Annotated in this window: 185 protein-coding genes, 1 tRNA gene, 1 pseudogene and 1 riboswitch (1 of these 188 cut by a window edge); of the genes and pseudogenes, 102 read left to right on the forward strand and 85 right to left on the reverse strand. The window is 66.6% G+C overall.

Translation table 11 applies throughout. The features are described from left to right. Together ubiB and AC6CHL_RS12635 are read left to right on the forward strand one after the other, a co-directional pair. On the forward strand, positions 1–1,385 hold the 3' portion of the coding sequence (ubiB, locus tag AC6CHL_RS12630; RefSeq protein WP_038691196.1) for a ubiquinone biosynthesis regulatory protein kinase UbiB. The gene continues 274 nt to the left of window position 1, outside the view; the window shows 1,385 of its 1,659 coding nt (coding positions 275–1,659); its start codon lies off the left edge, out of view; the stop codon is at positions 1,383–1,385. Between the two features lie 138 nt (positions 1,386–1,523). Beyond that, positions 1,524–2,264 (forward strand): pseudouridine synthase, encoded by a 741-nt coding sequence (locus AC6CHL_RS12635; RefSeq protein WP_498294625.1) that lies wholly within the window; start codon positions 1,524–1,526, stop codon positions 2,262–2,264. 348 nt (positions 2,265–2,612) lie between these two features. Here the strand turns inward: AC6CHL_RS12635 and AC6CHL_RS12640 are convergent, their stop codons facing one another. Continuing rightward, the gene (locus AC6CHL_RS12640) at positions 2,613–3,182 is read right to left on the reverse strand and encodes a DUF2059 domain-containing protein (protein WP_498294627.1); all 570 of its coding nucleotides are present in this window, start codon (positions 3,180–3,182) and stop codon (positions 2,613–2,615) included. A 139-nt stretch (positions 3,183–3,321) separates the two neighbouring features. Here AC6CHL_RS12640 and arfB point away from each other — a divergent pair, with 139 nt between their 5' ends. The 3 genes from arfB (at position 3,322) to dcp (ending at position 6,660) form a co-directional block, all read left to right on the forward strand. Beyond that, positions 3,322–3,753, forward strand: coding sequence for an alternative ribosome rescue aminoacyl-tRNA hydrolase ArfB (arfB, locus tag AC6CHL_RS12645; protein ID WP_038691194.1), 432 nt, complete (start codon positions 3,322–3,324; stop codon positions 3,751–3,753). Positions 3,754–3,757: 4 nt separating this feature from the next. Beyond that, complete coding sequence (locus tag AC6CHL_RS12650) at positions 3,758–4,360, forward strand: lysophospholipid acyltransferase family protein (protein WP_038691192.1); 603 nt, start codon at positions 3,758–3,760, stop codon at positions 4,358–4,360. 143 nt (positions 4,361–4,503) lie between these two features. Continuing rightward, positions 4,504–6,660: a peptidyl-dipeptidase Dcp gene (gene dcp / locus AC6CHL_RS12655; protein ID WP_038691190.1), complete on the forward strand. Its 2,157-nt coding sequence runs from the start codon at positions 4,504–4,506 to the stop codon at positions 6,658–6,660. Positions 6,661–7,044: 384 nt separating this feature from the next. Here the strand turns inward: dcp and AC6CHL_RS12660 are convergent, their stop codons facing one another. Beyond that, positions 7,045–7,494 carry a 3-dehydroquinate dehydratase gene (locus AC6CHL_RS12660; protein WP_038691188.1) on the reverse strand — a complete coding sequence of 150 codons (450 nt, stop codon included), beginning with the start codon at positions 7,492–7,494 and terminating at the stop codon, positions 7,045–7,047. A gap of 3 nt (positions 7,495–7,497) precedes the next feature. Continuing rightward, positions 7,498–7,905: a hypothetical protein gene (locus AC6CHL_RS12665; protein WP_137191325.1), complete on the reverse strand. Its 408-nt coding sequence runs from the start codon at positions 7,903–7,905 to the stop codon at positions 7,498–7,500. Positions 7,906–8,089: 184 nt separating this feature from the next. Here AC6CHL_RS12665 and lepB point away from each other — a divergent pair, with 184 nt between their 5' ends. Further along, on the forward strand, positions 8,090–8,719 hold the full coding sequence (gene lepB / locus AC6CHL_RS12670) for a signal peptidase I (RefSeq protein ID WP_498294802.1): 630 nt from the start codon (positions 8,090–8,092) through the stop codon (positions 8,717–8,719). Positions 8,720–8,851: 132 nt separating this feature from the next. After that, the gene (locus AC6CHL_RS12675) at positions 8,852–10,123 is read left to right on the forward strand and encodes an MFS transporter (RefSeq protein WP_463600153.1); all 1,272 of its coding nucleotides are present in this window, start codon (positions 8,852–8,854) and stop codon (positions 10,121–10,123) included. 21 nt (positions 10,124–10,144) lie between these two features. Here the strand turns inward: AC6CHL_RS12675 and AC6CHL_RS12680 are convergent, their stop codons facing one another. From AC6CHL_RS12680 to AC6CHL_RS12690, 3 genes are read right to left on the reverse strand one after another with little or no spacing between them, the layout of a single operon-like run. After that, positions 10,145–10,600: a hypothetical protein gene (locus AC6CHL_RS12680; protein ID WP_498294630.1), complete on the reverse strand. Its 456-nt coding sequence runs from the start codon at positions 10,598–10,600 to the stop codon at positions 10,145–10,147. A 50-nt stretch (positions 10,601–10,650) separates the two neighbouring features. Then, on the reverse strand, positions 10,651–11,556 hold the full coding sequence (locus AC6CHL_RS12685) for a LysR substrate-binding domain-containing protein (protein ID WP_498294632.1): 906 nt from the start codon (positions 11,554–11,556) through the stop codon (positions 10,651–10,653). 13 nt (positions 11,557–11,569) lie between these two features. Continuing rightward, the gene (locus AC6CHL_RS12690) at positions 11,570–12,535 is read right to left on the reverse strand and encodes a LysR family transcriptional regulator (RefSeq protein ID WP_038691179.1); all 966 of its coding nucleotides are present in this window, start codon (positions 12,533–12,535) and stop codon (positions 11,570–11,572) included. 106 nt (positions 12,536–12,641) lie between these two features. Here AC6CHL_RS12690 and aceB point away from each other — a divergent pair, with 106 nt between their 5' ends. The 4 genes from aceB to AC6CHL_RS12710 all read left to right on the forward strand — a co-directional run bounded on the left by aceB (position 12,642) and on the right by AC6CHL_RS12710 (position 19,651). Next, on the forward strand, positions 12,642–14,291 hold the full coding sequence (gene aceB, locus AC6CHL_RS12695) for a malate synthase A (RefSeq protein WP_038691177.1): 1,650 nt from the start codon (positions 12,642–12,644) through the stop codon (positions 14,289–14,291). 216 nt (positions 14,292–14,507) lie between these two features. Continuing rightward, entirely contained in the window at positions 14,508–15,800 is a 1,293-nt protein-coding gene (aceA, locus tag AC6CHL_RS12700) for an isocitrate lyase (protein WP_498294633.1), read from the forward strand. A 259-nt stretch (positions 15,801–16,059) separates the two neighbouring features. Next, positions 16,060–17,103: a GGDEF domain-containing protein gene (locus AC6CHL_RS12705; RefSeq protein ID WP_498294634.1), complete on the forward strand. Its 1,044-nt coding sequence runs from the start codon at positions 16,060–16,062 to the stop codon at positions 17,101–17,103. 16 nt (positions 17,104–17,119) lie between these two features. Further along, on the forward strand, positions 17,120–19,651 hold the full coding sequence (locus AC6CHL_RS12710; RefSeq protein ID WP_081797283.1) for a putative peptide modification system cyclase: 2,532 nt from the start codon (positions 17,120–17,122) through the stop codon (positions 19,649–19,651). Here the strand turns inward: AC6CHL_RS12710 and AC6CHL_RS12715 are convergent. Further along, a complete protein-coding gene (locus tag AC6CHL_RS12715; RefSeq protein WP_038691171.1) occupies positions 19,605–19,913 on the reverse strand; it encodes an NHLP-related RiPP peptide in 309 nt (102 codons plus the stop codon). The two genes, AC6CHL_RS12710 and AC6CHL_RS12715, sit on opposite strands and share 47 nt — an antisense overlap. 145 nt (positions 19,914–20,058) lie before the next feature. Between AC6CHL_RS12715 and AC6CHL_RS12720 the strand changes: the two genes are divergently transcribed. Continuing rightward, positions 20,059–21,228 carry a putative peptide maturation dehydrogenase gene (locus AC6CHL_RS12720; protein ID WP_038691169.1) on the forward strand — a complete coding sequence of 390 codons (1,170 nt, stop codon included), beginning with the start codon at positions 20,059–20,061 and terminating at the stop codon, positions 21,226–21,228. Positions 21,229–21,235: 7 nt separating this feature from the next. On the opposite strand, the gene AC6CHL_RS12725 is transcribed toward AC6CHL_RS12720, so the two are convergent. The 3 genes from AC6CHL_RS12725 to AC6CHL_RS12735 all read right to left on the reverse strand — a co-directional run bounded on the left by AC6CHL_RS12725 (position 21,236) and on the right by AC6CHL_RS12735 (position 26,065). Beyond that, positions 21,236–23,218 carry an acetyl/propionyl/methylcrotonyl-CoA carboxylase subunit alpha gene (locus AC6CHL_RS12725; protein WP_498294636.1) on the reverse strand — a complete coding sequence of 661 codons (1,983 nt, stop codon included), beginning with the start codon at positions 23,216–23,218 and terminating at the stop codon, positions 21,236–21,238. Positions 23,219–23,281: 63 nt separating this feature from the next. Beyond that, positions 23,282–24,892 (reverse strand): carboxyl transferase domain-containing protein, encoded by a 1,611-nt coding sequence (locus AC6CHL_RS12730; protein ID WP_038691167.1) that lies wholly within the window; start codon positions 24,890–24,892, stop codon positions 23,282–23,284. Between the two features lie 9 nt (positions 24,893–24,901). Beyond that, positions 24,902–26,065: an isovaleryl-CoA dehydrogenase gene (locus tag AC6CHL_RS12735; RefSeq protein ID WP_038691165.1), complete on the reverse strand. Its 1,164-nt coding sequence runs from the start codon at positions 26,063–26,065 to the stop codon at positions 24,902–24,904. Between the two features lie 139 nt (positions 26,066–26,204). Between AC6CHL_RS12735 and AC6CHL_RS12740 the strand changes: the two genes are divergently transcribed. The 3 genes from AC6CHL_RS12740 (at position 26,205) to AC6CHL_RS12750 (ending at position 29,208) form a co-directional block, all read left to right on the forward strand. Continuing rightward, on the forward strand, positions 26,205–26,810 hold the full coding sequence (locus tag AC6CHL_RS12740; RefSeq protein WP_038691163.1) for a TetR/AcrR family transcriptional regulator: 606 nt from the start codon (positions 26,205–26,207) through the stop codon (positions 26,808–26,810). Positions 26,811–26,924: 114 nt separating this feature from the next. Beyond that, positions 26,925–27,443, forward strand: a complete 519-nt coding sequence (locus AC6CHL_RS12745) for a c-type cytochrome (protein ID WP_038691161.1) — start codon at positions 26,925–26,927, stop codon at positions 27,441–27,443. A 316-nt stretch (positions 27,444–27,759) separates the two neighbouring features. After that, complete coding sequence (locus AC6CHL_RS12750; RefSeq protein WP_498294639.1) at positions 27,760–29,208, forward strand: ExeM/NucH family extracellular endonuclease; 1,449 nt, start codon at positions 27,760–27,762, stop codon at positions 29,206–29,208. A gap of 145 nt (positions 29,209–29,353) precedes the next feature. Here AC6CHL_RS12750 and AC6CHL_RS12755 read toward each other — a convergent pair whose 3' ends face one another. Beyond that, positions 29,354–30,226, reverse strand: coding sequence for an EamA family transporter (locus AC6CHL_RS12755; RefSeq protein WP_038691158.1), 873 nt, complete (start codon positions 30,224–30,226; stop codon positions 29,354–29,356). Between the two features lie 55 nt (positions 30,227–30,281). Between AC6CHL_RS12755 and AC6CHL_RS12760 the strand changes: the two genes are divergently transcribed. Next, on the forward strand, positions 30,282–30,956 hold the full coding sequence (locus AC6CHL_RS12760) for an alpha/beta hydrolase (protein WP_483007622.1): 675 nt from the start codon (positions 30,282–30,284) through the stop codon (positions 30,954–30,956). Next, a complete protein-coding gene (gene zapE, locus AC6CHL_RS12765; protein ID WP_498294641.1) occupies positions 30,953–32,053 on the forward strand; it encodes a cell division protein ZapE in 1,101 nt (366 codons plus the stop codon). The genes AC6CHL_RS12760 and zapE overlap by 4 nt, the downstream gene beginning before the upstream one ends. Before the next feature lie 25 nt (positions 32,054–32,078). Here zapE and AC6CHL_RS12770 read toward each other — a convergent pair whose 3' ends face one another. Continuing rightward, entirely contained in the window at positions 32,079–32,897 is an 819-nt protein-coding gene (locus AC6CHL_RS12770; protein ID WP_498294642.1) for a DUF2884 family protein, read from the reverse strand. Positions 32,898–33,479: 582 nt separating this feature from the next. On the opposite strand from AC6CHL_RS12770, the gene AC6CHL_RS12775 reads away from it, so the two are divergent. Together AC6CHL_RS12775 and AC6CHL_RS12780 are read left to right on the forward strand one after the other, a co-directional pair. Beyond that, positions 33,480–35,891: a ribonucleoside-diphosphate reductase subunit alpha gene (locus AC6CHL_RS12775; RefSeq protein ID WP_038691154.1), complete on the forward strand. Its 2,412-nt coding sequence runs from the start codon at positions 33,480–33,482 to the stop codon at positions 35,889–35,891. Positions 35,892–36,132: 241 nt separating this feature from the next. Further along, on the forward strand, positions 36,133–37,152 hold the full coding sequence (locus AC6CHL_RS12780; RefSeq protein ID WP_038691153.1) for a ribonucleotide-diphosphate reductase subunit beta: 1,020 nt from the start codon (positions 36,133–36,135) through the stop codon (positions 37,150–37,152). A gap of 154 nt (positions 37,153–37,306) precedes the next feature. Here AC6CHL_RS12780 and AC6CHL_RS12785 read toward each other — a convergent pair whose 3' ends face one another. Then, positions 37,307–38,107 (reverse strand): hypothetical protein, encoded by an 801-nt coding sequence (locus tag AC6CHL_RS12785; protein ID WP_498294644.1) that lies wholly within the window; start codon positions 38,105–38,107, stop codon positions 37,307–37,309. 93 nt (positions 38,108–38,200) lie between these two features. Then, complete coding sequence (locus AC6CHL_RS12790) at positions 38,201–39,004, reverse strand: hypothetical protein (RefSeq protein ID WP_498294646.1); 804 nt, start codon at positions 39,002–39,004, stop codon at positions 38,201–38,203. A 164-nt stretch (positions 39,005–39,168) separates the two neighbouring features. Here AC6CHL_RS12790 and AC6CHL_RS12795 point away from each other — a divergent pair, with 164 nt between their 5' ends. The 3 genes from AC6CHL_RS12795 (at position 39,169) to AC6CHL_RS12805 (ending at position 41,654) form a co-directional block, all read left to right on the forward strand. Beyond that, a complete protein-coding gene (locus AC6CHL_RS12795; RefSeq protein WP_038691150.1) occupies positions 39,169–39,582 on the forward strand; it encodes an acyl-CoA thioesterase in 414 nt (137 codons plus the stop codon). Positions 39,583–39,623: 41 nt separating this feature from the next. Beyond that, positions 39,624–40,445, forward strand: a complete 822-nt coding sequence (locus AC6CHL_RS12800; RefSeq protein WP_314402981.1) for an NAD-dependent protein deacetylase — start codon at positions 39,624–39,626, stop codon at positions 40,443–40,445. 99 nt (positions 40,446–40,544) lie between these two features. After that, positions 40,545–41,654 (forward strand): NADH:flavin oxidoreductase/NADH oxidase, encoded by a 1,110-nt coding sequence (locus tag AC6CHL_RS12805; protein WP_038691148.1) that lies wholly within the window; start codon positions 40,545–40,547, stop codon positions 41,652–41,654. Positions 41,655–41,698: 44 nt separating this feature from the next. Here the strand turns inward: AC6CHL_RS12805 and AC6CHL_RS12810 are convergent, their stop codons facing one another. Further along, a complete protein-coding gene (locus tag AC6CHL_RS12810) occupies positions 41,699–42,631 on the reverse strand; it encodes a LysR family transcriptional regulator (RefSeq protein WP_038692646.1) in 933 nt (310 codons plus the stop codon). A 177-nt stretch (positions 42,632–42,808) separates the two neighbouring features. On the opposite strand from AC6CHL_RS12810, the gene aceE reads away from it, so the two are divergent. The 3 genes from aceE to purU all read left to right on the forward strand — a co-directional run bounded on the left by aceE (position 42,809) and on the right by purU (position 47,068). Then, positions 42,809–45,481: a pyruvate dehydrogenase (acetyl-transferring), homodimeric type gene (gene aceE, locus AC6CHL_RS12815; RefSeq protein WP_498294648.1), complete on the forward strand. Its 2,673-nt coding sequence runs from the start codon at positions 42,809–42,811 to the stop codon at positions 45,479–45,481. A 167-nt stretch (positions 45,482–45,648) separates the two neighbouring features. Further along, positions 45,649–46,080, forward strand: coding sequence for a hypothetical protein (locus AC6CHL_RS12820; RefSeq protein ID WP_498294650.1), 432 nt, complete (start codon positions 45,649–45,651; stop codon positions 46,078–46,080). A gap of 136 nt (positions 46,081–46,216) precedes the next feature. Next, positions 46,217–47,068 (forward strand): formyltetrahydrofolate deformylase, encoded by an 852-nt coding sequence (purU, locus tag AC6CHL_RS12825; RefSeq protein WP_498294652.1) that lies wholly within the window; start codon positions 46,217–46,219, stop codon positions 47,066–47,068. A gap of 203 nt (positions 47,069–47,271) precedes the next feature. On the opposite strand, the gene pncA is transcribed toward purU, so the two are convergent. From pncA to pnuC, 7 genes are all read right to left on the reverse strand, one after another. Beyond that, positions 47,272–47,901, reverse strand: coding sequence for a bifunctional nicotinamidase/pyrazinamidase (gene pncA, locus AC6CHL_RS12830; RefSeq protein ID WP_498294654.1), 630 nt, complete (start codon positions 47,899–47,901; stop codon positions 47,272–47,274). A 57-nt stretch (positions 47,902–47,958) separates the two neighbouring features. Next, the gene (locus tag AC6CHL_RS12835) at positions 47,959–48,645 is read right to left on the reverse strand and encodes an epoxyqueuosine reductase QueH (RefSeq protein ID WP_038691143.1); all 687 of its coding nucleotides are present in this window, start codon (positions 48,643–48,645) and stop codon (positions 47,959–47,961) included. A gap of 69 nt (positions 48,646–48,714) precedes the next feature. Next, a complete protein-coding gene (gene metE / locus AC6CHL_RS12840; RefSeq protein WP_498294656.1) occupies positions 48,715–51,012 on the reverse strand; it encodes a 5-methyltetrahydropteroyltriglutamate--homocysteine S-methyltransferase in 2,298 nt (765 codons plus the stop codon). A 214-nt stretch (positions 51,013–51,226) separates the two neighbouring features. After that, a riboswitch (cobalamin riboswitch) is annotated at positions 51,227–51,458 on the reverse strand. A gap of 145 nt (positions 51,459–51,603) precedes the next feature. Continuing rightward, on the reverse strand, positions 51,604–53,028 hold the full coding sequence (locus AC6CHL_RS12845; RefSeq protein ID WP_498294658.1) for a nicotinate phosphoribosyltransferase: 1,425 nt from the start codon (positions 53,026–53,028) through the stop codon (positions 51,604–51,606). 62 nt (positions 53,029–53,090) lie between these two features. Continuing rightward, entirely contained in the window at positions 53,091–54,146 is a 1,056-nt protein-coding gene (locus AC6CHL_RS12850) for a bifunctional nicotinamide-nucleotide adenylyltransferase/Nudix hydroxylase (protein ID WP_102100650.1), read from the reverse strand. Positions 54,147–54,218: 72 nt separating this feature from the next. Then, positions 54,219–55,286, reverse strand: a complete 1,068-nt coding sequence (locus tag AC6CHL_RS12855; RefSeq protein WP_498294659.1) for an AAA family ATPase — start codon at positions 55,284–55,286, stop codon at positions 54,219–54,221. After that, positions 55,279–55,875, reverse strand: coding sequence for a nicotinamide riboside transporter PnuC (pnuC, locus tag AC6CHL_RS12860; protein WP_498294660.1), 597 nt, complete (start codon positions 55,873–55,875; stop codon positions 55,279–55,281). The genes AC6CHL_RS12855 and pnuC overlap by 8 nt, the downstream gene beginning before the upstream one ends. 153 nt (positions 55,876–56,028) lie before the next feature. On the opposite strand from pnuC, the gene AC6CHL_RS12865 reads away from it, so the two are divergent. The 13 genes from AC6CHL_RS12865 (at position 56,029) to AC6CHL_RS12925 (ending at position 68,718) form a co-directional block, all read left to right on the forward strand. After that, a complete protein-coding gene (locus AC6CHL_RS12865) occupies positions 56,029–56,805 on the forward strand; it encodes a hypothetical protein (protein WP_498294662.1) in 777 nt (258 codons plus the stop codon). Between the two features lie 70 nt (positions 56,806–56,875). Further along, positions 56,876–57,445, forward strand: coding sequence for a sigma-70 family RNA polymerase sigma factor (locus tag AC6CHL_RS12870; protein WP_038691127.1), 570 nt, complete (start codon positions 56,876–56,878; stop codon positions 57,443–57,445). Then, complete coding sequence (locus AC6CHL_RS12875; RefSeq protein ID WP_051598928.1) at positions 57,442–58,227, forward strand: anti-sigma factor; 786 nt, start codon at positions 57,442–57,444, stop codon at positions 58,225–58,227. The genes AC6CHL_RS12870 and AC6CHL_RS12875 overlap by 4 nt, the downstream gene beginning before the upstream one ends. 554 nt (positions 58,228–58,781) lie before the next feature. Further along, complete coding sequence (locus AC6CHL_RS12880) at positions 58,782–59,741, forward strand: acyl-CoA desaturase (protein ID WP_051598927.1); 960 nt, start codon at positions 58,782–58,784, stop codon at positions 59,739–59,741. Between the two features lies 1 nt (position 59,742). Beyond that, the gene (locus AC6CHL_RS12885) at positions 59,743–61,023 is read left to right on the forward strand and encodes an NAD(P)/FAD-dependent oxidoreductase (protein WP_038691125.1); all 1,281 of its coding nucleotides are present in this window, start codon (positions 59,743–59,745) and stop codon (positions 61,021–61,023) included. Further along, positions 61,020–61,787, forward strand: coding sequence for a DUF1365 domain-containing protein (locus tag AC6CHL_RS12890; RefSeq protein WP_498294665.1), 768 nt, complete (start codon positions 61,020–61,022; stop codon positions 61,785–61,787). The genes AC6CHL_RS12885 and AC6CHL_RS12890 overlap by 4 nt, the downstream gene beginning before the upstream one ends. Then, a complete protein-coding gene (locus tag AC6CHL_RS12895) occupies positions 61,784–63,040 on the forward strand; it encodes a class I SAM-dependent methyltransferase (RefSeq protein ID WP_498294667.1) in 1,257 nt (418 codons plus the stop codon). The genes AC6CHL_RS12890 and AC6CHL_RS12895 overlap by 4 nt, the downstream gene beginning before the upstream one ends. Before the next feature lies 1 nt (position 63,041). Beyond that, positions 63,042–63,596 carry a DUF2878 domain-containing protein gene (locus AC6CHL_RS12900; RefSeq protein ID WP_038691119.1) on the forward strand — a complete coding sequence of 185 codons (555 nt, stop codon included), beginning with the start codon at positions 63,042–63,044 and terminating at the stop codon, positions 63,594–63,596. Further along, positions 63,593–64,390 carry a DUF1295 domain-containing protein gene (locus AC6CHL_RS12905; RefSeq protein ID WP_038691117.1) on the forward strand — a complete coding sequence of 266 codons (798 nt, stop codon included), beginning with the start codon at positions 63,593–63,595 and terminating at the stop codon, positions 64,388–64,390. The genes AC6CHL_RS12900 and AC6CHL_RS12905 overlap by 4 nt, the downstream gene beginning before the upstream one ends. Then, on the forward strand, positions 64,387–65,460 hold the full coding sequence (locus AC6CHL_RS12910; protein WP_498294669.1) for a cyclopropane-fatty-acyl-phospholipid synthase family protein: 1,074 nt from the start codon (positions 64,387–64,389) through the stop codon (positions 65,458–65,460). The genes AC6CHL_RS12905 and AC6CHL_RS12910 overlap by 4 nt, the downstream gene beginning before the upstream one ends. Before the next feature lie 25 nt (positions 65,461–65,485). Beyond that, entirely contained in the window at positions 65,486–66,022 is a 537-nt protein-coding gene (locus AC6CHL_RS12915; protein ID WP_038691114.1) for a lipocalin family protein, read from the forward strand. Between the two features lie 148 nt (positions 66,023–66,170). Next, complete coding sequence (locus AC6CHL_RS12920; RefSeq protein WP_498294672.1) at positions 66,171–68,066, forward strand: patatin-like phospholipase family protein; 1,896 nt, start codon at positions 66,171–66,173, stop codon at positions 68,064–68,066. Positions 68,067–68,280: 214 nt separating this feature from the next. Beyond that, positions 68,281–68,718 carry a YfbO family protein gene (locus AC6CHL_RS12925; protein ID WP_038691111.1) on the forward strand — a complete coding sequence of 146 codons (438 nt, stop codon included), beginning with the start codon at positions 68,281–68,283 and terminating at the stop codon, positions 68,716–68,718. Between the two features lie 266 nt (positions 68,719–68,984). Here the strand turns inward: AC6CHL_RS12925 and AC6CHL_RS12930 are convergent, their stop codons facing one another. Continuing rightward, on the reverse strand, positions 68,985–70,355 hold the full coding sequence (locus AC6CHL_RS12930) for a helix-turn-helix domain-containing protein (protein WP_498294804.1): 1,371 nt from the start codon (positions 70,353–70,355) through the stop codon (positions 68,985–68,987). Between the two features lie 111 nt (positions 70,356–70,466). Here AC6CHL_RS12930 and AC6CHL_RS12935 point away from each other — a divergent pair, with 111 nt between their 5' ends. The 5 genes from AC6CHL_RS12935 to mmsB are packed head-to-tail and all read left to right on the forward strand — an operon-like array spanning position 70,467 to position 76,011. Next, the gene (locus AC6CHL_RS12935) at positions 70,467–71,972 is read left to right on the forward strand and encodes a CoA-acylating methylmalonate-semialdehyde dehydrogenase (RefSeq protein WP_038691109.1); all 1,506 of its coding nucleotides are present in this window, start codon (positions 70,467–70,469) and stop codon (positions 71,970–71,972) included. Positions 71,973–72,003: 31 nt separating this feature from the next. Then, positions 72,004–73,158: an acyl-CoA dehydrogenase family protein gene (locus tag AC6CHL_RS12940; protein WP_448132767.1), complete on the forward strand. Its 1,155-nt coding sequence runs from the start codon at positions 72,004–72,006 to the stop codon at positions 73,156–73,158. Further along, positions 73,155–73,952, forward strand: a complete 798-nt coding sequence (locus AC6CHL_RS12945) for an enoyl-CoA hydratase (protein WP_498294675.1) — start codon at positions 73,155–73,157, stop codon at positions 73,950–73,952. Before AC6CHL_RS12940 ends, AC6CHL_RS12945 begins: the two co-directional genes overlap by 4 nt. Then, positions 73,949–75,124: an enoyl-CoA hydratase/isomerase family protein gene (locus AC6CHL_RS12950; protein WP_498294677.1), complete on the forward strand. Its 1,176-nt coding sequence runs from the start codon at positions 73,949–73,951 to the stop codon at positions 75,122–75,124. The genes AC6CHL_RS12945 and AC6CHL_RS12950 overlap by 4 nt, the downstream gene beginning before the upstream one ends. Then, positions 75,121–76,011 (forward strand): 3-hydroxyisobutyrate dehydrogenase, encoded by an 891-nt coding sequence (gene mmsB, locus AC6CHL_RS12955; protein ID WP_498294679.1) that lies wholly within the window; start codon positions 75,121–75,123, stop codon positions 76,009–76,011. Before AC6CHL_RS12950 ends, mmsB begins: the two co-directional genes overlap by 4 nt. Before the next feature lie 222 nt (positions 76,012–76,233). On the opposite strand, the gene AC6CHL_RS12960 is transcribed toward mmsB, so the two are convergent. After that, positions 76,234–76,659 carry an organic hydroperoxide resistance protein gene (locus AC6CHL_RS12960; RefSeq protein WP_128096132.1) on the reverse strand — a complete coding sequence of 142 codons (426 nt, stop codon included), beginning with the start codon at positions 76,657–76,659 and terminating at the stop codon, positions 76,234–76,236. Between the two features lie 111 nt (positions 76,660–76,770). Here AC6CHL_RS12960 and AC6CHL_RS12965 point away from each other — a divergent pair, with 111 nt between their 5' ends. Next, complete coding sequence (locus AC6CHL_RS12965; protein ID WP_498294681.1) at positions 76,771–77,613, forward strand: AraC family transcriptional regulator; 843 nt, start codon at positions 76,771–76,773, stop codon at positions 77,611–77,613. Positions 77,614–78,313: 700 nt separating this feature from the next. Here AC6CHL_RS12965 and AC6CHL_RS12970 read toward each other — a convergent pair. From AC6CHL_RS12970 to AC6CHL_RS12980, 3 genes are all read right to left on the reverse strand, one after another. After that, positions 78,314–79,270 (reverse strand): cation diffusion facilitator family transporter, encoded by a 957-nt coding sequence (locus tag AC6CHL_RS12970; RefSeq protein WP_498294683.1) that lies wholly within the window; start codon positions 79,268–79,270, stop codon positions 78,314–78,316. A gap of 157 nt (positions 79,271–79,427) precedes the next feature. Then, entirely contained in the window at positions 79,428–79,931 is a 504-nt protein-coding gene (locus AC6CHL_RS12975; protein ID WP_185753395.1) for a hypothetical protein, read from the reverse strand. Positions 79,932–80,027: 96 nt separating this feature from the next. Beyond that, positions 80,028–80,804 (reverse strand): hypothetical protein, encoded by a 777-nt coding sequence (locus AC6CHL_RS12980; protein ID WP_185753394.1) that lies wholly within the window; start codon positions 80,802–80,804, stop codon positions 80,028–80,030. 161 nt (positions 80,805–80,965) lie between these two features. Between AC6CHL_RS12980 and dusA the strand changes: the two genes are divergently transcribed. From dusA to AC6CHL_RS13000, 4 genes are all read left to right on the forward strand, one after another. Next, positions 80,966–81,982 (forward strand): tRNA dihydrouridine(20/20a) synthase DusA, encoded by a 1,017-nt coding sequence (gene dusA, locus AC6CHL_RS12985; protein ID WP_038691091.1) that lies wholly within the window; start codon positions 80,966–80,968, stop codon positions 81,980–81,982. 211 nt (positions 81,983–82,193) lie between these two features. Then, positions 82,194–82,565 carry a hypothetical protein gene (locus tag AC6CHL_RS12990; RefSeq protein ID WP_038691089.1) on the forward strand — a complete coding sequence of 124 codons (372 nt, stop codon included), beginning with the start codon at positions 82,194–82,196 and terminating at the stop codon, positions 82,563–82,565. A gap of 71 nt (positions 82,566–82,636) precedes the next feature. Next, a complete protein-coding gene (locus AC6CHL_RS12995; RefSeq protein WP_038691087.1) occupies positions 82,637–83,320 on the forward strand; it encodes a response regulator transcription factor in 684 nt (227 codons plus the stop codon). Positions 83,321–83,343: 23 nt separating this feature from the next. Beyond that, positions 83,344–84,768, forward strand: coding sequence for an ATP-binding protein (locus AC6CHL_RS13000; RefSeq protein WP_038692635.1), 1,425 nt, complete (start codon positions 83,344–83,346; stop codon positions 84,766–84,768). A gap of 158 nt (positions 84,769–84,926) precedes the next feature. Here AC6CHL_RS13000 and AC6CHL_RS13005 read toward each other — a convergent pair whose 3' ends face one another. Beyond that, positions 84,927–85,706 (reverse strand): M90 family metallopeptidase, encoded by a 780-nt coding sequence (locus AC6CHL_RS13005; RefSeq protein WP_498294686.1) that lies wholly within the window; start codon positions 85,704–85,706, stop codon positions 84,927–84,929. Positions 85,707–85,714: 8 nt separating this feature from the next. Continuing rightward, positions 85,715–85,987 (reverse strand): hypothetical protein, encoded by a 273-nt coding sequence (locus AC6CHL_RS13010; protein WP_038692631.1) that lies wholly within the window; start codon positions 85,985–85,987, stop codon positions 85,715–85,717. Positions 85,988–86,117: 130 nt separating this feature from the next. Here AC6CHL_RS13010 and birA point away from each other — a divergent pair, with 130 nt between their 5' ends. From birA to AC6CHL_RS13035, 5 genes are all read left to right on the forward strand, one after another. Further along, positions 86,118–87,083: a bifunctional biotin--[acetyl-CoA-carboxylase] ligase/biotin operon repressor BirA gene (birA, locus tag AC6CHL_RS13015; protein WP_498294688.1), complete on the forward strand. Its 966-nt coding sequence runs from the start codon at positions 86,118–86,120 to the stop codon at positions 87,081–87,083. Continuing rightward, the gene (locus AC6CHL_RS13020; RefSeq protein WP_498294690.1) at positions 87,080–87,817 is read left to right on the forward strand and encodes a type III pantothenate kinase; all 738 of its coding nucleotides are present in this window, start codon (positions 87,080–87,082) and stop codon (positions 87,815–87,817) included. The genes birA and AC6CHL_RS13020 overlap by 4 nt, the downstream gene beginning before the upstream one ends. 9 nt (positions 87,818–87,826) lie before the next feature. Continuing rightward, positions 87,827–88,663 carry an SPOR domain-containing protein gene (locus AC6CHL_RS13025; protein WP_498294692.1) on the forward strand — a complete coding sequence of 279 codons (837 nt, stop codon included), beginning with the start codon at positions 87,827–87,829 and terminating at the stop codon, positions 88,661–88,663. A 16-nt stretch (positions 88,664–88,679) separates the two neighbouring features. Further along, a tRNA-Thr gene (locus AC6CHL_RS13030) sits at positions 88,680–88,755 on the forward strand. A 173-nt stretch (positions 88,756–88,928) separates the two neighbouring features. Further along, on the forward strand, positions 88,929–90,218 hold the full coding sequence (locus AC6CHL_RS13035; RefSeq protein WP_498294694.1) for a tyrosine-type recombinase/integrase: 1,290 nt from the start codon (positions 88,929–88,931) through the stop codon (positions 90,216–90,218). 406 nt (positions 90,219–90,624) lie between these two features. Here AC6CHL_RS13035 and AC6CHL_RS13040 read toward each other — a convergent pair whose 3' ends face one another. Both AC6CHL_RS13040 and AC6CHL_RS13045 read right to left on the reverse strand, forming a co-directional pair. Next, complete coding sequence (locus tag AC6CHL_RS13040) at positions 90,625–91,674, reverse strand: hypothetical protein (protein ID WP_498294696.1); 1,050 nt, start codon at positions 91,672–91,674, stop codon at positions 90,625–90,627. A gap of 244 nt (positions 91,675–91,918) precedes the next feature. After that, positions 91,919–92,209: pseudogene (locus AC6CHL_RS13045) on the reverse strand (lytic polysaccharide monooxygenase); the annotation flags it as partial. Between the two features lie 577 nt (positions 92,210–92,786). Here AC6CHL_RS13045 and iteA point away from each other — a divergent pair. From iteA to AC6CHL_RS13070, 5 genes are all read left to right on the forward strand, one after another. Continuing rightward, positions 92,787–93,983 carry an anti-phage ATPase IteA gene (iteA, locus tag AC6CHL_RS13050; RefSeq protein WP_498294698.1) on the forward strand — a complete coding sequence of 399 codons (1,197 nt, stop codon included), beginning with the start codon at positions 92,787–92,789 and terminating at the stop codon, positions 93,981–93,983. Beyond that, a complete protein-coding gene (iteS, locus tag AC6CHL_RS13055) occupies positions 93,937–96,258 on the forward strand; it encodes a S8 family anti-phage peptidase IteS (RefSeq protein WP_498294700.1) in 2,322 nt (773 codons plus the stop codon). The genes iteA and iteS overlap by 47 nt, the downstream gene beginning before the upstream one ends. Before the next feature lie 80 nt (positions 96,259–96,338). Next, positions 96,339–99,776 carry a VPA1262 family protein gene (locus AC6CHL_RS13060; protein ID WP_498294702.1) on the forward strand — a complete coding sequence of 1,146 codons (3,438 nt, stop codon included), beginning with the start codon at positions 96,339–96,341 and terminating at the stop codon, positions 99,774–99,776. A 144-nt stretch (positions 99,777–99,920) separates the two neighbouring features. Beyond that, a complete protein-coding gene (locus AC6CHL_RS13065) occupies positions 99,921–100,094 on the forward strand; it encodes a hypothetical protein (RefSeq protein ID WP_498294703.1) in 174 nt (57 codons plus the stop codon). 432 nt (positions 100,095–100,526) lie between these two features. Next, the gene (locus AC6CHL_RS13070) at positions 100,527–100,775 is read left to right on the forward strand and encodes a hypothetical protein (RefSeq protein WP_498294705.1); all 249 of its coding nucleotides are present in this window, start codon (positions 100,527–100,529) and stop codon (positions 100,773–100,775) included. A 107-nt stretch (positions 100,776–100,882) separates the two neighbouring features. Here AC6CHL_RS13070 and AC6CHL_RS13075 read toward each other — a convergent pair whose 3' ends face one another. Beyond that, a complete protein-coding gene (locus AC6CHL_RS13075; RefSeq protein WP_498294707.1) occupies positions 100,883–102,010 on the reverse strand; it encodes a hypothetical protein in 1,128 nt (375 codons plus the stop codon). 320 nt (positions 102,011–102,330) lie between these two features. Here AC6CHL_RS13075 and AC6CHL_RS13080 point away from each other — a divergent pair, with 320 nt between their 5' ends. After that, on the forward strand, positions 102,331–103,515 hold the full coding sequence (locus AC6CHL_RS13080; protein ID WP_498294709.1) for an NAD(P)/FAD-dependent oxidoreductase: 1,185 nt from the start codon (positions 102,331–102,333) through the stop codon (positions 103,513–103,515). A 164-nt stretch (positions 103,516–103,679) separates the two neighbouring features. Here the strand turns inward: AC6CHL_RS13080 and AC6CHL_RS13085 are convergent, their stop codons facing one another. The 4 genes from AC6CHL_RS13085 to AC6CHL_RS13100 form a co-directional block, all read right to left on the reverse strand. Further along, positions 103,680–104,219, reverse strand: a complete 540-nt coding sequence (locus AC6CHL_RS13085; RefSeq protein WP_313247156.1) for a GTP-binding protein — start codon at positions 104,217–104,219, stop codon at positions 103,680–103,682. Continuing rightward, positions 104,216–105,172 (reverse strand): hypothetical protein, encoded by a 957-nt coding sequence (locus AC6CHL_RS13090; RefSeq protein WP_498294711.1) that lies wholly within the window; start codon positions 105,170–105,172, stop codon positions 104,216–104,218. Before AC6CHL_RS13090 ends, AC6CHL_RS13085 begins: the two co-directional genes overlap by 4 nt. A 92-nt stretch (positions 105,173–105,264) precedes the next feature. Beyond that, on the reverse strand, positions 105,265–105,624 hold the full coding sequence (locus AC6CHL_RS13095; protein ID WP_313247158.1) for a roadblock/LC7 domain-containing protein: 360 nt from the start codon (positions 105,622–105,624) through the stop codon (positions 105,265–105,267). A 78-nt stretch (positions 105,625–105,702) separates the two neighbouring features. Further along, the gene (locus AC6CHL_RS13100) at positions 105,703–106,155 is read right to left on the reverse strand and encodes a roadblock/LC7 domain-containing protein (protein ID WP_447591378.1); all 453 of its coding nucleotides are present in this window, start codon (positions 106,153–106,155) and stop codon (positions 105,703–105,705) included. A 310-nt stretch (positions 106,156–106,465) separates the two neighbouring features. Here AC6CHL_RS13100 and rocF point away from each other — a divergent pair, with 310 nt between their 5' ends. The 3 genes from rocF to AC6CHL_RS13115 all read left to right on the forward strand — a co-directional run bounded on the left by rocF (position 106,466) and on the right by AC6CHL_RS13115 (position 108,169). Further along, entirely contained in the window at positions 106,466–107,386 is a 921-nt protein-coding gene (gene rocF / locus AC6CHL_RS13105) for an arginase (RefSeq protein ID WP_448132817.1), read from the forward strand. 233 nt (positions 107,387–107,619) lie between these two features. Continuing rightward, positions 107,620–107,757 (forward strand): entericidin A/B family lipoprotein, encoded by a 138-nt coding sequence (locus tag AC6CHL_RS13110; protein WP_038691079.1) that lies wholly within the window; start codon positions 107,620–107,622, stop codon positions 107,755–107,757. A 190-nt stretch (positions 107,758–107,947) separates the two neighbouring features. After that, positions 107,948–108,169 (forward strand): CsbD family protein, encoded by a 222-nt coding sequence (locus AC6CHL_RS13115; RefSeq protein WP_038691077.1) that lies wholly within the window; start codon positions 107,948–107,950, stop codon positions 108,167–108,169. Between the two features lie 95 nt (positions 108,170–108,264). Here the strand turns inward: AC6CHL_RS13115 and AC6CHL_RS13120 are convergent, their stop codons facing one another. Continuing rightward, a complete protein-coding gene (locus AC6CHL_RS13120) occupies positions 108,265–109,095 on the reverse strand; it encodes a hypothetical protein (protein ID WP_498294714.1) in 831 nt (276 codons plus the stop codon). A 108-nt stretch (positions 109,096–109,203) separates the two neighbouring features. On the opposite strand from AC6CHL_RS13120, the gene AC6CHL_RS13125 reads away from it, so the two are divergent. The 4 genes from AC6CHL_RS13125 to AC6CHL_RS13140 all read left to right on the forward strand — a co-directional run bounded on the left by AC6CHL_RS13125 (position 109,204) and on the right by AC6CHL_RS13140 (position 113,712). Then, a complete protein-coding gene (locus AC6CHL_RS13125) occupies positions 109,204–110,493 on the forward strand; it encodes a tryptophan--tRNA ligase (protein ID WP_038691073.1) in 1,290 nt (429 codons plus the stop codon). Positions 110,494–110,631: 138 nt separating this feature from the next. Continuing rightward, positions 110,632–110,970, forward strand: a complete 339-nt coding sequence (locus AC6CHL_RS13130; protein ID WP_038691071.1) for a hypothetical protein — start codon at positions 110,632–110,634, stop codon at positions 110,968–110,970. Positions 110,971–111,001: 31 nt separating this feature from the next. Continuing rightward, positions 111,002–111,937 carry an MBL fold metallo-hydrolase gene (locus AC6CHL_RS13135; protein WP_498294716.1) on the forward strand — a complete coding sequence of 312 codons (936 nt, stop codon included), beginning with the start codon at positions 111,002–111,004 and terminating at the stop codon, positions 111,935–111,937. A gap of 122 nt (positions 111,938–112,059) precedes the next feature. Continuing rightward, on the forward strand, positions 112,060–113,712 hold the full coding sequence (locus AC6CHL_RS13140) for a M28 family metallopeptidase (RefSeq protein WP_498294806.1): 1,653 nt from the start codon (positions 112,060–112,062) through the stop codon (positions 113,710–113,712). 6 nt (positions 113,713–113,718) lie between these two features. Here AC6CHL_RS13140 and AC6CHL_RS13145 read toward each other — a convergent pair whose 3' ends face one another. Further along, complete coding sequence (locus AC6CHL_RS13145; RefSeq protein WP_498294718.1) at positions 113,719–114,336, reverse strand: hypothetical protein; 618 nt, start codon at positions 114,334–114,336, stop codon at positions 113,719–113,721. Positions 114,337–114,444: 108 nt separating this feature from the next. Then, the gene (locus tag AC6CHL_RS13150; protein ID WP_038691065.1) at positions 114,445–115,788 is read right to left on the reverse strand and encodes an MFS transporter; all 1,344 of its coding nucleotides are present in this window, start codon (positions 115,786–115,788) and stop codon (positions 114,445–114,447) included. A 183-nt stretch (positions 115,789–115,971) separates the two neighbouring features. Between AC6CHL_RS13150 and yedA the strand changes: the two genes are divergently transcribed. Both yedA and rarD read left to right on the forward strand, forming a co-directional pair. Beyond that, positions 115,972–116,871, forward strand: coding sequence for a drug/metabolite exporter YedA (yedA, locus tag AC6CHL_RS13155; RefSeq protein WP_498294720.1), 900 nt, complete (start codon positions 115,972–115,974; stop codon positions 116,869–116,871). Then, complete coding sequence (gene rarD / locus AC6CHL_RS13160; protein ID WP_498294722.1) at positions 116,868–117,773, forward strand: EamA family transporter RarD; 906 nt, start codon at positions 116,868–116,870, stop codon at positions 117,771–117,773. The genes yedA and rarD overlap by 4 nt, the downstream gene beginning before the upstream one ends. A gap of 743 nt (positions 117,774–118,516) precedes the next feature. On the opposite strand, the gene AC6CHL_RS13165 is transcribed toward rarD, so the two are convergent. The 5 genes from AC6CHL_RS13165 to AC6CHL_RS13185 all read right to left on the reverse strand — a co-directional run bounded on the left by AC6CHL_RS13165 (position 118,517) and on the right by AC6CHL_RS13185 (position 126,401). Continuing rightward, positions 118,517–121,339 carry a TonB-dependent receptor plug domain-containing protein gene (locus AC6CHL_RS13165; protein WP_498294724.1) on the reverse strand — a complete coding sequence of 941 codons (2,823 nt, stop codon included), beginning with the start codon at positions 121,337–121,339 and terminating at the stop codon, positions 118,517–118,519. A gap of 422 nt (positions 121,340–121,761) precedes the next feature. Beyond that, positions 121,762–123,072, reverse strand: a complete 1,311-nt coding sequence (locus tag AC6CHL_RS13170) for an ABC transporter permease (RefSeq protein WP_038691048.1) — start codon at positions 123,070–123,072, stop codon at positions 121,762–121,764. Between the two features lie 10 nt (positions 123,073–123,082). Continuing rightward, a complete protein-coding gene (locus AC6CHL_RS13175) occupies positions 123,083–124,243 on the reverse strand; it encodes an ABC transporter permease (protein ID WP_038691047.1) in 1,161 nt (386 codons plus the stop codon). Positions 124,244–124,257: 14 nt separating this feature from the next. Beyond that, the gene (locus AC6CHL_RS13180) at positions 124,258–124,947 is read right to left on the reverse strand and encodes an ABC transporter ATP-binding protein (RefSeq protein WP_498294726.1); all 690 of its coding nucleotides are present in this window, start codon (positions 124,945–124,947) and stop codon (positions 124,258–124,260) included. 218 nt (positions 124,948–125,165) lie between these two features. Beyond that, positions 125,166–126,401: an efflux RND transporter periplasmic adaptor subunit gene (locus AC6CHL_RS13185; RefSeq protein ID WP_498294728.1), complete on the reverse strand. Its 1,236-nt coding sequence runs from the start codon at positions 126,399–126,401 to the stop codon at positions 125,166–125,168. Positions 126,402–126,604: 203 nt separating this feature from the next. Between AC6CHL_RS13185 and AC6CHL_RS13190 the strand changes: the two genes are divergently transcribed. From AC6CHL_RS13190 to AC6CHL_RS13210, 5 genes are read left to right on the forward strand one after another with little or no spacing between them, the layout of a single operon-like run. Continuing rightward, positions 126,605–127,504: an ABC transporter ATP-binding protein gene (locus tag AC6CHL_RS13190; protein ID WP_498294730.1), complete on the forward strand. Its 900-nt coding sequence runs from the start codon at positions 126,605–126,607 to the stop codon at positions 127,502–127,504. Then, complete coding sequence (locus tag AC6CHL_RS13195) at positions 127,501–128,268, forward strand: ABC transporter permease (RefSeq protein WP_498294732.1); 768 nt, start codon at positions 127,501–127,503, stop codon at positions 128,266–128,268. The genes AC6CHL_RS13190 and AC6CHL_RS13195 overlap by 4 nt, the downstream gene beginning before the upstream one ends. A gap of 18 nt (positions 128,269–128,286) precedes the next feature. Then, entirely contained in the window at positions 128,287–129,525 is a 1,239-nt protein-coding gene (locus AC6CHL_RS13200) for a sensor histidine kinase (RefSeq protein ID WP_498294734.1), read from the forward strand. Then, the gene (locus tag AC6CHL_RS13205; protein ID WP_038691041.1) at positions 129,522–130,124 is read left to right on the forward strand and encodes a response regulator transcription factor; all 603 of its coding nucleotides are present in this window, start codon (positions 129,522–129,524) and stop codon (positions 130,122–130,124) included. The genes AC6CHL_RS13200 and AC6CHL_RS13205 overlap by 4 nt, the downstream gene beginning before the upstream one ends. Positions 130,125–130,168: 44 nt before the next feature. Continuing rightward, a complete protein-coding gene (locus tag AC6CHL_RS13210; RefSeq protein ID WP_498294736.1) occupies positions 130,169–131,134 on the forward strand; it encodes a hypothetical protein in 966 nt (321 codons plus the stop codon). Positions 131,135–131,514: 380 nt separating this feature from the next. Here the strand turns inward: AC6CHL_RS13210 and AC6CHL_RS13215 are convergent, their stop codons facing one another. The 10 genes from AC6CHL_RS13215 to AC6CHL_RS13260 form a co-directional block, all read right to left on the reverse strand. Then, positions 131,515–132,084 (reverse strand): cytochrome b, encoded by a 570-nt coding sequence (locus AC6CHL_RS13215; protein ID WP_051598922.1) that lies wholly within the window; start codon positions 132,082–132,084, stop codon positions 131,515–131,517. Next, complete coding sequence (locus AC6CHL_RS13220) at positions 132,081–133,193, reverse strand: catalase family peroxidase (protein WP_498294737.1); 1,113 nt, start codon at positions 133,191–133,193, stop codon at positions 132,081–132,083. The genes AC6CHL_RS13215 and AC6CHL_RS13220 overlap by 4 nt, the downstream gene beginning before the upstream one ends. Before the next feature lie 444 nt (positions 133,194–133,637). Then, on the reverse strand, positions 133,638–135,005 hold the full coding sequence (locus AC6CHL_RS13225; RefSeq protein WP_447591412.1) for a leucyl aminopeptidase family protein: 1,368 nt from the start codon (positions 135,003–135,005) through the stop codon (positions 133,638–133,640). Positions 135,006–135,028: 23 nt separating this feature from the next. Beyond that, a complete protein-coding gene (locus tag AC6CHL_RS13230; protein WP_498294739.1) occupies positions 135,029–135,739 on the reverse strand; it encodes an HAD family hydrolase in 711 nt (236 codons plus the stop codon). Between the two features lie 66 nt (positions 135,740–135,805). Next, positions 135,806–136,282, reverse strand: a complete 477-nt coding sequence (locus AC6CHL_RS13235; RefSeq protein WP_498294741.1) for a hypothetical protein — start codon at positions 136,280–136,282, stop codon at positions 135,806–135,808. A gap of 84 nt (positions 136,283–136,366) precedes the next feature. Further along, positions 136,367–137,458: an AI-2E family transporter gene (locus tag AC6CHL_RS13240; protein WP_038691037.1), complete on the reverse strand. Its 1,092-nt coding sequence runs from the start codon at positions 137,456–137,458 to the stop codon at positions 136,367–136,369. A gap of 192 nt (positions 137,459–137,650) precedes the next feature. Continuing rightward, entirely contained in the window at positions 137,651–138,115 is a 465-nt protein-coding gene (locus AC6CHL_RS13245) for a hypothetical protein (protein ID WP_038691036.1), read from the reverse strand. After that, a complete protein-coding gene (locus tag AC6CHL_RS13250) occupies positions 138,112–138,612 on the reverse strand; it encodes a phage holin family protein (protein ID WP_038691035.1) in 501 nt (166 codons plus the stop codon). The genes AC6CHL_RS13245 and AC6CHL_RS13250 overlap by 4 nt, the downstream gene beginning before the upstream one ends. 6 nt (positions 138,613–138,618) lie before the next feature. Then, positions 138,619–138,984, reverse strand: coding sequence for a hypothetical protein (locus tag AC6CHL_RS13255; RefSeq protein ID WP_019185548.1), 366 nt, complete (start codon positions 138,982–138,984; stop codon positions 138,619–138,621). 112 nt (positions 138,985–139,096) lie between these two features. Further along, positions 139,097–140,524, reverse strand: coding sequence for a Do family serine endopeptidase (locus tag AC6CHL_RS13260; RefSeq protein ID WP_448132833.1), 1,428 nt, complete (start codon positions 140,522–140,524; stop codon positions 139,097–139,099). A 714-nt stretch (positions 140,525–141,238) separates the two neighbouring features. Here AC6CHL_RS13260 and AC6CHL_RS13265 point away from each other — a divergent pair. The 13 genes from AC6CHL_RS13265 to AC6CHL_RS13325 all read left to right on the forward strand — a co-directional run bounded on the left by AC6CHL_RS13265 (position 141,239) and on the right by AC6CHL_RS13325 (position 156,197). Further along, complete coding sequence (locus AC6CHL_RS13265) at positions 141,239–142,204, forward strand: histone (protein ID WP_498294744.1); 966 nt, start codon at positions 141,239–141,241, stop codon at positions 142,202–142,204. Positions 142,205–142,366: 162 nt separating this feature from the next. Further along, positions 142,367–144,622 carry a type VI secretion system Vgr family protein gene (locus AC6CHL_RS13270; RefSeq protein ID WP_038691030.1) on the forward strand — a complete coding sequence of 752 codons (2,256 nt, stop codon included), beginning with the start codon at positions 142,367–142,369 and terminating at the stop codon, positions 144,620–144,622. Positions 144,623–144,644: 22 nt separating this feature from the next. Beyond that, entirely contained in the window at positions 144,645–146,267 is a 1,623-nt protein-coding gene (locus AC6CHL_RS13275; RefSeq protein WP_498294745.1) for a hypothetical protein, read from the forward strand. Further along, positions 146,264–146,389, forward strand: a complete 126-nt coding sequence (locus AC6CHL_RS13280; protein ID WP_258223862.1) for a hypothetical protein — start codon at positions 146,264–146,266, stop codon at positions 146,387–146,389. Before AC6CHL_RS13275 ends, AC6CHL_RS13280 begins: the two co-directional genes overlap by 4 nt. A gap of 19 nt (positions 146,390–146,408) precedes the next feature. Next, positions 146,409–151,175, forward strand: a complete 4,767-nt coding sequence (locus tag AC6CHL_RS13285; RefSeq protein WP_498294747.1) for an RHS repeat-associated core domain-containing protein — start codon at positions 146,409–146,411, stop codon at positions 151,173–151,175. A 7-nt stretch (positions 151,176–151,182) separates the two neighbouring features. Continuing rightward, positions 151,183–152,022, forward strand: a complete 840-nt coding sequence (locus AC6CHL_RS13290) for a hypothetical protein (protein ID WP_498294749.1) — start codon at positions 151,183–151,185, stop codon at positions 152,020–152,022. 43 nt (positions 152,023–152,065) lie between these two features. Beyond that, positions 152,066–152,572 carry an SMI1/KNR4 family protein gene (locus AC6CHL_RS13295; RefSeq protein ID WP_498294751.1) on the forward strand — a complete coding sequence of 169 codons (507 nt, stop codon included), beginning with the start codon at positions 152,066–152,068 and terminating at the stop codon, positions 152,570–152,572. A gap of 66 nt (positions 152,573–152,638) precedes the next feature. Next, the gene (locus AC6CHL_RS13300; RefSeq protein WP_498294752.1) at positions 152,639–153,064 is read left to right on the forward strand and encodes an Imm26 family immunity protein; all 426 of its coding nucleotides are present in this window, start codon (positions 152,639–152,641) and stop codon (positions 153,062–153,064) included. A 156-nt stretch (positions 153,065–153,220) separates the two neighbouring features. Beyond that, positions 153,221–153,829, forward strand: a complete 609-nt coding sequence (locus tag AC6CHL_RS13305; RefSeq protein WP_498294754.1) for a pentapeptide repeat-containing protein — start codon at positions 153,221–153,223, stop codon at positions 153,827–153,829. A 55-nt stretch (positions 153,830–153,884) separates the two neighbouring features. After that, positions 153,885–154,271, forward strand: a complete 387-nt coding sequence (locus AC6CHL_RS13310; protein ID WP_498294756.1) for a hypothetical protein — start codon at positions 153,885–153,887, stop codon at positions 154,269–154,271. 9 nt (positions 154,272–154,280) lie between these two features. Next, positions 154,281–154,826: a DUF4303 domain-containing protein gene (locus AC6CHL_RS13315; protein ID WP_498294758.1), complete on the forward strand. Its 546-nt coding sequence runs from the start codon at positions 154,281–154,283 to the stop codon at positions 154,824–154,826. 101 nt (positions 154,827–154,927) lie between these two features. Continuing rightward, positions 154,928–155,368, forward strand: a complete 441-nt coding sequence (locus AC6CHL_RS13320) for an SMI1/KNR4 family protein (RefSeq protein WP_498294759.1) — start codon at positions 154,928–154,930, stop codon at positions 155,366–155,368. Positions 155,369–155,513: 145 nt separating this feature from the next. Next, complete coding sequence (locus tag AC6CHL_RS13325; RefSeq protein ID WP_137191827.1) at positions 155,514–156,197, forward strand: hypothetical protein; 684 nt, start codon at positions 155,514–155,516, stop codon at positions 156,195–156,197. A 2-nt stretch (positions 156,198–156,199) separates the two neighbouring features. Here AC6CHL_RS13325 and AC6CHL_RS13330 read toward each other — a convergent pair whose 3' ends face one another. Further along, entirely contained in the window at positions 156,200–158,650 is a 2,451-nt protein-coding gene (locus AC6CHL_RS13330) for a S9 family peptidase (protein WP_498294761.1), read from the reverse strand. A gap of 131 nt (positions 158,651–158,781) precedes the next feature. Further along, positions 158,782–159,144, reverse strand: a complete 363-nt coding sequence (locus AC6CHL_RS13335; RefSeq protein WP_137191826.1) for a DUF1428 domain-containing protein — start codon at positions 159,142–159,144, stop codon at positions 158,782–158,784. Positions 159,145–159,836: 692 nt separating this feature from the next. Here AC6CHL_RS13335 and AC6CHL_RS13340 point away from each other — a divergent pair. After that, positions 159,837–160,409, forward strand: a complete 573-nt coding sequence (locus AC6CHL_RS13340) for an OmpO family porin (protein ID WP_038691013.1) — start codon at positions 159,837–159,839, stop codon at positions 160,407–160,409. A 93-nt stretch (positions 160,410–160,502) separates the two neighbouring features. On the opposite strand, the gene AC6CHL_RS13345 is transcribed toward AC6CHL_RS13340, so the two are convergent. From AC6CHL_RS13345 to AC6CHL_RS13355, 3 genes are read right to left on the reverse strand one after another with little or no spacing between them, the layout of a single operon-like run. Then, positions 160,503–161,438, reverse strand: coding sequence for an alpha/beta hydrolase (locus tag AC6CHL_RS13345; protein WP_498294763.1), 936 nt, complete (start codon positions 161,436–161,438; stop codon positions 160,503–160,505). Next, positions 161,435–162,304 (reverse strand): alpha/beta fold hydrolase, encoded by an 870-nt coding sequence (locus AC6CHL_RS13350; RefSeq protein ID WP_498294765.1) that lies wholly within the window; start codon positions 162,302–162,304, stop codon positions 161,435–161,437. Before AC6CHL_RS13350 ends, AC6CHL_RS13345 begins: the two co-directional genes overlap by 4 nt. Further along, positions 162,304–163,359 (reverse strand): sugar phosphate isomerase/epimerase family protein, encoded by a 1,056-nt coding sequence (locus AC6CHL_RS13355; RefSeq protein ID WP_498294767.1) that lies wholly within the window; start codon positions 163,357–163,359, stop codon positions 162,304–162,306. Before AC6CHL_RS13355 ends, AC6CHL_RS13350 begins: the two co-directional genes overlap by 1 nt. Before the next feature lie 112 nt (positions 163,360–163,471). On the opposite strand from AC6CHL_RS13355, the gene AC6CHL_RS13360 reads away from it, so the two are divergent. Both AC6CHL_RS13360 and AC6CHL_RS13365 read left to right on the forward strand, forming a co-directional pair. Next, positions 163,472–164,068 (forward strand): TetR/AcrR family transcriptional regulator, encoded by a 597-nt coding sequence (locus AC6CHL_RS13360; RefSeq protein ID WP_498294768.1) that lies wholly within the window; start codon positions 163,472–163,474, stop codon positions 164,066–164,068. Further along, positions 164,061–164,486, forward strand: coding sequence for an NUDIX domain-containing protein (locus tag AC6CHL_RS13365; RefSeq protein ID WP_498294769.1), 426 nt, complete (start codon positions 164,061–164,063; stop codon positions 164,484–164,486). Before AC6CHL_RS13360 ends, AC6CHL_RS13365 begins: the two co-directional genes overlap by 8 nt. Positions 164,487–164,500: 14 nt before the next feature. On the opposite strand, the gene AC6CHL_RS13370 is transcribed toward AC6CHL_RS13365, so the two are convergent. The 6 genes from AC6CHL_RS13370 to AC6CHL_RS13395 are packed head-to-tail and all read right to left on the reverse strand — an operon-like array spanning position 164,501 to position 173,360. Further along, positions 164,501–165,604, reverse strand: coding sequence for a sugar kinase (locus AC6CHL_RS13370; RefSeq protein WP_498294771.1), 1,104 nt, complete (start codon positions 165,602–165,604; stop codon positions 164,501–164,503). Continuing rightward, positions 165,601–166,782, reverse strand: coding sequence for a GDSL-type esterase/lipase family protein (locus tag AC6CHL_RS13375; RefSeq protein WP_448132844.1), 1,182 nt, complete (start codon positions 166,780–166,782; stop codon positions 165,601–165,603). The genes AC6CHL_RS13370 and AC6CHL_RS13375 overlap by 4 nt, the downstream gene beginning before the upstream one ends. A 35-nt stretch (positions 166,783–166,817) precedes the next feature. Continuing rightward, positions 166,818–167,573 (reverse strand): SDR family NAD(P)-dependent oxidoreductase, encoded by a 756-nt coding sequence (locus AC6CHL_RS13380; protein WP_314402652.1) that lies wholly within the window; start codon positions 167,571–167,573, stop codon positions 166,818–166,820. Between the two features lie 41 nt (positions 167,574–167,614). Beyond that, positions 167,615–168,907 (reverse strand): MFS transporter, encoded by a 1,293-nt coding sequence (locus AC6CHL_RS13385; protein WP_038690999.1) that lies wholly within the window; start codon positions 168,905–168,907, stop codon positions 167,615–167,617. After that, entirely contained in the window at positions 168,904–171,138 is a 2,235-nt protein-coding gene (locus AC6CHL_RS13390; protein WP_498294773.1) for an oligoalginate lyase, read from the reverse strand. Before AC6CHL_RS13390 ends, AC6CHL_RS13385 begins: the two co-directional genes overlap by 4 nt. Further along, complete coding sequence (locus tag AC6CHL_RS13395; protein ID WP_498294774.1) at positions 171,135–173,360, reverse strand: polysaccharide lyase 6 family protein; 2,226 nt, start codon at positions 173,358–173,360, stop codon at positions 171,135–171,137. Before AC6CHL_RS13395 ends, AC6CHL_RS13390 begins: the two co-directional genes overlap by 4 nt. Positions 173,361–173,641: 281 nt before the next feature. Here AC6CHL_RS13395 and AC6CHL_RS13400 point away from each other — a divergent pair, with 281 nt between their 5' ends. Together AC6CHL_RS13400 and AC6CHL_RS13405 are read left to right on the forward strand one after the other, a co-directional pair. Further along, entirely contained in the window at positions 173,642–176,524 is a 2,883-nt protein-coding gene (locus tag AC6CHL_RS13400; RefSeq protein ID WP_447591478.1) for a TonB-dependent receptor, read from the forward strand. Positions 176,525–176,614: 90 nt separating this feature from the next. Beyond that, a complete protein-coding gene (locus AC6CHL_RS13405; protein ID WP_038692607.1) occupies positions 176,615–177,358 on the forward strand; it encodes a FadR/GntR family transcriptional regulator in 744 nt (247 codons plus the stop codon). A 21-nt stretch (positions 177,359–177,379) separates the two neighbouring features. On the opposite strand, the gene AC6CHL_RS13410 is transcribed toward AC6CHL_RS13405, so the two are convergent. Next, positions 177,380–177,769 carry a DUF6165 family protein gene (locus tag AC6CHL_RS13410; RefSeq protein ID WP_038690995.1) on the reverse strand — a complete coding sequence of 130 codons (390 nt, stop codon included), beginning with the start codon at positions 177,767–177,769 and terminating at the stop codon, positions 177,380–177,382. Positions 177,770–177,959: 190 nt separating this feature from the next. On the opposite strand from AC6CHL_RS13410, the gene AC6CHL_RS13415 reads away from it, so the two are divergent. Continuing rightward, the gene (locus AC6CHL_RS13415) at positions 177,960–178,649 is read left to right on the forward strand and encodes a TorF family putative porin (RefSeq protein ID WP_051599014.1); all 690 of its coding nucleotides are present in this window, start codon (positions 177,960–177,962) and stop codon (positions 178,647–178,649) included. A 201-nt stretch (positions 178,650–178,850) separates the two neighbouring features. On the opposite strand, the gene AC6CHL_RS13420 is transcribed toward AC6CHL_RS13415, so the two are convergent. Beyond that, positions 178,851–180,026, reverse strand: a complete 1,176-nt coding sequence (locus AC6CHL_RS13420; RefSeq protein ID WP_498294777.1) for an MFS transporter — start codon at positions 180,024–180,026, stop codon at positions 178,851–178,853. Between the two features lie 112 nt (positions 180,027–180,138). Here AC6CHL_RS13420 and AC6CHL_RS13425 point away from each other — a divergent pair, with 112 nt between their 5' ends. After that, positions 180,139–181,065, forward strand: coding sequence for a LysR family transcriptional regulator (locus AC6CHL_RS13425; RefSeq protein WP_141058127.1), 927 nt, complete (start codon positions 180,139–180,141; stop codon positions 181,063–181,065). Here AC6CHL_RS13425 and AC6CHL_RS13430 read toward each other — a convergent pair. Next, a complete protein-coding gene (locus AC6CHL_RS13430; RefSeq protein ID WP_038690991.1) occupies positions 181,040–181,510 on the reverse strand; it encodes a YehS family protein in 471 nt (156 codons plus the stop codon). The two genes, AC6CHL_RS13425 and AC6CHL_RS13430, sit on opposite strands and share 26 nt — an antisense overlap. Before the next feature lie 102 nt (positions 181,511–181,612). On the opposite strand from AC6CHL_RS13430, the gene AC6CHL_RS13435 reads away from it, so the two are divergent. Together AC6CHL_RS13435 and AC6CHL_RS13440 are read left to right on the forward strand one after the other, a co-directional pair. Next, positions 181,613–182,152, forward strand: coding sequence for a hypothetical protein (locus AC6CHL_RS13435; protein WP_498294780.1), 540 nt, complete (start codon positions 181,613–181,615; stop codon positions 182,150–182,152). Positions 182,153–182,315: 163 nt separating this feature from the next. Next, a complete protein-coding gene (locus AC6CHL_RS13440; protein WP_038690989.1) occupies positions 182,316–183,065 on the forward strand; it encodes an SDR family NAD(P)-dependent oxidoreductase in 750 nt (249 codons plus the stop codon). A gap of 140 nt (positions 183,066–183,205) precedes the next feature. On the opposite strand, the gene AC6CHL_RS13445 is transcribed toward AC6CHL_RS13440, so the two are convergent. The 7 genes from AC6CHL_RS13445 to AC6CHL_RS13475 all read right to left on the reverse strand — a co-directional run bounded on the left by AC6CHL_RS13445 (position 183,206) and on the right by AC6CHL_RS13475 (position 192,036). Next, complete coding sequence (locus AC6CHL_RS13445) at positions 183,206–183,562, reverse strand: VOC family protein (RefSeq protein ID WP_498294782.1); 357 nt, start codon at positions 183,560–183,562, stop codon at positions 183,206–183,208. A gap of 70 nt (positions 183,563–183,632) precedes the next feature. Beyond that, complete coding sequence (locus tag AC6CHL_RS13450) at positions 183,633–184,415, reverse strand: helix-turn-helix domain-containing protein (protein ID WP_498294784.1); 783 nt, start codon at positions 184,413–184,415, stop codon at positions 183,633–183,635. A gap of 213 nt (positions 184,416–184,628) precedes the next feature. Then, complete coding sequence (locus AC6CHL_RS13455) at positions 184,629–185,504, reverse strand: SPOR domain-containing protein (protein ID WP_141058124.1); 876 nt, start codon at positions 185,502–185,504, stop codon at positions 184,629–184,631. 18 nt (positions 185,505–185,522) lie between these two features. Beyond that, the gene (gene argS, locus AC6CHL_RS13460; RefSeq protein WP_498294786.1) at positions 185,523–187,211 is read right to left on the reverse strand and encodes an arginine--tRNA ligase; all 1,689 of its coding nucleotides are present in this window, start codon (positions 187,209–187,211) and stop codon (positions 185,523–185,525) included. Positions 187,212–187,361: 150 nt separating this feature from the next. Continuing rightward, positions 187,362–188,060 (reverse strand): RadC family protein, encoded by a 699-nt coding sequence (gene radC, locus AC6CHL_RS13465; protein WP_498294787.1) that lies wholly within the window; start codon positions 188,058–188,060, stop codon positions 187,362–187,364. Between the two features lie 123 nt (positions 188,061–188,183). Further along, positions 188,184–190,085 (reverse strand): ATP-dependent helicase, encoded by a 1,902-nt coding sequence (locus tag AC6CHL_RS13470; protein ID WP_498294788.1) that lies wholly within the window; start codon positions 190,083–190,085, stop codon positions 188,184–188,186. 1 nt (position 190,086) lies between these two features. Continuing rightward, entirely contained in the window at positions 190,087–192,036 is a 1,950-nt protein-coding gene (locus AC6CHL_RS13475; RefSeq protein WP_498294789.1) for an ATP-dependent nuclease, read from the reverse strand. Between the two features lie 245 nt (positions 192,037–192,281). On the opposite strand from AC6CHL_RS13475, the gene coaBC reads away from it, so the two are divergent. Genes coaBC through AC6CHL_RS13490 form a run of 3 tightly spaced genes read left to right on the forward strand, consistent with a single transcriptional unit; the run spans position 192,282 to position 196,366 of the window. Beyond that, positions 192,282–193,541, forward strand: coding sequence for a bifunctional phosphopantothenoylcysteine decarboxylase/phosphopantothenate--cysteine ligase CoaBC (gene coaBC / locus AC6CHL_RS13480; protein ID WP_498294791.1), 1,260 nt, complete (start codon positions 192,282–192,284; stop codon positions 193,539–193,541). Continuing rightward, positions 193,538–194,011, forward strand: a complete 474-nt coding sequence (gene dut / locus AC6CHL_RS13485) for a dUTP diphosphatase (RefSeq protein WP_038690973.1) — start codon at positions 193,538–193,540, stop codon at positions 194,009–194,011. Before coaBC ends, dut begins: the two co-directional genes overlap by 4 nt. Before the next feature lie 15 nt (positions 194,012–194,026). Further along, positions 194,027–196,366, forward strand: a complete 2,340-nt coding sequence (locus AC6CHL_RS13490; protein ID WP_498294793.1) for a phosphomannomutase/phosphoglucomutase — start codon at positions 194,027–194,029, stop codon at positions 196,364–196,366. Between the two features lie 362 nt (positions 196,367–196,728). Here AC6CHL_RS13490 and AC6CHL_RS13495 read toward each other — a convergent pair whose 3' ends face one another. From AC6CHL_RS13495 to pyrE, 8 genes are all read right to left on the reverse strand, one after another. Further along, the gene (locus AC6CHL_RS13495) at positions 196,729–197,448 is read right to left on the reverse strand and encodes a response regulator transcription factor (protein WP_051598917.1); all 720 of its coding nucleotides are present in this window, start codon (positions 197,446–197,448) and stop codon (positions 196,729–196,731) included. Further along, positions 197,429–200,089, reverse strand: a complete 2,661-nt coding sequence (locus AC6CHL_RS13500) for an ATP-binding protein (protein WP_313246546.1) — start codon at positions 200,087–200,089, stop codon at positions 197,429–197,431. Before AC6CHL_RS13500 ends, AC6CHL_RS13495 begins: the two co-directional genes overlap by 20 nt. A gap of 37 nt (positions 200,090–200,126) precedes the next feature. Further along, complete coding sequence (gene kdpC, locus AC6CHL_RS13505; RefSeq protein ID WP_498294795.1) at positions 200,127–200,798, reverse strand: potassium-transporting ATPase subunit KdpC; 672 nt, start codon at positions 200,796–200,798, stop codon at positions 200,127–200,129. After that, positions 200,795–202,846, reverse strand: coding sequence for a potassium-transporting ATPase subunit KdpB (gene kdpB / locus AC6CHL_RS13510; protein ID WP_038690968.1), 2,052 nt, complete (start codon positions 202,844–202,846; stop codon positions 200,795–200,797). Before kdpB ends, kdpC begins: the two co-directional genes overlap by 4 nt. Positions 202,847–202,857: 11 nt before the next feature. Beyond that, the gene (gene kdpA, locus AC6CHL_RS13515; RefSeq protein ID WP_038690966.1) at positions 202,858–204,576 is read right to left on the reverse strand and encodes a potassium-transporting ATPase subunit KdpA; all 1,719 of its coding nucleotides are present in this window, start codon (positions 204,574–204,576) and stop codon (positions 202,858–202,860) included. A 12-nt stretch (positions 204,577–204,588) separates the two neighbouring features. Beyond that, entirely contained in the window at positions 204,589–204,681 is a 93-nt protein-coding gene (locus AC6CHL_RS13520) for a potassium-transporting ATPase subunit F (RefSeq protein ID WP_038690964.1), read from the reverse strand. 435 nt (positions 204,682–205,116) lie between these two features. Next, positions 205,117–205,779, reverse strand: coding sequence for a hypothetical protein (locus AC6CHL_RS13525; protein WP_498294797.1), 663 nt, complete (start codon positions 205,777–205,779; stop codon positions 205,117–205,119). A 21-nt stretch (positions 205,780–205,800) separates the two neighbouring features. Next, the gene (gene pyrE / locus AC6CHL_RS13530; RefSeq protein WP_038690961.1) at positions 205,801–206,460 is read right to left on the reverse strand and encodes an orotate phosphoribosyltransferase; all 660 of its coding nucleotides are present in this window, start codon (positions 206,458–206,460) and stop codon (positions 205,801–205,803) included. Between the two features lie 194 nt (positions 206,461–206,654). Here pyrE and AC6CHL_RS13535 point away from each other — a divergent pair, with 194 nt between their 5' ends. The 3 genes from AC6CHL_RS13535 to AC6CHL_RS13545 all read left to right on the forward strand — a co-directional run bounded on the left by AC6CHL_RS13535 (position 206,655) and on the right by AC6CHL_RS13545 (position 209,135). Beyond that, positions 206,655–207,455 (forward strand): exodeoxyribonuclease III, encoded by an 801-nt coding sequence (locus tag AC6CHL_RS13535; protein WP_038690958.1) that lies wholly within the window; start codon positions 206,655–206,657, stop codon positions 207,453–207,455. After that, positions 207,452–208,822 carry an AmpG family muropeptide MFS transporter gene (locus AC6CHL_RS13540; RefSeq protein WP_038690956.1) on the forward strand — a complete coding sequence of 457 codons (1,371 nt, stop codon included), beginning with the start codon at positions 207,452–207,454 and terminating at the stop codon, positions 208,820–208,822. The genes AC6CHL_RS13535 and AC6CHL_RS13540 overlap by 4 nt, the downstream gene beginning before the upstream one ends. 85 nt (positions 208,823–208,907) lie before the next feature. Next, positions 208,908–209,135 carry a hypothetical protein gene (locus AC6CHL_RS13545; protein ID WP_038690954.1) on the forward strand — a complete coding sequence of 76 codons (228 nt, stop codon included), beginning with the start codon at positions 208,908–208,910 and terminating at the stop codon, positions 209,133–209,135. A gap of 192 nt (positions 209,136–209,327) precedes the next feature. Here AC6CHL_RS13545 and AC6CHL_RS13550 read toward each other — a convergent pair whose 3' ends face one another. Then, entirely contained in the window at positions 209,328–210,455 is a 1,128-nt protein-coding gene (locus AC6CHL_RS13550) for an anhydro-N-acetylmuramic acid kinase (RefSeq protein ID WP_498294799.1), read from the reverse strand. Between the two features lie 89 nt (positions 210,456–210,544). Further along, entirely contained in the window at positions 210,545–212,020 is a 1,476-nt protein-coding gene (locus tag AC6CHL_RS13555) for a M23 family metallopeptidase (RefSeq protein ID WP_141058112.1), read from the reverse strand. Between the two features lie 168 nt (positions 212,021–212,188). Here AC6CHL_RS13555 and tyrS point away from each other — a divergent pair, with 168 nt between their 5' ends. Then, the gene (gene tyrS / locus AC6CHL_RS13560; protein WP_313246551.1) at positions 212,189–213,400 is read left to right on the forward strand and encodes a tyrosine--tRNA ligase; all 1,212 of its coding nucleotides are present in this window, start codon (positions 212,189–212,191) and stop codon (positions 213,398–213,400) included. Positions 213,401–213,600: the final 200 nt, after the last annotated feature.

Genomic DNA, 213,600 nt, shown 5'->3' on the forward strand with positions numbered 1-213,600 from the left:
AGGACCGGGTAAAGCCGTTTGACGGTGCCACCGCGCAGCGCATCGTCGAGCAGGCGCTGGGCCGCCCGGTCAGTGAAGCGTTCGCCAGCTTCGACCTGCAGCCGCTGGCCTCGGCCTCGATCGCGCAGGTGCATGCGGCCACCCTCGCCGATGGCCGCCAGGTGGTGGTCAAGGTGCTGCGCCCCGACATTGAAAAGCAGATCGGCGCCGATATCGCGCTGCTCAACTCCGCTGCCGCGCTGGTCGAGCGCACCCACCCGCGCGCCGACAAGATTCGCCCGCGCGAAGTGGTGGCCGAAGTGGAGAACACCCTGGCCGCCGAACTGGACCTGCAGCGCGAAGGCGCCAATGCCAGCGTGCTGCGCCGCAACTGGGTCGACTCGGACGATCTGTACGTACCGGAAGTGATCTGGAGCCACACCGCCGAGCGCGCGCTCACCCTGGAACGGGTGTGGGGCATTCCGTCGGACGACATCGCCGCGCTGGACAAGGCCGGCATCGACCGCAAGGCACTGGCCGCCAAGGGCGTGCGGGTGTTCTACACCCAGGTGTTCCGCGACAACTTCTTCCATGCCGATGCGCACGCCGGCAACATCTGGGTCGACATCGATCCGGCCCGGCGTGACAACCCGCGCTTCATCGCGCTGGACTTCGGCATCATGGGCCAGCTGTCCGAGCAGGATCAGTACTACCTCGCCGAAAACTTCATGGCCATCTTCAACAAGGACTACCGGCGCATGGCCGAGCTCCACGTTGAAGCCGGCTGGATGCCCAACAACGTGCGCATCGACGAGCTGGAAGCGGCGGCGCGCTCGGTATGCGAACCGTATTTCACCCGCCCGCTGTCGCAGATCTCGCTGGCCGAAGTACTGATCAAGCTGTTCCGCGTGGCGCAGCGCTATGAGCTGACCCTGCAGCCGCAGCTGATCCTGCTGCAGAAGACCCTGCTCAACATCGAAGGCGTGGGCCGCCAGCTCGACCCGGAGCTGGACATCTGGGCGGTGGCACGGCCGGTGCTGGAACGCATCCTGCGCGAACGTTACAGCCCGCGCCGGGTGCTGAAGGAGCTGCGCAAGCGGCTGCCGGAAATCATGACCCACACCCCCGACATGCCGCGCCTGGTGCACGCCTGGTTGAAGCAGCAGGTGGAAGGCGGGCACGAGCTGTCGATGCGCTCGCAGGACCTGGTGGCGCTCAACACCAACCTGCAGAAGCTGCAGAAGCGCGCGGTGGCGGCGATCGCCGGTGTCGGCCTGTTGATCGTGGCGGCGGTGCTGTACGGCATGCAGCCGGGCGGCTGGTACTTCGGCGATGCGCCGGTATGGAGCTGGGTGAGCGGCGCGGCCGGCCTGTTCTCGCTGGCCAGTGCGTGGTGGCGGCGCTGACCTGGGGCTGCAGGTAGTCACGGATGCCCTCGACGCCTGCGTGCGCGATGATCCGCAACGGCGGATTGATCGCGGCACGCAGCGCCGCCTGAATCATCACCGATGGCGCTGCCCGCGCGTGGCGGGGATAATCGATCGGTGAACGACACCGATAACGACAGCGCACTCTCCGCCACCGCCGACGCGGCCCCGCTGCAGCTGCTGCACGTGGACGACCGCCTGGCCGTGGTCAACAAGCCCGCCGGGCTGATGGTCCACGACAGCAAACTGGCCCGTGGCGAAGACGACTTCCTCGCCGACCGCCTGCGCGAGCAGCTCGGCAAGCCGATCTTCCTCGTGCACCGTCTGGACCGTGCCACCAGTGGCTGCCTGCTGCTGGCCTTCGACCGCGAAAGCGCCAGCGTGCTGGGCAAAGCGCTGATGGGCGGCGACGTCACCAAGGACTACCTGGCCATCTGCCGTGGCTGGCCGGCCGAGGAGGCGTTCACGGTCGACCACGACCTCGACGGTGGTCCGGGCAAGCCGGTCAAGAAACAGGCCATCACCCATTTCCAGCGCGTGGCCGTGGGCGAGATCGCCGTGCCCGTCGGCGAGTTCGACACCTCGCGCTATGCGCTGCTGCGCTGCCAGCCGCAGACCGGCCGCTTCCGCCAGATCCGCCGCCACCTCAAGCACCTGTCGCATCACCTGATCGGCGACACCAGCCACGGCGATGGACGGCACAACCGCAGCTTCCGCATGCAGGGCATCCACCGCATGCTGCTGCACGCCGAACGCCTGCGCTTCCCGCACCCCGATGGCACCGCGATGGATGTCAGCGCCCCGGTGGACGGTGAGTTCCGCAAGGCGATGGATCTGTTGGGGTGGGATGCGGTTTGAGCGGGGCCTGACCGCGCTGAAATGTGCCCGGGATCCAACCGGGTAGAGCCGACCGTTGGTCGGCTGCTCTACGCGCGGTACCCGGGTTATCCGTGCAGCCGACCAACGGTCGGCTCTACGCCCGAGGTGCGGCATGCGGCCAACCAACCGCCCAGGATCCAACCGGGTAGAGCCGACCCTTGGTCGGCTGCTCTACGCGCGGCGCCCGGGTTATCCGTGCAGCCGACCAACGGTCGGCTCTACCCCGGGGTGGCCTGCGTGCATCCGACCGCCCGGAATCCAACCGGGTAGAGCCGAGGTGGTGTCCGTGCAGCCGACCAACGGTCGGTTCTACCGGGGCGGGGTGCGTTACCGGGCGGGCGCCGCCGTCGGCGCCGGCGCCGGCGCCTCGTTCATGATCGCCTCGAGGTCCTTCTGCAGGTCCACGAACAGCGGCTGCATCTTTTCCTGGATGGCCACCATCACGTTCTGCATCAGCGCCGGGGTCTTGTCGAGCAGGCTCTGGCCGGCCGAGCTCTCGTAGAACTCGGCCATCGCCAGTACGTCTTCCTTGCTGAAGCTCTTCTTGTACAGGTCCACGTACATCGGCCGCAGCTGCTGCCAAGACAGCGCCTGGCGGATGGTCTGGGTGGTGCGCGCCTCCATCCGCTTCATCTGTTCCTGCTGCTGCGCGTCCAGCTGGCGCTGCTGGGCCACCTGCTGGAACTGCTGGCGCTGCATCGCCTCGATCTGCGGCAGCATGCTGTCCAGCATGGTCTGCGCACGCGAGGCGGCCAGCAGCCGGTTGATGTCGGCATCGGACGGCGGCGCGGCCACTGCCGGCGCGATCGCGGCCAAGCCGAGCGCCAGGACAAGGCCGACACGGGTCAGCGCACGGCGGGGAGTGGTGGCAATGGCCAGGGAGCGGATCAAAAGCATGTGCGGGGCATCCTGCGTGGCATGGAACCCCGAGGATACCTGCGAAGGCGTCAGCAGGCCGTAGTTTGCGGACGTTATCGGCGTCATCGGGGATGTTTGCCCCACCCCTGGACCCGGTCCTGCCTTTACAATGCCGCCCATGGCTTCTGCACCCGTCATCATCAGCGCGCACCTGTCGATTCCCGATGCGGAACTCGTCGAGCGGTTCGTGCGCGCCAGCGGCGCCGGCGGCCAGAACGTCAACAAGGTCTCCACCGCCGTGGAACTGCGTTTCGACGTGGCCGGCTCGCCGTCGCTGCCCGAACCGCTGCGCTCGCGCCTGCTGGCACGGCGCGATCGGCGCATGACCGGCGAAGGCGTGCTGGTCATCGACGCCCAGCGCTTCCGCACCCAGGACCGCAACCGCGACGATGCCCGCGAGCGCCTGGCCGCCTTCATCCAGGAAAGCCTCAGCGTGCCCAAGCCGCGCGTGGCCACCAAGCCCTCGTATGGCGCCAAGCTGCGCCGCCTGGACGAGAAAAAAGGCCGCGCGCAGATCAAGCGCGGACGCACCACACGCAATTGGGAGTGATTGCTTGAACAACCGAAGTCCGCTGTTGCCGGCCGTTCCGCCCAACATGCCGCAGGTCAAACCGAACCGCTTCCTTCGCTGGCTGGCCCGCTGCACGTTGCGCCTGGGCGGCTGGAAGGTGGTGGGCACCTTCCCCGACGTGCCCAAACTGGTCTTCATCATTGCCCCGCACTCGTCCAACTGGGACGGGTTCTGGGGCATGGCGGCCAAGATCGCGCTGGGCATGCAGGTGAAGGTGCTGGGCAAGGCCTCGCTGTTCTGGTGGCCGCTGTCGCCGCTGCTGCGCGCGCTGGGCGTGATCCCGCTGGACCGCAGCTCGCCGCAGGGCACCGTCGAGCAGGCGGTCAGCCTGATCCGGGGATCCGAACGCATGTGGTATGCCATCACCCCCGAAGGCACCCGCAAGGCGGTGACCCACTGGAAGGCCGGGTTCCTGAAGATCGCGCGGATGGCCGACGTGCCGGTGCTGGCGGCGTACTTCCACTACCCGGAGAAGGTCATCGGGATCGGCCCGCTGTTCCACTCCAGCGGCGATGACGCGGCCGACATGGCCGCCATCCGCGCCTATTACCAGCCGTGGCAGGGCAAGAACCGCGGCACCGTCTGAGTCCCGCCAGCCCCTGCCGTGGCTGGCGCCGGGGGCTGCACAGCCATACGCCACGTCCGGCACATGCCGGTCCCGGGCAATCGGAGTAGGGTGATCGGCTGCGGTTTTTCCGCAGTCGCATCCCATTCCAAGGAGCCCGTTTCATGTCGCGTACCGTAGTTTTGGCCGCTGCCATCAGCCTGGCGCTGGCGGCCTGTTCCGGCAAGGAGTCCACCCCCGTGTCCGACACCCAGACCCCCGCCGCGCAGCAGCCGGCCGATGCCTCCACCAATCCCCTGTTGAGCGCCAGCACGCTGCCGTTCCAGGCGCCGCCGTTCGACAAGATCAAGGACAGTGACTACCTGCCGGCCTTCAACGAAGGCATGAAGCAGCACCTGGCCGAGGTCCGCAAGATCGCCGACAACCCCGAGCCGGCCACCTTCGACAACACCATCGAAGCGCTGGAGCGCAGCGGCGAGACCTTGACCCGCGTGTCGCGCATCTTCTTCGGCCTGGTCCAGGCCGATACCAACGACGCGCGCCAGAAGATCCAGGAAGAAGTCGCCCCGAAGCTGGCCGACCACCAGGACGAGATCAACCTCGACCCGAAGCTGTTCGCCCGCATCAAGAGCATCTACGACCAGCGCCAGTCGCTGGGCCTGGACCCGGTGCAGCTGCGCCTGGTCGAGCGTGACTACCAGGAGTTCGTGCGCGCCGGCGCGCAGCTCAACGACGCCGACAAGGCCTCGCTGCGCAAGCTCAACGTGGAAGAAACCACGCTGGCCACCCAGTTCCACACCCGCCTGGTAGCCGCCACCGCCGCCGGTGCCGTGGTGGTCGACGACAAGGCCAAGCTGGCCGGCCTGGACGAGGACGCGATCAACACCGCCGCGGCCGACGCCAAGGACCGCAAGCTGGACGGCAAGTACCTGCTGCCGCTGCAGAACACCACCCAGCAGCCGGTGCTCGGTTCGCTGAGCGACCGTGAGCAGCGCGCCGCCGTGCTCAAGGCGTCGGAAACGCGCGCCGAAAAGGGCGATGCCAACGACACCCGCCAGACCGTACAGCGCCTGGCGCAGCTGCGTGCGCAGAAGGCCAAGCTGCTGGGCTTCGACAACTACGCCGCCTACAGCCTGGCCGACCAGATGGCCAAGACCCCGGCGGCTGCGCTCAAGCTGCTCACCGACACCGTGCCGGCGGCCACCGCCAAGGCGCGCGGCGAGATCGGCGAGATGCAGAAGGTGATCGACGCCCAGAAGGGCGGTTTCAAGCTGGCCGCGTCCGACTGGGACTTCTACGCCGAACAGGTGCGCAAGGCGCAGTACGATCTGGACGAGTCGCAGATCAAGCCGTACTTCGAGATGGACAACGTGCTGCAGAACGGCGTCTTCTACGCCGCCACCCAGCTGTACGGCATCACCTTCAAGCCGCGCACCGACATCCCGACCTACCACGCGGACATGAAGGTCTACGAAGTGTTCGACAAGGACGGCACCTCGCTGGCCCTGTTCTACACCGACTACTTCAAGCGTGACAGCAAGTCCGGTGGCGCCTGGATGGACGTGTTCGTCGAACAGGACGGCCTGACCGGTGCCAAGCCGGTGGTCTACAACGTGTGCAACTTCACCAAGCCCGCCGCCGGCCAGCCCGCGCTGCTCAGCTTCGATGACGTAACCACGATGTTCCATGAGTTCGGCCACGCCCTGCATGGCATGTTCTCGAAGGTGAAGTACCCGTCCATCGCCGGCACCAGCACCTCGCGCGATTTCGTCGAGTTCCCTTCGCAGTTCAACGAACACTGGGCGCTGGACCCGAAGGTGTTCGCCAACTACGCCAAGAACTACAAGACCGGCGAGCCGATGCCGCAGGCACTGGTCGACAAGATCCTCAAGGCGCGCACCTTCAACCAGGGCTATGCGACCACCGAGTACCTGTCGGCCGCGCTGCTTGACCTGGCCTGGCACACCCAGCCGGCCGACGCGCCGCTGCAGGACGTGGCCAGCTTCGAAGCGGGCGCGCTGAAGAAGTTCAAGGTCGACCTGCCGCAGGTGCCGCCGCGCTACCGCACCACCTACTTCGACCACATCTGGGGCGGTGGCTATTCGGCCGGGTACTACGCCTACTTCTGGGCCGAAGTGCTCGACCATGACGCCTTCGAGTGGTTCAAGGAAAACGGCGGCCTGACCGCGCAGAACGGCCAGGTGTTCCGCGACAAGATCCTCTCGCGCGGCAACAGCGTGGAGCTGTCGGACCTGTACCGCGATTTCCGCGGCAAGGACCCGTCGGTGGAACCGCTGCTGGTCAACCGCGGCCTGAAGTAACCGCGGCCGGGTACAACAAAAACGGCAGGGGAAACCCTGCCGTTTTTTTTTGCTTGTCGCGCGCGTGAGGGCCCCGTAGCGGCCGGTGGGCCCCTGGCGCAAATGTCCCCCGGCCGCGGAGCGGCCTCCTCCTTTATTTTGCCCAGGCGCCTACCGGCCGCTACGGCGCCAAGCTTGCGGCAAGCAAGTGGACGCCAGGCTTTTCTTGCGCTGGTCGGTGGGTCAGGCGCTGGGGCCCCATGCTCTTGGAGGCGAAATAAAGGAGGAGGGGGCGGCCGCAGGCCGACGCCGGGGGACATTCGCCGGAAAGGGCATGGGGCCCCAGCGCCTGGCCCACCGACCGACCGCCGCGCGTGGACACGCCCCGCGTGACGGCCGTGCCCCTCACGTCCCCACGTGCACCCCGTCCACGATCTCGCTGCACCCCAGGTGGTCCAACGCGATCTCCAGCGCATGCATGTAGCTCTGCGCGCAGTACCCGTGCGCCACCCCGATGCGCTGGCCGATGTCCGGCGGCAGGCACGCTTCGGGGCTGCGCGTGTCATCGTCGTGCACTTCCACATAGGCATTGCGCAGGTACGGCAGCAGCTGTTGCAGGCGCAGGCTGCCCACGCACGCGCCCGGGTCCAGCAGGGTCACCTCGCCACGGCTGTGGTCGGCCACGCGCAGTGCATCCAGCAGTTCCTGTTCGGACCCGCATGCGCGGATGGCCACCGTGGTGCCCGCATCGATCGCACGGTGCACCAGCGATTTCAGGACCGGTGCCGGCAACGGCTGCGCGGTGCGGATCAGCGCGCCGGCCGCCTCCGGACCACGGATGATGAAGATCGACATGGCTCAGGCCTCCGCCGTCAGGCGACGCGCGGCGATCGCCAGCGACAGCCGGCACGCATCGTCGCGGCCGCTGCTGCACACCACCCGCGCCGTCGGCGCGTGCTGCGGGTGCAGGTGCTCGTCCAGCGCGTCGTCGTCGTTGCTGGCCATCTCGATGTAGGGCGCCGGCAGCGCCTCCAGCGCCGTGCGCAGCGCCTGCCCATAGCGCGCCCATTGCGGCGCATCCACCGCCGTGGTGGCGATCAGCACCAGCGCCGGACGGCTGCGCTGCGCGCGCTGCAGGCAGCGCACCAGCGCCGGCAGGGAATCGCAGTCGCGGCAGGCCACGCGGTGCCCGGCCACCCGGGCAGGCAGCGGCATGGCGTCCGGTGCCGCGCCAGGCGGCGAGTGCCGGATCATCAGGATGGTCATGCAACACCTCGTTCAAGCGCCTTGCGGCGCGGTGGTGCCACGATGCGACCGGAGCGCGTAAAACCGCCATGCCCCCGGTGCCTGCAGCGCATAAATTCCGCGTAGCTTCTGGGCCCGTGGCCGGGGAACTTGGCAGGCCCCGCCACGGTCATAGCCCACACCCCGAGAGAGCCTGGCCATGGATATGCCCGCTACCGAATCCACCGCCGCACCCTCCAACCGCATCGTGCACTGGCTGAAGAAGGAAGCACTGCCGCTGGCCGTGATGCTGGGCCTGCTGTTGGCCGCGCGCGACTCGCTGGCCAACCATTACCAGGTGCCCAGCGGTTCGATGCAGCACACCCTGATGCCGGGCGACCGGGTCGTGGTGGACATGCGCGCCTATGGCCTGCGCCTGCCGTTCACCTCGGTGGAGCTGCTGCACACCGGCCAGCCGCAGCGCGGCGACGTGGCGGTGTTCGACTCCCCCGTGGATGGCATCCGCCTGATCAAGCGGATTGCCGCGGTGGGCGGCGACCGGGTCGAGCTGCATGACGGCCACCTCAGCATCAATGGTCGGCCGCTGGCAGACGCCACCCAAGGCGAGGTCGAGGACTTCGGCCAGCACGTGGCCCAGCTCGATCTGGGCCAGGGTGGCGGGCCGGACATCACCGGCCTGACCGTGCCGGACGGCAAGGTGCTGATGCTGGGCGACCACCGCGGCAACAGCGCCGATGGCCGCTTCTTCGGGCTGGTCCAGGCCAGCGCGTTGTACGGCAAGGCCTCGCACGTCTACTACCGGCGCGGGGACGGCCTGACCTGGCAGGCGCTGTAACCACGGTCGCGATCTGAATCGATATGTAGAACGTCTCGATGCAGACATTCCAGGTTATGGATCGACCTGTCGACGCTGCCTATCCTGAGCGCTGACTTCTCGTCCGGGCCCGCGCAGGCGGGCCCTATCCGCATGAATGGCGACACCGCAGCGGTTCCCGACCGCAGCTCCCCAGCCCCCACGGCGGGAGCGGCAGACCAGATCCAGCAGGGCACGCCCGCCTTCCGGCGCACGGCGGCCGCGCTGTTCCTGGCCGGGTTCTCCACCTTCGGCCTGCTCTACACGGTGCAGCCGCTGCTGCCCGAGTTCAGCCGGCACTTCGGCGTCTCGGCGGCCAACAGCGCGCTGACCCTGTCGCTCAGCACCGGCCTGCTGGCGGTGTCGATGCTGATCGCCGGGCTGATCTCCGACCGTATCGGCCGCCGCGGCGTGATGGTGGCGGCGCTGTTGGTCTCCAGCGTGTTGTCGGTCGCCACCGCGATGGCCACCGACTGGTCCACCCTGCTGGTGCTGCGCACGCTGCTGGGCATCGCGCTGAGCGGCGTGCCGGCAGTGGGCATGACCTACCTGGCCGAAGAAATGGACAGCCGCGCGTTGGGCCTGGCGATGGGCCTGTACATCGGCGGCAACGCCATTGGCGGCATGAGCGGTCGGCTGATCGCGGGCATCGTGGCCGACCACTGGGGCTGGCGCTGGGGCATCGGCGTGGTCTCGTTGATCGCGCTGTTCAGCACCGTGCTGCTGTGGATCCAGCTGCCGCCGTCGCGCCATTTCCAGCAGCGCCGCAGCGGCCTGCGCGAACTGCCCGCGCGCTGGGGCCGTCTGTTCGCCGACCCCGGCCTGCCGTGGCTGTTTGCCACCGCCTTCGTGCTGATGGGCGTATTCGTCACCCTCTACAACTACCTCGGCTACCACCTGCTCGCACCGCCGTACCGGCTGAGCCAGACCGTGGTCGGCCTGATCTTCAGCGTGTACCTGGTCGGCACCTTCAGCTCGGCATGGATGGGGCAGCAGGCCACCCGGCATGGTCGCAGCCGCGTGCTGGCCATCTGCTACGGGCTGATCGCACTGGGCATCGTGCTGCTGGCACTGCCGTGGCTGGGCTGCATGGCGGCTGGCATCGCGCTGGTCACCTTCGGCTTCTTCGGCGGGCACTCGGTGGCCAGCAGCTGGGTCGGCAGCCGGGCCGGCACGCTGCGCGCCGAAGCGTCGGCGCTGTACCTGTTCGCCTATTACCTGGGGTCCAGCGTGGCCGGCGTCATCGGTGGCGTGTTCTACACCCACTGGGACTGGCTGGGCGTGTGCGGTTTCGTCGGCGTGCTGACAGTGACCGGCGGCGTGATCGCCTGGCGGCTGGGGCAACGTGTGCAACCGGCGGGCGCCGCGCTGGCGGTGAGCCGCTGACGGCCGCGTCGTACAGACCGCCTAGCCGGTATGCACGACGGGGCGCTCCTCCAGCAGCACAACGTCTTCGGCCAGGACGTGGAACGCCACATTCTCCGCCATGAATTGAATGCTGAAGTGGCGCAGCGACGGCGGCGTGTGGGACGAGATCGACCGCCATGCCGCCAGGCTGCCTGCGGCCCAGTCGGACTGGGTGAATTCGGTCAGCTCACCCAGCGTGTAGCGCCCTGATCCTGCGTCGAAGGCGAACAGCGTGCTGCCCGGAAACGGCTGTTTGATCAGCGAATGCACGCGGCTGAAGCGTATCTCGCGTGTCAGCATCGTGATCGCCTCATCCCGCTCATCGTCCGGCGCTCTTTCGTAGGCCACCTCGAGGACGACATCCATGCCTTCGGAGCGGAAGGACACCGTCGATTCGCCATACCCAGGCAGCCACTCGTAGGGATTGAAGATGGAACGTGGTGCGCCGATCAGCATGGCTGTCCTTGTATGGGATGTGTCTCTTCCGCTGTTGGCCTCGCCGGTGCTCAACCGTGGGCCTGGCCCTGCAGCAGTTGGGTGAAATGTGCGATCAGCGGCGAGGCGGTGCCGCGTCGGCAGGCCACGTGCACTTCCGAACTGGCGGCGCGGTCGCTGAGTGCCACGAAGCGCGCGCCGTCCACCTGGATGTGGCTGCACGAGGCGGGCAGCACGGTCACCCCAAGACCGGAGGCGGCCAGGCTGATCAGCGTCGAGGCCTCGCCGGCCTCCTGGATGATGCGGGGGGTGAAGCCCGCGCTGCGGCACAACGCGATGAAGTGATCGTGGATCCCGGCACCGACCTCGCGCAGGAACCCCACGAACGGTTCGTGCGCGAACAATCGCAGCGCCACCGACGCGTCAGCCGGCAGCGCCCGCACCAGCGGATGCTGGTCGTGCACCACCAGCGCCAGCGGATCGCTGAACAGCTTGCGCGACATCAATGGCGCCGGCAAAGCACGTTTGCGGATCAGCCCGACGTCGAGCTCACCGGCCATCAACGCATCGATCTGCTGCAGGGTGTTCATCTCGCGCAGCTTCAACTGCACCTGCGGAAACTGCTGGCGGTAGGCGAAGATCGCGCGCGGAATCTGCGTGGACAGCGGCGTGGCGCGGGTCAGCCCGATGCGCAGCTCGCCGGTTTCGCCACGCTGCGCGCGCTGGGTGAGGTCGACGGCCTTGTCCATGCGCTCGAGCACCGCCGTGGCCTGTTCCTGCAGCACGCGGCCGGCTTCGGTCAGCGCCACGCGGCGGTTCGCACGCAGGAACAAGCGTGCGCCGAGCAGTGTTTCCAGCTGACGGATCTGCTGGCTGAGCGGCGGCTGCGACATGCCCAGGCGCTCGGCAGCGCGGCCGAAATGCAGGGTGTCGGCGACGGCCAGGAAATAGCGCAGGTGGCGCAGTTCGATCGACATGGCAGGGCAGGCATCAGCGCTCGGAATGACCGCTTTCATCATAGCTGCGCGGACTGAACAGGTCCGGCTGTATCAGCTCGATGAAGGCACGCGCCTGGGGCGACAGGAAACGCCCGCGGCGCACGATCACCCCGTAGCTGCGCTCGGGGAACCAGGCACTCATCGAGCGCGTCACCAGCCGGTCGCGGTCGGCATCGTTGAGGCACAGCGCCGGCACGATCGAGATGCCCATGCCCATCGCCACGTACTGCTTGATCACTTCCCAGCCGCCGACTTCCAGCGCCACGGTGTAGGGCAGGCGGTGGCGCTGGAACACCTGGTCGACCAACCGGTAGGTGATCTGGCGCTTGGGGGGCAGCACCAGGGGGTGTTGGGAGATCGCCTCCAGACTGAGCTCGCCGCGCGCCAGCGCATGCCCGGGCGGGGCGATCAATACCTGCTCGAAGCGGTAGGCGGGGGCGTAGCTGAGGTCGGCCGGCACGTCGGTCATCGAACCCACCGCCAGGTCGGCCGCGTCGCTGCGCAGCAGGTCGGTGCCGTCGGCGCTGATCGCGTTGTGCAGGGTCAGGCGCACGTCCGGGTGGCGTTGGCGGAAGCGCTCCACGATGCGCGGCAGCAGGTACAGGATGGTCGAACTGTTGGCGGCGATGTTGAGCTCGCCGGCATCCAGGCCCTTCACCTTGTCGCGGAAACTGGCCTCCAGCCCGTCCAGGTTCTCCACCAGCGGCAAGGCCATCTCGAACAGCAGCTGACCCTCGCGGCTGGGCACCAGGCGGCGCCCGCTGCGCTCGAACAGATCCACGCCCAGTTCGCGCTCCAGCGCCTGCAACTGCTGGCTGATGGCCGGCTGGCTGACAAACAGTGCCTCAGCCGCCCGTGAGACAGACCCCAGGCGCACCGTCTGGCAGAACGCCCGCAGCGGCTTGAGCCGGTCAGACTTGTAGGAAAAACGGGGACTTGGCGCGGGCGGTGTGGGCATGGCGTCACGAGTATAAGCACAACTTATGTAAAGCATTGCTATAACTGTTTTGTCATATACGGTACGGCGGCGCACGGTGGGGCCTACCGCAATGCAGGAGCCCGCCATGTCCGCCGTCGCCGCTTTCGCCACTGCCCAGCCCACCCCGGCCGATGCCCCGGCCACCCCCGGGATCGCGCTGACCACCCAGCTTGCCGGCCAGTCCGCGCTGCTGCCGGCGGGGGTACTGGCCTTGCTGGTGTCGCTGCACCGCGCCGTGGAGCCGGAGCGCCAGCGCCGGCTGCAGGCCCGGGTGGCCCGCCAGGCCTTCTTCGATGGCGGCGGGGTGCCGGACTTCCGCGCCGACACCGCGCACATCCGCAGCGAAGACTGGCGCGTGGCGCCGCTGCCGGACGCGCTGCAGGACCGCCGCGTGGAGATCACCGGGCCGACCGACCCGAAGATGGTCATCAACGCGCTGAACTCCGGTGCCAAAGTGTTCATGGCCGACTTCGAGGATTCCACCGCCCCGGCCTGGGCCAACCTGCTGGCCGGCCAGCAGGCGCTGATCGGCGCGGTGCGCGGCGACCTCACCCATACCGGCCCGTCGGTGGAGGGCAAGCCGGGCAAGCAGTACACGCTGCGCCCGTTCAACGAACAGGCGGTGCTGATCGTGCGGCCGCGTGGTTGGCACCTGGACGAAAAGCACGTGCGCATCGACGGCCAGGCCATCGCCGGCGGGCTGTTCGACGCGGCGGTGTTCGCCTTCCACAACGCCCGCACGCTGATGTGCAAGCAGCGCGGCCCGTACTTCTACCTGCCCAAGCTGCAGTCGATGGAAGAAGCGGCGCTGTGGGAAACCGCGCTGTCGCACATCGAAGGCATGCTCGGCCTGCCGCATGGCCAGATCAAGGTCACCGTGCTGATCGAGACGCTGCCGGCGGCGTTCGAGATGGATGAAATCCTGCACGCATTGCGCGACCGCATCGTCGGCCTGAACTGCGGCCGCTGGGACTACATTTTTTCCTACATCAAGACCTTCCGCCAGCACGCCGACAAGGTGCTGCCCGAGCGCGGCCAGGTGACCATGACCCAGCCGTTCCTGAAGGCCTATTCGGAACTGCTGATCCGCACCTGCCACCGCCGTGGCGCGCATGCCATGGGCGGCATGGCCGCGCAGATCCCGATCAACCACGATGCCGCCGCCAACGAACAGGCGATGGCGCGGGTGCGTGCCGACAAGCTGCGCGAAGTGACCGCCGGGCACGACGGCACCTGGGTGGCGCACCCGGCGCTGATTCCGATTGCCCAGGCGATCTTCGACGCGCACATGCCCACGCCGAACCAGCACCACGTGCTGCGCAATGACGTGCAGGTGGGCCGCGACGCACTGATCGCCGCCCCCACCGGCACCATCACCCGCGCCGGCTTCGAGGGCAATGTGGAAGTCTGCGTGCGCTACCTGGCTGCCTGGCTGGACGGCAACGGCTGCGTGCCCATCCACCACCTGATGGAAGACGCGGCCACCGCCGAAATCAGCCGCAGCCAGCTGTGGCAGTGGCTGCACACCCCCGGCCAGCACCTGGACGACGGCACCGCCATCGACCTGGCGCTGCTCGACGCCACCCTGGCGCAGCTGCCCACCCGGCTCGGCGACACCCGCGCGCTGCCCGGCAGCGCCCGCCTGCCCGAGTCCATCGCACTGCTGGCCGAACTCAGCCGCCGCGACACCCTGACCGACTTCCTGACCCTGCCGGCCTACGACCGCCTCGCCTGATTCCGCCGCATTTGGCCCCGCCCAGCCGGGCAGAGCCCGGCTCTACACCGAAACACCCGTAGAGCGGGGCTCTGCCCCGCTGCCCTGGACCCCGCTAGCCGGGCAGAGCCCGGCTCTACGCCGAAACACCCCGTAGAGCGGGGCTCTGCCCCGCTGCCCTTCCCACCCCAGCCCGGCGCCGCCCGGCGTCCCGCATTCCCTTCCTGGAGAACCGACATGAGCACCCTGCAGACCGCCGAACAGATCCAGCACGCATGGAACACCGACCCGCGCTGGACCGGGATCACCCGCAACTACACCGCCGCCGACGTGGTGCGCCTGCGCGGCACCGTGCACGTGGAGCATTCGCTGGCGCGGCTGGGTGCCGAAAAGCTGTGGACCTACCTGCAGGAAAAGGACTTCGTCAACGCACTCGGTGCGCTGACCGGCAACCAGGCCATGCAGCAGGTGAAGGCCGGCTTGAACGCCATCTACCTGTCCGGCTGGCAGGTGGCCGCTGACGCCAACCTGGCCGGCCAGATGTACCCGGACCAGTCGCTGTACCCGGCCGACTCGGTGCCGGCGGTGGTCAAGCGCATCAACAACACCCTGCTGCGTGCCGACCAGCTGCACCACGCCGAAGGCAAGGACGACATCGACTTCCTGCAGCCGATCGTGGCCGATGCCGAAGCCGGCTTCGGCGGCGTGCTCAACGCCTTCGAGCTGATGAAGGCGATGATCGAGGCCGGCGCGGCGGGCGTGCACTTCGAAGACCAGCTGGCCTCGGTGAAGAAGTGCGGGCACATGGGCGGCAAGGTGCTGGTGCCCACCCGCGAGGCCATCGAGAAGCTCAACGCCGCGCGCCTGGCCGCCGACGTGATGGGCGTGCCCACCCTGCTGGTGGCGCGTACCGATGCCGAAGCCGCCGACCTGCTGACCAGCGACGTGGATGGCAACGACCAGCCGTTCACCACCGGCGAGCGGACCGTGGAAGGCTTCTACAAGACCCGCAACGGCCTGGACCAGGCGATCAGCCGCGGCCTGGCCTACGCTCCCTACGCCGACCTGATCTGGTGTGAAACCGGCAAGCCGGACCTGGCGTTCGCCCGCCAGTTCGCCGAGGCCATCCATGCCAAGTTCCCGGGCAAGCTGCTGGCCTACAACTGCTCGCCCAGCTTCAACTGGAAGAAGAACCTGGACGACGCCACCATCGCGACCTTCCAGAAGGAAATTGCCAAGTACGGCTACAAGTTCCAGTTCATCACCCTGGCCGGCTTCCACGCCCTGAACTACTCCATGTTCAACCTGGCCCACGGCTACGCCCGCCGCCAGATGAGCGCCTTCGTGGAGCTGCAGGAGGCCGAGTTCGCCGCCGCCGACCGCGGCTTCACGGCGGTCAAGCACCAGCGCGAGGTCGGCACCGGCTACTTCGACGCGGTCACCCAGGCGATCCAGCAGGGCCAGTCCTCGACCACCGCCCTGAGCGGCTCGACCGAGGAAGAGCAGTTCAACGCCGAACGGGCGGCCTGACGATCACCAAGGGCGGCCAGGGAAGGCCGGGGCGACGGGCGGTCGGGGGACCGCCCGTCGGCTTGTGTGGGTTTCACGGCGACGCGTGAAGGCGACCCGGATGGCCGCTGGCAGGCCGGGATCGCGTCATGAAGGAAGATGTGCCGGGCCGGCCGGGAAATTTCGGCGCCCGTGCTCTGAAATGGGATGAGGCGCACACTTTTTAGGGGTGCTATTCTCCTCGGCTCACCGGGGGAACGCTGGGAAGCGGGTGCACGGGATGACCGGCAAGGTTGCGGCGATTGTGTGCGAACAGGAACCAGGCATCGCCGAGACCGCGATGGCTGAGATCGTGCACGCCATCCTGAGCAACGCCGAGTTCGCGCTGTTTGCCGAATTCGGCAAACAGCAATGCCTGACCAACGGTGACCTGCTGTTCCAGCGCGGTCAAGCCGGCGACACCATGTATGTGGTCGTGAGCGGCAGCATCGAGCTGGATTTCGGCGACGACCTGGTGGTGAAGTCGCTCGGCCCCAACGAATTCTTCGGCGAACTGGGCCTGTTGATCGGCGACCATCCGCGCAGCGCCGACGCGCGCGCGGTGACCGACAGCGTGGTGCTGGAACTGGGCAACGCCGATTTCCAGCGCCTGGTCGACCGCGACCCGGGCCTGGTCGCGTACTTCCTGCGCCGTACCATCATGCGCGTGGTCAGCAACGAACAGGTCCTGATCCGCCAGCTGCGGCGGCGCAACCACGACCTGGAAACCGCGCTGGACAACCTGTACGTCACCACCCACCAGCTCACCCACACCCGCGAACTGGTGCGCACCGACGAGCTCACCGGCCTGCACAACCGGCGTGGGCTGGCCCTGTACCTGCAGGACTGCCGCAACCATGCCGACGGCGCGCCGCAGGGCCTGCTGCTGATCGACTGCGACCACTTCAAGCAGGTCAACGACGAGCACGGCCACCAGGCCGGCGACCGGGTCCTGCAAAGCGTGGCCAACATCCTGCGCTCGGTGGCCACCGAGGCCGACCTGGCCTGCCGGCTGGGGGGCGACGAGTTCTGCCTGCTGCTGCGCACGGCGACCGCCGACAACCTGCAGCACGCCGCCGAGTTCATCCTCAGCGCGGTGCACGGCCTGATGGACCGCGCCCACGGCGTGCCGCACGTCTGCCCGGTCAGCATCGGGGTGCGCCTGCTCGAGCCCCACACCGACTGGAGCGAGTGGTACGCTCGCGCCGACAACGCGCTGTACCAGGCCAAGCGCCTGGGCGGCAACCGGCTGCACTGGTCGCGTGCCGCGACCGCATCACCCTGATCGGGGGAAGATCGGCATGAACGGCGACATCGGAACGTCGACCCAGGCACCGCAGATGCGGGCGCTGTTGTTCACTGATCTATGCGATTCGTTGATCCTGGTCGAACGCATCGGCGATGCGGCCGCGGCAGAGCTGTTTCAGGAGCACGACCGCTTGGTGCTGAACCTGCAGCAGCGCTGGAACGGCCAGCTGATCGATCGCTCCGACGGGCTGTTCCTGCTGTTCGAGCGGCCTGTTGACGCGTTGGGGTTTGCCTTGGACTACCAGCGCAGCCTCAGTGCACTGGGTACCCAGCGCCGCCTCGAAGTGCGCGCCCGGGCCGGCCTGAACGTGGGCGAGGTGATCCTGTGGAACAACAGCGCCGAAGCCGTGGCCCACGGTGCCAAGCCGGTGGAGGTCGAGGGACTGGCCAAGCCCATGGCGGCGCGGTTGATGCAGCTGGCACGGCCGGGCCAGATCCTGCTGTCCGCCGCAGCCGATTCGATGGTCCGGCGCAGCAGCTCCGAACTGGGTGAGCGCGCGCACGGTCTGAAGTGGCGCTCGCATGGCCGATGGCGATTCAAAGGCGTCGAGCCGGTCCAGGAAGTGTTCGAAGTCGGGGAAACCGACGTTGCCCAGTTCCGTCGGCCACGCGGCCACGGCAAGGCCCGTCCCTCCACGCCGTGGTGGCGCAAGCCGATGGCGCTTGGGGTGCAGATGGTGATCGCCTCGGTATTGCTGGTCGCCGGCTGGGCGCTGCTGCGACCGGTGCCCGCCATTGCCTTCGCCGAACGCGATTGGGTGGTGCTGGCCGATGTGCAGAACCTGTCAGGAAACATGCTGCTCGATGACGGGTTCGAACAGGCGTTTCGCATCAGCCTGGAACAGTCACGCTTCGTGAACGTGCTGAGCAACCTTAAAGTGGAGGAAGCGCTTGGCCGGATGCAACGCGAGCGACCCACGCTGGACCTGGATGCAGCCGTCGAAGTGGCCAGTCGAGAAGGCGCACGCGCCGTCGTGGTACCGCGGGTGGAAGAGGTAAGTGGTCGACTCCGTGTCACTGCGCAGCTGGTTGACCCGGTGAGCCGCAAGGTCGTGTGGTCCACGTCGGCTGAGGACCGAGGTTTGAACTCGCTGTTCGCCTCCACCGATTCAGTGACCGCTGCGTTGCGCAAGGAGCTGGGGGAAGCGCTGCAGCAGGTCTCGCAGACCTCGCTGCCGCTGCCCCAGGTGGCCACCACCGATCTGGACGCCCTCCATGCCTATGCGGTTGGTTTGCAGGCATACGGCGATGGCCACTATGCCGAGGCGACCCGCTACTTCGATCAGGCCACCCGCTTTGATCCCTCCTTTGCGTTCGCCTACCTTGGGTTGATGCGGATCGATGTGTTGAAAGGCGATCTGGACCAGGCCCGGGCCATGCTCGACAAGGCAACCGCCATTCGCACGCGCCTTCCGGGTCGCGACCGTCTCTATCTGGATGCCTGGGCAGTAGAGCTGCGCGGCGGGCGCGTGGAGGACGTTGCGGCAAAGTGGAAGTTGCTGGCGGACCTTTACCCTGACTACCACGGCGCCTTTGCCAACTACGCGTGGGCCATGCAGACATTGGGCCACTATGTCGAATCCGAAGCGGCGGCACGGCGGGCGGCGGTGTCCTCCAATGCCCTCCAGTCCATTGCCTGGCAGGACGTCGGGCGCGCGCAGCTGGCACAGAACCGCTTTGGCGATGCGCTGGAGAGTTATCGTGTGTCCGCCAAGCTCGGTCGCTGGACCAGCAACCGCCATGTGATCGCCGCCACGGCTGCATCCGGCGATATCCCCGCTGCGATGCGCATGATCGAAGGCGAGCCGGAGGATGAACTGAGCAGCGGGTTGGAGGGCGTCGCCGTTGCCATCGATGCTGGTGATGCCGGACGTGCCTGGAAGGTCAACAAGCACGCGCGGGCAAACTGCGGTGACGGCGGATTGGCGTGTGAGTTGTTTGACCTTCAGGGTCTGATGCTGGGCGTGGCGACCGATAAGCCGACCACTGCCAAGGTCTTCGAGAAGAAGGCCCGTGAGCTTTTGCGGCTGGCAACAGATACGAAGGGCAATGACCGGCAGGACTGGTTGTTCATGGCGGCCGCTACCGTGTACGGCGCGCAGCGTGCCGGTCACCCTGAGGTGGCTGTGCGTCTTCTGGAGCCGCTGCGCACGGCGTCGAAGGCACTCAACGATGCGCGATGCGCTGAACTGATTACGATCGTCGAAGCCAATGGCGAGCGGTTGGCCGGGCAACAGGAACAAGCCGTGAAACGGCTGCAGCCGCTATTGGATGGTACCGAGCTCTACCAGGCACGCGTGGTGCTTTGGCAGGCGTTGGCAGGCCAGGCCGGCACCCAGCAACAGGATGCGCGCAAATGGCTGCTGGCGCAGGCCGGCCGGGCGTATGCGGAGAGCGCGGGATCTTACGTGCTGCAGGTGTTCAACACCCACGATCTCCGCATGGCGCGCTTGCAGGAAACGCCAGGCCAGCGTGTTGTTACGGGGCAGGCGGATGCCTCAGCTGCGCGTCGATCTCTCCGCTGACAAAGCAATGCGGCACACGGAAAATGGCCTTCGAGCTCAGCCGCTCGACCAGCCGCGCGCGCGACAGCTGGAACTCTTCCTTGCTGGCCAGCGGGCCCTGTGTCGCGCAGCTTCCGCACGCCGCCGCCACGTCCGGTGCGATGCGCTCGAGCGCCTTTGCCGGCGAGGCATGGAAAACACTGCGGAAGTCATCGTCGCTGGACAAAAGGTCCAGCAACTGCAGGGCCTGCTCGGGAGAAAGAAGGGGGAGATCCGGGGTCATGGAAAAGCACTCATAGGCGGCGGGTTGGGGACGGCGTCCAGGAGCGGCGCCTTTGCAGGTAGCGGCTGATGCAGCAACAGCTTGAGGCGCAAGAATAGCCGTTGTCGGCCGACATTCTTCCTGCAACTTCCTACTGGTAACCCGTATGCCTCCCGCCCGCTACCGCCGCTGCAGCCAATTGATGACCGAACCTCGAATGGTTGAGCAGTATTCCATGGCTGACCTGCTTGCCGGCGGGACCTCGGTGACCTCGACGATGCAGTGGGTCGCGCTGGCGCCGCACCTGCCGGTACCGGTCGCGCTGGATGAGGCGATGCTGCTTGCACTCGGCCGTCTCTCCCCCGAGCGATGGTCCGCACCGGACACGCCGGACGCAATGGTGGTGCTGGAGCGGCTGGTGGCGGCGGGCCTGACCTTTCGCGACGACAGCCCACCTACCGCTGCACTGCAGGACGAACACGCGCTTACTGCGAGTGCATGGTGGACGCCCGCCGCCGTGATGCACCGGCTGGCGCGCTGGGAAAATCAGGATAGCGTAGAGGCCTTGCGCGAGGCCGGTATGGAGACCGCTGCGGGCCTGTGCGCGCGGCTGGGCGCGCCGCCTGCGGCTATGTTCGACCCCGGTCCCGACGCGGTTGCGCTGCCGCCCCCGGTCCAGGTCCCTTTTGACGCCTGGCTCAAGCGCCGTGCGACCTGCCGCAACTTCGACCGCACCCGCGCGCTGGACCTGGCCGCGCTGTCTCAGCTGCTGTGGCGGACGCTGGCCAGCCACGGCGAGCAGCGCGAAGGCGAGCAGGCCGTCTTTCTCAAGAAAAACGTGCCGTCTGCTGGTGGACTACATCCTACTGACGCCTATCTGCTGGTCCAGGATGTGGATGGGCTGGAAGCGGGGCTCTATCACTACCATCCCGGCGCCCATGCGCTCAGCCCGACGTGCAGCCGGACAGCCTCCGGCGATGCACTGGCACGGCGTTTCGTGGCTGGCCAGGACTGGTTCGCCAACGCGCACGTGTTGCTGATTCTCGCGCCGCGCTTTGCCCGTACGTTCTGGAAGTACCGCCAACACCCCAAGGCCTACCGCGCCGTCATTCTGGATGTCGGCCACGTCTCCCAACTGCTGCTGAGCTGTGCCACCGAACAGGGGCTCGGTGCCTTTGTTACGGCCGCAATCAACGAGCAGGACATCGAGCAGGCGTTGGGGCTGGATCCGATGCAGCAGAGCCCGATGGCCATCTGCGGCATCGGGCTGCGCAGTGAACAGATGACCACCAGCGAGTTCGACCCAGGACGCCATGTATGGCAGCCGGCCGGGTGAGGCGGATTCAGTCCGCCTCGAAATCCACCAGCACCGCCCCATCGCCCACCTGGTCCCCGGCCTTGACCCGGTAGCCCTGCACCACGCCGTCAGCCGGTGCCTGCAGGGTGTGTTCCATCTTCATCGCCTCCAGCACCAGCAGCGGCGCACCGCGCTTGACCTTCGTGCCGGGCGTCACCACCGTGGCAACGATGCGGCCGGGCATCGGTGCCAGCAGGCTGCCGGCATCGGCCACGGCCTGGTCGGCTTCGCTGACCGGGTCATGCAGGGTGAAGCGCTGCGCGCCCTCGGTGCCGAACAGGTACACCTCGTTGCCGTCGCGGACCACGCGGGCACGGTGCAGCGCATCGCCGGTCTGCACGCGCAGGATGTCGCCGTCGAGCGCGCCGTGGGCGAGCACCCGCGCGTCCCCGACGGTCACCGACCAGGTGCCGTCGTGTTCCAGCGCGGTCACCGCCTGCGCGGTGCCACGGTATTCAAGGCTGAGCGCATGCGGGGCGCGTGCGCCCAGCCGCCAGCCATCCTGCCGCTGCCACGGCGAATGCGGGTCGCGTGCGTCCACGCTGGCGGCGGCCTGGCTGCCGACCGCGGCAATGGCGGCCAGCGCCCACAGCGTCGGGCTGCCGCTATCGGCGCTGGGCGCCAGCGCGGCCTGCTCGCGCTCGATCAGCGCCGTATCCAGGTCCGCGTGGGCGAATGAATCGGTCATCACCAGCCGGCGCAGGAACGCGGCATTGGTGGTCACGCCGACCACTTCGCACTCGGCCAGTGCCTGCTGCATGCGGCGCAGCGCCGCGTCGCGGTCCACGTCCCACACGATCAGCTTGCCAATCATCGGGTCGTAGAACGGGGTGATCGCATCGCCCTGTTCCACGCCCGCGTCCACGCGCACGTGCGCGGTGTTGGCCGGCAGGCGCAGGTGGCGCAGGGTGCCGGTGGACGGCAGGAAGCCGCGGTCGGCGTCTTCGGCATACAGCCGCGCTTCCAGCGCATGGCCGCGGATCTGCAGCTGGTCCTGCTGCAGCGGCAGCGGTTCCCCGCTGGCCACGCGCAGCTGCCATTCCACCAGGTCGGTGCCGGTGATGCACTCGGTAACCGGGTGCTCCACCTGCAGGCGGGTGTTCATTTCCATGAAGAAGAAATCGCCGTTGGGGGCGGCAATGAATTCCACCGTGCCGGCGCCCACGTAGTTCACCGCGCGCGCGGCGTCCACCGCGGCCTTGCCCATCGCGGCGCGGCGCTCGGCGGTCATGCCGGGCGCGGGCGCTTCTTCCAGCACCTTCTGGTGGCGGCGCTGCACCGAGCAGTCGCGCTCGAACAGGTACACCACGTTGCCGTGGCTGTCGCCGAACACCTGGATTTCGATATGACGCGGGCGCTCGACGTACTTCTCCACCAGCACGTGCGCGTTGCCGAACGCGGCCTGCGCCTCGCGCTGGCAGCTGGCCAGCGATTCGATGAAGTCGGCGCTGTCTTCCACGCGGCGCATGCCCTTGCCACCGCCACCGGCGCTGGCCTTGATCAACACCGGGTAGGTGATCGCGTCGGCCTGGGCGCGCAGGAACGGCGGATCCTGGTCATCGCCGTGGTAACCCGGGGTCAGCGGCACGCCGGCCTGCTGCATCAGCGCCTTGGCCGCGCTCTTGTCGCCCATCGCGCGGATCGCATCGGCCGACGGACCGATGAAGACGATGCCCGCCTCGGCACAGGCCTGGGCGAAACCGGCGTTCTCGGACAGGAACCCGTAACCGGGGTGGATCGCCTGCGCGCCGGTGCGGCGGGCGGCGTCGAGGATGGCGTCGGCGCGCAGGTAGCTCTCGCGGGCCGGCGCCGGGCCGATCGCGATGGCCTCGTCGGCCAGGCGCACGTGGCGCGCGTTGCGGTCGGCATCCGAATACACCGCCACGGTGGCGATGCCCAGGCGCTGGCAGGTAGCGATGACGCGGCAGGCGATTTCGCCGCGGTTGGCAATCAGGATCTTGGTGAACATGGGAGTCTCGTTGCGCGGGCCAATGGCGAAGAAGGGGCGGCACCCAGCGGTGCCGCACGTGCCTTACATGCGGAACACGCCGAAGTCGGTTTTCCGTGCCGGTGCGTTGAGGCTGGCCGACAACGCCAGGCCCAGCACGCGGCGGGTATCGGCCGGATCGATCACGCCGTCGTCCCACAACCGCGCGCTGGCGTAGTAGGGATGGCCCTGCTGTTCGAACTGGTCGCGGATGGGCGCCTTGAAGCCGTCCTCTTCCTCGGCCGACCACTGCCCGCCCTTGGCCTCGATGCCGTCGCGCTTGACCGTGGCCAACACGCTGGCAGCCTGCTCGCCGCCCATCACGCCGATGCGCGCGTTCGGCCACATCCACAGGAAGTTGGGCGAATAGGCGCGGCCGCACATGCCGTAGTTGCCGGCGCCGAACGAACCGCCGATGACCACGGTGAACTTGGGCACCTTGGCGCAGGCCACCGCCATCACCAGCTTGGCCCCGTCCTTGGCGATGCCGCCGTGTTCGTACTTGCGGCCCACCATGAACCCGGTGATGTTCTGCAGGAACACCAGCGGAATGCCGCGCTGGGTGCACAGTTCGATGAAGTGCGCGCCCTTCAGCGCGGACTCGGAGAACAGGATGCCGTTGTTGGCGATGATGCCCACCGGATAGCCGTGCAGGTGCGCGAAGCCGGTCACCAGGGTGTTGCCGTAGCGCGGCTTGAATTCGTCGAAGCGCGAGTCGTCGACGAGGCGCATGATCACTTCGCGCACGTCGTACGGCTTGCGCGTGTCGGCGGGGATCACGCCATACAACTCGTTGGCCGGGTAGCGCGGTTCCACCGCGGCCTGCACGGCCAGGGCCGGCTCGGGCTTGCGCCAGTTGAGCTGGGCGATGATCGCGCGGACCCGGGCCAGCGCCTGCAGGTCGTTGTCGGCCATGTGGTCGGCCACGCCGGAGATGCGCGTGTGCACGTCGGCACCGCCCAGTTCTTCGGCTGTCACCACTTCGCCGGTGGCTGCCTTCACCAGTGGCGGACCGCCGAGGAAGATGGTGCCCTGCTCACGCACGATCACCGTTTCATCGCTCATCGCCGGCACATACGCACCGCCGGCGGTGCAGCTGCCCATCACGCAGGCGATCTGCGGGATGCCCTGTGCGGACAGGTTGGCCTGGTTGTAGAAGATCCGGCCGAAATGGTCGCGGTCCGGGAACACCTCGTCCTGCAGTGGCAGGAACGCGCCGCCCGAATCCACCAGGTAGATGCAGGGCAGGCGGTTCTGCTCGGCCACTTCCTGCGCGCGCAGGTGCTTCTTGACCGTCATCGGGTAGTAGGTGCCGCCCTTGACGGTAGCGTCGTTGGCCACGATCACGCACTCCACGCCCGACACCCGGCCGATGCCGGCCACCACGCCCGCGCTGGGGATGGGGTCGCCGTACATGCCGTGTGCGGCCAGCGGCGCGATCTCCAGGAATGCACTGCCCGCATCGAGCAGCGCATCGATGCGATCGCGCACCAGCAGCTTGCCGCGCGCGGTGTGCTTGGCACGGGCCGCCTCGCTGCCGCCCAGCGCGGTCTGCGCCAGGGTGGCGCGCAGGTCATCGACCACCGCCTGCAGGGCAGTGCGGTTGGCCTCGAAAACATCACTGCCCGGTTGCAGCTGGCTGCTCAATACGCTCATGGCCTTCCCTTACTTGGTGCGCTGGAACAGTTCGCGACCGATCAGCATGCGGCGGATTTCCGAGGTGCCCGCGCCGATTTCATACAGCTTGGCATCGCGCCACAGCCGCCCGGTCGGGTACTCGTTGATGTAGCCGTTGCCGCCCAGTACCTGGATCGCCTGGCCGGTCAGCCAGGTGGCCTTCTCGGCCGAATACAGGATCGCACCGGCAGCGTCCTGGCGGGTGGTGCGGCCCTGGTCGCAGGCGCGTGCCACCGCATACACATACGCACGGCAGGCGTTGAGGCCCACGTACATGTCGGCCAGCTTGGCCTGCATCAGCTGGAAGGTGCCGATGGCCTGGCCAAACTGCTTGCGCTCGTGCACGTAGGGCATCACCACGTCCATGGCCGCGGCCATCAGGCCCAGCGGGCCACCGGACAGCACCACGCGCTCGAAGTCCAGGCCGGACATCAGTACGTTCACGCCGCCGCCGACCGCGCCGAGCACGTTTTCTTCGGGCACTTCGCAGTCCTCGAACACCAGTTCGCAGGTGTTGGAGCCACGCATGCCCAGCTTGTCCAGCTTCTGCGCGGTGGAGAAGCCCTTCATGCCCTTCTCGACCAGGAACGCGGTGATGCCCTTGGCGCCGGCCTCCACGTCGGTCTTGGCGTAGACCACCAGCACGTCGGCATCGGGGCCGTTGGTGATCCACATCTTGTTGCCGTTGAGCACGTAGTGGTCGCCGCGCTTGTCGGCGCGCAGCTTCATCGACACCACGTCCGAGCCGGCGCCGGGTTCGCTCATGGCCAGCGCGCCGACCTTCTCGCCGCTGCACAGGCCGGGCAGGAAGCGCTGCTTCTGGTCTTCGTTGCCGTTCTTGCGCAGCTGGTTCACGCACAGGTTGGAGTGCGCCCCGTAGGACAGGCCGATGCCGCCGGAGGCACGCGAAATCTCTTCCATCGCCACCACGTGGGCCAGGTAGCCCATGCCGCTGCCGCCGTATTCTTCTTCCACGGTCAGCCCGAGCAGTCCCTGCTCGCCGAGCTTGCGCCACAGCGCATGCGGGAACAGATTCTCTTCATCGGCCTGGGCGGCCAACGGCGCGATCTCGACCGAGGCAAAATGGGCCACGCTCTGGCGCAGCAGGTCGATCTCTTCACCGAGATCGAAATTCATGGTGGGAACGTGCATGGGGCGACTCCGCAACTGCTGGATGGGCGCGCCGGTTGGGGTGGACGGCACCAGCCGTCCCGCGGGCGATATGGCCCAGCGTAGCGGGGTTCGCGGAAGAAGTGAATACAAATTCAAAAATTGAACATAGAATCAACAAATGGCCTACAAACGCTCAGCACTGATGGAAGAACGCCTGGCAGGCGCCCGTGAACGGATCCTGCTGGCCACCCGTGCGCTGGTGGCCGCCGGCGGCTACCGCAATGCGCCGGTCACCGCGGTTGCGGCCGAGGCCGGGGTGTCCACCGGGCTGATCTACCGCCACTTCCCGTCCAAGGCCGAGCTGTTCGTGGAGGTGCTCACCGCCGCGGTCGAGCACGAGCTGCGCATCTTCGAGGCGATTGCCGCCGAGCCGCTGCCGGCGCCCGAGCGGCTGCGCCGGGCCATCACCGCCTTCGTGCGGCGCGCGCTGGCCGGCCCCGGGCTGGCCTATGCGTTCATCGCCGAACCGGTCGACCCGGAGGTGGAGGCCGAGCGCATCCGCTGCCGCCGCCTGTTCGGCGAGGTGTTCCGCCGCATCGTTGCCGAAGGCATTGAAGCGGGCACGTTCCCGCCGCAGGACACCCACGTGGCGGCGGCCTGCATCGTCGGTGCCTTCACCGAGGCGCTGGTCGGGCCGACTGCGCCCAGCCGCGACGCGCACGGCGACGAAGACCTGCTGGTGGAGTCGATCTGCGTTTTCTGCCTAAGGGCCGCCGGCGCCTGAGCCGGGCCCATGCTGCATTGCGATAGAAAGCGGCGGCTTGCAGAGCCCCGCTGACGCTGGTCATACTCGGGCGACAAGCCGTGGTCCAACGACTACCAGCCAGGGGTAAAGAGAGTGCGGAATTACGACCTCGAGTTCCTGAAACGCTTTTCCATGGTCATCGCATTATTGGTGGCCATCACGCTCGGCCTGATCGTTTTCGCCGCATACCTGCACACCAGCATTCCCGCTGAAGTCTCGCCCATGGCGGCCAAGCGTACCGAACAGCGCATCGCCCCGGCTGGGGCGGTCTATGCCGGCAGCACCGGCGCGGCAGCCCAGGCCGCCGCCAAAGCCGCGGCGCTGGCCAAGGCGGCCTCGCAGGTCGCCTACGGCGGCACCACCGACGGCAAGGTGATCTTCGACAACCTCTGCACCGCCTGCCACACCAACGGCGTGGGCAACGCCCCCACCCTGGACCACAGCCATTGGGATGCGCGCATCGCCCAGGGCAAGGACACCCTCTACAAGCACGCGCTGGAGGGCTACACCGGTCCGGACGGCGGCATCATGCCGCCCAAGGGTGGCAACCCGGCGCTCACCGAAGAGCAGATCCACGTCACCGTCGACTGGATGCTGGCCAACCTCCGGTAGAGCCGACCGTTGGTCGGCTGCCAGAACGCCCGGTAGAGCCGACCGTTGGTCGGCTGCCAGAACGCCCCGTGGACCCCATCGTTGGTCGGCTACCCCGGAGCAGCCGACCAACGGTCGGCTCTACCGGCGTCTGCCGACCCTCGTCGTCCGGTGATCCCCGTCGTCCGGTAATCCGACGGCTTCCACCCATCCCGCGCACCCACCCACACCGCCCCCGGGCGGTAGCGGCGTTGCATTGCTACCATCGTCGCCGGTCGCTGGCGGGTCATCTTTCGCCCCCACACTTGTATCGCCCCTTTCCGGAGTCGCCCCACCGATGCGTCGTTCCCCGCTTGTGTTCGCCCTTGCGCTGGCCTTGTCCGGCGTAGTCCACGCCGCCCAGCCGCAGCCCGCTACCGCGCCGCAGGCGCGCCCGGCCGCAGCCACCGCGTCGGCCAGCATCACCCTGACCGCGCCGCCCACCGACTGGCGCACCCTGGACGGCCAGAAGGTGCGCATCGCCGCGCCGCTGACCTTGGCCGGCACGGACGGCCTGGCCCGCTTCGGCGAACTCAGCGTGGCCTTCGATGGCCGCCTCTGGCAGCCCAGCGAAGTGGCCGCGCCGCGCAGCGCCGGCCATGCCCAGGTAACGGCCGACAACGCGCACCGCCGCCTGGTGCTCGATGACGGCAGCGACGCACGCGATCCCGGCCCGGTGGCCTACCTGCCGGCCAATGCGGACCTGCGCACCGGCATGCTGCTGCGCAACGTCGAAGGCATCGTGCGCATCGACGCCAAGGGCACCCCGCGCCTGCAGGTGACCCGCCCGCTGGTGCTGCCCCAGCTCGACCGCCCGGCGGTGCCGGTCGTGCCCGGCAGCCTGCACGTGGCCGCCTTCAATCTGGAAAACTTCTTCAACGGCGATGGCCAGGGCGGCGGTTTCCCGACCCTGCGCGGCGCTCGCACCCTGGCCGAACACCAGGCGCAGAAGGCCAAGCTGGTGACCACCATCAACGCCCTCGGCGCCGATGTCGCCGCGCTGATGGAACTGGAAAACGACGGCTACGGCCCGCAGTCGGCGATCGCCCAACTGGTCGACGCGCTCAACGCCGACCGTGGCGCCGGCGCCGACTGGCGCTTCATCGACGCCGGCAAGGGCCCGGGCGAAAACCCGATCCGGGTCGGCATCATCTACCGCGCCTCGCGGGTTACGCCGGTGGGCGCGCCGGCCACCCTCGAGCAGGGTCCGTTCGGCCCGCACAGCCGCGTGCCCCTGGCCCAGGCATTCCGTGCGGGCAAGGGCGCCCCGTTCGTGGTGGTAGCCAACCACTTCAAGTCCAAGGGCTGCTCCGACGCCACCGGCGCCGATGCCGACCAGAAGGACGACCAGGCCTGCTGGAACGCTACCCGGGTCGCATCGGCCAAGCTGCTCGACCAGTGGCTGCGCACCGATCCCACCGGCACCGGCGGCAGCGACGCCGTCCTGCTAGGCGACTTCAATGCGTACGCGATGGAAGACCCGATCCGCACCCTGCACGACGCCGGCTGGCGCGACGCGTTTGCCGTGGCCAAGATCGAGCGCCCCTACAGCTACGTCTACAACGGCATGAGCGGCCGCCTCGACCACGCCCTGCTCAGCCCGGGCATGGCCGCGCGCCTGCGCGGTGCCGCCGAATGGCACACCAACGCCGACGAAGCCGACGATGTGGGTTACCGCGACCGCAATGAAAAAGGCCCGTGGCGCAGTTCGGACCACGACCCGCTGCTGCTCGGCTTCGACCGCTGATCGATTCGCGTAACCAAGCGACCCGAGGGGTAGAGCCACGCCATGCGTAGCTGCGCCTGACCGCGTAAATCGCACCTCTCCGAAGGCAGGATCAGGCCGGCCTGGTCCTGCCCGGGTGGAGAAGAATGCGCTGAATCGCAACCGCTCAGCCCGCCGCCGTGCCCCACGCAATCAGCCCGATCGCCACCACCGCCAGGGCCAGGCCCACGCGGTTCCACACGCTGGTGCGCTCGCCGAACGCGAGCACGCCCACCAGCGCGCCCACCACCACCACGCCGATGTTCATGCCGGCAAACACCACCGCCGGGCTGTCGGGCAGGTGCTGGTGCGCGCGCACGTAGAACAGGATGTTGCCGAAGTTCAGCAGCCCCAGCAGCGCACCGGCCCCCAGGTTGCGCCACTGCAGCGGCGAAGCACCGCTGGCATGCCGCCACAGCTGCAGCGCCAGCATCAGCACGAAGGCCAGGCCGAAGCTGGCCGTCAGCGCCGCCATCGACGGCGTGCCCGACAGGGCCACCTGCTTGAGCATGATGTCCACCAGCGCGTAGCCCACCCACACCGCCAGCAGCCACGGCCAGGCGCGTTCGCCGCTGGGTGCGGCGGCGCTGGCGCGCGGACGCACGCTGATGCCCACGATGGCCAGCAGGCCCAGCCCCAGGCCGGCCAGCTTCCAGCTGTTGGCGGTTTCGCCGAACACCAGGAACGCGGCCAGCAGCGACAGCAGCAGCGACAGGCGCTGGGCCACGTCGCTGCGCACGATGCCGGCGCGGGTCACCGCGCGCGCCATCACCAGGAAAATGGTGGGCAGCGTCACCGCCAGCCCCAGCAGCGCCAGCCACGGCGCGTGCGCGGTCTGCAGCGAGGCCAGCGACGGGCGCAGCAGCACCAGGCTGAGCACGCTGGCCAGCAGGTAGTTCCAGGTGACCACCTGGGCCATGTCCAGGCGCTGGCGCGGCGCCAGCTTCAGCAGCACCGACACCAGCACACTGCAGCACACACTGAAAACCAGATAGAGCATGACGAACCCGGCAAGCGCGGCCGTGCAGCCCGCGGAGGAGCGGTATTATGACGCCATGCACAATCCCCCTTTCCCCCCCACCAGCGCCGCCCTGGTGCTGGACGGCCCGGTCGGGCCGCTGGACGTTGCCGTCGACCTGCCCACCGGTGACGCGCCGGCCCAGCCAATCGTCGCGGTGATCTGCCACCCGCTGTCCACCGAGGGCGGCACCATGCACAACAAGGTGGTGACCATGGTCGCCACCACCCTGCGCGCGCTGGGCATCACCACGGTGCGCTTCAACTTCCGCAGCGTCGGCACCTCGGCCGGCAGCTTCGACCACGGCAACGGCGAGCAGGACGATCTCAAGGCCGTCGTCGCCTGGGTCCGCGCCCAGCGCCCCGGCGAGCAGCTGTGGTTGGCCGGTTTCAGCTTTGGCGCCTTCGTCTCGCTCAAGGCCGCCGCCGCGTTGCAGCCGGACGCGCAGATCTCGATCGCCCCGCCCGCCGGGCGCTGGGACTTCGACGGCATCCAGACGCCGGCGCAGTGGCTGGTCATCCAGGGCGAGGAAGACGAGATTGTCGACCCGCAAGCGGTCTATGACTGGCTGGGCAGCCTGCAGGCGCCGCACGAACTGGTGCGCATGCCCGATACCAGCCACTTCTTCCACCGCAAGCTGATCGACCTGCGCGGGGCCATCACCCACGGCGTCAAGCACTGGCTGCCCGATGCAGGCACCGCAGACGCATGAGTGACAGCGCACTGACCCCGTCGCAGCGCTACGCCGAAGGCGTGGCCCGGGGCGAATGGCAGAACGACCCGGCCCAGCATGCCGCGCTGGCCGAGCTGGACCGCATCCATGTGGCGCTGGTGGACAGCGCCCAGGACGGCTGGCTGGACCGCCTGTCGGCGTTCTGGAAAAAGCCCGAGCCGGTCAAGGGCCTGTATTTCTGGGGCGGGGTAGGGCGCGGCAAGACCTTCCTGGTGGACCTGTTCTACGACGGGCTGCCGATCGAGCAGAAGTACCGCACCCATTTCCACCGCTTCATGCGCGGCATCCACGAGCGGCTGCGCGAGCACCAGGGCCAGAGCGACCCGCTGGCCCGCATCGCCCAGGAATGGCGGGCCAAGCTGCGCGTGCTGGTGCTGGACGAGTTCTTCGTCACCGACATCGGCGATGCCATGCTGCTGGCACGGCTGCTGGAGCGGCTGTTCGCCGAGGGCGTGACCCTGGTGACCACCTCCAATACCGCCGTGGAGAACCTGTACCTCAACGGCCTGCAGCGCGACAGCTTCCTGCCGGCCATCGGCCTGCTGCAGACCTACTGCGTGGAGCTGTACGCCGAAGGCACCGAGGATTACCGGATGCGCGCGCTGACCCGCTCGCCGGTGTACCAGGCCCCGCGCGACGCCGGCAGCGACGCCTGGCTGGGCACGCGCTGGGCGGAGTTGAGCGGCGGCCAGCCGGCCAAGCCGGGCAACATCGAGATCGAGGGCCGCAAGATCCCGGTGCGGGCGCGTGGCAAGAGCATCGCCTGGTTCGATTTCAAGGCGCTGTGCGAGGGGCCGCGTGGCCCGTCGGACTACATCGAGATCGCGCACGAGTTCAACACCGTGCTGCTGGGCGACATCCCGCACTTCGACAGACTCAACGAAGATGCCGCGCGCCGCTTCGTCAACCTGATCGACGAGCTCTACGACCGCCACGTCAACCTGGTCTGCACCGCCACCGATACCCCGGTGGCGCTGTATTCGGGCGTGCGCCTGCAGGGCGCGTTCGAGCGTACCGCCTCGCGCCTGATCGAAATGCAGAGCGCCGAGTACCTGGGTACCCCGCACAAGGCGTGAGGGTGGCGCCGTGGCCTGCCCGCCGCTATGGGGTGGGCAGGGCGACGTTCTTGCTGCGCGGCTGTTCGCGCGGGGCGGGGGCGTCGTCGTCGCGGTCCACCACCAGCATCCCCAGCGGCTGGCCCTGGTAGCGCACCTCCAGCGCCTGCTGCAGCTGGTCCAGCGCCAGCACCTGGGTGCACAGCGACTGGGCATGGGCCTCCAGCGCCTGGGCGCGGGTTTCCATGGTCCGCTCCAGTTGCGCCTCGACCTTGTTGGCACGCGCCTCCATGCGCTGCGCACCGCCGGTGAACATCGACCACATCACGCCCCGGGCCAGCGAATCTGCCATGGATTCGGCCGCCTGCTCCACGCGCTGCTCGAAGCCGTCGCCGAAATCGGCCTGCTCCCAGATTCCGCGGCCGAGGGTGCGGTCCACGTACTGGTGGGCGTCGTCGCGCAGCCGGGCCACCTGGCGCGCCTTGCCCTTGCTGCCACTGAGGATCTCCACCGTGGCACCGAACGCATCGAAGGTGATGTCCACCACTTCGCCGGCCAGCCCGGCCACGGCGGGTACCAGCTGCCGGGTGCCCCATTCCAGCTGGCGCAGGCGCTGGGCGTCGGCGGCGCTCACCGGCACCGGGGTCCGGTCGATGTTGAGCTCGCCATCGTGGAAGAAGATCTCCGCCGGGACCTGGCCCGGCTGGCGCAGCCAGATCCCGCCGCTGTCCACCAGCACGTTGTAGGGCGTGCTCACCCCGCATTGGCGCGAGGACAGGGCCGGAACGGCGTCCTTGTCATCGGCGTGGGCGGGCAGGGCCACGGCCAGGCCCAGCAGCAGACATCCAGTCAGGGGCAGGCGCATGCGGGGGGCTCGGCAAGGGGGACGCCTGCAGGCTCGCACCCCCTGCGGTTGCCGGCGCGGGTCGGAAGTCACCCCGACCGGCGGGGACGCGTCGGGTTTGTTACGTTCGTGTGAGTTCAGGGGTCTGTTTTCGGATTCAGTTTCTCACCCGGCGTGCCTCTTCCGGCCTTGACTGCGCACTCGGTTTCGACGGGTCCAGACCGTTCGTCGGACGCCCCTCAAGGCGGATCGTTGCGGCGCAAGGGATTGCTCATTTTCCCCAGATTTGGCGTTGACGATCCCCGGTACCCCCACTATCTTGTGGCCGTCGGTCCCGCCGACCACAAGTCGACGGGTGAATCGCCTTCACGCCGATGGCCTGAAAACCTACTGACAACCGCACTACACGTACAGCGTTGAGGTATCGGTCGCACCACTCTGAGGGGAGAGGACCGGTGACGCAGGGGAACCGCCCGCAGGCCTGCCTGCGCAGTCGCGGCCCATGCGACACCCCAGGTCCACTCTGAGAGTCCGAGCGCCGGTCCAGCACCTGCCCAGCAGGCAACGTTGTGCCATCCCAAATCACGCCAAGAGGAAAACGCCGTGAGCACCGAAACCAGCGCAGCCACCGAGCAGGAAAGCGAGTTCCTTCTGACCTCGCCGCCTACGGCCAACGCCATGAGTGTCACCAAGCGCAACGGCACTACCGAACTGGTGGATCTGAACAAGATCGTGCGCGCGGTGCAGCGTTGCTGCGAGGGCCTGCACGCGGTGGACCCGATGCGCGTGGCCACCCGCACCATCTCCGGCCTGTACAACGGCGCCACCACGCAGGAGCTGGACGAGCTGTCCATCCGCACCGCCGCCCTGCTGATCGGTGAAGAGCCCGAGTACGGCCGCCTGGCCGCGCGCCTGCTGGCCAACTTCATCGCCAAGGAAGTGTCCGGCCAGGAAATCCACGCGTTCTCGCAGTCGGTGGGCCGTGGCCACGAAGTGGGCCTGATCAACGCGCGCCTGCTGGACTTCGTGCAGATCAACGCACGCAAGCTCAACGACGCCATCGATCCGTCGCTGGACCTGCATTTCGATTACTTCGGCCTGCGCACCCTGTACGACCGCTACCTGCTGCGCCATCCGCACACCCGCAAGGTGATCGAGACCCCGCAGCAGTTCTTCCTGCGCATCGCCAGCGCCCTGAGCGAAGACGTGCCGGAAACCCTGGCGCTGTACAAGCGCATGGGCAACCTGGACTACCTGCCGTCCAGCCCGACCCTGTTCAACTCCGGCACCACCCACGAGCAGCTGTCCTCGTGCTTCCTGCTGGACTCCCCGCAGGATTCGCTGGAGTCGATCTACGCCAAGTACGGCGACATCGCCCAGCTGTCCAAGTTCAGCGGCGGCATCGGCGTCAGCTACAGCCGCGTGCGTTCGCGTGGTTCGCTGATCAAGTCGACCAACGGCCATTCCAACGGCATCGTGCCGTGGCTGAAGACCATGGATTCGTCGGTGGCCGCGGTCAACCAGGGTGGCAAGCGCAAGGGCGCGGCCTGCGTGTACCTGGAAACCTGGCACGCCGACATCGAGGACTTCCTCGAACTGCGTGACAACACCGGTGACGAATCGCGCCGTGCGCACAACCTGAACCTGGCCAACTGGATCCCCGACCTGTTCATGCAGCGCGTGGAGACCGACCAGGAATGGTCGCTGTTCGATCCCAGCGTGGTGCCCGAATTCACCGACCTGTTCGGTGAAGCCTTCGAGCAGGCCTACCTGCAGGCCGAAGCCCAGGGTAAGGCCCAGCGCACCATTCCCGCGCGCAAGCTGTACTCGCGGATGATGCGCACCTTGGCCGAGACCGGCAACGGCTGGATGACCTTCAAGGACAAGTGCAACCGCGCCAGCAACCAGACCCTGCGTCCGGGCAACGTGATCCACCTGTCCAACCTGTGCACCGAAATCCTGGAAATCACCTCGGCCGAAGAGACCGCGGTGTGCAACCTGGGCTCGATCAACCTGGGCAACCATTTCGACGCCCACGGCGAATTCGATTTCGACAAGCTGGCCAACACCGTGCGCCTGGCCGTGCGCCAGCTCGACCGCGTGATCGACCTGAACTTCTATCCGATCGAAACCGCCCGCCGCGGCAACCTGCGCTGGCGTCCGGTCGGCCTGGGCTGCATGGGCCTGCAGGACGTGTTCTTCCGCAAGCGCCTGGCCTTCGACAGTGCCGAAGCCCGCGCGCTGTCGAAGAAGATCGCCGAAGCGATCTACTTCCACGCCCTGGAAACCTCGTGCGAGCTGGCCCAGGAACGCGGCAAGCACCCGTCCTTCGCCGACACCCGTGCGGCCAGCGGCGAGCTGCAGTTCGACGCCTGGAACGTGGTGCCCGAGGACACCGCCCGGTGGGATGCCCTGCGTGACCGCATCAAGGAACATGGCCTGCGCAACTCGCTGCTGATCGCCATCGCCCCGACCGCGACCATCGCTTCGATCGCTGGTTGCTACGAGTGCGTCGAGCCGCAGGTGTCCAACCTGTTCAAGCGCGAAACCCTGTCCGGCGACTTCCTGCAGGTCAACCGCTACCTGGTGACCGAGCTGAAGAAGCTGGGCCACTGGACGCCGGAAATGCGCGACGCGATCAAGATGGCCGAAGGCTCCATCCAGGGCATCACCCAGATCCCGGAAACCCTGCGTCACATCTACCGCACCGCGTGGGAACTGCCGATGCGTTCGCTGATCGACATGGCCGCCGACCGCGGCGCGTTCATCGACCAGTCCGCCTCGCTCAACCTGTTCATGGAAAGCCCGAGCATCGGTGCGATGTCCTCCATGTACATGTACGCCTGGAAGCAGGGCATCAAGACCACCTACTACCTGCGTTCGCGTCCGGCCACCAAGATCGCCAAGACCACGATCAGCCAGGGCTCGCATGCCGCGCCGGAAAAGGTATTCACCCCGGACGAAGCCGTGGCCTGCTCGCTGGAGAACCCGGAAAGCTGCGAAGCCTGCCAGTAAAAGGCGTGCCGGCCCACTGGGCCGGCAACCTTGGGTAGGTACCCACCGTTGGTGGGTACGGGAAATGATCGATACCGCTTGAATGCCGGGCCCAGCCCGGCTGCTTCACCGCTCCACCCCAAACACGCTGACACCGCCGGGCGTTGCCTCTGCCCGCGGTGCCGGAAGCCCGCCGCGCACACGCGCGGGTCTTTCGACGCTTCCCCACCGGGAAGCCGCCAATTGAACCAAGGAACCCCCCATGGCAGACACGCCGCGCCAGATGTTGCTCGATCCAGGTTTTGAACTGACCCTGCGCCCGATGCGCTACCCGCAGTTCTATGACATGTATCGCAACGCGATCAAGAACACCTGGACTGTCGAGGAAATCAATTTCCAGATCGACATCAGCGACCTGCACAGCAAGATGTCGCCGGGCGAACGCCACCTGATCCACCGTCTGGTCGCGTTCTTCGCCACCGGCGATTCGATCGTGTCCAACAACCTGGTGCTGAACCTGTACCAGCACTTGAACGCGCCCGAAGCGCGTATGTACCTGTCGCGCCAGCTGTACGAAGAAGCGCTGCACGTGCAGTTCTACCTGACCCTGCTCGACAACTACCTGCCCGATCCGGATGAGCGCGTCAAAGCGTTCGCCGCGGTGGAGAACATCGACTCGATCAAGAAGAAGGCCGATTTCTGCTTCAAGTGGATCGACTCGATCCAGGACCTGCGCCGCATCGAAACCCGCGACGAGCGCCGCCAGTTCCTGCTCAACCAGATCTGCTTTGCCGCCTGCATCGAAGGTCTGTTCTTCTTTGCCGCGTTCGCCTACGTGTACTACTTCCGTTCGCGCGGCCTGCTCAACGGCCTGGCCTCGGGTACCAACTGGGTGTTCCGCGACGAAAGCGCGCACATGGAGTTCGCCTTCGAATGCGTGGACGTGATCCGCGAGGAAGAGCCGGACCTGTTCGACGATGCCATGAAGCAGCAGGTCTATGACATGCTGGCCGAAGCCATCGAATGCGAAGTGCAGTTCGCCGAAGACGTGCTGTCCGGCGGCGTGGCGGGCATTTCCACCCGCGACATGCGCCAGTACCTGCAGCACTGCGCCGACAACCATTTCCACCGCCTGGGCATGGAGCGCAAGTACAACGTGCGCAACCCGCTGAGCTTCATGGAACTGCAGGACGTGCAGGAACTGACCAACTTCTTCGAACGCCGCTCCTCGGCCTACCAGGTGGGCGTGAAGGGCGAAGTCTCGTTCGACATGTCGTTCTGATTCCCGCGTCACACGCATCAACGAAAACCCCGGCCCAGTGCCGGGGTTTTTCGTTCCCGCGCGGCGGTAGAGCCACCCCATGGGTGGCTGCACCTGAAACCGGCACCGCGCGCAGCCACCCATGGGGTGGCTCTACCGGCGATTGCATCCGTTGCTAGAACAGGCGATGTGCATACGTCATGCGTTGTCCGCATGCCTCGCCAAGGGCCTGCACAAACCGCTCAAGGTCATAACCACTTCCATCCTCAAACTGGATGAAGCACCTGCCAATACCCAGGCTGTATTCCCAGTCCAGATCCAGCAGGGCATAGCGGCGACCACTGTCCGGATGGACCCAGTCCACGTGAATGTCCTCGTACACGGCACCGACGAAGTCCATGTAGTCGCCAAAGGGCGGGAAGTCCTCCCGTTCGGTGGTCTCCCCGGGCACCGTTGGCGCACAGGTTCCCGCGCCGAACACGACAAAGGGCGGTTCGCCCGCGTCGATCTGGAACAGCACGATGCTCAGGTGGTCGATCTCGCCGATGCGGTCGGGATCGTACAGGCGCACCATTCCCGGTCCCGCGCGGTAGCGTGGGCTGAACCATGTGCAATCCGCATGTTTGGCGAACAACCATGCATCACCCAGCGCGATGCCATGGTCCCGGATCGCCGCGACACAGTCTTCGACGCTGCCGTCGCCGTGTACGCGCAGCGCATCAGGCAGGTTGCCGGCCTGGACATGGGTGGCAACCACGTCCGCCGCCGTCCGCCAGTCAGCGTCTACCAGCGGGACGTTGGCGCCCGGCAGGCGTGAAATGGCATGGCTGAGTGCGTACAACGCTTTGGCGGGCACATCCGCGCCCACCGCCGGCAGGATGATCCTTTCCTGCAACATCCACCGTTCCAGCGCCGGCATGTCCGGCGCAGGCAAATGCGGTGCTGCCGGAAACACGAAACAGTCATGCATCGTCATGGGAAGGCCGTGGTGTATGAAGGCAGGGGTGAACAGAATCGTGGCAGCGCCATGCCACGCACGACGGACTGGCACAGCAGGGTCAGCACAGCGCTATAGGTGCCGATGTGCGTACATCATGCCTTGCCCGCATACCTTGCCAACGGCGTCGGCGAACGGCGCCAGATCCCGCCCGCTGCCACCTTCGAACTGGATGAAGCTCCAGCCAATTCCCAATCCGGATTCCCAGTCCAGATCCAGAATGCCGTAGCGTCGGCCAGTGTCAGGATGGGTCCACTGCGCACGGATGTCGTTGTAGGCGACACCAATGAAATCCGTGTAATCGCCGAAGGGAGGGAAGTCCTCGCGTGCATCACATTCGCCCGGCACGAGTGGAGGGCAGGTTCCCTCCCCAGCAACGACGAACGGCGGTTCTTGCGGATCGATCTGGAAGAGGACGATCGTGAGATCGTCGATGGGTTGGCCGCGATCGGCGATATCGAACAGATCCACGATGCCCGGGCCTGCGCGGTAGCGAGGGCTGAACCAGCGGGACGCGTTGTGTTCCCAGAACAACCACGCATCACCCAGCGCGATGCCATGGTCCCGGATCGCCGCGACGCAGTCTTCCACGCTGCCGTCGCCGTGCACGTGCAGCGAATCGGGCAGGTTGCCCGCCTGGACATGGGAGGCGACCACGTCCGCTGCCGTTCGCCAGTCCGCATCCACCAGCAGGGCATTGGCACCCGGCAGGCGCTCAATGGCATGGCTGAGCTCGTATAACGCTTTGCCAGGGACATCCGCACCCACCGCCGGCAGGATGATCTTCTCCTGCAGCATCCATCGCTCCAGCGCAGGCATGTCAGGCGCAGGCAACTGCGGTGCGGCGGGAAATACGAAACAGTCATGCAGGGACATGCAGCGGCTCGCGCGTTGGGGCAATGGGCAGTGTCGGCGGCTGTCGTTGGCAGGGTCAACGCCGTAGTTCACGAAATGGGCACAGCCTGAACGCGTGGCGGTCATCCACGACCTTGTTCGCGCCGCTGCCGTACCATCGCGCCACACCCCAACCGGCCACCCCCATGTCCACCACCCCAGACCCCATCCCGCCCACTGAAATCAGCATGGCCGAGATCGTCTTCCCCAACCACACCAACCACCTGGGCACCCTGTTCGGTGGCCAGGCGCTGGCCTGGATGGACAAGGCGGCCTTCCTCGCCGCGGCCCGTTACTCGCGTCGCACCGTGGTCACCGCGCGCTCGGACCAGGTCGATTTCAAGCTGCCGATCCGCATCGGCCAGATGGTGGAAACCATCGGTCGCATCGTCGAAGTGGGCCGCAGCTCGATGAAGGTGGAAGTGGAACTGATCGCCGAAGACCTGCACAGCGGCGAGCGCAAGCTCTGCACGCGCGGCCACTTCGTGATGATCGCGCTGGATGCCGATGGCCACCCCATCGCCGTGCCGCCGCTGCCCGACGCCATTCCCGGGCCGTAACCGCGATTGCGTTGCCCGCCGCGCGCCCCCACCTGTAGACCATGACCCGCCCGCTCGCCGACTTCATCGACCGCGCCCAGCGCCTGTTCGTGCTCACTGGGGCCGGCTGCAGCACCGATTCGGGCATCCCGGACTACCGCGATGCCGATGGCCAGTGGAAACGTACTCCGCCGGTGACCTACCAGGCCTTCATGGGCGAGCTGGCCACCCGCCAGCGCTACTGGGCGCGCAGCCTGCTGGGCTGGCCACGTTTCGGCCATGCCCGCCCGAACGGCACCCACGCCGCGCTGGCGGCGCTGGAAGCCCGCGGCCAGCTGGAAGTACTACTCACCCAGAACGTGGACCGCCTGCACCAGCGGGCCGGCAGCCGTGCGGTCATCGACCTGCACGGCCGGCTGGACCAGGTGCGCTGCATGGGCTGCGAAGCCCGCACCCCGCGTGAGGCGTTCCAGCAGGTCCTGCTGGCCCACAACCCCGGCTGGGACCAGCTCGACGCGGCCCTGGCCCCGGACGGCGACGCCGACCTGGACGGGGTGGACTTCAGCCCGTTCCAGGTGCCGGCATGCCCGCAATGTGGCGGCATCCTCAAGCCAGATGTGGTCTTCTTCGGCGAAAATGTCCCTCGCGAGCGGGTGGCTGCCGTCCACGCGCACCTCGCCCAGGCCGACGCCGTGCTGGTGGTGGGCTCCTCGCTGATGGTCTATTCGGGCTTCCGCTTCGTCCAGGCTGCGGCCAGCGCCGGCGTGCCGGTGGCTGCGCTCAACCTGGGCCGCACCCGCGCCGACGACCTGCTCAGCCTGAAGATCGAACAGCCGTGCGCGGCCGCGCTGGCCTTCCTGCTGCCGTCGGCCAGCACCGCCTGAGCGCCGCCGCGAAACACTGATCCACCGATACGGTTGCCTTGCGCGCGCAGCAGGAGTGCAATGACGCCCGGTTTTCCCGTTTCCGCCAGAGTCCCCCACTTGAGCCAGCTCTTTTCTTCCGTTTCCTTTGGCCCGCTGTCGCTGGCCAACCGCATCGTCATCGCCCCGATGTGCCAGTACTCCTCCACCGATGGCCTGGCCAACGACTGGCACCAGATCCACCTGGGCCAGCTGTCGCAGTCCGGCGCCGGCCTGCTGATCCTGGAAGCCACCGCCGTGCTGCCCGAAGGCCGCATCAGCTGGGCCGACCTGGGCTTGTGGAACGACGACACCGAAGCGGCACTCAAGAAGGTGATCGACGCGGTGAAGCGCTGGTCGCCCATGCCGATCGGCATCCAGCTGGGGCATGCCGGGCGCAAGGCGTCCTCGTCACGGCCGTGGGATGGCGGCGGCGCACTGCCGGCCACCGATCCGCGCGCCTGGACCACGCTCGCGCCGTCGGCGATTCCGTTCCACCCCACCGACCCGACCCCGCAGGCGCTGGACGCAGCCGGCATCGATGCGATCGTGGACGCCTTCGTGGCGGCCGCCCAGCGCGCCGAGCGCATCGGCCTGGACCTGATCGAACTGCATGCCGCGCATGGCTACCTGCTGCACCAGTTCCTGTCGCCGCTGAGCAACAAGCGCGATGACGAGTACGGCGGCTCGCTGCAGAACCGCATGCGCCTGCTGGTGCGCGTGTTCGACGCGGTGCGCGAAGCGGTCAGCGACCGTATCGCGGTGGGCGTGCGCATCTCGGCCAGCGACTGGGTGGCCGGCGGCTGGGACATTGAACAGACCACCACCCTGGCGCACGTGCTGGACGGCCGGGGCTGCCAGTTCCTGCATGTGTCCAGCGGCGGCAACGATCCGCGCCAGCAGATTCCGCTGTCGCCGGGCTACCAGGTGCCGTTCGCCGAGGCGATCAAGGCGCAGAAGCTGCGCATGCCGGTGATTGCCGTCGGCCTGATCACCGACCCGGCCCAGGCCGAATCGATCCTGCGCCACAGCCACGCCGATGCCATCGCGCTGGCCCGCGGCATCCTCTACGACCCGCGCTGGCCGTGGCACGCCGCCGCCGCGCTGGGCGATTCGCTGGAACCGGCGCCGCAGTACCTGCGCTGCGAACCGCGCGAAGCACGCGGCGTGTTCATCGCACCGCCGCGCTGACCCCCAGCCGCAGGCGGTGGCCACGTGCCATCGCCTGCGCGCCGCTAGGCCACGTCCACCCGCCACTCGGCTGGCAGCCCTTCGACGATGTGCGTCATCAACGCGCGCACCTTCGGGGTCAGGTCGCGGCGGTCGCTGACACACAAAAACAGCCGCATCGGCTCGGGCAACGCCTGCGCATCGCCGGCTTCATTGCCTTCGAACAGGGCCTGCAGTTCACCGCGCGCCAGGTAGGGCGCGGCGACGAACGCCGCCAGGCGGGTGATGCCGCCGCCGGCCAGCGCCATCGCGGCCAGTGCATCGATATCGTCGCTGACCAGCGCCGGACTGACGTCGGCATCGAAGCGCAGCCCGTCGCGCACGAAGCCCCAACGCAGGTGCCGGCCGTCCTTGGGATGCCGGAACAACAGGCAGCGATGCTCGCGCAGGGCCTCGGGCGTGCGCGGCACGCCGGTGCGCGCGAGGTACGACGGCGCCGCGCAGAACACGAATGGAACCTGCGCGATCGGCCGCGCCACCAGCCCTTCTTCCAGCTGCGGTTCGATGCGGATGCTCACGTCCACGTCCTCGCGCGCATGGTCCACCGCCCGGTCGGCCAGCAGCAGTTCGATCGCCAGCCGCGGGTAGCGCGCCTTCAGCGACGGCAGCAGCGGGGCCAGCTTGTGCCGCCCGAACGAGGTGCTGCAGGCGATCCGCAGCCGGCCCTCGGGCGTGGCGTCCAGATCGGTCACCGCTGCCTGCGCGCGTTGCAGGTCGCGTTCGATGTAGCGCACCTGGGCCAGGTACAGCGCGCCGCGCTCGGTCAGCGCCAGCTGGCGGGTGGTGCGGTTGAACAGGCGTACGCCCAGGTGCGCCTCCAGCCGGGCGATGTTCTGCCCGACCGCCGCCGCGCTGATGCCCAGCGTGCGTGCCGCCGCGGCCAGGCTGCCGGCGTCGGCGGTACGGATGAAGCTGCGGATTGACTGGAGAATATTCATGGTGACCGCCATTCTCGCCTGTGATTGCAAAGTTTGTCTTTCGAAAGAGCCAACAGGGCCCGATCTACCGGCGGCCCGGGCCCGCTCCTAAGGTGGGTGTCCCCGCCAGCCCCGGGCTGCGCCCGCCACCCGGCGCGCGCCTGCACCGGGCCTGGCCGCCTTTGCCGGAGATGGACCATGAACCCTGCGCTCGCCCCCCTCGACACCGACCCCCAGGAAACCCAGGAATGGCGTGAAGCACTGCAGGCGGTCACCCAGGTGGCCGGGCGGCCGCGCGCGCACTACCTGCTGGACCAGCTCAGCGACCAGGACGTGGCCCACCACGGCGACCTGCATGCGCGCGCCTGGACCGCTTACGTGAACAGCATCCCGGTGGAGCGCCAGCCGGCGTACCCGGGTGACCTGGCGATCGAGCGCCGGCTCAATGCGATGATCCGCTGGAACGCGATGGTGATGGTGCTGCGCGCCGGCAAGCACTCCAACGTGGGCGGCCACATCGCCACCTACCAGTCGGCGGCCGTGCTGTACGACGTGGGCTTCGACCACTTCTTCCGTGGCCGCACCGACACCTTCGACGGCGACATGATCTACATCCAGGGCCATTCGGCGCCGGGCATCTACGGCCGCGCGTTTGTCGAAGGCCGCATCGCGCCCGAGCGCATGGACAACTTCCGCCGTGAATCCGACCGTGACGGCCTGTCGTCCTACCCGCACCCGCGCCTGATGCCCGACTTCTGGCAGTTCCCCACCGTGTCGATGGGCCTGGGCCCGCTGACCGCCGCCTACCAGGCGCGCTACATGCGCTACCTGGAATACCGCGGCCTGAAGGAGCACCAGGGCCGCAAGGTGTGGGCATTCCTGGGCGATGGCGAAATGGACCAGCCCGAATCGCTGGCCGCCATCTCGGTGGCCGGGCGCGAGCGTCTGGACAACCTGGTGTTCGTGGTGAACTGCAACCTGCAGCGCCTGGACGGCCCGGTGCGCGGCAATGCCAAGGTCATCCAGGAACTGGAAGGCACCTTCCGTGCCGCCGGCTGGAACGTCATCAAGGTGATCTGGGGCGGCGGCTGGGATGCCCTGCTGGCCAAGGACCACAGCGGCCTGCTGCGCCAGCGCATGATGGAATGTGTGGACGGCGACTACCAGACCTTCAAATCGCAGAGCGGCGCGTACGTGCGCGAGCATTTCTTCGGCACCTCGCCGGAGCTGCTCGCCTTGGTCGCAGACATGAGCGATGACGAGATCTGGGCGCTGGCCCGTGGCGGCCACGACCCGCAGAAGGTGTATGCCGCCTACGCGCAGGCGGTGGCCGGCAATGGTCGCCCGAGCGTGATCCTGGCCAAGACGGTCAAGGGCTTCGGCATGGGCGAGGCCGGCGAAGGGCAGAACATCAACCACCAGCTCAAGAAGATGAGCGCCGATGCCGTGCGTGCGTTCCGTGATCGGTTTGACCTGCCGGTCAGCGATGCCGAGCTGGACGACATGCCCTACCTGCGCCCCGCACCGGACAGCCCGGAGGCGCGTTACTTCGCCCAGCGTCGCCAGGCCCAGGGCGGCCAGTTGCCGGCGCGCGTTACTCACGTCGCGCCGCTTCCGGTGCCGCCGCTGTCGGCCTTTGCCACCCAGCTGCAGGGCAGTGGCGAGCGCGGCCAGTCCACCACGATGGGCTTCGTGCGCATCCTGGGCACGCTGCTCAAGGACCCAGCGCTGGGCAAGCTGGTCATTCCGATCGTGCCCGACGAGTCGCGTACGTTCGGCATGGAAGGCCTGTTCCGCCAGATCGGCATCCACTCCTACCTGGGCCAGCTCTACACCCCGCAGGACGCCGGCCAGCTGAGCTATTACAAGGAAGCCAAGGACGGCCAGATCCTGCAGGAAGGCATCAACGAATCCGGCGCGATCTGTTCCTGGATCGCCGCCGGCACCGCCTACAGCAACCACGGCCTGGCCACGATTCCGTTCTACATCTTCTACTCGATGTTCGGCCTGCAGCGCGTGGGCGACCTGGCCTGGGCAGCAGCCGATGCGCGCACCCGCGGCTTCCTGCTGGGCGCCACCTCCGGCCGCACCACCCTGATGGGCGAGGGCCTGCAGCACGACGACGGCCACAGCCACGTGCTGTCCTCGGTGATTCCCAGCTGCATCTCCTATGACCCCACCTACAACTTCGAACTGGCGGTGATCATCCAGGACGGCCTGCGCCGCATGTATGTGGACCAGGAAGACATCTACTACTACATCACCGTGCTCAACGAGAACTACCCGCACCCGGCCATGCCCGAGGGCGCCGAGGACGGCATCCTCAAGGGCATGTACCTGCTGCATCCGTCCGCCACCGACAGCGACCCGGCGCTGCGCGTGCAGTTAATGGGCAGCGGCGCGATCCTGCGCGAAGTGGAAGCAGCCGCTGCGCTGCTGCAGCAGGATTTCGGCATCGCCAGCGACGTCTGGAGCGCCACCAGCCTGACCGAACTGCGCCGTGACGGCCTGGCCGCCGAGCGCTGGAATCTGCTGCACCCGGCCGACGAACCGCGCGTGCCGTACGTGCAGCAGCGCCTGGCCGCACACGCCGGACCGCTGGTGGTGGCCACCGACTACATGAAGATCGTGGCCGACCAGATCCGCCCGTTCGTCGACGGCCGCCGTTTCACCGCACTTGGCACCGACGGCTTCGGCCGCTCGGACACGCGCGAGTCACTGCGCACGTTCTTTGAAGTGGACCGCCACTTCATCGTGCTGGCCGCGTTGAAGGCGCTGGCTGATGATGGGCGGATCGCGCGCGGGCAGCTGCAGGTGGCGATCGAAAAATACGGCATCCACGTGGACAAGGTGGATCCGGCGGCGGTGTAGCGAAGACTCCAACCCGGCCGATTCATCATAAGGAAACTATTACTTCAGATAGGAATCGAGGGATTCTCCCTATCTCGTGATGGGAAACCGGTTCTGGACAAACGTGATTGGTTAGCTTGGCGTTGCCGCACGGGTTGCGGCAACTCCAACTCTCAAAGGACTCGGTCATGAAGTTACGTCCAGGCTTGATGTCATTCGTCGTCTTTGCTGCCTCGTTGGGCGCACTCCCGTCCTCCGCCCATGGGCTGCAGGATGTTCCCCCTATCGATTCTCAGGCTGAAACGCTGGCGATCGCGCAGAAAAATGCACCCATCAACAGCGCTGTACGGTTGCAGGAGCATCTACAGCGTCTCTCGCCGGACTCACCACTGCGGTCCTTCTCTGTACCGGCGCGTCAGCGCTTCGTTGCGTCACTTCGCTTCAATGAGGCCGGAGTGACCACGCTTCGATACCAAGACATCGTTGAGGAACTGAGCTACAGCGAAGCGTATCGCGTGCTCGCTCTCTTCGGCGTGACCAGGGTACTTGCAACGCTGCCGCCCCTGCGTAGCGAAACCCTTGAGCATGAAAGGATCCGCACCCTCCAGGATCCGTCCTGAGTACCCCATGCAAATGCAAGCCACTGGCTCCAGCGATCCGGTTGAGACAAGGCGCTGCCCGGATCCGCAGGAGTGCAGCTTGGTTGCATCTGAGAGCATCGTCCCCCCACCGGCGGTGCTCGCTTAAACTGGCCAGATGCGCCCTGATTCCATTCTTACCCTCTCGTGCCCGGACCGTACCGGGATTGTCTACCGCGTGTCTGGCCTGCTGTTCGAGCTCGGCTGCAACATCCTGGATGCCCAGCAGTTCGGCGACGAAGAGAGCGACCGGTTCTTCCTGCGCGTGCACTTCGATCGCGCCGCCAGCCAGGCGCTGGCCGATGTCGAAGCGCGCATGGCCACGCTGGCGGCGGAGTTCCAGATGGACTGGCAACTGCACGACGCGCGCCGCCGTGCACGGCTGCTGGTGCTGGTGAGCAAGCAGGGGCATTGCCTGAACGACCTGCTGTTCCGCGCGCACAGCCGCCAGCTGCAGGTGGATATCGCGGCGGTGGCGTCCAACCATGACGACTTCGCCGCATTGGCCGGTTCGTACGGAGTGCCGTTCCACCACCTGCCGGTCAACGCCGACAACCGCGCCGTGCAGGAACAGCAGATCATCGACCTGGTCGAGCGCGAGCAGATCGACCTGGTGGTGCTGGCGCGTTACATGCAGATCCTGTCGCCGCGCTTGTGCCAGGCGCTGGCGGGCCGGGCGATCAACATCCACCACAGCTTCCTGCCCAGCTTCAAGGGCGCCCAGCCGTATCACCAGGCGCACGCCCGCGGGGTCAAGATCATCGGCGCGACCGCGCACTACGTCACCGAAGACCTGGACGAAGGTCCGATCATCGAACAGGACGTGGCCCGCGTGGACCACGCCATGACCCCGCGCGACCTGGTGCGGCTGGGCAGCGACACCGAATCGCAGGTGCTGGCGCGTGCCGTGCGCCGGCATGTGGAGCACCGCATCCTGCGCAATGGTCATCGCACGGTCGTGTTCCGCTGACCGGTAGGTACCCACCGTTGGTGGGTACGACGCTCCGGTAGTGCCGGCCGCTGGCCGGCTCCTCGCATGCTCCAAACGGTATCGGGAGCCGGCCAGCGGCCGGCACTACCAGCGCACAGCCGGCACCCGCCGATCGTTCTTTGATCCGGTAGGTACCGACCGTTGGTCGGTACGCCGTTCCGGCCGGCGCCCGGCGTCGCCCGTCAGATAACCGCGATCTTCGCCTTCGCCAACGCCTCGCGCACCATGCCGTCGTTGGCGTCGGTCACCGGCCGGGTCAGGTCCCACAGGAACTTCACCCGGAACCCGGATTTCACCGCGTCCTGCGCGCTCCACAGCACGCAGTAATCGCGCGCCAACCCGCACACGTGCACCTCGCGGATACCGCGCTCATGCAGCCAGCCGGCCAGCCCGGTTGGCGGGCGGCTGCCGTCCGGGCCGTGGTTCTCGCGGAACGCGCTGTAGGAGTCCACCTGCTGGCGCGTGCCCTTGCGCAGGATCAGGTCGGCCACGGTCCAGTCCACGCCCGGGTGCAGTGCCGCACCGACGCTGCCCTGCACACAGTGGTCCGGCCACAGGGTCTGCGGCTGCGCATGCAGCAGGATCGCCTCGAACGGCAGATGCCCCGGGTGCTGGCTGGCGAACGAGGCGTGGTCGGCCGGGTGCCAGTCCTGGGTGGCCACCACCGTGCGGTAGCGGCGCTGCGCAAGCAGGTCGGCAATGGGGGCCACCAGCGCGTCGCCCTGTTCGCAGGCCAGCGCGCCACCGGGCATGAAGTCCGGCTGCAGGTCGATCACCAGCAGGGCCACATCGGCGGGTAGGGCGGCGGTCATGGCAGATCCAACACAACGGAAGCGGGGCAACCAGCGTGGCGGCCCCGCGTGCGAACGTCAATCGCCCTTGGGCGCGTCGTTGTCCTGCCCGTAATACAGCAGGCCGATCTTGATGCGCTCGCGGCCGGTTTCGCGGCGGTGCCGGTTGGCGTCGCGCAGCGAGTACACGCAGCCGCAGTACTCCTGCTGGTAGAACTGCTCGCGCTTGCTGATCTCCACCATGCGCGCGGCGCCACCGCCCTTGCGCCAGTTGTAATCCCAGTACTGGATGCCCGGGTAATGCGCGGCGGCGCGGTGGCCGCAGTCGTTGATCTGGTTCATGTCCTTCCAGCGCGAGATGCCCAGCGAACTGCTGATCACCGGAAAGCCATGCTCGTGCGCATACAGCGCGGTGCGCACGAAGCGCATGTCAAAGCACATCGTGCAGCGGATGCCGCGCTCGGGTTCGGCCTCCATGCCGCGGGCGCGTGCGAACCAGTTGTCGGTATCGTAGTCGGCGTCGACGAACGGCACGCCATGCTTCTCGGCAAAGCGGATGTTCTCCTGCTTGCGCAGTTCGTATTCCCTGGCCGGGTGGATGTTGGGGTTGTAGAAGAAGATCGTGTAGTCGATGCCCGAGGCGGTGATGGCTTCCATCACTTCGCCCGAGCACGGTGCGCAGCACGAATGCAGCAGCAGCCGGGTATGGCCGTCGGGCAGGGACAGGGTGGGGCGGTCGATCGGGGTAACGGTGGGCGTGGTCATGTACGTCTCGTCGACCGCACCGCCGGCAACGGCGGCGGTGCGGTCCTTGGGTCATCTTTACATGGGGGATCAGGCGGCGTTGGCGTCGGCGGTCTCCTCGCGCAGCTGGCGCGCGGCGGCCACCAGTGCTTCCAGCGCGGCGCGGGTTTCCTTCCAGCCGCGGGTCTTCAGGCCGCAGTCGGGGTTAACCCAGATCTGCTCGGGCCGGAGGACTTCGGCGGCCTTGCGCAGCAGCGCCAGCATCTCTTCCTTGTCGGGCACACGCGGGGAGTGGATGTCATACACGCCCGGGCCGATCTCGTTGGGATACTGGAAGCGCACGAACGCATCCAGCAGCTCCATGCGCGAGCGCGAGGTCTCGATCGAGATCACGTCGGCATCCATCGCCGCCACCGAGTGGATGATGTCGTTGAACTCGGAATAGCACATGTGCGTGTGGATCTGGGTCGCATCGCGCACGCCACTGGCACTGATCCGGAACGCTTCCACCGCCCAGTCCAGGTACTCGCGCCACTGCGCGCGGCGCAGCGGCAGGCCTTCGCGGATGGCCGGCTCGTCGATCTGGATCACGCCGATGCCGGCCGCCTCCAGGTCCAGTACCTCGTCGCGCAGCGCCAATGCGATCTGCCGGCAGGTGTCCGCGCGCGACTGGTCATCGCGCACGAACGACCACTGCAGCACCGTCACCGGGCCGGTCAGCATGCCCTTCATCGGGCGGTCGGTCAGCGACTGCGCGTACTGCGACCAGCGCACCGTCATCGGCTGCGGGCGGGTCACGTCGCCGAAGATCACCGGCGGCTTCACGCAGCGCGAGCCATAGCTCTGCACCCAGCCGTTCTTGGTAAACGCGAAGCCGTCCAGCTGCTCGCCGAAGTACTCCACCATGTCGTTGCGCTCGAACTCGCCGTGCACCAGCACGTCCAGCCCGATCTGCTCCTGCACGCGTACGCAGTGTTCGGTCTGGGTGGCCAGGAACGCATCGTAGTCGGCGTCGGACAGCTTGCCGGACTTGTTGCTGGCGCGGGCCTCGCGTACTTCCAGGGTCTGCGGGAAAGAGCCGATCGTGGTGGTGGGGAAGCGTGGCAGCTGCAGCGCACCGGCCTGGGCCAGGTGGCGCTGCGGGTAGGGGCTGTGGCGCTGCGCATCGGCGGCGGTCAGGGCGGCCAGGCGCGCGGCCACCGCGGCCTTGTGCACGCGCGGCGAGCGCCGGCGCGATTCGATGCACGCACGCGAGTGCGCCAGCGCGTCCTCGGCGCGGGCCGGGGAGTCGATGGCATCGGCCAGCACGCGCAGCTCCTGCAGCTTCTGCCTGGAGAACGCCAGCCAGCTGTGCAGTTCGTCATCCAGCTTTTTTTCCAGGTCCAGGTCGACCGGGCTGTGCAGCAGCGAACACGACGGGGCCAGCCACAGCGCATCGCTGCCCACGTGGCCGTGCGCGTAACGGGCCAGCACCAGTGCGTTGTCCAGATGCGTGCGCCAGATGTTGCGACCGTTGACCAGACCGGCCGACAGCACACGACCTGGGGGCAGCGCCTTGATCACCGCATCCAGCTGCTCCGGGGCGCGCACCAGGTCCACGTGCAGGCCATCCACCGGCAGCGAGGCGGCCAGCGGCAGGTTGTCGTCCAGCGCACCGAAGTAGGTGGCCACCAGCACCTTCGGCCGCGCCGCCTCGGCCAGTACCGCGTAGGCATGGGTGAACGCGGCGCGGGTGGCCTCGTCCAGGTCCTGCACCAGCGCCGGCTCGTCCAGCTGCACCCACTGCGCGCCAGCGTCCTTCAGCTGGCCCAGCAGCTGCACGTACACCGGCAGCAGGGCGTCAAGCAGGTCCAGTGCGCGGCTGCCGTCGGTGGTCTTGGACAACAGCAGGAAGGTCACCGGGCCGATCAGCACCGGGCGGGTCTCGATGCCCAGCGTCTTGGCCTGGCGGTATTCGGCCAGCGGCTTGTCGCCACGCAGCGCGAAGCCCTGGCCGGCCTGCAGTTCGGGCACCAGGTAGTGGTAGTTGGTGTCGAACCACTTGGTCATTTCCAGCGCGTGCAGGTCATAGCCGTCGCGTTGCACGCCCCGGGCCATGGCGAAGTACCCGGCCAGCGGCTCGGCGTCGGCCAGGGCGCGGTAGCGCGCCGGGATGGCGTCGAACAGGAAGGCCGCGTCGAGCACCTGATCGTAGAAGCTGAAGTCGTTGCTCGGCGGCACATCGACGCCGGCCTCGCGCTGCAGCTGCCAATGGCGCTCGCGCAGGCCGCTGGCGGTGTCCTGCAGCGACTGGGCGCTGCTTTCGCCGGACCAGAACGCTTCCAGCGCACGCTTGAGTTCGCGCTTGGCGCCGATGCGGGGAAACCCCAGGTTGGTAACAGTGGTCATGGAACGTGTCCTCATTGCAGTAGCGGCATTGAGGAACGAAGGAACCGCGCGCCGTGCACGACATGGCTGCCGTGTCCGCCCCGCCAGCGACCTTCGCCCCCGCGGGCGAACCGGATGTCGTGGAGCGGACGCACGGGGGCAGCGCCACGCGGGCGGCATGGCGGCAGGCCCCGGCAACCTCCCCGCGGACGTTCCAGGTCGAATCAGGGGACGGTCGTGTCCCCCGGCCGGGGCCGGTATTCGGGCTGATGGACACGGGCGCGAACGCCCACCTAGTACCTGCCGCTTCCCAGGCCGGGGCCCAGTGCTGTTGGCAGGATTCGTTTCCATTCACCGCTGCGGGGCAGCTCCGGAATGGGCGCACGAGGCGCCTTCACCGGATTCCCGTTTAAACCCATCCCTTCATCTGCATGAAGAGATGGATACCTTCGGCGAGCACAAGGTAGGCCGAAGCCGGGCGATGGTCAAGAGGGCATCAGATCGAAGCCGCCCGCGGGACCCATTGGCGTTGTACCGCACCGGCACCGGTGCAACGGACGTAGGGGCCCCGGCGCGGGTTGCGTGAAGGATGGCGACGGCGAGGTTGGCCGATTACGGTCGTGCAGCATTCGCCCGGCTGCGGATCTCAGCCAACGTATCGTCCTGCAGCAACGTGCCGTTCTCCCAGACCGTGACCATCGCATCCTCGTAGCCCAGCGGCAGCGCGGCGGCTGTCAGCGATTCCGCGTCGGCCGGCACCGACACCGTCCGGAACTGGCCGTACTCGCGATGGCGCAGCAGGCGCATGCGGCCGCGCTTGCTCTGCTTGCCACTGTCGGTCACCGGGTCCTTGTAGACGTCGATCCATTTCCCGTCCACGCGCGCGGCCGAGCACTTCAGCGCGAACTTCTGGGTGTCGCGGTCCAGCCGCTGCAGCAGTGCGCCGCCCATGCCGAAGGCGACGTTGTCGGCGGCGTAGCCGGCGGCGGTGATGCTGGCCAGGATCTGGCCGATGCTGGTCGGGTTGACGCCGTCACCCTGGATCACGCGCACGTGGTTGAGCACCTTGTAGCCCTTGCCGTTGACCACGTGGCCGAAGGCGTCGTCGAGCAGCTGCAGGCACTGCAGCACCACCGCCACCGGGTCGCCCGAATCCGGGCGGATCACCACGGTGGCGCCCGAGTCGATCACCTGCTGGCGCAGGGTGGTGCCCCAGTGCCGGGTGATCGCGTGGAAGATGTCGTAGCTGTCCGAGACCACGGCCACCAGCGCGCCAGGCGTGGCGAAGCGGGCCAGCATGTTGCGGTAGGCCTCCACCTCGTTGTCGCGGCCCCAGCTGGTAATCGTGCTGTGCTCGGCGGCCGGGATCGAATAGCCGGCCATGGCCTCGTGATAGAAGGCGCGGGCGAACAGCAGGGCCGAGACGGTGTCGGTGCCGAGGAAGTTGACCAGGTGCGCGGCACCGCCGATGGCGGCCGATTCCAGGCTCGACACGCCCCGGCTGCCGAAGTCGTGCAGCTTGAACGGCAACTGGCCTTCCGGGTCGTCGCTGGTGCGCTCCAGGTACTGGCGGATGGTCTGCTTGGCGTGCCAGCTGGTGGTGGCCACCGTGACCGGGTACCACACGCGCAGCAGCATCGTTTCAAGATACGACGGTACCCAGAACGCCTGCGGGTCGGTCGATTCGATCGTCATCAGCGCGTTGTGCACCGGCACCACGCTGCCCTCGGGCACGGCGCGGATGCGGATCGGCATCAGGCCGCCGTGCGTGTCGACGATGTAGCGCCAGCCGGCCTCGTTGAAGGGCTCGCCGTGGGCGGCGAAGAGATCGCGCGCCACGTCGATGTCGGCGTGGGTGATCGGCTTGGCCAGGTAGTCCTTCAGGATCGCCTGTAGGCCGAAGAACAGCGTGCGGTCGTAGTGGCCGCCGCGCGACTCCACGTAGAAGAAGGTGGCGTCGGTGCCCGGCGGATACTGCAGCCAGTGGCTGGCCTTGTAGCTGTCGGTGTTGAGGAGAAGATTGTCGAGGTAATGCATGACGGGAAGCTCCTTCGCGTCGGGTGACACCGGCGGTCTATCCGCCGGCGGGAAAACCGGGATCAGCCCCGGCCCAGGAAGAACTCCAGAATGTGCAGGTGGTCTTCGTAAAGCTTGGGGCCCATGTCCAGTGCTTCGCTGACCGGGATCCAGCGCGCCTTGTCGGCATCGTCGCCGCCGCGCACGGCCGGCAGTTCGCCAGCGGGGAAATCGAAGTGGAAGGCGTGGGTGATGGTGCGGCCGCGCTGGCTGCGCTCGGGGTGGTCGAACACATGCTGGCCCTTGAGCGAGCCCTTGAGCACCGGCGCGGGAATCTTCAACCGGGTTTCTTCGCGCAGTTCGCGCAGGCAGCTGTCGAGCAGGCCCTGCTGCTGGCCGACGAAGCCGCCCGGCAACGCCCACAGGCCCTTGCCGGGCTCGGCACGGCGACGCACCAGCAGCACGTGGCCCGAATGCACCACCACCGCATCGGTGGTGACGAACGTGGGCGCATATGGCGCGTCTTTCCAGGCGGCCTTGTACTGCTCGATGAACTGGTACTCGGCCACCAGCTGGGCGTAGGCCGGACCACTCTTGCGGAACGCTTCGAGCATGGCGTACACCGGCGCCGGTACGTTCCCGCGCAGCATCAGCAGCGCACCGTGGAAATCCACGCTGCCGGCTTCAAACAGGTAGCGGCGCAGTTCGGTGGCCGACAACGTTTCGGTGTGCTGCACATCCACCAGCGGCCACTGCGGGAACTCGCGCAGGTAGTAGCTCGAATCATCCTTGTCCATGCCGACCAGACCGATCTTCGCGTCGCCCGCATGCCCGTCGGCGCGCACCGCATCGGCCACCGTGCGCTGCACGCCGGCGATCCACTGCGCTTCGTTGTACAGGTGGTCCTTGAGCGGACGGATCAGCAGGCGTTCGCCCGCACCTTCAAGCGCAGCCTGGATCATCACGGCGCGTTCGGCCACGGTCCAGGGGTTGCGGAGGCTGCGGGGGGTATCGGCAGAGCCGACCAGAAAGATCAGCTTCTTGGCCCGGCTCAGTGCGAGGCGGGCGACGGCGGCATGGCCGTTATGGAAGGGCTCGAAACGCCCAATGAACACCAGATAGTCGTATTCCATGAGAATCCCCCATGTCGTTGCAGGTGCCGTGGGTCTATCCCTTGGCTGGTGCCAATGCTACTCCTCTGTCCTGTACCGTCAACAACCCGCTGCGCGTGATCCCTCCAGCGCGGTCATCACCTGCGCTACGCGCTGCTGCAGCGGGCCGCCCAGCACGGTGAACGGCATGCCGCGCGCGTCCAGCGCCTCCAGGTACGCGCGATGCTGCGCGTGCCGGAAGGCGTCATCGCGACGGGTGCCGTCCTGCACGAACGGGAAATCCGGGGCGCACAGGAACAGGTGGGTGTAGCGCCGTTGCGCCAGCGCATGCAGTGCCGGTTCAGCGCGTTCGAACATGGACAGGCAGTACAGCAGCGTGGTCAGCGGCGTGGTATCGCAGACCAGCCAGCGGTTGGCCTGCGCGGCCAGCGTGTCCTCGCGCGCTACCTGCACCCGTGCGATGTGCAGCAGGTCGTCGTAGTCGAGCGCGCCACCGCGCGCCTCCCAATGCTCACGTCCGAACTCGGCGGCCCAGACGGTCTGCAGCTGCCCGGCCAGTGCGGCGGCGAGCGTGGTCTTGCCGCTGGATTCGCCGCCGAGCAGGGCAATGCGGCCGACGAAACTGGCATACACGCGCGGGTCGAGAAATCCGCGCAGGGCATGCGGATCGCGCCGCAACGCCGTGCCCGATACCGGCACCCGGCTGCGGGCCGGGTCCAGGCACACATGCGCCACCGGCCAGTGCACGCCCGCCTGTGCACTGAAATGGCGCTGCAGGGCGGCCGCGAATCCATCGCCGTACGCCTCGCTGGTGAACACCGCGTCCACCCGGCACTGCCACAGCGTGCTGCACACCCAGGCCACGAACGCGCGCTGCGTCGCGTCGTCGTCGGTGTTGTCCGGCAGCGGCCGCATCGGCACGCCCTGTCGGGCGCAGTGTGCCGCCAACCGCGCCTCGTCGAGTACCAGCCGGGTTACCTGCGGGTACAGCGCCTGCAGCCAGCCTTCACGCCGGTCGGCATCACAGCCGGGCAGTTCCGGCTGGCTCCAGCTGAGCAGCAGCACGCTGTCGCAGCGGCTCAGCGCATGGTCGATGAGGGCCTGGTGGCCACGGTGCAGCGGGCTGAACTTGCCCACCACCAACCCGGTGGCGAAACGCTCACCCATGCGCGGCATCGGCCGCTGCGGTGGCGACGCTCTGCTCGCGCATCAACCGCCGCCAGTGCCGCAGCGAGACCAGCGCGTTGATCCAGAACACGCCATACAACACCGCAGTGAGGTGCAACCCTCGGCTGGCGTACAGCGGAATGGCGATGCTGTTGACCAGCAGCCAGAACCACCACGAATCCAGCTTGCGGCGCATCATCAACAGCTGCGCCACCACGCTCAGCACCAGCACGGCCGAATCCAGGAACGGCGCATAGGCGTCGGTCCAGGTATGCAGCAGCAGGCCATAGCCGACGCTGGCCAGCACCGCTGCCGGCAGCATCCAGCCCAGCGTGCGCAGCTGCACCCGGCTGATCGGCAGGGCATGCCCATGGTCGCCGCGCAGCCACTGCCACCACCCGATCACGCTGGTGAGCACGAACACGCCCTGCAGCACCGCGTCGGCGTACAGGCGCGCCTCGTAGAACACCAGGCCGAACAACGTGCAGCCGATGATGCCGGTCCACCAGGTGTGCACGCTGTTGCGCCCGGCCAGCAGGATCGAGGCGGCCACGGTGAGATTGGCGGCAATTTCCAGTGCGCTGGTCATGCGGCTGCGCCGGCAGGAGGGGAACGCAGCGTGGGCGTCGGCATCGGGTTCTTCAGGGGCAGGTGACAAGCCGCCCAGTTTACCCGCCGCCCGCAGTGCATCCGCCGCGGCGCTGGCTGCGTATCTGCTGGTGACCCCCACGTGGAGCCGGGCATGCGCCGATCCCTCTTACCGTCCCTGGTGCTGCTGCTGTGCCCGGTATTGCCGGCGGCGGCCCAGCAGGTGCTGCGCCAGGAAGGGCGGGCCTATGCGCCGGCCGATGGCCGACTGCTATACCGCGAGACCCACTGGCTGCAGGGGCCGGCGGCGACCCGATCGCGGCTGGTGCTGTACCGCTGCGCCGACGGCCGCGCCTTCGCGCGCAAGTGGATGACCCCGCAGGGCAGCCCGCAGACCCCCGACTTCGCCTTCGAGGACGCGCGCAATGGCTACCAGGAAGGTCTGCAGGGCAGCGCCACGGCGCGTACCGTGTATGTGCGTGAAGACGCGCGCGCTGACCGGGTCAGCCGTGCCATCGCGATCCCGCCCGATGCGGTGGTCGATGCCGGTTTCGACGCCGCCGTGCTGGGCCACTGGGACGCCCTGCAGGCCGGGCGCCCGGTGGCGTTCCAGTTCCTGCTGCCCAGCCGCCAGCGGCTGGTGCCGTTGAAACTACAGCGCAGCGCGGCGGTCACCTGGCAGGGCCAGCCGGCCGAACAGCTGCAGATGCGGCTGGATGCCTGGTTCGGCTTCGCGGTCCCGGCGGTCACCCTGGTGTATGCACGCAACAGCCCGCGCCTGCTGCAGTTCAGTGGCACCGGCAACGTGCGCGATGCGCAGGGGCGCTACCCGCAGGTGCGCGTTGAATTCCCCGCCGAGCCAGTCGCGGCGACCGCCGCCGAACTGGCCGCGGCACGGCAGCAGCCGCTGGTGGCCACATGCGCCGGTTGAGTCCCCCCTTGCGCCCTGCGCGCGCAGCGACGACGATGCGGGCTGTCTTCCTGCCGACGTTGAGCCTGCGATGCCTGAGCTGGAGCTTGCCGACACGGGTGCCGCACGGCGCCTCGACGACCTGCTGGTCCGGGTTGCCAGCGGCGATCGCCAGGCCTTCGAGTCGGTGTATCAGCTGGCGTCCGGGCGCTTGTTCGCGATCTGCCTGCACGTCCTGCGCGATCGCAGCGACGCCGAAGAGGTGTTGCAGGATGTCTTCACCAGCGTCTGGCACAAGGCGGCGCAGTTCGACCGCGCCAAGGCGGCGGCCATGACCTGGCTGTCGATGATGGCGCGCAACCGCGCGATCGACCGCCTGCGCGCGGCGCCGCCGCGCCCGCTGGACGACCTGTCGGTGGCCGATGAAATCCCCGATTTCGCCCCGCAGCCGGCCCAGGTGGCCGAACAGGCCTCCGACCGGCAGCGCCTGGACGACTGCCTGGACACCCTGGAACCCCGCCGCCGTTCGCTGATCCGGCTGGCGTTCCTGGACGGGGCCAGCTATGAGGAACTGGCGCGCCGGATCGGCTCGCCCCTGGGTTCGGTGAAAAGCTGGATCCGCCGCGGCCTGGGCCAACTGCGGGTGTGCCTGGAACGATGAACATCCGCGACCTCCATGACCTGCATGACGACGGGCAACCGCCCAGCGCCGACATCCTGGCCGGCGAATACGTGCTGGGCGTGCTTGATGCCGCCCAGCGCAGCGAGGCCGAGCAGCGCATCGCCAACGACCCCGGCTTTGCCCGGCTGGTGAGCCAGTGGGAAAACCGCCTGGCGCCCATGCTCGACGCGCTGGGCAGTGAAGCGGTGCCCGCGCACGTGTGGCCGCGCATCCGTACCGCGCTGGGCTGGCCCTCGGTCGGTGCCGGCGCGCCGCGCGCCTGGCAGCGCACCGGGTTCTGGCAGGGCATGACCGCGCTGGCCGCCGTGGTGGCGCTGGTGGCGGTGTTCAGCCGCGGCCAGCTGGAACCGGTGGCCCCGGTTGCACCGCCGGTGGCGGTCACCCCGACCCCGCCGCCCACCCCGTCCGAGCCCGAGCAGGCGACCAAGCCGGTCACCCCGCTGTTGCACGACGACGGCACGCCAGGCTGGTTGGCCTCGGTGGACAAGGCCCAGGGCAAGGTGCTGATGGTGCCGGTGCCGGCCGCCGCCGATGCGGCCGGGCGCGCCCCGGAGCTGTGGCTGATCCCGGCCGGCGGCACGCCGCGTTCGCTGGGCCTGGTGTCCATCAACCGCGCCCATACGGTGACCGTGCCGGACGCACTGCGTGATGCGCTGGTGAACGGCTCCGTGCTGGCCATCACGCTGGAACCGTCCAGCGGCGCGCCGCAGGGCATCCCGACCGGGCCGATCATCGCCAAGGGCGACATCGCCACCCTGTAACGCGTTTTTTTGGTTCTTCTCCCCTTTGCGGGGTGAGCAGAAGCGTGCTTTGACCCTTTACAGGCAGGGTTGTTGGCGGGTCGGGCGCTGGGCCCCCATGCCCTTTCCGGCGAATGTCCCCCGGCGTCGGCCTGCGGCCGCCACCTCCTCCTTTATTTCGCCTCCAAGGGCATGGGGGCCCAGCACCCGACCCGCCAACGGCCCCCAAAAAGCCCGGCTCCCCGCCCCCACCGCAAGCCGAGCCCCGTAGCTGCCGGTAGGCTCCTGGGCAAAATAAAGGAGGAGGCCGCCACGCGGCCGGGGGACATTTGCGCCAGGGGCCTACCGGCAGCTACGGGGCCCTGACGCCCGCGACCGGCCCCATCGGAGACGCCAGCCGTTCCAAACGGCGCCTGCACACACGGCTACCCGGGTAGCGTCGTGCTCACGCTGCGACTGCCCTTGCAACAAGACGCTCCCCCTCGGATGGGCGAAGAACCTTTTTTTCCGGATCCGTGCATCCGGATGGGCCTGGCTCCCGTATCTCCTGACAAGAACGCCAGGAGATACGCGATATGTCGGCCGGACCCGCCACTGCAGCACCCCGCACGGCCCGCCGTGGCCTGATGGCCACCGTGCGGCGCTGGTTCGATACCAGCGCCGGGACGGCGGTGGCCGACGAAGCGGCGCAGCGCGTGGACTGGCTGCGCGCGATCCCGTTCGCGGCCATGCACCTGGCCTGCCTGGCGGTGATCTGGGTGGGGGTCTCCTGGGTGGCGGTCGGCGTTGCGGTGGCGTTGTACGCCGTGCGGATGTTCGCCATCACCGCCTTCTACCACCGCTACTTCTCGCACCGCACCTTCCGCACCTCGCGCGCGGTGCAGTTCGTGTTCGCGGTGATCGGCGCGGCGAGCGTGCAGCGCGGCCCGCTGTGGTGGGCCGCCCACCACCGCGTCCATCACCGCCATACCGACACCGCCGCCGATCCGCACTCGCCCGGCGTGCATGGCTTCTGGTGGAGCCACATGGGCTGGTTCCTCACCACCGACGGCTTCCGCACCCGCTGGGACCGCATCCCCGACCTGGCCAAGTACCCGGAACTGCGCTGGCTGGACCGCTTCGACACGCTGGTGCCGATCGCGTTGGCCGCCGCCCTGTTCGGCCTGGGCGCGCTGCTCGAACATTTCGCGCCGTCCTGGGGCACCAGCGGCGGGCAGATGCTGGTGTGGGGGTTCTTCATCTCCACCGTGGTGCTGTTCCACGCCACGGTCACCATCAACTCGCTGGCGCACCGATTCGGCCGCCAGCGGTTCAACACCGGTGACGACAGCCGCAACAACCTGTGGCTGGCCCTGCTCACCTTCGGTGAGGGCTGGCACAACAACCACCACTTCTTCCCCGGCACCGCGCGCCAGGGCTTTTACTGGTGGGAGATCGATGTGACCTGGTACGGCCTGCGGCTGATGGCGGCGCTAGGCCTGGTGCGCGACCTCAAACCCGTGCCGGCCTGGGTGCTGGCCAAGGCGGAGCACTGACATGCGTATCGCCGTGATCGGATCGGGCATCGCCGGCTTGGCCAGCGCCTGGTGGCTGGGCCAGCAGCACGAGGTGACGCTGTTCGAGGCCAACGACTACCTGGGCGGCCACACCCACACCCATCAGGTGCAGGTGGACGGCGCCAGCCACGCGGTGGACACCGGTTTCATCGTGTTCAACCCGCTGCACTACCCGCTGCTCACCGCGCTGTTCGACGAGCTCAACGTGGCTTCGCAGCCCACCACCATGAGTTTCTCGGTACACAGCGAGCGCAGCGGGCTGGAGTACAACGCCACCTCGCTGGATGGGCTGTTCTGCCAGCGTCGCAACCTGGTGTCCCCGCGGTTCTGGGGCATGCTCGGCGACCTGCGGCGCTTCTACCGCGAGGCACCGGCGTTGCTGCATGGCGACGATGCCGGGCCTTCACTGGGGGACTACCTGCGCGCCGGCCACTATGGGCGCACCTTCATCGACGAGCACCTGCTGCCCATGGCCTCGGCGCTGTGGTCCTCGCCCACCGCCAGCCTGGAGGCCTTCCCGGCGCGCTACCTGGCGCAGTTCATGGCCAACCACCAGATGCTGCAGGTGAGTGGTCGCGCACCGTGGCGGGTGGTGCAGGGCGGCTCGGCGCGTTACATCGACGCGATGCGGCGGCGTTGGCACGTGCGTGAACGGCTGGATTGCCGCGTGTTCGGCGTGGAGCGCCACGAGCATGGCGTGCGCGTGCACAGCGCGGCTGGGCTGGAAGGCTTCGACCAGATGGTGCTCGCCTGCCACAGCGACCAGGCCCTGGCGCTGCTGTCCGATGCCGACCGCACCGAACGCAGCGTGCTCGGTGCGATCCGCTACCAGCCCAACGAGGTGGTGCTGCACACCGATGCGCGCCTGCTGCCACGCAACCGCAAGGCCTGGGCCGCTTGGAACGCGCACGTACCGGCCAACCCGCTCGCGCCCTGCACGGTCAGCTACCTGATGAACCAGCTGCAGGGCATCGATACGCCCACGCCGCTGGTGGTCACCTTGAACCGCACGGCCGCCATCGACCCGGCCAAGGTGCTGCGCACGCTGCACTACGCGCACCCGGTGCATGACCATGCCATGGTGGCGGCGCAGCAGCGCTGGGCCGAGATCCAGGGCCAGCGCCGCACCTGGTTTGCCGGCGCGTACTGGGGCTGGGGCTTCCACGAAGACGGCATCCGCAGTGCACGCCGCGTGGTTGATGCGCTGCAGGCACTGGACGCCGAGTCGTACTGGCCGCTGGCCCAGGCGCAACCGGCATGAGCGCCAGCGCCCTCTACCGTGGCCGCATGCGCCACCGCCGCCACGCCCCGCACCCGCATGCGTTCGGCTACCCGGTGGCGCAGCTGCTGCTGGACCTGGACGAGATCGATACGCTGTTCGCGCGGCGCTGGCTGTGGTCGGTGGGACGCCGCAACCTGGCCGAATTCCGCCGCAGCGACTACCTCGGCGATCCGGCGCACCCGCTGGCCGATGCGGTACGCGCCCGCATCACCGCCGCGCTGGGCCGCGCACCGCACGGCCCGATCCGCCTGCTCACGCACCTGCGTTACGCCGGCCACGTGTTCAACCCGGTCAGCTTCTACTACTGCTACGCCGACGATGGCCGCACGCTGGACTGCATCGTGGCCGAGATCACCAACACCCCGTGGAAGGAGCGGCACGCCTACGTGCTGCCGGTGGCCGCCGCCGATGCCAGTGGCCGCGCGCTGGCCTGGGAATTCGACAAGCAGTTCCATGTATCGCCCTTCATGGCCATGGACTGCCACTACCGCTGGCGCTTCACCGCACCGGGCGACGACCTGCACGTGCACATGCAGGTGTGGCGCGCGGGCGTACGCCAGTTCGATGCCGACCTGGTGCTGCACCGCCACCCGATCACCGCGCGCAGCCTGGCCGGCGTGCTGCTGCGCTTCCCGCTGATGACCGTCCAGGTGGTGGCCGCCATTCATTGGCAGGCACTGCGCCTGTGGCTCAAGCGCACCCCCGTCCACGACCATCCTTCGCTTGCAGGAAAACGCCCATGAACGACATGACCGGCCCGGTTGCGCTGCCGATGCCCACGGCACTGGAGCGCTTCCTGCGCGATCGCCTGCTGGCCCAGCTGGCGCCCTTGAGCGGTGGCTGCCTGCAGCTGCGCGACGCTGCCGGCGATGTACTGCTGGGCGATCCGGCAGCGAGCCTGCGCGTCACCGTGTGGGTGGATGACCCCGCCTTCTACCGGGCAGTGGCGGCGCAGGGCAGCGTGGGCGCGGGCGAGTCGTATATCCGTGGCGACTGGCGCTGCAGCGACCTGGTGGCGCTGGTGCAGCTGCTGGTGCGCAACCGCGACCTGCTCGACGGCATGGAGCGCGGCGTGGCGCGCATCGGCGGCTGGCTGCTGAAGGGCTGGAACCGGCTGCGTCGCAATACCCGCGAAGGCAGCCGCCGCAACATCGCCGCGCATTACGACCTGGGCAATCCGTTCTTCTCGCTGTTCCTGTCGCCGGACCTGATGTACTCCTCGGCGCTGTATGCCAGCCCGGCCGACGCGCTGGAAGACGCCTCGCGGCGCAAGCTGGCACGCATCTGCGCGCAGCTGCAGCTGCAACCGGGCGACCACGTGGTGGAGATCGGCACCGGCTGGGGTGGGTTCGCGTTGTACGCGGCCGGCGAGATCGGTTGCCACGTCACCACCACCACCATCTCGGTGGAGCAGTACACCTTGGCCAAGGCGCGCGTGGAAGCGGCCGGCCTGCAGGACAAGGTCACGCTGCTGCTGAAGGACTACCGCGACCTGGACGGCCAGTACGACAAGCTGGTCTCCATCGAGATGATCGAGGCCATCGGTGCGCAGTACCTGGACACCTATTTCGACACGCTCACCCGCCTGCTCAAGCCCGAGGGCCTGGCGCTGCTGCAGGCCATCACCATCGAAGACCAGCGCTACGAACAGGCGCGGCGCAGCGTGGACTACATCAAGCGCTTCGTGTTTCCCGGCAGCTTCATCCCCTCGATCAACGCGATCATGGCGGCCAAGACCCGCAGCAGCGACCTGCAGCTGATCGGCCAGCATGATTTCGGCACGTCCTACGCGCTCACCCTGCGCGCCTGGCGGCAGCGCTTCCTGGCGCAGCTGCCGGCGGTGCGCGCGCAGGGCTTCGACGAGCGCTTCATCCGCCTGTGGGAGTTCTACCTGGCCTACTGCGAAGGCGGTTTCCTGGAACGCTCCATCGGCGTGTCGCACCTGCTGATGGCGCGCCCGGGCTACCGGCCTGTCGCGCACGGCGAAGGCGGCTGAGATGGTGCGCTTCTGGGCCAATGTGATCGGCAACCAGCTGGTGTGGCTGTGCGCGGTGGTTGGCGCCGGGCACGGCCTGCGCTGGCCCGCGCTGCTGGCCGCCGGTGTGTACGTGGGCAGCCAGCTGGCACTGTCGCCGCAGCCCGGCGTGGAACTTCGCCTGCTGGGCGTGGCACTGCTGTGCGGCCTGCTGGTGGACGGCGTGGCCGGTGGCTCGGGCTGGGTGCAGTACGCGGCCGGCAATGGCCCGGCGTGGGTGGCCCCGGTGTGGATCCTGGCCTTGTGGGCGGCGTTCGCGATGACCCTGCCGGTGTCGTTTGCGGTGCTGCAGAAGCACCTGCGCATCGCCGCCCTGGTCGGGCTGCTGCTGGCGCCGCTGGCGTATCTGTCGGCAGCGCGTGGCTGGTCGGCGGTGAGTTTCGCTACGCCCCGCTGGCAGGGCGTGCTGCTGCTTGGCCTTGGCTGGTCACTGGCGCTGCCGGTGCTGGCCGCGTGCGCGCGGCATTGGCAGCGCACGTCGCACGCCCTTTCTGATACCGCGGGAGAACACGCATGAAGTTGCTGTGGTGGGTATGGCTGTATGCCGCGTTGATCATGAGCTGGGGCTGGTGGTGGCAGCGCCGCCACCAGAACATCGGCGTGGTCGATGTGCTGTGGGCCAAGGGCGTGGGCGCGTCGGCCCTGCTGCTGGCCGTGCTGGGCAGCGGCGCACCGGCACCGCGCATCGCGCTGGCGGTGCTAGGCGGATTGTGGGGATCGCGGCTGGCGCTGCATCTGTGGCACCGCGTGCGCAGCGAACCCGAAGACGGCCGCTACCAGCACCTGCGCGCCCACTGGAACGGCCACCAGGGCAAGATCTTCGGCTTCTTCCAGTTCCAGGCGGGGCTGATCGTGCTGTTCGCGTTGCCGTTCGTTGCGGTAGCGCACAACCCCCAGCCCGATGACCTGCGCTGGATCCTGGCCGCCATCGCGGTCTGGCTGCTCAGCGTGGGCGGCGAAGCGCTGGCCGACCGCCAGCTGGCACGTTTCCGCGCCGACCCCGGCAACAAGGGAAAGACCTGCCGCGACGGGCTGTGGCGCTACTCGCGGCACCCCAACTACTTCTTCGAATGGCTGCACTGGTTCACCTACGTGCTGCTGGCCGTGCATTCGCCGCTGTGGTGGCTGGCCTGGTCCGGCCCGGTGGTGATGTACGTGTTCCTGCGCTGGGTCAGCGGTATTCCCTTCACCGAGGCCCAGGCGCTGCGCAGCCGTGGCGAGGACTACCGCGACTACCAGCGCACCACGCCGATGCTGTTTCCGTGGTTTCCCTCCCGCTCATCGAATACCCGCAAGGAGCCGTCCCCGTGAATGTCGCCAGTGACTCCCTGCCCGCGCCCGACCACGCGCCGGGCCTGACCGGCCTGGCCGAGCGCGGCCTGCTGCCCGACGCGTTGCTGCGCCTGGGCATCCGCCGCCAATGCGAGGCACGCCTGCGCGACGAACTGGCCGGTGGCCAGCAGGCGCAGTCGCAGCGCTTTGCCGCGCGCATCGCCGAACTGTCGCAGAGCGCGGTGGCCCTGCACGTGGACGCGGCCAACCGCCAGCACTACGAAGTACCGGCCGGCTTCTTTGAACTGTGCCTGGGCAAGCGGCTGAAATACAGCAGCTGCTACTACCCCACCGGCCGCGAAACGCTGGACCAGGCCGAAGAGGCCATGCTGGCCCTGTACGGCCAGCGCGCCCAGCTGGCCGATGGCCAGGACATCCTGGAACTGGGCTGTGGCTGGGGTTCGCTGACGTTGTGGATGGCCGAGCATTACCCCAACGCACGCATCACCGCGGTGTCCAATTCCAACAGTCAGCGCGAACACATCCAGGCGCAGTGCCGCCTGCGTGGGGTGGACAACGTCACCGTGCTGACCCGCGATGCCAATACCCTGGTGCTCGATGCGGCGGCATTCGACCGCTGCGTGTCGATCGAGATGTTCGAGCACATGCGCAACTACCGGCAGCTGCTGCAGCGCATCCATGGCTGGCTGCGCCCGCAGGGCAAGCTGTTCGTGCACATCTTCGTGCACCGCATGCTCATGTATCCCTTCGAGACCGAGGGCGACGACAACTGGATGGGCCGGCACTTCTTCACCGGTGGCCTGATGCCGGCCGCCGACACCCTGCTGTGCTTCCAGCAGCACCTGCAGCTGCAGCAGCGTTGGCTGCTGGATGGCACCCACTACGAGCGCACCGCCAACCATTGGCTGGCCAACCAGGACCAGAACCGCGACGCGGTGCTGGAGATCATGCGCCAGTGCTACGGCGCGCCCTCGGCGGCGTTGTGGGCACAGCGCTGGCGCATGTTCTGGATGGCCTGCGCCGAGCTGTTCGGCTACCAGAACGGCCAGCAATGGCAGGTGGCCCACTACCTGTTCGACCGCCCGTGACCCCGCCTGCCATGAGGATCCTGCCATGTCTTACCGCGCCCTCGCTCCCCTGTTGCTGGCCAGCCTGATGCTGGGCTGCGGCGGCAACACCCGTCCCATTCCGCCCGTGGCACACGTGGATGTGCCGCGCTTCATGGGCGACTGGTATGTGATCGCCCATATCCCCAGCCGCCCCGAGCGCGAGGCGTTCGATGCGGTGGAGTCCTACGCGCTGCGCCCGGATGGACGCATCCAGACCACCTTCCGCTACCGCAAGGGCAGCTTCGATGCGCCGGTGAAGACCATGCACCCGATCGGCAAGGTCAAGCCCGGCACCAACGGTGCTGAGTGGGGCATGCAGTTCATCTGGCCGATCCAGGCCGAGTACGTGATCGTGTACCTGGACGACGGCTACCAGCAGACCATCGTGGGGCGCAGCAAGCGCGACTACATGTGGTTGATGGCGCGCACCCCGACCATTCCGGAGGCCGATTACAAGGCCGCCATGACCCGGCTGGCCGCGCTGGGCTACGACCTGTCGCAGGTGCGCCGCGTGCCGCAGTCGGGCGCCAAACCCGAGTAAGGCGTTCCGTGCCGTGCTTCTCAGGCCGTGAGAAGGCCCCGGGCGATACTGTCGTTATCAGCCCGTTGGGTGCCGGCCCCTGGCCGGGATGCCTGCGGGGCCTGCGCGGATCGGCCGCGCATGGGCAGGCGGACGTGAGGAGTCGGGCGTGGCGGACAAGTACTGCGATCTGGTCATGAAGGGCGGCATCACCAGCGGCATCGTGTATCCCAACGCGGTGCTGTCGCTGGCGCGCGAATACCGCTTCAAGAACATCGGCGGCACCTCGGCCGGGGCGATTGCCGCGGCGGTGGCCGCGGCGGCGGCACTGGGGGATCGCCGCCGCCACGCCGGCGAGGCGGTGGACGCACAGGTGGGTTTCCCCGGCCTGTCGGCGGTGTCGGCGCAGCTGTCCACGCGCGGCTTCATCTACAGCCTGTTCCAGCCCGCGCACGGCGCGCGCACTGCCTACCGCCTGCTGGTGATGCTCACCGGCAAATCCAGCCTGCCGCGCAAGATCGCCTGCCTGCTGGCCGCCGTATTCGCCATCGCGCCGCTGGAACTGCTGGTCGCGTTGATCGGCCTGCTGGGCATCGGCTGGCTGGCCGGCGGCGTGGCGGGGGTGTGGGCGACGCTGCTGCCGTCGTTGCTGTGCGCCTACGGCGCCGGCGTGCTGGCGTCGGCGCTGCGGGTGGCGCGGGTGGCGCGGCGCAACCTGCTCGGGCTGTGCAATGGCAGCACCCAGGCCGACGCCGCCACCCCGGCCCTGACCGACTGGCTGCATGACCGCCTGCAGGCGCTGTCGGGCAAACCGCCGGGCCAGCCGCTCACCTTCGGCGACCTGCACCAGGCCCCGCGGTACCCCGGCGAGCCGGCCGGCGCGCAGGCCATCAGCCTGCAGATGATCACCACCTGCGTGTCGCATACCGAGCCGCGCACGTTGCCGTTCAATGCGGCGCACTTCTGGTTCCTGCGCGACGAGTTCGCGCAGTTGTTCCCGGCCAGCGTGGTGGAGTGGCTGGTGGCCCAGGCCGGCGCGCCCGAACAGGTCGATGGTCGCGCGTATTACCGTCTGGTCGATGGCGATCAGCTGCCGGTACTGGTGGCCACGCGCATGAGCCTGAGCTTCCCGCTGTTGATCAGCGCGGTGCCGCTGCACGAGCCGGCGCGTCGCGAGCGGCGCTGTGAACCGCAGCCGGAGGCGTCCGCGCCGCACGACAACAGCAACGTTGCCGACAGCATGGAAGGTCTGACCAGCGGCGGCCAGAGTTGTGGCCCGGTGATCACCGCCTTCCGGGTGTGCTGGTTCTCCGATGGTGGCATCAGCAGCAACTTCCCCATCCATCTGTTCGACGCGGCGTTGCCGCGCTGGCCCACCTTCGGCATCAACCTGGTGTACCCGCGCCACGCCGATGCGGTGAGCGTGCTGGACGCCGGCAGGCATGGCGCGCAGGCGCAGCTTGAACAGGCGGTGTTCCTGCCTACCGAGAACCGCCAGGGCTGGCAGCGCAGCTACCACGCCATTGCGCGGCCGCTGGCAGCTGCGGAGATGTCCGGCTTCCTGTTCTCGATCGTATCGACCATGCAGAACTGGCGCGACGTGCTGCAGGCCCGCGCACCGGGGTATCGCGACCGCATCGTGCACGTGTCGCTGCAGGGCGACGAAGGCGGCATGAACCTGGACATGCCGCAGGACGTGCTGAGCCGCATCGCCGCCAAGGGCAGCGTGGCGGGCGAACGCTTCTGCGGCTTCTCCTTCCAGAACCACTACTGGATCCGCTGGCGCAACCTGGCCTCGGCCTACCAGCGCTACACGCTGGAGATCGCCCGCACCGACGATCCCGCGCAGCGCGTGGCCGCCTGGCGTGACGCCTACCAGAGCGTGGCCACCGGCGAACCGCCGCCGCCGTCGTACCGGCTGGGCTCGGAAGACAAGCGGCGCGCCTCCCAGCAGCTGTGGCGGCTGATGGTCGAGCAGGGCCAAGCCTGGGAAGACCTCGGCCCCGACCTCACCGACGGCGCGCCGCGTCCGCTGCCGCAGATGAAGGTCACGCCGATTTACTGAGCCGGGAGGGGCGCCGGCCGGACAACGCATGGAACGCGACATGCCCGGTAGTGCCGGCCGCTGGCCGGCTCCTCATGAAACCCAGCATTACCGGTAGAGCCGACCGTTGGTCGGCTGCTCATGAAACGCGACATGCCCGGTAGAGCCGACCGTTGGTCGGCTGCGCATCTCGTTTATGCTCGTTGACGCACCGCTCTCACCAGGATGGAACCGCATGACCCCACGCATGGCCTTGTTGCAGACACTCGAACATCTCGACGCGCTCGACCCCGACCACCTGCCGGTGGTCCCGCTGGATGCGTATTTCACGGGCAATGATCAGGAAGAATCGATCGCGCCGAACCAATGGGAGTTCGGGCGCCCGCCCATCCGCGAGCTGCACGCACGCTTTCAGGCCATCGCCGCGCGCCCGGACGTCCAGGGCGTGTATGTCGGCCTGCACCAGGACTGGGGCATGGCGCTGGAAGACGACACCGATTGGCCGGCAGCGGAGAACATCCACATCCTCACCTCCGCTGACGCGCCCACCGTGCAGTCATGGCTGGAAGGCCTGGAATCGGACGGCGCCAGCGCAGGCTGGCCGTACGGCCAGCATGCCGCAGCACCTGTGCCGGCCGAAGGTTTCCAGGTCTTTTCGGTGTTCTGGGATTAGGGCATACGTCGACCAACGGTCGACTCTACGCGGGTGGAACGCATGCACGCCTACCCCGACCGATGGCAGGCACCGCATGCCGATCGATTGCATACACCGCATCCCGATCAACTGCATACACCCGGTAGAGCCGACCGTTGGTCGGCTGCCCTTCGCATCGGGGTCCAGCATTCCTGGCGTCGGATGCAAGTCGACCAACGGTCGACTCTACCTGCATCGGGTTCAAACATTCCTGGAGCCGGCTGCAAGTCGACCAACGGTCGACGCTACCCGCGGCCTGGTAGCTGCGCGAACGCGCGTTGCATGCAATCTTCGCGCGGGCACACGCGGCAACCCGGGCCGATGGAGACCGAGTTGCCCGGGCTCTGGATGTCCAGGCCGCGCGAGTAGATCAGCCGTTCGGCATGCTGCAGGTCGCAGCCCAGCGCCACCGCGAAGGTCTTGCGCGGTTGCCCGTGCCCGATCGGGCCGCTGCTCACCTGCCGCGCCAGCCAGAAGTGGCGGCGCCCGTCGGGCATGCGCGCGGTCTGGGTCAGCACCCGACCCGGCTGGTTGAACGCCTCGTACACGATCCACAGCGGGCACGACCCGCCCACCTGCGAGAAGTGGAAGTCGGTAGCTGAGTGGCGCTTGGACACATTGCCGGCCCGGTCCACGCGGATGAAGAAGAACGGCAGCCCCGGCGCACTGCGCCGCGCGAGCGTGCTCAGCCGATGGCACACCGCTTCAAAACCCACCCCGAAGCGGTGCGCCAGCGCATCGATGTCATAGCTGCTGTGCTCGGCCGCACGCAGGAACTGCGCATACGGCATCACCAGCGCGCCGGCGAAGTAGTTGGACATGCCGATCCGCGCCTGCGCGGTCTGCTCCGCTTCGCGGAAGCCGGCGCGCGCGATCACCGCATCGATCTGCGCCGCATAGCCGAGCAACGCCAGCTCGGCGGCCATCTGGAACGCCTGCTGGCCCGGCTCCAGATAATCGGGCAGCCATAGCGTGCGGCTGCCCCCGTCATAGACCCGCTTCTCGCGACCGGCCTGCAGCGGCGCCACCTCCACCAGCACCCCGTGACGGTCGGCCAGCAGCTGGCGCAGCCGCGGCGCCACGTGCCCGGCCACCAGCCCCCATTCGCCAAACAGCTGCTCGGCCAGGTCGTCCAGCTCGGGGATGTGGTTGTGCATGCGGTTGAAGAAGTCGCGCACCTGGTCGCCGGCCGGCAGCGCCTGCCCGGCATGCACGTCGCCCAGCTGGAACTCCAGGGCGGCCGCGTGCTCGCGCAACGCCAGATGGCGGCGATGCAGGTCCAGCAGGGCCTGGCTCACCTGCGGCAGGTTGCCGGCCATGGCGCGCAGCTCGGTGCTGCTCACGTCGTCCAGGCCGAGGTCGCGCAGGGTGTCGCTCAACGCTTCCTGCAACGCGCCGGGTTCATCCACGTCGAACAGCCCGGAAACGTCGCCCAACACCTCGCGCAGCTTCTGCTGCACCGCCGGCGTCAGCGGGCGCTTGTTGCGCTCCATCTGGTTCAGGTAGCTGGCCGACAGCCCCAGCGCCCGGGCCAGCTCAACCTGGCTGTAGCCGCGCTGCTCCCGCAGCTTCAGCAGGCGCAGGCCGATCTGGCGATGGGTGGGCTGGCTATTCACAGAATTCACAAGAATCGTAGCGGGCATTGGCCAGATTAAGCGCATACAGCCCGGAAATCGAGGATGGCCATGTGAATAATGCCAACAACTTTCGACCCCCCGGGATTGTCCATGACTGTTGCAGCGCCCCGTATCCGTATGTTGATCGATGGCCAGTTCATCGAATCGGCCAGCTCGCATTGGCAGAACGTGGTCAACCCGGCCACCCAGGACGTCCTGGCCCAGGTCCCGTTCGCCACCCTGGGCGAGGTTGACGCCGCCGTGGCCTCGGCGAAGGAAGCCTTCAAGACCTGGCGCAAGACCCCGATCGGCACCCGCGCCCGCATCTTCCTGAAGTACCAGCAGCTGATCCGCGAGCACATGAGCGAGCTGGCCCACATCCTGTCGGCCGAGCAGGGCAAGACCGTGCCCGACGCCGAAGGCGATGTGTTCCGCGGTCTGGAAGTGGTCGAGCACGCGGCCGCCATCGGCAATCTGCAGCTGGGCGAACTGGCCAACAACGTGGCCAACGGCGTGGACACCTACACCCTGCTTCAGCCGCTCGGCGTCTGCGCCGGCATCACCCCGTTCAACTTCCCGGCGATGATTCCGCTGTGGATGTTCCCGATGGCCATCGCCACCGGCAACACCTTCATCCTCAAGCCGTCCGAGCAGGACCCGATGGTGACCATGCGCCTGGTCGAACTGGCGCTGGAGGCCGGCATTCCCAAGGGCGTGCTCAACGTCGTGCACGGTGGCGAAGAGGTGGTCAACGCGATCTGCGATCACCCGGACATCAAGGCTGTTTCGTTCGTCGGCTCCACCCGCGTCGGCACCCACGTGTACAACCGCGCCTCGCTGGCCGGCAAGCGCGTGCAGTGCATGATGGGCGCCAAGAACCACGCCGTGGTGCTGCCGGACGCCAACAAGGAACAGAGCCTCAACGCGATGGTCGGTGCCGCCTTCGGTGCGGCCGGCCAGCGCTGCATGGCCGCCTCCACGCTGGTGCTGGTGGGCGAAGCACGCGAGTGGGTGCCGGACCTGGTGGCCAAGGCCAAGACCCTCAAAGTCAGCGGTGGCAGCGTCGCCGGTACCGACGTCGGCCCGGTGATCTCCTGCGCCGCGCGCGAGCGTGTTGAAGCGCTGATCGCCTCGGGCGTGGAGCAGGGCGCCAAGCTGGTGCTGGATGGCCGCAACCCGCAGGTCGATGGCTTCGAGAAGGGCAACTTTGTTGGCCCGACCATCTTCGACGGCGTCAAGCCGGGCATGCGCGTGTACGACGAGGAAATCTTCGGGCCGGTGCTGGTGATCCTGGAAGCCGACACCCTGGAAGACGCCATCGCGCTGATCAACGCCAACCCGAACGGCAACGGCACCGCACTGTTCACCCAGTCCGGCGCGGCCGCCCGCAAGTTCCAGGAAGACATCGACGTGGGCCAGGTCGGCATCAACGTGCCGATCCCGGTGCCGGTGCCGCTGTTCTCCTTCACCGGTTCGCGCGCGTCCAAGCTTGGCGACCTGGGCCCGTACGGCAAGCAGGTGGTGATGTTCTACACCCAGACCAAGACCATCACCTCGCGTTGGTTCGACGACGAGACGCTGGGTCATGGCGTCAACACCACCATCAGCCTGAAGTAAGCAACAACGGAGTTCGACCATGAGCCACTCGATGACGACGGAACTCGACGAAGCGCAGCACGCCTATAGAGAGGCTGCGCGTGACTTCGCCCAGGCCGAACTGGCGCCGCACGCCGCGCGATGGGATGCGGAGGGCATCTTTCCGCGCGAGGCGATCGCCAAGGCAGGGGAACTCGGGTTCTGTGGTTTGTACATGGATCCCGAGGTCGGTGGCAGCGGCTTGAGCCGTCTGGACGCCGCCGTCGTCATCGAGGAGCTCGCCAATGTGGATCCGTCCACGGCGGCCTATGTCAGCATCCACAACATGGCGTCGTGGATGGTGGACAAGTGGGGCCAGGAGAGCCTGCGTGCCGCGTGGGGCGCAGACCTGTCGTCCGGCACCAAGCTGGCCTCGTACTGCCTGACCGAACCGGGTGCCGGTTCGGATGCCGCCTCGCTGAAAACCAGCGCGGTGCGTGACGGTGACGATTACGTATTCAATGGCTCCAAGGCCTTCATCTCCGGCGCCGGTGCCACCGAACTGCTGGTGGTGATGGCGCGCACCGGCGGTGCCGGCGCAGGTGGCATCAGCGCGATCGCGGTGCCGGCCGACCTGCCGGGCATCAGCTACGGCCGCAAAGAAGAGAAGATGGGCTGGAACAGCCAGCCGACCCGTGGCATCACGTTCGAGAACGTGCGCGTGCCGGTCAGCCATCTGCTGGGCGAGGAAGGCAGCGGCTTCAAGCTGGCCATGAAAGGCCTGGACGGCGGTCGCATCAACATCGCCGCCTGTTCGCTGGGCGCTGCCCAGGGCGCACTGGATGCCGCCCGCCGCTACATGGGCGAGCGCCGCCAGTTCGGCAAGGCGCTGTCGGAATTCCAGGCGCTGCAGTTCAAGCTGGCCGACATGGCCACCCAGCTGGTGGCTGCCCGGCAGATGGTGCACACCGCCGCGCGCAAGCTCGACGCCCGTGCCAGCGATGCCAACGTGTGGTGCGCGATGGCCAAGCGCTTCGCCACCGACGCCGGCTTCAACATCTGTAACGACGCGCTGCAGATCCACGGCGGCTACGGCTATATCCGCGAATACCCCATTGAACGGTTGCTGCGCGATTCGCGCGTGCACCAGATCCTGGAGGGCACCAACGAGATCATGCGTGTGATCGTGGCCCGCCACCTGCTCAATACCGACGAGGAACTGCGATGATCGACTGGCGCACGCATGATCACACCGGCCTGAAGGTCGAGGCCGATGGCCACGTTGCCGTGGTGACGCTGGACAACCCGCCGGCCCACACCTGGACCGTGCACAGCCTGTCGGCGCTGCGCGACCTGGTGGGCGCACTCAATGCCGACAATGGCATCTATGCGCTGGTGATCACCGGCGGCGGCGAGAAGTTCTTCTCGGCCGGTGCCGACCTCAAGCAGTTCGCCTCTGGCGACAAGGCCGCGGCGCGCGAAGCGGCGCGCCGGTTCGGCGAAGCATTCGAAGCGCTGTCCGGCTTCCGTGGCGTGTCCATTGCCGCCATCAACGGCTACGCGATGGGCGGTGGCCTGGAATGCGCGCTGGCCTGCGACCTGCGCATCATCGAAGACCACGCCCAGGTGGCGCTGCCGGAGGCCACCGTGGGCCTGCTGCCGTGCGCCGGTGGCACCCAGAACCTGCCGCGCCTGGTCGGCGAGGGTTGGGCCAAGCGGATGATCCTGCTGGGCGAACGCATCGACGCCGATACGGCCGTGCGCATCGGCCTGGCCGAGGAGAAGGTCGGCAAGGGCGAGGCCAAGGCCCTGGCGCTGGAATGGGCGCACAAGGCGGGCAAGCAGAGCCCGACCAGCATCGCGGCCTGCAAGACCCTGGTGCAGGCCACCCGCACCGGCACCCACGCCTCGGCACTGGTGGCCGAGCGCGAGGCCTTCGTGGACCTGTTCGACCGGGCCGACCAGGCCGAGGGCGTCAATGCCTTCCTGGAAAAGCGCGCTCCGCAGTGGAAGAACGCATGAGCACGCCGGCCGCCAGCGACGAGGCCCCGGTGCTGTTCGAAGAACGCGCGGCCGCCAACGGCACGCGCATCGGCATTGCCACGCTCAACGCACCGCGCACCCTCAATGGGTTCTCGCTGCCGATGGCGCACCTGCTGCGTGAACGGCTCGATGCCTGGGCCCGCGATGACGGCATCGCGCTGGTGGTGTTGCAGGGCGCGGGCGAGAAGGCGTTCTGCGCCGGCGGCGATCTGCACAGCCTGTACCGCAGCATGGTCGACTACCGTGAAGCCGGAAAGACCGACATCCGCGACAACGCCTACGCTGCCGAATTCTTCGACGTCGAATACCGTGTCGACTACGCCATCCATACCTATCCCAAGCCGATCCTGTGCTGGGGCCACGGCATCGTGATGGGCGGCGGCATCGGGCTGATGTCCGGCGCCAGCCACCGCGTGGTCAGCGAGCGCTCCAAGCTGGCGTTCCCGGAGATCACCGTGGGCCTGTTCCCCGACGTGGGCGGCAGCTGGTTGCTGCCGCGCGTACCGGGCAAGGGCGGCCTGTTCCTGGCGTTGACCGGCGCAGCGCTCAATGCGGGCGATGCCATCTACGCCGGCCTGGCCGACATCCACATCGCCGAAGCGCAACGGGGGGCCGTCTTCAACGCGCTCACACAGGTGCACTGGAGCGACGACGCCAAGCGCAACCACGACCAGCTCGATGCACTGCTGCAGCAGCACGCCAGCGACGCGGCCACCGGCCCGCTGCTGCGCAACGCGGCGGCCATCGACGCGCTGTGCACCGGGGATGACGTGCCGGCCATCGTGGCCGCCATCACCGCGCTGCAGACCGATGACCCGTGGCTGCAGGCCGCGCAGGCCACGCTGGCCGCCGGTGCCCCCGGCTCGGCGCGGCTGGCGTTCGAGCTGCAGCGCCTGGCCGAAGGCGCAACGCTGGCCGAGGTCTACCGCATCGAATACATCGCCGCACTGCATGCGGCCGCCCACGGCGATTTCGCCGAAGGCATCCGCGCGCTGCTGATCGACAAGGACCGCACCCCGCAGTGGCAGCCGCGCACGCTGGCCGACGCCACCGCGCCGTGGGCCCAGACCTTCTTCGTTTCGCCGTGGTCGGACGCCGCGCATCCGCTGGCCGACCTTGGCACCTCCGTCCCTGAAAGGAGCCACGCATGAGCCGTATTGCATTCATCGGGTTGGGCAACATGGGTGGCCCGATGGCCGCCAACCTGGCCAAGGCCGGCCACGCCGTGCGCGTGTTCGACCTGGTGCCTGCCGCCGTGCAGGCCGCCGTTGATGCCGGTGCCACCGCCGCACATTCCGCGCTGGACACCCTGACCGACGCCGAGATCGTGATCTCGATGCTGCCGGCCAGCCGCCACGTCGAAGGCGTGTACCTGGGCGATGACGGCCTGCTCGGCGACATCCCGGGCGGCGCGCTGGTCATCGACTGCAGCACGATCGCCCCGGCCACCGCGCGCAAGGTGGCCGAAGCGGCCGCGGCGCGTGGCCTGCAGATGCTGGACGCGCCGGTCTCCGGCGGCACTGCCGGTGCACAGGCCGGCACGCTGACCTTCATTGTCGGTGGCGAGGCAGAGGCGCTCGAACGTGCGCGCCCGATCCTGCAGGCGATGGGCAAGAACATCTTCCACGTGGGCGCCAGCGGTGCAGGCCAGGTGGCCAAGCTGTGCAACAACATGGCGTTGGGCGTGATCATGGCCGTCACCGGCGAATCGATCGCCCTCGGTGTCGCGCACGGGCTGGACCCGAAGGTGCTGTCGCAGATGATGGCGGTCAGCACCGGCCGCAGCTGGGCCACCGAAGTGTGCAACCCGTGGCCCGGCGTGCTGGAAAACGCCCCGGCCTCGCGCGGCTACAGCGGCGGCTTCGGCAGCGACCTGATGCTCAAGGACATGGGCCTGGCGGTGGAAGCGGCGATGAGCGTCGGCGCCTCGATCCCGCTCGGCGAACTGGCCCGCAACCTGTACTCGATGAATCACCAGGCCGGCCGCGGCAAACTGGATTTCTCCAGCGTCGTGCAGCTGATCGCAAACGAAAAGTAACGGGTAGTGCCGGCCGCTGGCCGGCAACCGCATGAACCCAAACACGACCGGGTAGGCAACGACCGTTGGTCGTTGCCCGCCACACCAGACGCATCCCGTGGGCGCACCCACGGGATCCACCGCGGTGGGATGGGCGGTTGCCAGGCTATCCAGCCAGGCAGCCGCCCATTTTTTTACCCGTGCGTCAGGTGCCGCCCGTAGGCCGGCACGGCACCTGTGGCATCAGGCAACGGTCAGCGTCACGTCGATGTTGCCGCGGGTCGCGTTGGAGTACGGGCACACGATGTGCGCCTTCTGCACCAGCTCTTCCACCTGCTCGCGCGGCAGGCCCGGCACGCTGATCTCCAACGCCACTTCGATGCCGAAGCCGGTCGGGATCTGGCCGATGCCCACCTTGCCGGTGATCGCGGTCTCGGCCGGCAGCGCAACCTTGGCCTGGCCGGCCACGAACTTCAGCGCGCCCAGGAAGCAGGCCGAGTAGCCAGCGGCGAACAGCTGTTCCGGGTTGGTGCCCGGGCCGCCTGCGCCGCCCAGCTCGCGCGGGGTCGACAGCTGCACGTCCAGCACGTTGTCGGACGAGGTGGCGTGGCCTTCACGGCCGCCGGTAGCGGTGGCGGTGGCGGTGTACAGAACCTTTTCGATGGACATGGGAATCTCCTGTGGCGTGGAATGGGGTGGGCCAGATGGCAGGTGTACTTTGACCGGTCCAGGGGTACGTTGGGTTACATTTCGTCTGTCAAACTTGACCAGGAGTCCAGAATGGTCGATCGCCTCCAGTCCCTGCTGAGCCGTTTTGCGGTCAGCGCCGAAGTCTTCCACGCCGGTCCGCTGTGCGGCATCAACGACCTGCCCGCCGATGGCGAACGCGGCCAGCTGCACCTCATCCGCGAGGGCCTGGTCCGCGTCGAGCACGCCGACGGCAGCGTGCTGCAGATCGACCAGCCCAGCGTGCTGCTGTATCCGCGCCCGCTGGCGCATCGCTTTGTGACCGATCCCCAGCGCGGCGCCGACTTCGCCTGCGCCCACCTGCAGTTCGAAGGCGCCGGCAACAATCCGGTCGCCGCCGCGCTGCCGCCGGTCATCTGCCTGCCTTTGGACCAGCTTTACGGCGGTCAGCCCATCCTGTCGGTGTTGTTTGAAGAAGCCTTCGCCCAGCGCTGCGGCCGCCAGGCGTTGCTCGACCGCCTGTTTGAAGTGGTGTTGATCCAGATCCTGCGCGCGCTGATGGAAAGCGGCCAGTTGCGTGTGGGGCTGCTCGCCGGCATGGCCCATCCGCGCCTGCGCCATGCGCTGGTGGCCATGCACGAGGCACCGGCCGACGAATGGACGCTGGAATCGCTGGCCCAGCGTGCCGGCATGTCACGCAGCGCGTTCGCCGACAGCTTCCGCGACACCATCGGCAGCACCCCCGGCCACTACCTGCAGGGCTGGCGCACGCGGCTGGTGCAGCAGGCCTTGCGCAAGGGGCAGCCGCTCAAGCGCATCGCCATCGATGTGGGGTATGGCAGCGAAGCGGCGTTGTCGCGCGCGTTCAAGGCGCAGACCGGGCAGTCGCCGCGGCAGTGGAAAGAGGGCGTGCGTGCCGCGACTGATCCATCGTGACCGTGGCATCGGAAACATGCAGTGATGCATTGCCCGCCGGCCGCTCGCGATTTCACCTTCGGCGTCAGGGAGTTTCCACGGGCGCGCTTCCCTTTCGGAACGCGTAGCCCGTCAAGCCCCATTCGCCCCCTTCGCCGGCGGGCGGCGCTGCCCAGCGATAGTCCCACGTCTGGGTGGTGCCATCGGCAAATGTGCTTTTCACGCTGTAGGCATCGCCCGGGTTGCCCTTCGCACGCTGTCTGGCGCGCTGATGGAGGCAGGCGATCCGGGGACGTACTGCTTCCTCTCCACGACGACTGCGCCATTACGGGCCAGCGGGCGTCTGTCGGGCGAGTGCGCTGCGATCCACTCAAGGACGCGGGTACCTTCGGGATCGCCCGATACATACGTGTGGCTGGTAACGACGGTGGTGTGCGCGGCGGCACCGACATCTGCCGGCATGGCAAGCACGCCTGCGACGGACAAGCACAGGGCAAGCAGCCTGCCCGTTCCATGGTCGACCATATCTGCTCCTCGTGCGTCGCGCGCTGGGCTGCACGCGTTTTCAACCGTTCGACGTGAACGGTACCGAGGAGCTTAGTGGGTACGTGTCCGGTCGGCCAATCCGATGGCGGGATGGAAATCGACGTTCAGTACGGCAGTGACTATGCCTCGACAGGAGACGGTGTTGCTCCAAATGCGCGTGCACGACGGGCACACGTCAGATCGCCCACTCCCGATCGGTGGTGAACATGATCGTCAGCCACCGATCAGTGGACTCCTCGCCCAGCGCTTCGCCGATCTCATCGCGCAGCCGGTCCCACTCCACCAGCGCACGCGGCGGATCGTCGGCGCGCACCACGAAGAACAATTCGATCTGCTCGCCACGCCCCACCTTGGCCACGTAGCTGCGGTATTCCAGGAAACCGTGCCGGGCCACGATGTCGCGCGCCACGGCATCCACGTGCGCCTGCAGGTCCACCGGGGTGATCAGCAGGATGTCCGACAGCGCCTGGCGCACCGTGCCCAGCGGCGCCACCATCACGAACAGGCACACCACCAGCAGGATGGCCGGATCGATGTAGGGCACCAGCCAGGCCCAGTGCGTGCCGCCCAGCAGCCAGCCGCCGATGAAGGCGACCAGGTAGGCCGCCGACATGCTGGCCGAGACCACCCAGTTCTTGCCGTCCAGCGCGATGAACTCCGAGCCGATGCTGCGGTTGACGCGCCGGATGAACACCGCCAGCCCGATCTCGGCGATGATCGACAGCACCGCGAACAGGATCGCCGGCCCCAACGCGATCTCGCGCCCACCCGACATCAACGCATCCACCGCATTGACCGCCGCATACAACGCCGCGCCAATCATCAGCGTGCCGCTGACGCCCAGCACGATCGGTTCCAGGTGCCAGAAGCCCATGGTGAAGCGCTGGTTCAAGCGCGACTGCAGGGTGTCCACGTTGGTCGACATACTGATCAGCCGCACCACCAGCAGCGACAGCCAGGTCATCACCACGTCGATCAACCCGTAGATGCCGTCGAAGATGATCAGCGACGAGTTGGCCAGGAAGCCAAACACCACGGCGGCCGCCGCCATGGCCAGCGAGGCGGCGATGGACAGGCGCAGCACGCCTTGTTCGGTGGTGGGGTCGAACGGGCGTGGGCGGGAAGGGGACATTCTGTGTCTTGCGGTGCGGGGCGATGCATTCTCGCTTGAATTTGGGCGACAAGGACCAAGCGCACTGCAAACGCATTCAGGTGACTGCTTCCAGCGGCGGTTAACGCCATCGTGGCCTGAGAAGCGCGGCATGAGCTGCGCTTCTCAGTGGGACAAATTACCCCATGCCTGGGCATTCCAGAATGGGGATCGAGGTCGAAACACAGTGCTCAGCACCGCCACCGGCTGAAGTGCATGCTGTCCCCGTTTGCGTCCCAGAGAAACACCCTTCCCAAGGGTTGCTGCCACTACCCCCGCTGTCACCTGATCCGCCCCAGTCCCCGCCTATTCCACCGCCGCCATCGTTGGCGCCATTGGCGATATCATTTGCCGCTTCTTTCATGGTCTTGCCGCAGGGTTTGTGCATGTTCGTTTCAACAGGGGGCGCGCATGCTACTCCAAAAGCAGCGCACAGCTGAAGGGGCACTTTTACGTTGAGCTCTACGTCCCGAAGCGCAGATCCAAATTGCGATTGCAGTTCATCGCCGATGGTGCGCCAGTGAGCGGCGACCGTGTTTGCGGCGTTGACTTTAATGGGGGCGCTCATGAGAGCACTTACGGCACACGCAACTGCTGCCGCCGACGCGAGCAAAAGAAACGGAAAAGCAAGCTTGTACCGCATGACATACGCTCCTTCGGGCACCTTCCATGAGTACCTGACGCCGTCGGCGCCCTGACGGCGACTGGCGGGTAATGCGAATGAGTCGAAGCAGCGATCTCAGCGAGATGCAGGTGCGCCGCTCTTTGCGATTTCCGAAATTAGATCGTTCAATCCTGGGCGGCTATCGATTCCAAGTGGAGGCAGTCCATTTTTCTGCCGGTCCACCTCAATATTCGCAATAACCTGGTGCGCCATCAGGGTCGCGTACATCTCTTGCTGTGGCGTCAGCTTTGACCGGCCGTTGACCAATCCTGCCGGCCAACTGCCTCGTAACTCAGCTGCCTTTCGATAGGCTGAAGCTCGTACGGGGTCAGAAATGCCATCTACACCATCCTCATGAATCCGCGCGATGGTCTCTAGTGCGTAGATCGACCCAGACTGTGCAGAAGCAGCCAGAAACTCCATCGCTTCCGTGCGTCGGGAGGAGTCAAGAAGTGCTAGCTGTTCTGCGTCCAGGATCGCAGTGGGATCCAGTAGCTCGGCTTGCTCGAGTGGGCCTCTCGCACCTCGTCGAAGCAAAGCATCGCGGGCCGCTTCAGTTGAGGGATATCCATTGCGCACCAACCACGCCACGTCGGCTTCGGTCTTCGCGCCGGAAAGAGCATCCCCAATACGTGGGGAGGCACTTGAAGCGGAGCCCGATGAGCGACTAGCGATAGGCGCGCGCGCAACTGGAGCCTTGTCCGACCCCAGGCTGACGGGCTGCTCTGAAGAAGAACCAGCCGCATGGGATTGCTTCGCGTTGGGTAGCCCACGTGTTGTCCATGTAACAGCGGCTGCAATCAAAAGTGCGGCAACGCCAACGCCAACCACAACAGGTCTTGCTGACTTCATGTCCCCCCCATGTTGACTTCATGTCTAGTTCATAAATTTTTCGCAGTTCCTCGCACGTGTCAATGCCTGACGACATGCCCCTGCCTGCGGGCAACGTTCATTCCAAGCAGGTAAACTATTGATTGCGCTGGCAATGCCAGCAGTATCCGACGCTCCGCCCGATGACCCTGCCCGCCACCGACGCCGCCGCACGTTACGCCGCCTCCCTGCGCTTGTCCGTCGCCCCGATGATGGACTGGACGGACCGCCATTGCCGGGTGTTCCACCGGTTGCTGGCCCCGGGTGCGCGGCTGTACACCGAGATGGTGCACGCCAACGCGGTGATCCATGGCGACCGCGAACGCCTGCTCGGCTTTGATGGCAGCGAGCATCCGCTGGCCCTGCAGCTGGGGGGCAGCGATCCGGCCCTGCTCGCGCAGGCTGCCCGCATCGCCCAGGACTGGGGCTATGACGAGGTCAACCTCAACTGCGGCTGCCCGTCCGACCGGGTCCAGGCCGGGCGCTTCGGTGCCTGCCTGATGCGCGAGCCGGCCCTGGTGGCCGAGTGCGTGGCGGCCATGGTCGCGGCGGTGGACATCCCGGTCACGGTGAAGTGCCGCCTGGGCGTGGATGAAGATAACGACTACGAAACCTTCCGCAACTTCGTCGATCAGTCTGCCAACGCGGGCAGTGCGATGTTCATCGTGCACGCCCGCAATGCGTGGCTGAAGGGGCTGTCGCCGAAGGAAAACCGCGAAGTGCCGCCGCTGCGCTACGACTGGGCCCACCGGCTCAAGGCCGACCGCCCGGCGCTGCAGATCGTGCTCAACGGGGGCCTGGCCACCGTGGAGGCGGCGCAGGCGCAGCTGCCGGCGCTGGACGGGGTGATGCTGGGCCGCGCGGCCTACCACGACCCCTACGTGCTGCATCAGCTGGAGGCCGCCCAGACCGGTGCGCCCGTGCAGCCGCGCGAGGCACTGTTGCGCGCCATGCGCCCGTACATCGAGGCGCAGCTCGGCCGCGGCCTGGCCCTGAAGCACATCACCCGTCACCTGCTCGGCCTGTTCCACGGCCAGCCCGGGGGCCGCGCGTTCCGCCAGGTGCTCAGCGAGGGTTCGCACCGCGCGGGCGCCGATTGGGCGCTGATCGAGCAGGCGCTGGCGGTGACCCGCGCCCAGGCCGAACGCGTCGCCGCGTGAGGCGCGTCACCTTGTCGGCTTGACAAGGCACCCACTTTAGCCGCCAATGTTCACTTAGATGAACGGCGCCGAGGTGCGACCGGAAAAGTTCAGACCGGATTCACTGCGTAAAACCAAGAATTCGCTAAAGATTCGTAAAGCGCCGGCCCAGGTCGGCGGCTCCGATTCACAACTTTTGAACGTTTCGCTGTGCTCCGCTAGGATCAAACCGATGCTCTCCGTGACCCGCCAACGCCGTCTTGCCGTCCTCGCCCTGCTGGCGACGGGCGCCGCTGCCTCCATCGGCAGTGTGTCGGCGCAGGAACCGACCCCGGATCCGGCACGCGGTGAGGCCATGGTGCGGGCCGCACGCGGGGCAGCGCCGGAACGTTCGCTGTCCGACGCGGTCCGCCGCGTCCAGCGCACCACCGGCGGCCACATCCTGGGTGCCGAACGGGTGCCCTACGACGGCCGCGACATCAACCGGGTCAAATACATGGACGATCGTGGTCGGGTCCGCTACATGGACGACCCCGCGCCGGCGCGTTCACAGCCCCGCGCACCGCGATCGGATATGTCTTCACTACGCGGCGATAACCCCTGAACAGGGATAGTTGTCGTAATCAACTGTATTCCACTGGCCCCCGGCCATACCCAGGACACTAGGGAGAGTTCATGCGTATCCTTCTGGTCGAAGACGAAGCCCCGCTGCGGGAAACCCTGGCCGCCCGGCTCAAGCGCGAAGGTTTTGCCGTCGACGCTGCGCAGGACGGTGAGGAAGGTCTGTACATGGGCCGCGAAGTGCCGTTCGACGTTGGCATCATCGATCTCGGCCTGCCCAAGATGTCGGGCATGGAACTGATCAAGGCGCTGCGCGATGAGGGCAAGAAATTCCCCGTGCTGATCCTTACCGCACGCTCGAGCTGGCAGGACAAGGTCGAAGGGCTCAAGCAGGGCGCCGACGATTACCTGGTCAAGCCGTTCCATGTCGAGGAACTGCTGGCCCGCGTCAATGCGCTGCTGCGCCGTGCCGCTGGCTGGAGCAAGCCCACGCTGGAATGCGGGCCGGTTGCGCTGGATCTTGCCGCGCAGACGGTCAGCGTCAGCGGCAGCAACGTGGACCTCACCAGCTACGAGTACAAGGTGCTGGAATACCTGATGATGCATGCCGGTGAACTGGTCTCCAAGGCCGACCTCACCGAACACATCTACCAGCAGGATTTCGACCGCGACTCCAACGTGCTGGAAGTGTTCATCGGCCGCCTTCGCAAGAAGCTCGATGCCGACGGTGAACTCAAGCCGATCGAAACCGTGCGTGGCCGGGGCTACCGCTTCGCCATTCCGCGCAACGAGGGCTGAGCCGCTAGCCGGGCGAAGGGATGATGTCAGGCCGTCTGTGGTTCTTTAAACGCTGGCGGCCGCGCTCATTGCAGGCGCGCCAGCTGCTGGCCGCCTCGGTCGGCCTGGTCGCGTTTCTGGCCATCGCCGGCTACGCGCTGGATGCGGCCTTCGCCGACACCGCGCGCGCCAACCTGCGCGAGCGGCTGAAGAACTATGCCACCGCCTATGCGGCCGGCATCGACTTCACCCGCGACCGCTCGCTGTACATCCGCGAACAGCCGCCGGATCCACGTTTCGACGTGCCCGGCAGCGGTCTGTACCTGCAGGTGGTGATGCCCGGCGGCAAGGGCAACTCGATGTCCGCCGAAGGCCCGATGCTGCCCACCGTGGGCGGTGGCCTGCTGGCCCCGCGACAGGAGGTGTTCGAGGGCCCGCTGCCGATGATCCAGATCGATGGCAGCCAAGGCTCGGTGTACCGCTACGGGCTGGGCCTGGTGTGGGATGCCGACGCCGACCCGGCCACTGAATTCCCGTACACCATCTACGTGATGGAAGACTCGCGCGCGCTTGGCGCGCAGCTGCGCGTGTTCCGCGGCCGCGTCTGGTTCTGGATGGGCGGCGCCGGCTTGATCCTGCTGATGCTGCAGACGGTGATTCTGCAGTGGAGCCTGCGCCCGATGCGGCGCGTGATCACCGAGTTGACCAAGGTGCAGCGCGGCGAGACCGAGCGCATGAGCGAGCGCCATCCGCGCGAGCTGGAACCGCTGACCGACAGCATCAACGCCTTCATTGAAAGTGAGCGCGAGAATCTCGAGCGCCAGCGCAACACCCTGGCCGATCTTGCGCACAGCCTGAAAACACCCCTGGCGGTGCTGCGTACGCAGCTCGACAGCGGCGCGCAGGACCAGGACCTGCGCCAGGAGTTCGACGTGCAGCTGCGGCGCATGAACAACCTGGTGTCCTACCAGCTGGCGCGTGCGGCCTCGTCGGGGCACAAGTTGTTCTCGGCACCGCTGCCGATCGAGTCCAACGCCGAGGAAATCGTGCGCGGGCTGGAGAAGGTGTACGCCGGCAAGGGCGTGCTGTGCGAATTCGATATCGACGAAGGCGCGCGCTTCCACGGTGAGCCGGGCGACCTGCAGGAACTGCTCGGCAACCTGCTGGAAAACGCCTTCAAGTGGGCCAAGCGCCGCGTGCTGCTCACCGCCAAGCCGTTGCCGGCCCCGGGCGCACGCCGCGCCGGGCTGGTGCTGTCGGTGGACGACGACGGCCCGGGCATCGCCCCGGAAGACATCGCCAAGGTGCTGCAGCGTGGCGTCCGCGGCGACGAGCGTGTGCAGGGCCATGGCATCGGCCTTTCGATCGTGCAGGACCTGATCAAGGATTACCGCGGCGAACTGCAGGTCAAGCGCTCGCCCGAGCTGGGTGGTGCGCGGTTCGAAGTGAAGCTGCCGCCGGGGCCGTGATCGCCGCGCGGTTGCGAGCGATTACCGCGGGTGCCGGCAATGCATCGACCAACGGTCGATGCCTACTGGACATGGCCAACGCGCCAAGCACGGGGCCGGTACGAAAATCCCCCAACATCCCACGGTAGGTACCGACCGTTGGTCGGTACGAAAAACGATCAGCGCACCGCGGTAGGCACCGACCGTTGGTCGGTACCCGGCAATCCCGGCGAAGCCCCATAAAACCGACGCAGATGCGCGGCCACGCCCGGCATCTCCTGCGCCAACAGATCCGGCGCAGAAAAGTGGTATTCGGTCGCCACCGCGAAGAACTCTTCGGGCGCTTCCGCCGCATACGGGTCGATCAGCGTCTCCCGGCCACGGTCCACCTGGGCGCAGAACCTGTCATACGCCGCCTGGAAATCCTTCGCCCATTCGCGCTGCCAGTCGCGCGGCAGCGGCGGGGTGCCGTCGATCGCCCCATCGAGCGCATCGATCTTGTGCGCCATCTCATGCACGGCCACGCAGTAGCCCGCATGCGGATCGGCGATATCGGCCTGGATATCGGCCCAGGACAGAATCAGCGGACCGCTGTCCCACGATTCGCCAATCAGCTCGTCGTCCCACTGGTGCAGCACGCCGGCCGCGTCCACGTGGCTGCGCTGTACGCGGAACGCGTCCGGATACACGATCAGTTGCGACCAGCCGCGCAGGCCTACCTCGCCCAGTTCCAGCAGCGGCAGGCAGCACAGCGCGGCCAGCAGGACCGCATCGCTGTCATCCAGAACCAGGCCACCCACCGGGCTGATGGTTTTTTCATGCAGGAAGCGCACAGCCAGGCCGGCCAGTCGGTCGCGGCGTGGTGCGTCCAGCCCCTGCAGCCACGGGCCACGCTGGCAGCTGCGCTGCCACAGGACCGGATCAATCGCGCGCGGCGTGCGCCGCAGCCAACCCCACATACGTTCGATCAGCGGAACATGCCCGGCAGGAAGCTGTGCCACTTCGGCGCGCGCAGGCGCGGCAGGACGTCGTCGTCGCCGCCACCGCCACTACTGGTGCCGCTGGCCGCGCTCGGCTTCACGGCCGGTGCGCGTGCGGCAGGTGCCGCCGCCGGTGCGGTGCGCTCGCTTTCGGCCGGCGAATACACGCAGCCGCCCCGCCCCGTGCTGGTCAGCGCATCGGAAGCATGCGCGGCCAAGGGGGCCATCAGCAGGATCAGGCAATGGGCGAACGGGCGCATCGTCGACATCCGGAAGGGCGGGTCAGTCTTCGATTCTAGCCCGATTCAGGGCCGTGATTGGAACCCCGCCCGGCAGGCAAGCGGCGGGGCTTTCCCGCATACTTTTGCCGATCACCTGATGGAAGCTGCCGTGGACGACCGCCAACTGCTGGCCAAACTGGGCGCCGGGCGCCTGTCCGGCGACGCCCTGGCCCATGAGCTGGGCGTGACCCGGGCCGCGATTTGGAAGCGGATTCAAGGACTTAGAGCCGCCGGGGTCGAAGTGGAGGGGCGCGCGGGCGAAGGCTACGGCCTGACCCGGCCGATGGACCTGCTGGACGCCGATGCCATCCGCGCCCGCTTGCCGAAGGACGCCCAGGCCCTGGTGCGCGACCTGCAGGTGGCGTGGACGGTGGACTCCACCAACGCCGAATTGCTGCGGTGCAGCGCGCCTGAACAGGGCGTTCGCGTCCTGCTGGCCGAACGCCAGACCGGCGGCCGGGGTCGGCGCGGCCGCACCTGGGCCTCGCCGTTGGCCGCGCATGTGTACCTGTCGGTGCTGCGGCTGTTCTCTGGCGGGCTGGTGCGCCTGAGCGGCCTGAGCCTGGTGGCCGGCATCGCGGTGGCCGAAGCACTGCACGACCTGGGCTATGTGCAGGCGCGGCTGAAGTGGCCCAACGACCTGATGGTCGACGGGCGCAAGCTGGTGGGGCTGCTCGCCGAGGGCGGTGGCGAATATGCCGGGCCCGCGCGGGCGGTGATCGGTATCGGTATCAATGTGCACATGCCGGCCGCCTTCGCCGACCAGATCACCCAGCCCTGGATCGACCTGGACACGCTGGCCGGCGCGCCGGTGGACCGCAATACAGTGGTTGCGGCGGTGCTGGCGCGGCTGTTGCCCGCGCTGGAGACGTTTGATGCCGAAGGCCTGGCGCCGTTCCTGCCGCGCTATGCCGAACTGGATCTGCTGCGCGGCCAGACCGTGCGCGTCGAGCAGGGCGGGCAATGGCGCGAAGGTACCGCGCTGGGGTTGGCCGACGATGGCGCGCTGCGCGTGCGCATCGACGGCGTGGAGCAGCACGTGCATGCCGGCGAAGTCAGCGTGAGGGCGCAATGAGCGACTGGTTGTTCGACCTCGGCAATTCCCGGTTCAAATTCGCGCCGCTGCAGGGTGTGCGCGCCGGCGATGTGCAGGCCTGGCCGCACGGTGCCGAGACCATGCCCGCCGAGCAGTTGCAGGCATTGCCCAGTGGCGATGTGGCCTACGTGGCCAGCGTCGCCGCGCCTACCCTGACCCGCAGCATGCTGGCGATCCTGCAGGGCCGTTTCCGCGAGGTGCGGGTGGCCCGCACCCAGGCGCGCTGTGCGGGTGTGCAGGTGGCCTATGCCGACCCGGCGAAGTTCGGCGTGGACCGCTTCCTGGCGCTGCTGGCCGCCGCCGAGCGCGGCGAAGCGGTGGTGGTGGCCGGGGTGGGCACCGCGTTGACCATCGACCTGCTGGACGCCGACGGACTGCACCACGGCGGCCGCATCGCCGCATCGCCCACGACCATGCGCGAAGCGCTGCATGCGCGCGCGGTGCAGTTGCCGGCCACCGGCGGTGACTACAGCGAGTTCGCCAATGACACGGCCGACGCGCTCGCCTCCGGTTGCGACGGTGCAGCGGTGGCCCTGATTGAACGCAGCCGCGCACAGGCGACCCGGCTGCTGGGACACGTGCCGGCGCTGCTGGTGCATGGCGGCGGCGCGCCCGCGCTGATGCCGCTGCTGGAGGATGCGCACTACCAGCCTGCGCTGGTGCTCGACGGCCTGGCGCGCTGGGCCGTGCATCAGCCGGCAGGCACACGGTAGGATCGCCGCATGCTGACCCGTGCCCTGATCGTCGTGCTGGCCATCCTCAACCTGGGGGTGGCGTTGTGGTGGATGTTGCGGGGCGAACCGGCGCCTGCGCCGCCGCCGCCGACCACCGGCGTGGCCCAGTTGCAGCTGCTGCCCGCCCATGCCAACGCGCCCACGAGCACTGCCACTGCCGCTGCCGGCACGCCCGCTGCCGCGGCGCTGGATGACGTGACGCCGGCCCCCTTGCCGCCACCGCCAGCTGCTGCCCAGGCGCCGGCACCGGCCGCCGAATCACCCGCCGCCACGGCGGTGGCGCCTGCGCCCGCCGCCGCGCCGCCCGCGCCTGCGCCCGCAGCGGCCGCAGTCCAAGCTCCTGCCCCCGTGCCTACCGCGCCCGCCCAGTGCGTGAGCCTGGGCCCGTTCACCGACCGCGCCGCGGCCCAGGCCGCGCAGGCCAAAGCCGGCGGTACGCTGCGTGGCGCGCGCCTGCGTGAAGTGGCCGATGCCGGGGCCACCCGCTACCGGGTGGTGCTGCCCGCGGCCGCCAGCCGCGAAGACGCCCAGGCCACGGTCAAGCGCATCGTCGCCGCCGGGCTGAGCGATTACTACATCATCGCCAATGGGGAAGAGGCCAACGCCATTGCCCTGGGCCAGTACCGCAACCGCGAGGGCGCCGAACGCCGCATGGCCGCGCTGAGTGCCGCCGGCTTCAACGCCCGTCTGATCGCCAGCGGTGGCGACGGCAGCGCGCAATGGTGGCTGGACGCGACCCTGGCGCCCCCGGCCGATGCCAGCGTCGCCCGGCAGCGCAGCGGTGCAGCCCAGCAACGCTCGCTGGACTGCGCGCGGGTGCGTTAGAATTCCCGCGGGCCATGCCGCTTTAGCTCAGTTGGTAGAGCAACTGTCTTGTAAACAGTAGGTCATCCGTTCGATTCGGATAAGCGGCACCATCTTCCGATCCACTGGCATCCACGGATGTCCACGGTGCACAATCAACCCGCTGAAATAGCGGGTTTTTTTGTGCTTTTTTGTCCCCGGCCGTCCATGAGCATCCACCCAGACTGGGGGTGCAATTGGGGGTACATGGGGAATCAAGCAAGATGGATAGGAGGATGTACCCCCAATGGCCCATAAGTCGTTGACGGATATGGCTGCAAGGAATGCGAAGGGCAAGGAGAAGCCCTACAAGCTTGCAGCAGGAGCAGGGCTCTACCTGCAGGTCATGCCCAATGCGAATCGCTACTGGCGAATGAAGTACCGCCATGCGGGCAAGGAGAAGTTGCTCTCCATCGGGGTCTACCCGGAGGTGACCCTGAAGGAGGCATGTGACAAGCGCGACGCCGCGCGCGCGCAGCTGAGAGACGGCAAGGATCCGTCCGAGGAGAAGCAGCTGGGCAAGCTCAAGGCCCAGCTGTCGGTAGATGGTCGCTTCGGAGCTGTGGCCCTTGAGTGGCTTGAGACAAAGGGGGATCTGGCAGAAAGCACACGGTCCAAGGCCAAGTGGATGCTTGAGACATACGCGTTCCCATGGCTGGGCAAGCGCGCAATCGAGGACATCAGCACCGCAGAGGTTCTGTCAGTTCTGCGCCGGCTTGAGGCACAGGACAAGATTGAGTCGACCCAACGACTGCGCCAGATCTGCGGCCAGGTGTTTCGCTACGCAGTGGCAACCGGTCGGCTTGATCGGGACCCTACTGCAGCCCTGCGAGGGGCGTTGAAGACCGCAAAGAACCGTCACTACGCCTCGATCACAGATCCAGCAAAGATTGGAGAGCTACTGCGGGCGATTGACGGATATTCGGGACAGCTTACGACCCTGTGCGCCCTCAGATTCGCGCCGCTGGTGTTCGCCCGCCCAGGCGAATTGAGGAAGGCGGAGTGGGGGGCGGTGAGCGGCCGCCGTGTCCACAGGGGTGATAGTTCGATTCGTCGCTATCGTACGGAAAAGAGTCAGGTGCTACTGCTTCTGTGGCTCGGGGCAGCTGGCGGTGCCTTTGTCGGTTGGATGCGCACTTCATCGCAAAGTGAACCCTGGTGGGTCGTTCCAATGGGGGCGCTTGCCGCTGCAGTGCTGCTGGGCGTGGTAGGTGGGCCAATGGCTTGGCAGCGTGTGGAGTTGGACGAGGCGGCAGGTACCCTGAGATATCACAACTTTGGCACCTTGCATCGCTGGCACACCGTCATGCTGAGTGAAGTGGACGAGATCGTGTACGACGACTTCATGTACAAGCGAGGCACCCTCGTGTCAGCCGTCTATCTGGTCATGCGCGAAGGCTATCCACGGCGCCTTCGACTGATCGACAACCGGTTCGGACCAAAAGGCCGTGTCTCGCCGATGATTCGCCAGATTGCCCGGGCAACGGTGACAGCGCAGCCACATGTGCGGATCAGCCCTAATCTCCTGCGCCGGTGACGCTTGGAGCGATGTTCCCCCTCGGCGCCCACCACTCCACCTATTCGCCAAACCTTGGCAGGCCAGCATCATCTCTTCGCTGGCACCTTCGCCGAGGTCGCCTGTTCCTCGCCATCCGCCCGTACCTGGTCGTTGGCGTGGTGAAGTTCCAGCATTGCCATCCGCCCTGCCGCCGCGCGGAAGAAGCCTGTTGTGACTGCCCGCGCTCATTGGCGCAGGCATCGCCCCCGCATGGTATGACAAGTTCAGCGGATTGAAGAATCGAGCTTTTCGGCCTCAACGACCAGTGTGATCTAAGCTGCATTGGCTGTTTGCGCACTGGCGGTCGCTACTACAGATCCGTCCACGCTGATTGCATGACTTGGAAGTCGAATCGAATTGGATAGAAGGACTTCTGGCTCCGCTCTCACATTAACCGTGGTGTGCAGGCAAGTGTCTCTGACAGATCGTCTGATAGCTTGATGCTGCGGGCAATCACATTGCAAACCTCGATCTCGGAACGAAGCTCCACGCCTTTTCGCGTTCGCCTCACAGCGGTGAGTGAAAGCGCACCGCCGCTTTGCTCAAGATAGCAAAGCCTTGCGTGGCTGAGCATATTTCTGTCCTCGATGAGCTTAGTTTCCGAAATCTCTGAGATCACATTCCGTAGATGGCTGAACTCATCTTCAAGCGGGAGATTTGCTCTGAGGTCGGAGCAAACCTCAGTCAATGTGATGCTATCGAGGTGCTTGCCAGACAAGTTCTTGGGCCTCTCGTTCTGAGTAGACCAAGTTATCCCCAGCACAGATTCGTAGACGGAGAAGAGCATCATGTCTATGAAGTTCATCTCGATGAAGAACCTCCCAAGAGCCATAGATAGCCTAGAAAGGCGTTCGTTCTGCTGCCATGTGGTAGAGGGGGGGGGCGGTCTCTCATCGAAAACAGCTCCCTCCTTGAGCAACTCTCGGATGACTTTGGATAGATGCTCAGAGATCTCCATGAGCTTCAGAGCTCCCTCCTGGACATCACTACATCGGACGACTTTTTGCTCCTGAAGCAGATCGCCTGACTCATTCCGCAGAGCCCTACTTACGACTACGTATCCTCCAGGTCCATTGCGTGCCGCGTTCGCGGCTAGGAAGCCGTGGGAGAGAGTATTGCGCACATCGACCTGGGACCTCGCTTTTTCCAATTGCTGGCTGACGCTAGTCCAACGATCAGACTGTGCAGATGCGTTCAGTCGATTCAGCTTGGAAGTAACCTTGTCAATGCGTCTCTCAAGAGGATGGTGTAGCCAGCTGGCGCTAGGCGCGCTCATCTGGCGTTTGGACCCAGCGTAGCCGCCACCAATTGCAGAGATGGCGGAGTTGATCTCGTCGATTGAAATCTCTAGACGCGAAAATCTCTCGAAGAACTGAGCTACAGCAATAGACCATTGCGTCCGGTTGAGTGTTCCCATTCTCAAGCGGTCTTCCATGATTGGTTCCAAGAAGGTATTCGAAGGAGACAATTCTCGCTCATGCCCGCCGTGCAATTCTAGACATGCCTAACTTGCTGAATTAGATGGATCATGGGTCCAAACGGGTGCCGGTGTGAGTAGTCGCCTAGCAGGCCATTTTTTTCTGGAATTCGAGTCGTCCGGCGTGATCTAGCCCGTGCTCTCTTTGGGCAGCTCGCGAGAATGGCAGTCGACGGCGATAGCCGCCGACTGCAAACCTAGATCAGTACAGCACCCACGCATCTCGCCTTGCATGGCCGGTACCAAGACGATAAGCGTCGGCGTTTATGTTGCACCACGCTCCTTCCGCTAAGGGGCGGCGCGCGTAGAGCTTGCCATCAGTACCCTTCACAACTGTCTCGCCGGGCTTATAGCTGCCAATACCATCGGGATACACGTAGTCGTGGTCACCCACCGGCGGCGGATCAATCGGACCAGTTCAAGGAGCTTTGGTTTCAAGTTGGGAGCGATTGCCGGGCTTGAGATACACGCGATTTTCGGTGGCCGACGCTACCCGCTCATAGAGGGACTAGTGATGAAATCAGCAAAGAAGCTCGCCCAGCGTGTAAGGAGTGCATGGATGGTTGCCCGCGGCAGGAGGCTTGGTCGTCTCAGCGCCAATCAGGCCTAGCCGCCGCTGGACAAAAATCTCCTTAGAAATGAAGGCGCCGAACGATCTGGCCTGACTGGCTGCGTCGAGACGAGCCTAAAACTGCACCAAGATCGCCGCCGCAAACCATCGTCGCCATGCAAGGAGAGCGATGCCCTCGCGGGTCTCTTGAAGCCCAATAAAGACGGGGGTAGACGTTGATGAAGCCCTTCTCCAGAGTAGACCCGCTTGACCGAACTCAATGCGTAGTCACGGAGGCAGCTGCAAGGCTGCGGGACGACAGGGCAATCGCCAGGGCGCTTCGGATACTGGAGCGTGCGGCGCACTTCGGTGGTCCACACTACATTGCCAGCTAAGGCGATCATTTCGCGACAGCCCTTGGTCTCGGGGGACGAAAAGCCGTCGGTTTGAGACGGAATTGGACGCATATGATTCGAAATGCACTGTCTGTGCGACGAAAATCGCGTATATTGAGCCCGCCTTGGCACAGGTCGGCTTGCACGTGGAATTTCTATCTGAAGTACTAAAGATCCTCGATGGCGCCTTGAAGGCTAATGCCACGATGGCATCCAGCTACGCGGGGCTTCTGGCTGAAAAGCTGGAGTCAGCCGGCGAGCGAGAGCAGGCGAGCTTGGTGCGACAGCGGCTGATCCGCGCCCCGAAGGCGCTGGCCAGTGCTCAGGATGCTGCCTCACCTGGTGGCACTGGGCAGCTGCCCGTGGACGGCGAGAGCCGACTTCACACGATTGATTACAGTAGGTCGTCTCCCGCAGATGTCTTTCTGGCCCTGCCAACTGGTGTGGAGCGCCGGGTTGAGGACTTGCTTGACGCGTCCCGTCACTACGACGTTCTCGCAAGAGCTGGGGCCGCCGTGCCGCCTCGTTTGCTCATCTACGGGCCGCCTGGAACCGGAAAGACCCAGACGGCCCACTGGATTGCTGCAAAGCTGGGGTTGCCGCTCCTGACCGTACGGTGCGATACGCTGATAAGTAGCCTGTTGGGGCAGACCAGCAAGAATCTGCGCCGTGTATTTGAGTACGCCCAGAGCGGTCCGGCGGTCCTCTTCCTCGACGAGGTAGATGCTTTAGCATCTGCGCGGGGAAGCGAGCGGGATGTGGGCGAGTTGCAGCGAGTTGTAGTTTCACTGCTGCAGAACATCGACGCGCTTGAGCCGAGCACAGTAGTCGTTGCGGCAACCAATCACGAGCGCTTGCTTGATCCGGCGGTATGGAGACGGTTCGCTTTTCAACTGCCGATGCCGTTGCCGGACGCGAAATTGCGCGAGGATCTTTGGCGACGATACCTTACCAACTTCACCTCCTCTACATTGGACCTGGATGCGCTTGCGCGCCGATCCGCTGGCGCTACAGGTTCTCTAATTGAACAGGTCTGCTTGGATGCAAAGCGCCACGCTGTACTCGCTCGCCTGCCGACAGTCGATGAGGGGGAGACCCATCGTCGACTGGCATTGGCCATGGCGCTTATGCAAGGTAATAGCCTGACATCGATAGATGATGAAGTCCGCTGGCTACGCAATTGGGATGCGCGCCGTTTTTCTGTGAGAGAACTCGCGCGGCACTACGGCGTGACTACGAGAAAAATCAACAACATACTCAAGGAGCATAAGGAAGATGCCGCGCGATACGAAGGCGACGAGGCTGCCCAAGCCCCGACGTGACAATCCGTTCTTCCACGTTCCTTTCTCGCCCGGTGACGTTTTTGGCACGGAGGTGGCCGGCGGAGGGGGCAGGGAGTTCTGTGAGGTAGACGATGCCTATCGGGCGCGTCTGAATGAGACGGTCCTTGCCGCAGGAGAGATCGTTGCCGCCAATGCGACTCGCTATCCTGGGATCCCCACTGTTCTGACACTGCGCCTCCGGCCGGAGGCGATTGCCAAGAGCCATCGTCCTCTGGCGCTGGCCGCGGAAGCGGACATGAGTGTCATCGGCCACGCCGGGATGCAGGAGATGCTCGTAGAGGCGACGCCAAGCAAGATGGTGCTTCTTAGGCATGCAGTCTCCTCCCGTAACACCAAGGCAATCCGTGCGAATCTGAGCGCGGTCAGTGAGGTTGAACCGTGGACGGCTCAGTCAAGGCTGCCCACCTCACTTAAAACAGCGTCCTCTGCGGTTGTCCGAAATCGCCTGCGTGCGAATGGCCGCATCTGGATCAAGCTCTTCAAGTATCAGGATCCGCAGATTCAAGCAGCGGTAGTCGCGGCGCTCGACGCAGAGCTCAACGCCGGAAATGCTACAGGCTTTGTTCTGGACCAGATCAAGGGGCCTCCGATCTACGTGGTCGATGCCGGCGGAACACTGTCCGACGAAACGCTCGACGCGGTTATTTCATTCCCGGGAGTGAGATCGGTCCAGCCTGAGCCAAAGGCATCCGTGGAACCGGACGGATATGTTTCCGTGTCCCCCTCAGGAAGCACGTTTGAACGAGAACCATCTCAGGACGCTCCTATCGTAGGCGTCTTCGATACCGGTGTTCACCCCGCAGCAACGCTACTTGCACCGTGGGTGTCCTCAACCGAGACCTTCGTAACTAGTGTAGATACCAACTACGAGCACGGTACGATGGTCGCCTCTCTGATCGCCGACGCGCGTGGACTGAACGAGCAGCATGCTCAAATCCCTTCCACCGGTTGCCGTGTGCACGACGTGTGTGGGCTGGAGTCTACAAGTGCGAATGTCGGTGACCTTATTCAACGGCTGCGATCAGCATTGATCAATCGACCCGACATCCGGGTCTGGAACCTGTCACTGGGCTCATCAACTGGCATCGGAGACACAGGATTCAGTGAGTTCGCTCAAGAGCTCGACGCGCTGAGCGACAGGCACAACGTTCTATTCGTAGTTGCCGCGGGGAACTACCTCGACTTGCCCCATCGCGGCTGGCCCTGTGCTGGAGGCTTGGCAGACCGGATATCGAGCCCGGCAGACTCAATCCGGTCCCTCACAGTTGGCGCCGTAGCACATCTGGAGAGCCCTGCATCCTTCGTCGCTATCGGTGAGCCGGCCAACTATAGTCGTCGCGGCCCAGGTCCAGTCTTTACGCCAAAACCTGACATCGTGCACGTGGGCGGAGGGCTTGAGTCGCCTTGGACAGCCGGCGCGCTAGGAATCAAGGTCTTGGCGCCGAACAATGGGGTTCTAAGGAACGTAGGCACAAGCTTTGCGGCCCCTCTTGTCTCGGCAATGGCCGCACAGACCTGGAATGCACTAGGTCACGGTGGACGTCAGCACGGACTTGTTCCTTCCCCTGCCCTGATCAAGGCGCTACTTATTCACAGTGCCGAGCTCTCCTCGCCAGTGCGACCGCCGGAGGAGCGCCGCTACTTCGGCGCGGGAGTGCCCAGTGACCCATTGGCAGTTCTCTATGACAGCTCAAACAGCTTCACACTTGTATTTGAGGTCGACCTGATCACGGGAACTAAGTGGCGAAAGGATCGGTACCCGATTCCTGCATCAATGTTGGTCGCCGGCAAGTTGACCGGTGAAGTGGTCATAACTGCGGTCTACTCGCCTCCGGTCGATGCTTCTGCAGGAGCGGAGTACGTTAGAGCGAACCTTGAAGTTGGCTTCGGCACACTAGAGCCTGATGAAGACGGGGCCCTACAGTTCCGAGGACGCGCGCCCATGAAATGGGAACAGGGTAGCGACGGCTTGGAGAGCGCGCAGGTCGAGCACGGTGGGAAGTGGTCCCCAGTGAAGAGCCATCGAAAGGTCTTCTCAGGAGTGAGTGGTTCGAACTGGACGCTTCAGGCAAGCATGATGCGGCGGGCGAATGAGCCACCGGCGCAGGATCCAATGCGCGCAGTGATAATTGTCACTCTTCGCTCCCTCAGTGACAGCGCAGACATCTACAACGAGGGAGCGCGCGCGCTTGCATCGGCGAACTGGCTTACTCAGCAGCTCCCACTCACTGTCCCGATCAACGTCACCTCCTGATTTGCTCAGGCGCTCCACGCATCGGCGACACCGAACGCCTCCACAGCCGCCGTAAGAACAGGATACAAGGATGAGCTTCAATGAACGTGCGTAATCGAGAGCTAAGAAGGCCTGCATCCAAAGCTCCCTCTGCTATCTCCATTGATGACCTTGTAGGCGACGAACGGCTCGGAAGATTGTTCTCTGGCGAAGATCTGCACTGCGCACTGCAACTTTGGGTTCTTCAGATCAGGCACTCAGGTTCGGTCGAGAACCGCGTTCTCTATGGCCGGCTGCTGCCATATACCTACTCAAATGCGAAATGGTCGGCAAGTGACAGGGATAAGTTCCAATCACCTGCGGGTATCCAGGCGCAGGTGGTCCGTCTGAACCTCTATGTGCAGAGCTCTAGCTGTGCTGAGCTGCTGAGATTGTTGGCCTCTGGCAAGACCATCAACAGTATTAGCGAGATCCTTGAGCTGGATCTAAGCCCAGAGCTTGCGGTGAGAATTGGGGATGTCTCTTTGGGTCACCAGGCTCTGGTCTATCGACCCGTGGCCTTCTTGGCCAATCGCGACTCGCACATGCCGGGAACTTTAAGCCCGCATGGTCGTGCTAGTGCATTGAGTGCTTCTATCACCAGGATTGACAAGCCGGGTCTCTTTCTTGTTGACGGAGAGTGCGTACCAGAGCTGATCGCTCTGGCTGTTAGTCGGATGAGCGAGGATACGGGCTTGGACTTCGCACGTCCTGACAACGTCCGGTTTGGAGATCTGGAGCTGCTCGCGTTTCCGGCGCTGGGCGACCAAGATAGAAGCCTTCTCGACGTGCAGTGGGTAGATGAGCGGAGGGGGCTGGCCGTCCGGTTTGATCCAGCGCAGCTCAGTGGGGTTGCCACTGTCAGGTTCCGGGTATCCCTGGAGGACGCTGGCAATGTCATGCACGCAGCTACAGCTAAGGCGTCTTTGGATGATGAGGGAAAATACTCTTATACGTTCGCCATCACCAACCATCTTAGTGAGCAGAACGATACTGTTGATGTCGAAGTCTACTGGGCGAAGTCTGGACGACCAGATGAGGAAGTCCTTTGCTGCCGTTGGCGATGCTGCTTCATCCGCGAGATCGCGCTCAGAGGTGGCATAGTTGGATCGAGCCATAGCGTAATCAAATCTGATTGGCTGCAAAAGACTGTGCGGCGCGAGGACCACAGGGCGCGCGCGGATAGCGTTATGACAGTCAGTCGCCGGGCTTCGGCGTTCAATGACACCATCCGTGGTCGAACTGCGGATCCTTGGGTTTCGATCAATAGAGAGATGTCCGAACTGTTCTCAAAGGTCTTCCCTGCTGCGTCGGAGGGTGGGTTCTTTGAGCGATCAGGTATCGGCGACAAGGCGGGGCGCCTGGAATTCGCAGAGTGGTTCAAGAAGCTGCTAGCAACGTACAGTGATCACGAGGTTGTCATCTTTGATCCGTTCTTCGATACAGCTGGTCTTGATCTGATCTTGGTTTCTGCCAGCGGGAACTCCGACTATCTCGTATTCACTTCCCTGCCGAAGCAGAAGAAGCCGGCTGAAGGAGGCGAGGAGATGATGGAGGAGCCCGCGGTCGACGAGGCCGATGAGGCTAGTGGTGACGAGGCACACGCCTCGGATGCGTCCGAGCCGGACGCACCTTCGAGGGTGCAGAACCTTGTGACAAGTTGCGAAAGCAGCCGGGAGCTAATCGCAGATGTGAAACTGCGAATCTTCGGTATGGCGGCAAAGCGCCTACACGATCGATACATTCTCGTCGTGGGGCGCGATGGCATTCCTGTTGCAGGATTCAACCTTTCCAATTCAATGCAGGCAGCTGCCCAGTACCATCCGCTGCTGGTGACACCAATCCCCGCCGATCTCTTGCCCAAGGTGAATAGGTACAAGCAGGGCCTTGTTCGAGAGGCGCAAGCGGCGAGCGAATCGCAGCTGCAGAGCTCAAGCATGAGGCTGATCTTTGAGCCTGGCCCCTCTCCAGCAGTTGCGGCAGCATCCTACGAGCCGCTTCAGATCCTCGACCACGATCGCGCGGGGGATGTAATTAGCGCATGGGTGGGTAACACTTCACTCAGCGGATTAAGCGGTGACCAGTTGATTGGTCGAATGAAGGGTGCCGCGTTGATCGTGGATGAAAGGATCCAACTGCCTGATTCAGCGGGAGTTATCAGGTGCGTCGAGGCTCTGGGGGGGGACTACTCTGGGTTCAGCGGTATCTGGGAGGTGCTCGCCTGGTTGATGGCGCATTCACCAGCTGGTGACGAGGAATTGCCCGAGATTGGCGAGCAGCCCGGGTTGTTGCAGTTCCTCGTGGGGCATCTGCAGAGTGCTGTTCTCCTCGATCCTCAAGAGGTGGAGTCCGAAATCGCAGCAACGGATGCTAGCTTGATTCCCAGGTCCTTGGGCGACCTACTACGTACGCCATATCGCGCAGAGGAGCTGGTGCATTACACGCGCCTGCGGCCCTTGGGCTGGACAGAGTATTACGCGATCAAGCTGCTTTGGGCGCATGATGCTCAGGCCCTGCTAACGCTGTTCGAAGGCTGGCTGGAACATCTGAAGCAGCCAGGTTCGGCTACAGGGGCTGTCCGGATCGCGGCTATGAATCAGGCAGTTAGCAATATGTCTTGGTCAGTTCAGCTTGGACTGAATGACGCTCACCGGGAGAAGTTGCTTGCCAGCCAAGTCGGTTTCTTGAGGTGGATGGGCGTGGCGGGACTTTTCAAGCTCCTAAAAGAACCCGACGGCTTACAAAAGATGTTGAAGGAATTGGCTGTTCTTACTCCCCTCGAGAAAGTTCAAGTTCTTGGCGCATTCATCCAATGGTCATCAGCCGGTAGGCACGGCGAAGTTCCGCGCACAGGTCTGGTTGATGCACTCCATGGTTTGCTTCCCGCGATGATCTCAGCAGATGACCTCCGTACTGTTGTGGATTCCATGAGAGGTCATATGGGGAGCTTGGCCTGGGCGGAGCCTTGGCTGTTTGATGATGTGGTGCTCCCTTTGCTACAGAAGAAGCGAGCGAAGTACGATGACGCCGCTAGCATCTGGCAGAAGGAGGTAAAGTCCATGCTCGATCCTTTGAGATCCGGCGCGTCTCGACTATTTGATGCTTCTCGGGAGGGTCGAACCTTGAACGTACTGGCCTTCCTGTTTGCCAACAGTGAAGCGAAGACGCAGGCTTCCATCCTCAAAGAGTTGGAACGCGTTCTTGGAAGATGTCGGCGTGTCATCCAGCAGCCGCTCGCGAGTACCTCGTCTTGGTCGGCGTGGGACGATGCCATGGCGGTCTCAATGTGGCTCCTGGCCTTTTGCAGGTGTGCCGAGCTCTACCAGACGCGGGGCGGTAGCGTGAACTCAGGTTTGACCGACTTCAGCGACCGAGTCCAACGACTGACGGGGCCTCGTTCTGAGCTGGAGTGGCGAGCAGGATCCAGCGTGGGCAGACGTGAGCTTCTTGAATTCATCGATCATGCTGAGAGGTTGCTCGCGAATGAGTGCTTAGTCTGAGCGCTATGTCATAACCGGTGTCCTCTGACTTTCAACTAATATCCTAGTCAACGATATGTCCATCTTCCCACTCATTCTCAATCGCGTTTTGGATACGTCGCGTAGGGTGGGAAATAGTGTGCAAAGGCCCAAGGCTGGCATGCCATGAGCACCGTCAGTGCTTTAATTCACTCCGACCAACTACTCGTCGCGGTTGATATTCTTGCTGAAGATGCGAGCTCGGGCGCCACCTCTGCTGGAGCCAAGATGCTGCTGATTACTCGGCACAATCTGGTGCTCGCGACGCGAGGATCAACGCAGTTCTTTCTTGGAATCTAAGAGCTTTCACTACAGGCTAGCTTCCGAGCCGATTTCACGATGGAGCAGCTGACTAGGGAGTTGGGCTTGGTGATAGATCAACTCTAGCCGAACTACGAGCGCGCTGCTCTGGGCGCCGGGCTACCGGTCTCCATCTCTCACACAGAGTTGGTCCTAGATGGACGGTGGGACGCGCTGCTCTAAGCCAAGTACGTGGCGACAATACGGGGGGGCGTGTTTAGAACGCGGCGCCTATTTCTTTGGCCGAGGAAAGGGTCTCAATATTCCGTCAATCTGATTGCGCGTCCATTGGAAAATGACGCAACTTGATCGGTGAACTAGCCAGTATTAGGATGATGACGTATCAAGCTGGAGATTGCTGGGGCAGTATGTAGTGTAGCTAGGGCCGCAGCTTCGACATTCAACTGGTCTAGAAAAATTTAGGGGGATGCTGTGGCGCTCTACTTTTTAGACTACGATCTGCGCAAGACACGTAACTATCAGCCGCTCTACGACGAGCTAGCCAATTTCATGGCTGTTAGGGTTCTTGAGTCGTCGTGGTGCTTCAATAGATTCAACACGTCGGCAACAGGTCTTCGCGACTACTTCAAGCAGTTCATCGACTCTGACGACGGCTTGAGCGTCGTGGAGGTCACTGGTTGGGCTACCCGCAATGCACTGGGCACACCAAAGGATCTTTGAGGGGCGTCATGGCGCCCAATCAAGCGCAAGAGTTGTTCTCGGCGTATTGCAAGAAGGTCTGCGTGTGTAGAGCGTTTCCTTGCATTGGCGATGAAGATGCGAAGCTGTTACAGCTCCGGCTCATGAGCCACCGTTCGGTAGACTCCGGCTAGACGCTTGGTCTGCTCACGCACTTCAGCGGTACTGGTGTATCCCATCTCTTTAACGAGTCCAGATACTCCCAGCAGCATCCATGCAGTCCAGCGGCTTAAGTCGACAACATCTTTGTAAGTGACCTTGTCGTGCTGCGCGCCGTGTACGGCATCGCACCGCAGCTCATAGAGGCTGACCAAGCGGGCAGCGACCTGGCTGAAATTCTCCGGCTTCTCTTGCTGGACGCCGGCTACCAGGATGGAGGTCACTCCGTCGCTGACAGTCTTTGTGATGACACCTCTGTCGCCAGAGAAGATTACCTCTGCACAACTCCAGTACTTGATGAGTTGCATCACACGTAGAGAGTCCTGCTGCGCATCGGAGAACCAAAAGAAGCCCCGAAGCAGCGCCTCTTCAATCTCTGACAGGTTGTCCCTTGCGGCTAGGCCTAGTGCATGTACTACATACGGCGTGTTCTGCAAAAAGTCAGCCATCTCGGCATCAACGCGTAAGCTCTGGTGCTCGGTGGATGCGCATGACCATTGAATTCCGCCGCTCTCGTCATCCCAGGATATGCCCCGGCGGGAACTACGCATTCCTGCGACACTCACTTCGGCCGTGATCCGAAAGGGAGTGGCCCCTTCGGCGAAGCAAACGGCAGTTACGACCATCATGACGCCGATCACAACCTCGACTCGATATTTGAACTCCTGCCGAGCGAAGGCCTCAGATCCGTATATGGACCCTATCAAGCATGGACCGCTGCCAATCATGTCCTCGATTAATGTATCCCCAATCCTAGCCCCTCTCTGCTTCAGGGATTGCTCGCTAGGGTGCTCCAGAGTGAGGCAGCCTAGAGAGATTGAAGCCACCTTTTCCAGCAACAGCCCGTGGACTGGGGAGGCGTGCCAGTAGGTACGCCGAGAGGCCTGCAGGCGCTCAGTAACCAGCTTGACAATACTGTCAACGCTTTCTGGAGTACTACCTTCGCCAAGCAGCACTTGAACGATCGCTCGGAACGCATTTGCGGTGTCCGCCGGGGTAGTGAAAGCGACCAGCACTTCGCTCTTAAGTGATGCGCTAATTGCTTCGAATGCTGCCATTCCCCGCTCTGTGAGGAGGACAGTACGGTCGCCTGGGAAGCGGAACTCGTACCGCAATCGTCTCGCACCTAGGCGGCTAGCAGCTCTAAACGAATACGGCTCGACACCTTTGCGGCCGAAGAGGGTAGAAAGGTGGTGATCCAATGTTCTCAGCTGCTTGGCACTAAACGGCATACCTGCCTCATGATAGACGCCTGACGGGACTCGTCGGCCTCGGGCTTAACCGTATCCCGTCGGTTGATCAAAAGTAAGGTCTTGCAGGGTGGTGGCACGGGCGCCTTCGGAAGTCGCCGGCCATTGCGCTTCGTGGCCGATGGTGGATGGCTTCCTACGCTGTCCGCGCTAGCCATGCATGGATGCGTTGTGCAAGCATTGGTAGCATCGCTGAAGCAGAGGAGAAGATGCGAACTAGCGAGCGCAAACGGGTAATCGTCATTGGTGCGGGAATCGTTGGTGCGTCGGTGGCGTATCACTTGGCCAGCAAGGGAGCGCTCGTGACGATTGTCGGTGCCGATAGCGTCGCGAGCGGGGTGACGGGCACCTCGTTCGCTTGGATCAACACTACCCAGCCTCCTGCCGATCCCATTGCACTGCTGCGGAGCACAGCCATCGATGACTACCGCCGGCTGGAAGCGGAGGTTCAAGAATTGGACGTTCTGTGGAGTGGATCACTTGGCTACACCTCATCCGCGCTGGATGCGCATGAGCGCAGGCACAGCTCTACAGCTCAACTAGTTACGCGCTCTGAGATAGCCAGGCTTGAGCCCGGCTTCAGAGATCCGCCGGAATATGGGGTGCACGAACCGGAGCAAGGTGCGATCGACGCCGTTGCGGCAACTCATGCCTTGGTCAAAGCTGCAGTCAGTCATGGCACTAAAGTATTGACCGGGGCTAATGTCATAGGATTCTTGACCTCCGAATCGAGGGTGAATGGCGTTGAGACCACCGCCGGTCGTATAGAGGCCGAAGTGGTGGTCTGCGCCGCAGGCACTGGCACCGCTGCACTTGTGCAGATGCTCGGGAAGACACTCCCGATTGACGCTTCGCCCGCGATCTACATCCGCTATGAGATGCAACCCAAATTCGTGGATTCCATCATCTCTGGTCCTGATTTTGAGATCAGACAGAGCCCCGATGGAGTACTCTTCGCTACTGAGGACTTCCTTCATGGCTCTGACCAAAATTCACCAGAAGCACTCGCGTTGCGAACAGCCGAAGCTATCAGATGTCACTTCGATGTTGTTGGCACTCCGCGAGCTGAAGTTGCCTGCACGGGATTGCGTCCGATCGCTGCCGACGGCCTGCCTATCATTGGATTTTTGCCAAGCCACTCGCGCGTCTATGTCTGCACGATGCATCCTGGGGTAACGCTGGCTGCAGTAGTTGGGCGCCTCGCCAGTGAAGAGATAGTGGATGCAACGCAAGCCGAGGCGTTGCAGCCGTGCCGCCCGGAACGTTTCCTTGGTAACGAGTCTGCCTCCAATGAAGCGGGATTCCGTGGATAGGGCGTCCACTTTCGTCCACGAGCTTCCACTCCGCATGGGGGTACTTTTTTGGGGGGGTAGTCGTGATGATTGGCTGCGCTTTATTTGCATAGTCAACAAGTCGAGTTGACTTTGTGGGTCGGATAAGCGCACCATCTTCTGCGCCCCTCAGCGATCGGCTCCGATCAGCTGGTTTCAGCAAACCGATACGACAACAACGACTTCACCAGGAACGTCACCTGGGTGGCCGAGCGTGCGTCCACGCGCATCACCGGCAGGCGGAAGCCGGCATCCAGCAGCGCCTGGCGCACGTCGGGCACCAGCAGCTCGGGGTGCTCATCGGTACGGGTGATGCCCACTGCCAGGCTCGCCTGCGGCGCGATCCGCGAGAACTCCTGCAGCAGTTCCACCGTGGAGGCGATCGGGTCGGGATGGCGCGCGCTGACCAGCACGATCACGCCCAGTGCGCCTTCGCAGACCATCGGCCACATGAAATCCAGGTAACGCTGCCCGGGCACGCCGTAGACGTGGAGCAGTTCGCCGTCGTCCAGCTCGATCGAGCTGTAGTCCAGCGCGACGGTGGTTTCGACCTTGTCGCCGTACGCGTCCTCGCTGAGCGGCATTTCGGTGCTGACCGGTTCGACATCCGAGATCGCACGCACCGCGGTGGTCTTGCCGGCGCCCATGCCGCCGACGAACACCAGCTTGTTGGCCGGCTGGCTCATGACGCGGCTCCCTGGAACAGGCTGAGGCCGAAGCGCCGCGCCACCCAGGAGAAGAAGCGCGAATCGTTGTTGTCAGCGCGGGGCGGCGAAGGCGGCACGGGAGCGTCCTGGGTCAAGGCGAGGCCGCTGGCGAGGGCGGCGGAGAACAGCGACTGTACGGTGTCCTGCGGCATGCGGCAGGCGCTGGCCAGCGCGGTGGCACGCCACGGACGCGCGTGCAGCCGGGCGATCGCCAACAGCCAGTTACCGGGTACGTCATCGGCACTCAGGTCGGGCCATTGGCGCAGCTGCAGCGACGCCTGCGCGGCGGGGACGGGCATCAGCTCCGGCCGATGCCGTGCGATGCAGAAGAACAGCGCTTCGAACGAGTGGCGTTGCGGCAGACGGTAGGCGTACTGGTGCTGGAAGGTCTCCGCGTCGATCGCGGTCAGCGACCAGGTTGCGTCGTCCAGCTGCGCGGCCACCTCGGCCAGCGCCGTGGCGGCGGGCAGCGCGATGCTGCGCGTGGCCGGGTCGACCAGCAGCGTCATACCGCCACGCTGCAGCAGGTGCAGGCCCGCCGGTTGCGCGTCGTGCCGGGCCAGCTGCATCAGCAGCGGCGTGCCTTGCACGACATCGGCGGTTTCCGGTGCGCGCAGCAGCAGCGTGGACAGCTGTTCGTTGATGTCGCGCACGGTGGCGCCGTGCGGAAGCTCGCCGTGCGCGATGGCACTGAAGCGCCGTGCAATCAGCAGCGTCGGCACGCCCAGTGCACTGGCATCGGCAAGCGCGGCGGTACTTGCCGCATGGTCAAGGCTGAGGACCAGCAGGTCCACGCGTTGTCCGGACCACGCAGCCAGGGTCACGTCCATGCGCTCGGCGAGCAGCAGGGAACTGGCCAGCTTGAGCCGGGTCTGGTGCAGCAGGTCCAGGCCGAGCGCGGCGATCTGGAAGGAACGAATGGGGGTATTCATGGGGGTGTCCCTGCGGCCGATGGCGGCGTGCACGCGGCACGCGTCGGCGCGAAACGTCCCGCACGGCCTGCGCCGCACGGGACATGCATCAATCAGCTGAAATCCAGGGTCTTCTCGAAGGCCTTCAGCTCATGCCGCGACATCGCCAGGTTGGCCTTGGTGCGGTCCATGATCACGTACAGGAACAGCACCGGGTTGCTCTCCAGCGGACGGATCAGGTGGTACTGCGTGCCCAGGCTGATCAGGATGTCTTCGATGCTGTCGGCCAGGCCCAGCTGTTCGGCCACGCGGCGCTTGGTGCGCACCACGTCGGTGTTGCCGGCGGCGGCCAGTTCCAGGTTGATGCTGCCGCCACCGAGGGTGGCCAGGGCCATGCCGCTGTCACTGTCGACCAGGGCGGCGCCGACGAAACCAGCGACCGAATTGAGCTTTTCCAGATTGAGGTTGGACACGAAAATCCTTGTGAGTCAGGCAAAGGGGAAGACAGGCCGACGGCCTGCCCGAAGGCACTGCAGGAAAGCGGAAGGCGATCAGGCCGCGCGCGGGCGCAGCACGGCGTCAAGACGGGTGGCGCATTCGCGCGCATGGAACAGCAGCACGGCCATGTTCAGGTCGTGGCTGCCCACCGCAGTCAGGGTCAGCGGTTTGTCGCCCTGGATGCGGATCAGCACCACGTTGCCCTGGCGGGTGCAGATGGTGGCGTAGTCGGCTTCGCTCAGCGCCAGTTCGCGCGACACGGTCTCGCCCAGGGTCAGGAACGAGTTGGCCATGGCGGCCAGCCGGCGGCCATCCACGCCCAGCGCAGAGCTCTCGGCGACGGCACGGCCATCGGCGGTGGAGAGCATCAGCAGGGTGAGGCTGGATTCGCGTTCGCGCGCCTGGCGGAACGTCGCGTCGATGCCGTCGATGTCATACAGCTGGCGGGCCGGTTGGCTCTCGCCGCTGGCACTGCGGACGATCTGATGGATGGTACTGCGCTGCACGTACTGCCCCCTGGCACACAACAAAAAACGACCAACCCGCGAGGGATTAGTCAATCAGTACTGCGACGAAGTGTGAAATGTAGCACGGAAATTTTGCCTTCAAGGCTAACGCAAGATGAATCGCAGGCTTACTTTCGGGCGTGTCAAACCACTGACGGACACCGACGTTCCCCCTGTGTCCGGATGCGACGCACAGGGTCATGCAGCGTCGCGAACGGTCGCTTCGGCAGGCCTGCTGCACCGCCGCGAGTGGCCCTGCACCGGTCTGGCTAGACTGTGGCTCTTTTTTCGCATTTGCAGGAGGCATCCCATGGCCACGTATCCCCCGGTTTCCCTGATCGGCGTTCCTACCGACATCGGCGCGGGCCATCGCGGCGCCGGTCTCGGCCCGGATGCACTGCGCATCGCCGGCCTGGGCGACGCGCTGGCCGCGCGTGGCGTGGATGTGCGCGACCTGGGCAACCTGGACGGCCCGCGCAACCCGTGGACCGCGCCGGTGGAGGGCTATCGCCACCTGGACGAGGTGGTGGCGTGGAACCGCGCGCTGATGGACGCCACCTACGCCGAACTGCAGGCCGGCCGCATGCCGATCATGCTCGGCGGCGACCATTGCCTGGGCATCGGTTCGATCACCGCGGTGGCGCGCTGGTGCCGCGAGCAGGGCAAGACCCTGCGCGTGCTGTGGCTGGACGCGCATTCGGATTTCAACACCAGCGAGGTCACCCCGTCGGGCAACGTGCACGGCATGCCGGTGGCCTGCCTGTGTGGGCTGGGACCGGACGCGCTGACCCGCTTGGGCGGCGATGCCCCGGCGATCCGCCCGCAGCAGGTGCACCAGATCGGCATCCGCTCGGTGGACCAGGAAGAGAAGCGGCTGATCAAGCAGCACCAGGTGGACGTGTATGACATGCGCTACATCGACGAAGCCGGCATGAAGCGCACCATGGAGGCGGCGCTGCACGGCATCGACGACAACACCCACCTGCATGTCAGTTTCGATGTGGACTTCCTGGACCCCAGCATCGCCCCGGGCGTGGGCACCACGGTGCCGGGCGGGGTGAACTACCGCGAGGCGCAGTTGGTGATGGAGATGATCGCCGACACCGGCCGCATGGGGTCGCTGGACATCGTGGAACTCAATCCGCTGCTGGACAACCGCAACAGCACTGCCGTGCTGGCCGTGGACCTGGTGGAAAGCCTGTTCGGAAAATCCACCTTGATGCGCGACTGAAGACCCCGCCGGCCGGGGCTTTCCTGCGGTTTGCTGAACGCTGGCGCGGTGCGTTCACATTCGCTGCACGCGTCTCCCGCCAGATTGCACTTCACGCGGCGGCGGTGCTGGAAACAGCCACGACGTCACCGCGATCGGGAAGAGGATCTGCCATTGCCGCCGTGCGGTGGCGGGTTCATCTGACAGGTGGGACCGGATTCCGGTGTCGACGTAGGTACAAACAGGAGAACCCCATGAAGCGTGTTATTGCACTGATGCTGTTGTCGATGTTCTCGGTAGCCATGCTGTCCGGCTGCAACACCGTTGCCGGTGCTGGCAAGGACGTGCAGAAGGCCGGCGAGAAGGTCGAAGACGCCGCCAAGACCAACTGATCCACGCGATCAGGCTGCACCGAAAAAGGCCGGGAACTCCCGGCCTTTTTCGCGTCTGTCGCATGCCGCCCGCCAGCACCTGTTCAACCACGTGAGCATGCGTTTCATCCGCGCTTGACCGCCACCGAACGTCGTCCATCGCATTCTGTGCGTGCGGCGAAGGTGCCGTTGCAATCAAGGAAGCGAACCCATGAACAAAGACATCATTTCCGGCAAGTGGACGCAGCTCAAGGGCAAGGCGCAGGCCAAGTGGGGCGACCTCACCGATGACGATTTCAAGGTAGCCGAAGGCAACGCCGAATACCTGGCCGGTCGCCTGCAGGAACGCTATGGCTGGGCCCGCGACCGCGCCGAAACCGAGGTCCGCGACTTCGAAACCGCCATTCGCAAGGACTACCCAGATTACAAGTGATGCCGGCACGCACGTGCCAGCCACAGCTTCACCGGGTGTATGAAACGAAACGGGCCGCATTGCGGCCCGTTTTTTTTGGGATGCATGTGCCCCGCTCAGCGGCGACCGTCGCCCGGCGGGTCGGGCACGTACTGCGACGGGAACGCGCGCGGACCGTCCTGGCGCGGCGGCTGCACCGGCAGGATGCCGCGTGCGCGCAGGTTGCTGGCACTGTCGTAGCGCAGTTCGGTCTGCTGCACCGGGTAGTCAGTGGAACGTTCGAAGGTGGTATCGCGGACCTGCGAGGTTTCGCGCGCGCCATGCCCGGTGCCCAGCCGCTGAGCCGGTGCAGCCGGTGCAGCCGGTGCAGGCGCAGCCGAACCGCGCGCGCTGCTGTCAGCCATGGCTTCGGCCTGCGCGCCGGCGTCCTGCGTGGACAAACGTCGGCGCCCCGGCACGGGCTTGAGCGCGGGCGTGGTCAGCACGGCGCCCGCTTCGCGGAACACCGCGATGCCGATCACCCCGATGTTGTCCGGGCGGCCGGTGCGCCCGGCGTAGCTCTTGCCGGGCGAGGTGAACACGAACTGCGCCACCTCGTCCTGCGACTTGCGCCAGCCGCTGATGTCGGCGGTCTGCCAGGGGTTGAGCACGTAGCCGGTCTGGCCGGGCGCGGCCACCTCGCCGCTGATGGCGTTCAGGCCATCCACCGAGACCACCACCAGCACCCGCTCGGCGCTGTGGTTGCGCAGCCGCACGCTGTAGCGGTGGCCCTTCTCCCCGGCGATCCAGCGCTGGCTGCCGTCGCGGTACTGCGGCAGCGTGGTGCCCGCATCGCGGTCCAGCACGGTCAGGTAGACCGGGCCGGGATCCAGGCGCGGGGGCAGCGGGGCCGGGCGGAAGCCGCACAGGGCCAGCACGGCAAGCAGGGGCAGCAACAGGCGTTTCATGGCACGGCTCCACGTTGGGGTGATGGGTTGAACGGCCTACCGCTGCCAACGGGGTTGGGCGCGGGCAGGTAAACTGGTCTGGTTCACCTGTCCGTAATGATCCCCCTTATGACCACCCGCGTTCTTACCGGCATCACCCCCTCCGGCACCCCCCACCTGGGCAACTATGTGGGCGCCATCCGCCCGGCCATCGCGGCCAGCCAGGCGTCGGAGATCGAGAGCTTCTTCTTCCTGGCCGACCTGCACAGCCTGATCAAGGCGCAGGAGCCCGAGCGCACCCAGCGTTCGACCCTGGAGATCGCGGCCAGCTGGCTGGCCTGCGGGCTGGACCCGGACAAGGTGTGGTTCTACCGGCAGAGCGACATTCCCGAAACCACCGAGCTGATGTGGTTCCTCACCGCGATCGCCAGCAAGGGCATCCTCAACCGCGCGCATGCCTACAAGGCGGCCGTGGACAAGAACCGCGAGGAGCAGCTGGACGAGGACGCCGGGATCAGCGCGGGGCTGTTCATGTACCCGGTGTTGATGGCCGCCGACATCCTGATCTTCAAGGCCAACCGCGTGCCGGTGGGCCGCGACCAGATCCAGCACATCGAGATGGCGCGTGATTTCGCCCAGCGCTTCAACCACGTGTATGGCAAGGCGTACTTCCCGCTGCCGGAGGTGGTGATCGACGAACAGGTGGCCACGCTGGCCGGCCTGGACGGGCGCAAGATGAGCAAGAGTTACCACAACACCATTCCGCTGTTCGCCCCGCGCGCGGAGTTGAAGAAGCTGGTGTTCTCCATCCTCACCGATTCGCGCGCACCGGGCGAGCCGAAGAGCACCGACGGCTCGGCGCTGTTCCAGATGTACCAGGCCTTCGCCAGCGCCGAACAGACCGCCGCGTTTGCCCAGGCCTTCGCCGACGGCATCAGCTGGGGCGATGCCAAGCAGCAGCTGTTCGAGCGCATCGACGCCGAGCTCACCCCGCTGCGCGAGCGCTACGAGGCGCTGATGGCCGAGCCGGAGAAGATCGAGGCGCTGCTGCGCCGCCGTGGCCAGCAGCTGCGCGAGCAGTACGCCGTGCCGCTGCTGAAGGAACTGCGCCATGCGGTGGGTCTGCGTGACCTGTCCAGCGCCGGCGACATCGCCGGTGACGATGCCACCGAAGCGCGCGCGGCACCGCCGCTGTTCAAGCAGTACCGTGAGCAGGACGGCCGCTTCTACTTCAAGCTGCTGGCCGGTGACGGCAGCCTGCTGATCCAGAGCGAGGGCTTCGATTCGCCGCGCGATGCCGGCCAGTTGATCGGCGTGCTCAAGCAGACCGAACACGGCGATGGCCTGCAGAGCGAGCTGTTCAAGCTGGACGCCGAAGTGGACGTGGTGCTGGCCGCATTGCAGGAACTGCGCGGGTAATGCCGGCCGCGGCGATCCGTAGTGCCGGCCGCTGGCCGGCAACCAGGCAACCGTGGCGATACGTAGTGCCGGCCAGCGGCCGGCGCTACCGGGTTCGGGCACGTGGCATGATGCGGGCATCCTGAAGGGGAGACTGCGATGGCCTGGTTGTCGTTGTTGTTGTTCCTGCCCTGGTTCGTGCTGCTGGGTGCGCTGTACTGGCTGTTCCCGCGGCAACCGCGCGATGCGGCGCGGCGCGGGTTCGATGCGGTCGCGCTGCTGCTGGCCTTCGTGCTCAGCATCGCGGCGATGCTGTGGGGCCACCATATCGGCGTGGTGCAATCCGATGCCGGACCGATCTGGCGCCAGGTGCTGGCGGTGCTGTATGCCTATGGCGCATTCCTGGCGGTGCTGGTCGGCGCGATCCTGCTGCGCACTTCGTGGCTGGCCCAGCGTGCGACCAAAGCCGCATCGAAGCAGGCCGGTGGATCGTCCTAAGATGGAGGCGTAATCCGCCCGGGATGATCCGATGTCGTTCGACCCCAGCATCCACACCATCGATACCGGCTTCATGCAACGCGGCAGTTTCGACGCGGCCTACCTGGTCGTGGAGAACGGTCGCGGTGCGTTCATCGACTGCGGCACCGGCCTTGCCGTGCCGGCGATGCTGGCCGCGCTGCAACGCGCCGGGCTGGCCGTGGACGCGGTGGACTGGTTGATCCTCACCCACGTGCACCTGGACCACGCCGGCGGTGCCGGGCTGCTGATGCAGCAACTGCCGCACGCCCGGCTGGTGGTGCATCCGCGCGGTGCGCCGCACATGGTCGATCCAACCCGGCTGATCGCCGGGGCGACCGAGGTGTATGGGCAGACGCAGATCGAGCACAGCTACGGCCCGATCCTGCCGGTCAGCCCCGACCGCGTGGCCATCGCCGACGACGGCCATCGGGTGGATCTGGCCGGGCGCAGTCTGCTCTGCATCGACACCCCCGGGCATGCGCGCCACCACCTGTGCGTGTGGGACGCGCGCAGCCGCGCATGGTTCACCGGCGACACCTTCGGGCTGTCCTACCGCGAGCTGGACAGCGACCGCGGCGCGTTCATCGTGCCCACCTCCTCGCCGGTGCAGTTCGACCCGGAACCGCTGAAGCAGTCGATTGCGCGCCTGCTGGCGGTCGCGCCGCAGGCGATGTTCCTCACCCACTACGGTCGCGTCGAGGACGTGGCCAGACTGGGCGCCGACCTGGTCGAGCAGATCGATGCCATGGTCCACATCGGGCACCAGTGCGACGCGCGCCCCGACCGCCACCGCTGCCTGGTGGCGGCGTTGACCGCGCTGTACCTGGAGCGCGCGCAGGCGCACGGGTGCCGGCTTGACGATGCGGCGGTGACGCAGGTGCTGGCGATGGACATCGAGCTCAATGCGCAGGGCCTGGCCTGCTGGCTGGACCGCGACCGCCGGTAGGCCATGACCGTTGGTTGTGATGCTCCCGGCATCGCCGCCACGGCATCGGCTGCACGGTCATGCAGGTGTCACGTTACACTCGCAGGCCCTTGCTTTCCGTGCTGGTGCCTGCCGTGAATCCGATGCGCATGTTGCTGCTGTCGTCCTGCCTGTTCGTGGGTGGCTTGGCCCACGCGGCCAATGACCTGCCCGGCGGCGGCATCGACCCGCAGGCACTGTCGCGGCACGTGCGCATCCTGGCCTCGGACGACTTCGAAGGCCGCGCCCCGGCGACGCCGGGCGAAGAGCGCACGGTTCAGTACCTGATCGAGGAATTCAAGAAGTACGGCCTGCAGCCCGGCGGCGTGGACGGCAGCTGGGTGCAGCCGGTGCCGATGGTGCGCGCCCAGGTTGATGGGCCGGTGCGTGCGCAGCTGCGCCAGAAGGGCAGCACGCGCACCCTGGCCAATGGCGAGGACGTGACCCTGCAGAGCCTGCGCCCGCAGCAGGCGGTGGCCATCAAGGACGCGCCGCTGGTGTTCGTCGGCTACGGCATCGATGCGCCCGAGCGGCAGTGGAACGACTACAAGGACGTGGACCTGCACGGCAAGATCGCCGTGGTGCTGATCAACGATGCCGACTTCGAGGCCGACCAGCCCGGCGCGTTCGATGGCAAGGCGGTGACCTACTATGGCCGCTGGACCTACAAGTTCGAAGAGGCTGCCCGCCGCGGCGCGCAGGGCGTGCTGATCGTGCATGAAACCGCGCCGGCCGCGTATGGCTGGGCCACGGTGAAGAGCTCGGGCACCTCGCCGCTGTTCGATATCGAGCGCACCCCCGAGCAGGCGCTGGCCCAGCACGTGCCGGTGCGCGGCTGGATGCAGCGCAGCCTGGCCGAGCAGCTGTTCCGCGACGCCGGCCTGGATTTCGACGCCGAAAAGCGCAAGGCCATGACCCCGGCGTTCAAGCCGGTGGCACTGGGCGACGCGCGCCTGTCGGTGGACTTCAAGCTCAAACGCGAGCAGGTCATCACCCGCAACGTGGTGGCCAAGCTGCCCGGCGGCGCGCATGCCGATGAAGCGGTGATCTTCTCCGCGCATTGGGACGCGTTCGGTATCGGCCAGCCCGATGCCAAGGGCGACCGCATCCGTCGCGGCGCGATCGACAACGCCACCGGCGTGGCCACCGTGCTGGAGCTGGGCCGCGTGTTCGCCGCCGGCCCGCAACCGCAGCGCACGCTGTACTTCGTGGCGCTGACCGCTGAAGAGAAGGGCCTGCTCGGCGCCAGCTATTACGCCGCGCACCCGCTCGCCCCGCTGGACAAGACCGCCGCCGTGTTGAACATCGAGATGTTCAGCCCCGATGGCCCCACCCGTGACATCGCGTCCTGGGGCAAGGGCCGGGTGTCGCTGGAAGGCGACCTGGAGCGCGTGGCCAAGGCCCGCGGCCGCAGCTATTCGCCGGACCCGAACCTGGAGGCCGGCTTCTTCTACCGTGCCGACCACTTCGCCTTCGCCCGCCTGGGCGTGCCGGCGATCACCATCGGCCCGGGGTTGGACATGACCGACGGCGGCGTGGAGAAGGGCCGTGAACTGCGCGATGCCTACTTCGCCGCGTGCTACCACCAGGCCTGCGACGCGTGGACCCCCACCTGGGATGCCAGTGGCCATGCCGCCGATACCCTGCTGGTGTACGACCTGGGCGCCGAGCTGGCCAACAGCCGCCGCTGGCCGCACTGGGAAGAAGGGTCAGAGTTCCGCAAGGTACGCGAGCAGAGCGAAGCCTCGCGCCGCTGAGGCGCCTCAGCGGCGGCGCGGTCCACGGCGTGGCCCGCGGCGCGGCAGCGGGTTCGGGGGCGGCAGCGGGCGCCCCAATCGCAGCAGGGCCCACCCGAAGCCGACCATCCCCAGCGCGAAGGCCGCCTCGATGCACTGTTGCACGGTGAAGGCCACCGGCGAGAGTTCGTACCAGAGCCAGCGCGGCGGCCCGCGCACGTTGGACAAGGTCACTCCGCGATAGACCGCCACCGCGATCTTGAGCAACATCCCGGCACTCAGCGCGGCCGCCGCAACGAAGGCGTAACCGCCCGCGCGCCCACGATACCGCCAGCGCCACTGCCGGAACAGCGTGACCACGCACAGCAGGGCCGCGCCCACGAGTACCCCGGTCAACGCATGGTGTACCGGTCTCAGCCACGGCCGCAGGGGCCGGTCGCGCTGCTCCAGGCGTTCGCAGGCCAGCGTATGCGCCTGCTGCTCCAGCGCGGTAGGCATGCGGGCCACGCTGCTCGGGTAGCGGTCGGGCACCGGCTGCCCGGCGCGACATTCGCGGGCACCGCCCACGGCCGGGACCAACAGCCCCAGCCCGATCAACATCCACAGGATCCATCCCCGCACCGCCACGTCCCTCTGCTGCGTCATCCAGTGCCCTGCGCCGCATCATCGGCGCAGGGTCACGGAGAAGGGTACGCGATCGGCCGGCCGTGATTGAAGCGCGGGCCGCGCGTGCGGCCCGCCACGGTGCAACGCTTACGGCTGGGTGCGGGTGCCGTCCAGCCAGTTGGGGCCCTTGTTCTTCAGGAAGAACACGTACACCACCAGCGATACCGCGATGATCGCGGTGACATACCAGGCGAACTGGCCCACCCGGTCGGTGGTCTTGGCCGCCTGGTAGAGCAGCGGCGCGGTGCCGCCGAACAGCGAATTGGCCATGGCATAGCCGAAGCCCACGCCCAGTGCACGCACGTGGGTGGGGAACAGTTCGGCCTTCACCACCGCGTTGATCGAGGTGTAGCCGGTCAGGATCACAAAGCCGATGGCCAGGATCACGAAGGCCATCAGCGGATCCTGCTGCTGGGGCAGTGCCGTGATCAGGTAGTGGCTGTACAGCACGCCGCCCACGCCGAAGAACACCAGCAGGCTCTTGCGGCCGACGATGTCGGACAACCAGCCGCCAATGGGCTGCAGCACCATCAGGAAGGTCAGCACGCCCAGGTTGATCAGCGTCCCGGTCATCACGTCGGTGCCGGCGAACGCGCTCTGGATCATCTTCGGCCCGTTCACCGAGTAGGTGTAGAAGGCCACGGTGCCACCGGCGGTGATCAGGAAGCACAGCAGCAGCGGCCGCCACTGGTGCACGAACAGTTCGTACATCGAGCCGGATGCCTTGGCCCGACCTTCCTTGGCCGCTTCGATGGACGACACCTCCAGCGATTCGTCCATGCTGCGGCGCAGCCAGAAGACCACGATGGCGGCGATGCCACCGATGCCGAAGGCGATGCGCCAGCCCCATTCGGAGATCTGCGGCTTGTCCCAGAAGGTGAGCATGCCCAGCAGGGTCAGCTGCGCCAACACGTGGCCGCCCACCAGGGTGACGTAGTGGAACGAGGACAGGAAGCCGCGCCGGCCGGGAATGGCGGCCTCGGACATGTAGGTGGCGCTGGTGCCGTATTCACCGCCGGTGGCGAAGCCCTGCAGCAGGCGCGCGAACAGCAGGATCACCGCCGCCCAGATGCCGATCTGCGAGGCGGTGGGGGTGATGGCGATGAGGAACGAACAGCCGGCCATCACCGTGACCGAGACCGTCAGCGCCAGGCGCCGGCCGTAGCGGTCGGCGAAACGGCCGAAGTACCAGGCCCCGATCGGGCGCATCAGGAAGGTGGCAGCGAAGATCGCCCAGACGTACATGGTGGAGTTCTTGTCGGCGGCCGAGAAGAACTGCGATTCGAAATACACCGCGAACACGGAGTAGACGTAGACGTCATACCACTCGACGAGGTTACCGGCCGAGCCTTTGAGGGTGTTGGAGATCGAGCGCCGCAGCGCGGCCCGCTCGGGGTGTGCCACGGCGGCGGAGGAGGAAGGGGTGCTCATGCAGGGAGGGTGTCCTGGCTGGGAAACGGTAGTGCGTCACCCTTGTTACCCTACCGCACGTCAACGACAGGTGCCCGACATCGGCGCGCCGGGCGGCCAAAGCAGACACAGTTTGCCGTTTTACTTCGTGAACCGGGCGGCGCAGTGGCCTAGAATCCGGGTTCCCCCGGATGGTGGTGTGCCATGTCTTCGCCCGAACCCTCAGCGGCTGCTCCCCGGAGCGGCCTCGTCGTACTGGCCCTGTTGCTGGTGTATGTGGTCTGGGGGTCCACCTACCTGGGCATCCGGCTGGCGCTGGAGGGCGGCGCCCTGCCGCTGACGATGGTGTCCGGCGCCCGGTTCATCATCGCCGGGTCGCTGATGTACGCGGTGCTGCGCTGGCGCGGGATGGCCGCGCCCACCGGCCGCCAGTGGCGCAACCTGGCCATCATGGGCCTGACCATGCTGGTGCTGGGCAACGGCATGGTGGTGCTGGCCGAGCGCACGGTGTCGTCGGGCCTGGCCGCCACGGCGGTGGCCTCGGTGCCGTTGTGGATGGCGCTGTTCGGGGCGATGCGCGGCACCCACGCCAGCCGTGGCGAGTGGCTGGGCATCGCGATCGGCTTCCTGGGCGTGGTCTGGCTCAACGCCGGCAGCAGCCTGACGGCGTCGCCGCAGGGGTTGATCCTGCTGCTGATCGCGCCGATCGGGTGGGCCTTCGGTTCGGTCTGGGCGCGCGGGCTGGACCTGCCCAACCCGTTCATGACCGCGGCCGGGCAGATGCTGTGCGGCGGGGCGATGCTGGTGGCGCTGGGCGTGGCCACGGGCGAGCGGCCGACGGCGTGGCCGAGCATGAACGGTCTGTTGGCGGTGGCCTACCTGTGCATGTTCGGTTCGATCGTGGCGTTCACGGCCTATGTGTGGCTGCTGCACAACGTGCGCCCGGCCCTGGCGGCCAGCTATGCCTATGTGAACCCGGTGATCGCGGTGATGCTGGGCGCGTTGATCGGCCACGAGCGTTTCGGGCTGCATGACATCGCGGCGATGGTGGTGATTCTGGTGGGCGTGCTGGTGCTGACGCTGGCCCGGACGCGCGCGAAATGAGCGCGTTGCCGCAGCACAGCCTGCAGGAGCAACGGCGCGGTCTGGCGATCACGGCCTTTACGTTCACGCTGTGGGGGTTGGTGCCGGTGTACTGGCACCTGCTGCAGGCGGTGCCGTCGCAGCAGATCATCGCGCACCGGATCATCTGGAGCACGGTGCTGGTGGTGGCCTGGCTGCTGCTGAGCGCGGGGACGGGCTGGTGGAAGCAGATTGCGGCGCAGAAGCGGGCGCTGCCGACGCTGGCGCTGAGCAGTGTGGCGATTGCGTTCAACTGGGGGCTGTACATCTGGGCGATCAATGCGGGCCATGTCATCGAGACGAGCCTGGGGTATTTCATCAATCCGCTGGTGAGCGTTGTGCTGGGGGTGGTGGTGCTGAAGGAGCGGCTGCGCGGGTTGCAGTGGCTGGCGGTGGGGTGTGCGGCGTTGGGGGTGGCGTGGCTCACCTACGATGCGGGCACGCCGCCGTGGATTGCGTTGGGGCTGGCCTGTTCGTTCGGGCTATATGGGTTGTTGCGGAAGCTGATTTCGGTGGACCCGGTGGCGGGGTTGGGGGTGGAGAGTCTGTATCTGTTCCTGCCGGCGATCGGGTTTGCGTTGTGGAGCGAGAACGGGCACGGCGGGGGCTTTTTCAGCGGGTGGGGCTGGAAGAACGATGCGCTGCTGATTCTGGGCGGTGCGGTGACGGCGCTGCCGTTGATCGGGTTTGCCTACGGGGTGAAGCGGATTCCGCTGTCGCTGGTGGGGATCCTGCAGTACATCGCGCCGAGCCTGGGGTTGTTGCTGGGGGTGTTCTTCTTCCGCGAGCCGTTCGATACGGCCAAGGCGATTAGCTTTGCGGCGATCTGGACCGGGCTGTTGCTGTTTATCGGCGACAGTGTGTGGCGGTCGCGGCGGGGGTGAGGGTTTTTGTTTTTTTAGAAGCTTGAAGAGCGCAAAAGCGCAAAGCGCAAAGCGCAAAGCGCAAAGCCCTGGTTGGCGCGTGCGACGGGCTGGGCGGGGCTGGGTGGGCTTGCGGGACACGCCGCAAGTACGTCCGTGTAGGCTCGTGAGCGCCATCCATGGCGCCCAACGGTCCCGCAAGCCCACCCAGCCCCACCCCCGACAGTGGATCGGTAGCCATGGGCAAGCAAAGCAAGCGGCACAAGCAGGCCAGGCACAGGCAATTGATACGAGGTAGGGTCGGTTCCCAAACGACTGCCGATATCGTTGGCCAGCGCGGCGAACGCATGTTGCCCGCCGAAGAAGGCCCTGGCCACTCACAACAATCTCAAGCAAGAGCGCACATGGAAACAACGGGCTGTTGCTTCGGATGTTTCTGTGAGAACCCGCAATGTGTCTTGGGCTGGTGGGAGGGGGTTGGCGGGACCGTTGGGCGCCATGGGTCCGGCGCATGCGCCGGACGGGTTGGGCAGGACGCCCAACCCCGGTCTTGCCGTTTGTGCAGGACTGCACAAACGAGCAAGGCGCCCACGAGCCTCCAGGGATGGATTCACGGCGTGTCCCGCCAACTCCCTCCCACCAGCCCAGCCCGACAAACGCACGGGTTTGCACTGCTTTTTTCTCGTGGCTTCTTAATAAAAAAGGCGGCGCCCGAGGGCGCCGCCTTACTTCCATTCAACGGCTTGGAGAGAGTAAGCCGTGGATCAGAAACGCTGCTGGTACTTCATGTACATGTAACGGCCGATGTCGAAGCCACCGTAGTAGGTGAAGCTGCTGTTCGGCTGGCTGTACATGATCGGACCCTGGTGGTCGAACACGTTGTTCATGCCCATCGAGATGGTGCCGTTCCACGGCAGGATGTAACGCATCTGGATGTCATGGAAGGTGTTCGAACCCACCTTGTTGATGCCCTGGTTGCCGGTGTACGGCGAGCTGAAGCCCGGGTTGCTGCACTCGGTGGCGAATGCGCAGTTTTCCTGCATGCCCGAGTAGTAACGTGCCGTCCAGCCCAGGCCCAGATTGCCGTACTGCCAATCCAGATTCAGGTTCGAGCGCACGCGGAAGTTGCCTTCCCAGCCCGTGTACTGGCGCACCGGCGTGGTGTCGACGTTGTCGTTCTTGCGTTCCAGGTAATCCACATACGTGGTGTTCCAGGTGATCGCGAACTTGCCGATCGCCAGTTCCGGCAGGCGGTAGCGCACCGAAATGTCATAGCCGGCCGTTTCCTGGTAGCCGGCGTTGAGCAGGGTGCGGTCCAGGCTGCTGACCTGACCGATGGTCTTCCCCGACTTGCTGCGGGTGAAGCGGCTGCAGGCTGCGTCCACGCCCTGCACGTAGCACTGGTTGAGCATGTCCGTGGCCGACTCACCGACGATCACGTCGTTGATGCGGATCTTCCACCAGTCCAGGCTCAGGTCCAGGCCCGACACGAACTCCGGGCTGTACACCAGGCCCACGGTCCAGGTCTTGGCCGTTTCCGGCTTCAGATCGGCGTTGGAGCCGGAGGTGAAGTCGGTGCCACCCTGCTGGCCCGGTACCGTGGCGGCATTGCCGTCGGCGGCGAGCTGGTGGAAGTTGGCCGGAACGCCCTTGGCCAGGCAGCGTGCCAGCACCTGCGGGTTGTTGGCCGCAGCGCCGAAGGTCATGTCGCACGGGTCGGTGTACGAATCACGCGTGGTGACCGTGCCGCCGTACAGATCTTCCACCGTCGGTGCGCGGAAGCCGGTGCCGTAGGTGGCGCGCACCAGCAGGCTGTCGATCGGCTTCCACTTCAGGCCGAACTTGGTGTTGGTGGTCGAACCGAAGTTGCTGTAGTCCGAGTAACGGGCGGCCATGTCCAGCGACAGCTCGCGCGCGAAGGCCATGTCGGCCAGCAGCGGCACCTGCAGTTCCAGGTAGGCTTCGTTGAGCGAGTAGTCGCCACGGGTCGGCTGGCCGGAGGTGCCGGCAATCTGGCCCTTCTGCACCATCATGTCCGGGTCGTAGCTGGATTCTTCGCTGCGGTGCTCGAAGCCCATGGCGCCCATGATGTCACCGGCCGACAGGCTGAACAGCGAGCCGGAGATGTTCGCGCTGGCCACTTTGGTGGTGCTCTGCATCTTGTCGGTGAAGCGGGTGAACAGGAAGTCCTGCACGTCCTGGTTGCCCAGTGCGCCCGGGCCGGTGTAGCCCATCGGCGCCAGCGGGTTCCACGGCGTGCAGCCGGCGATCACGTTGCCGGCGCTGCCGCAGTGGGCCACGCCATTGGCATCCAGGAACGACGGACCGACCGACTGGTTGACGTTCGGCTGGTACATGCTGCCCGTACCGATGCGCTCGCCTTCGTTGCGGTTGTACATGTAGCTCACGTTCCAGTCCCAGTACCGCGAGCCGGTCTCGAAGCTGCCTTCCACGCCCACGCTGGCGCGCTTGGTGGTGAGGTTGTTTTCGGTGGCGCGCGGCAGTTCTTCAGTGCGGTGCGCGAACGCCACGTCACGGCCGAACGGGTTGAACGCGCTGTCCTTGGACAGCAGCGCACGCGAGCCGGTGCTCTGGTACGGGTAGCCGGCCAGCTGCTTGGTCGACTCACGCTCGGTGTACAGCGCGTCGGCCACCAGGCGCAGGTTGTCGTTGATGGCAAAGCCACCGTTGGCAAACACCGACTTGCGCTGCAGGCCGGTGAGCAGGCTCATGTTGCTCTTGGTGTTGGCATCGTTGGCCTTGTTGGCCGGCACGAAGTTGCCCAGCTGGGTCGGGTCGCCGCCCGGGCCCACGCTCAGGTTCTTGCCGTCGACAGTGGCATAGCCCCACGGGGTGACGCCGCTCAGGCCGTCAGTCGGGTGGCGCGGGCCGTTCGGGTAGGCGGTGAACTCACGCGCGCTGCCCAGCACCGCATCTTCGTCGGAATACTCGCCGCCAACGGTGACCCAGCCGCGGTCGAAGGTCTTGCCGAAGGTGGCGCTGTAGCCGGTCTTCTGGCCGTCGCCTTCGCTGTACTGGCCGACGTAGGCGTTCACTTCCGCGCCGTCGAAGTTCTTGCGGGTGATGATGTTGACCACGCCGGCGATGGCGTCCGAGCCGTACAGCGCCGAGGCGCCGTCGGTCAGCACTTCCACGCGGTCCACGATCGAGGACGGGATCGAGGCAAGGTCGGAATAACCGGCGGCGGAAACGCCCATGCGGCGGCCGTCGATCAGCACCAGGCTGCGTTCCGGGCCCAGGTTGCGCAGGCTGACGTACATGCCGCCGAAATCGCGGCCCGACTCGAGCGAGTTGGCGCGGCTCATCGCCGGCGCACCGGCCGCGGTGACGTCCTGCAGGATGTCGGCGACGTTGACGTAGCCCTTCTTCTCAATCTCGGCGCGGTTCAGCGCGACGACCGGCTGGGCGCTCTCGACGCTGGCCTGGCGGATGCGCGAGCCGGTGATTTCAATGCGGTCCAGATTGGTGGTGCCGTCAGTGGCGGTCTGGGCGAAGGCAGGGGCACTGCAGCTGGCAACAAGCGCGATGGCAATCGCGTTGCGCAGCGGGTGGGTCTTCAAATACATCCGTGCGATATCTCTTTTCAGGAAAAACAAGCGCCCTTGCGGGCGACGTGGGGAACAACATCACGACGCGGGGGGCGGGAGTCTAATGACTTTTCAAAATTTTTACTTTCACTTGAAAGCATAAAAACAGCCAAAAATGAACGATGGCTGACAAATTCGCGGGTTGGCGAACTATCTTTTTCCAATGCGCGCCGTCGTGTGTGCAGTGCATCGCAACGATGCAGGCAGAGGCACCGATAACGGCGATGCACCCTGCAACTTGAGTGCCGGCAGACGCGCACAACGACAAGCGTTCAGCATCCGCCACCCGGTAGAGCCACCCCATGGGTGGCTACGCAAAAAAAACCGCACCCTTGCGGATGCGGTTCGTGGCCTGCTATCGCGTGTGCGCAAACGCGCGCGCGGGTGCCTCTATTGCGGTGTCAGGTCTCGCGCAGTGCCGTGGTGATCGGCAGGCGTGCTGCACGCAGGGCCGGGAACAGCCCACCCACCAGCCCGATACCCAGCGCCCATTTCAGCCCCGTCCACAAGAGCTGCGGGGATACCTGGAACTGGAACACCACCTGGCTGAAGTTGTTGCCCAGCGTGGACACGGTGTAGTTGTTGAACACCAGCCAGGCCACCAACCCGCCGAGCAGGCCGCCAAGCAGCGCCAGCAGCATGGTTTCCAGCATCACCGCCGTCACCACCGGCAGGCCACGGAACCCGATCGCGCGCATGGTGGCGATCTCCCGCGCGCGCGTGGCCACGGCCGCGTACATCGTGTTGAGGGCGCCGAACACCGCGCCGATGGCCATGATCGTGCCGATCACCGTGCCCAGGATGCTGATCAGCTTGCTCAACCCGCCGGACTGCTTGCTGTAGTACGCGCGGCTGGTTTCCACGTCCAGCTTCAGCCGCGGGTCGGCTTCCATCGCCGCCTTGAAACGGGCGAATCCGGCCGTGCCGTCGGTACGCACGTTGACCGACTGGTAGGCACTGCGGTTGTAGGTGGTGGACAGGGTCTGGGTGTCGGCCCACAGCTCGGACTCGTGCACGTCGTTGGAGGCGAACACGCCCACCACGGTCCAGTCCTGCTTGCCCAGCTGCAGGGTCTTGCCTACCTCCAGGCCCTCGAACTGCGCCTTGGCCCCCTTGCCCACCACGATCTCGCGCAGGCCGGGCTTGAAGCGGCGGCCTTCAATGATGCGGATCGTCTTGCGCACCTCCCACGCCTTGTCGCCCACCCCGCGGAACTGCACGTTGGTGTCGCTGTGGTCGCTGCGCGAGAGCAGGCTGATCACCTGCGACAGCTCGGCCGACACCAGCGGCTTGCCATCGGTGCCACGGGCCACGCCGGGCAGGCTCTGGATCAGCGGCAGCTGGTCGCGCATGATCACCGAGTTGGTCTCGGCCTGCGAGCCACCGCGCAGCACGATGGCCACGTCGTCGCTGCCGCTGCGGTTGAGCGTGGCCTTGAAGCCGTCGCCCATCGCCAGCATCGCCACCAGCACCCCGACCACGCCGGCAATGCCGACCACGATCACCGACGAGGCACCCCAGCGCTGCGGCAAGCTGGCAATGCCGATGCGTGCGGCCGCCAGCGACAGCCGCCCGCTGCGGGTCAGCAGCAGCCAGGCCGCCACGGCCACCGCGATGGCCAGCACCGCCGGCCACGGCAACACGATCCAGACCACCAGGGCCACCGCCAGCAGCAGCACAGTCAACACGTTCCACATCCAGTGCGTCTTCATGCGGGGCTCCTCAGCGTCCGGCCAGTGCGTCGACGATCTTCAACCGCTGCGCGCGCAATGCCGGCAGCAGGCCCACTACCACCCCGATCACCGCCATCAGGCCCAGCGCCATGGCCCAGGTCTGCGCAGGCACGCCCGGCAGGCTGATCATGCCCTGGCTGTTGGCGCTGATGGCCGGCATCAGGATCGCGGCCAGGCCCATGCCGATCAGTCCGCCCAGCACGATCAACAGCACCGACTCCACCATCACCAGCACCAGCACGGTGCCGTCCTTGAAGCCCAGTGTCTTCAGGATGGCCAGTTCCGGAATGCGTTCGCGTACCGCCTGGGCCATGGTGTTGCCGGTCAGCAGCACGAGAGTGAAGAACACCGCGGCCATGATGCCGGTGACGATCAGGCCGATGTCGGCGAACTGCTTGGCGAACGCCTGCGAGAACGCCGCTTCGGTCTGCGACTTGGTTTCGCGGTCGGAATTGAGCGACAGCGCATCGATCGCCTGGGCCACGCGCGAGGCGTGCGCCGGGTTGTCCAGCTGCACGGTGTAGAAGCTGACCTGGTTCTTGATGTAATCGTTGGACTCGTCGAAGTAACTCCAGTGCAGCAGCAACTGGTTCTCCGCGCCGGCGTTGTTGCGGTCCTTGGCCCGGTAGATGCCCACCAGTTCCAGCGGCCAGTCGTTGCTGCCCTTGCGCGGGAAGATGGTGGCCTGCATCGGGATGGTGTCGCCCAGCTTCCAGCCGAAGCGCTTGGCCAGGGTCTCGCCCACGATGGCGCCGGTACGGGTGTTCTTGAACGCCTCGGCCTGCGCCGGCGGCAGCTCGAACTCCGGGTACAGGTCCATGTAGTTGTCCGACACCGAGAAACTGGGGAAGAAGTTCTTCGGGTCCTGGTAGATGCCCCCGAACCACATCGCGTAGTTCACCTTGCGCACGCCCGGGGTGGCCTCGATGTCGCGCAGCAAGCGCAATGGCAGGCTCTGGGTGATCGACAGCTTGGAGGACACCACCAGCCGCTTGGCGCCTTCGATGGTCTCACCGCCGGAGTTGAACGCCACACGCACCGAATCGAGCATGCCAAACAGCAGGAACGCGGCCACCACCGACAGCAGGGTCAGCAGCGTGCGTGTCTTGCTGCGGAACAGCTGGGCCCAGACCAGCGAGAAATACTTCATCGCGGCATCCTCCGTCAGTGGGCCGCTTGCGCGCTGGCCAGTTCGCCCTTGTCCAGGTGCACGGTGTGGGTGGCGTACTCGGCGGCCTTGGGGTCATGGGTGACCATGATGATGGTCTTGCCGTGCTCGCGGTTGAGCTGCTGCAGCAGGCCCAGGATCTCCTCGGCCGACTGCCGGTCCAGGTCGCCGGTGGGCTCGTCGCAGATCAGGAAGGTGGGGTCGGACACGATTGCCCGCGCGATCGCCACGCGCTGCTGCTGGCCGCCGGACAGCTCATTGGGGCGGTGGCTGCGGCGGTCGGCCAGGCCCACCAGGGTCAGCGCGATCTCGGCGTTGCGCTTGCGCTGGGCCGCGCCCAGGTGGGTAAGCAGCAGCGGCAGTTCCACGTTCTTCTGCGCGGTCAGCATCGGCATCAGGTTGTAGAACTGGAACACGAAGCCGACGTGGTGGCTGCGCCAGGTGGACAGCTGGCCGCCGCTCATGCGGTCGATGCGTTCGCCTTCGATCTCGATCTCACCGTCGCTGGGCGTGTCCAGCCCGCCGATCAGGTTGAGCAGGGTGGTCTTGCCCGAGCCGGACGGGCCCATCAACGCGACGAAATCGCCGCGCTGGATGTCCAGATCGATGCCGTGCAGCACCTGCACCTTCTCGGGGCCACGCTGGTAGGTCTTGGTGATGTTGCGGAGCGAAACCAGGGTCGACATGGATGGTTCTCCGTGGATCAAGGCGGATCGAAGACGCACCGGCATGCAGGAGCCGTGCCTGCCTGCGGCGGAATGAGGGCCGTGCCCGGGTGGGATGCGCGGTGGCAGACAGCGGCCAGCCTGCGCGCCTGCACGGCACGGGTAGCGCACGTTCGAGGCCGCGCGCGGGGGCGCGCGGGTCACACACTGGGTTGCGCCGCCTTGCGCGGCGGCGCCGCCTACTTACTGGCTTCCACCACCTTGCTGCCGTCCTTCAGCGCCTCGGGCGGGTCCAGCACCACCACCTCGCCCGCGCTCAGCCCCTGGCTGACCTGGCGGTCGGTGTTGAGCGTGGCGCCGGCGGTGACCGTGCGCTGTTCCACGCGCTGGTCGTCCTTCACCACGAAGGCGACGGTTTTCTGTTCGCGCTCCACGAGGGCGGCCGCCGGCACGCGCACGCCCTTCGGGGCGGCGGCCTGCGCCGGTTGTGCGGCCTCGAGGAAGCTCACCCGCACGCCCATCTCCGGCACGATGCGCGGGTCTTTCACCTTCAGCGCCACGCGCACCTTGACCGTGGCCTTGCCGCGGTCGGCCGTGGGGATGATGGCGATCACCTCGGCTGGAATCTTCCAGTCCGGGTAGGCGTTGAGCGTGGCTTCGACCGGCATCTTCGGTTGCACGCGGCCAATGAACGACTCGCCCACCTCTACTTCGATCTCCAGCGACTCCATGTCCACGATGGTGCCGATACCGGTGCGGGTGAAGCCACCGCCGGCCGACAACGGCGACACGATCTCGCCCGGCTGCGCGGCCTTGGCGGTGACCACGCCGGAGAACGGCGCGCGCACGGTGTTGTTGTCCACGCCCAGGTCGGCGATGGCCAGGGCATCGTTGGCCACCGTGGTGTTGCGTTCGGCGGTACGCAGCTGCGCGCGCAGGCTGTCGCGCTGGGCGATGGCCAGGTCGTACTGCGAGCGCGACACCAGCTGCTGGCCCACCAGCGTCTGCAGGCGGCCGGCTTCGGCGTTGGCCTGCGCCACCTGCGCCTGCAGCCCGGCCAGCTGGCTGCGCGCGGCCTCCAGCTGCGAGGCCGACAGGCTGCGCTGGGCGTTGGCATCGATCGGGTCGAGCGTGGCCATCACCTGGCCTTCTTCCACCCGCATGCCTTCTTCGATCATCACCTCGCGCACCTTGCCGGTGATCTTGGCCGACACCGTGGCCATGCGCCGCGCCACCACGTAGCCGCTGGCATCGAGCACCGAACCGCTGGCGCCGCCCTGCTGGATGGCCACCACCGGCGCGGTGGTCACCTCGATCGGGCGTTGCCGGCCGAACAGGAACCAGCCGATCCCAACGAGCAGGAGCACGGCGACGATGGCCACCCCGATCCACAGCCCTCGGCGGGGCGCGGACGGCGGCGGAGTCGCCTTGCGGTCGATGCGGAGTTCCTTGAGCAGTTCAGCGGATGCGTTCATCGTGAGTCTGGACGGGGAATCGGGTCGAGTGTGACCGCAACGGCGGCCGGGGACAAACCGGCACCGGGCCGGGAGGTGCACAGCATGCCCACCGGCCGGGCGCCACGGCAGTGACAGCTGTCACCTGCTTGCGCTGACGGCGGCCACTGGGACCGGGGCCGCCGCAGCGCGACGCTGTGCCGAACCCGCTACGGAGTGTCCCGATGTCCGTTTCCTGCCCGACTGCCTTGGCCACGCTGCGCGACGCGCAGGTGCATTACGGTGTTGTCGCCGCACTGCAGGGCGTAAGCTTTTCGCTGCAGCGCGGCGAAGTGCTGGCCCTGCTCGGCCGCAACGGCGCGGGCAAGAGCACCGCGATTTCGGTACTGCTGGGCCTGCGCGCCCTTGATGCTGGCCAGGCCGAGCTGCTGGGCGGCGACCCGCAACAGCGGGCCAGCCGGCGGGGCATCGGGGTGATGCTGCAGAGCACCGCATTGCCGCCGGTGCTGCAGGTGGATGAACTGATTGCGCTGGCAAGCGCCTGCTACGACGACCCACGCCCCCTGGAAGAGTGCTTGGCACTGGCCGGGCTGGCCGATCTGGCACGGCGCCGTTACGGCCAGCTGTCCGGTGGCCAGCAGCGCCGCGTGCAGTTCGCCATCGCGCTGTGTGGGCGGCCGCAGCTGCTGTTCCTCGACGAGCCTACCACCGGCCTGGACATCCAGGCCCGGCAGGCGCTGTGGCAGGCGATCCGGCAGCTGGCCAGCGAAGGCTGCGGCGTGCTGCTGACCACCCACTACCTGGAAGAGGCCGAAGCACTGGCCCAGCGCGTGGTGGTGATCGAACAGGGACGGGTGCTGGCCGACGGACCGTTGGCGCAGTTCCGCCAGCAACTGGCCCCGCGCCGGATCCGCTGCCGCAGCGCGCTGGATGCCGAGGTACTCAAAACCTGGCCCGGCGTGCGCGAGGTGCAGCGCGATGGGCTGCGCCTGCAGCTGCTGGCCGAACCGGCCGAACCGGTGGTGGCGCGGCTGCTGGCCGAAGACCCGCAGCTGCAGGACCTGGAGGTACACGGCGGCGGCCTGGCCGACGCCTTCGTCGAACTGACCCGGGAGGCCGCATGAATACCCTGACCACCGTACCGACCGCGCACCCGCGCGCCTCCAGCTGGCGGATCTACCGCGCCGAAGCGCTGTGCGAACTGCGCCGCGCCTGGCGCACGCCGGCCTTCGCGCTGCCCTCGCTGCTGTTTCCGGTGCTGTTCTATGCGCTGTTCGGGATACTGCTCGGGCGCGGTCACGCGCCGCAGTACCTGCTGGCCACCTACTGCGTGTTCGGCGCGATGGCCCCGGCGCTGTTCGGCTTCGGCGTGCAGCTGGCGCTGGACCGCGAAGGCGGCCTGCTCACGCTGAAGCGCGCGCTCCCCTTGCCACCGATGGCGCCGTTGCTGGCGCGGCTGCTGATGGCGGTGCTGTTCGCGCTGCTGGTGGCGCTGGTGCTGCTGGGGGTGGCCGCCCTGGCCGGGGTGGGCCTGGCGCCAGCGATGGTGCTGCGGCTGCTGGCCGTGGCCGGCTTCGCCGCGCTGCCGCTGGGCGCGATCGGGCTGTGGATCGGCAGCCATGTCAGTGCCAGTGCAGCCCCGGCGGTGGTCAACCTGGTGTACCTGCCGCTGGCGCTGCTGTCGGGGCTGTGGCTGCCGCTGTCGATCCTGCCGCCAGTGTTTTCCGCGCTGGCCCCGCTGTGGCCCACCTGGCACCTGGCCCAACTGGCGCTGCCGGCGGTGGGCATGCCGGCCCAGGGCAGCACGTGGGTGCACATCGCGGTGTTGCTGGCGGTCACCGGTGTGGCGCTGGGGCTGGCGCGGCGGCGCCTGCGCCGGGTTGGCTAAGCGGCGGACGAAACTGGCATGATCGCGCCTGACCGCCCCGCCCTGGAACCGACCGTGCCTTCGCGCTGGATCGCCTCGCTGCTGCGCCCCGCGCCGGATTCGTCGGTGGCCGACAACCTGCGCCGTGGCAAGCCGGCCTGGGCCGACGCGGTCCACCTGTTGTGGACCGGCTGGGTGTTCTTCACCCCCATCTTCGGCACGGGCTACACGCTGGAGTGGTTGTGGTTGACCCTGCTCACCTACCCGGTGTTCCTGGTCCTGTATGTGCGCCTGCTGCTGGCGCCCCGCCACCACGGGCCGCGTTATGCGCTGGCGATGGTGGCCATGGGCCTGGCGCTGCTGCCGTTCTATCCCTCGGGCATCAGCTACTTCATCTTCGGGTGCGTGATGCTGCGGGTGTGCCGCGACACCAGCATGCTGCGCTACATGCTGCAGCTGCTGGCGCTCAACGGCCTGTTCGTGGTGGTCGCCTTGTGGGTGGGCTACCCGTGGCAGCTGGTGGTGTGGATTCCCTCGATGGGCCTCATCCTCGGCATCGTCATCAACGTGGAACGGGCCAACAAGGACCGTGACGCGGCGCTGCAGCTGTCGCAGGAGGAAGTGCGCCGTCTGGCCGCCACCGCCGAACGCGAGCGCATCGGCCGTGACCTGCACGACCTGCTGGGGCACACGCTGTCGCTGATCACGCTGAAGCTGGAACTGTCGCGCAAGCTGGCCGACCGCGACCCGCAGGGCTCGCGCCGCGAAGTGACCGAGGCCGAAGCGATCGCGCGCCAGGCCCTGGCCGAAGTGCGCAGCGCGGTCACCGGCATCCGCGCCAGCGACCTGGCAGCCGAGCTGGCGTCGGCGCGGCTGTTGCTGGAATGCCAGCACGTGCACCTGCATTACGCGCCGCCGCCGCCGATGCCGCCGGATGTGGAGCGCGGGTTGTCGCTGGTGCTGCGCGAGGCGGCCACCAACATCGCCCGGCACGCGCAGGCACACCAGGCCTGGATACGTTTTGAACAGGAAGGGCGCAGCTTGCTGATGGAGATCCGTGATGATGGCCGTGGCGGCGTGCACGCCGACGGCAACGGGCTGGGCGGCATGCGCGAGCGGGTGACGGCATTGCGCGGCACGCTGGTGCTGCAGTCGGTGAAGGGTGAGGGCACCTGCGTCACGGTGCGCGTGCCGCTGCCAGCGGCAACCGCGGCGGTGGCCGCCTTGCCGGCCGACCTGCCGACGGCACCGTCGCTGCCTGCGGGTGGGCCGGTATGATCCGCATCGTACTGGCCGAAGACCAGGCGATGGTGCGCGGCGCGCTGTCGGCCCTGCTTGGCCTTGAGCCGGACATCGAGGTGCTCGGCAGCGCCGCCGATGGCGAGGCGGCGTGGCGCATGCTGCAGCAGCTGCAGCCGGACATCCTGGTCACCGACATCGAAATGCCCGGTCTGTCCGGGCTGGAGCTGGCCCAGCGCATCGCGCGCCAGCAGTTGCCGATCAAGGTGGTGATCGTGACCACCTTCGCGCGCTCGGGCTTCCTGCGCCGCGCGCTGGACGCGGGGGTGTGCGGTTACCTGCTCAAGGATGCCCCGGCCGAACGCCTGGCCGATGCCCTGCGCCAGGTGCAGCGCGGCGGACGCGCGATCGACCCGCAGCTGGCGCTGGATGCCTGGTCGCAGGCCGACCCGCTCAACGACCGCGAACGCCAGGTACTGCGCCTGTCCGGCGACGGGCGTTCGGCCAGCGAGATCGCCACCCAGCTGGGCTTGTCGCACGGCACCGTGCGCAACTACCTGTCCGAATGCATCGGCAAACTGGGCGTGGCCAACCGCATCGAAGCGTATCGGCTGGCGCGGCAGAAAGGCTGGCTGTAGGCGAGCGGGTATCCTGTGCGTTCCATGGACCGGATGCGCACCCGATGAAACACCACTTCGCCGATCTCATCGACCGTGCCAGCGGGGTGTGGACGATCACGCCGAACGCGCAGCGCTGGGCGTGCCATTACGAGGACGTGGCCGACGCGCCCGACGACGCCACCCGGCTCACGTTGACCCGCCACGACCGCAACTGGGTGCGCGTGCTGCAGCTGGAAGCGCTGCGCGAACTGACCCTGCACGAACCCGACCAGGCCCAGCTGGCTGCCTTGGCGCAGCTGCCGCAGCTGACCGCGTTGCGGATCAGCCATGCGCGGCCAAAGACGCTGGCGATGCTGGAGGGCATGCACGGGCTGCGCGAACTGGTGCTGGAGTACGTCTCGGCGTTTTCCGATCTGTCGCCCGTGGGCCGCCTGCCGGCGCTGCAGGCGCTGCACATGGAGAACCTGCGACGAGTGCACGATTTTTCCGGCCTGGCCGGCGCCACTGCATTGCGCGACCTGACCCTTCTGGGCACGCTGGACTGGAACCAGCCCGTGGACGATTTCGCCTTTCTTGCCGGCCTGCCGGCGCTGGAGCGACTGAATGTGTCGTGGTTCCGCGCGCCGAAGGTGTCGCCGGTGATGGGCGCGCTGCTGGCGCTGCCGCGCCTGGCCAAGCTGGAGATGGGCATGGCCAGCCTGCCGCTGGAAGAGTTCGCCTGGATCGAGGCGAACCTGCCGCACGTGGAAGGCGCGGTGCGGCCGGCCACCGTTCCCACCCACGGCCAGGACCACCAAATCGGCGCCCGCGATCCACGCGCGAGCATGCCCCTGGCCGAGTTCTACCAGCACATCGACGTGTACGTGGGGCACGAGGGGAAGCGCTTCAGAAGCACCGGCTTCGACGCCATGCTGCTGGGCAAGGGCGAGCGCTACGCCACCGGCACGCCCGAGGCAGTGCTGGCCAAATGCACCCAACACCGCCAGCGCTACCGCGCCCTGGTCGAAGCCCACCGCGCCGCCCGCTAGGCACCCACCGCGGGTGGGTGCAACGCGCGCGATGCCGATACCAATAGCCGGTCCGCCCAACCCGGTAGGCACCCACCGTTGGTGGGTGCAACGCGCGCGACGCCGATACCGACCGCCGCCACGCCCAACCGGGTAGGCACCCACCGTATTGGTGGGTGCAACGCGCGCGATACCGATACCGACCGCCGCCACGCCCAACCGGGTAGGCACCCACCGTTGGTGGGTGCAACGCGCGCGATACCGATACCGACCGCCGCCACGCCCCCCCCGGTAGGCACCCACCGTTGGTGGGTGCAACGCAATCGCACCGGTAGTGCCGGCCGCTGGCCGGCTCCTCGCAACGCTGATCGGATGGCCATCTACCGACCAACGGTCGGTAGCTACCGGTGCTTGTCGGTGTCCAGACCGTCGGCGCGCCCCGGCCCCTTCGCCATCGCCTGGAACACCCCATCGCGGCGCACCCACAGGTGGAACAGCGCGGCCGACAGATGCACCACCACGGTAGCGAACAACGCATAGGCCAGCAGGCTGTGCGCATTGCGCAGCGCGGCGTACAGCGACGGATCATGTGGCACGATCGCCGGCAGGTTGAACCCGGACCACATCACGATCGGATACCCACCGGCCGACAACATCGACCAGCCCACCAGCGGCATCGCCAGCATCAGTCCGTACAGCACCCAGTGCGAGGCATGCGCGGCAGCGGCCTGCCAGGCCGGCAGGTCGGCCGGCAACGGCGGCGGCCGGTGGCGCAGGCGGTTGTATAGGCGCACCAGCACCAGCAGCAGGATCGCGATACCCAGCGGCCGGTGCAGGTCCACCAGCATCGGCCGCCACTGCAGCGCGGCCACCATGCCCACGCCCACGAACAGCATGGTCAGGATCATCGCGGCCATCAGCCAGTGCAGCACCCGCGCGGTAAGGTTGAAGTGGCCGGTATCGCGGTTCATTTCGCACCTTCCTTGCCGGTGGCGGCAGCACCCTTGCCGCTGGCGATTTCGCGCTCGCGGCGGTTGAACGACTGCGAATACACCGCCGAGCGCGCCGCCAGGATCGGATCATCGGTGCCGGCGATGCCGCTGGGCAGAATCAGCGGGTCGTAGTTGAGGTCGCGGCACGCGCCCTCGGCCTGGGGCTGCATCGACACCAGGCTCAGCGTGCCCACCTTGACCTGGCGGCGCTGCGCCGGCCACACCTGCGACGGGTCATCGATCGGGTCGCCCGCTTCGGCCAGCGTCACCCACATGTCCCAGCGCACCGGTCCCTGCGCCAGCCGTTGCGCGAACTCGACGGCAAGGTAGTCCAGCCCGGACTGCGCGCGCTGCGCGGCGGTCATCTCCACGAAGGGGGCCTGCGGGCGCATGCTCCAGCGCACGAAGTGCTGGCTGCCGTCGGCGGCGGTGAAGCGGAAGCTGTTGACCCCGTTGTAGTCGGTGTTGGCCCAGCTGTTGGACCACGGCGCGGTCTTGGCCCATTCCCCGAAGGCCCGCGCGCTGGGGTATTTGGCCTGCACAGCGGCCATCTTCGCCGGGTCCGGCTTGCCGGTGGCCGGGTCGGGAATGCCGGCGCGGGTCTGTTCCAGGAAGGCCTCGGCGGTGGGCACGGCGAAGAACGGGAAGCTGTTCATCGCGGTGCGCCATTCCTGGCCGTCATCGCTCACCAGCTGTAGCGCCATGCTCCGCACGCGCGCATTGGCATCGGCACCGTGCGGATCGCCGCCGCCGATCGACAGGCGGCCCAGCACCGGCACCTGCGCCTGGCGGAACACGCGGGCCGAACTCAACGCGGCACCGTCCGGCGTGCCCTGGAAGCTGCCACTCACGCACACGCCCTTGCTGTGCGCGCGGCGGAAACCGGGGTGGGGCGGGCCGGTAGCTTCGATGCTGTCGGTGAAGGCCTGCGCGGTGGCGCGGTCACGACCGATCCAGCCGGCCAGCCAGGCAAACGCCAGGACCAGCAGGCCGGCAATCAGCGCGATCAGCGCGATCCACAGCAGCGGCGACGGGGGACGCGGGGCGCCCGGCTCCTGGCCGGCGCGGGTGTAACCAAAGAGCGACATGTCCGGAATCCTGCCTTCACGTGTGTGTGGGTGGGCGACAGGGGCATGGTGTCAGAAGGCAGCGCACGCCGATATTCACATTTTCGACAAGAGTTGGCCGGGGGGCAGTGCCGGGTTCCATCCGGCAGCCCGATCAGCCGGGCAGCCACGTAGTGCCGGGTTCTACCCGGCAGATCGATCGGCCAGGCAGCCACGTAGTGCCGGGTTCTACCCGGCAGATCGATCGGCCAGGCAGCGGGGCAGAGCCCCGCTCTACGATGTTCGGTCGGTCAGCCAGGCAGCCGGGCAGAGCCCCGCTCTACGATGTTTGGTCGGTCAGCCAGGCAGCGGGGCAGAGCCCCGCTCTACGATGTTCGGTCGGTCAGCCAGGCAGCGGGGCAGAGCCCCGCTCTACGATGTTTGGTCGGTCAGCCGGGCAGCGGGGCAGAGCCCCGCTCTACGGGGTCAGGCGTAGCGTGCCTTCAGCATTGCCCACGCCGAGCGCAGCGCCAGCGCTTCGCCACCGGCCGGGCGGCCCGGGCGTTCGCCGTCGTTCCAGGCGTACACGTCCAGGTGCGCCCAGACCTGGCCTTCGGCGATGAAGCGCTCCAGGTACAGCGCGGCGGTGACCGAGCCGGCCATGCGCGAGCCGGCATTGGCCAGGTCGGCGATGCCGCTGTGCAGGTAACGCAGGTACGGGCGCCACAGCGGCATGCGCCAGACCGGGTCGCGGGTCCGTTCGCCGGCCTGCAGCCACTGTTGGGCCAGGGTGTCATCGTTGCTGAACAACGCCGGCAGGTCCGGGCCCAGCGCGATGCGCGCCGCGCCGGTGAGGGTGGCGAAGTCGAGCACGATCTGCGGCTGCTGTTCGCTGGCGTAGGTGAGTGCATCGCACAGCACCAGCCGGCCTTCGGCGTCGGTATTGTCGATCTCGATGCTCAGCCCCTTGCGGGTGGCGATCACTTCGCCCGGCCGGAACGCATCGGGGCCGATCGCGTTTTCCACCGCGGCAATCAGCAGGGTCAGCTGCACCGGCAGCTGCTGGGCCATGATCAGCCCGGCCAGCGCCAGCGCATGCGCCGCGCCGCCCATGTCCTTCTTCATGTTGCGCATGCCGTCGGCCGGCTTGATGTCCAGGCCACCGGTGTCGAAGCACACGCCCTTGCCCACCAGCGCCACATGCGGCTGGCCGGCGGTGCCCCAGCGCAGCGCGATCAGGCGCGGGGCACGGTGCGAGGCGCGGCCAACAGCGTGGATGGCCGGGAAGTTCTGCGCCAGCAGCGCGTCACCGGTGATCACCTCGAGCTGCGCACCATGTGCGTCGGCCAGCGCACGCGCGGCGTCTTCGAGCTGCTGCGGCCCCATGTCTTCGGTGGGGGTGTTGACCCAGTCGCGCACGCGCAGGCTGGCGGTCACCACGTCGCGCACTTCGGCCGACGGCGTGGCCAGCAGCTGCGCGGGGGCGCGGTTGGGCTTGCGGTACCGCGCGAAGCGATAGCTGCCCAAGCCCCAGCCCAGGTGCAGCAGGGTTTCAACATCCGCCGGCAGCGCATCGGCCACCTTCCACACGGTGCCTTCGGGCAGCGCGAACGGCGCATGCGCGTACGCATAGGCATCGCCGGGATCTCCCACGCCCACGATCGCACCGGCCAGGCCATGCTCGCCGGGCAGCAGCACCACGCTGCCACCGCTGCCGTTGAAATGCTGCGCATCGATCCAGGCAACCAGCGCCTCGCTCTGCTGCGCGCGCCAAGCGGCGAACTGCGTACGCTCCATCACGTGCAGCGGAAGGGCCTTGGCGGCCTCGGTGGTGAAACCGTTGATCTGGGTCATGCGGGAAAAGGCTCCGTTCGTGGTCAGGCGTGCTGCGCCGATGCGTTCGCATCGAGCCAGTCGGCCAGTCCGGTCAGGGTGTCGAACTGCAGGTCAGGCTGCAGCGAAGGGTGGTTCCAGACGTGCGCTTCGCGGTTGATCCAGCAGCCGCGAAGGCCGGCCCGCATGGCGCCCACCACGTCCATCTCGGCGTGGTCGCCCACGTGCAGCACGTGGGTGGGGGCAACCCCAAGGCGGTCGCAGGCGGCGTGGAAAATGCTGGCCGCCGGCTTGGCCGCGCCGTGTTCGCGCGAGCCCAGCTGGAAGCTGAAATGGTGGGCCAGGCCGATCCGCTGCAGGTCGGCGTTGCCGTTGCTGAGCGCGGCCACCGGCACCTTCGCGGCGATGCGGGCCAGCGCGTCCAGTGCGTCCGGGTAGAACTCCACCTGGTTGCGCGCGGCGTAAAACGCCTCGTAGGCCGGCTCGAGCAGGGCCAGGTCGGCACCGCTTTTCTCCAGCGCTTCGTGCAGGGTCAACCGGCGCAGCGCGCTCAGGTCGTGGTGCAGCTGCGGGTTGTCGTGGAAGGAGCGCTCGCGCAGCTCCCGCATGGCCGCCACGGGGTACATCGCGGCGGTGGCGGGGCTGTGTTGCAGCATCCACTCAAACAGCACCTGGTCGATGCGCGCGCCGATGGGGGCGAACGGCCACAGGGTGTCGTCGAGGTCGAGGGTGATGGCTTGGACTGGGAAATTCACCCCGCCATTCTACGCCTGCGCGCGCGGGCTTTCATGGCGCGCGCAGGGATCGCCGGTGAAGATCCTTCAGCGCAGGTCGTAGGAACAGCCGATGGATGCCTGGCCATCCTGCTGCCGCACGTTAAGGTCATGGCGCCCCACCTCAAGGGTGTAGTCACCGGCTACGTTGTCCCGGATCTTCGCCAGCGCGGCGATCTGCTCGACACTGGCAGTGCTGAAGTACGCGGTGTAGCTGTCGATGCCGTCCTCGCCATTGGCGCCGTCGTACAGGTGCAGGCGGTTCACCGGCTGGCCCAGCACCAGCAGCGGCGTGGTCAACGCATACTCACCGTCGGACAGGGCGCCGTAAGCCTGCAGCTCGGTGGGCTTGAGCACCTTGGCCAGGGCGGCGAACTGCGCAGGCGTCAGGTGGCGCTTGCAGGTGACCGCTTCCACCAGCTGGCGCCCGGCCACGTCGGCGCTGGGCAGGGGAGCGGCCAACGCCGGCGCAGCGAGGGTGACAAGGCCGGCGAGGGCGAGGCAACGGGTAACAAGGGAAGACATCAAGGCCGGGTCCATCCGAAAAAAGGGCGGTTATTCTGGCAGCATCATGAGTGTGCGGCCAGCCGAATCCTCGGCATTACATGCTCACTCGAGCAGCCGCGCCCAGCCGTGCATGCCGTCCAGCCGCGCCAGCACCAGCTTGACGCAGACCAGCAGCGGCACCGCCAGCAGCAGCCCGATCATGCCCCACAGCCAGCCGAACACCAGCAGCGACAGGATCAGGATCAACGGCGAGATCGCCATGCGCCGGCCCAACACGATCGGCGTGACCACCTGGCCTTCAATGGTGTGCAGGGCCAGGTAGCAGGCCGCCGGCAGCAGGGCCTTGAGCGGATCGCTGAACTCCACAAAGCCCATCAGCAGCATCAGCGCCACGCCGATCAGCGGTCCCACGTACGGTGCGAAGTTCAGCAGGGCCGCCACGGTGCCCCACAGCAGCGCTTCCTGCAGGCTGATCCCGAGCAGCAGCAACACGCCGGAGAACACCAGCCCGACCAGGGCGTTGATGACGGTGATGGTGAGGACGTAACGCGATACCTCGCGTTCGATCGAACGCAGGATGTCGGTGGTGAAGCGCTGTTGCTGGCGGCTGGGAAACAGCGCGATGGCATGCTTCTGCAGGTTCTGCCCATAGATCATGAAGAACAGCGTCAACAGCACCACCGCCAGCACCGACGCGGCCAGCCGTGGCGCGCGGGTCAGCACCTTGTAGGGGTCGTCCAGCTGGGTACGCACGATCTGCACGCGCCGGCTGCTCTCGCCCCCGGCGACGCGGGCGAAGTTCTCCGCGGCCTGGTTGGCCTGCTGCACCGGCTTGGTCAGGTCCTGCACCTGGCGGGCCACCTTGCGCAGCTGCTGCGGCGCTTCCTGCGCCCACTCCATGGCCGGCCCCACCAGCTGCACGCCCAGTGCGGCGGCACCACTCAGGCCCAGGCCCAGTACCAGCACCGCGCCCAGGAAGCGGGGAATCCAGAGCTTGCCCAGCAGGCGCAGGATCGGGTTGCAGACCAGCGCCAGGAACATCGCCAGCAGCACCGGCAGGATCACCTCCTGCGCGGCCCAGAGCGTGAACCCCACGGCCAGCGTGGCCAGCACGACCAGCGACATCGGCGCGCGCGGACGCGGCGGTGGGGGCGCGGTGACGGTGTCATCGAGGGAAACGGCAGGAACGCTCATGCGGGCGCCGGGCAGGAAAGGTGCGCCATTATTGGGCAAGCCGGGTGCGGGCGGCGTGTTGGTGGCGGGGTCACATGCACCCGCTCGTTGGCGGGACACAACCAGGCCCACCGCGTGCGGGGCGCGCAATAAAAAACCCCGCCGCGGCGGCGGCAGGGCTTCAGGTGCAGTGCGCCGGTGGACCGGTGCGGCTCAGCGCTCGGAAAGATCCGTCGCCGCTTCAGCCGGCTGCGGCTGGCGCTGGTCATCGGCGTCAACACGCGGCGCTGCGGTGGCCGCGGCGCGTGGCGCGGGCGGCTGGCGCGGCACGCCACTGTCCACCGCATCGTCCACCTTGTCGGCGGCCTGCTCGGCGGTATCGGCCGCTTCACTGGCCTGCATCGACGCAAACGCGGCCTGGGTACTGGCCAACAGGTTGGACACCGAGCCGATCATCTGCAGCCAGCGCGCGCCCTGGACCTTCGCCCCGAGCCCGGTAGGCTCCAGTTTGCCGGCCAGGAAACCGCCGGCCAGGCCCACGGTGATGATGCGCAACGGCGTCCAACCGGCCCGCCATGCGCCGCTGAGGCTGAACCAGCTGCTGCGGGTTTTCTCCACCCGCACCGCCACCACCAGTTCGGCACGCTGTACACGTTGCCGCAAGGCTTCAAAATTCATCGCTTGGCCCCCGTCGTATCGACGTCGGCATCGGGATCTTCCTCGCTGGGTTCGTCATACAGCCCCAGCCGCGACAACTGGCGACGCGTGGCATGCATGCCGGTATGGCGGAAGAAGAACGATACCCGCCACATCGCATAGCCGGTCACGATCAGGCTGAGGATCGAGGTGATCAGCAGCGAGTGGAACCAGCTCATGCCCCAGCGCACCATCAGCGCGATCAGCGTACCGGCCAGCAACAGCCAGGCCGATGCACCGAACACGATCGCCACGCCACTCCACGCCAGCGCCCGCCCGAAGGCACTGCGCGCCAACGCGAAATCGGCCGAGGCCAACCGGCGCAGGGACCGCAGGGTGTGCTTGGCCGCCTCTACCGTGTCACGACCGGCAGCACCCACCTGGCGGATGCTCTCATCCAGGTGGGGCGCCTTCTCAGCGCCGTCCGGTGGCGGGGTATCCGCGCCACCGGTGGCGGTCGACTGGGCTTGATCGCTCACGCCGGATTACTTGTCGCCGCCGCTGCGCGCCAGCTTGGCGATGATCCAACCGGCGGCAAAGGCCACGCCGAAGGACGCCAGCGGACGCTCGCGGATGAGCTCGGCGGCGCTGTCCACCAGGTCCTTGCCCTTGTCCATCAGGGCATCCACCTGTTCCTTGGCGGCGGCACCACCGAACTCGGCGGCAGCCAGGCCCGACAGCGCGGTGTCGGACAGCTCGGCCTTGACGTTGGCCTTGCCGATACGCAGTTCGTCGCCAGCGGCACCGGTGGCGCCCTTGATCGCGCCGCCCGCAGCCGTGGCCGCCGACTTCAGGTGCGAACCGGCTTCGCCCAGGTGTTCCTTCAGGTTCTCGGTATTGGTGGGGCTCATCGTGACTCTCCGTTATGTGCGATGGGGAAGGTGACCGCAGCAGACCTGCGGTAACGAACACAAGGTAATAGCATCGGCGGGGTGTAAGGGGCGTTAGGGCTTGCTGACCCGTTCATCGCATCACCAGCACGCCCGGCGTGTTGCCACGCACGATGCGCAGCACCAGCTGCGGCGGGCGTTGCTGGAAATTGGCCCGCCAGCTGGCCAGGTCGGCGAACTCGCCGGCCGTGGTTTCGGTGATCACATCGCCGGCGGCAAGGCCCGAGCTGGCCGCGCGGCTGCCGCGCTTGACCTCGCTGACCTGCACCCCGCTGATGCCAGCCTGGCGCAGCGACTCGGGCAGGTCGACGAAGGTGGCACCGGCCAGGCGCGGGTCCAGCGTGTCGCCGCTGACCGCGCGCGCCTGTTCCTTCAGCGTGGCCTTGAGCTGCTGCGCCTTGCCGTCGCGGCGGATGTCCAGGGTGAGCGTGCTGCCCACCGGCGCCAGCCCTTCCATGTTGTGCAGCGCCTGCGCGCTGTCCACGCGCTGGCCGTTGGCCGACACCACCACATCGCCCGGACGCAGCCCGGCGGCGGCCGCGCCGGAGCCGGCCAGCACCCGCGTCACCAGCGCGCCGCGCGCTTCGTTCAAGCCCAGGCCCTGGGCGATCTGCTGGGTCAGGTTCTGCGCTTCCACGCCCAGCGTGCCGCGCACCACCACACCGTGCTTGACCAGCTGGTCGACCACGTCGCGCGCCAGGTTGGACGGAATGGCCAGGCCCAGGCCGATGTTGCCGGCCATGCTGCCCTGCGGATTGAAGCTGGCGGTATTGATGCCCACCAGCTGGCCCTGCAGGTTGACCAGCGCACCGCCGGAGTTGCCCGGGTTGATCGACGCGTCGGTCTGGATGAAGTTCTGGTAGCCCAGCCCGCGGATGCCGCTGCGGCCCACCGCCGACACGATGCCGGAGGTGACGGTCTGGCTGAAACCGAACGGGTTGCCGATGGCCACCACGAAGTCGCCCACGCGCAGCTGGTCGCTGTTGCCCAGCGGCAGGGCGGTGAGCTTGTCGGCGGGAATGCGGATCAACGCGATGTCGGTGTCGCGGTCCGAGCCGATGAACTCGGCCTTGACCGTGCGCCCGTCGGCCAGCGTCACCTGCACGTCGTCGGCGTTGTCGATGACGTGGTGGTTGGTCAGCACCAGCCCGGCGCTGGCGTCGATGATGACGCCCGAGCCCAGCGATTCGTTTATGCGTTCCTGCGGCACTTCCGGGAACAGCCGGCGGAAGAACGGGTCGTTGAAGTACGGGTTGCGTACCCGCACCACCTGCTTGGTGTTGACGCTGACCACCGCGGGCATGGCCCGTTCCAGCATCGGCGCCAGCGACGGCACCGGCTGCCCGGCCACCGAGGCCGGCAATGCCGCCGTGGCCGGAATGACCAGCGACGCCGGCGCTGCTTCGGCACGGTTGTCCAGGTGCACGTTGATCGCCGAAGCGACAAAGCCACCGAAGGCGGCGGCAAGGGCGAGCGTGAGCAGGGTGGGGAGCGGTCGCATGGTCCGTCGGTTCCGTAACGAAGAGCGGCGTGGGAGGCAGAAGCCTCTATAAGGTAAAGCAAGCTGAATGAGTGTGGCTGCCTGCGCCTAAACCGCGAATGAAATCCGGCCCGCCGCGCGGCGGGCGACGCTCCCGCGCCATCCGCTTTGGTGTCGTTGAAGGCCGCCGTGCAGCGGTCGGCTGCGCGCCGGCGGCGGGGTCGGCCATGCGCGCGATGCCGCCGTCGACCAACCATCGGTGGCACGCACCCCGCTGTCCCCTGTCGCTGTCCATGCCGCCGATGCAGGTCATCGGTGACGTCATGTCTGCGACCAGGATGGGCCCGCTGCATGACCCCGTTTTCAACCCCGACCCCCGCCCTCTGCCGCATGCCTCGGCGGGTTGACCGGGCCAACACCGCCGGCCTTTTCGAGCGCGAAGGCAGCGCAGTTGTGCAGTAAAAGCCAACCAACCGAACGCGTACGACAGCCAATTGCACGTCGCGTCACTAGCGCTCGACGCGCGCAGGAAGGACCGGCACGGCAACGCACGTGCCGTGCACGGAAGCTGTTTTAAAGGGGTTTGCTGCCAACGCCTGGTTTGCCGGGCAGCGCTGGCGTCGTCCCGCCAAGCACAGGTGCGGCTCACAGGCTGCGACAAGACCGTTCCACGATGGACCGCGCCGGTATAGCATCGCCAGCGATTTAACTGACCAGGCCCCTTAGGAGGCAATCATGAGCAACGGTAATGGTGTGACCGCGACCCTGTCGCAGGGCGTCGACGAAGTGAAAGAAGTGGCCGGCAACGTGGGCGAGACCATCGCTACCGCCGCTGAGGATGCCGTGGCGTCGGTGAAGAAGACCGTCAAGCGCGCACGCAAGGCTGCCACCACCCAGGTTGCCAAGGTCAAGAAGGCCGTGCAGAAGGCCGAGAAGACCGTCGCCAAGAAGGCCGACAAGGCCGCCAAGTCGGTTGGCAAGACCCTGGCCACCGCCAAGAAGAAGCTGGAAACGGCCAAGAGCAACGCCAAGGCCGAAGCCGCCTCGCTGAAGAAGCAGGTTGCCAAGAAGAAGGCCGCCGCTGAAAAGGCCGTGACCAAGACCACCAAGGCTGCCAAGAAGGTTGCCGGCAAGAAGGTCGCCACCGCCAAGAAGGCCGTGACCAAGAAGACCGCCGCCGCCAAGAAGGTTGTGGGCAAGAAGGTTGCCGTGGCCAAGAAGGCCGTGGCCAAGAAGACCGCGACCGCCAAGAAGGTCGTCGGCAAGAAGACCGCCGTGGCCAAGAAGACCGTCGGCAAGAAGGTCGCCGTGGCCAAGAAGGCTGTGGCCAAGAAGTCCGCCACCGCCAAGAAGGTCGTCGGCAAGAAGACGGCTGTTGCCAGGAAGACCGTCGGCAAGAAGGTCGCCGTGGCCAAGAAGGCTGTGGCCAAGAAGTCCGCCACCGCCAAGAAGGTGGTCGGCAAGAAGACCGCCGTTGCCAAGAAGAGCGTCGGCAAGAAGGTCGCCGTAGCCAGGAAGACCGTCGGCAAGAAGACTGCCGTGGCCAAGAAGGCCGTCGCCAAGAAGACCGCCGTGGCCAAGAAGGCTGTCGGCAAGAAGACCGCCGTTGCCAAGAAGGCCGTTGCCCGCAAGGCCGCCCCGGCCAAGCGTGCTGCCAAGCCCGTGGCCCGCAAGGCCCCGGCCAAGCGCGCCCGCAAGTAAGGGGTGACCACGGCGCCTGCCTGCGGGCGGGCGCCGTGATGGGCCACCTTCGCTTGCACAAAGCTGAAGGGGTTTACGCAATACCCGCGTCAGAATGTTGGCGCACGTCATGCAGAAATGGCAGAGTCGGGATCTCGAAGTCATGGGACGAAGGAACGCCCGATGTATGCCGAAGCCCTCACCGCCGGTCACGCGCTCACCCGCCTGCACCAGGACCACCGCCTCATCCGTGTCGACACCGTGCTGGACCCGCAGACCTTCCTGGTCAAGCGGTTCGACGGCAGCGAACGCGTGTCCCATCCCTTCGCCTACCAGGTCGAGCTGCTCTCGATCCAACCCCGGCTGGAGCTCAAACAGCTGGTGGGCCAGCCGCTGCGGCTGATCCTGGGCGACGAGTTCGGCGGCCATGGCGTCCACGGCTACGTGCGCGAATTCGCCAGCACCGGCCGCGAGGCGCAGTTCAGTGCCTACCGCGCCGAGATCGCGCCGTGGTTCGCCTTTCTGGACTACACCAGCAACTGCCGCATCTTCCAGGACATGAACGTGCTGAAGATCGTGGAAACGGTGTTCGCCGATTACCCCGACCTGGCCCGCTTCGACTACGACCTGGACACCGGCAAGCTGCCCAAACTGCCCTATTGCGTGCAGTACAACGAGTCCGATTTCGCTTTCGTCTCGCGCCTGCTCGAAGACGCCGGCATCTACTACAGCTTCCGCCACGACGAAGACGGCCACACCCTGCTGCTCAGCGACGACTCCACCCTGAGCGTGGCCTTGGGCGAACCGGCGCCGGTGTACTTCCGTGCCGACCAGGGCGTGCAGCAGCAGACCGGCCTGCACCGCTGGGGTGCCCGCCGCCGCGTGGGCCCTGGCGCGCACGCGCTGAGCAGTTTTGATTTCAAGCAGCCCAGCACGCCCTTGCGCGTGGTGCGCGGCAACGAGGCGCCGCGCGGCGTGCTGCCCGAACTCACCCAGTACCGGTACGACGGTGCGGCCCGCTTCGCCGACAGCCGCATTGGCGAGGCGCTGGCGGCGGTGCGCAATGAAGAAACCGCGTGGCCCACCAAGCTGTTCGAATGCGCCGGCAACGCCGCCGGGCTGCAGGCGGGCGGCTGCTTCACCCTGGAACAACAGCCGGACTTCATCGGCCGCGGCGCCGAAGACCGCCAGTTCTTCGTGGTGCGCCTGCAGCGCGAAGGGCGCAACAACTTCGCCAGCGATTTCGCCAGCGCCGAAGCGCCCAGCCACGCCATCGAGGCCGAGGTGCTGCGCCGCAAGATTCCCTACCGCCCGCTGCGGCAGACCCCGTGGCCGCGCATGCCCGGCCCGCAGACCGCCACCGTGGTGGGTCCGCCCGGCGAAGAACTGCATGCCGATGCCTACGGCCGGGTGAAGGTGCAGTTCCACTGGGACCGCAAGGAAGACCGCCGCGACAACGGCGCCGAGAACAGCTCCTGCTGGATCCGCAGCGCCAGCCCATGGGCCGGCGCGGACATGGGCGGGGTATCGCCGCCGCGCGTGGGCCAGGAAGTGGTGGTGGACTTCCTCGACGGCGACCCGGACCGCCCGATCATCACTGGCCGGGTCTTCAATGAAGAGAACATGCCGCCGTTCGGCCTGGAAGTGAGCGGCCTGAAGTCCAAGACGGTCAAGGGCGCCGGCTGGAACGAAATGACCATGCACGACACCGCCGGTGGCGAGCTGCTCAACATGCGTGCCCAGCGCGACATGGTCACCACCGTGCTCAACGACCAGAACGCCAGCATCCAGAACAACAAGTCCACCGCGGTGGCGGTGAACCACAGCATGAGCGTGGGCGCCAACCAGGACATCAGCGTGGGTGCCAACCGGGGCATCACCGTCACCGGCACCGACACCCTGGGCGTCACCGGCACCCGCACCACCAACGTCACCGGCGCCGTCACCGAGGCCTACCAGTCCGGCCAGACCAAGACCATCGCCGCGGCCGGCTACACCGAAACCATCACCGGCGATTTCGGCACCACCCTCACCGGCAACTACACCAGCCAGCGCACCGGCACCTGGAAGGAAACCGTTACCTCCACCTCGCTGCGCCAGGTGATCGGCAAGGTCACCCAGGAATACTCGGCCGGCCGCGAGACCACCATCACCGGGCTGGACAAGCGCGGCGTGCAGGGCGCGGTGGAAGACACCAACATCGGCGCACGCACCGTGGGCGTGGACGGCACCTTCGAGCACGAAGTCAGTGGCACCCACAGCCAGCTGTCCAACGGCGACATGACCCTCGGCTCGGCCAGCAAGCTCACCGCGGCGGTGGGCGGCGCCTTCATCGAGATCACCGACGGCGAGATCAAGATCTCCGCCGGCGGCTCGGAAGTGGTCATCAACAGCGGTGGCGTGTCGGTCAACGGCAGCGAGATCAAGCTCAACTGCTGACCGGTCCATCGGAGGGACACCCATGCACGACACCCCCATGCTGCGCGGCATCCAACGCCTCAGCGACGCCTGGCTTGCCGCCGCCGCCGACCCCAGCCGGCGGCTGCTGGTCTGGCGGCTGCCGGCCAACGCCAGCCGCCTGCTGGCCGCCTTCTTCGAGATGCAGCGGCACGACCAGGGCCGCGACACGCCGGACTACTTCCTGCGCGTGGACACGCCCTATGAGCTCGGCTTCCGCTACAGCCGACAGATCAAGCAGACCCTGCTCGAGCGCTACCTGGGCAGCCAGGACGAACTGCGCGGGCAGGGCATCACGCTCGGCTGGCGCGGTCCGCATGCCGAGCACCCCGACAGCGCCGCCGGCGTGGTGCAGGTACTGGACAGCTTCGCCGAGCACCACGGCAACCACCTGCGGTTGCTGGCCGCCGTGCTGGAACCCGAGCGCATGGTGCCCGGCGACGGCTTCGAACGCTGGGTGGATGCGGCCCTGGCCGCCGCCCCCGGCGACCGCCTGCGCCTGGTGCTGGTGGACACCGAGGAAGACCCGCGCTGGCAGCCGTTGCTTGAGCGCCATGCCAGCGTGGCCGCGCGCATCGACGCGCCGGTGGACATGTTTGCCATCGCCCGCGACACCGCCTCGCAGTCCGGCGGCACCGGCCCGGAAGTCCTGTACCGCCAGCTGCTCGCCGACCTGATGCTGCTGCTTGAGCGCGGCAGCCCGCAGCAGGTGGTGGCCCGCGCCGAGCGCGCGCTGGGGCTGGCCCAGCGCCACGGCTGGCAGGAGCAGGCCTCGGTGGTGCAGATGATGGTGGCCGGTGCCTGGCTCAAGGCCGGCGACCACGGCCAGGCCATCACCGCCTACCGCCAGGCGCGCAGCGCCGCCGATGCCGCCCGCAGCGCCGGCAACGCTGCCGCGCCCGAGCTGGTCATGCAGAGCTGGTTCGGCGAAGCCGGCTGCTGGCTCACCGCCAAGAACCCCGAGCGCGCCGCGCAGACCTACCTGCAGGCGTCCACCTCGGCAGCCACCATCCCGCACCCGATGTTCCAGCTGGAAGGCCAGCGCATGGCCGGCTACTGCCTGCTCCAGCACGGCAAGCGCGAGGAAGCGCGTACCCAGCTGCTGGAAGCCATCCGCATCGCCAAGCCCCTCAGCACGCAGGACCGCAAGGCCACCACCCTGCCGCAGGCGCTGTGGGACCTGCTGCAGCTGCAGGACCTGCGCCGCGCCGAGAAGATCCAGCTCACCGCCCCGGCCTATCTCGAACAGACCACCGCGCTGCACGCGCAGGCCGAAGAGGTCGCCGCCAAGCTCGGCCCCACGCCCACCCGCGTGCAGCTGGATGTCATCGACGCCCAGCTGCATGCGGGCCTGGAACAGACCTTCCACCGCACCCAGCAGGAACGCGAACGGCTGGTGCAGGGCGGCGACGAGTTCTTCCGAAAGATCGTCGCGGTAGGGCGTGAGTACCTCGACCCGCATTGGAACGGCCTGCCCACCATCGAACACCCGCTCGACCACGAGATTCCGGTCTGGAGCGAACCGCCGGCCATGCAGCCGCTGCCCGACCCCGGCCCGCTGCTGGCCGGTACCGACCTTGCCCACGTCGCACCGCCTGCGGCCACCCCTGGAGTTGTTGCCGCATGAATACCCGCATTCTGGTCATGACCGTCGCCGTGCTGCTGGGCATGGCCATCGTGGTGTGGCTCGGCGTGGAATACCGCGACGAAGTCAAAGCCTTCCTGCGCGCCCTGCTGCGCGCGCTGTAAGCAACACAGGAGTGTTGCCGTGAGCATTGCCGCCAAGCATTTCGATCCGCAGCTGGGCATCGACATCCACATGTACGCGATGCCGCCGTGCCCGCTGCCCACGCCGCACATCGGCCTGGTGCTGGACCCGTTCGACTACATCCCGTTCATCGGCTCCACCATCAAGGTCAACGGCGTGCACCGCGGCACCGCCGGCACCGGCGGGCTGGACATCCACATTCCACTGGGCGTGTGGGGCCCGCCGCTGGCCGCGCCGATGGGCCCGCAGTTCGACGGCGAAGAGATTTTCATGGGCAGCCGCACCGTGTCGGCCGATGGCGAGCCGTTCTCGCGGCTGGCCATGCCCGTGCTGGACTGCAACCTGGCCGGCATGATCAACCCGTTCCGGGTGAAGAAGCCCAAGAAGCCGCTGCGCGCCATGTCGCTGCCCACCGGCTTGAACGTGGCCATTCCCACCAGCGTCAAGGTCGGTGGCCCGCCCACCGTGTCGTGGACGGCGATGGCCTTCCGCGCCGCCTTTGCCGGCTTGGGTAAGCTGCGCAAGACCGACTTCTTCCGCAAGAAGATGGATGCCTTCGCCGCGTGGCGCCGGGGCAAGTGGGGGCATCTGCCCTCGGGCACGCTCAAGTGCAAGATCCTGCGGGCCGAGCCGGTGGACATCCGCGACGGCAGCGTCTCGGTCAGCCACGAAGACTTCAGCATTCCCGGCCGCCTGCCGCTCAGCTGGCGCCGCGTGTACGCCTCGCGCCATGCCCAGCGCACCGGCGCCTGCGGTTACGGCTGGCAGACTCCGGCCGACATCGCGCTGGCGCTGTCGGCCGACGGCAGCGCCTGGCTGTCCGGCCCGGACGAGGTGGCCTTCTTCCCCGAGCTGCCGCGCCGCGACGGCATGGACGCGGCCACCCTGGACTTCGTGGACGGCGCCCGCCTGTGGCGCGACAACGGTCAGTGGGTCGTGCGTTTCAAGGGCGGCCTGCAGTACCACTTCGACGCCACCCCGGCCGCCGGCGTGGCGGTGCTGCCGCACGAGCGCAGCCTGCCCATCGAGCGCATCGAAGACCGCTGCGGCAACCACTGGCGCTTCGAGCGCCGCGACGGCCACCTGGTACGCATCGTGGAAAGCGGCGTGGACGGCCTGCAGGGCCGCTTCATCGAAGTGGACGCGCGCCAGGGCCACATCGACCGCCTGCAGCTGCACGACCCGGCCAGCGGCCTGAACCACCTGCTGGTGAGCTACCGCTACGCCAACGGTGACCTGATCGCTGCAGTGGACCCGCTGGATGCCCCGCGCACCTTCGGCTACCAGCAGCACTACATGGTGCGCCATACCGATCGGGTTGGCCTGTCGTTCTATTACGCGTTCGATGCGCAGTGGCGCGTGGTGCATTCCTGGGGCGACGGCGGCCTGTACGACTACCACTTCGACTACGACGCACTGCTGCACGAAACCCGCATCACCGACTCGCTGGGCCATGTGAGCCTGGTCAAGTTCGACGAAAACCGCCTGCCGCTGTGCGAGATCGACCCGCTAGATGGGGTGACCATCTTCGAGTACGACGACTTCGGCCGCACCGTGGCGGTGACCGATCCGGAGGGGCTGCGGACTGGGTTCGAGTATGACGAGCGCGGGAACCTGGTGGTGCTGGTGCGCGCCGATGGCAGCACCCTGCAGCAGCAGTTCGACGACAACGACCAGCTGCTGGCCGTGACCGACCCGGACGGCAACACCTGGCAGCAGCACTATGACGCCCGCGGCCTGCTGATCGAGCAGACCGACCCGCTGCAGGCCAGCACCCGCTACGCCTACGACGCCCACGGCCTGCTGCATGCCCAGACCAACGCACGCGACGCCGTCACTGCCGTGGGCTACGACCGGCATGGGCTGGTGGCGGTGGTGCGCGATCCGCTGGGCCACGAGAGCCGCTTCGAGCATGATCCGCTGGGCCGCCTGCAGCGTCAGGTGGATCCGCTCGGCCAACCCACGGTGTACACCTACGACGCCAAGGGCCGGCTCCTGGCCGTGCTCGCCACCGACGGCACCGGCGTCCGCTGCGAATACGACGCCGAAGACCAGCTCGTCACCTATCTGGACGAAGCCGGTGCGCGCACCCGCCTGCAGTACGTGGGCATCGGCCAGATCGGCAAGCGCCTGCAGGCCGACGGCCAGGTGGTGGAGTACCGCTACGACACCGAAGAACAGCTGGTGGCGGTGATCAACCAGCGGGGCGAGACCTACGCGCTCACCCGCGACCCGCTCGGCCGCATCGTGGAAGAAGTGGACTACTGGGGCCAACCGCGTCGTTACGAGTACGACGCGGCCGGGCGCCTCACCGCCACCCTGGACCCGCTGGGCCAGCGCATCGGGTTTGCCACCGACAAGATGGGCCGCATCACCGCCAAGACCCTGCCGGACATCCGCCAGCCGGGGCGGCAGGTCAAGGAAACGTTCGAGTACGACAAGCGCGGCCAGCTCATCGCGTTGCGCAACCCGCACCGGCACGCCACCCGCCGCTTCGACCCGCTGGGCCAACTGCTGGAGGAACTGCAGGACGGCTTCCGCGTGGGATACGCCTACGATGAAGTGGGCAACCGCATCCAGCGCCAGACCGGCGCCAGCAACACCGTTGCCTTCGCCTACGACCTGCGCGACCAGTTGATCGAGGTGGGCATCAACGACGAAGCGCCCATCACCCTGGAGCGTGACGCGCTGGGCCGTACCACCCGCGAGCAGCTGAGCGCGCACGTGGAGCGCCGCTTCGAGTACGACGCGCGCAACCTGCTCACCGCGCAGACCGTCCTGCGCGATGCGTCACCGCTGTTCGACACCCGTTACGACTACGACCGCACCGGCAACCTCACCCGCCGCCAGGACAGCGCGCAGGGCGTGGACGAATACCGCTACGACGCGATAGGCCGGCTGCTGGCCCACACCGACCCCAAGGGCGTGCTGCACCCGTACTACAACGACCCGGCCGGCGACCGCCTGCGCACCGAAATCCGCGAAGTGCGCATGCGCAAGGTGGCCGGTGGCGACGACCAGGCAGAGCTGCTGTGGACACGCGAGGGCACCTACCAGGGCGTGCACTACGTGTTCGACCGCGCCGGCGACATGGTGCGCAAGGGCAGCCAGGGCGGCGGCGACGCCAGCGACCTGGAACTGATCTGGGACGCCAACCATCGGCTGGCCGAGAGCCGGCGCGGTGGGAAGAGCACGCACTACGGCTACGACCCGCTGGGACGACGGGTGTTCAAGCGCAATCCGGACGAGACCACGTGGTTCTTCTGGGATGGCGACGCGCTGCTGGGCGAGGTGAAGCAGGCCAACGACGCCGAAGACGCCGCGCCGGTGTGGGTGGACAACGTGGCCAGCCTGATCGAGGTGAAGCGGCGGCAGCGGCGGTTGGGGAAGCTGCATGAGGGGGTTCGGGAGTATGTGTATTACCCGCGGAGCTTCGTGCCGTTGGCGTTGCTGGAGAGACGGAATGTACCTGGCAGAGACGAGCTGGAATGCCAAGGGGTTAGTCCCAGCGCTCTGAGGGATGGAGAAGGTGAACGCGAGTTGCGGCAGGCTAGCCGACCTGCAGCGGTGCACAACCTGCCGGGGCGCCAGCCTGCAGTGGAACTTGAAATCCCTGTGCAAAAGGCCAGAGCATCTGCGAGAAGTGCACGTCCGAATGGGCTTGGCGCACTGGGAAGTCTGTCCCTTTCAAACGCGAAACACGCGCCCAACCAGAGTGAAGATGCTGGTCAAGAAGGCGGGGAACCAAACTCAGCAGAACAGACTCTGGGACCAGAAAATGGGACAGGTACAACACTGGGTTCGTTGAGTCTTGGCACCAAGCGGTCTGAAAGATCGGTGTCCGCTGATAAAGCACCCGAGGCGATAACTGAATCATCCATTTCGCCCCGAATTGTCCCCTCCGTCTCTCAAGCCATTGCTGTTTCCAGCGAGCCGCACGTCCACAATCAAATCCAGCCCCATGCTGCGGGGGGCGAGCAGGCAGGTGCTGCAGTTGCGGTCGAGGGGCAGCGGGCGTCAGCTGGCGTCTACTGGTATCAATGCGATCCCAACGGCTACCCCATTCGCCTGCTGGATGGGGGTGGCGCCCAGTACTGGGCGGCGCACCCTGCTGCTTGGGGCTTGGCAAATGTGGAGATCGAGAGAATTAGCAATCCGCTGCGCTTCCAAGGGCAGTACGCTGATGATGAAACGGGGCTCCACTACAACCGGTATCGCTACTACGACAACCGCGTTGGGGCCTACGTCTCTCAGGACCCGATACGACTTCTAGGGTCGATCAACACGTATACCTACGGACAAAACCCTATCGGATGGGCCGATCCTTGGGGCTTGATCCTGAAGGAAGTGGCCGATGCAATGCCGAACTCGGCAGGCGTTTACCACATTGAACTTGGAGATGAGTACTACACCGGTAGCGGTGTCGATATCCACGAACGGCTATCCAACTCGAAACACCCTGCACTCAGGCTGTTGAACGACCCGGATGTTGTAGTTACGACCTATCCTGTGGATCTTGGGACGGCAGCAGGAAACAATAGAATGAGCAACCATATCCTGCGAGGGTATGAGCAAGGCATCATGACAGTTGAGAATAACGTACCCAAAAAAGGCGGATCATTGAACCAAGTTCGTGCGGCAGCAAAAACCCGTGTCGGCGAGTTCGCGCAAGATGCAGTCAGGCATGGGGCATCGCGAGGCGGAGGCACCATCAGCACACCGTCCTCTCGTGCCGCTGGCACAATGGACGCGCGAGCAAATTGCTAGGATTGATATGAAACAGACGAAGTGTGTGGTGATGCATAGCGACCATTTTGAACAGTACCCTGGTCGCAAGTTGGAGCCAATTTTCTACAATCGGCCGTTTGACTCAAAGCTCCTTGCTGGGGTCGAGAGTGCGCAGCTCTGGGCTCCGCCCGGCGTAGGGATTTCCACAATTCCTGAAATTCTCTCCGCAATGGTCAATCTCCATTCGCTATTTGCGAGCGACGAGGTAGACAACGCCGCGTGGGCCAAGCTTTCGGATGGCGATCTGCCCGAATCCCTTGAGGTGTTGCAGATATCGAATGATCTTAGGACACTGAGTTGGCCAAAAGTGACCTTGCCCAAACTGAAGGAACTGGTGGCCATGCCATCCATCAAGTTCGATGCGGCCAGCTTCCCTTCTCTTGAATCCATCCACATCAATCCAAACAAAAATTTGTCCAATGTGCTGGAGGCTCTGAAGCTTCCGATTCGAGAGATGTTCCTCCTGAGCGTTCCGAACGGAAATAAAATCTTCGACGTCCTTGCTTCGGAGGACATTCAAACTATCGGTCTCTTGGGAGGGAACTCCCTGGTGAATCTGGATGGGGTCGAGCAGCTTGCGTCGCTAAAGTCCATCAAGCTAAAGAATCTCTCGAAGTTGGTAGATATTGGTGCGCTAAAAAGCCAGTCGGAACTGACGAGCGTGAACATTCAGTACTGCAACAAGATCGAAAACATCGAAGTCCTCAATGAGCTGAAGAAGATTGAGAAGCTGATAATTGTAGGCTCGGGCACAATGGGTGTGGATAGGCTGGAGCCACGTTTGCAGCGTGTATTGGATAGATCGCTAGGTCCCGATGCTCCGTAGTACATCGGGCTGGCACTCGATGCGAACGATGGAATAACGAGAGATGACCTTCCGAACAATCGCATTGTCAAGTTCGATTGCAACTAGGAGGGCGCTTAGCTCCGTCCGAATAGCGGGCTGTAGGCTGCCAGAGTCCTACTGCGAATTCGCAGCGACGCACGGGTATGGCCGCATTGGTGGCCTGGTCATCATCTATTCGGGCGTGCCGGAGCATCCGGACTCCGTTCTCGCTCAGGGTGCGCGCGTCAAAGGCTTCATAGACGATGCCGCCGCCGAGGGGTGCTTCGAGTTCGAGCATGACGGCGATGAGATGGTCGCCAGCGGCCTGTATCCCTTTGCGGCCAGCGAGAATGGTGAATATTTCGTCTGGGATCTCAATGAAAAGTGCGGGGATGAGTATTCGATCTACTGTATTGGTGCTCGAATGGCGGGTCTTCGGTATGCGGCAGAGTCAATGGGCGAACTGCTTGAGAAGCTTTGCAGCGAATCCATCAAGGATGTGATGGGGCCCGGGTATGCGCCTTTGCTCCCTACGTTTGAAGGCTTGTGATTGACTACAATTCATGGGTGATCTCTGCTAAGCATCGACGTCTAGCGTTGAGTTCGAGTGGCTGAAATGGCGAAGAAGATCAAGAGTGCGGTTGGTGACGTGTTTGCGATTCCGCTTCCGTCGGGCGGGTATGGGGTGGGGCGCTTGATACACATTTCAGACAGGTGGCGCCTTGCTCAGTTCTTCGCGCTTAGGCTGGATGCTCCAGAGCTCCCGGCGTTGCTTCTCGATTTCGGTGACGCCATGCCAGTTCACAACATAGTTACGTTGCGTATTGAAGAAGGCGCGTGGCCCGTTCTGAAGCGCGGTGTGCTCGATGCTTTGCCAGATCTTGACTCACTGATCTTCTATCGAGGACTGCCTGCCCATCGAACGTATTTGAAATTGAATGGCGAGATTGTTTCTGCGTGTCCCTCGCAGGGCTGCTCGTCTTCCATGCCTCAGTTCGCGGAATACGTGGCAGACCAGTTGGACGAGCGCTTGGCCACATGAGGCTGACTACCTCCATTATTGACGCGACTGAGGCATGTGATGTGGCCTGGATACGCACCCCCGTCCCAAACGTTCGAAGGTCTGTGATCGCGTTGAATCATGCTGTAAAGGTATGCTCGGCATTCCTGTAGTGCAGGAGGCTAAAGGAAGTGATGGATGCTTGCTAAAGAAGCTCGCAGCAGGTGGCAGGTTGAGCAGCTGAGGCTGGTCGAGAAGAAGCTCTACGACGCTGCGAAGTCGTTCAAATTGGGGCCTATGCCGGAGTCGCCCTTTGGCCTCACCGAACTAGGCATGGCCGACTTTCGCGGGGCGACCCTCGCTGAACCCTTGCGTTACCTGAAAGTGAGCAATGTCGATCTCTCTGACGTCCTGTTCAAAGAGGGTGCCAGCATCAATGAGTCCGAGATGGAGAGGTGTCGGCTTGATCGGGTTGACATGCGTAACGTCTTCGTAAGGCGTAGCTTCAGTGACTGCAGCTTTGTCAAAGCGAAGCTCTCGGGCGCTAGGATGGGCGGAGAGTTCGTGCGCTGCGACTTCACCGGGGCGAACCTATCCAAGTCATTCGCCACGGACTGTAAGTTCACGGCATGTAACTTCGCCGGTGCAACACTGTCCGATGTGCATTTCATCAGCTGCACGTTCGAGGACTGTGGCTTCTCGGACGTCAAGCTGTTCACTGGATCCGTCGCCGGCAGCAAGTTCCTGGGGGGAACCTCGATGGACCAATTGGCGGGCTGTATCACCGACAACGTAGTGGTCCGGTGAGGCGGCAACCTGGAACGAGTATGGCACTCGTTGTCCAACGTACGCTGGGGGCTTCATGGAAGTATCACTAACCGCCCGCTTGGGCGGCCCCGAGGTCGGCGTCCTGTTCCTTGCAGGCGTAGTTCATGCTCGCAAACGTTTGAAAGTTGCACTGGATGGGGTTTCCTTGGCGGGCCTTGATGTTATGGATATAACGCTGCATATCGGCGGTAGCATCACCGACATTTCCCCCGCAGCACCGAGTGTTGAGGCGCGCTATTTCAAGCAGCGACGGCGCCTGAAGATCTTCGTAAGCATACCGAGTGCGGATGCGCGGGAGTCGCCCGAAGAGGACGTTGGTCGGCGGGTTACGGAATGGCTGGTGGATGGCCTCGAGAGCGTCGCTCTGCCGCGGAGTGCAGCTGGCATGACCCTCGGCCCGGTACTGAGTGCGCTTCGGTGAGATTTTAAGATGGAAGGTGTCAATGGTCTGGTGAATTTGGTCTGCAAGACATTTCGGCCCGCGCTGCTGGACTTGTTTAGAGGTGGTGAGAACTTCTATTACTGCACCTTCGTCATGACCGAGGAAGGCCACGCGCCATTCCTTTCAGCTTGGTCTGAAGAGGCGCTTGCAAGGGCAGTGGACGAGAGTGGCGAAGGCCCAGAGGTAGCTGCGGATCTGAAGTGGTCGTATGCAGATTCTCCATACGTTGACTTTGGGAGCGAATACACTGAGAAGCTTCGCGCGCCCTTCGTCGCCAGGCCGAACCTTCAAGAGCTCGGCGTCGATGAGTGGAAAAAAGAGATTGAGCTCCGTATGGATGCTGTAGAGCAGGCCGCACGCCAATTGGATGGAGAGGGCGCATTCGGCGCAGGGCAGCGTCGCAGCAGGCTACTTGTTGCGGTGGAGATCATGCCTCCAGTGCCTTCCAACGTTGAGCGAGTGGCTCGGCTGAACGACACTGATTCGGAAGTCTTCAAGCAGTGGTTGGAAGAGGCTGCAGAGCAACAGCGTTGACACAGACCGGACCAGACGTTTTGAACGTGTCATTTGGGGAGCAACGTCCGAGCGCCAGTCACAAGCCCAAACACCCCGGGATTCACAAAGGATGACCGGCAATGTTTGAGCCTCTCGACGCCCTGCTAGCGCAGTGTTCGCGAGCCAAGGTGTTCCCCGGGCGCCAGGTAGCGTCTGAGTGGGTCGAAGACGCCGAGCGGGAGCTTGGCCGCCCGTTGCCTGCAACGTACAGATGCTGGCTGCAGACCTACGGCAATCTCCTGGTTTGCAGCTACCCGGTCTTGACGCTTTGCGCCCCGGAGCACCGCGATCTCGCAGACGACGACCTGAGCTACTACGCCAGGTTGGATGCGGTAGACGGCGTCGCGCCGAAGGGACTGATCGCGCTGCACGTGCCAGACACGGAGGAGGCGTTCTACTACGACACCCGCACCGGCTTGAGCGAGGGCGAATACTCCATCCTCAGGTTCGACTACAACGATGTTCGACTACAACGATGGCAGCTACACGCATTTCGCGGACTCCTTCGCGTTGTTCCTTGAGACCCTTGTGCGTCGAACCTGAGCCACCCATCCAGCGAGGCCTGTGTACGGGCGCCGCCCACGCAGCAAGGGGTAGTTCGGCTGCATCACCGCTTCACCCCACGCCAGCTATCGTTGCCAAACCCCCGCCGCCTCCCGGATTCCCATGCGCGGTCTAGACTTCAGCTCCTGGCAAGCCATGCTCTCCACCCTGCTCGGGCTGGCCGTCATCACCCTGATCGGCGTCGGCATCCGGCTGCTGGTGATGCAGACCATGCAGCAGCGTCGCGAGCGTGAGAACCGCCAGATCAACGAGCGGCTACGCACGTTGATCGCCGCCTACAAGACCCTCGGTGGTTCCTTCACCGGCGCATTGCACGTCGATCCGCGCCATCTGCGCGACCTGCGGCAGCCGGCCGCGGCCGATGCCCCGGACGATGCAATGCTGTTGCCGGTCGATGGGGGCACCGGCAGCGACCGTGCACGGCGCATTCGCGATGCCGTGGAGGCGGCACTGTCAGACATCATCCTGCTCGGCACCGACGACCAGGTGCGCCTGGCCGCCACCGCCGCCACCGAGTTGGCGCAGGGCAGGCCGGTGCAGACCGCCGAGCTGGTGGTGTCGCTGCGCAACTTCATCCGCGAAGCACTCGATCTGGCGCCCATTCCCGCCAGTGTGGCCATTCCGCGCCAGGGTCCGGCCCGGCCCGCGCCCGGCGCGAAGGGCAAGGGCGAGGCCGACAAGGCCGGGGGCAAAGCGGGCGGCGGTGGCGGAGGCATGGGCGGTATGGGCGGTGGCGGCATGGGCGCCGGCAGCGCCCATCACGACGACGACACCGCGCCGCGCTGACCTCACGCGCCGTCGTGATGCCTGCCCAGTTCGTAGGCGGGCGGCGTGGCACCCATCAAGTGGGTAACGAAGTAATCCCACATGCGGCGCATGTAGTACGTATCGTTGCGGAACAATTCGTGGTCCTGATTGGCCAGGTACAGCAGGTCGTAGTCCTTGTTGGCGGCGTTGAGCGCGCGCGCCAGCTGCAGCGTCAGCGCCGGCATGGCGTTCTCGTCCAGGTCGCCATACACCAGCATCAGTTTGCCCTGCAGCTGCGCGGCCAACGCGCTGTTGTCCAGCGGCTGGAACAACGCAGGCACCGCCGTCGCATCGGGTCGCACCGCGCTGCCGTCGGCATACACCGGCTGTCCCCCCACCAGTCGGTCCATGCCGTGGATGCCGCCGCCGTACATGCCCTGGAAGCTGTGGCTGCCCGCCGACGCCACGCCCACCCGGTAGAAGGACGGATGGCGCAACAGTGCCCGGGCGGCGCTGTAGCCCCCGAAGGAGTGCCCGTAGATGCCCACCCGCGCCAGGTCCATGCCCGGGTACCGCGCTGCCAGTTGCCGGATCGCGGCAACGTGGTCGTCCAGTTGCACGTCGGCAGCGGTCAGGAAGCTACTGTCGTGGAACGCCTTGGAGCGGCCGGGCGTGCCACGCGCGTCGATGCTGACCACCACGAAGCCGAGCTGGGCCAGGCTGGCGCGCGCCACCGGATTCATCGTGGCGGTGGCGTCCAGGTAACCCACCGGCGCGTTGCTCACGTGGGGCCCGCCGTACATTGCATCAATCACCGGGTACCGGCCGCCGGCGGTGTAGCCGGGTGGCAGGTATACGGTGGCGTAGATCGGGGTGTGGCCGTCGGCGGCCAGCAGTTGCTCCCGGTGCGGGGGCTGCCAGCCGGCCGCGCGCACGGCGCTGTCGTCGGCGTGCTCCAGGGGCAGCACTACACGACCATCGCGTGTGTCGCGCAGCACGGTGATGGGCGGCTCGGCCACGGTCGAGTGGCTGTCCGCCACCCAGCGGCCAGAGGGTGCCAGCAGCTGCGGGTCACGCCCGCCCATCAGCGCGCCCGCCCCCGCATCGATGGCATGGTCGGCCGCCTCGGGGGTCAACAGCACCGGCTCGCCACCGTCCAGCGCCACCCGGTACAAGCGGCGCTGGTAGGGGTCGCCGGGCTCGCGCCCGCCCGCGCTGAAGTACAGCTGCTGCTCGTCCGGATCAATGCCGACGATATCGCGCACCAGCCAAGGGCCGCGGGTCAGCTGCCGGATCACCGCGCCGCTGGCGGTGTCCACGAGATACAGATGGCCCCAGCCATCGCGTTGCGAAAACCACACCACCTGGTTGCGGCCCGGCAGCACGCGCACCGCCGCGCGGTTGTAGGGATAGCTGTTGAGTTGTACGCGGGTGCTGGACGTTTCCTCCAGCAGCGTGCGCACGGTGTGTCGGTGCAGGTCGATTTCCACCAGCCGGATCCGTGCCGGGCGGTCATGCCGCACGATCGCGGTGTATACCTTGTCCGCCCTGCGCGACCAGCCCAGTACACCGGCCTCGGTCAGGCTGTGCCAGCCGTCGGGCACGGGGATGGTCTGCGTGCGCGCTGCCCCCACGTCGGTGACAAACCACGCATCGCGGACCTGCTCGGCATCGCCCAGCAAGCCCAACCGCACCTGGTGCAGCACCGGGCGAACGCCCTGCGCCGGCGCAGTGGCCAGGTAGGGATAGGCCTGCACGTGGCGCTCGTCATAGCGCACCCCGAACAGGCGGCTGCCGTCGGGCGCCCACGACACCGCGAACGGCGGCGGTTGTAGCCGGCCCTCGCGATAGGGAATGCCGCGCAGCGCGAAATCGGGCAGCACGCCGTAGCCGTTTGACGCCTCGCCATCCTGGGTGAGTGAAATGGCCGGTGCCTTTCCGGCCGGGAGCAGCCACAGGTTGTGGTCGCGTACCACCACGGCCCGCTGTCCATCCGGTGCGGTCAGCGCCTGCGGGTTGGGTGCGGGCAGCGCGACTGCTGCACACCGGTAGGCCGGCAGCGTGCACTGCAGGCCCTGCGCGGCGCCGCTGCGCAGCACCAGCTGCAGCGCGGCAACATCGGGCGCAGTGGTGACGCTGGCCACCTGCTGCAGCACCTGGTCGGCGTCGGTAGCACCAGCGGCCTTCAGCGCTACGCGCAACCGCGCGCGATCGAACAGCGGCTCGCGCGAGGGCACGCGGGGGTCCACCAGCAGGTAATCGGTGCTGCCCCGGGCTGTCTGATGGCGATACCAGAACCGGCCATCGTCCAGCCAGTTCGGCAGCACCGTGGCATTGCGCACTTTTCCGCGCAGGTGTCCGTCCAGTACCCGTTCGGCGCGCGCGTAGTCCTCGGCGGTGGGCGCGGCCATCGCCGGCGCCAGGCTCACGCCAAGCAGCCCCAGCATCCCGGCCAGCACCTGCAGGTGGCGCGGTGCAGATCCTTCTGTCATCGATGCAGCTCCTGTTCGGCGCCCATCGCGGCACGAGCCGCCGGGCCTGGCCGGTGGGCCTTGAGCATGCCGCGCACCGGCCAACCGGGCAAGCGCATCCAGACGTGGACGCGCTGCCCCTGCCTGCGCGCCTACTTGCCGCCCAGTTCCACCACCGGCACGAAGCCGCCGTAGATCATGCGCTTGCCGTCAAACGGCATCGGGTTGTTTTCCGGGTTCATGCGCGGGTCTTCCATCATCTTCTGCATGCCGGCATCGCGGGTGGCCTTGTCGGGCCATTCGATCCAGGAAAACACCACCGTTTCATCGTCCTTGGCCTCCACGGCGCGGAAGAAGTCGGTCTGCTTGCCGTGGCTCACATCGTCGCCCCAGCATTCGACCACGCGCAGCGCGCCGTGCTCGATACAGATCGCATCGCCTTCGCGGGCGTGGGCAAGGAACTTCTCTTTGTTGGCGGTGGGTACTGCAAGCACGAAACCGTCGATATAGGACATGGCTGCCTCCAGGGGTGGGCGATGGCGCACCGGAACGGGCGCCTTCATGACATACGACGTGCGGGGAAGGGGCAGATCGACAATGCGCCCACGAGCGCGCGGCCGGCGTGATGGCAGTGCGCCTCAATTCACGCCAATGCCAACGCGTTCAATGACTTACGGGATACGCGGCGGCGAGATTCCGTACGGGGGGTCAGAAAAATCCTAACGAGGGAGCGGAACATCCTGATATTCCAGCTGACGCGTTCAGCACACTATGGGGTCGCCGGGCAGGACCTTTCCCCAAGGCCCTGCACCTTGTCGCACACCCTGCGCCGAGCGGTGCAACACGGAGATGGACGCGTTAGCCGGTTACTCCCCAAGAGCGGCTTCCCCAGCGCGTGACGCCCCGCAAGGGCATCGTCGTGACCAGAATCCTCCTCGCGCTTGTTGCCGCCGCCGCCGTGCGCCGGCAGGTGCCTCGCACCGTCCACGCGCATCGCTCCTCACCCCACATGCACGCCCGGCAGCTGTTTTTCCGCTGGAATCTGCGCGCGCGTATGTCACAGCGCAACTGAACCCCTGCCAAAAATTCACGCAGGTGAAGGGGGCTCACTTCAGGGCGGGTTGTGTCGAATAACGGAGAATTTACATTTCCGATGCAACCGACGTCCGCGTCAGCTGCAAGTAGTTCAAGACAGAGGTGTACCCCCATGAAGACTTCGTTGATTGCCCTGGCGCTTGCCGCCGCCCTGCCGTTCGCCGCTTCCGCTGCTGAAGGCCTGTCCTACAACTACGCCGAAGGCGACTACGTCAAGACCGACGCAGACGGCGGCAAGGCCGATGGTTGGGGCGTGAAGGGTTCCTACGCGTTCCTGCCGAACTTCCACGCCTTTGGTGAGTTCAACCAGCAGAAGAGCGACCTGGACGACGCCAAGACCGACCAGTGGCGCGTCGGCGTGGGCTACAACCAGGAAATCGGCAACAGCACCGACTTCGTGGGCCGCGTTGCCTACAACAAGTACGACCCGCGCCATGGCCTGGACTTCAACGGCTACAGCGCCGAAGCCGGTATCCGCACCGCGTTCGGCCAGCATGCCGAAGTCTACGCAATGGCCGGCTATGAAGATTTCAGCAAGAAGCACGGCATCAATCCGGATGGCCAGTTCTACGGCCGCCTGGGTGGCCAGGTGAAGTTGAACCAGAACTGGGGCATCAATGGCGACATCAAGATGGATCGCCACGGTGACAAGGAATGGTCGGTCGGCCCGCGCTTCAGCTGGTAATTCCAGCGTGACCGCATCGCCACGCGCCTGATCGGCGTGGCAGGAAAGGCCCGGCATTGCCGGGCCTTTTTCGTGGGCGCAGCGTCGGCTGGCTCAGATCGCAGCGGCCAACAGCGCCGCGCTGCGCGTCAACAGCACCCGCGATGCCGGCGCGGTGCCCAGCAGGTGCAGGCACGCATGCACCATGCCGGGCAGGCGCTCGCAGTGCACCGCCACCCCGGCCTGCGCCAAGCGCGCGGCGTATTGCTCGCCTTCGTCGCGCAGCGGGTCGTACGCGCACACCAGCACGGTGGCCGGCGGCAGGCCGCGCAGGTCATGCGCCCGCGCGGGCACCGCCCGCCCATCGGCGTTGGCCACGCCGTCGCCCAGGTAGGCGTCCCAGCACCGCTGCATCAACGCCGTGCTCAGGTAATAGCCCTCGCCGAACTGCCGGTGGCTGTCGGTGTCGATGGCCGTGTCCAGCGCCGGGTACAGCAGCAGCTGGTGGTGGATGGGCGGCCCACCGCGCTCGCGCGCCAGCAGGGCCACCGCTGCGGCCAGGTTGCCGCCGGCACTGTCGCCGCCCACCATCAATCGCGTCAGGTCGATGTCCAGCTGCGCGGCTTGGGCATGGCTCCAGCACAGCGCGGCGTACACGTCGTCCAGCGGAATCGGGAAGCGGTGCTCCGGCGCGAGACGGTAGTCCACCGCCAGCACCACGCAGCCGGTGGCATTGGCCAGCGCCCGGCACGGACGGTCGTACACCGCCAGCGAGCACTGGAACCACCCGCCGCCATGGGCGAACAGCAGCCCCGGGCGCGCCTGGCCCAGGCAATGCCCGGCCGGCCAGTACGCGCGCACGGTGAGGGCATGGCCATCGCCGGTGGTCACGCTGAAATCGCGTACGTCAGCCACCTGCTCCAACGGGCCCTGCAGGGCGGGCAGGGCAGCTTCGCTGGCCGCGCGGATCTGCTGCAGCGTCAACCCTGCCACCACCTCCGGCGGTGGCAGGGTCTGCAGGAAACGGGCGATATCCGGGTCCAGGCTCATACCGCGCCGTCCGGCAGCAGGAACGGCAGCAGCTGGTCCAGGAAGGCCTGCGGGGCTTCTTCCATCACGAAGTGGCCGCAGTCGGCAATCATGGTGCCGCGCAGGTCGGCGGCGTGCGCGCGCATGGTGTCCATGGGCATGTTGGCGGTGGCATGTTCGGCCCCGATGGCCAGCACCGGCATCGCCAGCGGGGTGCGTGCGCGCTGCTGGTTCTGGCGGATGGTCTCGGGAATGGCGCGGTAATAGCCGAACCCACCGCTCAGCCCGCCCGGCGCCGCATACGCGCGGATGTACACCTCGCACGCCACCGCTTCGCGGCGGTGCGCCCAGCGGTCGAACATGAAGGTCAGGTAGGCGCGCTCGCGCCCGGCAATCAGCGCTTCGGGCAGGTCGCGCACCTGGTTGAACATGAAATGCCACAGGAAGATGTTGTCTTCCGGGGCCACGAACACCGGCGGAGCTTCGGCCAACCCGGGAATCACCGCCTCGGTGATGGCCAGCCGCTGCACGGCATCGGGCTGGTCGCTGGCCAGCGCGTAGGCCACCCACATGCCCACGTCATGGCCCACCACCTGGTAGCGCGCATGGCCCAGCTGCTGCATCACCGCGTGCAGGGTGGCGGCGATGGCGCCGGTGTCGTAGCCGTGGGCCGGCGTGTCCGAATCACCGGTGCCGGGCGGGTCCACTGCAATGGCCTGGAAACCCTGTGCGGCCAGCGCCTGCAGGATGTGCCGCCAGGCGTACCAGGTCTGCGGCCAGCCGGGAATCAGCAGCACCGGCCGGCCCTCGCCCAGGATCGCGCAATGCACGCTGCGGCCGTCGATGCGGACGTGGCGGTGGGTAATGCTGTCCAGTGAGGTGGTCATCAGTGGATCCCCAGCATGCCGTGGATCTGCGCACGGCTGACCGGCGCGCCGGCGAAGTCGTCGAAGATGCGGTCGGTCACGGTGATGATGTGCGCGTTGATGAAGGCCACGCCCTCGCGCGCACCGTCTTCCTGGTTCTTCAGGCAGCACTCCCACTCCAGCGTGGCCCAGCCGTCGTAGTCGTACTGGGCCAGCTTGGAGAAGATGCCCTTGAAGTCCACCTGCCCATCGCCCAGCGAACGGAAGCGCCCGGCGCGCTCGGTCCAGCCGCTGTAGCCGCCGTAGATGCCCTGGCGGCCGCTCGGATTGAACTCGGCATCCTTGATGTGGACCATGCCGATGAAGTCGCGGTAGATGTCCAGGAAGCTCAGGTAATCCAGCTGCTGCAGCACGAAGTGGCTGGGGTCGAACAGGATCCGGCAGCGCTTATGGCCGCCCACCGCGGCGTGGAAGCGCTCGAAGCTGGTGCCGTCGTGCAGGTCTTCGCTGGGGTGGATCTCGTAGCAGAGGTCGATGCCGTGCGCGTCGCACACGTCCAAGATCGGCAGCCAGCGGCGGGCCAGCTCCTCGAACGCGGCCTCGATCAGGCCGTCCGGCCGCTGCGGGAACGGGAACAGGTACGGCCAGGCGAACGAACCGGAGAAGGTGCCGATGCGGTCCAGGCCCAGCCGCTGCGACGCCTTGGCCGCCAGTTTGATGCGCTCGATCGCCCAGGCGCTGCGTGCGTCCGGGTCGCCGTGCAGGGCGGCGGGGGCGAAGCTGTCGCACAGCGCGTCGTAGGCCGGGTGCACCGCCACCAGCTGGCCGAAGATGTGCGTGGTGAGCTCGCTGATCACCAGCCCGTGGCCGGCCAGCATGGCGATCATGTCATCGCAGTACTGCTGGCTGTGCGCGGCCTGTTCCACGTCGAACAGGCGTTCGTCCCACGCCGGAATCTGCAGGGCCTTGAAGCCCTGGCTGGCGGCCCAGGCGGCAATGGACGGCAGGTCGTTGAAGGGGGGCTGGTCTGCACTGAACTGGGCCAGGTGCAGGCTGGGGCCTTGGATGGTGCGCATTGGATGTCGCCTTATTGTTTGTCGAGCGACAAAGAATAGGCCGCAAGTTTGCCCCGGTCAACGCCGGGTATCGCTAGAATTGCCGCACCGCTTCTTTCCGTAGTGATGCCCCATGGCCGGCCGCCCCCGCGAATTCGACAAAGACCACGCCCTCAAGCAGGCCATGCTGCTGTTCTGGGCGCGTGGCTACGAAGGCACGTCGATGTCGGCGTTGGTGGAGGCACTGGGCATCGCCTCGGCGCGCATCTACGCCGCCTTCGGCAGCAAGGAGCAGTTGTTCCGCGAGGCGGTGGCGCTGTACGAAGCCGGCGACGGGGGCTTTGCCGACCGCGCGCTGCGCGAACAGGCGGTGCGCCCGGCCATCGAACGCATGCTGCACGACGCCGTGCTCACCTATACCAAGCGTGGGCGCGCGCAGGGCTGCCTGGTGGTGTCGGCGGCCACCAGTACCGCACCGGAGAACGAGACGGTGATGGACTGGCTGGCCGAACACCGCCGCCAGCGCACCCAGCAGATCATCGCGCGGCTGCAGCAGGCTGCCACCGCCGGCGAACTGGCCGATGGCGCGGACGTGCAGGCATTGGGCGACTACTTCGCCACGGTGCTGCACGGCATTTCCACCCAGGCCCGCGACGGCGCCAGCCGTGCCCGCCTGCTGGCCGCGGTGACGGTGGCGATGCAGGTGCTGGGGGAGCAGGCGCATGGCTGAGGCATCTGTCCGCCACCAGCCGCGCGTGGGCTGTGGTGCGGTCATCCAGCGCGCCGATGGCGCGGTGTTGCTGGTCCAGCGCGGGCGCCCGCCCGAGCAGGGTCACTGGGGCCTGCCGGGTGGCAAGGTGGACTGGATGGAAACCGTCGAAGCTGCCGTGGTCCGCGAAGTGCACGAAGAAACCGCGCTGCGCGTGGCCATTCAACGGCTGCTGTGCGTGGTGGACCATTTTGAACCGGCGCTGCAGCAGCACTGGATCGCGCCGGTCTACTTGGCGCGCACCCTGGATGACACCGTTGCCGTGTTGCAGGAACCGGAGGTGCTGCTGGCGCTGGGCTGGTTCAGCCCCGACGCCTTGCCCACGCCGCTGACCCTGTCCGCGCGCCAGGGCCTGGCACAGCTGTCAGCGGCGGGCTGAGCCCACCCAACGGGTCAGCGCTTGGCCGCCGCCGCATCCCCGCGCGCCACCGCTTCCACTTCCTCCAGGCTGGTGCACGCGGTGTCGCCCGGCGTGGACATCGCCAGCGCCCCATGTGCCGCGCCCAGTTCCACGGCCACCTGCTCGCCCTTGCCGGCCAGCAGCGCATGCACCACGCCGGCCACGAACGCATCGCCGCCGCCCACCCGGTCCAGCAGGTCCACCTCGCGCCGGCGCGACACGAACAGCATGTCGCGCGTGCGCAGTGCGCCCGCCCAACCGTTGCGTGCCGCGTTGCTGGCGTCGCGCAGGGTGAAGGCCACGGCCTGCAGGTTCGGAAAGCGCTGCAGCGCCCGCTGTGCAGCCGCATCGGCCGGGCCCACGTCCATCGGTGTTTCGCGCTTGCCCAGGTCGGCCAGGTCCATGCCCAGGCACGCCGCGAAGGAATACTCATCGCCCACCAGCAGGGCGCACTCGGCGGCGATGGCGCAGTTGGCGTGGCGCGCCGCGTCCGGGTCGGGGTGGCTGTCCCACAGGCTGGCGCGGTAGTTCAGGTCGTAGGACACCGCCACGCCGTGGCGGCGTGCGGCCTGCGCAGCGGTGATGGCGGTCTGCGCGCTGTGCTCGGACAGCGCGGCGAAGATGCCACCGGTATGCAGCCAGCGGGCGCCGTCGCGGCCGAACACCGCGTCCCAGTCGTATTCGTGCGGCTGCAATTGCGAGGCGGCCGAGTAGGCGCGGTCGGAAATGCCCAGCGGCGCGCGCACGCCGAAGCCGCGCTCGGTGAAGTTCAGGCCCATGCGCGTGTTGCGGCCGATGCCGTCGTAGTCGCGCCAGACGATCTGGCTGGTATCCACGCCACCGGCCTGGATCAGCTGCTGGGCAAGCGCGCCCAGTTCGTTGCGCGGCAACGCGGTGAGCACGCCGCTGCGGTGGCCGAAGGTGCTGCACAGCCCGCGCGCCACGTTGTACTCGCCGCCGCCTTCCCACACGTTGAACTGGCGCGCGTTGCGCACGCGGCCTTCGCCCGGGTCGAAGCGCAGCATCACCTCGCCCAGTGCCAGCGCATCCCAGCGCTGGCCGCTGGAGGCCGCCACCTTGAACTGCTGGCCGCTCATCGTGCCCGGCACCCCAGCAGGCCCAGGTCGATGCCGGCGGCCATGCGCCGGTAGCCTTCATCGTTGGGATGCAGGTGGTCGCGGGTGATGTCCTCGGGCAGGTTTTCGGTGTTGGCCGGGTCGCGCAGGATCGCGTCGAAGTCGATCAGCGCGTCATAGCCGCTGCGGCCGCCGCGCATCCAGGTGTTGAGGGTGGTGCGGGTGGCCGCCGAGGTCGGCTCGTAGCGGTCCGAGCCGCCGAACGGGGTGATGGTGGCGGCGATCGCACCGATGCCGTTGCCGTGCAGGCGCTCGGCGATCTGCCGGTAGCCCAGCACCATGTCCTCGGCATTGCGGCCGGCGGTGGGCGGGGTGCCGCCGTCGTGGCGGATGTCGTTGATGCCTTCGAACACGATGACCTTGCTGACGTTCGGCAGCGCGATCACGTCGCGGTCCAGCCGCGCCAGCGCGCTGTGGCTGCGGCCGTGGTCCATTACCTTGTTGCCGCTGATACCGGCATTCACCACCACCACCTGGTCCGGGCAGGCCTGCTGCAGGCGGGTGGCCAGCAGCGCCGGCCAGTCGCCGTTGCTGCCGCGCGTGGCGGTGGCGCCTTCGGTGATCGAATCGCCCAGGGCGACCACGACCACGGGCTTGCTGGCACGTTCGGCCAGCACCGCCGACACCACGTTCTGCCGGTAGGCCAGTTTGACCTTGTCGCCCACCTCGGCCAGGCGGCCGTCGGCAATGCGCAGCGCGGTGCGGCGCACCGCCGGTTTGGTGGGCTGCGGGAAGTACACGGTGAGCGATACATCGGCCAGTGCCGGCACCGTCATCGCCACCGGGTCGCTGAGCAGGGCGGCGCCCACCGGCACCACCACTTCGCTGCGACCATTGAAGGTGACCAGCTTGGCCGGGGTGGCCGTGCCGGTGCGTTGGGCCGAGGCGCCGCCGATGGTCAGCGGCGCATCGCCCAGTTCATTGCTGATGCGGAAGCGCAGCGCGGTGGCCGAACTGGCCAGCCGCATGTCCTGGCGCACCGTCTGGTGCGCGAACTGTACCGGCGCCTCCGGGGTGCCGTCCTGGCGGTCCGGTGCGGGTGAGGCGGTCCATGCCGGCACCCACACCTGGGCATGGGCGGGCAGCGCAGCGGCGCTGGTGGCAAGTGCAATCGAAAGTGCAGTGGTCCAGCGCAGCATGGCGGCCCTCCCAGGCGGTCAGCGAAGCAAACGGATCAAGAGAAGTAGGTGCCGCCGTTGACGTCCACGTTGGCACCGGTGATGAAACCGGCGGCATCGGAGGCCAGGTACACGGCGGTGTCGGCTGCTTCCTGCGGGCGGCCCTGGCGGCGCAGCGGGGTGTTGCCGGCCACGGCGGTGCGCACTTCCGGCTTGGTGAATTCATCGTGGAAACGGGTGGCGATCATGCCGCAGCACAGCGCATTGACACGGATCCCGCGCGGGCCCAGTTCCTTGGCCATGGCGCGGGTGAAGGTCATCACCGCGGCCTTGGCGGTGGCATAGATCGCCGCGCCCGGGCCACCGCCATCGCGGCCAGCCTGCGAGGCGAAGTTGACGATCGCTGCGCCCTCGGCCATGTGCGGCACCACCGCGTGGGTGGTCAGGTAGACCGAGCTCATGTTGAGGTCCATCACCTTGTGGAAGAACGCTTCGTCGATCTCGGCCAGCGGGCGGCGCTGCACCATGCCGCCGGCCACGTTCACCAGCACGTCGATGCGCTCACCGAATGCGGCCTGGGTGGCGGCCACCATGCCGGCCACCGCCTTGGCATCGGTCACGTCGGCGCGGTGCACGATGGCGGTGCCACCGGCAGCCTCGATCTGCTTCAGCGTGTCCTGCGCGCTGGCTTCGTCGTTGGCGTAGTTGATGCACACCTTGGCACCGGCGGCGGCCAGCTTGATCGAGATCTCGCGACCGATGTCACGGCCGCCACCGGTGACGATGGCCACCTTGTTGTTGAATTGGGTCATGGAAAACTCCAGTAGTGCGTTGGGGGAAGGAAAGAAGGGGTTCAGCGCGGCTGGGCCGGGCCGTCGAGTTTTTCGACGCGGCCGGTCACCAGCCACAGCGCCAGCAGCGAGGCCGGCACCAGCGCGGCCACCAGGATGAAAATGGGTGCGTAGGACTCGTGGGTCATCGCCGGCACCAGCCAGGTGGTGATCAGCGTGCCGGCCACTGCGGCCATGCCGCCCAGGCCGGCGACCGAGCCGACCGACTTGCCGCTGAAGATGTCGCCGGGCAGGGTCTGGATGTTGCCGATGGCGATCTGGAAGCCGAACAGCACGAAGGCGATCGTCACCACCGCCCACACCGGGTCGGTGGCCAGCACTGCGCCCAGCAACGCCGGGGCCATGATCGCGCCGCCCAGGGTGATCACCACCTTGCGGGCCTTGTCCACGCTCCAGCCGGCGCCGATCAGGCGGCCGGACAACCAGCCGCCACCGAGGCTGCCGATCATCGCGCCCACGTAGGGCACCCAGGCGAAGATGCCGATCTGCTTGATGTCAAAGCCGAACGTGTCGGCCAGGTAGAGCGGCAGCCAGGACACGAACAGCCACCAGATCGGGTCCAGGAAGAACCGCGAAATCAGGATGCCCCAAGTCTGCCGATGGCCCAGCAGCTGGCGCATGCTCGGCACGTACTCGGCCTTGGGCGTGGCCGGCTGTTCGGTCGGTGCATCCAGGATCAACGCGCGTTCGGCCGCGCTCACCCACGGGTGCTTGTCCGGGCCGGCGCGGTAGATGATCAGCCACGGCAGCAACCAGATGAAGCCGATCGCACCGATCAGGATGAACGTGCCGCGCCAGCCCAGCCACAGGAACAGCACTGCGATCAGTGGCGCCGACACGATCGCGCCGATCGACGCGCCCGCGTTGAACACGCCCTGCGCCAAGGCCCGCTCGCGCGCGGGGAACCACTCAGCGTTGGCCTTCACCGCACCCGGCCAGGCGCCGGCCTCGCTGATGCCCAGCATCGCGCGGACCAGGCTGAAGGACAGGATGGAGTGGGTGACCGAGTGCAGCGCGATCGAGATCGACCACACCGCAATGGACAGCGCAAAGCCCAGCCGCGTGCCGATGATGTCGAACAGGCGCCCGAACACGAACTGGCCGGCGGCGTAGAACAGCATGAACACCGTCACCAGCAGTGCGTAGTCTTCCTTGGTGGCGCCCACATCCTTGGAAATCTGCGGCCACATCACCGCCAGGGCGTTGCGGTCGATGTAGTTGATCACCGTGGCAATGGCGATGAGCGCCACGATCAGCCAACGGACGTAGGTACGGGCCTGCGTGGTCACTTTCATTTGCTGTCCTTGCCGGTGCTGCTGTCAAAGCGCTTCCAGCCGCCGTCCCAGCGCCAGCTGTGGCCACCGCCACTCACTTCATGGCTGCCGGCCTTGTCCGGTTCATCGGCAATGCCCACTGCCACCCGCTTGCCACCGGCCAGGTCCAGCACCAGTACGTCGGCATCCTTGCCGCGGTAATGCGCAATGGCATCGATGCGGCTGTTGGCACCGCGCACGGTCTCGGCCGTGCCGTCGTACTGGCCGTGCGGCTCCAGCACGCCATAGAAGGTGGTGGCGGCCTGGCCGTCCACACGCTGCAGCAGCATCGGTTCGCGGCGCAGGTTGAACGACGGGTCATTGGCCCCGCTCTCGCCGATCAGCGCCCGCGATGGCGCGGTACTGGCGAAACGGTAGGTGTAGAAGCGCCCGTCCAGCAGCCAGGTCAGGCTGCGCGCCTCGCTGCTGGGCTCGCTGGAGGCATCCACCCACACGTGCTGGTAGCCGTTGGCCTTGCCCAGCACCGGGCGGCTGGCCACCGCCGACTGGCTCTTGAAGCCCACATCCATGATGTGGCCGTTGAAGTGCAGCGGCAGGTCGTAGCGTGCCGCCTTGCTGCCATTGACGCGCAGCAGGTCCAGCACCACCGGCTCGCCCAGCGAGGGGTGGGCCAGCAGCAGCTGGGTGCGGGTGAAGCTCACCCCGTCGTAGGCGCTGTCCATGCGTGCCGAGGCAATCTGGGTGTCGTCGCGGGTCGCGAACAGCAGCGGCGTCGGGGCCAGCGGCTGGCCCTTCTTCCAGTCGCCGCCGAAGTGGCTCTGCTCGTTCACCACCAGCGTGTTGTGCGCGATGGTCTGGCGTGCCCAGCTGTTGTTCTCGGGCAGGTAGATGCCGCCGGCCTTGGCCTCGATGTTGAGGAAGCGCGCCGCGCCGTAGTCGGTCACCACGCGCTGGCCGTTGTCGTAGAACAGCCAGTTGAGCTTGTCGAAGTGGCCGTGGCCCATGCCCTGCTTGGTGTTCTTCATCACCAGTGCCTGGCCGTTCTCACCGCCCATGCGCAGGATCGCCAGCGCCCCTTCGGTGCCGTCCGGGCCATCGCGCAGCAGCGTGGGCACGAACGCGAACGGCGTGGCCTTGTCCTGTGCCAGCGCCTGGGCCACCTGCAGGCCCTCGGGCGACAGCAGCACGCGCTTCTGCGCCTTGGCCACCGACAACAGGCGCGCATCGGTGGTGCGCGCGTAGGCGATGTCGATGCCGGCCACCAGCTCTTCGGTGTCCAGGCCCTTGTCCAGGATCGCGTCGTTGATCGGGAAGAAGTAGCCGCCGTAGCTGCTCTGCACCAGGGCATCCACCGCTTTGAGCAGCACGCCGTCGCGGCGCTTGAAGATGCCCTGCTGCGGGTCGTTGCGCTCGATCGCATTGGCGAACAGGATGAACGGTGCCAGTGCATAGCGCTGGTAGTAGGGGCCTTCCTCGTAATAGCCATCAGGCGAGAACAGCTGGTCCACCTGCTTCAGGAATCCGGCGCTGCCATCGCGCTTGCTGCCCCTCAACGCCTTGTCCACATAGGTGGGGTCGCGCAGCACGTAACCGGTCATGCCCACCGCCGCCACCGCCCAGGTGGCGTGGTTGTGGATCTTGTCGAAGTTTTCCGGCGTACCGCTCAGGAAGTCGGCCATCGGCCGGAACACGTTGTCGTCGATGGTCTTTCGGTCCGCGGCGCTCAGGCTGTCGCGGATCGCGTCGTAGCCCTGCACCGCGCTCACCAGCCACACCGAGTCGTTGAGCGTCTGCCAGAACAGCCGGCCGGGAATCTGGCCGCGCCCCTGCGGGTGGGCGCCCAGCCCGGGGTACAGCTTGGCGTAGCCCAGCAGCAGGTCGCGTGCGTAATCGGCATAGACCTTGTCGCCGGTCAGCCGGTACAGCGCACCGGCGGCCTGGATGGCCTGGTAATTGCGCTTGTGCTGCTCGTGGGTGTAACCCCCGCCCTTGTCCTTGGGCACCGGCACATCGATGCCGGCCTTGATCATGCCGCGCACCAGGCGTTCGGCGCGCTGCTGTTCCTTGGTGAACACCGGGTAGCGGGTGCCGTCGCTGCGCATCTGCTGCCACTGCGCGGCGGTCACCAGTACCGGCGCGCTGCCTGCGCTGGTCGGTTGTTGGGTGGCGGCCGGTGCGGCGGCAACGGCGGGCAGTGCAGCGGCGCTGAAGGACGCGGCCAGCAGCAGCATCAAGGGCGTGGAACGCGTCATGGCAGGGTCTCGGCTGGAGTATCAGACTGCATTGCCGCCGTGGCGGTAAGCACGTTGTTGCGCACGCGCAGGTGGGGCTCGCCCACGCGGTGGCTGAAGCGCACGCGGCCGCTGTGCGCGAACTGGTTGTCCACCAGCGTGGCCTGCTGCACGCCCTGCAGGCGCAGGCTGGTGTCATCGGCCACGCCCACCTGCTGCAGCTGGTTGCCCTGCAACAGCAGCGACGGCCCGAAGGTGCTCTCGTCGGTGCCGCCGCGGTACAGGTTCAGCAGCGGCCCGCCGATGCGGGTGAAGTGCGAATCCACAATCTCCACCTGCTCGGCGTTGTAGGTGCCCAGGTCGTCGGTCTCGGCGGCGGCGGCAATCACGCTGCCGCTGATGTCGTCCACCGTGGTGTTGCGCAGTGTGATGCGCGCGGCCAGGCTGCCTTTGCCGGCGTTGACCACGTCGAAGGCCTTGTTGGCGGTCAGCCCGTGGATACGGCTGTCTTCAATATGCAGGGTGTAGTTGAACGCCTGGCTGCCCGGGGCGATGCGCACCACCGCGTTGCCGGCGGCATCGGGCGCCAGGGCGCCATCGATGTCCAGCCGCGACAGCTTCAACGCACCGCCCGCGCGGATCTCGAACAGGCTGGGGCGGGTGAACTGCAGGCGGGCCTGGCCACGCGCCGGCCCGATCACGCTCAGCGGGTGGTCCACGCCCAGCACCTGGTCCACCCGGTACTGGCCGCGTTGCAGCTGCAGGCGGTCGCCCGGGGCGCTGGCTGCAATGGCGCGGGTGAGGGTGTCTTCGCCCGGGGCCACCTTGCGCACGCTGCCGCTGTCCAGCGCCACCGTGCTCAGTTCCTTCGGGTACCACGCCACGCCCACCTGGTCGCGGGCGATCGGTGCCAGGTCGCGCGGGGCGCCTGCGGCCACCGTTTCCACCGGGTACTGCAGGCCGTTGGCCGCGCGCTGCAGGGTGACCTGGCGCGCGCTTACACCGGCCGGGAAGCCGGGCGACACGGTGGGGCTCTGCACGTTGCCGCTGAAGGCAATGCCGCCCAAGTCGCCCTGGCTGCGCAACAGTGGGTTCTTGCCATCACCGATGAACAGGTTGCCGGCCATGCGGCTGTTCACCGGCATGGCGTTGCGCTCATCGTCCAGCCCCGCGCCCAGGAACAGCTGGCGCACATTGATGAAGCTGTTGCGCTCGATCACCGCGTCGTCCACCTGCTCATAGCGGTTCAGTGGCGCGTCGCGCGTGCCGGCCATCACCGCCAGCGCGGCGGCGAAGTTGTCGCCGGCGATGTTCTCGAAATAATTGTCGCGCACGATCTGGTGGCGGTTGATCACCCGCACGCCGCCGGTGTGGGCCTTGTTGTTGCCCAGGAACACATTGCGCTCCACCACGTTGCCGTGGCCATGGCGCAACACCATCGACCCGCGCGATTCAAAGAACACGTTGCCGCGGTACAGGTTGCCGCCGGACTTGTTGGACACGATCTCCACTTCACCGTCGCAGTGTTCGAACCAGTTGTTCTCCACCACCGTATTCGCGTTGGACTGCGAGTCGGTGCTGGTACCCACGCGGATGGTCTCGCCGCCGTTGCTACCCAGGTTGGGGCGCGGGCCGAACCAGTTGTGGTCGATGCGGTGGCGGTTGTCCAACCCGCTGGTGGCGTTGCGCACCACCACCAGGGTGGTGCCGGCGTTGGTCTTGCCCACCAGCTGGTTGTGGTCGAAGCGGTTGTGCTGGCCGTACATGCCCACCCAGTTGTCCGACTGCTGGCGGTCCGGCTTGTTGTAGCCGTCGATCACCACCCCGGTCACCCGGCTGTGGGTGGCCCATTCCTTGGACGAGGCGCGGAAGGACACCACTTCGCTGCCCGGCGCCCAGCCATCGCGGAACACCAGGTTGGACACCTCCAGGTAGCTGCCGGCCAGCCGCAGCTGCGACTGGCCGCTGAGGATCACCTTGCCAGGGGTCTGCGCCGTCAACTTAATTGGTTGACCAATTGTGCCGGTGCCGCGCAGAAGCAGGTCGGTATCGCGCCACACACCGTCGGCCAGGATCACCTTATCGCCGGGTTGCAGGTTCTTGGCCACCTGCGCATAGGCGGCAGCGTCGTGGACCAGGTGATCGGCGGCGAAGGCGGGCAGGGCGCCCAACAACAGGCCCGTGGCCAATGCCGCAGCAAGCGGGCGCAGCGCCCATGGCGCATGCGAATGGTGCAAAGTCACAGGCTTACCCTCCCAGATCAACCGTGGCGTCCAACGCGAGTCCGGATCGTAACAGGTCGGGCGCAGCGCGCGTCAACCACAATCGCATACCACTTTAGGTGCATGTGGTAGGCCGGTTGCGCATATTTCTGCTGCATCCGCACATTAAATTCGCCCAAAGTGGTCTAGTCGGATCACAGGGGTAGACTTTAGTACCAATTCATTGACATTGGTCCAGCAACCGTGAATTGTCCGGATCGAATCCGTGTAATCGGACGATCCATCCTGGGAGGGAGATCACGATGTTGCATGACCGCCGTACGGCCTCGCCACGAGGCCTCCGCCGCACCGCGCTGCATGGCGCGCTGTTGTATGCCCTGTCTGTCACCGCGGCCGTGCCGCTGGTGTACGCACAGGAGGCTGAATCACCGCCCGCGCAGGCCACCACCCTGGACCAGGTCCAGGTCACCGGTGTGCGCGGCACCATCCAGACCTCGATCGACAAGAAGCGCGAAGAGACCGTGGTGTCCGACGTGCTCGCTGCCGAGGACATCGGCGACCTGCCGGCCCTGTCCATCGGCGAGGCCATCGAAACCATCACCGGTGCCTCCACCCATCGCGAGAAGGGCGGGGCGTCGGAAATCTCCATCCGTGGCCTGGGCCCGTTCCTGGGCTCGTCCACCTTCAACGGCCGCGAAGCCACCAACGGCAGCGGCGACCGCTCGGTGAACTTCAACCAGTTCCCGTCCGAACTGATCAACAGCGTGGCCATCTACAAGACCCAGCGCGCCGACTTCGTCGAAGGCGGCGTGGCCGGCACCGTGAACATGGAAACGGTCAAGCCGCTCGAATACGGCAAGCGCACCATCCAGGTGGACGGCCGCGGCACCTGGCAGGACTACGACGACCGCCTCAAGGACAAGGACGGCGTGGGCTGGCGTGGTACCGCCAGCTACATCGACCAGTTCGACATGGGCGGGGCCGGCAAGCTCGGCGTCTCGGTGGGCGTGCAGGCCCTGCAGGGCAGCAACCCGGAAGAAATGTTCTCCAGCAGCTCCACGTGGGTGGCCTGCGACGGCCGTGAAACCGTGGGCGCCACCCGCAACTGCACGCAGGTCAACGGCAACCAGGTCGCCAACGGCGTGCCCTATTACCTGGTGCCCAGCAGCCGCATCTACCGCCAGTTCATCGAACACGACAAGCGCGACTCACAGTTTGCCGCGCTGCAGTGGCGCCCCAACGACACGGTGGAAGTGAACTTCGATTACCAGCATTCCAAGCGCGACTACACCGAAGACCGCTCGGACCTGTCGCTGTCGTCGATGATGCGCAACCTCAACAACCGCGTGGTCACCGACGACGGCGCGCTGCTGCACCACACCGGCAGCACCACCATCGACTCCACCGGCAACTTCCTGGAGCGCAAGGAGGAATACACCGGCGGCGGCTTCAACGTCATCTTCCGGCCCACCCCGGCCTGGACGCTGTCCACCGACCTGTCCTACTCCAACACCCAGCGCGACCAGATCGAGCGTTCCACCCGCCTGCGCGCCGGCCGTACCGACGTCAACGGCAACCCGGTGGGCGGCATCAAGAACACCCGCTACGTCGATTACACCTACGACTACAGCGGCGACGTGCCCAGCATCTATCTGGATCCGGCGTTCGACGTGAACAACCCGGACAACTACACCGATTCGGCGCTGATCCGCCGCCGCCAGCAGAGCCGCGAGCACACCATCCGCGCGCAGCGCTTCGATGCAGCGTTCACCCCGGAAAGCGGCTTCTTCACCGCCATCAAGGGCGGCGTGCGCCATTCCGAAGCCACCTACACCGACTTCACCAACACCCGCGACATCACCACCACCAATGTCGCCGCCATCCGCGCGGCCAACCGCGCCTGCCGCCAGGAATTCCCGCAGAAGGATTTCCTGGCCAACGCCAGCGGCAACACCATCGACCAGTGGGCCAGCTTCGACAGCCGCTGCCTGTTCAACGCCTTCACCGGCGTGGACGACACCGGCCTGAGCGCCGACCTGCGCGACCCGGCCAACAACGATGTCACCGAGAAAACCAACGCCCTCTACCTGATGGGCGACTACAGCAGCGAGTGGTTCGGCTTGCCGGTCACCGGCAACATCGGCGTGCGCGGCGTGCGTACCGACGTGCGCTCGGTGGGCCTGCGCAGCGGCCTGGATGTCATCAACAACCCCGATGGCAGCGTGACCCTGCGCCCCACCGGCGACTTCACCCGGCAGATCCTCAAGTCCAGCAACACCGAATGGCTGCCCAGCTTCAACGCCGCCTTCGAACTGCACCCGGACCTGCTGCTGCGCGTGGGTGCCTACCGCGCCATGTCGCGCCCCGACCTGGCCGCCGAAGGCTTTGGCCGCAGCTTCACCCTGGACGAGGCCGATACCGATTTCCGCACGGTGGCCGAGGCGCTGGGCAACATCACCGCTACCGGCAACCCGCGCGCCAAGCCGCTGATGTCCTGGAACGCCGACGTCTCGCTGGAGTGGTATGCCAACGCCGATTCCATGCTGTCCACGGCGATCTACTACAAGCAGTTCAACGGCGGCTCGGTACCGGTGGTGGTGGGCGAAACCTTCGACATCGACGGCCAGAGCGTCACCGTGCCGGTGGAGCAGCTGGCCACCAGCGACCAGAAAAGCGACCTGATCGGCTTCGAGCTCACCGGCTCGCACAGCTTCAGCTACCTGCCGGGCATCTTCTCCGGGCTGGGCGTGAAGGCCAGCTACAACTACGCCCATTCCAACTTCAAGACCGAAGACCTGCGCTTGGGCGAGTCCACCGACCCCATCACCGGCGTCTTCACGCCCGGGATCGTCGAGCCGGCCAACATCTTCGGCCTGTCCAAGCACGTGGCCTCGGCCCAGGTGTATTGGGGCCTGGGCAAGCTGGACCTGCAGGCCATCTACAAATACCGCTCGGATTATTACCAGCAGTTCGTCGGCGACCCGTCGCAGAACCGTTACGTGCGCGACAATGGCTCGCTCGACTTCCGCGCCACCTACAAAGTGAACAAGCACTTGTCGCTGTCGTTGTCGGCCAGCAACCTCACCGACGAGCCGCGGGTGTCGGATATGCCCATCCTGGGCAGCTTCCGCGAGTACACCACCTACGGGCGGCGCTATTATCTCGGGGTGCGCTACCGCTTCTGAGGTCAGTGGCGCGGTTTTCCCAACCGCGCCGCTCTCTGAGGGCGCGGGTCGCATGATGGTCCCCAGCCACCGTACAGCCAGGTCTTGATGATGTCCGAACCCCGTCTCTACCAGTCCATTGCCGCCGAAATCGTCGCGCTGATCGAGAAGGGCGAATTCCCGCCGGGCTCGCGCCTGCCCGGCGAACGCGACCTGGCCGAACGCCTCGGCGTCAGCCGGGTGACCGTGCGCGAGGCGGAAATCGCGCTGGAAGCGCAGGGGCTGATCACCATCAAGACCGGCTCGGGCGTATATGTGAAGGCGCGCCCGTCGCAGGCCCCCGGCGCGCTGCCGGACGTGTCTGCCTTCGACCTCACCGCCGCCCGTGCGGTGATCGAGGCCGAAGCGGCGGCCATGGCCGCCAGCCGCATCACCGACGCCGAATTGCAGGACCTGGCCGGCCTGATCGCCGCCATGGTCGACCCGGCCTCGGGCGAGGCCGCCGCCAGCGAAGCCGACCGCCAGTTCCATCTGTCCATTGCCCGCATTGCCGGCAACCCGGTGGTGGAGCACTGCGTGCAGCTGATCTGGCGCATGCGCAACGAACTGCCGCGGGTGAAGCAGGTGTATGCCAACGTCTGCCACAACGACGACGACACCCGCGACGAAGAGCACACCGCCATCCTGGACGCCCTGCGCCAGCGCGACCCGGCTGCCGCACGGCTGGCCATGCGCAACCACTTCCAGCGCCTGTTCGAATCCATGCTGGAAGCCACCGAAAACGAAGCGCTGGCCGAAATCCGCCGGCGCACCCAGCAGGACCGCGAACGCTTCATGGCCGCCACCGGGCACTGAACCCGGCGCGGGCGGGGCGGGTTACTCGCCCTGGTACTGCTTTTCTTCCACCAGCTGCGAACCGGCCACGCGGTTGATCTCGTTCTTCACCTTCACCCGCTCGCCGTTGGTGCCGTACACCCCACGCGCCAGCTGGATGAACGCATCGTCGAACTCCTGCGCCGCTTCCTTGTCGCGCAGCTGGTCCTGGATGTCCCACATGCGCACGTTGATCGCCTTGAGCTGATCCTTCAGGGCATCCAGCCCCGGCTGGCTGGCCAGCTGCTGCTGCCACAATGGCCACAGGCCATCGAGTTCCTTGCGGACGTTGGCGTTCTTGCCGGCATCGCTGATGCGCTCGGCCTTGATTTCCAGAATGGTGATCTTGTCGATCAGCTCGCCAATCGATACCGGGGTCAGGATCGCGTCCACGCCATTACTCGCAACAGGTCAGAGCAGCCATGATAGCGCGGCCCCTGTGCGGCATCGTGGACGCAGGATTTACGCTGATTTTGCGCCGGCACCGCCGCCGCGGCATGGCGGCTTTACGGCCCCAACAGGAACACTGCCCACCTCGACGGCGCCGCCGTCCGATGGAGTGCTTACCGTGGTGGTTGAACAGATGAAAGGGCGCATCGTGCGCCGCTGCAGCGTGCTGCTGCTGGGCCTGGCGATGAGTGGTGCGGCGGCGGCCGCGGTGGAGGGCAACGCAACGCTCACCACCGATTACGTCTGGCGCGGCAGCTCGCAGAGCGACGGCGACCCGGCCGCGCAGGCCGGCGTCAAACTTGGCAGCGAGCGCGGCTGGTATGCCTCGGTATGGGGCTCGGGCGTGTCGTTCCAGCCCGACAACGGCGCACGCAGCGAGTTCGACGTGGTGGCCGGGTGGAGCGGGGCGCTGGGCCAGGACTGGGCGCTGGACGTCAACCTTACCCGCTACCTCTATCCGTCCAGCAACGTGGACCTGAACTGGACCGAGCTCAACAGCACCCTCACCTGGCAGCAGCGCTACTGGCTGCAGGTAGGCGTGTCCGACGACGCGCTGGCCGGCGGCCACACCGGCACCTACGCCCAACTGGGCGCCCGCCTGCCGCTGGGCGAGCAGTGGCGGCTGGAAGCGGCGGTGGGCCATTACTGGCTGGCCAGCGCGCAGGCCGACGACTACCTGCACGGCCAGCTCAGCGCCGTCTGGAAGGTCCACGGCCCGTGGGAACTGCGCCTCACCGCGCACGACACCGACACCGCCGCCAAACGCCTGTTCCCCGGCAACGCCGGCTCCCGCGTCGAATTCGCGGTACAAACCGCGTTCTAACGGAGCGCCCACCCACCCCGTGCGGTATTCCTACCGCCGGGCACACACCCCATCCGGTAGAGCCGACCGTTGGTCGGCTGCCCCCGGCGGCACGCAATGCAGCCGACCAACGGTCGGCTCTACCGGGCGGCACGCAAATGCAGCCGACCAACGGTCGGCTCTACCGGGCGGCGCGCAAATGCAGCCGACCAACGGTCGGCTCTACCGGCGCACCACCGCCACCGCCCACACCGCCATCGCCACCGCGGCCACGCCCGCGCCGGTCACGCACACCCCGGTCCACCCGAACGCGCCATACACCTGCGCCGACACCAGCGACCCCAACGACCCGCCAATGAAATACCCGGTCATGTACCCCGCATTGAGCCGGTTGCGCGCCTCCGGCCGCAGCGCGAACACCACGTTCTGGTTGCTCACGTGCAGCAGCTGCGCCGCCAGGTCCAGCACCAGCACGCCCACCACCAGTGCCACCAGCGACTGCGTTGAAAAGCCCAGCGGCAACCACGACGCCGCCAGCAGCACCAGCGCCAGTGTCGTCGCCAACGCCGCCTTGCCCCGGTCCGCCATCCGCCCCGCCACCCCGGCGGCGAGCGTGCCCGCCGCGCCCACCAGCCCGAACAGCCCGATCGTCGCATCGCTGTAGTGGTACGGCGCGCCCGCCAGCAGGAAGGCCAGCGGCGTCCAGAACATCGCGAACATCGCAAAGCTCAACGCCCCCAGCAGCGTGCGCAGCCGGAACACCGGCTCCTGCGCGAACAGCGTGCCGATCGAGCGCAGCAACGCCCCGTAACTCAAGCCCGCGTGCTGGTAGAAACGCGGCAACGTGCGATACAGCACCCACGTGGTCAGCACCAGCGTGCCCGCCGCCATCCAGTACACCCAGCGCCAGTCGCCCAGCGACGACAACGCCCCGGCTACCGTGCGCGCCAGCAGAATGCCCAGCAGCAGCCCGCTCATCACCGTGCCCACCACCCGGCCACGCTCTTCCGGCCGCGCCAGCGTGGCTGCAAACGGCACCAGCACCTGCGCCACCACCGAAAACAGCCCGGTAATCGCCGTACCCACCAGCAGCCACGCAAACTCATGGCTCAACGCGCTCACCACCAGTCCGGACGCCGACAGCAACGACATCACCACGATCAACCGCCGCCGCTCGAACATGTCGCCCAGCGGCACCAGCAGCACCACGCCCACGCCATAGCTCAACTGCGCCGCCGTCACCAGCGTGCCCGCGCGGCCGAACGACACCCCGAACTCGCCGGCAATGGTGTGCAGCAGCGGCTGCGCGTAGTAGTTGCTGGCCACCGCCACGCCGGTGGCAAAGGCCATCAACAGCACCTGCCAGCGGCTCAACGGGGTGTGTACATCGGCGGTCATAGCGCGTCCAGACTCCAGGGGGACGCCAGTGTCCGCCCACCTGCGCCATGATGGAAATGAATAGTTATCATCCAACGCATCTTAAAAATAGATGCATACCGGAGACCACGGCGTGAACCTCAAACAGCTCGAGTTCTGCGTGGCCTTGGCCGAAGAGCGGAACTTCACCCGCGCCGCCCAGCGCTGCCACGTCGTGCAGTCTGCGCTCAGCCACCAGATCGCCCACCTGGAAGAGGAACTGCAGGCCACCCTGTTCGAACGCCTGCCGCGCCAGGTACGGGTCACCCCGGCCGGCGAAGCGCTGCTCAGCCACGCCCGCCAGGTGCTCGATTCACTGCGGCACATGCGCGAAGACGTGGCCGCCGTGGCCGGCCAGGTGCGCGGCACCCTCACCATCGGCCAGATCACCTCGCTTACCGCCGTGGACCTGGTGGCCTGCCTGGCCGCCTTCCACACCCGCTACCCGCAGGTGGAATTCCGCCTGCGCATGGACAAAAGCGAAGTGCTGATGGAAGACGTGCGCGAGCGCCGCGTCGATGTCGCGCTGGTGGGCCTGTCGCCCGGTACCGCCATCGACGGGGCCTGCCACCGGCTGCTGGCCGAAGAATCCATGGTGGCCGTGCTGCCGCCCAGCCACCCGCTGGCCAGCCGAAAACGCCTGTCGCTGGCCACCCTGGCCGAGCTGCCGCTGGTGGATTTCCAGTACGGCAGTGGCGCCCGCCGGCAGACCGACGAAGCTTTCGCTGCCGCCGGGCTACCGCATCGGGTGCCGTTCGAAATCAACCACATGTCGCTCATCGAGCGCTTCGTCCAGCAGGGGCTGGCGGTGGGCATCGTGCCGGTGGCGATCGCGGCCGGGTTTACCGGCGTGGCCTGCGTGGCCATCCAGGATGCGCCCGTGCGGCGTGTGCATGCGGTGTGGTCGCGGTTGCCCACGCCGGCGGCGCGGGCCTTCATGCAGGAACTGCTGCAGCACGTGGCCCCGCAGGCGGAGCCACGTGCCGGCGTGGGGCTCAGGCGCCGCGCACGCGCAGGGTGAGGCCCTTCAGGAAGTTGCGCAGCAGCTGGTCGCCGCAGGCGCGGTAGTTCTTGTGGTCCGGCTGGCGGAACAGCGCCGACAGCTCCGGCTTGGACACCGGGAAACCGGCCTGCTGGAAGATATCGTGCATGTCCACGTCCTTCAGCTGGAAGGCCACGCGCAGCTTCTTCAGCACCAGGTTGTTGGTGATGCGCTTTTCCACCGGGCGCAGCGGCTGGCTCTCGTCGCGGCCACGGAAGTGCACGATCAACCCGTCCAGGAAGTGCGCCAGGGTGCGATCGTCGCAGGCCACGAAGCCCTCTTCGTCTTCCTTGCGCAGCCAACCGGCCACATCGGCCTTGTCGATCACGAAGGCCGGATCGGCCAGGGCACAGGTGTCGGCGATCATGCCGTCGCTGAGGTCGAGCATGTAGCGGATGCTGCGCAGTACATCGTTGTTGATCATGTGACGTCCAATACCGCCGGCGCGGCTGCGCGGCTGGCCGCCATTTTACCCCCTGCCGGCCTCAGCACCCGGCGCGACCGGCCACGCTGTCATCTGGCTGCCATGAAAGTGCAGCACAGTGCCGCCATCGAGCATCAACAGGCAGTGGAGCAGGCAATGCGCAGGTGGCAGGTTCTGGCGGGTGTGGGCATGGTCTGGCTGGCCGCAACGGCCGCCGCCCAGGCCCCGTATGTGGCAATCGAACAGCGCGTGGACCCGCAGGAACTGGCCCGGGTAGGGCTCAGCCCGGCCCAGCTGCAGACCTTGAACCGCCTGCTGCGCGAGGCCGACGCCCGTACCCCGGCCCCGCCGGTGGCCCCCGCCCCGGTGGTCGCCCCCGGCACGCCCACCCCGGCGCCCATGTTCCCGGGCCTGGACGACGGCCCCATCAACGCCACGGTCACCGGCCAGGTGGACGGCTGGGCCCCGGGCACCGTGTTCACCCTCGACAACGGCCAGCAGTGGCAGGTGCTCAAGGGTGAAATGAAGCTCAAGACCAGCCGCAGCAACCCGGCCATCGTCGTCGTACCGGGCATCGCCGGCCGCTGGTTCCTGCAGGTAGACGAAGACCTGCCCAAGGCCCGCGTCTTCCGCATCCGCTGATCGCCGATCACGTAGAGCCGGGCTCTGCCCGGCTGCTCCAGATTTCGGCAAGCCGGGCAGAGCCCGGCTCTACGCGATCCCGCCCGCGCCCCACGTCGCCGCCCCCCGGCACACACCCCCCGCATCGGTGCGAAAATACCCGTGATTCCCACGGAGTACCCCGATGACCCGTACCGCTCTGATTACTGGCGCCACCTCCGGCTTTGGCGCTGCCGCCGTCCATCGTTTCGCCCAGGCCGGCTGGCGCGTCATCGCCACCGGCCGCCGCGCTGAACGGCTGCAGCCGCTGGTCGACGCCTACGGTCCCGAGCGCGTACATGCGGCCGTCTTCGATGTGCGCGACAGCGCCGCCATGGAGGCCGCGCTGGCCGCCCTGCCGGCCGACTTCGCCGCCATCGACCTGCTGGTCAACAACGCCGGCCTCGCCCAGGGCACCGCCCCGGCGCAGAGCGCCTCGCTGGACGACTGGCGCACCATGATCGACACCAACGTCACCGCGCTGGTCACCCTGACCCACCGCCTGCTGCCGCAGCTGGTAGAGCGCAAGGGCGCCATCATCAACATCAGCTCGGTGGCCGGCGTGTACCCGTACCCGGGCGGCAACGCCTACGGTGGCACCAAAGCCTTCGTCAGCCAGTTCTCGCTCGGCCTGCGCGCCGACCTGCACGGCACCGGCGTGCGCGTCACCACCATCGAACCGGGCATGGCCGAAACCGAGTTCACCCTGGTGCGCACCCACGGCAACCAGGCCGCCTCGGACACCCTCTACACCGGTGCCAACCCGATGACCGCCGACGACATCGCCGAGCAGATCTTCTGGGTGGCCAACCTCCCGGCGCACCTCAACATCAACCGCCTGGAACTGATGCCGGTAAGCCAGTCGTTCGCCGGTTTCCAGGTCGCGCGCGACTGATCCAAGGGCATCGGTGGCCGGTCGTGCCGGCCGCTGGCCGGCACCTCGCCACGCGAACAAACCGGTAGAGCCGACCGTTGGTCGGCTGCTCTCGGCGCATACCCACCGCTGACGGCAGCCGACCAACGGTCGGCTCTACCTCAGGCGGCTGTCCACACCGCCAACTCATACCCATCCGGATCGCGGAAATGAAACCGCCGCCCACCCGGAAACTCGAACGTTGCCCGGCAGATGTCCGCCCCGGCGGCTTCCACCCGCCGCTGCGCGTCGGCCAGATCGTCGGCATACATAATCACCAACGGCCCACCGGGCCGCACCGGCTCACCCGTGGTGAACCCGCCGCGCAACCGGCCATCGTCGAACTCGGTGTACCCCGGGCCGTAATCGGTGAACGACCAGCCAAACACGCTGCCGTAGAACGCCTTGCTGCGCGCAATGTCGGCCACGTTGAATTCAATATTGTCGATCCGGCGATCGTTGCCGTGTGCGGTGCTCATGGGGGCATCTCGTTGAAAGGAACCCCAGCATCGCCACCCCGGCCGCGCCGGTCTTGAACAAAACGGCCAGTCAGCTACGCCACTGCGCGCACAACTGCGCCGCCCCGATCCCTGCCAACGCCCGTACCTCGCGGCTCAGGTGTGACTGGTCGGCATAGCCCACGTCCGCCGCCAACCCCGCCAGCCCATCGTCCGGGCGCGCACGTGCCAGCGCCAGGAACCGCTGCAGCCGCAGAATCCGCTCCAGCATCTTCGGCCCATAGCCAAACTGCTCGTGGCACAACCGGCGCAGGCTGCGCGTGCTCACCTGCAGCGCCGAACTGATCGCGGCCAGATCGTGGCCACCGGCCCGCACCTGCCCGAACACCCGCGCCGCCACCGCGTGGCGCCCCCCGGTAGAGCGGGGAAGCCCAGCCAGCGCCTGCGCAAACAACCGCTGCCGCGCATCGCCATCGCCCACGTCATTCAAGCGCGCCGCCATCTGCCGCGCCTGCGGCCCCAGCACCGCATCCAGCTCCACGGCCATGCCCACCATCTCGCCCAGCGGCACCCCCAACCACGCCCGCGCCGCGCCCGGCTGGAACCGCGCGCCCAACACCTGCGCACCGGGCATCAACTGCGGGTGCGCAGCCACCACATCTGGCCCCACCACGTACAACCGCCCATCGCGCCACAGGATGTCCACGCAGCCATCGGGCAGCACCGCCACCTCACCGCTGTGCCCCACCGGCAGATCGCTGCGCCACAGCTGCCCGAAGCAGCCTTGCAGCGCAGCCGGCGGCGTCCATTCGCGATAGCGACCGGTGGCACCGGCAACGCCGGGAAGCTCAGCAGGATCGGGGCAGGAAGACATGCATGGACGATAGCGCACTGCCAGGTGGTCGCCAGCGAGGGCGGCTGCCTGAAACAAGAACGCCGACCCAAGGGTCGGCGTCCAAGTTGCATCTGGAGCAACAGCCCCCTTGGAGTGCAAGGGGGCGCGCCGGCAGGCGCGGGGATGTGGAGGTACCAGCAGGGGCCCGAGGTTTCGCGTAGCGCAACCTTGGGGTAGTCGCGCGGCGCGCGGCTACTGCGCCTTGATCGCCATAGCCTGAAGCCCCGTCCCATCCAGCTTCTGCTTGGCCTCCGCCAGCTCCCCGGCGCTGCCATACGGCCCCATGCGCACGCGGTACACCGTCTTGCCGTTGATCTGCGCCGATTCCACCCGCGCCGCCAGACCAATCATCGCCAGCTTGGCCTTGGTTGCCTCGGCATCGCCAGACGCGCCAAACGCACCGGCCTGCAGGATGTAACGCACGTTGCTGGCGGCCGGCGCAGCCGCCGCTGCAGCAGGCGTTGCCGCCGCAGTAGCCGCCGGCTTCGGTGCCGCCGGGGTAGCGGCCGCCGTTTGCGCCGGCGTTGCCGCCGCAGCCGTGGTCGCCGCCGGGCGCTCCGCCACCGGGGCGGGCAGCGGGGCGGTGCTCACCGGTGCCGCCGACGTGGTTGCCGCGGTGCTGGTCGGGGCCGGTGCCGGCGGCAACGGACGGCCTTCCAACGCCGCCTGCGCGCGCTGCGCCTCGGCCTTGGCACGGCGCTGGTCTTCCGCACGCGCGCTGGCCGCCAGCTCCGCATCGGACATCTCCACTTCCTTGCCGGGCAGCAAGGTGTAGAAGTCGTACTGCGTAGCTGCCGGCTTGGCCGGTTCGGCAGGCTTGGCCGCCGCGCCCGGCTTGGGCAGTTCAGCGCCCACGTCGGTATCGGCGTCGCTCACCGGGGCCGGCTGGGCGTTCGGGTTCGGCTGCGGGCCTACCCGCAGGAAGCCGTCACCGTCGCTCTTGAACAGGTTGGGTGCTGCCAAAAACACTACGGCCGCAATCGCCACACCGGCCACCAGCCACACCCATCCCGGCGTGCCCTGGTTGCTGTTGCGTCGTGCCTGGCTCTTGCCGCGTCGTGCTGCCATTTACTGCTTCTCCACTGCTTACATTTTTTCCGGGGCGGAAACGCCCAGGACGCTCAGACCATTGGCCAGCACCTGGCGCGCCGCGCAGGCCAGCGTGAGCTTGGCGTTGCGTTCGGCGTCGTCAGCCACCAGCACCTGCGTGCCGTGATACCACGTGTGGAAGGCGTGCGCCAATTCACGCAGATACTGCGCGATCAGGTGCGGCTCCAGCGCGATACCGGCTGCTTCCACCACTTCCGGGAAGCGCGACATTTCAATCATCAGCCACAGCGAGGCATCGTCGTTCAGCGACGCCACGCCCGCCAAGCCTCCGCCCGGCGTGTAGCTCAGGCCCTTCTCCTGGGCCTGGCGCAGCAGGCTGCACACCCGGGCGTGCGCATATTGCACGTAGAACACCGGGTTGTCGTTGCTCTGCGCGCGGGCCAGGTCGATATCGAAGGTCAGCTGCGAATCGGGCTTGCGCGCAATCAGGAACCAGCGGGTCGCATCGCGGCCGGCTTCTTCAATCAGGTCGCGCAGGGTCAGGTAGCTGCCGGCACGCTTGGACAGCTTCACTTCCTCGCCGCCGCGCATCACCGTCACCATCTGGTGCAGAACGTATTCCGGCCAGCCCTTGGGAATGCCCACGTCCAGCGCCTGCAGGCCGGCGCGCACGCGCGCCAGCGAGCCGTGGTGGTCTGCGCCCAGCTCGGTGATGGCGCGCTCATAGCCGCGCTGCCACTTGCTCAGGTGGTAGGCCACGTCCGGCAGGAAGTAGGTGTAGGTGCCGTCGGACTTGCGCATCACGCGGTCCTTGTCGTCACCGAAGTCGGTCGAGCGCAGCCACAGCGCGCCGCCCTCCTCATAGGTGTGGCCGGCCGCCTTCAGCTGGGCGACGGTCTCTTCCACCTTGCCGTCCTTGTACAGCGAGCTTTCCAGGAAGTAGATGTCGAAATCCACCCCGAACGCCGCCAGGTCCTGGTTCTGCTCGTTGCGCAGGTAGGCCACCGCGAAGCGGCGGATGCCATCCAGGTTGTCCGGGTCGCGCTCGCCCACCACCGCGTGGCCTTCCAGCTCTACCGTGGCGCCGGCCAGGTAGGCGTTGGCCACGTCCTGGATGTAATCGCCGCGGTAGCCCGCCTCCGGCCAGCCGGCGTCATCGGGCTTGAGCCCCTTGGCGCGCGCCTGGGTGGACAGGGCAAGGTTCTCGATTTGCACGCCGGCGTCGTTGTAGTAGAACTCGCGCTTGGCGTTCCAGCCGTTCACATCCAGCAGGCGCGCCAGGCAGTCGCCGATGGCGGCGGCGCGGCCATGGCCCACGTGCAGCGGGCCGGTCGGGTTGGCCGACACATACTCCACGCCCACGGTACGGCCGTTGCCGCTCAGGTTGCGGCCGTAATCGGCGCCTTCCTTGAGCACGCTGGCCGCTTCGCGCTGATAGGCGCTGGGGGCGAGGTGGAAATTGATGAAGCCCGGGCCGGCGATCTCAACGCGCAGTACATCGGCGCTCTTGGGCAGCGCATCCAGCAGCGCCTGGGCCAGGGCGCGCGGATTGCTGCGCGCCGGCTTGGCCAGCAGCATCGCGGCATTGGTGGCGAAATCGCCGTGCTCACGGGTCTTCGGGCGTTCGACCACGAATTCCGGGGTCAGGGTATCGGCCGGCAGAGTGCCGTTGGCGCGCAAGGCTTCGATGCCTTGGCTGATCAGGGCGCGGAGGAGATTTTTCACAAGGCCTGCTTTGGGACTGGAGCGGCGGAATCGGCAATTTTAGCCTAGATGGCGGGCCGATCCATTGAACGGGGTTGGGGCAGGGGGCTTTAGGGGGCTTGGGACCGGTTTCGGGGCTTCGGACAGGGGTATCTGGGCTGACTGGGACGTTCAGCCCCGAAAGGAGAGGGTGGGTTCGAGCCAGCCGCGTTCAGCCATGGAGACGGGGGTGCCTTCGCCTACTACTACGTGGTCCAGGAGGCGGACTCCCACCAAAGGCAGGGCTTTTTCCAGATGACGGGTGATATCGCGGTCGGCGGCGGATGGCTCGGCACTGCCGGAAGGGTGGTTGTGGCCAATGATCACCGCTGCCGCGTTGTGGAACAGGGCGCGGCGTGCCACTTCGCGCGGGTAGACCGCAGTAGAGTCGATCGTACCGTTGGATAGCTCTTCAAACGCGAGCATGCAGTTGCGCGTACTCAAGAACATTACGGCGAAGACTTCGTTTGGCCGGCCGCGCAATCTTTGTTTGAAGTAGCGCATTGCAGCCTTAGGATCGAGCATGCTTTCACCTCGGTCCAGCTCCGCCCGCAGGTGGCGGTCGGCTAGCTCAAGTGCTGCACCGAGAGTGCATGCTTTGGCCACCCCAATTCCCGGTAGCTTCCTCAATTCTCGCGCGTTGAGGTCTAAAAGACGCCTCAAAGGACCGTGTGCCCTCACCAGCAGGCGGGCGTTCTCCATGACGTCCATGCCGTGACGGCCATTGCCTAGGAAGAGAGCTAGGAGCTCGGAGTCGGTTAATGCCTGTGCTCCGAGAGCCATCAGCTTCTCCCGGGGTTGCTCACTCTTGGGCCAGTTCTTAATTGCCATGCTGGCAATGCTTGCCTTGGAGGTCAATGAGTGCCATCGGATGTTTCCGTGGCAACAGGTCGGAAAAATCCTCAAGCGAAGTGAAACGCACATAGGCGCTTCACTCCACGGCACAAATACTTGCTAAGGGGACGGAGGAAATCCCATCTCGGACAAAAATCTAGATGGCTTCTTCGCGTAGCCGCGGTACCGGCCTGCGCGCGTCAGTATTAACTGCTCTTTCGCCCTCGTGATCGCGACAAAGCAATTTCGTCTCTCTTCTTCAAGCTCTTGGCTATCGGCGCCTGCCTTCAAGCTAAAGTATGAGGGAAGCACCTCCTCGGCAAGGCCAACCAAGATTACAAAATCGTACTCTCGCCCTTTGGCCGCATGAATCGTCATAAGGGAAACAGTATCGGGAGGGAGCGGTGGCTCCTTTGATTGCAGCGCCATGTGCTGCAAGAATTGATCAAGAGGAAGATCACGCCCATAGGTGGAAGAAATACTCCGATTGAGTGCCTTCCAGGCTCTAGAGTCCTCTGCGACGTCTTCCTGTTCATCAAGTGGGGATTCGAAAGAGCTAATCGCATTGTCCACAAAGCTCCTAAACCCTCTCAGATCTCCAAGCAGCCCATAAATACTCCGTGCGATCTCAACCAGACGCAAGTCAGATGAGCTCGCTAATGCCAAAAGCCACTCATCCAGGAGTGATCGAGTAGAGCCTTCCGCGACAGATGCAATCAAGTCAGAGGAGAACTTGGTTGAGTGCATTCTATTAAACGAAGAAATCATGTAGTCAAAATTCCGCCTATCCTGAGGTCGGACGGTCTGCCTGAGGAGGCTGTGAAGCCAGCAGTATTGTGCTGAAATGAAGTCATCTCGTCTCTGTGAAATTGCGCAGCCTACTCCCTTTCTTTTGAGTGCACTACGAATCATTACCAGTAGCGCCTTGGTCCTCGCGATGACGGCAATTTCGCTCCTGGTGCCAATCGGTTTGGCAAATACGAAGTCTGCCACCGCCTCCGCTTCGTCAGTATCGGTTTCGTACGCGCCTAACAGAATAGACTGGTCTTGGGGCACGGCTGTCTCAACCTTCCCTGCAACAAGCTGCATTTTTGCTTGCGTGCGAGTAATGTTGTGGCGGACAAGGTTGTTGGCTGCGTTAACGATAGCTGGCGGGCATCGGTAATTGGTTGGTAGCTGAATAAGGCCTGGAGAAAAATCCTCTCTAAACTTCAGCAGTTGTTTGAAGCTGGCGCCATTCCATTGATAGATGATCTGATCATCATCGGCAACTACGAAAATGTTCTTAAACGTGTCGCCGGCGAGTGATCTAAGGAATTTGTACTGCGCGCGATTCGTGTCTTGAAACTCGTCAATGAGCCAGTGCTTATAAGTTTTTCTATATCTCGCGGCGATTCCGTCGAAGCTGCTTACTAGCTGATGCGCCTTTAGCATCAAGGAGTTGAAATCCAGTGCGTTCGCTCGCTTTAGCTCTTGCTCGTAAGCAGAGTAGACCCGCGCAACGTTCGCGCCTTCTTCCGCGTCCTTGAATCGACTTGCTGCCTGAGGAACGTCAATGAGTAAGCTCTTCAATTTGTCAATCAATTGGAGATAGCGAACAAGGGAAGCATCATTGACGTTTCCCGAGGACCTGCGCAACCCGTCCTTCAAGAGTTCTCGCCTGTCTTCGTCGAGCGAGTAGATGGTGAAGTCACTCGGAACGCCGATATGAGAGCCGTGCTGCTGAAGCATCTGCATGCAGAACGAGTGGAACGTGCCGACCTGGGCGCGCTCTTCCTGGCCGTCGCATAATGCGTGAAGCCTAGACTGCATTTCATCCGCGGCTTTATTGGTAAACGTCAGGCCGAGCACTCGAAATGACTTTCCCTGGGAATCTTTCAATATTCTTGCGATACGGCTAGTAAGTACGCGCGTCTTTCCGGATCCGGGTCCCGCTAGCACGAGCAGGGCGCCCTCATCCCAATCGACGGCGCTGCGCTGCGCTTCTGTAAGCGTTTCGTACTGCTCTTGATAGGCATTCATGCTAGTTGAGTGTCCGTAACATTTGGATGGCCGCGACGAATCGTTCAGGCATGGAGTGAGCTACCGAAGGGTCTTTGCTGAGGAGCTTACTCAAACTTACCGCTAAGCGGGTCTTCTTGCTCTTAAGGAACCTCATCAGGTCTTCAATTGCCACGGTGGCGGAATTTGCAAGACCCATTTCCGCAGCTATACCTCGAAGCAAAGGCTCGTTACCTTGAGCCAAGATCTGGTCTTCGAGTTCGCCGTGCTCATGCAAGAAGCATCGATCCGAAACCTCTTCTTGCGAAAAGCCCTGTCCTCCGATCGACTGTACGTAGCTGCGACCTGCGGCGTCGTTGTCGAATACCGCAATCCATGGGATCTGCAGGGCTCTCGCTAAGACGCAAAAGTTCGAGGGACTTCCATTGTTCTTTGCGTCAATAACCGATACGCCATTTGCATCAAGAGAGTATCCAGTGGCCTCGCCAATCGCGTGCAGTAATATGAAGTCACTTTGGCCCTCCACGATCAACCAACGTCGCGCAAAAAAAATCTCGCCGCGAATGCGTCGCGCGTGTTCTTCAAGATCATCCAATACTGCATCGCTCACAAACTTCTGAGATTCGTCAAACACCGACTTCAGGTCTTGGCGGATGGTTGGCTCTTCAGCATGGCCCGCATAAAGCGAAAGTAAGTCGGAATAGTGCTGTATCAGCATCTTGCCGATTATGGAAATGCGCTGGGTGGCCTTGTCATAGGTCAAGTTTCTGTGGCGAGGTGCGATGAATCCGTCGAGAGCCTCAATGTGCGGAATTTTTGCGGAGAACTGAGAGGGCAGAGAGCTGAATGAAGTTCCACTTCCATCTGTGCGAATAAGTCGAAGGTCTCGAAACGGGACGTGCTGCACGAAGTATGGGGAGTGAGTGGTTACGATCTTCTGGCCCGGCAGTTCTGACACGTGTCTCCATAGAGTCCGAGCTGCTTGTGGATGAAGATGCGTCTCGGGTTCCTCCAGTGCCAAAAACGGTTTTGTATCTTTGTGAAAAAGCTCCTGCAATAGCTCGTTCACGAATGCTTGGAACAGAAATATAACTGACAAGCTTTGTACGCCGCGGCCATGGCGCCCAAGGGGAAGCCATGGGTGCTTTTCGGTTGTTTTGAGAATGACTTGTGCGCGTGAAAGTAGATCCCAAGCCTTCAGCGGAACCATTCGAATGCCTACCCCGCCTGGCTCGTCCTCCATGGCTACCGTCCCAATTCCTTTAAGAGTTTTGGCGATGTTTGAAATCTTCGGATCTGCGTCCAAAAGTCTCCTGTTGAGCCTGTCAAATACCTGCTGCGATCTTCTCGATAGCTGCTGAGGAATGTTAATTGATCTCAGAAGACGCCCCCAAAACTGCGACCGGGATGCGAACTCGTCGTCGGAGTCTCTAAGTGCATCTAAGTAGAAGACAGGGATGTACTCGAAGAATCTGTTCATATTTATTAATCGAGCTCCTTTGCCTTTCAGCGGTGCGCGATCAGATCCGAGGAATTCCCATTTTGGAATATAGCTTTCTTCGCTTTCGACCCAGGAGCAGCTGACCTTTAAGATGATGGAAACTCTATTCGTTACTGGATCCACCTGAAGGGTGTCTTCAAGGTCGGCTTGGAGGTCCTCTCCCCACTCGCCGGCTTCTTTCTCTGAAAGCTCAATTTCAATTTCGATTGGTGGAGCAAGCTTCGGATCACTGTCGTCTTGGTCAAGGCGGCAGTCGTACTCTGTAAATCCGGTGCCTCGTTGGCCCCATCTCCGAGTTAGCGCAATTCGAAGGGCTTCGAGGATCGCCGTCTTCCCTGAGTTGTTTGGACCGATGAGTACGGTTGTCTGTTCCAGAGGTAGGTCCAGATCTTTAATGGATCGGAAGTTCCTGATTCTGATCCGTGTGATATGCACAAGAAGTCCTTTTTGGTCAGGCTGGAGCTTGTTCAATCATATGCTCTGGTGCAGATGAACTGGAGCACTTTTGATCGCAGCAACTTTGCAGTTGGAGATCTTAGATATCCACGGGTCGCCCCCGGTGTTGCTATCCGGCGCTGCTCCAAGCGAGAGGCTCTCGCGGGCAACTAGAGTGGCCGCCCTCATGACCAAAAACACCCCCCTCATGCCCCTGAGGCATGAGCCCCCCACACCCCATCAGGTAAGCTAAACGCCTCAGTTCGACAGGAAATTCGCAGGTGGCTGACTCCCCCCAGGCTTCTCCGGCGTCCGCGCGCCCGCTGCAAGGCCAGAAGCTGTTGTTGTGCGTAGGGGGCGGCATTGCCGCCTACAAGTCGCTGGAACTGGTGCGTCGCCTGCGCGATGCCGGGGCCCAGGTGCAGGTCGCCATGACCGCCGGGGCCCAGCAGTTCGTCACCCCGCTGAGCTTCCAGGCCCTGTCCGGCCAGCCCACTCGCACCACCTTGTGGGACAGCGCCGCCGAGCAGGCCATGGGCCATATCGAGCTGGCCCGCTGGGCCGATCGCATCGTGGTGGCCCCGGCCACCGCCGATCTGCTGGCCCGGCTGGCCCACGGCAATGCCGATGACCTGGTCACCACGCTGTGCCTGGCTACCACCGCGCCGCTCACCGTGTGCCCGGCCATGAATCACCGCATGTGGCAGCACCCGGCCACGCAGGCCAACATCGCCTTGCTGCGCCAGCGCGGCGCGCAGGTGATCGGGCCCGAAGACGGCCCGCTGGCCGAAGGCGAATCCGGCCCGGGCCGGCTGACCGAACCCAATGCGATTGTTGCGGCACTGGCCGCGCTGCAGGCGCCGGCCGCTGCTGAAGCCGCGCCCGAGCAGCAGCTGAAGGGCCTGCGCGTGGTCATCAGTGCCGGCCCCACCTACGAAGACCTGGACCCGGTGCGCTACGTGGGCAACCGCAGCAGCGGCAAGATGGGCTATGCGCTGGCCGCCGCCGCCGTGCGCCAAGGCGCGCAGGTGGTGCTGGTGAGTGGCCCGGTGCAGCTGCCCACCCCGGCCGGGGTGCAGCGGGTGGATGTGCGCTCGGCCGCGCAGATGCGCGAAGCGGTGCTGGGCGCGCTGCCCGCCGACATCTATATAGGCGCGGCCGCGGTGTCCGATTACACCCCGCGCCAGGTGGCCCCGCAGAAATTGAAGAAGACCGCCGGCACCCAGACCCTCACGCTGGAGCTGGTGCGCACGCCGGACATCCTGGCCGAGGTGGCCGCGCAGACCAACGCGCTGAAACTGGTGGTCGGCTTTGCCGCCGAAACCCACGATGTGGAGAAGTACGCGCGCGGCAAGCTGGTGGACAAGCGCCTGGACCTGGTGATTGCCAACCAGGTGGGCATTGCCACTGGCGGTTTCGAAAGTGATGAAAACGCGGCCACGGCCTACTGGCAGGGCGGCGAACAGGTGTTCCCCGGCACCTCCAAGGCGCTGCTGGCCGAACAACTGTTGTCCCTGATTGCCCAGAGGTTGCACGCATGAGCGTTGATTCCACCCTTCAGCCGTTGCAGGTCAAGCTGCTCGACCCGCGCTTCGGCGATACCTGGCCGCTGCCGGCCTATGCCACCGAGCACAGCGCCGGGCTGGACCTGCGCGCGGCGCTGGAGACCGAACTCACCCTGCAGCCAGGCGATACGGCGCTGATTCCCAGCGGTATCGCCATCCACATCGCCGACCCGAACCTGGCCGCCGTGGTGTTGCCGCGCTCGGGCCTGGGCCATCGCCACGGCATCGTGCTGGGCAACGGCACCGGGCTGATCGACGCCGATTACCAGGGCCCGCTGCTGATCAGCGCCTGGAACCGCGGCCGCGAGCCCTTCACGCTGCAGCCGGGCGACCGCATCGCGCAGCTGGTTGTGCTGCCCATCGCACGCGTAAGCCTGCAGGTAGTGGATACTTTCACCGACAGCGCCAGGGGAACGGGTGGATTCGGCCATACCGGGGTGCGCTGACCAGGGGGAAGTTCCATGAGCAAGGCGAAGGCGGAAGGGCAACCGAAGCTGGCAAGCAAGCGCACCGGGCCACTGGTGGTGGCCGCGCTGGTGCTGCTGGCTGCATGGTTTGGCTGGAGCGCGGTGCGGCAGTGGCAGCAGGCCTCGGTGGGCACGGAGCTGGAACAGTCGCGTGACCAGATCGTGGGCGGGGTGCAGACGGCGCTGAGCGGCCAGCTGGACCAGCTGCGCAAGTTGGTGAAAAGCGAGCGTGTGGCAACGGCGCTGCGCAACGGCGATGGCCAAGCCACGGCCGTGGCCATCCGCGAGGGCTGGCCGGGCACCGAAGAGGTGCAGGTCATCCCCGCCAGCCTGGACGCGGCCTATGCCGACCCGAAGGCCTTCGGTTACTCGCGCCTGGCGCTGCTGGAAGCGGCCAACGCCCGGAACGAGGTGGTGGCCCGCGTGGTGCGCGATGCCGGCGGCCAGCGCCTTGGCCTGGCGGTGCCGGTGGTGCTGGGCACGCAGGGGCCGGCGCTGGTGTACGTGCGCCAGCCGCTGCTGCGGCTGACCGCCACCTTTGATCAGGTGCGCGTGCCGGGCGCAGGCTACGTGGCCCTGCGCCAGGGCAACCACAACGTCATTGAACAGGGCAACGCGGGCTTGGCCGGCGGTGCCGAGGCGCTGGCGCGCCCGATCGGCAAGAGCGGGCTGCGCCTGGCCGCGGCCGTGCCGGATATTGAACCGGGCCCGCTGGGCCTGGGTGCCATTTCCAGTGCGGTGGTGGCGCTGCTGCTGTTGGCCATCGCCGGCATGCTGCAGTTCGGCAAGGGCAAGGTGCCGATGCCGCGCCGCCGCGCGTCGAAAGACGCCACCGAAGAAGACGGCCCCACGCTGCGCGAAAGCCTGGAACAGGTGCCGCTGGCGGTGGTGCCGGCCGTGGCCGAAGGCGGTCCGCCGCCGGTGCCGGGCGTAGCGGGGCAGGACGTGCCGGCCGGTATCTTCCGCGCCTACGACATCCGCGGCGTGGTCGGGCGCGAGCTCACCCCGCAGGTGGCCGCGCTGATCGGTCAGGCCATCGGTTCGGTGCTGCAGGTGCAGGGCCTGCGCGAGATCGTGGTGGGCCGCGATGGCCGCCTGTCCGGCCCGGAACTCAGTGCCGGGCTCATCGAGGGCCTGCGCCGCGCCGGCTGCGATGTCATCGACATCGGGCTGGCGCCTACCCCGGTGGTGTACTTCGCCAGTTACCACCTGCGTGCGGGCAGCTGCGTGGCGGTCACCGGCAGCCACAACCCGCCCGACTACAACGGCTTCAAGATCGTGGTGGGCGGCGAAACGCTGTCGGGCGACGCCATCACTGAACTGTTCCTGCGCATCCGCGACGGCCAGCTGCACGTGGCGGCCGAGCCGGGCAGCCTGAAGCAGCGCGAGGTCAACGCCGATTACATCCAGCGCATCGCCGACGACGTGCAGCTGGACCGCCCGCTCAAGGTGGTGGCCGATGCCGGCAACGGCGTGGCCGGCGAACTGGCCCAGCCGCTGCTGGAAGCCATCGGTGCGGAGGTCATTCCGCTGTACTGCGATGTGGATGGCACCTTCCCCAACCACCACCCGGACCCGAGCGACCCGCACAACCTGGAAGACCTGATCCAGACGGTGAAGCGCTTCGACGCGGACATCGGCCTGGCCTTCGACGGCGACGGCGACCGCCTGGGCGTGGTCACCCGCGAAGGCAAGATCATCTACGCCGACCGCCTGCTGATGCTGTTCGCGGCCGACGTGCTGATGCGCAACCCGGGCGCGCTGGTCATCTACGACGTGAAGTGCAGCGGCAAGCTGTCCGACTACGTGCTGCGCAACGGTGGCAGCCCGCTGATGTGGAAGACCGGGCATTCGCTGATGAAGGCGAAGATGCGTGAAACCGATGCCGAGCTGGCCGGCGAGATGAGCGGGCACTTCTTCTTCAAGGAGCGCTGGTTCGGGTTCGACGATGGCCTGTATGCGGCGGCGCGCTTGCTGGAAATCCTGGCCCAGCGCGAGGAGACGCCGTCGGAGGTGCTGGACGAACTGCCCGACAGCGTGTCCACGCCGGAGCTGAAGGTGCCGGTGGAATCGGGCACTCCGCACGCGTTGGTGTCGTTGTTCGTGTCGGCCGCGCAGGTGGAAGAGTCGCCATTCGCCGGCGCTCGCCTGGCCACCATCGACGGCCTGCGCGCCGATTTCCCCGATGGCTGGGGGCTGCTGCGCGCGTCCAACACCACGCCGGTGCTGGTGCTGCGCTTCGAGGCCGATGATGAAGCGGCGCTGGAACGCATCAAGACCCTGTTCCGCGACCAGCTGCAGCCGTTGCTGCCGGGTGTGGACCTCGGGTTCTGATGGGCGTGGGTACCGACCAACGGTCGGTACCCACCGTCGCACCATCGGGTGCGCCACGACCGTTGGTCGTGGCGCATCCCAATCGAATACCCTGCGATCCTCACGCGCGCGACGTGATCCCGCACGCCATCCCGGTTCGCACACGGACAACGAGATACCGCCGGTAGGGTCGCATCCCAATCGACTGCCGTGAAACGGGCAACGTGCGATGTTGGCATGACCGCAAATCGAAACGCGCCTCTTCGCCGTGGTTCATGCCACAACCGAACGCGGCAACCGTGTCGGCGGTCGATTGGGATGCGACCCTACCGGGCGTGTTCCGGCACAACGGTAACGGACGCAAAAAACCACACCCCGCCGCCTCACCCCTTGAACCGCAACCCCACGCCCGGTTCGGTGAACACGTACCGCGAATCCAGCGCGGAATCGCCCAGCTTGTGCCGCAACTTCCCCACCAGAATCCGCAGGTAATGCGTGTCTTCCTGATGCGTTGGCCCCCAGATCTCCTGCAGGATCTGTGGCTGGGTCACCACGCGCCCGGCGTTGCGCAGCAACAACGACAACAACGCGTATTCCTTGCGCGTCAACGCCACCGGCGCGCCATCCAGGTGCACCTCGCGGCGCACCAGGTCGATATGCAGATGCCCGTCATCGAACTGCGGCAACACGCCATCGGCCGACACCGTGCGCGAGCGTAGCAACGCCCGCACCCGCGCCATCAGTTCCTGGGTGCCAAACGGTTTGGTCACGTAGTCGTTGGCGCCGTTGTCCAGCGCCCGCACCTTCTCGGTTTCACCGGCGCGCACGGTCAGCATGATCACCGGTACCTGGCTCCACTGGCGCAGTTCGGCCAGCACCTCATGGCCTTCCATATCCGGCAGGCCGATATCCAGGATCACCAGGTCCGCGCCTTCGCTGACCAGCGCTTCCAGCCCGGCCTGGCCGGTGGCGGCCTGCACCACGCGGTAGCCCTGCGCGCGCAGGCTGATGTCGAGGAAGCGGCGGATCTGCGCTTCATCGTCAATCACCAGCACGCGCGCCGGGGGCGCACCTTGGGGCAGGTCAGGGGTCGTCGTGGTCATCGGCAGGGTGGGGTTGCAGCAGGGGCAGCGTAATGCGGATCAGGGTACCGCGTCCGTCGCGCCCTGGCAGCGCCTGCACGCTGCCGCCATGGGCACCGATCATGCCCTGGCAGATGGTCAGCCCCAGCCCCGTGCCATGCCGGCCGCGGTCGCCACGCTCCACGCTGTAGAACATGTCGAAGATGCGCGCGCGCTCGTCGTCGGGAATGCCGGGGCCGGCGTCCAGCACGTCGATGCGCAGCTCGCCCTCCACCAGCCGCGCCTGCACCTCCACCGCCGCGCCGGGCGGGGAGAACTTGGCCGCGTTTTCCATCACGTTGAACACGGCCTGTTCCACCAGCGCCGGGTGGACCCAGATCGGCGCCAGCGTGGCCGGGATGTCCAGCTTCAACTGCACCTCCGGCTGGTAGCGCTGCAGGCGGCGCGCGGCCGAGCCCACCAGCTCGTCCACGCCGATCCAGTCGCGGTTGATCTGCAACCCTTCGTGGCCCAGCCGGGTCATGTCCAGCAGGTTCTGGATGTAGCGGTCCAGCCGCTCGCCTTCCACCAGGATGGTGTCCAGCAGGGCGCGGCGGTCCTGCGCGTCCATCGCGTCGGCATAGCTGCCCAGGCTGTCGGCCGAGCCGATCATCGCCGCCAGCGGCGAGCGCAGGTCGTGCGACACCGACGACAGCAGCGCCGAGCGCAGGCGCTCGGTCTCGTTGCTCACATGCGCCTTTTCCAGGTCGGCCACCAGCTGGGTGCGCAGCGCGGCCTGGGCAATGTCATCCACCATCGCCTCGGCCAGCTGCCGCTGCTCGGGGGTAAGGCGCGGCGCGTTGCGGGCGAAGCGCATGCCGGCCACGCCGATGGCGCGGTCGTCGCCGTCCAGCAGCGGCAGGAACCACCACTCCGCACCGGCCAGGGTGTCGGTGAAGCGGCCGCTGGGCTGGCCGTGGCGGCGTGCCCAGTCGGCGGCGGCCAGATCGGTGTCGCCCGGCGCGGCGCTGCCGCTGGTGCTGGTGTCCTGGCCGATGCGCAGCCACGCCGGTGCGTCCATCGCCTGTTCCAGCGCCTCGCGCCCGGCCTGGGCGACCTCTTCATTGCTGGCCGCGCGGGTCAGCTGCCGGCCCAGTGCCTGGCGCGCGTTGGCATGCCGGTTGGCCGCGCGCAACGCCAGCACCTGCATGCGCAGCCGCGACGCCAGCCGCCCGGCCACCAACGCAGCGGCCAGGAACAGGAACACGGTGATCACGCCCTGCCGCGCGCTGATGGCAAAGGTGAAGCGCGGGGCGATGAAGAAGAAGTTGTAGGCCAGGAAGCACAGCGCCGCGGCAATCACCGCCGCACTGGTGCGACTGCGCGCGGCCACCATCACCACCGCCACGATGAACACCATCGACAGGTCGTACAGCCCTACCCAGCGCTCGGCCACCAATGCCACCAGGCAGGCAATCGCCGTGGCGCCCAATGCCAGCAGGGTGTCCTGGCCGGTACTGCGGCTGGGCACGCTCAACCCGGTGCGGCGCGCGCGTGCACGCGCCTGCGGGGTGCCGATGATGGTGATCTCGTAGTGCGCGCCACGCTGGATCAACTGCTGGGTGAGGGTGCGGTTGAGCATGCGCGCGACCGGGCGCTCGCGGGTGCGGCCCAGTATCAGGGTAGACACGCTGTTGTGCGCGGCATGGTCCAACAGCGCATCGGCAATGCTGGACCCGTGCAGCAGCTCGGCCTCACCGCCCAGGCGGCGGGCGAGGGCGAACGCCGCGTCGATCTCGCGCCGGGTGGCCTCGTCGTTGCGGCGGCCCTGCACGGTCACCACCGTCCATGGCGCATCGCGGCGCTCGGCAATGCGCCGGCCCACGCGCACCAGGTACTCGCTCTGGCCCCCGCCATCGATGGCCACCAGCACGCGGCGGCGCAGCGGCAAGTTGCCTTCGCCACGCGCGGCGCGGGTCTCGCGCAGGCTGCTGTCCACGCGGTCGGCCGCTTCCTGCATGGCCAGTTCGCGCAGCGCGGTGAGGTTGGCCGGCGAGAAGAACGCCTGCAGGGCCTGCGCGGCCTGCTCGGGCACGTACACCTTGCCCTGCTGCAGGCGCTCGATCAGTTCGCGCGGGGGAATGTCCACCAGCACGATGTCGTGCAGGCGATCCAGCACCGCATCGGGCACGGTCTCGCTCACGCGTACACCGGTGATGCGCATCACCACATCGTTGAGGCTTTCCAGGTGCTGGATGTTGACCGTGGTCCACACATCGATGCCGGCCTCCAGCAGTTCCATCACGTCCTGCCAGCGCCGCTCGTGGCGGCTGCCGGGCACGTTGCGGTGGGCCAGTTCGTCCACCAGCACCAGCGCCGGGTGGCGCGCCAGCACCGCGTCCAGGTCCATCTCGCCCAGCACGTGCTGCTGGTAGTCGCGTTGCACCAGCGGCACCTGCGGCAGGCCCTCCAGCAGCGCCGAGGTTTCGGCGCGGCCGTGGGTTTCCACCAGCCCCACCACCACGTCCACGCCACGGCGCAGTTGCTCGTGCGCGCGGCTGAGCATGCTGAAGGTCTTGCCCACGCCGGGGGCGGCACCGAGGAACACGGTGAGTTTGCCGCCGGCTTCGCGTTGCAGACGTTCAACCAGGGCATCGGCCTGGCGGGTGCGGGGGTCGCTCATGGGTGGCGATTGTGCGCCCGGGACGGTACGCAGCGCATCAAGGCATCCCGTAGAGCCCGGCCTTGCCCGGCTGCCCGTCCTGCGCATCCAGCGCCAGGTTCAACGTCATCACGTTCACCCGCGGCTGCCCGAACACGCCCCACTGCGGACCCAGCGTATGCGCCTTCACCAGCGCCGCCACCTGCTCAACCGGCAGCCCACGGCTGCGCGCCACCCGCGCCATCTGCACCTGCGCGGCGGCTGGCGACAGCTCCGGGTCCATGCCGGCGCCCGACTGCGTCACCAGGTCGCCGGGCACCTGCGCCGGCGTTATCCCTTCGCGCGCGGCCACTGCGGCGATGCTGGCCTGCACGCGTTCCTGCAGGGCCGGGTTGCTGCGCGCCAGGTTGCTGCCGGCCGCGGCCATCGGGTCGTAGTTGGCCGCCGACGGGCGCGCCTGGAAGTAGCCGTCGCCGGTGAACGGCTGGGCGATCAGCTGCGAGCCGCGCACCTGGCCGTCGCGGATGAGCAGGCTGCCGTCGGCCTGCGCCGGAAACAGCAGCCGGCTGGCGCCGGTGGCGGCCAACGCGTACGCCAGGCCGAGCAGCAGCAGGCTGACCAGGCCCAGCATCAGCGCCGGGCGCCACGCGCCGTGCTGCTGCAGGGTGGCCGCATCCACGGCGCGGGCGCGCGCGGTGCGGGGCAGGGAGGTTGCAAGTGAGCGGTTCATGCGCCGAATACCGAGACAAGGAAGAGGTCGATCAACTTGATGGCCGCGAACGGCAGCAGCACGCCGCCCAGGCCGTACACCAGCATGTTCCGGCGCAGCAGCGCGGTGGCCGTGGCCGGGCGGAAGCGCACCCCGCGCAGAGCCAGCGGAATCAACGCCGGAATCACCAGCGCGTTGAAGATCAGCGCTGCCAGCACCGCGTTGCGCGGGCTGGACAGGTGCATCACGTTCAATGCCGCCATCGCCGGCAGGGTGGAGGCGAACAGCGCCGGCAGAATCGCGAAGTACTTGGACACATCGTTGGCCAGCGAGAAGGTGGTCAGTGCACCGCGCGTGATCAGCTGCTGCTTGCCCACTTCCACCACCGCCAGCAGCTTGGCCGGGTCCGAATCCAGGTCGACCATGTTGCCGGCTTCCTTGGCGGCCTGCGTGCCGGAGTTCATCGCCAGGCCGATATCGGCCTGGGCCAGCGCGGGGGCGTCGTTGGTGCCGTCGCCCACCATCGCCACCAGCCGTCCACCGGCCTGTTCGGCACGGATGCGGGCCAGTTTGTCTTCCGGGCGCGCCTCGGCGATGTAGTCGTCCACGCCGGCTTCGGCGGCAATGGCCGCGGCGGTGAGCGGGTTGTCGCCGGTGATCATCACCGTGCGGATGCCCATGGCCCGCAGCTGCGCGAACTTCTCGCGCATGCCGTGCTTGACCACGTCCGACAGCTCGATCACGCCCAGCACATGCCGCCCTTCGCAGACCACCAGCGGGGTGGCGCCGTTGCGCGCCACCTGCTCCACGCGGCCCGGCAGTTCGGCCGGCACCGTGCCACCCAGCTCGCGCACATGGGCGGTGATCGCATCGGAGGCCCCCTTGCGGATGCGCCGGCCGCCGTCCAGGTCCACGCCGGACATGCGGGTCTGCGCGGTGAATGCCAGGTAGTCCGCACGGTCCGGTTCGGCAGTGGTGCAGCCCTGCTCGCGCGCCAGGCGCACGATGGACTTGCCTTCCGGGGTGGGGTCGGCCAGCGACGACAGCAGCGCCGCTTCGCGCAGCTGCGTGGCGTCGATCCCGGCCAGCGCATGGAAGTGGGTGGCCTGGCGGTCGCCGTAGGTGATGGTGCCGGTCTTGTCCAGCAGCAGCACGTCCACGTCGCCGGCCACTTCCACCGCCTTGCCCGACTTTGCCAGCACGTTGGCGGCCAGCGCCCGGTTCATGCCGGCAATGCCGATGGCCGGCAGCAGCCCGCCGATGGTGGTGGGAATCAGGCACACCAGCAGCGCGATCAGCAGCAGCGGATCAACCTGCACGCCGACGAACGCACCAATCGCCGGCAGCGTGGCCACCACGATCAGGAAGGTAAGCGTCATCGCCGCCAGCAGCAGGGTCAGCGCGACCTCGTTGGGCGTCTTCTGGCGGTTGGCGCCTTCCACCAGCGCGATCATGCGGTCCAGGAAGCTGTGGCCCGGCTCGGCGGTGATGCGCACGATGATCTGGTCCGACAGCACCTTGGTGCCGCCGATCACGCCGCTGCGGTCGGTCCCGGCCTCGCGCAGCACCGGCGCCGATTCACCGGTCACCGCCGCTTCGTTGATGGTGGCCAGGCCCTGCACGATCTCGCCGTCGGCCGGAATCAGTTCGCCGGCACTGACAATCACATGGTCGCCCGGGCGCAGCTCGGCGGCCGGTACCTGGGTTTCGCTGGCCCCGGCATGCGCGGCAGCCAGCCGGCGCGCGCTGAGGTCCTGGCGAGCCCGTCGCAACGAGGCCGCCTGGCCCCGGCCGCGGGCTTCGGCCACGGCCTCGGCGAAGTTGCCGAACAGCACGGTCAGCAGCAGGATCGCGGTGACCGCCAGGCCGAAGCCCAGCGGTGCGTTGCCGCTCAGGGTGACCACCAGGCTGACCACGGTGCCGGCCATCACCACCGCCATCACCGGGCTGTGCAGCAGGTGACGGGGCGACAGCTTGATCACCGCATCGCGCAGGGCGCGGCGCCAGCCGGCCGCGTCGAGCAGGCGCTGGCGGCGGTGGGAAGAAACGTTCAAGGGATAGGTACTCATGGGGTCACATCTCAATGCAGGGTCAGCGACAGGTGGTCGGCCACCGGGCCCAACACCAGCGCCGGCATGAACTGCAATACGGTCAGGACAACGATCAGCGCGATCAGGGTCAGCGCGAAGGTCGGGGTTTCAATCTGCAGCGTGCCGGCCGATTCCGGGGCGCGCCGCTTGGCGGCCAGCTGCGCGGCCACGATCAGCGGAATCACCAGCACCGGGTAGCGGCCCAGCAGCAGCACCAGCGTGCAGCTCAGGTTCCACCACGGGGTGGCATCGCCCAGGCCTTCGAAGCCCGAGCCGTTGTTGGCGAACGCCGACACATACTCATAGAACACCTGGCTGACGCCGTGGAAGCCCGGGTTGGAGGTGCCGGTGATCGACGGAATGGCCAGCGTGATCGCGGTGAAGCCCAGGATGGTGATCGGCTGCAGCAGCACCAGCAGGGCCAGCAGGCGCACCTGAGGAGTTTCCAGCTTGCGGCCGAGCAGTTCCGGGGTACGCCCGGTCATCAGCCCGGCCAGGAACACGCCCAGCAGCAGGTACACGATGAACTGCTGCAGGCCGCAGCCAATGCCGCCCCAGATCGCGTTGACCAGCATGTTCACCATCGGCACCGCACCGGCCAGCGGGCTCAGCGAGTCATGCATGCCGTTGACCGAGCCGTTGGACACCTGGGTGGTGATGGCCGCCCACATGCCGGTGCCGTCCGCGCCGAAGCGCACTTCCTTGCCTTCCATCAGCAGCGGGCTGGCCGCGGTGGCCGAGTGGCCTTCCAGCCACACCGTGGCCGCCACCGACACGCTGGACATCGCCAGCATGCAACCGAACACCAGCCCGGCCAGGCGCTTGCGCCCGGTGAACGCGCCCAGCATGAAGATCACCGCGATGGGAATCAGCAGAATGCCGATCAGCTCCAGCGCGTTCGACAGCGGGGTGGGGTTTTCCAGCGGCATTGAGCTGTTGGGGCCATACCAGCCACCGCCATTGGTGCCCAGCTGCTTGGCCGCCACCATCGCCGCCACCGGACCCAGCGGCAGTTTCTGCGTGTCCATGCCGGCGGCGGCATCGATCGGCGTGGCCTGCGGACCGGCCGCCAGCGTGGAGGGCACGCCCTGGCTGGTCAGCAGCACCGCCCACAGCAGGCACAGCGGCAGCATGAAGCGCACGCACGAACGCACTACGTCGGCGTAGTAGTTGCCCACGTCCACGCGGCGGTCGGCGCTGAGCTGCGCGGCCTGCTGTGCGTCCACGTCTTCTGGACGCGCACCGAACAGGGCGCGCAGGGTGGCCACCACCAGCGCCAGACCCATCATCGGCGTCACCACCTGCAGGCCGGTGATCGCGGTCATCTGCGCGAAGTACGACAGCTGCGCCTGGCCCGAATAGTGCTGCTGGTTGGTGTTGGTCAGGAACGACACCATGGTGTGCAGCGCGGTGTCCCAGCGCATGTTGGGAATCTGGTCGGGGTTGAACGGCAGCCAGGCCTGGGTCATGAAGACGGCCTGCACCAGCACCGCGATCACCACGTTGCTCAACAGGAAGGCGCCCACATAGCCGCGCCACGACATGCCGCGCGCCGGGTTCACGCCCAGCAGCCAGTAGAGTGGTTTTTCAACCAGCCCGAACAGCGCATCGCCGCGCATCGGCGCACCGCGCATCACCCGGGCCAGGTACAGCCCAAGCGGAAAGGCCAGCACGATGCTGGCCAGCAGGATCAACAGGATCTCGGTCATGGTGGGCTCCGGTCAGAACGCTTCGGGCCGAAGCACGACATACAGCAGGTAGGCGGCGGCAACCAGCACCAGCACGCCGCACAGCAGGGAAAGCCAGGCAGACATGGCAATGGCCTCAGGCGCAGGAAAGAAGGGCGGCGGTGCAGGGCGCACCGGCGGCAGGGGAAACAGGCAGAAACAGGCTCATGGGACGTCCAGGTGGAACCACTCCACGTCAGGCGCCCATCGTGTTCCCCACCGGCGTAAACGCTCCACGCCGCAACCGGCCCCGCCGCGTAAAAAGTGCATAAAACCTGCGCAGGCATGCCCATCGCGCAACCCGCACACCGCCCCGTAGAGCCGGGCTCTGCCCGGCTGCCGTACGCATCCCCGTAGAGCCGGGCTCTGCCCGGCTGCCCGCAACGCGTCACCTGCCCCGGATCTACGGCAGCGGGGCAGAGCCCCGCTCTACGATGTGGGTGGGCATGGTGGTCGACGCCCACCCGCCCCCACAAAAAAAGGCGGCCCAAGGCCGCCTTCTCTTCCCTTCACACCGCGCGCTTAGCCGCGCGGATTGGTCCCCACGCCCTTCAGCAGCCGGTACCGCTGCAGCGTCTCCTCGATCTCCACATCCAGCGCACGGCGCTGCTGCTCGAACGAGTTCTGCATGCGCAGCTGCGCCACCAGTTCGGTGTGCCGCTGGCGAATGCTTGCCGCCTGCTTCTCCACCACCGGCTGCCCGGCCAGTTCGCGATCGCCGGCGGTGCCCAGCAGGCTCACCAGTGCGTCGCGCAGGCTGGCCACGTTGTAGCGCGCGGTCTGCACGTTGTTGTCGATGATGCCCGTGCGCTCCACGAATACCCGGCGCAGGTCATTCTCGTTTTCATACGTGGACAGCATCGCCTGCTCGGTGCGTTGGCGGGTCTCCTGCGCGGCCAGGTCGAGCTGGTGCTGCGCGGCGGCAACCGCCGCATCCGCCCGCTCTTCCTCGGTCAGGGTGCGCTCCACCTCGCCGCGACGCAGGCCACTGGTGGCGCTGAACTCCTCGCGTGCGTTGTTGATCGCCTCCTGTGGCAGCGTATCGCTGCAGATGCGCTCGGACCCCTTGTTCCAGCAATACAGCTTCTTCGCCTTCGCCTCGCCCTTGCCGCTCTGCGCGTGCACGGGCACCGTGGCGACGGCCAGCAACAGGCCGATGGCGGTGATCGAAACAATCCTGGACATGGTGGACAGAGCCCCCTGCTCTCAACGCGTAGGACGGGTGCCGTAGCGGGACCGATAGTCCTCCAGCGGCTGCCGGTACCCCACAAGTTCCGGATTTCCGGAGGCAAAATCAAGCAGGTCGGCCAGCGTGGCTACCGCCACCACCGGAATGCCGGCTTCCTCGGCCACGGACTGGGCCGCCGAACGGCGGTCGGTCTCCGAGGCGATCTCCTGGCGGTCCAGCGCCACCACGATCCCGGCCGGGGTGCCACCGGCGTCCTTGATGATGCCCAGGGCCTCGCGGATGGCGGTGCCGGCGGTGATCACGTCGTCCACGATCAGCACGCGCTTGCCATTCATGTCCGCGCCAATCAGGTTGCCGCCTTCACCGTGGGCCTTGGCTTCCTTGCGATTGAACGACAGCGGCAGGTCGCGGCCGCGCTGGGCGAACTCGCAGGCGGTCGCAGTGGCCAGCGGGATGCCCTTGTAGGCCGGGCCGAACACCACGTCGAACTTCAGCCCGGTGGCCTCCACCGCATCGGCGTAGCAGGCGGCCAGCTGGACCATGCGCACGCCCGAATCGAAGCGGCCGGCATTGAAGAAATAGGGGCTCAGGCGGCCCGACTTGAGGGTGAACTGGCCGAAACGCAGGGCATCGGCGGTCAGGGCCAGTTGCAGGAAACGGTGGCGATGGTCGCTCATCAGGACTCTATTCAATTCATTTGGACCGCAAATCCTAATGCATGGGCGCGTTTTTCGCCCTTCGGGGCCCCGCGGCGGGCGGTCGCAGCCCCGCAGGAGGCCCCGGCCGGCACACAGCGCCGCCGCATTCCGGCACGCCGCGGCAAGGTCTTCCCGGTATGCTTTCCCGGTTACCGCTTCAGACCTGGACCCGCATGCGCATCATCAGCTTCAACGCCAACGGCATCCGTTCGGCCGCCACCAAGGGCTTCCTCGACTGGTTCCGTGCCCAGGACGCCGACGTGCTCTGCATCCAGGAGACCAAGGCCCAGGAAGACCAGCTGACCGACCCGATGTTCCGCCCGGACGGCCACCACTGCTTCTACCGCGACGCCATCACCAAGAAGGGCTACAGCGGCGTGGCCATCTACAGCAAGCGTGAGCCCGACCAGGTCATCACCTCGCTGGGCTGGGCCCCGTTCGACGACGAAGGCCGCTACATCGAGGCCCGCTACGGCAACCTCAGCGTGGTCTCCTTCTATATCCCGTCGGGCAGCTCGGGCGACCTGCGGCAGGGCTTCAAGTACGAAGTGATGGAGTGGCTGCGCCCGATCCTGGCGGAGTGGCTGGCCAGTGGCCGCGACTACGTCCTGTGCGGCGACTGGAACATCGTGCGCTCGGCGCTGGACATCAAGAACTGGAAGTCCAACCAGAAGAACTCCGGCTGTCTGCCGCCCGAGCGCGATTGGCTCAACGGCCAGTGCGTGGACACCGACCAGGCGCTGGACATCGCCGCCGGCCAGGGCTGGACCGACGCCTACCGCCTGCTGCACCCGCAGGGCGAGGACTACACCTGGTGGAGCAACCGCGGCGCGGCCCGGGCCAACAACGTCGGCTGGCGCATCGACTACCAGTTCGTCAGCCCCGGCCTGCGCGACCGCCTGCGCGCCTGCTCGATCTACCGCGATGAGCGCTTCTCCGACCATGCCCCGTTTACGGTGGACTACGCCCCATGAGTGAAGCGGTCGCCAAGCCGCGCCGGCCCTGGCAACGGGTGCTGGCCAACCTGCGCCAGCGCAAGGTGCTGGCCATGCTGCTGCTGGGCTTCAGTTCCGGCCTGCCGATCTACCTGGTCGGCAACACGCTCGGCTTCTGGATGCGCAAGGAAGGTATCGAGCTCACCACCATCGGCTTCCTGTCGTGGGTGGGCTTGGCCTATTCGATGAAGTTCCTGTGGGCGCCGCTGGTCGACAAGGTCAACGCGCCGCTGCTGGGGCGTTTCGGCCGCCGCCGTGGCTGGATGCTGCTGTCCCAGCTGGTGGTGGCCGTGGCGCTGGTGGGGATGGCGCTGGTCCAGCCCAAGGGCGGCCATTTCGTCTTCCTTGGCATCGCCTGGGAACACCTGGTGGTGTTCGGGGTCATGGCCACCGTGGTGGCGTTTGCGTCTGCAACCCAGGACATCGTCATCGATGCCTGGCGCATCGAGATCGCCGAGAACAGTGAACAGCTCGGGCTGCTCACCTCCTCGGCTGCGCTGGGCTATCGCACCGCGCTGCTGGTTACCGATGCGCTGATCCTGCTGATCGCCGCCCGGGTGGGCTGGCAGATCTCCTATGAAATCATGGCCGGGCTGATGGCGCTGGGCGTGGTGGCCGTGGTGATGGCCAAAGAGCCGGCGCGCGCGCAGCTGGCGGTGCAGGCGCAGGCAGCCGCGTTGTGGACGCCCCGCGGCCTGTTCGATGCATTGGTTGGCCCGTTCGTGGCCTTCCTGCGCGAACACCGCAGTGGCGCGATCCTGATCCTGCTGGCCATCAGCATCTACCGCATGGCCGATTTCATCATGGGCCCGATGGCCAACCCGTTCTACGTGGACCTCGGGCTGGCCGAGGAGACCGTGGGCGCAGTACGCGGCTCGGTCGGGCTGGTGGCCACCTTCATCGGCATTGCCGCTGCCGGCCTGGTGTCGGTGCGCTGGGGTGTGCTCGCCACCCTGCTGGTCGGCGCGGTGCTGGGCCCGGCCTCCAACCTCGCCTTTGCGTGGCTGGCCTATGTCGGTCCGGACCCCACCAGCTTCGCCATCGCCATGGCCATCGACAACATCTCCGGCGGCTTCGCCGGCACGGCGTTGATCGCCTACATGTCCAGCCTGACCAGCATCGGGTACACCGCCACCCAGTACGCCTTGCTGAGTTCGTTCTACGCAATGCCGGGCAAGGCGTTGAAGGGGCTGTCCGGCTGGGCGGTGCAGTCGCTGGCCCAGGGCCGCACCCTGCTGGAGGGATATGCGCTGTTCTTCACCGGCACCGCACTGATCGGCATCCCGGTGGTCATCCTGTGTGCGCTGTTGATCCGGCAGCAGCGCAAACGCGCCGCCGCCGTCTGACCCGGCCGGTTGCCCGACGCCCCCCGCTGCGCCATGATCGACCCCGTTGTGCCGTGGGGGCGGTGCTTGCCAACGGGGGAGAACAATGGTCGATCTGCTGCTGCGGGATCTGGACCCGCTGTTGAACGAACGCATCCGGCGCGTGGCCGTCGCACGCGGCTGGACCCGCGAATACACCTGTGTGGTGCTGCTGGAGCAGGGCCTGTTCACCAGTGAACTGGAGGTCCGCAGCGGCTTCCAGAGCCCGGAAGTAGACGCCCTGGCCGACGCCATCGCCGCGCTGCAGGCCTTGCCCGACGCCCAGGGCGTGTAGAGCCGGGCTCTGCCCGGCTGCGCCCGCGCCACGGTCCACGAATGCCGGGCAGAGCCCGGCACTACGATCCGTCCCGCCTTGCGCTTGGGGGCGGCCGTCGGCATCCACCGGTAGGGTCGCGCCCCAGCCGACTGCCGACCCGGGATCAACGCTCGATACCGGCATGACCCTCAAACCAAACGGGCGCTCCGGTCACGCCAGATGGATCGCCCCCAGAATCCGCGGCCCACGCGCGCCACTCACGCTCGGCAGGTTCCCCGGCAACCCGTCCAGCGTGCGCTGCGCCAACCACGCAAACCCCATCGCCTCGAGGTAATCCGGGTCCAGCCCGTGCACCGCACTCGACTCGATCACCACCCCCGGCAGCCGCGCCGCCAGCCGCCGCAGCAGCTGCGGGTTGCGCACCCCGCCGCCGCACACCAGCACCCGCCGGGCGCCCGGCAGGTGCGCCAGCAGCGCATCGGTCACGGTCGCGGCGGTCAGCTCCAGCAGCGTGGCCTGCACATCGGCGGCCGCATGCTGGCCCTCGCCCATCGCCGTCTCCGCCCACGCCAGGTGGAACTGCTCGCGCCCGGTGCTCTTCGGCGGCGGCAGCGCGAACCACGGCTCGTCCAGCCACTGCGCCAGCAACGCCTCATCCACCTGCCCACTGGCCGCAAATGCGCCATCAGCATCGAACGGCACCCCGCGATGGCGCTGGCACCACGCATCCATCAGCGCATTGGCCGGGCCGGTATCAAAGCCACGCGGCACGCCATCGCGCGGAATCAGGGTCAGGTTGGCAATGCCGCCCAGGTTGAGAATCGCCCGGTCTTCGTCGGCGGTCCCCAGCATGGCCAGGTGGAAGGCCGGCATCAGCGGCGCGCCATGTCCCCCGGCGGCCACGTCACGGCGGCGGAAATCGCCCACGGTGGTGATGCCGGTGGCTTCGGCAATCCGGTTGGCATCGCCCAGCTGCATCGTGAAGGCCGGGTCGGCCAGCGGCCGGTGGCGCACGGTCTGCCCGTGCGAGCCGATCGCCCGCACCTGCGCCCGGTCCACGCCGCTGAGGTCCAGCAGGGCATTGGCCGCGGCGGCAAAGGTGATCCCGATCTGCGCATCGATCCGCCCCAGCGTATCCAGCGACTCGACAGCGCCGCCTTCGCCCAGTGAAATCAGCTCGGCCCGCAGCGCCGGGTCCCACGCGTGGGTGTGGCCGAAAACGAACCGGCAGCCGCCCGCCTCGGGAAACTGCACCAGCGCGGCGTCGATGCCATCGGCGCTGGTGCCGGACATCAGGCCCAGGTAGAGCGGGGTATGCGGGTCAACGACAGCGGTCATGGCGGCACGGTCAAAACGGGGTGCGCCCAGCTTCCGCGCAACCCGTTGCCGCCGTCAATGCGCGCGTGTCCGCGCGCTGTACCGGGCGATCAGCCGCGGGTGCGTTTGGCCGGCTTGGCCACGCTGGCGGTCTGCGTCTGGGCCTGGGCGTCGGCCGGCGCGGCCTGCGGTGCCGGGCTGGCATCGGCGTAGATCAGCTTTTCCATGCCCTGGATGCGGGCCAGCGCCGGTGCGGTCTGCGCGCGGAACGCCACCAGCTCGGCACCCTTCAGCGGCTCCGGCGGCGGCATCGTCACCGACAGCGGGTTGCGGTGCTCGCCGTTGACGCGGAATTCGTAGTGCAGGTGCGGGCCGGTCGCCATGCCGGTCGAGCCCACATAGCCGATCACCGTGCCCTGGGCCACGCGCTGGCCGGTCTTGATCGCCCCGAAGCGCGACATGTGCCCGTACAGGGTGGTGTGGCCGCGGCCGTGGTCCAGGATCACCACGTTGCCGTAGCCGCGCTGGGTGCCGGCGAACTGCACGCGCGCATCGCCGGCGGCCATGATCGGGGTGCCGGTGCGGGCGGCGTAGTCCACGCCCTTGTGCATGCGCATCTTGCCCAGCACCGGGTGCTTGCGTGCGCCGAAGCTGGAGCTCAACCGCGCGAACGGGATCGGCATGCGGATGAAGCTCTTCTTCAGCGGCCGGCCGCTCACGTCGAAGTACTCCGACTTGCCGTTGCGATCGAAGCGGAAGCCGCTGTAGGTCTTGCCGCCCGAGGTGAAGGTGGCCGCCAGGATCTTGCTGGTGTCCACCTTCTCGCCTTCGCGCCAGGTCTCATCCAGCACCACGCTGAAGCGGTCGCCCGGCTGCAGGTCCTTGGAGAAGTCGATGTCGTACTTGAAGATCTCGTCGGTCATCGTGGCAATCGCCGACGGCGACAGCCCGGCCTTGCGCGCGGCTGCATACAGCGAACTGGTGATTTCCCCGCTGGCCACGATGCGGCGGGTGGACGACTCGCGCTTGATCACCTTCTCGGCAATCTTGCCGTCGGCCAGCGACAGCTCGACCCGGTTGTCGGCATCGCGGTCGAAGCGGATGGTGCGCAGGTCGCCGGACAGCGGCAGGTCGAAGGCGATCTCCGCGCCGGGGCGCAGCTTGGTCAGCGCCTCACGCGCGCCGGGGTGGTCCAGCACCTGGTGCATCACCGTGGCCGGGATGCCGGCCTCGTCGAACAGGTTGCTCAGGGTCTGGCCGCGCTGCACCCGCAGCACCTGCCAGCTGTCGCCCGGCACCTGCTTCTGGCGTTCCAGCGACAGCGGCGGCAACGGCAGGGCCAGGGTGGAGTGGCCCACCGAGTAGGGCGATTCAATGGTGTGCGAGAAGCCCGGCACGATCGTGGCCACCAGGGCGCCGATGGTGGCGAACAGGCTGGCGTGCATCCAGTGCCGGCGCGTCCAGCGCTGGTTGAAGGCGGCAGGAAGATGCTGTTTGAGCTTCCGATGCAGGGCGGTGTCGTGGAGGACGTGGAGACGTTCCTTGAAGCGCGTCTTGCGCGCGCGGCCTTGATCGGAATTGAGCATCGTCGGTCTGTTCCTGGCTGGCCCGGGAGCGCGGGCCCAAACGTCGGTAACATAGACAGGTATAAATACCGCGTCAAACCCTTGTGCCTATTGGCTTTTGTGAAGCGCTTGCGGTTAACTAGTACTTAACGTCATTCATATAAATAAGGCATTGCCGGGAGCTGTCACGTGTCATCGATTGAAGAAGCCATCGCCCTGATCGGTCGCGGTGCCGACGAAGTCCTCAAGCCCGAGGAGCTTCGCCAGCGCCTGGAAAGCGGCCGACCGCTGCGGATCAAGGCCGGTTTCGACCCCACCGCGCCGGACCTGCACCTGGGCCACACCGTGCTGCTGAACAAGCTGCGCCAGTTCCAGGACCTCGGCCACCAGGTCATCTTCCTGATCGGCGACTTCACCGGCATGATCGGCGACCCGTCGGGCAAGAACGTCACCCGCAAGCCGCTCAGCAAGGACGACGTGCTGGCCAACGCACGGACCTATGAAGACCAGGTCTTCAAGGTGCTCGACCGAGACAAGACCGAAGTGCGCTTCAATTCGGAGTGGTTCGGCAAGATGGGCGCGGCCGACATGATCCGCCTGGCCGGCCAGCACACGGTGGCGCGCATGCTTGAGCGCGACGACTTCGCCAAGCGCTATGCCGCCCAGCAGTCCATCGCCCTGCACGAGTTCCTGTACCCGCTGGTGCAGGGCTACGACTCGGTGGCGCTGGAGGCCGACGTCGAGCTTGGCGGTACCGACCAGAAGTTCAACCTGCTGATGGGCCGTGGCCTGCAGGAGCACTACGGCCAGAAGCCGCAGATCGTGCTGACCATGCCGCTGCTGGAAGGCCTGGACGGCGTGGCCAAGATGTCCAAGTCGCTCAACAACTATATTGGGATCAGCGAACCGGCCATCGACATCGTCACCAAGACCATGAAGATCGGCGACGACCTGATGTGGCGCTGGATCGAGCTGCTCTCCTTTGATATCAGCCAGGCCGAAGCCCTCAGCCTGCGCCAGCAGGTGGAGGCCGGTGGCCTGAACCCGCGTGAGGTCAAGCTGCGCCTGGCCCGCGAACTGACCACCCGGTTCCATGATGCCGCTGCGGCCGAACAGGCCATCGCCGGTTGGAACATGGCGGTGACCGGGCAGGGCGATGTGACCCTGTTGCCGCTGCAGGAAGTGGTGATCCCGGCCGAAGGCCTGCGGATCGGCGCGCTGCTCACCGCTGCCGGGCTCACCCCGAGCAACTCCGAAGCCTCCCGCAAGCTCAAAGAGCGCGCGGTGAAGGTGGATGGCGAGGTCGTGGAGGACGCCCAGCAGGTGTTCGTGCCCGGTTTCGAAGGGCTGGTGCAGGTGGGCAAGCGCAACTTTGCCCGCGTCCTGCTGGTGTCGGCCTAAGCGCCACAAGGGGTTCGGGCGGTTCCGGACCCCTATAGGATGAATGGGAGGGCGGCGGCGTGAAAAAAGTCGTCTTACCCCCTTCACAAACGACCCGGATAGGGACATACTTTCCCTCCCCCGACGCAGGGGTCGCCGCAAGGCGGCAACCGCGGAAGGAACCGGACGCCAACCACTTCGAAAGAAGGTGTTGACGGAAA

It is taken from the genome of Stenotrophomonas sp. GQ19 (genome assembly GCF_059758695.1).

Bases quoted from the DNA above. Each gene is read 5' to 3' on its own strand.
- AC6CHL_RS12800 (WP_314402981.1), top strand. From the start codon at position 39,624: ATGACCCGCCCGCTCGCCGACTTCATCGACCGCGCCCAGCGCCTGTTC.
- AC6CHL_RS13495 (WP_051598917.1), bottom strand. From the start codon at position 197,448: ATGACCACGACGACCCCTGACCTGCCCCAAGGTGCGCCCCCGGCGCGC.
- AC6CHL_RS13170 (WP_038691048.1), bottom strand. From the start codon at position 123,072: ATGAAGACGCACTGGATGTGGAACGTGTTGACTGTGCTGCTGCTGGCG.
- radC (WP_498294787.1), bottom strand. From the start codon at position 188,060: ATGGCAATTAAGAACTGGCCCAAGAGTGAGCAACCCCGGGAGAAGCTG.
- AC6CHL_RS13390 (WP_498294773.1), bottom strand. From the start codon at position 171,138: ATGACGCGTTCCACGCCCTTGATGCTGCTGCTGGCCGCGTCCTTCAGC.
- AC6CHL_RS13415 (WP_051599014.1), top strand. From the start codon at position 177,960: ATGAAAGGGCGCATCGTGCGCCGCTGCAGCGTGCTGCTGCTGGGCCTG.
- AC6CHL_RS12665 (WP_137191325.1), bottom strand. From the start codon at position 7,905: ATGACCATCCTGATGATCCGGCACTCGCCGCCTGGCGCGGCACCGGAC.
- AC6CHL_RS13270 (WP_038691030.1), top strand. From the start codon at position 142,367: ATGTATGCCGAAGCCCTCACCGCCGGTCACGCGCTCACCCGCCTGCAC.
- AC6CHL_RS13240 (WP_038691037.1), bottom strand. From the start codon at position 137,458: ATGAGCGTTCCTGCCGTTTCCCTCGATGACACCGTCACCGCGCCCCCA.
- AC6CHL_RS13180 (WP_498294726.1), bottom strand. From the start codon at position 124,947: ATGTCGACCCTGGTTTCGCTCCGCAACATCACCAAGACCTACCAGCGT.
- AC6CHL_RS13330 (WP_498294761.1), bottom strand. From the start codon at position 158,650: ATGACAGAAGGATCTGCACCGCGCCACCTGCAGGTGCTGGCCGGGATG.
- AC6CHL_RS12835 (WP_038691143.1), bottom strand. From the start codon at position 48,645: ATGACCACGCCCACCGTTACCCCGATCGACCGCCCCACCCTGTCCCTG.
- AC6CHL_RS13080 (WP_498294709.1), top strand. From the start codon at position 102,331: ATGGCTTCCTACGCTGTCCGCGCTAGCCATGCATGGATGCGTTGTGCA.
- kdpA (WP_038690966.1), bottom strand. From the start codon at position 204,576: ATGACCGAGATCCTGTTGATCCTGCTGGCCAGCATCGTGCTGGCCTTT.
- AC6CHL_RS13370 (WP_498294771.1), bottom strand. From the start codon at position 165,604: ATGAGCGGCCAGCAGTTCAAGGTGGCGGCCTCCAGCGGCCAGCGCTGG.
- AC6CHL_RS13085 (WP_313247156.1), bottom strand. From the start codon at position 104,219: ATGAGCCAGCCGGCCAACAAGCTGGTGTTCGTCGGCGGCATGGGCGCC.
- AC6CHL_RS12960 (WP_128096132.1), bottom strand. From the start codon at position 76,659: ATGTCCATCGAAAAGGTTCTGTACACCGCCACCGCCACCGCTACCGGC.
- AC6CHL_RS12725 (WP_498294636.1), bottom strand. From the start codon at position 23,218: ATGTTCACCAAGATCCTGATTGCCAACCGCGGCGAAATCGCCTGCCGC.
- AC6CHL_RS13115 (WP_038691077.1), top strand. From the start codon at position 107,948: ATGAACAAAGACATCATTTCCGGCAAGTGGACGCAGCTCAAGGGCAAG.
- AC6CHL_RS12715 (WP_038691171.1), bottom strand. From the start codon at position 19,913: ATGACCCCGGATCTCCCCCTTCTTTCTCCCGAGCAGGCCCTGCAGTTG.
- iteS (WP_498294700.1), top strand. From the start codon at position 93,937: ATGCCGCGCGATACGAAGGCGACGAGGCTGCCCAAGCCCCGACGTGAC.
- AC6CHL_RS13120 (WP_498294714.1), bottom strand. From the start codon at position 109,095: ATGAAACGCCTGTTGCTGCCCCTGCTTGCCGTGCTGGCCCTGTGCGGC.
- AC6CHL_RS13130 (WP_038691071.1), top strand. From the start codon at position 110,632: ATGGCCTGGTTGTCGTTGTTGTTGTTCCTGCCCTGGTTCGTGCTGCTG.
- pnuC (WP_498294660.1), bottom strand. From the start codon at position 55,875: ATGACCAGCGCACTGGAAATTGCCGCCAATCTCACCGTGGCCGCCTCG.
- AC6CHL_RS13060 (WP_498294702.1), top strand. From the start codon at position 96,339: ATGAACGTGCGTAATCGAGAGCTAAGAAGGCCTGCATCCAAAGCTCCC.
- AC6CHL_RS12855 (WP_498294659.1), bottom strand. From the start codon at position 55,286: ATGGGTGAGCGTTTCGCCACCGGGTTGGTGGTGGGCAAGTTCAGCCCG.
- AC6CHL_RS13005 (WP_498294686.1), bottom strand. From the start codon at position 85,706: ATGTGGGGTTGGCTGCGGCGCACGCCGCGCGCGATTGATCCGGTCCTG.
- AC6CHL_RS12690 (WP_038691179.1), bottom strand. From the start codon at position 12,535: ATGCCCACACCGCCCGCGCCAAGTCCCCGTTTTTCCTACAAGTCTGAC.
- AC6CHL_RS13200 (WP_498294734.1), top strand. From the start codon at position 128,287: ATGATCGCGCCTGACCGCCCCGCCCTGGAACCGACCGTGCCTTCGCGC.
- AC6CHL_RS13125 (WP_038691073.1), top strand. From the start codon at position 109,204: ATGACCACCCGCGTTCTTACCGGCATCACCCCCTCCGGCACCCCCCAC.
- AC6CHL_RS12865 (WP_498294662.1), top strand. From the start codon at position 56,029: ATGCGCCGATCCCTCTTACCGTCCCTGGTGCTGCTGCTGTGCCCGGTA.
- kdpC (WP_498294795.1), bottom strand. From the start codon at position 200,798: ATGAACCGCTCACTTGCAACCTCCCTGCCCCGCACCGCGCGCGCCCGC.
- AC6CHL_RS13205 (WP_038691041.1), top strand. From the start codon at position 129,522: ATGATCCGCATCGTACTGGCCGAAGACCAGGCGATGGTGCGCGGCGCG.
- AC6CHL_RS13185 (WP_498294728.1), bottom strand. From the start codon at position 126,401: ATGAACGCATCCGCTGAACTGCTCAAGGAACTCCGCATCGACCGCAAG.
- AC6CHL_RS13195 (WP_498294732.1), top strand. From the start codon at position 127,501: ATGAATACCCTGACCACCGTACCGACCGCGCACCCGCGCGCCTCCAGC.
- AC6CHL_RS13455 (WP_141058124.1), bottom strand. From the start codon at position 185,504: ATGGCAGCACGACGCGGCAAGAGCCAGGCACGACGCAACAGCAACCAG.
- AC6CHL_RS13320 (WP_498294759.1), top strand. From the start codon at position 154,928: ATGTTTGAGCCTCTCGACGCCCTGCTAGCGCAGTGTTCGCGAGCCAAG.
- AC6CHL_RS13500 (WP_313246546.1), bottom strand. From the start codon at position 200,089: ATGAGCGACCCCCGCACCCGCCAGGCCGATGCCCTGGTTGAACGTCTG.
- aceB (WP_038691177.1), top strand. From the start codon at position 12,642: ATGTCCGCCGTCGCCGCTTTCGCCACTGCCCAGCCCACCCCGGCCGAT.
- AC6CHL_RS13245 (WP_038691036.1), bottom strand. From the start codon at position 138,115: ATGAATTTTGAAGCCTTGCGGCAACGTGTACAGCGTGCCGAACTGGTG.
- AC6CHL_RS13220 (WP_498294737.1), bottom strand. From the start codon at position 133,193: ATGTCGCTCTTTGGTTACACCCGCGCCGGCCAGGAGCCGGGCGCCCCG.
- AC6CHL_RS13255 (WP_019185548.1), bottom strand. From the start codon at position 138,984: ATGAGCCCCACCAATACCGAGAACCTGAAGGAACACCTGGGCGAAGCC.
- AC6CHL_RS12705 (WP_498294634.1), top strand. From the start codon at position 16,060: ATGACCGGCAAGGTTGCGGCGATTGTGTGCGAACAGGAACCAGGCATC.
- AC6CHL_RS13090 (WP_498294711.1), bottom strand. From the start codon at position 105,172: ATGAATACCCCCATTCGTTCCTTCCAGATCGCCGCGCTCGGCCTGGAC.
- AC6CHL_RS12935 (WP_038691109.1), top strand. From the start codon at position 70,467: ATGACTGTTGCAGCGCCCCGTATCCGTATGTTGATCGATGGCCAGTTC.
- AC6CHL_RS12900 (WP_038691119.1), top strand. From the start codon at position 63,042: ATGGTGCGCTTCTGGGCCAATGTGATCGGCAACCAGCTGGTGTGGCTG.
- AC6CHL_RS13075 (WP_498294707.1), bottom strand. From the start codon at position 102,010: ATGGCAGCATTCGAAGCAATTAGCGCATCACTTAAGAGCGAAGTGCTG.
- AC6CHL_RS13420 (WP_498294777.1), bottom strand. From the start codon at position 180,026: ATGACCGCCGATGTACACACCCCGTTGAGCCGCTGGCAGGTGCTGTTG.
- AC6CHL_RS13225 (WP_447591412.1), bottom strand. From the start codon at position 135,005: ATGACCCAGATCAACGGTTTCACCACCGAGGCCGCCAAGGCCCTTCCG.
- AC6CHL_RS13145 (WP_498294718.1), bottom strand. From the start codon at position 114,336: ATGACGCAGCAGAGGGACGTGGCGGTGCGGGGATGGATCCTGTGGATG.
- AC6CHL_RS12875 (WP_051598928.1), top strand. From the start codon at position 57,442: ATGAACATCCGCGACCTCCATGACCTGCATGACGACGGGCAACCGCCC.
- AC6CHL_RS13525 (WP_498294797.1), bottom strand. From the start codon at position 205,779: ATGTCCAGGATTGTTTCGATCACCGCCATCGGCCTGTTGCTGGCCGTC.
- AC6CHL_RS13360 (WP_498294768.1), top strand. From the start codon at position 163,472: ATGGCCGGCCGCCCCCGCGAATTCGACAAAGACCACGCCCTCAAGCAG.
- AC6CHL_RS13385 (WP_038690999.1), bottom strand. From the start codon at position 168,907: ATGAAAGTGACCACGCAGGCCCGTACCTACGTCCGTTGGCTGATCGTG.
- AC6CHL_RS13260 (WP_448132833.1), bottom strand. From the start codon at position 140,524: ATGCGACCGCTCCCCACCCTGCTCACGCTCGCCCTTGCCGCCGCCTTC.
- AC6CHL_RS12640 (WP_498294627.1), bottom strand. From the start codon at position 3,182: ATGCTTTTGATCCGCTCCCTGGCCATTGCCACCACTCCCCGCCGTGCG.
- AC6CHL_RS13020 (WP_498294690.1), top strand. From the start codon at position 87,080: ATGAGCGACTGGTTGTTCGACCTCGGCAATTCCCGGTTCAAATTCGCG.
- AC6CHL_RS13445 (WP_498294782.1), bottom strand. From the start codon at position 183,562: ATGAGCACCGCACACGGCAACGATCGCCGGATCGACAATATTGAATTC.
- AC6CHL_RS12905 (WP_038691117.1), top strand. From the start codon at position 63,593: ATGAAGTTGCTGTGGTGGGTATGGCTGTATGCCGCGTTGATCATGAGC.
- AC6CHL_RS13550 (WP_498294799.1), bottom strand. From the start codon at position 210,455: ATGACCGCTGTCGTTGACCCGCATACCCCGCTCTACCTGGGCCTGATG.
- AC6CHL_RS12735 (WP_038691165.1), bottom strand. From the start codon at position 26,065: ATGCACGTTCCCACCATGAATTTCGATCTCGGTGAAGAGATCGACCTG.
- AC6CHL_RS12925 (WP_038691111.1), top strand. From the start codon at position 68,281: ATGACCCCACGCATGGCCTTGTTGCAGACACTCGAACATCTCGACGCG.
- AC6CHL_RS12660 (WP_038691188.1), bottom strand. From the start codon at position 7,494: ATGTCGATCTTCATCATCCGTGGTCCGGAGGCGGCCGGCGCGCTGATC.
- pyrE (WP_038690961.1), bottom strand. From the start codon at position 206,460: ATGAGCGACCATCGCCACCGTTTCCTGCAACTGGCCCTGACCGCCGAT.
- pncA (WP_498294654.1), bottom strand. From the start codon at position 47,901: ATGACCGCCGCCCTACCCGCCGATGTGGCCCTGCTGGTGATCGACCTG.
- AC6CHL_RS13450 (WP_498294784.1), bottom strand. From the start codon at position 184,415: ATGTCTTCCTGCCCCGATCCTGCTGAGCTTCCCGGCGTTGCCGGTGCC.
- AC6CHL_RS13325 (WP_137191827.1), top strand. From the start codon at position 155,514: ATGCGCGGTCTAGACTTCAGCTCCTGGCAAGCCATGCTCTCCACCCTG.
- AC6CHL_RS13520 (WP_038690964.1), bottom strand. From the start codon at position 204,681: ATGTCTGCCTGGCTTTCCCTGCTGTGCGGCGTGCTGGTGCTGGTTGCC.
- AC6CHL_RS12940 (WP_448132767.1), top strand. From the start codon at position 72,004: ATGACGACGGAACTCGACGAAGCGCAGCACGCCTATAGAGAGGCTGCG.
- AC6CHL_RS12795 (WP_038691150.1), top strand. From the start codon at position 39,169: ATGTCCACCACCCCAGACCCCATCCCGCCCACTGAAATCAGCATGGCC.
- rocF (WP_448132817.1), top strand. From the start codon at position 106,466: ATGGCCACGTATCCCCCGGTTTCCCTGATCGGCGTTCCTACCGACATC.
- AC6CHL_RS13545 (WP_038690954.1), top strand. From the start codon at position 208,908: ATGGTCGATCTGCTGCTGCGGGATCTGGACCCGCTGTTGAACGAACGC.
- AC6CHL_RS12895 (WP_498294667.1), top strand. From the start codon at position 61,784: ATGAACGACATGACCGGCCCGGTTGCGCTGCCGATGCCCACGGCACTG.
- AC6CHL_RS12970 (WP_498294683.1), bottom strand. From the start codon at position 79,270: ATGTCCCCTTCCCGCCCACGCCCGTTCGACCCCACCACCGAACAAGGC.
- AC6CHL_RS13440 (WP_038690989.1), top strand. From the start codon at position 182,316: ATGACCCGTACCGCTCTGATTACTGGCGCCACCTCCGGCTTTGGCGCT.
- AC6CHL_RS12790 (WP_498294646.1), bottom strand. From the start codon at position 39,004: ATGTCCCTGCATGACTGTTTCGTATTTCCCGCCGCACCGCAGTTGCCT.
- AC6CHL_RS12675 (WP_463600153.1), top strand. From the start codon at position 8,852: ATGAATGGCGACACCGCAGCGGTTCCCGACCGCAGCTCCCCAGCCCCC.
- AC6CHL_RS13140 (WP_498294806.1), top strand. From the start codon at position 112,060: ATGCGCATGTTGCTGCTGTCGTCCTGCCTGTTCGTGGGTGGCTTGGCC.
- AC6CHL_RS12740 (WP_038691163.1), top strand. From the start codon at position 26,205: ATGGCCTACAAACGCTCAGCACTGATGGAAGAACGCCTGGCAGGCGCC.
- AC6CHL_RS12980 (WP_185753394.1), bottom strand. From the start codon at position 80,804: ATGAAGTCAGCAAGACCTGTTGTGGTTGGCGTTGGCGTTGCCGCACTT.
- AC6CHL_RS13315 (WP_498294758.1), top strand. From the start codon at position 154,281: ATGGAAGGTGTCAATGGTCTGGTGAATTTGGTCTGCAAGACATTTCGG.
- AC6CHL_RS13380 (WP_314402652.1), bottom strand. From the start codon at position 167,573: ATGACCCAATTCAACAACAAGGTGGCCATCGTCACCGGTGGCGGCCGT.
- dcp (WP_038691190.1), top strand. From the start codon at position 4,504: ATGTCGCGTACCGTAGTTTTGGCCGCTGCCATCAGCCTGGCGCTGGCG.
- AC6CHL_RS13375 (WP_448132844.1), bottom strand. From the start codon at position 166,782: ATGCTGCGCTGGACCACTGCACTTTCGATTGCACTTGCCACCAGCGCC.
- AC6CHL_RS13165 (WP_498294724.1), bottom strand. From the start codon at position 121,339: ATGTATTTGAAGACCCACCCGCTGCGCAACGCGATTGCCATCGCGCTT.
- AC6CHL_RS13265 (WP_498294744.1), top strand. From the start codon at position 141,239: ATGAGCAACGGTAATGGTGTGACCGCGACCCTGTCGCAGGGCGTCGAC.
- AC6CHL_RS13335 (WP_137191826.1), bottom strand. From the start codon at position 159,144: ATGTCCTATATCGACGGTTTCGTGCTTGCAGTACCCACCGCCAACAAA.
- AC6CHL_RS12870 (WP_038691127.1), top strand. From the start codon at position 56,876: ATGCCTGAGCTGGAGCTTGCCGACACGGGTGCCGCACGGCGCCTCGAC.
- AC6CHL_RS13190 (WP_498294730.1), top strand. From the start codon at position 126,605: ATGTCCGTTTCCTGCCCGACTGCCTTGGCCACGCTGCGCGACGCGCAG.
- AC6CHL_RS13275 (WP_498294745.1), top strand. From the start codon at position 144,645: ATGCACGACACCCCCATGCTGCGCGGCATCCAACGCCTCAGCGACGCC.
- AC6CHL_RS13215 (WP_051598922.1), bottom strand. From the start codon at position 132,084: ATGAACCGCGATACCGGCCACTTCAACCTTACCGCGCGGGTGCTGCAC.
- AC6CHL_RS13400 (WP_447591478.1), top strand. From the start codon at position 173,642: ATGTTGCATGACCGCCGTACGGCCTCGCCACGAGGCCTCCGCCGCACC.
- AC6CHL_RS13150 (WP_038691065.1), bottom strand. From the start codon at position 115,788: ATGAGCACCCCTTCCTCCTCCGCCGCCGTGGCACACCCCGAGCGGGCC.
- aceA (WP_498294633.1), top strand. From the start codon at position 14,508: ATGAGCACCCTGCAGACCGCCGAACAGATCCAGCACGCATGGAACACC.
- AC6CHL_RS13340 (WP_038691013.1), top strand. From the start codon at position 159,837: ATGAAGACTTCGTTGATTGCCCTGGCGCTTGCCGCCGCCCTGCCGTTC.
- AC6CHL_RS12685 (WP_498294632.1), bottom strand. From the start codon at position 11,556: ATGTCGATCGAACTGCGCCACCTGCGCTATTTCCTGGCCGTCGCCGAC.
- AC6CHL_RS13555 (WP_141058112.1), bottom strand. From the start codon at position 212,020: ATGCTCAATTCCGATCAAGGCCGCGCGCGCAAGACGCGCTTCAAGGAA.
- AC6CHL_RS13025 (WP_498294692.1), top strand. From the start codon at position 87,827: ATGCTGACCCGTGCCCTGATCGTCGTGCTGGCCATCCTCAACCTGGGG.
- AC6CHL_RS13065 (WP_498294703.1), top strand. From the start codon at position 99,921: ATGAGCACCGTCAGTGCTTTAATTCACTCCGACCAACTACTCGTCGCG.
- AC6CHL_RS12950 (WP_498294677.1), top strand. From the start codon at position 73,949: ATGAGCACGCCGGCCGCCAGCGACGAGGCCCCGGTGCTGTTCGAAGAA.
- AC6CHL_RS12945 (WP_498294675.1), top strand. From the start codon at position 73,155: ATGATCGACTGGCGCACGCATGATCACACCGGCCTGAAGGTCGAGGCC.
- AC6CHL_RS12810 (WP_038692646.1), bottom strand. From the start codon at position 42,631: ATGAATATTCTCCAGTCAATCCGCAGCTTCATCCGTACCGCCGACGCC.
- AC6CHL_RS13435 (WP_498294780.1), top strand. From the start codon at position 181,613: ATGAAAGTGCAGCACAGTGCCGCCATCGAGCATCAACAGGCAGTGGAG.
- AC6CHL_RS13035 (WP_498294694.1), top strand. From the start codon at position 88,929: ATGGCCCATAAGTCGTTGACGGATATGGCTGCAAGGAATGCGAAGGGC.
- AC6CHL_RS13290 (WP_498294749.1), top strand. From the start codon at position 151,183: ATGAAACAGACGAAGTGTGTGGTGATGCATAGCGACCATTTTGAACAG.
- AC6CHL_RS13235 (WP_498294741.1), bottom strand. From the start codon at position 136,282: ATGTCTTCCCTTGTTACCCGTTGCCTCGCCCTCGCCGGCCTTGTCACC.
- AC6CHL_RS13305 (WP_498294754.1), top strand. From the start codon at position 153,221: ATGCTTGCTAAAGAAGCTCGCAGCAGGTGGCAGGTTGAGCAGCTGAGG.
- AC6CHL_RS12965 (WP_498294681.1), top strand. From the start codon at position 76,771: ATGGTCGATCGCCTCCAGTCCCTGCTGAGCCGTTTTGCGGTCAGCGCC.
- AC6CHL_RS13175 (WP_038691047.1), bottom strand. From the start codon at position 124,243: ATGAAGTATTTCTCGCTGGTCTGGGCCCAGCTGTTCCGCAGCAAGACA.
- AC6CHL_RS13430 (WP_038690991.1), bottom strand. From the start codon at position 181,510: ATGATCAACAACGATGTACTGCGCAGCATCCGCTACATGCTCGACCTC.
- AC6CHL_RS13490 (WP_498294793.1), top strand. From the start codon at position 194,027: ATGAGCAAGGCGAAGGCGGAAGGGCAACCGAAGCTGGCAAGCAAGCGC.
- AC6CHL_RS13535 (WP_038690958.1), top strand. From the start codon at position 206,655: ATGCGCATCATCAGCTTCAACGCCAACGGCATCCGTTCGGCCGCCACC.
- AC6CHL_RS13110 (WP_038691079.1), top strand. From the start codon at position 107,620: ATGAAGCGTGTTATTGCACTGATGCTGTTGTCGATGTTCTCGGTAGCC.
- AC6CHL_RS12820 (WP_498294650.1), top strand. From the start codon at position 45,649: ATGAAGTTACGTCCAGGCTTGATGTCATTCGTCGTCTTTGCTGCCTCG.
- rarD (WP_498294722.1), top strand. From the start codon at position 116,868: ATGAGCGCGTTGCCGCAGCACAGCCTGCAGGAGCAACGGCGCGGTCTG.
- AC6CHL_RS13300 (WP_498294752.1), top strand. From the start codon at position 152,639: ATGGCGAAGAAGATCAAGAGTGCGGTTGGTGACGTGTTTGCGATTCCG.
- AC6CHL_RS13280 (WP_258223862.1), top strand. From the start codon at position 146,264: ATGAATACCCGCATTCTGGTCATGACCGTCGCCGTGCTGCTGGGCATG.
- AC6CHL_RS13405 (WP_038692607.1), top strand. From the start codon at position 176,615: ATGTCCGAACCCCGTCTCTACCAGTCCATTGCCGCCGAAATCGTCGCG.
- AC6CHL_RS13540 (WP_038690956.1), top strand. From the start codon at position 207,452: ATGAGTGAAGCGGTCGCCAAGCCGCGCCGGCCCTGGCAACGGGTGCTG.
- AC6CHL_RS12995 (WP_038691087.1), top strand. From the start codon at position 82,637: ATGCGTATCCTTCTGGTCGAAGACGAAGCCCCGCTGCGGGAAACCCTG.
- AC6CHL_RS12720 (WP_038691169.1), top strand. From the start codon at position 20,059: ATGCCTCCCGCCCGCTACCGCCGCTGCAGCCAATTGATGACCGAACCT.
- purU (WP_498294652.1), top strand. From the start codon at position 46,217: ATGCGCCCTGATTCCATTCTTACCCTCTCGTGCCCGGACCGTACCGGG.
- mmsB (WP_498294679.1), top strand. From the start codon at position 75,121: ATGAGCCGTATTGCATTCATCGGGTTGGGCAACATGGGTGGCCCGATG.
- dut (WP_038690973.1), top strand. From the start codon at position 193,538: ATGAGCGTTGATTCCACCCTTCAGCCGTTGCAGGTCAAGCTGCTCGAC.
- kdpB (WP_038690968.1), bottom strand. From the start codon at position 202,846: ATGAGTACCTATCCCTTGAACGTTTCTTCCCACCGCCGCCAGCGCCTG.
- AC6CHL_RS13345 (WP_498294763.1), bottom strand. From the start codon at position 161,438: ATGAGCCTGGACCCGGATATCGCCCGTTTCCTGCAGACCCTGCCACCG.
- AC6CHL_RS12750 (WP_498294639.1), top strand. From the start codon at position 27,760: ATGCGTCGTTCCCCGCTTGTGTTCGCCCTTGCGCTGGCCTTGTCCGGC.
- AC6CHL_RS12975 (WP_185753395.1), bottom strand. From the start codon at position 79,931: ATGCGGTACAAGCTTGCTTTTCCGTTTCTTTTGCTCGCGTCGGCGGCA.
- AC6CHL_RS12755 (WP_038691158.1), bottom strand. From the start codon at position 30,226: ATGCTCTATCTGGTTTTCAGTGTGTGCTGCAGTGTGCTGGTGTCGGTG.
- AC6CHL_RS13135 (WP_498294716.1), top strand. From the start codon at position 111,002: ATGTCGTTCGACCCCAGCATCCACACCATCGATACCGGCTTCATGCAA.
- AC6CHL_RS13010 (WP_038692631.1), bottom strand. From the start codon at position 85,987: ATGCGCCCGTTCGCCCATTGCCTGATCCTGCTGATGGCCCCCTTGGCC.
- AC6CHL_RS13355 (WP_498294767.1), bottom strand. From the start codon at position 163,359: ATGCGCACCATCCAAGGCCCCAGCCTGCACCTGGCCCAGTTCAGTGCA.
- AC6CHL_RS12880 (WP_051598927.1), top strand. From the start codon at position 58,782: ATGTCGGCCGGACCCGCCACTGCAGCACCCCGCACGGCCCGCCGTGGC.
- AC6CHL_RS13310 (WP_498294756.1), top strand. From the start codon at position 153,885: ATGGAAGTATCACTAACCGCCCGCTTGGGCGGCCCCGAGGTCGGCGTC.
- aceE (WP_498294648.1), top strand. From the start codon at position 42,809: ATGAACCCTGCGCTCGCCCCCCTCGACACCGACCCCCAGGAAACCCAG.
- zapE (WP_498294641.1), top strand. From the start codon at position 30,953: ATGAGTGACAGCGCACTGACCCCGTCGCAGCGCTACGCCGAAGGCGTG.
- AC6CHL_RS12915 (WP_038691114.1), top strand. From the start codon at position 65,486: ATGTCTTACCGCGCCCTCGCTCCCCTGTTGCTGGCCAGCCTGATGCTG.
- AC6CHL_RS12885 (WP_038691125.1), top strand. From the start codon at position 59,743: ATGCGTATCGCCGTGATCGGATCGGGCATCGCCGGCTTGGCCAGCGCC.
- AC6CHL_RS13210 (WP_498294736.1), top strand. From the start codon at position 130,169: ATGAAACACCACTTCGCCGATCTCATCGACCGTGCCAGCGGGGTGTGG.
- AC6CHL_RS13295 (WP_498294751.1), top strand. From the start codon at position 152,066: ATGACCTTCCGAACAATCGCATTGTCAAGTTCGATTGCAACTAGGAGG.
- AC6CHL_RS13470 (WP_498294788.1), bottom strand. From the start codon at position 190,085: ATGAATGCCTATCAAGAGCAGTACGAAACGCTTACAGAAGCGCAGCGC.
- AC6CHL_RS12785 (WP_498294644.1), bottom strand. From the start codon at position 38,107: ATGACGATGCATGACTGTTTCGTGTTTCCGGCAGCACCGCATTTGCCT.
- AC6CHL_RS12890 (WP_498294665.1), top strand. From the start codon at position 61,020: ATGAGCGCCAGCGCCCTCTACCGTGGCCGCATGCGCCACCGCCGCCAC.
- AC6CHL_RS13365 (WP_498294769.1), top strand. From the start codon at position 164,061: ATGGCTGAGGCATCTGTCCGCCACCAGCCGCGCGTGGGCTGTGGTGCG.
- AC6CHL_RS12680 (WP_498294630.1), bottom strand. From the start codon at position 10,600: ATGCTGATCGGCGCACCACGTTCCATCTTCAATCCCTACGAGTGGCTG.
- AC6CHL_RS13000 (WP_038692635.1), top strand. From the start codon at position 83,344: ATGTCAGGCCGTCTGTGGTTCTTTAAACGCTGGCGGCCGCGCTCATTG.
- AC6CHL_RS12845 (WP_498294658.1), bottom strand. From the start codon at position 53,028: ATGCATTACCTCGACAATCTTCTCCTCAACACCGACAGCTACAAGGCC.
- dusA (WP_038691091.1), top strand. From the start codon at position 80,966: ATGACCCTGCCCGCCACCGACGCCGCCGCACGTTACGCCGCCTCCCTG.
- AC6CHL_RS12990 (WP_038691089.1), top strand. From the start codon at position 82,194: ATGCTCTCCGTGACCCGCCAACGCCGTCTTGCCGTCCTCGCCCTGCTG.
- AC6CHL_RS12770 (WP_498294642.1), bottom strand. From the start codon at position 32,897: ATGCGCCTGCCCCTGACTGGATGTCTGCTGCTGGGCCTGGCCGTGGCC.
- lepB (WP_498294802.1), top strand. From the start codon at position 8,090: ATGCCCGCTACCGAATCCACCGCCGCACCCTCCAACCGCATCGTGCAC.
- AC6CHL_RS13040 (WP_498294696.1), bottom strand. From the start codon at position 91,674: ATGGAAGACCGCTTGAGAATGGGAACACTCAACCGGACGCAATGGTCT.
- AC6CHL_RS12780 (WP_038691153.1), top strand. From the start codon at position 36,133: ATGGCAGACACGCCGCGCCAGATGTTGCTCGATCCAGGTTTTGAACTG.
- arfB (WP_038691194.1), top strand. From the start codon at position 3,322: ATGGCTTCTGCACCCGTCATCATCAGCGCGCACCTGTCGATTCCCGAT.
- AC6CHL_RS12730 (WP_038691167.1), bottom strand. From the start codon at position 24,892: ATGAGCGTATTGAGCAGCCAGCTGCAACCGGGCAGTGATGTTTTCGAG.
- AC6CHL_RS13350 (WP_498294765.1), bottom strand. From the start codon at position 162,304: ATGACCACCTCACTGGACAGCATTACCCACCGCCACGTCCGCATCGAC.
- metE (WP_498294656.1), bottom strand. From the start codon at position 51,012: ATGACCACTGTTACCAACCTGGGGTTTCCCCGCATCGGCGCCAAGCGC.
- AC6CHL_RS12710 (WP_081797283.1), top strand. From the start codon at position 17,120: ATGAACGGCGACATCGGAACGTCGACCCAGGCACCGCAGATGCGGGCG.
- AC6CHL_RS12760 (WP_483007622.1), top strand. From the start codon at position 30,282: ATGCACAATCCCCCTTTCCCCCCCACCAGCGCCGCCCTGGTGCTGGAC.
- yedA (WP_498294720.1), top strand. From the start codon at position 115,972: ATGTCTTCGCCCGAACCCTCAGCGGCTGCTCCCCGGAGCGGCCTCGTC.